A 230,686-nucleotide genomic window follows, 5' to 3' on the forward strand; every position below is an offset into this window, starting at 1 on the left:
CGTCTATAAGCCTTTTTTATTTCTTCTTCTGTGGCATTTCTATCTACTCCTAATATTTCATATAAATCTTTTTTAGCCACTTTCTCACCTGCCTTTCATTACGCAAATTAGAACCAGGTAAAACCTGGTTCTATATTATTTATTATCATCATCCTCCACTTTATAGTTGGCTTCATAAACATTGTCCTGTGTTGTACCTTGTCCAGCACTACCTGTATTTGTAGCTCCTCCCGTTTGTCCTCCCGCTTGTTGGTATATTCTTGTAGAAACTTTGTAGAAGGCTTGTGAAAGTTTCTCAGAAGCATTTTTAATCGCTTCTATATCGCTTCCTTCAAGAGCTTTTCTCACATTTTCTATTTCTCTATTTATTTCATCTTTTTCGGCTTGCGTCATCTTATCTCCAAGGTCTTTCATTGTTTTTTCAGCTTGATAAATGAGAGAATCTGCTTTATTCCTTATTTCGATTTCTTCTTTCTTCTTCCTATCTTGTTCTTCATACTGCTTAGCCTCATTAATCATTCTTTGTATCTCTTCTTCTGACAAATTAGTTGTAGAAGTAATAGTTATATCCTGAGATTTACCAGTACCTAAGTCTTTTGCAGAAACATGTACAATTCCATTGGCATCTATGTCAAAAGTAACTTCAATTTGAGGTACTCCTCTTGGAGCTGGTGGAATCCCTGACAAAATAAACCTTCCGAGAGTTTTGTTGTCTTTTGCCATAGGCCTTTCGCCTTGTAACACGTGTATTTCAACAGAAGTCTGATTATCCGCTGCAGTGGTAAATATCTGGCTCTTTCTTGTAGGTATTGTGGTGTTTCTCTCTATAATCTTAGTAAATACTCCACCTAAGGTCTCTATACCCAAAGACAAAGGTGTTACGTCCAGTAAGAGAATATCTTTCACTTCTCCGGCCAATACTGCCGCCTGTATAGCTGCACCTATAGCCACTGCCTCATCTGGGTTAATTCCTTTGTGAGGTTCTTTACCCATTATTCTCTTTACTGTCTCCTGTACCAAAGGCACTCTTGTAGAACCACCAATGAGAATGACTTTATCAATATCAGAAGGTTTTAAACCTGCGTCGCTTAATGCTTGGTTAACAGGACCTACAGTTGATTCTACAAGGTCGGAGATTAGCTCTTCAAATTTTGCCCTTGTAAGATTTACATCTATATGTTTTGGACCTGTAGCATCAGCAGTAATAAATGGCAAGTTTATATTAGTAACCGTTGCAGAAGAAAGCTCTATTTTTGCTTTTTCCGCAGCATCTTTTAGTCTCTGCAATGCCATCCTGTCATTTCTTAAGTCAATTCCATATTCTTTTTTGAAGTTGTCAGCAAGCCAATCTATTATCCTTTGGTCGAAGTCATCCCCACCCAAGTGGTTATTGCCACTTGTAGCCAAAACTTCAAATACTCCATCTCCTATTTCCAAAATAGAAACGTCAAAAGTACCGCCACCTAAGTCGTAAACCATTATCTTTTGATTTCCTTCTTTGTCAAGGCCATATGCCAAAGCAGCAGCTGTCGGCTCATTTATTATTCTCAAAACCTCAAGACCTGCAATCCTACCTGCGTCTTTTGTAGCCTGTCTTTGGCTGTCATTGAAATAAGCAGGAACAGTAATTACCGCCTGTGTAACTTTTTCACCCAAGTAAGCTTCTGCATCAGCCTTGAGCTTTTGCAAAATCATTGCAGAAATCTCTTGAGGTGTATATTCTTTATCGTCAATTTTTACTTTGTAATCAGTTCCCATGTGTCTTTTTATAGACATTATAGTCCTGTCAGGATTTACAATTGCCTGCCTTTTTGCAACTTGCCCTACTAACCTTTCTCCTTCTTTAGTAAAAGCAACGACTGAAGGCGTAGTACGAGCTCCTTCTGCGTTAGGTATTACTACAGGTTGGCCTCCTTCCATAACAGCAACACAAGAAAAAGTAGTTCCTAAGTCAATTCCTATAACTTTCCCCATATTTTTCAACCTCCTTTTTATTTTGCTACTTTAACCAAACTTGGTCTTATTACTTTATCTTTTAGATAATACCCTTTTTGGAAAACTTCAATAATTTCATTTGGTTGTTTTCCTTCTACCTCTTCCTGCATTACAGCATGGTGCTTATAGGGGTCAAAAATCTGCCCCTCTGCTTCAATTTCTTTTACACCAAATTTATCCAACATCTTTTTAAACTGCCTGTAAATTAATTCTATCCCTTCTTTTAGAGAATTATAATCTCCACTGCTCGCCAAAGCTCTTTCAAAATTATCCATAACAGGCAAAAGTTCTAAAATTACTATTTCTTTACCATATTCTACCATTTCTGATTTTTCTTTTTCTGTTCTCTTCCTGTAATTTTCAAATTCTGCTTTCAATCTTTGTGCAATATCTAAATATTCTTGAGCTTCAGCCTCTTTTTGCTGAAGTTTTTGCTTTAATTCCTCTATTTCATCAACCGTTTGTTGCTGATGCTCTTGCTGTGTTTGTTCTTCCTCTTCAGGAGGCCCTTCCATTTGTTCATTTGATTCTAAATTATTTACATCATTTTCCTCCTCTTTGTTAATTTCTTTTTCCATCTCTTCCACTTATATCACCTCGTTATATTTCATCATTGTATATACTCGACAAAAGATTTGAAAGCTCTTTTGTCATCACATTGATTTCACTAATCAACTTCCTATAATCCATTCTTGTAGGTCCTATAATTCCTATTGTACCCACCACACGGCCATTAATCTTATAAGTAGTTTTTATTACGCTTAAATCCTTCATCTCTTCAAACTTGTTTTCGCTTCCTATTCTCACATCTATAAAATCTACTTCAGGCTCTAAAACTTCGTTCAATAACGACTTGTTGTCCAAAAGATTGAAGAAATTTTTTGCTTTGCCTAAATCCTTGTATTCAGGAAAATCTAAAATATGGGAAGTTCCATCCGCATAAATGTCTGTTTCCTGTAACTGCTTCAAGCTCAAAAGTATAGTGTTTATCAATTCGTCGGCTATAAAAGCCATCTCTCCCAACATCTGCCTTAAATCCTGTTGTAAAAACTCAAAAATATCTTTTTCACTTTTTCCGGCAATTTTCTCGTTTAACAAATTATTTAAAAACTCAAAAATAGTTCTATCTACATTTTGGCATAAATTTAGCAAGTAATTTTTTACAATTCCTGTGTCCGTCACTACTAAAAAGATCATTTTATTAGAAGCAACAGGTATAAGTTGGATTTTCTTTATTCTATCAGGGTTCAACTTTGGCATTTTAGCAACTGTAGTATGGTGAGTTATGTTAGCCAAAATTCTTGCATATTTCTTTACAATTTCATCAAATTCTGCTATTATTTCCTCGCGAGTATTATAGCTAATTGGAGGGTCATTGTTTATATAATTTCGAAGAATGCTGTCTACATAAAATCTATATCCTTTATCTGAAGGTATTCTTCCTGCGGAAGTATGAGGTTGCTCCAAATATCCCATTTCTTCTAAATCCGCCATTTCGTTTCTTATAGTAGCAGAACTTAATCCTATATTGTACTTCTTAGCTATTGTTCTCGACCCTATTGGCTCTGCCGTCATAATATAATCAGTAATAACCGCATATAGTATTTTTTTCTTCCTATCATCTAACGGCATTTTCACCACCCCATGTATTATTAGCACTCTACTCGATTGAGTGCTAATTCATGTTTTTAAAATACCACTCTTATAATTTTTTGTCAATACTCATTTAGGGCAGAAATTCTTCAAAAATGACGTTAGAGACATCAATACCCCTCTCGGTAAGTTTTACACACTCATTATCAATCTCAATTAGACCTTCTTTTAAGTATTTTTGTATTACTTTTTTGTAAATTTCAAACAAACTGATACCAAATCTTTTCTTAAAATCCTTGTCACACACTCCTTTTGTCATTCTCATTCCTAAAAACATAAACTCAGCCATTCTATCTTGTTTTGTCAACTTTATCTTTTCCTTAACTGCACTTTTTCTTTCTAAAATGCTCTTAATATAGTCTTTTATATTTTCAATATTACTATATCTCACATCCGCCATATAAGAATGGGCTCCTGCACCAAATCCCAAATAATTTTTGCATTCCCAGTATAAAATATTGTGGCGACATTCAAATGTGGGCAATGCAAAATTAGATATTTCGTAATGGTGATAGCCTTTTTCTTTTAAAAACTCTATACCCCAATGATACATTTTAAGCTCTTCTTCCTCATCAACTATAGGCAACTGACCCTTTTCATAAAGTCTGTAAAAGGAGGTGTTAGGTTCTAAAATCAAGCTATAAGTAGAAACATGCGTCGGCTGTAATTTTACTACTTCTTTTAAAGTTTCTTGCCACTCTTTAAAGGTTTGAGTAGGAAGAGCGTACATCAGGTCTATATTTATATTGTCAAAGAACTTTTTCACTAACTCATAATTTCCAAAAAATTCTTCTACTGTATGAATTCTACCTATATATTTTAAAAGCCTATTTTGAAAAGCTTGAAGTCCAATACTTACTCGGTTTATCCCGTTGTCTTTATAAATTTTTAGTTTTTCTTCAGTTATAAGGCCGGGATTCATTTCAATAGTAATTTCGCAACCATCAAGTATTTTATAATTTTTAAATACAGATTTCAATATCTTCTCTATATAAGAAGGAGGCAAAAGGTTAGGGGTACCTCCTCCTATATAAACCGAAACCACATTATAATCTTTTGTAGAATTTGATTCTATTTCCATAAGTAGTGCCCGAATATAGTCGTCAAAAAGATAATCATAGCCTGCATAAGAATTAAAATCACAATAATAGCATTTTCTTTTACAAAAAGGAATGTGAATGTATAATCCTATCTCCCTCATTTTTCATCATCTAATTTCAATATTGACATAAAAGCCTCTTGAGGTATTTCAACACTTCCCACCTGTCTCATGCGCTTTTTACCTTCTTTTTGCTTCTCCAAAAGTTTTTTCTTACGAGTTACGTCTCCTCCATAGCACTTGGCAAGGACATTTTTCCTCAAAGCTTTTACAGTCTCTCTTGCAATAATCTTAGAACCTATTGCAGCCTGGATTGGGATTTCAAAGAGGTGCCTTGGAATATTTTCTTTTAACTTTTCTACAATTTTTCTCGCTTTTTCATAGGCTTTATCTTTATGAACTATCATGGATAAAGCATCTACCAATTCGCCATTTATCAAAATATCAAGCTTTACCAAATTAGATTCTTTATACCCTTTAAGCTCATAGTCGAAAGAGGCATAACCCCTTGTTCGTGATTTTAAAGCATCAAAAAAGTCGTATATTATCTCATTTAAAGGCATTTCATATTTTAAAAGTACGCGAGTTTGTTCTAAATATTCCATTCCTAAATATACTCCCCGTCTATCCTGGCAAAGCTCCATAATCGCCCCTACATATTCAGTAGGCACCATAATAGTAGCTTCCACAATTGGCTCTTCAATATGATCTATTTGCGTAGGAGGTGGCATTTTTGTAGGATTGTCCAAATCCAATACTTCTCCATTAGTCTTATATACTTTATAGATTACACTTGGAGCAGTAGTGACAAGGTTTAAATTGTACTCTCTTTCAAGTCTTTCTTGGACTATTTCCATGTGCAAAAGTCCCAAAAAGCCACACCTAAATCCAAAACCTAAGGCAGCAGAGGTGTCAGGTTCAAATACAAGTGACGCATCATTTAGCTGAAGTTTTTCTAAAGCTTCTTTTAAATTTTCATAATCTTGTCCATCCGCAGGATAAATTCCACAAAAGACCATTGGCACTACTTCTTTATAGCCAGGAAGTGGAGAATCGGCTGGATTGTCTGCGTCTGTTATTGTATCTCCTACACGAGTGTCTTTTACATTTTTTATGCTGGCAGCAATGTAGCCAACTTCACCGGATTTAAGCTCTTCTACTGGATAAAGGTTAGGTCTAAACATACCCACTTCTGTAACTTCAAAAACTTTGCCAGTAGAAAACATTTTTATTCTCATTCCTGGTTTAACAATTCCATCTACTACCCTTACAAAGCTTATTGCTCCTTTGTAATTATCATAAAAAGAGTCAAAAATTAGCGCTTTTAAAGGCTTATTTTCATCTCCTTTTGGAGGGGGAATTCTATTTACAATGGCTTCTAAAACTTCTTCTATACCTATGCCTTCTTTAGCAGAGGTAAGCAAAGCATCTTCTGCGTCAATCCCAATCACGTCTTCAATTTCTTTTTTTACATGTTCAGGATTTGCTGAAGGAAGGTCTATTTTATTTATCACAGGTACTATCTCTAAATCATGTTCTAAAGCCATATATACATTAGCAAGGGTTTGCGCCTCAATCCCTTGTGTAGCATCTACTACAAGCAGGGCTCCTTCACAAGCTGCAATACTTCGGGATACCTCGTAAGTAAAATCCACATGTCCAGGGGTATCAATGAGATTAAGCTCATATTCATTTCCATCTTTAGCTTTATAAATCATTCTTACAGGCTTTAACTTTATAGTAATTCCTCTTTCCCTTTCTAATTCTAAATTATCTAAAATTTGCTTATCTGTTTCCCTTTCAGAAAGAAAACCTGTTTTCTCAATAAGTCTATCTGCAAGAGTAGATTTACCATGGTCTATGTGAGCAATAATGCAAAAATTTCTAATATACTGCATCCTCTCTGACATTTTGTACCTCCTCAAAAATTAAAGACTTAGACCTCATTTCCAAAATCGGCCTTTAAAGTATTGGCTTAACCCTCCTATGTCAATAACTGACTCCTTACCAAAAATTTTAACGATCACCTTTTCGCTATTTGAATATACACCAAATATTTTTACTTTCCTCACTCCAGTAGTAATTTCATTAAAGGAAGAATCAGCTATTACAAGTCCTACTACCATAATAACAATGTACAATAAAAGAGCAAAGATTACAAGTCTCTTTCTTTGAATCTGTTTCTTTCTCTCTCTTGTCCTTGTAAGCCTCATCTTTTATCTTCCCTTCAAGGTATGATAAATCTGTTGTATTTCTTTAATCATTTTATCATAACTATATTTTTCTGCACTTTCTTTTCCTTTTAAGCTTATATTTTTTCTCAGTTCTGCAACTTTCAAAAAATTCTCCATAACTTTTTTCCATTTTATACCTATTTTGTCTAATAATATCACTAGTTATAGTAAATGTTTTTTTATTCCTCCTTCTGATTTTCTTACAATTTGCAATACCTTCATTTTTACCATAAAACCACCTTTTAAGAGATTTCATCAATAACAAGATGTATTAGCATAGGTCCTACAAACACCATCATTGTAGCTGCCGCTACAATTCCTGAATCATTAAAAACCAATGCAAGAATGCTTCCTATAATCGTCGCAACAAAGCATATTCGAATGTAGGAGTGTTTTTTGAAAATTTCACTCAACACTCCAACGGGTTTGAAGAAAAGAATTAGTAAAACACCTATAAGTGTCAACAATACTCTCGACCATATAGAATATTTTATGAGTTTATAATTCATTAAAAGCTTTCTTTCAAAAATTTGCAATAAAGATTCTATGCCATGGTTTTTTACTAAAGCAAAAGTTTGTCCTATGTGAGTTTGTTGAGAAACCGGCCTTAAAGAATCCAAGTAAAACAGTCCTATAAGCATTAAAACTATCCCTATCCCAATATACAATAGATTTCTTATGTTAATTTTTTTACCAGATAAAAGTAACAATGCCACAGCAAAAGCTCCAAAGGCCGTTATCGATCCTCCAACATTTGTACCTATACTTGGAGCTGCAATAAAGTAGAATACCAGTGCGTATATTATTGAAGTTATAGCTAAAAGCAGCTTTTTATTCGAAAAAATTTCAAAAGCCATTGTAGTAAAACATAAGACGGCTCCAATCAATACCCCCAGATACTCGTTTCCTATGCCATAAAAACGGGCCCCTACGATGACGTCATAGCTTAAAAAAGAATTTTTTAGCAAATATTGCCCTGTCACAAGGTCAATTAGCAAAACAAGGGAAGTAATTAAACCTATTATAGCATAGAAATAATAACCATAAGGATTAATTTCATGAATCGCTATAATTGCTACTGCTGTCAAAAATAATATTCCCACGATGCTATTTGATAGACTAGTATAATTAAACAAAGGTAATAGCAAAAAAGTCAAAGGAATAGTAGAAACAAAAAATAATAGAGGCTTTAAATAGACCGCATACTTTTTTAAAAAAAACAAAACTAATAGGGCTAAAATTAAAATTATTATCTCTAAAACCACATAAGTCCTTAAGAAAATAGGCCTATAAGTGTAATTAAAAACAAGTTTATGACTTTCAGCCAATAATTTGTCTACACTTCCTTTGTAACCAGAATTATAAAGGGGATGTCCCATCAAAAAAGTGGGTATAGGAATGTCAAAATACTGTAAAATTGTCGGCATTAAATCTGTATTTGTGACAATCCCCTCTCTTTTTGTTGTGTCTGAAGTAACATAGCCTTTAGTAAAGCCTGGTCCAAAAAGTATTATGGGGGTTAAATAACTCTTTTGCCCCATATCTTTAGATGGAGGAAGTGGAGTTAAGACAATGTATAAGGTGTTGGGACTGCCTTCTCTTATGACTTTGCCAATAAATTTATCTGCTTCGTATAAAGCCCTTTTTTTATTTCTCTCATTAATTTTATCCATCGCATATTTATGGTAATCATTCGCTCTTAACGTATCCCCTAATTGAAAAACCGTTAAGTCGGGTTTTTCCTTCATCTCAGTATATTTTTGATAAAGCAAATCATAATCTGTCATAATTCCAAAAGGGCTGAAAGGGTCTCTTTTTAAGACATTATCACTCACATCCCCAAAATCTACAATTCCTTTTTCATCCATTACTATAAGAGGTGCATATCTTCTTTGTTCTACATCAGTATCTTCATTACCAAACACAGCAACAGTTTTTCCATTTTGTTTTAAAAGAGTGCCTAATAAGCCAGGTACTACAATGTGATTTCGAGTTAGGTTATTTCTCTCTACTTGCGCAAAATCTAAATTTACTATATTAAATACTTGGGGTTTAATACCTGTATTTCTTTTGAAAATTATAGAGGCTTGTTCTCCATTTACTATTTCAGAAGCATTAAAATTAAGGGAAGCTTTTTCAGATCCTACAGCTCTTGTCCCACAACCAATTGTCATATACACGTTTTCAGGGGTCCTGCCTCCATCAGAATTTACCGTCATAAGTCCATATGTACCATTTTCCATGAGGTATTTTATATTAGGAAGGTCATTTTCAACATAGTCATTTAAATTAACCCTGTCTACAATAAAAATAACTATTTTTCTATCTTTTATACTATTTACTTGTCCATAAGAAACAGTACTAAAGAGGATTAAAAACGCCAAGACCAATCCCATTATTCTTGCTACAAATTTCATAAAGAACCTCCTAAATCTTTGATAATTACAGTAATTTATTTTAACCTTTTTTTAAATTAATATCAACATCTATCGCTATAAAATAAAAAGCAGTTTTCACTGCCCAAAATCTTGTTGCTGCTTTATCACTTCACTAATGGCTTTAGCCAGATACTTTGTAGTTGCAATTGCCTCCTCTAAAGTATTATAGTTACTTCCTAATTCTATCAGTATCGACTTTTCAAGAAGATGCTGATTATATTCACTGTAGGGCTTTACCTGTACTCCTAAAGATAGGCCGGGATAAAGCTCATTTAATTTATCACTTATTCTTTTGGCAAATTCGTAATTTTTTCTCCAATCTTGTTGCATTTCCGGTGTCCTTCTTGAGCCTATTATGAAAGAAACTCTTGCTACTTTTTCCCCGTTTATTTCCATCACATATTTTTTTCTAAAATCTTGGTTTGGCAAATTGCTCAAAACAGGAATAGTTTCTACTCCTGGTTTCATAACAGCACCATAGCCATCTCTATGCAAATCAATCGCTGCCTTAATAGAAGGATACTCCTTTAAAATTTTACTGACTGTTGCAAAAGAGTTTACATAAGATTTGTCATAGTTATAATCGTTGATAGTTTTGTCGTGCAATACAGGAATTCCTTCTTTTCTAAGATATTCCGTAAGATAATCCGCTACTTTTGCAACAGTATAATTTAAATCATCTGTCCTATCATAGCCGTACCTTGCTATGTATTTGTTCTTTTCTGTAGCAGCATAAGCTTCCATAGTATGAGTGTGATATATCAAAAGATAGGGTTTACTATTATCTATATTTTTCAAAACTGGTTTTTCTTCCTCTCCTTGTGTCTGAGATGTGTTTTTGTCACTTTGTGCATTAGTATCAAACAAATTCACATTGTTATTAGAAGGAGGATTTGTTTGTGCATCATCATTCTGTATATTATTAGTACTTACCTTTTTCAAATCTACCTGTGCTAAAATTGGAAGTTGAAATTTCAATATATTGATAGGGTCTTTAACTTTAGCATTTAACAAAGTGGAAAAGGTTAAATCCTTTCCTGTATATCCCTGAGAGGTAAAAGCTACTTCTATTATCGGCAGGGTATAATTTATTGAAGTTACAAATAAACTGTCTAATTTATCATACTCCTCTGAAAAAGAATCACCAATTATTTGTTTATATTCACCTTTATAAGGTTGTGTCATCCAATTATAAAGAAAAACATTTGTCAATAACAAAATTAAAAACATTATCCTGCTTATCTTTAAACTATAATACCTGTACAAAAGAAGCACCTCTCTTTGGTTTTTATATTTTATAAATATTCCATCAAGAGGTGCTTTAGTACTTCATGTTTAATGAAGTAATTGATTCATTTCCCTTTCTGTAAGACCAGGTTGCAGTGCAAGATTTATTCCTCTAGATATAATTGAAGCTATATTTCGTACCAATAAATCTATTTCTTTAGGAGTAACTACAAGATTATGTACATAAGGTGTTAAAACTTCTTGAATGAGACTGTATTTCTCTTGTTGACTCATGTTCTTAAGCACTTCATAAAAAGGGCTTTCTTCTTTGGTGTGTTTTAGTAACTCTTCTGTTAAATATTCGATGGTGTCGTTAGCAATTGTTACTGCATCTACTACTGTAGGAACTCCTATGGCTATTACGGGTATACCTAAGCTTTGCTCAGTAATGGAAAGCCTTCTATTACCTATTCCAGACCCTGGACTTATACCTGTATTTGAAATTTGAATAGTAGTTGACAGCCTCTCTAATCTTCTTGAAGCCAAAGCATCAATTGTAATTATTAAGTCAGGTTTTATTCTGTCAACTACTCCTTTTAAAATTTCAGCCGTTTCTATTCCGGTAATTCCCAAAACTCCGGGAGAAATTGCACTGACAGACCGAATTTCATCGCCAAACTGTTGAGGTGCGTATTCCTTTAAATGCCTTGTTACTACAATATTGGAAACTACACGAGGTCCCAACGCATCAGGAGTTACATTCCAATTACCTAACCCCACTACTAAAACTTGTGTATTTTCCGTCAAATTAGCTATTTCTTTAATTATATCTGCTAAAACTTTTGCAACTTCTTCTTCTAAATCTAAATCCCTTTCAATGAGGCCGGGGGCTTCAATAGTTATATAGTCCCCCACTGGCTTCCCCATTGCTTTTTCTCCTTCTTCATTTAAAATTTTGACCTTTGTCACCTTTATACCCTCTAAGTGTTTCTCATCCACCCTAACCCCTGGAATCTCTCTTCCTTTGTATAATTCTCTCGCTTCTACTGCAAGGTCTGTCCTTATACTGTACATTTACATCACCTCAACTCTGTGGGTACAAAGGCGTCAACTAGTCCTATCACAAAAGCAGCAATCAACGAACCAACTATTGTTGCATGAATGGTAGGAACAATAAACTGAGAAACGTATATCACTACCGCCGCAACAATAAATCCTACAAAACCACGGCTTCTTGGTGAAATATCTTTTCCTAATATTAATTCTACAATATAACCCAACAAAGCTATTACCAATGCTGAAATAAGAGCTCCCCAAAAGCCTGCAACACTAAAGCCAGGTACAAGATATCCCACCACCAATAGCACAATAGCTGACACAATAAAACGTATAATGGTTTGTAACATCAAATCACCTCCTCTAATTATGATAAACAAATTGACAAATTTTATACCTCTGTGATAAAGTAGAAAATGTATTAATCCTTGAAAAACTATTTCTTTCGTGGTAAAATTAAATTCGATTGAGGAGGTGAAACTTTTGGCAAACACAAAATCTGCAAAGAAAAGAATATCTATTATCGCAAAAAGGACTTTGCGTAATAAAATGATAAAATCAAGAGTCAAAACATTTATTTCTAACTTTAATAAAAGTTTAGCAACAGGAGATATAGAAACAATAAAAGAAAAATTAAGACTTGCCGTCAAAGAATTGGACAAAGCTGCCACAAAAGGAGTTCTTCATAAAAACACAGTGGCAAGAAAAAAATCCAGACTTTATGCAAAATTTAATGCACTTTTAAAATCAGCAGCAAGTAATGAATAAAGCGTACCTTAAAAGTACGCTTTTTATCATTTGCACAATTTTTTTACAAGCTCCTCCAATGCCAAACTGCTATCCGCCCCTGATTTCAATGCAATGTCACATTTTAAGCATTCTTTATATGCCCTTTCTAAATCCTCTTTTTTAAAAAACTTACTTTGTCTTGTTAGTTCTTCTACTACAAAATATGGCACTCCTAAAGAAGATGCTATACTCTTTTTATCTACAAATTTGCTTTCAAAAGTTTTGATTTTAGCGATCAGCCTCATCTGTCTTACTATCATGGACAATATAATAAGAGGTACTTCTCCCTTTTCTAAAAGGGCGTATAAAACTTTATAAGCCTCTTTTTCTTTTTTCATTCCTATAGCACTAACAAGATTGAAAATGTTTTGTTGCAGGTTTATAGTAAGGACTTCTTTCATTTTTTCCATTTTTATTTCTTCACTGTCAGAATAACAAACCACTTTATGTATTTCATTTACAATAGCATACAAATCAGTTCCTACACTTTTTACAAAGTATTCTGCATCAGATTTGCTTATCTTTTTCCCACTTTTTTTAAAAAAATAACCTGTGTAATTTACAGCTTCTTCAAATGAAAGCTTTTGAAAATACACTATTTTACCTGTTTTTTCTATAAATTTGTAAAACTTCTTCCTCAAGTCTACCTTTTCTCCATCTACAATAATCAAAACTGTTTTATTCTCCGCCATATTGGCTCTTTCTTCCATATAATTCACAAGCTTTTTTAAACTCTTATCACTCAATTTAGAAAGTTGGTCCTCCTCGTTTTTTACTACAACTAACTTATACTCAGAAAAAAAAGGCAAAGTCTCACAGCTTTCAATGATAGCATCTACATACTCTTCTGGATCATTCTTTTCAATAACTATGTAATTCATCTCATAGGTTTCTTCTTTTAAGATCTTTGATTTAAACCTTTTGATAGCGTCTGACAACAAAAATCTCTCTTCTCCGTAAAAAAGATATATATTATGTATTTCTCCTTTTTTTAAACTGTCTATTAATTCTTTATACTTCATTCTTTCACTCCTTAAGAACAGTCCTTATATATGCCTTTTTCCCATCTGTCTTTACAATAATGGTACCATTTTTGTCTGTTCTATACACTATAGACCTTTCTTGAAGATATTTTAGCACTCTCTCATCAGGGAGTCCATAACTGTTTTTACCTACTTGGAGAATACATACTTTCGGATTGGCTTTTTCAATGAATTCTTCTGAAGATGAAGTACTTGACCCATGGTGAGCCACCTTCAAAATATCAGTCTTTATGTCTAAATTCTTTAAAATTTCTTCGGCCGGTTTTTCTATATCACCTGTAAATAAAAACTCCATATCTTTATACTTCATTTTAAAAACAAGACCATTGTTATTTATGGGATTTTCTTCTATCAAATTTGCTGGGTCAGGGTGCAAAACATATATTTCAACACCATCTACTTTGACTTTATCACCCTTTTTTAAAAACACAACGGGAATGTTTTTTGATTTTGCAATTTCCATCAATTCTTTGAAATTATCATCAGTAACTTTTTGTATCCCTATAAAGATTTTGTCAACTTTCATTTGCTGCAAAATACTAAGTATCCCGCCTACATGGTCGATGTCAGTATGGGATATAAAAACTCCATCAAGCTTCATAACACCTTTGTAATACAAAAATGGAAGTACCACATCTTCTCCGACATCAAATGAAGAAATTGCAAATAAGGGTCTGCCTCCCCCATCTATTAAAAAAGTTTTGCCGTGGGGTGTCCTGACAAAAGTGCTGTCCCCTTGTCCTACATCCAGGAAAGTCACTTCTAAATCTTTAGGCAATAGATAATTATAAAAGAAAATTGCTATAACAAAAGTCAAGGCAATTGCAATAGAAATCTTTTTAGTTTTTTTATCAAAACTGCTAAGTAGGACTGCTAAAATCCCATAATACAAAACAATCACATACAAAGGCGGAACAATAGTATTTATACTGGCATAAGGAAAGCTATTGAATAATTTCGTTATGTACAAAATAACTTCTACAACAGGTATATTTATAAAATTTATAAAATAGGACAAGGGAGGAAAAATCAGCCCTATCATAGCCGATAAAAATCCCAAAACGACTGCTATATTCGCCAATGGCACTATTACAATGTTGGACAAAAGCGAAATTATGGATATATAATGAAAATAATACATGGTAAAGGGGATTGTGCCAATTTGAGCAGAAAGAGTTAAAGCGACTAATTCTCGTATTTTGGGATTTAGCATTGATAATTTTTCTCGTATCGGCTTATAGAAATACAAAATAGCTAAAGTAGCAACAAATGAAAGTTGAAAACCTACATCCCACAGCATTAAAGGATTAAATATTAATATCACAAAAGCAGCAAAAGACAAAGAATTTATAGAATTATGTTTTTTGCCATAAGTAGTGCCAATTAAAGCGATAGAAGCCATAAGAGCTGCCCTTATAACTGGCGGATTTGCTCCTGTTAAAATTGCATAGAAGGTCAATACAATTATAATGATAGGAACTTTGTACCTTCTAATGTTAAAAAGACTTAACATATAAAGTATAAAACCTGTTATGATTGCTACGTGCATTCCTGATACGGAAATAATATGTGAAATACCTGCTGTCCTAAATTGTACCAAAGTCTCATCGTCAACAAGTTTATCTCCTAAAAAAATCGATATAACAAACTTAGCATCTCTTTCGGGCATTGAATTTATATAATTAACTTCTGTTTTTTGCTTTGCAGCATATATAACCTTCTCAATAAAATTTAAATTGCCTTTGCCCACAATGTCAACGGCATACCCCTGCACCCTCATAACTGCATAAATTCCTTTTTTCTTTAAAAAGAGCTTGTAGTCAAAGCCTCCTGGATTTGTAGCTTTTTGGGGAATTGAAATTATCCCTCTTATACTTACAATATCTCCCTCTGAAGGATATTTGCCCCCATATTGAGTAACCAATACTTTAGGTAATTTAGGCGGTTTAACTATGTATTTAGCATATCCCTCATATTCTTTTACCTCGTACACCTTACCATTTATAGTTATAAATTTATCTTCAAACTTTAGATAAGGATTGGGAGAATTAAAAGCATTGCCACTTAAAATTGCACCTACAAAAATAAAAGAAATTAAAAGAAGTAAACTGACATTTTTATTTTTCAAATACCGCCACAAAGAAATAGCCACTGAAATTGCTAATAAAAGCAAAAAAGCAAAAGGATGAAAAACATATCTTCCAATTATTATTCCTAAAGAAAGAGCTACAGTAAGATATAAAAATGGAAATTCCATTTTATATCACATAAACTTCAAAATCTCTTGCAATTTCTGTATTTCCAAAGACTTTAATTGCTTCATCATAATAATCCTTGATAGAAATAAGCGGTGACAAATGAGTCAAAACTAGTCTTTTGCACTCGGCTTTCTTAGCAATTTCAGCAGCTTCCGCAGCAGTTAAGTGTGGTCCTTGCATTCCTGTCAAGAAATTTCCATCACATAGGAATAAATCAGCTTTATTTGCAAAAGATATTAAATCTTCATTATAGGTGGTATCACCACTATATACAAAGATTTTTTCTCCCTTTTTAATCTTCACAGCATAAGTCTCTACAGGATGCGTCATCTTTTTAAAAGAAATCTCTATTCCCTCTAAATTTAAAGTAGCCTCTTCATTTATAATGTGTAAATTAAAAACATCTTTAAACTTAAAATCTTCAAAAACATTTTCTGGTGTTTGTGGACAATATACATTCACAGGTTCAGTTATCATGCCTCTTGACTTCATAATATCAAGAGCATATCTTAAAACCATCATGTCTGCTACATGGTCAGAGTGCAAATGAGACAAAATTATGTATTTTAATTTATTTAAGTCGTAATACCTTTGGTATCTGCTTATTACTCCACTGCCACAGTCCAGTAAAATATGAGTATTTTCATCTTCTACTAAATATCCGGAAGTAGCCCCATAAGGCCCAGGGAAAGGTCCATGACACCCTAACACTGTGACTTTCATAAATTTTTGCCTCCCTCCTTAAAGCTACAGACAAATTCATATAAATCTTTGTAACTACCCTTTTGTGTCGCTACTATATCTTTTGAATTTCTATTTATCATATAGTCCTCAATCAAAAAAGTCTTCATACCCAACTTAAAAGCTATCAAGTCCTCTTCCACATCATTTCCCACCATATAACAATTTTCCGGCTTTTTATTTATAACTTTTAATATCTCTTCATAGTATTGTATATGGGGCTTACAAAAATGCATATTTTCATAAGTAGTTATAAAATCAAAATAGCTTTCATTAAGGCCTGCCCATCTAAGCCTCTCTAAAATTGCAATTCTTGGAAATACAGGATTGGTTGCTAAAACAAGTGTATAGCCTTTTTCTTTCAAAATTTCTAAGGATTTCTTGACGTATTCATTGGGCTTAATATTTTTTCCTAACTCTTTGTAATCATTTAAATAAAAGTCTTCAAAAAGTACATCCAATTCCTCTTTTGGATAGTTGACTTTTTTTAAAAAAGAATCAAAAAACACCTCTTCATTGGTTTTGTTGGGTTCCAAATTATTTATCATGTCCATACTGGCACTATAAAGACTTTTAAATAAAAAATGGGGGTCAAATAGAGGAGAAAGCTTTTTTGTAAGACTTAAAAAGTATTCATCTAACATCTTATCCGTATCGACAGGAAGCAATGTCCCGTCCAAGTCAAATAAAAATGTATCAATCATTCTCATCACCTCAATTTCTCTTTCCTATATAATGATATATTTTTACATAAAAAAAAGCAAGGTTTAAAAAACCCTGCTACACTTTGTTAAATAGTTCCAATCGAGATATCAAACGTATCAAAATATACCCTATTATTATACTTGCAAAACCTTGCACTAAATTACTTGGCACATCAACTAATGAAGTTTTAAAACCGTACATGATTCCTCCTGCTATATAGTATCCTAACACCATCCATAAAGCTCCTATTATAAGAGATACAACTTTTAAATATTCCTTAGTATATTTTTTATACATAAGTCCAACAATCAACCCTTCTATCCCTTTAATTATAAAGGTCCATGGCGACCAATATGCATAACCTGATAATAAGTCCGCAAGAGCAGAACCAATGCCTCCAGTTACAAATCCCATTGTAGGACCAAATAAAGCAGAACTTAAGAATATAAAAGAATCGCCTACGTTTATATAGCCTTTTGTAGCCGGAGTGGGTATCTGAATTACCATAGTACCAATAGTAACCAATGCCATCATAAAAGCCCCATATACTACTTTTTTAACATTGTTTTGTTCCATATTTCCACCTCCAATAAATGTATGTAGGATAGTTATATTATAACATACAATTGTAATGGTGCAATCATAGCAATATAATAACAAAAAAAGAAAAGCCCTTGTTTCTTAAAAGGCTTTAGATATAGTTTCCAACTGTGGAATACCTATCTTTTTTGTTGATTATATATGAAACAATCAAATCATCCAGTTTACGACTTATATCAAGCACTTTTTCATAGTCAATCTCTTCCTTAGTAACGAGGTTATCCAGTTCTTTCCTCAAAACACTTATCTGTCTTTCTAATGCTTCATTACTTTTCATTTTGTTTACCCCTTTTTAAAAGTTCGTATATACAATTTTACCATCATAATACAAAAATTACAATAGGCTTTATTAAGAAACAACCCTTAATTTATCTACTATATTAACCAATTTCTTATAAATTTCTACAATTTCTCGTCCACACTCTACTTTCCAATCATTTTCTCCCTCATTTACCTGTCCAGCTTCATTAGTTAGTATCCTATTCAAGATATCGTCACTTTTTATTTTTTCCTTAATACTCTCCATGCTTCGTTTTAATTCTTCATCTACTTTTTTTACTACACCCATCTCCCTACTCTCCCCATTTTAAATATTTATTATAATATATTCTATATATGTTATAAATTTCCTGCTAAAATTTTAAAAATTTTTATCTCTTATTTATTTCGTCTATAACAATACTCAACGCCTTGTCCATTGCTAATTCTAATCTGTCTGGGGAGACTCCGCCTTGACACATATAAGCGTTTCCTCCGCCTTTTCCGTCAAAAACCCTTAATACCTCTGTTTTCTTTCAAAATATTAACTTCTTTTTTAACCTCTTTATTCTCTTCAAGTAATTTTGACACATTTATCTACTACATGGTATATTACATCATTTTCCTCATATACTTTGTAAACTTTAAAGCCATCAATTATCCCTGTATCACTCGGTTGTCTACCACTTTCAGGATAGAAATAAGTTTTATCTAACACTAACTCCCATTTATCGTGGGTTTTCCTTTTATCTATGATGTTGGCATCAAACTAGGTAACATAGTTATTTTCATAAAAAAGCTTTTCAGTCATAAAAATCATCCCTTCTTTATAAGAAATTGCATGGAAGTCATCCATGCAATTCTTATTCATAAACCTTTGTTCCTAAAGCAGTAGTAAGTTTTCTAAACTCTTCTATTATCTTTTTCGTTATGGGACCAGGTTTTCCATCTCCTATTACCCTATGATCTACTTCTACCACTGGTATTGCTTCAGCAGCTGTACCTGTCAAGAAACATTCATCTGCAGTATACACGTTAAACAAGGAAAAATACCTTTCTTCAAAAGGGATTCCTAATTGCTTTGCTATATCAATTACAGTAGCCCTTGTAATTCCTCCTAATGCTCCTACTGCCGAAGGAGGAGAATACAAGGTGCCATTTGAAACTATAAAAATATTGTCACCAGTACATTCAGCCACATATCCTTCTTGGTTTAGTATAAGAGCTTCAGGATACCCAGCTTTTACTGCTTCAATTTTTGCAAGAATATTATTTAAATAATTTAATGACTTTATCTGGGGATCTAAAGCCTGAATAGAATTTCTTCTATAAGTAGAGGTAATAATTTTTAAACCGTTTTGATACATAGATTCAGGATATAAAGTAATCTTATCAGCTATTATTACGACTGTGGGTTTAGGACATTTATATGGGTCAAGGCCTAAATCACCTTTTCCTCTTGACACTACAAGCCTTATATAGGCATCCCTTAAATTATTAACTCTTACCGTTTCCACAACTTTTTCTTTCATCTCTTCCATCGTCATAGGAATGTCGAGAAGAAGGGCTTTTGCCATACTATAAAGTCTTTTTAAGTGCTCATCAAGTTTGAATATAACTCCATCATAAGCCCTTATGCCCTCAAAAATACCGTCCCCATAAAGATAGCCATGGTCAAAAACCGAGACTGAAGCTTTCTCACTGTCTACAAATTCTCCATTCACATATACTAACCCCATACTTATGACTCCTCCTTTACTTCAAATTAATTTAGCAAAATTTTATCACTTTAAAAGAGTTTAGTCAATGTAATATAAAAAACAAAAAGCCCCAAAATGAGGCTTTTTGTTTTTAAATCATTCAGCTTTTATAGCACCTGTTGGGCACACAGCTTCACAAGCACCACAGTCAATGCAAGTATCAGGGTCAATCTCGTATTTTCCATCACCTTCGTGAATAGCATCTACCGGGCATTCTGCAGTACAAGCTCCACAGCTTATACATTCATCAGTAATGTAATGTGCCATTATTTTCCCCCTCCCTGTATACAGTATGTAGTTCCTCAAAAATTATAAATCATTTACATGCAATTGTAAATAAGCAAATTTAATTTTTGGAATTTAGCAAATTTTTTAAAAACTAAAAGGGTCTTGTCAAAAGATAAAACCTATGCTATAATTACTTTCGTCGAGGCGCTGCCGAATGGTGTAATGGTAGCACAGGTGACTCTGGATCATCTAGTCTAGGTTCGAGTCCTAGTTCGGCAGCCATTTTGGCCCCATCGTCTAGCGGCCTAGGACATCGCCCTCTCACGGCGAAGACAGGGGTTCGAGTCCCCTTGGGGCTACCAATATAAAAATATCGAGTAGGAGCTGAATAATTATTTTATTCAGCGTCCTCTCACACCACCGTACGTACCGTTCGGTATACGGCGGTTCATTAGGAATTGTGTACAATTAGATATCTTTGGGATAAACTCTTATAACCTATGCTTTCAAAGTATTTATTTGTAAGAGTCTTATTTAGGATTGGGCTATTGGATATTCTCCAGTAGCCTTTCCTTGTATTGGCGTATTCCCAGGCTTTTTGTTCTTCTACTCCTAGTTTTACTAAGTTATCATGCTTCGTTTTTATCTTCTTCCATTGTTTCCATATACATGCCCTTAGTCTTCGCCTTATCCATTCGTCAAGGGTTTTCATTATGCTTTTCGCGTCTGCTAATCCAAAATAGTTGACCCATCCTGTTGTTATTTGATTTAGTCTTTTTATTCTGTTTTCCATGCTTATTCCCTTGTTCCGATTGGTTATTTCTCTTACTTTTTCCTTAAACCTTTTGATGGATTTTTCATGGATTCTTATTTGTCATTTCTCAAATTAATTTAGCCCAAAACCGATAAAATTTTTCAGATTAAATAATCTTGTGATAAAATTAATGCTAAAGGAATTTGATAAATTTTTTTCAGATTCCTTTAGCATTAATTTTAATTGGAGAGGTTACTTATGCAAATAATTTTCCATGTTGATAACATTGAAGAATATTTACATAAAGGTAAAGATTACAATTTTCCTGACCCACCAGATAGATGTCCTTATCCCGATTGCAAGTGTAGAGTAAAACTAAAAAAGCACGGGTTTTATTACCGTTACTATTTAGATGGACCTAACTGTATAAAAATAGCCATAAGAAGATATATATGTCCTGTGTGTAAAAGAACTCTTTCCTACCTTCCTGATTTCTGTCTTCCCCATTTTCAGTATTCTTTCAATATGATTGTAAAGTCTTTAAAAGAGACACTTACAAGAGAAAAAACTCTCAGTTCTTTCATAAGTGACTTAAAAAGAAACTTTCCCACCATACTATTTTCAAGACAGCATATATATTTTTACACCAAAAGGATAATGAATAATTTAAGTTTTATCATATACGGATTAAGGCAAATAGACCCTTACATAAAGTTATCTGAGACTGACTCACAAAGAGAGAGGGCCAGAGAGATTTTGGACATAATAAGCATTGTACCACTCTTCTCCCAACGGTTTTATGCTCATTGCCAAAAATCATTTCTGGCCTCTCTCACATAATTTTAGCATTAAATCCGAAAGATTTAAATAAAAATTTTGATTTTTTCTTAGCAACATAACTTTTTCCTTTAATGTCCCCCAGGTATGAGCTAAAATTACGATTAAGAAATCAAAAAAGTGAAGGGGGAACATATAAATGCTTGATGAAAAAGCGAGAGAAGCTATAGCATTAAAGAGATTTTCACTGATAAGTCCGGTGCTAAACGGACAGGTAAAAAATCAGAAAGAATATTTTGATGCTCTTTCCGATAAACCTATTGAGATACCTTATCTTGGAATGAGAAGATATACTCCCAAGACACTTAGAGGGTGGCTATATCAGTATTTAAGAGGCGGTATAGAAGCGTTAAAGCCGGGTTATCGAAGCGACAGAGGCAAATACAGAAAGATAAACTTTGAACTTTCAGAGAAAATAAAGCAAAAAAAGCTTGAACATCCTGAAATGCCAAACAAACTTCTTTATGAGACATTGATAGGAGAAGGAATAATCTCACCGGATAAAGTATCCCTTTCGACATTCTATAGGTTTTTGAAAAACATTCCTGTAAAATCTTTAGATAAAGAAAAAGAGGGTAAAACAAAGAGATTTTCCCATGAATTCATCAATGAACTGTGGCAGACTGATGTCATGTATGGGCCATATATTAAAGAAGGTAAAACAAAAAGGCAAACGTACCTTATTGCATATATAGATGATGCTTCCAGGCTGTGTACCTATGCTCGCTTTTACTATACCCAGAATTTTTTAGCTTTAAGAGACTCATTTAAAGAAGCAGTGCTAAGAAGGGGAATACCCAAAATGCTCTACACTGACAATGGAAAGATATATAGAAGCACTCAATTTGAATATATATGTGCATCATTAGGTACATCTCTTATTCATGCTGAGCCCTTTTCACCTCATTCAAAAGGGAAAATAGAAAGATTCTTTCATACGGTGAGAATGAGATTTTTAAGCACAATAGATCCTACATCCATAAAGAGTATAGATGAGCTCAATATGATGTTTTTTAAATGGCTGGAGGAGGATTACAACCGAAAAGAACATAGCAGTATTGGCATGAGTCCTTTAGATTTTTTCATGTCTCAAATATCAAGGGTAAATATGTGTGGTGACATAGATATGTTGAATGAATGTTTTCTCATAAGAGTAAATCGTAAAGTAAACAAAGATGCCACACTTAAAGTGGAAAATATACTTTACGAAACAGAAGAAAAGTTTAAAGGTATGCGCTTAGAAGTCAGATATGACCCGCAGTGGCTTAAGGATAATACACCCCTTTTACTTTTTCATGAAGGCAAAAAAGTAGGGGAAGCGTATAAGGTAAATTTTCATGATAATGCTAAAATTCCTGTAGAATATATCGAAGACAGAAAGGTTGTAAGCGAAAATGAAGATACTGTGGATTTTGCGGCAAAACCTAATTCCCCAGTAATATCCTTTAATGATATCATTGATTAAAAAAAGAGGTGTTTACAATGTTTACCCAATATTTTGGAATGAAATTTAATCCATTTTCTAAAGAGATAAGTGTAAACGACCTTTACATAAGTGAAGACATTGCTGAATTAAATGCCAGGCTAAAATATTTACAAGAAACAAGGGGTATAGGACTTGTCGTTGGGGAGGCGGGTTCAGGCAAATCTACCGCATTAAGAAAATATGCTGAAAGCCTCAATCGTTCTACATTTAAACCATGTTACTTTGCCCTTTCTACACTCACAGTGAGAGAATTCTATCAAGCATTGGCTATGATTTTAGGCGAAACCCCCTCATACAAAAAAGTAACGCTCTTTCACCAGATACAAAGAGCGATAACAGAACTTTATTACAGCCAGAAGATAACTCCTGTCATAATATTAGATGAAATACAACTGGTTTCTAATGATGTTCTTGAAGATTTGAGAATAATATTTAACTTTAATATGGATTCTCAAAACCCGTATATATTGATACTTTCAGGACAACCACACATAAGAAACAAACTAGCCTTGAATGTAAACAGTGCACTAAGGCAAAGAATTTCTATAAAGTATGTAATGCAAGGGCTAAAAAAAGAAGAAATTCAAGATTATATAAAAACAAGAATGAAAATAGCTGGAGTGATGGATGATATATTTACACCATCGGCATATGAAGCAATATATTCTCTAACAAAAGGGCTGCCAAGGATAATAAATAACCTGGTAACGGCTTCTCTTCTCTATGCGTATTCTAAAAGGCTAAGAGAAATAGATGAAGAAGTAATATACCAGGCACAAAATGAAATCAGTTTATGAGAGTAGTAGCTTTCGCTACTCTCATTTTTTATTATACTTCAATTAACCCAAATTGCCAATAACAGATATTAACATATTTTGGCGGTTATGCTCTTAAAAAGTGAAAAAAATTTTTAATCAGGCTGTGATAATTTGAGAAAAAATACTTTTATGCACTTAAAAAATGCCATTATAATTTGAAAATCTTTGGAGATTTAATTTGAGAATTGACATAATAGTATCACCCTTATAAGGGTAATACTATTGTCTATAGTAGTAAAAATTATACACTATGTCAATATTTTTGTTATTTCCTCATCTTTTGAATAAAATCTATGGCTTTTTCAATTCTCTCTATAGTTCTTTCTTTTCCCAAAAGTTCCATTATGTCAAATAGTCCTGGACCAAAAGTTCTACCTGAAATAGCTAATCTCGTGGGATGGAAAAGTTCACCACTGGATATTTGTAATTCCTCCACAAGTTTGCGATACGCTTCCTCAGTTGTAAATTTATTAAAAGGCTCGACTTCTTTTAAAGTCACTACTGCTTTTTTTAGGATATCCACAACTTTTTCTTTAGTAAAATACTTTTTAACTCCTTTTTCCTCATATTCGTAAACTTCTGTAAAATAATAGCTCATGGCATCAGCTACATCCACAAGAGTTTTTTCCCTTTCTCTTACTACACTTACTATTTTTTTGATATAATCATAATCGAAATCTTCCCCAATAAAGTTTTTAGCTTTCAAAAATGGAATGACTACTTCAGTTAATTTATCTAAATCATAATTCCTTATGTAATGGCCGTTTATCCACGTCAGCTTTTGTACATCGTAAATAGCTGGATTTTTTGATACCCTTTCTAAAGTAAATTCTTTTTTGCTTTTTGACACATCAAAAATTTCTTCCCCATCTTTTGGAATCCATCCCAGCAAGGTTATATAATTTACAATTGCTTCAGGAAGATATCCTTGGTCTCTAAACTCCTGCACAGAAGTCGCTCCATGTCTTTTACTAAGTTTACTTCTATCAGGGGCTAAAACCATAGACACATGGGCAAATTGAGGAATTTCTAAGCCTAAAGCTTCAAAAATTAGTATTTGCTTTGGGGTATTTGACAAATGTTCCTCTGCCCGTATAACATGTGTTATCCCCATTTGGTAATCATCTACCACAGTAGCAAAATTATAAGTAGGCATATTGTCTGATTTCATAATTATAAAGTCATCAAAGGTGGAATTATCAAACTCTACATCCCCTCTTATTATGTCGTGAACCACTGTCTTCCCTTGTTGAGGCACTTTTAATCTTATTACAGGTTTTTTCCCTTGCCTTAAATACTCCTCTATTTGCTCTTTGGTCAAATTTCTACATTTTCCCGTATACATTGGAGGCCTACCTTCTTTTTCTGCCTGTTTTCTCATTTCCTCTAACTCTTCTTTTGTGCAAAAACAGTAGTAAGCCTTTCCTTCCTTTAATAATTTATTTGCGAATTTTCTATATTCTTCTAACCTTTGCGATTGGTAAATAGGTCCTTCATCCCAATCAATACCTAACCACTTCAGTCCTTCAAGTATCCCTTTCATAGATTCTTCTGTCGACCTTTGTAGGTCAGTGTCATCCACCCTTAAAATAAATTTTCCTCCATTGTGCCTTGCAAAAAGCCAATTAAAAAGAGCAGTCCTGGCACCACCTATATGTAAACTCCCTGTAGGACTTGGGGCAAATCTTACTCTCACTTCACTCATCTTATCACCTCTTCATAAGTTTAAACTATTTTGATTATACTTTAATTGAAGTGTTTTTTCAACAAAGAAGTATTTCATCAAAAATTTGTGGTATAATCATACTATAAACTTAAAAAAGGAGCTGTTAAAATGAAAGATATTGTTATAAACCTTTTAAAAGAAAGAGGAGTTATTTTAGGAGATATGGCAATATTAGTATTAGACTTGCAAAAAAAGTATTATGATGATTTAACAATAGAGGAATGCATAGAAAATTTACATCATGTACTTGAGAAAAGAGAAGTTCAAAATGCAATCTTGACAGGAATCGCTTTAGACAAATTAGCAGAAAAAGACCTGCTAGAAGAACCTCTTTTGTCGATTTTAAAAAGAGATGAACCTTTATACGGCATTGACGAAATTTTGGCCCTTAGTATAACAAATGTTTATGGTTCTATAGGTCTTACTAATTTTGGATATCTTGATAAAGTAAAACCCGGCATAATAGGAAAACTTAATGAAGATAAACAAAAAAAGTGTAATACTTTTATTGATGATTTAGTAGCTGCAATAATCGCCGCGGCATGTGCTAGAATTGCTCATTCCAAAAAGAAAGATTCATGATACGTGTTTAACTGTAACATTTTTTGTTCTATGTGGAACTATTTAACAAATACTTAATCAACTGTAATTTTATCCTTTATCTGTTCAAACATCTTAGGCCCTATTCTAGAAACATTCACTATATCCTCTATTTTTTTAAAAGGTCCTTTGCTTTCTCTAAATTCTATTATTCTTTCAGCCGTTACAGGACCTATCCCTGGCAATGTCTGTAATTCCTCTCTTGTAGCTGTGTTTATATTTATTTTTTTATCTTTTGCTGTAGTATCAGAAAATGAAACCATCGCTTCCTCACCTTTTTTAGGCACTTTTATCATCTGCTCATCTTTAACTTTTTGCGCAAGATTGATATTGGTAAGGTCTGCCTCTTCCAATGGACCCCCAGCTTTATTTATAGCATCTATTACTCTTTCTCCTTCTTCCATAAGATAAACTCCTGGATTTTTAACTAGGCCCGTCACATAAACTTTTATTTCCGAAGGTTCTTTTTTATTCTCTTCAATACTATTATTTACCTCTTCTGATATATCATCAGCATTTGTACTAATAACAAAATCATTTTTTAATTTGTAATTTTTATAAATTACATACCCTGAAAACAATAAGATAAAGGATAATAAAACAACTATGGCATACTGTTGTCTCTTTGAAAAATAAGTCATGCTATCACCTCTTTTTACAAGCTCCTTTATTTATTTCTACATAAATCAAAAAATTCCTTTTTATTTTTCGCGTTTTTTTGTTATACTTTAAGTATCAGCATAAATTGGAGGCATAAAAATGAAAAAGATAATAGCTTCTTTGCTCACACTATTTATTTTGGTAGTGCAAATAACTCCTGTATACGCTAATGTGCCACCACCACCTGAAATTGTAGGCCCAACTGCAGTTTTAATGGATTTTACAACAGGTCAAGTATTGTATGACAAAAATATGCACAAAAGAATGTACCCCGCAAGCACAACTAAAATTCTTACTGCAATTATTGCTATAGAAAAGGGAAACTTAAACGATATTGTAACTGCTAGCAATAATGTTACAAAAATAGATGGAAATTCCATATTTCTTTCTCCTGGTGAGCAACTTACGTTAGAACAATTACTTTATGCGATTATGTTACAATCTGCCAATGATGCAGCAATAGCAATTGCTGAACACATTGGTGGAAGCGTAGAAAACTTTGCTAAAATGATGAATGAAAAAGCTAAAGAAATTGGAGCTTATGATAGCCATTTTGTAAATCCAAATGGTCTTCCTGATGACAATCATTATTCCACCCCTTATGATATGGCATTAATAGCAAGGTATGCAATGCAAAATCCAGAATTTAGAAAAATAGTAACTACAATACATTATCAAATTCCTCCTACTAATAAGTTTGATAAAGTAAGAGACCTATGGTTAAGCAATCGCTTAATCAAACCTTCAAGTTTTCGCTATGAAGGAGCTGATGGAGTAAAAACAGGATACACGGTTGCAGCTGGTCAAGTTTTAGCAGCTTCTGCAACAAGAGATGGTCGCAGACTTATATCCGTCATAATGGGAGACCAAGGAACAAATATCTGGACAGATACTATAAAACTTTTGGACTACGGGTTTCAAAACTTTAGTTTAGTGAAAAAAACAGAAAAGGGTGAAACAATAACATATATCGACTTAGGAAAGTCCCACTTTAAACTTCCTCTTATTGCAAAAGAAGACTTTTACTACGAAGTTCCTAAAGGTCAAGAAAATTCTATAGAGACCCAAATAATTCTAAATAAGGATATCAAAACGCCAATAAATAAAGGAGATGTGTTAGGGTACATCAAATATACTTTAGATGGCAACGAAATTGGTACAAATCCTCTCATTGCAGCCGAATCTGTTTATAAAAACTTTTGGGGAAACTATTATACGGAGGTACAATCTTCTGGTGTAAAAAATACAATGTATACTAACCCCGTAAAATTTATTGCTGGAACAACAATTTTAGGAATAGCTTTTATCCTTTGGAGAAGACGGAAAATTAGAAATAGAAAAAAATATATCTTCTCAAAATATTGATTTAAAAAGAGGGCAGAATGCCCTCTTTTTATGCATATATTTGGTTGTCATTGAGGCTTCTACTTCTTCCCATGTCCTTTATAAAAGAATCAACATTAAAAAATCTTTTTAAAATTTTAAAATAATACAACTCTTCTTTAGACTTTATTTCAAAACCGTTAGGTAGGAATCTATTTTTTATATACTCTGCATCACTAATTTCTGATTCGGCTATTTTATTTAATATTTCAGATGTACCAGTTCCTATTGCAAATTTTTCTTTTCTTCTCCATACAATTGATTCTGGTAAATAATTTTCTGCAAGCTTTCTAAGTATCCACTTTTCGGTTTTTTCTCGGCCGTTAATTTTAAATGACGGTGTTATTTTAAATGCGTACCGTAACACTTCTATATCTAAAAACGGTACACGTCCCTCAATGGAATGTGCCATTGTCATTCTGTCAACTCTTTGAAGATTTGTATTATGCAAATTTCGAGTTATATATTTTAATTCAGATTGTAATTTCCAAGGATTTGTATAATTTTTGAGGTAATGGTATCCACTAAATAACTCATCAGCACCTTCTCCCGAAAGAATAACCTTTACGTAATTGCTTGCAAGTTTTGATACAAAATATGTTGCAACAGCACTTCTGACTAAGGCTGGATCACAGGATTCAAGATGATATATAACTTTGGGTAAAACTTTTTTTATGTCCTCCTCTGTATAAATAAATTCATGGTGAATCGTACCTACATAATCAGCAACAACTCTTGCATTCTTTAAGTCATTACTTCCTTCGACACCTACTGCAAATGAGTGAAGGGGATTTTTGTATTTTGCTGCTATTGCTGCTATAAGGCTGCTATCCAATCCGCCACTTAAAAATACTCCAACAGGCACATCAGCAATCAACCTTTTTCTTACTGAATCCTCTAATCTAAGCCTTAATCCATTAATAATATTATCAACATCTGCAAAATGCATCGGATCCTGTGGAATTGAATAATATCTCTCAAATCCGTTTTCAGTTGTATAAATATATCCATTAGGAAATTCATTTATATCATCAGTTACTTCCTGAAGTGCTTTAATCTCCGAAGCAAAGGCAAAATAACCTTCTTTTGTTTTACCATAATACAATGGCTTTATTCCTAACGGATCGCGAGCAATAAATATGGTCTTTTTTTTAGAGTCATAAATAACTAAAGCAAACATTCCATCAATATAGTTAACACAATTTTTACCTAGTTCTTCATACAAATGAATTATTACTTCGCTATCAGTATCTGTGGAAAAAATATGGTTTTTTAACTCTTTACGCAATAATTGGTAATTGTAAATTTCTCCATTATAAATAAGCCAATACCTGCCATCTTCGTTTTTTATAGGTTGGCGTCCATGATAAAGGTCAATTATCGTCAACCTATTATGGCCTAATGTAATATTTTCATCTGCAAAAATACCTGACTCATCCGGGCCACGATGTCGTATTTTATCAAGCATCCTTTGTACTTTGCTCTTATCACCAGTTCCTATAATTCCTGCCAATCCGCACATTTGACTATCATTCCTCCCCTTCAGATATATTTAAAGAAATTGAATAAGGAACGTAAGAAAAGATCTTACGTTCCTAAGTTTTTATACTTCTATAGCTGATTTTTCATATTCACGTAAAATCTTTTCTACCCTTTCTTCTTCAGGTATTATTCTTTGTTTTTCATAGTCATAAGCGTAACATGCTCCATCTATCACTTTTGTTTGTAGTACTCCTTTAGCATATTTGTTACCTTTAAGATGAGGTGCATCCAATAGACCTATTTTTATTGCTAATGCCAGCACATCTGGATCTGCCAGTGGATCAGGGCTATGAGGTGCCAAGTTCTTTATCGCTTCCAATAAAATCCTTGTCTCTTTCTTTAACTGTTCTTTTCTTTGAATTACTTCTTTATCTTGAGTCAAATCAGGCATTCCAAACATAGAATTTTTTATCACGGCTTTTACTATTTTAACGCTTTCAATTATATCTTCTGGCGTTGCAGCATGATGAGCTTCACAATATCCCACTACGTGATATATATGAGGTCTTATAGCCATAGAGAGATAAGCACTGGAAGCTAACTGACCCTTGGCTTCTAAAAGGTCAGTTGGAAAACTTGCAAGTCCCGCTCTTGCTTGCCTTATAACTCTGAAATTTTCATCTTGTAATTCTTCTATCAATTCTATCTTAGCTAACATCTTTGCCAAATCCATTTTTGGTGAAATAGAAGCAGGTACATTAAACATAAACTGAGCTACATAGTCTCTTACTCCCATCTTTTTGGCATTATATGCTGCAAGATAAGCCATTGTTACTCCAATTACGTCGTGAGCATCTCTCAAGCTCCAATGATGTGCTTCGTTTACTTCTACAGGTACTCCTTTTTCAGCGTGCCATTTCATAAGCTGCTGATTTTCTCTTATGGAAGTATTTACATCCCTTGGTCCTCTGCCGTCCAATACATTATACCAGCAAAGGGGAATCGCTGCCCAAGCGTTATGGATAGTCTCTAGAAGCATCTCTGCCATCTTGAAAACATCATTTGTACCACTGTAACATCTGAGAAGAGGATAGTTACCTCTTCTTGAAGCCTCATATATTCTTATTAAGTCTTCTTCCTTTCTTATAGGAACACCGCCTGCTCCGTCCAAAGATTTGTCATATTTTTTATCAAAGAAGTGCTCTTGAGCATTTTGGTCTGGTGCTATAGAAATTACATCTAAAACTTCTGCTTCTGCTATCTTCTTAACTCCTTCTATAGTGTCCTCCAATGAAGGAAGCCCAAAGTGATGCCTTATTATAGGATAAGGATATTTATCTTCTATTCTTCCAATTAATGTATCAGCAAAAACTCTTTGTCTATGGTTTGAACTTCCTCCTCTTAAGAAATTAATTGTAGCTTCATCGCCATTTTTACCATCAAAAACTGCTGCAAATATTCCTGATTTACGAGCTACTTCTGCAGTAGGCTCTGTCCCTCCAAATACCCATTTTATATGTTGCAAATTATTTACTTCTATTTCCCTCTTGAGTTCTTCTAAAAGTTTTTCAAGAGCTGAAGGAGTCAGTCTAAAGCTTACTCCTACAATCTCCGGCTTATGTTCTTTAACAGCTTCAATCAATTTTTTAATAGGAACTGCAGGACCTAAAAATACAGTCTCATAACCTTGCTGTTCTGCAAATCTCAAAAAGTTATACACACCTGCTACATGGACGCAATTACCTATCGCTGCCGCTACAATTAACTTTTTCATGCTATCGTTACCTCCTTTCTTTTCCCTTCAACCAATTCTATAATTTCTTCAACTGTCATACCTTGTATGCCAAGCTTTTCAGCTGTTCTTCCAATTTTCCAATAATCTTTTCCGTGCATAACTGAAGCAAGATGTATAACAGCATCAATAGTGGGGGTCTTAATGCCTATCTCTTTCCCTATAGAAGACATAGGCACTAAACTCATAGGAACATCTTCAAATATATAACGGCAATCTAATGTTTGAGGAGCTAACAAACCCACATAAGCTTTTGTATTTTGAATTGCCTCATATAGATTTTCTCCTTCTGCATTATAACTTTCTTTTAGCCATCTTTTAGCGGAAATAGTATTTACACCTAGAGCTTTCGCCACCATCATTCTCTCATTATCTATTTTTTCCAGTATTTTTGCAACAGAAGGAGAAATGCCTTCCCGATAATATTCAAAATTCCCTTTAGTAGTTTCTATTCTCGCTGCATTCAAAAGAGTAGGTGTAGGATGAAAAACAGCTCCAAAATTGTTAAGACTCGTTTCAAGAACGTTTTGCGCCGGAATAAATTGAGGAAAGGCAGTATTAAGTGTTTCCACCACTATTTCTGTTTTTTCTTTAGGTATTGCAGCAACAGACACAACTTCCTTTATCTTATATATTTTCGATTTTCCCATGGAAGACCTGCAGGCATATATAAAAGTATCTGTTTCTGCAATAACTACATCTAAATCTTCTCTTTTTCTTATAACATTATGAAACTCTAAAGCACCACCAGTTCTTCCAGGATTTAATACAATTATTTGACCATCCTTAAGATATAGCAGCATGTCTTCGGCAATTTTATAATGGGCAGAAGCAGGAACTACAACTAAAATTATATCAACATCTTTAATAGCTTTCTCCATGTCATCAGTTATCACATTTAACTTGCCAAACCCTTCTACTTCTCCTTCTAATTCAATTCCACCTTTTTCTATAATAGGAAGTAATTTTTGATAGGTTCTATTGTACAAATTAACTTTATAGCCTTTTAAAGCGAGATGCCCCGCTATCGCTTGACCCCCATTCCCAGCTCCAATTACTGCAAAAGAGAGTTGTTTCATTTTTACTACCCCCTTTTAAAGAAATGAAAAAGCTATAGAGGGAAATCTATAGCTTTAGCCTTCGGTGTCTGAAAAGACATAAAAAGACACCATTGCTATCATCCTCCTCTTTCAACGCTTACGAGGTTAGCTGACGGGTTCGGGTCGAAAGATAACCCTACCATCTTATCAAAAGATGGATTCACCCCCAAAGTGGTTCCCCCGCTTCTTTACGAATTCAGCGTTTAGCATTTTATTCAATTTTCAATTTATTTTTATTATATCATAAAATCAAAAAGTTGTAAAGGAAAACATACTAATATTTCCCAAACTCCTCTCCTACCCTTATTTCATCCAAATAGTTATATATAGTATATCTGGAAACACAGAGTATTTTTGCTACGTAATCCACAGCGCCCCTTATCAAAAAAGTCCCTTTTTCATCCAACATCTTTACCACTTGTACCTTCTCTTCTTTTGACATGAAATTAACAGGTTTTCCGTAATTTTCCAATGTTGTGTTTACTATACTTTCTAGTACATCGCTAACACTACCTGTATAAGCCTCTCGAGCCTCTTCGTTGGTATCCGCCACATCGCAAAACTCTGATAAAGTATTTTTTACCATTATAAATTCTGAGATATCAATATTGATGGTAAGGCATCCAACAGGCTTACCATTTTCGTCTTTTATAAAAAGAGCAGATGACTTCAAAATTTTCCCATCTTTCCCTTTGTTTTTATAGTTTATTAAATTTTCAACGTTATCAGATTTCAATACTTTCGATATAGTTTCAGGCAAAGGGCTCCCTACATCTCTTCCTGTCACATGCCCGTTTACAATTGCGATAATCGAATTTTGTGGAGAAGAAAAGTCATGCAACGCCACTTCGCAATTTTTGCCAAATGTATTAGCTATACCTTCTAGTACTGGGATTATGCTTTTCAAGATAGGATGCGTCTTCATCGGCTTGAATCCCCCTAATCATACAATTTAAATATATGCAATGAGGTGATGAAAAATTACTGATAGGCTATAAAAATCCATCTGCACAAAGAGATAAGACGTTAATAAAAAAATTTATTAACGTTATTATACATGCCTCAAACAAGGTTGTCAAGCAGTATTTCTTTTGCATCTGCCCACAATCTTTCTAAATTATAAAAATTTCTCTCTTCTTGTTGGAAAATATGAACTATTACATCACCATAATCCATTAAAACCCATTTGCCTGCTGCATAACCCTCAATGTGATGAACAAAAATTCCTTCTTCCCAAAGTTTTTTCTCAACTTCGTCAGTCAAGGCTTTTACATGGGTATCTGAATTCCCCGTAGCTATAATAAAATAATCAGCAATAGTTGTTAAATCCCCAATATACAAAATCTTTATATCAAAGGCTTTTTTGTCTTCTAACACATTATATATCTTTGATACTTTCTCTTTTAACTCTATCACTAAATCACCCCTCTATCATAATTTTTCTTCCGCTTATATTATTCTTTAACTTACTTCAATTTACTTCAATAAAGTTTTAAGAGAATATCATTTCTCGCTCTTATTGTTTTTTCATAAAGAAGCAATTTTCTTTCTATTACATAGCAAATAGTGCTGTCAAAAGCTTTTAATACAGCCATATCCACATCCTGCTCAGCCAATTGTTTTAATTTTTCAACCCCTTCAAAATTCCTATTAGGTTCAATATAGTCAGCCAAAAATATTATCTTATCTAAAATTGTCATATTAACATCCCCAGTAGTATGAAGAGCAATTGCTCTTTTTATTTCTTCGTCTTTTATTCCAAAAATTTCTTCTACCAAATGTGCACCTACAGGACCGTGTAAAAGAAAAGGCGCATGTTTTAAAACTTCATCTACTTCAATTCCATATCTTTGAGCAAATTTTAAAAGTTCCTCATCAGAATAGCCCTTTGCACAATCGTGCAACAAACCTGCAACTTGCGCTTTTTCTACATTAGCATCGTATTTTTTAGCAAGGTATATTGCGGTTTCCATAACACCTATAGAGTGTAAATACCTTTCTTCATCTAACAAACTTCTTAATTTGCTTTTTAAAAATTCTATGTCATACCCCATTTTCCTCATCCTTTTTGTACAAGTCGTATTTTTGAATATATCTTTCTACAGACTCCGGCAACAAATACTTTATAGGTCGTCCCCCTGCTACTCTTTCCCTTATATCAGTTGAGGAGATAGCCAAAGAAGGAACAGTCACTTTGTAAATGACATTTCCATAAAGTTTTCTAATTTTATTTAATTCTTCATCTATTCTATTGCCTTCTACTCCTGGCCTAGTTGCGGCAACAAAATTACACATCTTTAAAAGCTCATCTGCACTTTTCCACGTCAAAATCTCTAAAACAGCATCCGCTCCTGTTATAAAATAAAGTTGAGTTTTCTCCCCATAAATTTTTTTAAACTCTTTGATAGTATCAATAGTATAAGTATACCCTTCCCTGTCAATTTCAATCGTCGATACCTCAAAAAAAGGATTAGTTATTGTGGCAAGTATAGTCATTAAATAACGATGTTTTTTATCTGTCACCTTTCGCTTCACTTTATGAGGCGGATTACCTGCTGGAACAAAAATCACCTTGTCCAATTTGAATTCAGACCTTACCGCTTCAGCAGTAACTAAATGACCATAATGAATAGGGTCAAAAGTGCCTCCCATTATCCCAAGTCTAAGCTCCCTTTCCAAGTTACTATCCCCCAATTTATATTTCTTTTATATTATTATTATACATTATACATTAAAAAAGGTAAATTGCACAAGCTTACCCTGAGACCTCATTAAAATCGAGTAGGAGCTGAATAATTATTTTATTCAGCGTCCTCTCACACCACCGTACGTACCGTTCGGTATACGGCGGTTCATTAGGAATTGTGTACAATTAGATATCTTTGGGATAAACTCTTATAACCTATGCTTTCAAAGTATTTATTTGTAAGAGTCTTATTTAGGATTGGGCTATTGGATATTCTCCAGTAGCCTTTCCTTGTATTGGCGTATTCCCAGGCTTTTTGTTCTTCTACTCCTAGTTTTACTAGGTTATCATGCTTCGTTTTTATCTTCTTCCATTGTTTCCATATACATGCCCTTAGTCTTCGCCTTATCCATTCGTCAAGGGTTTTCATTATGCTTTTTGCGTCTGCTAATCCAAAATAGTTGACCCATCCTGTTGTTATTTGATTTAGTCTTTTTATTCTGTTTTCCATGCTTATTCCCTTGTTCCGATTGGTTATTTCTCTTACTTTTTCCTTAAACCTTTTGATGGATTTTTCATGGATTCTTATTCTTACTTCGTTTTCTTTTGTGTAGAATGAAAATCCAAGAAATTTTCTTCTCCATGGTCTATCTACAGCACTTTTTGCTTCGTTGACTTTTAGTTTTAATTTGCTTTCTATGAATTTCTTTATGCTCTTCATTACTCTGTTTCCTGCAGACCTGCTTTTTACATATATGTTGCAGTCATCTGCATATCGGCAGAATTTATGCCCTCGTTTCTCAAGTTCTTTGTCTAGTTCGTCCAACATTATGTTTGCTAATAGGGGACTTAATGGCCCTCCTTGGGGTGTCCCTTCTTCTGTTGATACTTTGACTCCGTTTATCATTACTCCTGATTCTAAGTATCTTCTTATTAACTTTAGTACTCTTTTGTCTCCTATCCGCTTTTCTAGTTTGGACATTATTATGTCGTGGTTTACTCTGTCAAAGAACTTTTCTAAGTCCATATCTACAACCCATGTATATCCTTCATTTATATATGCTTCTGCGGCTTTTATTGCGTCTTTTGCACTGCGTCCTGGTCTAAATCCATAACTGCTATCAGAAAATGTATGGTTGTAGACTCTATTTAGTATTTGGGCTATTGCTTGTTGTATTAGCCTATCTAGTGCTGTAGGTATTCCTAGTAGTCTTACTCCTCCATCTGGTTTGGAAATTTCTACTCTTCGCACTGGTTGTGGTTTGTATTTCCCCTCCAGCAGTTGTTGTTTTATGGTTGCCCAGTTTTCTTTGAGATACGGTAGAAGTTCATCTACTTCCATCCCATCGACTCCATGGCTTCCTTTATTTGCAACAACGCGCTTGTATGCTGCTTCCATGTTCCCTCGTTCTACTATCATTTCAAGCATCTTGCTGGTATATCTTTGTACATCGTTTCTTCTATCTTTTGACGCCGATGATATACTATGCACTTCCGTTGTCTTTTGAAATTCCATTTCTCTATTCAACGGATAGCCTCTTTGTTGAGTTGTCTGCAGTCTCTGCATATCTTTCGAGTCCATAAGATTTCCAAAACCTCCTAACGTTCGGCCCTTCCTTATCTATTCATGACTAGATAAGTACTATGACCTCTGCTGACTTCTCAAGGTTCAACCATACATCACTGTATGGGTTGTCACTTCAGAGTTCACTTTAGTGACTTGTCCTTGAGACCTCCCCGGGTAAGAACGATAACTTTCATCTCATATATCTGCCAGATTTACTGTATGGGATTCGGGTAGTGTTGGACTTCGTTTTGTTACGCAAACTCATCCATCCCAATTCAGCCTCTTATCTGGTTCTTGTTCATCAGACCGAGATTTTGCCTTAAGCTTCCTTCAGATTCCACCTCACGATGGACACCCTTGCTTTTGGCTAGTGGTTCCCACTACCAAGCCCACAGCGGACTTTCACCGCCTAGCTATCGCCCATGCCGGGCGCACGTAAATAAAAAAGTGGAATCAAATTCCACTTTTATTCATAGTATTCAAATTCAAAATCTCTCACATTTATTGTATCACCACTTTTAAATCCCTTTTCCTTAAGAGCATCTATTACCCCGCTCTTTCTAAGAAGCATTTCAAAGTACCTTAAAGAATGTTCATCTTGTAAATTTACTCTTTTTAAAAGTTTGTCAATTTTTGTACCGCTAAGATAATAGGTATTATCTTTTACTTCTATATTGAGAGTTTCTTCCTCTTCAGGAGGTGTATAAACAATAACTTCTGGCACTTCCTTTATCTCCTCAACCGGAATAGAAGAAAGAATTTCTATAGTCTTGTCCAAAAGTTTGTCAATTCCCACTTTTGTCAAAGCAGATATAGGATATACCTCATAACCTCTTTTTTTGATTTCTTTTTCAAAAGCAGGAAAATTTTCTTTACCGCTTTGTATATCAATTTTATTTGCTGCAACAATTTGAGACAAAGTAAGTAATCTTTCACTGTAAAGTTTCAGCTCCTCATTTATCTTCTCAAAATCTTCTATAGGGTCTCGCCCCTCACTGGCGGAAACATCCACCACGTGTATCAACATTTTTGTCCTTTCAATGTGCCGTAAAAAATCATGTCCTAATCCTTCGCCTCTGTGGGCCCCTTCAATTAAACCTGGAATATCTGCCATTACAAAGGATTTCCCTTTATGTTCTACAACTCCCAAATTAGGTGTCAGTGTTGTAAAAGGATAATTGGCAATTTTAGGTTTTGCTCTTGTGCAACTGGCTAGAAGAGTAGATTTCCCTGCATTAGGAAATCCTATTAATCCTACATCAGCGAGAAGTTTTAGCTCTAACCGTACCCACATTTCTTTGCCTTTTTCACCGCTTTCAGCGAAACGAGGAGTCTTCAAAGTAGGAGTAGCAAATTTAGCATTTCCTCTTCCTCCCTTACCTCCCCGTAAAACAATAGCTTTTTGATTAGGTTTTACAAGGTCAGCTATAATTTCTCCTGTTTCATCGTTAATTATCAAGGTTCCTACAGGAACTTTTATGTACAAATCTTCTCCGTTTTTGCCATATTGATTTTTACCTCTACCATTTTCTCCATTTTGCGCAATGTACTTTTTCCTGTATTTAAAATCTAACAAAGTAGACAAATTAGGATCTGCTATAAATATAACATCTCCACCTTTTCCTCCGTCGCCACCGTCCGGCCCACCATAAGCAACGTATTTTTCCCTTCTAAAAGATATAATTCCATTTCCACCGTCTCCAGCTTTTATGTATATCCTTGCTGTGTCTATAAACAATTCTATCACCTGCCTTATTTTATAGTATATACTACTTCTCGTATTTTTTTACTCTTTTAATAGCTTCTTTATAATTTCCTGTGCATTTTCAGAATTAAAGATATCTCTTTCTCTATTAAGGTGGTCAATAGTAATGTGGAGAGATTCAATCACTTTCTCTAATTTCCCTAGTTGAGCATAGCCTAATACCAATTGTAAATCATTTAAAAGCTCATGTCTGCTTCTTTTGATGTAGTCTACCAATAACTCCACATCTGACACCATTTTTTCACCACTTTCTTTTTTTATTATTATTTATGAAAAAATCCTGGTATAAACCAGGATTTAATTCTGTGCAACTTTTCTTTCCGGATAAACACTTACTTGTTTTTTGTCACGTCCTTTTCTTTCAAAAGTAACATACCCATCAATTAATGCAAAAAGTGTATCATCTTTCCCTTTGCCTACATTTACACCTGGATGAATTTTAGTTCCTCTTTGCCTTACAAGGATATTACCAGCTAATACAAATTGGCCATCTGCCCTTTTTACTCCCAAACGCTTAGATTCACTATCACGGCCATTTCTGGAACTTCCCACACCTTTTTTATGAGCAAAAAGTTGGAGTTTCATTCTTCACACCTCCTATCCATAACCCTTACATATTCAGGATAATCCGCTTCAATATCTTTAAGGCCTAAAACCATAGTCTCCAGAATAGCTTTTAGTTGTATATCATCTTCTGGCAAACCTTTATCAATAATGTCAATCTGCAAATCGCCACTTTCTATTTTTTTCTTTATCTTAACAGTTTTTAACGCCTCTATTCCCAGCACCGCTGTCTGAGATATAGCAGAAACAGCTGCACATATGATGTCCTTTCCATACTCATCGAAACCTGCATGTCCTTTTATATTAAATTTATAAATATTCCCTTTTGAATCTCTCAATATTTCTACTCTAATCATGGCTTACTGAACTATTTTTTCAATCTGTACTTTTGTATAAGGTTGACGATGTCCTTGTCTTCTTCTATAATTTTTTTTGGGCTTATACTTAAAAACTCTTATTTTTGGCCCTTTGCCATGCTCTATAATCTTGGCATTCACCTTAACATTTTCTAAATATGGTTTGCCAAACTCTACATTACCATCCTCTTTTGACACAGCCAAAATTTTGTCAAAAGAAATAACTTCCCCTTCTGGATAATTTAACTTTTCTACTACAAGAACATCTCCTTCACGAACCATATACTGTTTTCCACCAGTTTCGATTATTGCGTACATTTTTGCACCTCCTCCATCCAGTCTCGCCAGGAAACAAGGTAAAAATTTAAAAACCCGTCCTGAGCGGCCACAAGTGATATTTTAACATAATAAAATATCACTTGTCAATTAAAAAAGCAAGTACCTTTTATTTCCGCCTCAAAAACGAATTGGGTAGTAAATATGTCTTCACCAAGTGCCAAATCGACTAAAGAGTTTGTGTTCCTTTTTCTTCCTCCTCTTCCTTGGCATCGCTTTGTTCTTTTGTTTTTTCTTCCGCTAATTTATAGTTTTGTAATTCTATAACCTTTTGATTCAATTCTTCCTTTTCTTTTTCCAACTCTTTTATCCTATTGTTAAGTCCTCTTATCGTTACGCTATAGCGAATTTGTCCAAACAAACCTATTGTCCCCACAATTATAGCTCCAATAGCTGCTGACAATAAAATTACTAAAGCTTGAGAAATTGAATAATGCCAATACAAAAAACTTATATCCACAGGTCCAGCATTAGAAATAGCAAAAATCGCTACTATAATTGCGAATATCAAAGCTAATATTGTATAATATTGCCCCTTCACAAAATTCACCTCCCCCATCTTCAGTAACACTCATTAACACCTTTCTACCTTTATGATAAATTATACAAATTATTATTGTCAATAAAAATTATAAATTTTTCGATAATAATAAAACATCATTCTTAACTTTTATCATTTGATTGAGAGAAAAACTGTCCGTGTAAAATTTCAGTAGGTAAGGCTAAGTAGCTGACATTTTGCCAGCTCGCTCCGGTGACATCGCAGGCTAAACTAGCGCTTAACCTCGGACTCCGGCGGGGTTCCTGGCCCATTCGGCGTCCTTGCCTCAGGGGCCAGCCTCCGGCATCCTTGCCTCCGGCCCCGCCTACGTCTTTCGGTCTCGCTGAGTTTAGCAACTGCTCTGTCAAGTCGCTTCTCTTGTGCAAAATGTCAGCTGAATGCGTCACCTACTAATTCTTGACACGAACGAGAAAAAGTTTTTATGTTGAAACTACTCCAGTAGTTGTGTTAAAATTGATTATAGTGAGCAAAATGCTCACCTGGGTCGCAGTAACCCCAGTTAACAAAACAAAGGAGGTAATTTTGTGTCCAAAAAAAGAATAAAAGATCTAGCAGAAATTGCTCTGGTCGCGGCAATTTATTTTGTACTCACAGTTATATTTTCTTCCATTTCTTTTTTACCCCTTCAGTTTCGCGTAGGGGAAATTACAAAATCCATTGTAGTATTCAACAAAAAATATGCTATTTCCATGATGATAGGAAATTTTTTTGCAAATTTGTTTAGCCCATTTGCTGGCACAATGGAGCTAATTTTTATGCCTCTCTCAAACTTAATCGGTTGTACAATTGGATACTACATTGGAAGAGTTACTCACAAATTGGTAGGGGCTGTATTTGTAGCTCTTTGGATTGCTGCATCGGTAGGAATCACCTTAAATGTCTCTGCCAATATACCATTTATTCCAACTTTCTTAAGCGTAGGATTGGCTGAGACTGTACTTCTTGTAACTGGATATTTTCTGCTTTTTATAATTGAAAAGAAAGGAGCTGTGAAATTTGACAGATAAATATAAAGAAAGAAGATTTGACACTTACGGTTATGAAAAGATCGACAAAGAAGTTTTAGAATCCATTGAATATGAATACCCTGAAAAAAATACAATTGTAGAATATATAACTAATGAGTTTTCTTCCGTCTGCCCTTGGACAGGATTACCTGACAATGCAAAACTCACAATAAGATATATACCTTCTAAAAAATTAGTAGAACTTAAATCTTTAAAGTATTATCTCACCTCCTATAGAAATGTAGGCATACTGCAAGAACATGCTATAAATAGGATTTTAGATGACTTAGTTGAACTTCTACAGCCAAAATTTATGGAAATAATAGGCGAATTTCAAGAAAGAGGTGGAATAGCCACGAGAATTGTGGCAAAATATGAAAAAGAAAAGTAGATATAAAGCTGCCCAAAAATTCCATTGGGCAGCTTTTTTAAATTTGATTCTTCATTCAAATTCTATCTCAAAATGGCCATATTTTTTATTATTGTCAACAACAAGTTCGAGATCTACATTAAATTTCTCTTTGTAAAATTTTATAATTCCTTTTTCTGACGCGATTTTAACAACTTTATCATTCCCTTTTATGTAGATTTTTCGCGCATTTACATGCCGCAACACTCTCTCTATATTATTCCTTAATCTTCTGTAGATGTACTCAGTTGAATAAACCATCCCTTCTCCTTCACATATAGGACATTTTTCTTTAAGGTATGAGCCTACTTGCGACCTCACCCTTTTCCTTGTCATCTCAACAAGTCCTAATTGAGTATACCCTAATACAGTGCATTTTGTCCTGTCTTTTTGGAGTTCTCTTTTGAAAAACTCCAGCAAATCCCTTTTAAAATTTTCATTTTTCATGTCTATAAAATCAATAATAATTATTCCACCAATATCCCTTAACTTAAGCTGCAGGGCAATTTCTTCAGCTGCTTCAAGATTGGTCTTGTATATTGTCTCCTCTAAAGAAGATTTTCCTACGTACTTTCCTGTGTTTACATCAATTACAGTAAGAGCTTCTGTTTGGTCTATTATTACAAAGCCCCCACTTTTTAGCCACACCTTTTTTTCTAACAATTTATCAACTTGAAAATCTGCTCCATAAATCCCCAGTAAGTCTCCTTCTTCATAAGTAACTGAAATATTTTCCTTTCCTACATTTTTTAAATATCTTTTTATGTTCTCATACTCTTCTTTGTCGTTTACCACAATTTCATCTACCTCATCAGAAAGCAAATCCCTCAAATACTTAATTGCAAAATCCTCTTCTTTGTATATCAAAGAAGGAAGGGGAGCATTTTGAAAATCTTTTTGTATTTTCTCATATAAGCGAATTAATTCTTCTAAATCCTCCCGTATTTGCTGTTCTGTCGCCTCCAACGCAGCTGTTCTGACAATTATCCCTATACCCTCAGGTTTTAATTTTTTTACAATTTCCTGAAGCCTCTTTCTCTCCACTTCTTCTTCAATCCTATGAGAAATTCCAATGTAGTCGACATTAGGCATTAAAACTACATATTTCCCCGGCAAAGAAATATTAGCAGTGACTCTGGGATTTTTCATGCCTACTGCCTCTTTTGATACTTGAACCATTATTGGTTGGCCTGGTTTTAAAACTTGTGTAATGCTTTTGGGTAAATTTTCTTGTTGAAAAAGCACATCGTCAAAAAATAAAAAAGCGTTCTTGCCAATTCCAATATCTACAAAGGCTGCCTGCATACCTTTTAAAACATTTTGAATCTTACCTTTATAAATATTTCCCAAAATATTTTTTCCATCTCTTTTCTCTGGATGGTACTCCTTTAGCTTCCCATTTTCTAATAAAGCAATTTGGCTCAAATTTTCATCAATATCCAATATAAGTCTTTTCAAAATTTTCACCCCGTACTTATTCTAAAATCATATTTTTTCTGTGAAGTTTATAAGAGTCTATATCAAATAAATTTCCTAAATAGTCGTTTAAAGCCTTTAATAAATGTAAAGGATTAGGAGCTCCCTCTTCTAATTTTAATTTTATATAAAATTTCAAATAATCTTCTGCCTCTTCAATTACCTTTAATTCCAAAATACAAGGTCTTATATTTACCATTTTTCTGCCACTTTTACTCTCTTTTTCTATTTCAATTATATCTTTTCTCATAAATTCTTCTATTTTATTTTGAATATATTTAATACTTTTTTTAACATTGACTTGCAAAATATACTCTGCTGCTTTTATTTTTGTAGAAAGCGCATCATTTAATTCTACCTCATAGCTTTCCACAATTTCAATACCAGGTGGTAACACTTTGTTCATCTTTTTTCTGAATTCTTCAGGAGAAATATCTTCTTCCAAATCTATATCCATATAATCCCCCTCTGTCGTCGCACCTACTATAAGAGCAGGCCCAAAAGAAATTTTAGGATGGGGATTAAATCCTTGTGAAAAAGCGACTTTTATATCGGCTCTTCTCAAAGCCCTTTGAAATACTCGCAAAAGGTCTAAATGGGAAATAAATTTGACTCTTTCATCTTTTATATACTTATTTCTGAGGCGCTTCAAAACACACTACCCCCTCATCAAAATCCTTTACTCCACAACCTGTACAATAGAGCCTGCAGTCAGGTGTAATTCTTCCTTCTTGAGATTTTTTATATTCTCTAATCAAATATCTTTTATCTACCCCAACGTCTATTACATCCCATGGAAATACTTCTTCTAAACTTCTTTCTCTGTTAGCATAAAAATGAGGATTTACACCTGCTTCCTTAAAAGCCTTTTCCCATTTGTCATAATTAAAATATTCTTCCCATCCGTCAAATTTGCATCCTTTTTCCCACGCTTTTATTATAGCTTTTCCTACTTTTCTATCTCCTCTCGAAATAACAGCTTCTAAAAAACTCATATAAGGATTGTGCCAGTTGTACTTTAACACTTTACTCTTAAGTTTCTTTTTTAGCAAATCTTGCTTTTCCATTATTTCTTTAATGCTGTTTTGAGCCGTCCACTGAAAAGGTGTAAAAGGTTTAGGTACAAAAGTAGAAGTGCTTATGGTGACTTTTAAATTCTTCACATTCCCTTTTACTTCTTTGTAATTATCTACTATTTTATAAGCCAAATCCACTATCCCCTCTACATCTTCCATCGTCTCTGTAGGAAGACCAATCATAAAATAAAGTTTGACATTTGTCCATCCTGCAGAAAAAGCCTCTTTTGTCGCCTCTAGAATATTTTCCTCTGTAATCCCTTTATTAATTACATCTCTAAGTCTTTGTGTGCCAGCTTCTGGTGCTAAAGTAAGACCTGTTTTTCTAACCTTTTGTATTTCTTTCAGCAAATTTATAGATACAGCGTCTACCCGTGTAGAGGGTATAGAAACTCCAACTCCTTTATCCTTATATTTCTCAATCAGTTTTTTGACTAAGTCTTCAATTTGAGAATAATCACAAGTACTTAAAGAAGTTAAAGATATTTCCTCATACCCTGTAGATTTTATAAGCTTGTCCGCTAAATCTAAAATTTTTTCCTTTGATTTTTCCCTCACTGGCCTATATATCATGCCAGCTTGACAAAATCTGCATCCTCGTGTACAACCTCTAAAGATTTCTAACATTATTCTATCGTGAACTATGTCCATAAAAGGAACAATTTGCTCCTCAGGATGATACACATTTTCAAAATCTTTAACTATTCTTTTCTTTACCTTTTCGGGCACTCCTTTTTTAATAGTCCTTATCTCTTTTATTGTTCCATCTTGATTGTATACTTCTATATAGTACTTAGGAACATATACTCCTTTGATTTGAGAAACAATTTGTAAAAATTCTTCTCTTTCTCCTCTTTTTTTCTTCCAATCTATATAAGCGTCAATAATTTCATTTATAACCTCTTCTCCTTCTCCCATTACAAAAAAGTCAATAACGTCAGATAAAGGAGCAGGGTTATACGCACAGGGTCCACCAGCAATGACAAAAGGTAACCCTTTCCTCTCTCTTGATAGGATAGGAATACCCGCTAAATTAAGCATATTTATTACATTTGTATAACTTAACTCATACTGAAGAGTAAAACCTATAAAGTCAAATTTATCTAATGGGGTTTTTGTCTCTAAACTAAAAAGAGGAATGTTATTTTCCCTCATGAGTTTTTCCATATCCAACCATGGCGCAAAAACCCTTTCACAATATACGTCTTCTCTTTTGTTTAAAAGATGGTATAAAATTCGTAGTCCCAAATGAGACATTCCCACTTCATATACATCCGGAAAAGCAAAGGCAAACCTTACTTTGACTTCCTCCGGATTTTTTATAGAAGAATTTAATTCTCCTCCTGTGTATCTTGTAGGTTTGCTTACTTTCATAAGCAAAGCATCTATTTTATCCTTTAAGTTATTCATTTTCCTTCCTCCATAGTCATTTTATAATCTCACCAATTGGTAAATACAATCCATGTTCTACCGCATATTCAAAAAGCTGAGTCTCGGTTATTCTATATTTTTCCCTAAATTTGTCGTCTAATATTATTATAACATGGTATTTAGCAGGTATAAAACTTTTTATAACATTTACAATTGTCTCCTTTTCTAATACTGCTATATGATGTACCCCCATCAATCCTTTTTTATAGAACTCTGCTTTTTTCCTAAAAAGATCTCTCATTTGCAAAAAAGCTGATGCCTTTTTCTCTTTATTTGCCGCGACTACTAATAGCACCGATAAAAAAGCATAAACAACATTTAGCTTCCAATTGAATATGTCTTTTAGAACGAGATATAACATAACGAGAGAAATAACATAGGAAGAAAAAACAGCAGTCGCAATAGCACTTCTTAGGCTAATAAAATACGACAAAACACTTTTTAAAATTCGTCCTCCATCCAAAGGAAGCCCTGGAAGTAGGTTAAAAAAAGCCATTACAATATTAGTTTTTATAAAATAATCCATTTCTATTTGTAAAACTTGTGAAATAAATTCTCCAAAAAAAGCAAAAAAAATATTGGACATAGGTCCTGCCAGTGCAACTAGCACTTCTAAGTCTGGCCTTATAAACACTACGCTGTCCAAAAGAGCAATTCCTCCAAAAGGATAGATATTGACTTGTAATACCTCTACTTTCAGTTTCTTGGCAATATAAATGTGTCCCCATTCGTGAACAAAAACTGTAGCAAAAATAGCAATTAATTCTTTTATAAATCCCGTCGCAATTAAAAGTAATGCAAATACAAAAGTAGAAAAATGTATTTTTACTTCGATCCGTCTAAATTTCATTTTGCGCCTTCACTGGCAACATCCCCTATAACAACCTTTGTCAAGGGGTCTACTGGCTTGCCATTTTCCCAAACTTCAAAATGCAAGTGAGGAGCAGTGGCTTTTCCAGTATCGCCTGTCTTTCCAATTATATCCCCTTGTTTTACTTGGTCTCCTTCTTTCACTAAAATTTCTGATAAATGAGCATATACGGTCCTTACATCATTAGCATGCCTTAAAACTATGACTTTTCCAAAATCCTGGTTTTGCTCATCCACTAACATTACTACCCCATCTAATGCTGCTTTCACTTCTATTCCAATAGGAGCATCTATATCAATACCAGTATGATTTGTCAATTGATTTGTAATGGGATCAATCCTCATTCCAAAGCCAGAGGTTACCTTTCCACTAATAGGTGCAATCATTTTGATAAAAGCCTGAGAAACCTCAGAAGAAGTTTTATTTTCTGAAGTTTTTTCTTCAGTAGGAGAAAAAACTTTTATCACACTCTCTTTGAGCCAAGGAATCTTACTTTGAACTAATTTTAAACCTTTCTTTGTGTTTTCGTAATTCATATCATAACTTAGCACACTTTTAGTAGCATTTATAAAAGAGTTGGCTATAGGCACGTCAACTGCTTTAAAAAGTAAAATCATTCCTAGTAAAATTAATGATATAATTAATTGATTTTCAAACAGCTCTGTATACTTTTTGTAAGTACTAAATTTTTTGGGAAAATAATAAGGAATTCGTTGGTATTTCATGATATATGCCTCCTTCTATGTTACATTTTATTTTGAAGGAGGCATTATTATGATAAATTATTTTATTTATCTTCTATTTCTCTCCACTCTAAAAGTCCTTGCTCCATCCCCTTCAATAAAACTTCTGCAGTAGCTATATTAGTTGCCAATGGAATAGAATGTACATCACAAACTCTAAGCAGAGCCAAAATATCTGGTTCATGGGGTTGAGCCGTAAGTGGGTCTCTTAAAAAAATCACCATATCAATCTTATTTTCAGCAATCATTGCACCAATCTGCTGGTCTCCACCAAGAGGGCCAGGTAAAAGGCAATTTACATTTAGGCCTGTCGCCTCCTTGATAAGTTGTCCTGTATGGCCTGTTGCGTATATATTGCATTTTTCAAAGATATGCTTGTAGGCAATTGCGAAATTCACCATAAGTTCTTTTTTTTGGTCATGGGCTATCAAAGCTATATTCATGGAAATTCCCCCTAAAAGTTTATCTTTTGCCTTCTCATGCTTATATTTTCTAAAAGTCCTATTGCCATCATATTCGCTACCATTGCACTTCCACCATAGCTCATAAAGGGAAGAGGAATACCTGTGATTGGCATTATCCCAATAGTCATCCCTATATTTTCAAAGATATGAAATGTAAACATAGCAATAATTCCTACAGCCACCAGCATACCATATTTATCCTTAGCATTATAAGCAATCTTCCAAGCTCTATACAACATAATAGCATAGAGAACTATTAGTATAGATGCCCCTATAAACCCTAATTCTTCCCCTACAACAGAAAAAATAAAGTCTGTCCATGCTTCGGGAAGATAATAGAGCTGAGTTTGGCTTCCGTCAAAAAGCCCCTTCCCCCAAAACATTCCTGAACCGATAGCAATTTTAGACTGAATCACATGGTAACCTGTTCCCATCGGGTCCAGTTCCGGATTTAAAAAGGATAAAAGTCTATTTCTCTGGTAAGGTTTTAATAGTTTGTATCCAATAGGCAGCAGGGCAATTCCTAAAGCAAAAAGCTGTGCCAATACCTTTGTCCTTATCCCCGAAATATATACTATGGCTAAAAAAATTGCGATAAATACAAGCCCTGTCCCTAAATCCGGCTGCAACATCACTGCAACAAAAGGAATCCCTAAATAAGCCATTGGCCACAAAAGCTCTTTAAAAGTCTTTATTTCTTCCATCTTACTAAACATATTCGCCAAAGTTAACACTAATGCCAACTTAGAAAATTCGGAAGGTTGAATATTCACAGGCCCTAAACTTATCCAGCTTTGTGCACCCTTACTTTCCTTTCCTATGGCTAAAACTAACACAAGACCAAAAAGGTTGAGAATATATATAAAAGTAGAAAACTTAGCAAGGGTATTATAATCAAAAAGACATATTAGAGCGATAGAAATAAGCCCTACTAAAATTGCCGCAATTTGGATAATAACTTTTCTGTAAGAGCCTGTTTGAAGTGTGTGAGAGGCACTTGTCACAACAATAACACTATATACACATATTAAAAGTACAACTATTAACAATCCCCAGTCAAAATTTTTTAAAAGTTTTTTATCAAACATTTTAATCCCCTCTTTTCAGCAATTCAACTTGTATTATACCATACAAATGAAATTTTCACTATACAAAAAAACTGGCTCAAGGCCAGTTATCTTATCACCTGTTTCATTTTCTTTATAGGAATATTCGCATGAAGAGCAGGTATATAGGTATTATCACTTCTTTTTTCTTTTGTAATTTCTACATTTAATCCTGCTTCATCAATATCCACGTAATTAGAAATGACATTTAATATGTCTTCTTTTATCATCTCCAAAAATTTAGGAGAAACATCCGCCCTATCATGCACCAATAAAAGTTGCAACCTCTCTTTTGCTATATTTTTACTGTTGTTTTTCCCTCCAAAAGATTTAAATAAATCCACAAATCACACCTCCTAAAAGCGCTAAGCCAGCTTAAAAAGCTTTTTGAGTCTATCCATAAATCCATTTCCTACATCAAGGTTAATTAAAGGCACATTATTCCCTAAAAGTCTTTCCACCAAATTTCTATAGGCTTGTCCAGCCAATGACCTTTCATCCATAACAATTGGTTCACCTTTATTGGAAGAAATAATTATATTTTCATCATCAGGAATTACACCTAAAAGGTCAATAGCTAAAATATCTATAATATCTTCAATATCCATCATATCTCCTCTTTTTACCATATCCATCTTAATCCTGTTTATAACTAACATAGGATCATGAAGTTCCGCCGCCTCCAAAAGTCCTATAATTCTATCAGCATCCCTAACCGCTGAAACTTCTGGTGTAGTTATGACAATTGCTCTATCAGCACCTGCAATTGCATTTTTAAATCCTTGTTCAATACCTGCAGGACAATCTACTAATATATAGTCAAATTCCTCTTTTAAATCTCCTATTAATTTTTGCATTTGCTCTGGAGTAACAGCAGATTTATCTCTTGTTTGGGCAGCAGGTAAAAGATATAGCCCATCAAACCTTTTATCCTTTATCAAAGCTTGCTTTAATCTGCACTGCCCCTCTACTACATCAACGATATCATACACAATTCTATTTTCTAATCCCATCACTACATCAAGATTTCTTAAACCTATATCAGTATCAACTAAAGCAACTTTATAACCTTTCATAGCAATGTATGTACCAATATTCGCAGTAGAAGTAGTTTTCCCAACTCCACCTTTTCCAGAAGTTATAACTATTGCTTCGCTCATCATACCACTCCATTCCATTAATATTATTTTTTAGAATATTTTACCACAAATCATTGAGATGGTAAAGAGGCTTTACAATAATTTTACCTTTTTTAACAACTGCAATTTCGGGATAATCACTAGCATCATCTTTATCTGGAGCCCTGGAAATAACATTAGCTATTCTAAGCTGCATTGCTCTTAGGGAAGAAGCTACGATTACAGCCTCTTTATTGCCAGTAAATCCCGCATGAGCTATTCCCCTCAACGTCCCCATAACAACTATATTACCGGCAGCTTGTACTAATCCTCCAGGATTCACATCTCCAATTATTACAAGATTACCATGGTATTTCACAACCTGTCCTGATCTGACAGTACCTTTATGAAATTTTGTTATCCCCTCTTCTAACCCATTAAATATTTCGTCATCTGTCACATTTTTTATATGCTTTTCTTGAAAATTTTTTATCCGCACCTCAATACCGTATTTTTCAAAAATAACGTCTTTTAATTCTTGTAATTTCTCTTCTTTGACGCTTAAACTTTTTACTCTCACAGTAAGAGTTGCACCCTCAAAAAATTTAAGAGATTTCTCAATTCTATTCACTATTTTCTCTTTTAGTGTTTCAATATCTACATCCTCTTCTAATACAATTACCAGCCCTTCTTTTGTCCCTTGAATTTTTATTGCTTCTTTTATCATAATCTACCTCCGTAAAACCCTCGTTATTATCTATATTCTCCATAAATCGTAATTTTCCTTCTTGTTAAAGAAAAAAAGAGGATAAAACATCCTCACCCCAAAATCATCTTATAGGCAAATTTATCACATTGAAGGTTTCACCTGTATTATTTTTACTCAGTCCAAAATAAGCATCAAAAATATCTCTCGCTACATAACCTGCGTAAGAACCATGTCCTCCTTGGTATATAACCACAACTACAACTATTTGAGGATCATCATAAGGGGCAAAACCAACAAACCAAGCATAATTAGCCCTTCTAACTGCTTCTGCAGTACCTGTCTTGCCTCCTACAGGAATAGGGAAATTGTGAAAAGCACCGCTTGCAGTACCTCCTCTTTCGGTTACTCCTTTCATACCTAACTTTATAGCATCGAGGTATTCCTTGGAAATATGAATTCTATCTAAAACTTCTGGTTTTGTTTCTTCAACAATTTTTCCTTCGGGGGATATAATTTTATCAACTAAATGAAGTCTATATCTAATCCCCCCATTTATTAATGTAGACACATAACTGGCAATTTGTAAAGGAGTAAACTGATTATCACCTTGACCTATTGCCGCACTACAAGTATTTGTCAAGCTCCAATGTTTTGCATAATACATCATTTCCCATATCTTCTTTTGAAGCTTTGTATCTTTTATACCCATCTTTTCTAATTGTAAAAAGGTATTATAGTCACTCAAATTCCCTTTATCAATGATTTCTACAATTTTTTGATACTGTTCTTCCGTTATAACTCCATCTGGATTTGTATCTGTTTTCACCATTGATTTTATCAACCCAAGATAATATTCTCTTTTATATTGTGGACTTGCAATAACACCTTTTGCTTCATACAGTTCTATTCCTGTTTTTTGGTCTAAACCAAATTTCTTGGCATATTCGACTATTTTATCTATTCCCATTCTTCTTCCCATTTCAAAAAAATAGGTATTAGTAGAATATTTAATTGCATCAGAAACATTTACCCAACCTTGTGTCCGTGGCCACGCCCAGTTACGTTGTCCTGTATAAGGATATATTCCTGGGTCTAAATATTTTTCATCAACCGTTGTGACACCCGTGTCTAAAGCTGCGAATGCAACAGCCATCTTGAAGGTAGATCCTGGAGGTACTGCTCCTTGAGTTGCATAATTGAAAATAGGACTTGGATCAACAGTAGCATCTCTTGATTTAAAAAGTTCATTTACTACATCTTTAGGAGGATTGCCAGTGGCAAAAATGTTTGGATCATAACCCGGGATATTGGCTAATGCTAAAACTTTACCTGTGTGTACATCTACAACCACTGCTGCTCCAATATTAGCAGGAAATGACTCGCCATATTTCCCCTCTCTTATATTTTGCATAGTTGTGATAAGAGATTGTTCTGCCGCCTCTTGAATATTTTTGTCAATGGTTAAAAATATAGTGTCACCTGGTACAGGAGGTTCTGTCCCTAAATTCTTTATTAATCTTCCATAATTATCTACTACTACTTGTTGTCCACCATCTTTCCCCCTTAAATACTTTTCATACAATGCTTCAAGGCCAGAACGCCCAACCAAATCTGTAAGTTTGTATTTACTCATATCCAAGTTTTTTAAATCTTCTTGAGTAATTCGACCAATATATCCTAAAGTTTGGGATAATAGTGTTTCATAAGGATAATATCTAACAGGCTTTACATTTATCATAATTCCTGGCAATTCTAAATGATTTTCCTCAATCTCAGCAATCGTTTTTTGGTCCACGTCCACAGCTATTTCTACTGGCTGATATTGATTATATCCTTGTTCTTCCATTAATTGACGTACAACCATTATTTTTCTTGCTTCTATTGGATCCATATCCTTAGGTATTTTAAATTTTTTTATTAAAATATCCCATGCCTCTTTAGCAGTAGCATTTTCATGTATGTTATTAGCTTTTTTCCAGGCTTTTTCTCGAGCTTTTAAAGTTTCTTCTTTTACTGATACTTCATCTGAATTTTTAAAATTGAAATAAGGATTTCCATTTTCATCTAAATAGATAGGCAAATCGTCTTTATATTTTACATTATTTTTCGTCAAAATATTCATTAATTTTAATATAGTCTCGTTAAGATGACTATCAACCACTTCTCCTTTTATAATATCTACAGAAAAGCTTGGTCTATTTGTGGCTAATTTTACTCCATACCTATCAACAATTTCTCCACGAGGAGCCTCAATAGGTATACGTCTAATTGCTTGGCGCATTGATATTTCTCTATAATAGTCGCCCTTTATCAGCTGTAAATAGATTAAGCGGGAAACTAAAACGACAAGAAGAACAAGGATAATGGCTCCAAAAGTATAAAACTTTTTTTTAAGGCTCTCATTCAATGATATCACCTTCAAAATTTGCTTTTTCTAAAAAGATTTACTTTATTTTCATTAACATATCTGTTAAAGGAAACTAAATATCTATAGGCAAAAGCAGTAATTACAGAATTATAAACCGCCTGTATCATCGCGATATTCATAAAATCTAATAAGAAATTAAACTCATACTTCATCAAAACCATTGAAAACATCGTTACAAGGTTATAAAGAAGGGTTCCTAAAAAGACAAACACAAAAGCCACAAAAGAACTTTCTTTAAAAACACTTTTGCTTAAAAGTCCTGTAATGTAGCTGACAATGAGCAAGGAAAAAGTAGTAACCCCTAAAGCATTATTAAAAAGAATATCTTGAATAAGCCCACCAAAAAGACTTAAATAAATTGCTTCCCAAGAACCGTTTAAAAGTGAAAAACTTAGCACTACAATAAAAACTGCATCTGGTTTGACACCGAAAATATCTATAAATCTGAATAAAGTTGCTTGTAAAACAATTAACAAAACAATCAATAAATATTTATACACTTTTCTCATAATAATCTACTTCCCTGTATTTGTTGTATTAGTAACTACAAACACATACTCCAATCTTTCAAAATCAGCAGCTGGTTCTATGACGGCTTGTTTTAGCAAAGAACCTGGATCTCGAGTAACTTTTGATACTTTTCCTATTATCAAACCTTTTGGGAATCTACTCATACCAGAAGTAGTTACTACGTCACCTTCTATCAATTCGGCATCTAAGGGAAGATATATCATGATAAGTCCACCGTTTGAATCTCCTCTTACCACACCATTATCACGAGTTCGCACAGCTACAGCACTTACAGAACTATCTCTATCTATAATGGCTAATACCTTTGCCCAATTGTCTCCTACTTCTGTAATCTGTCCTACCATATTTCCTTTTTCATCTAAAACTGCCATGCCAGGTTTTATACCCTCATTTTTGCCTTTATCAATAGTAAAAATATTAAACCAATTACCTGAATTCTTTCCTGTTATAGTAGCAAGTTTTAAATCTAGTTCAACATTTTCTGTTTTAAAATTTAAAGCCTCTTTAAGCCTTTTATTTTCGTTCATTAATTCCTGTAACTGAATATTTTCTTTTCTCAATTTTTCTACTTCTTTTTGAAGTTTTTCATTTGTTGCCCTTAAAGTACCTATCTCACTAATTGAAGAAAAGAAATTAGAAATTTCCTCTCCCATTTGATAGAAAACTTTTTGAATGGGAGTAAAAACAGTTCCAACTATAGATTCTACTTTAGTAACATACCTTTCTGTACCATAAGTATAAGCCATGGCGGCAATAAGCGCCACGGCTATCAAAAAAAACAAAATAAATTGCTTATTATTTCTAAAAAAGCGTGGCACGCCAATAACACCTCTCAAACTCTAGTTGCCGGACTTAAAACTCTCCTAAAGAGGGAACTTTCCTCTAAAATTTTCCCTGCTCCAAGTGCCACACAATCTGTTGGCTGATCAGCTATTTGTACAGGCATTCCTGTTTCCTCTCTTATGAGCTTGTCTATGCCGCTCAAAAGAGCACCACCGCCTGTTAACATAATTCCTCTGTCCATGATATCTGCTGCAAGCTCTGGTGGAGTCTTTTCAAGAGTCATCTTTATAGCTTCAATTATGCTGGATATTGGATCTTTTAAAGCTTCCAAAATTTCAGTTGAAGTAATCTTTAAAGTTTTAGGAAGACCAGACACTAAATCTCTTCCTCTTATGTCCATAGTTTCCTCTTTTGGCTTTGGAAAAGCTGAACCAATTTGTATCTTTATCTCTTCTGCAGTCCTTTCTCCTATCATGAGGTTATATTCTCTCTTTATATAATTGATTATAGCTTCATCCATTTCATCTCCGCCAACTCTCAAAGACTTGCTGGTAACAATTCCTCCAAGAGAAATTACAGCCACATCTGTGGTACCACCCCCTATGTCTACAACCATGCTTCCAGTTGGTTCTTCAACAGGAAGACCTGCACCAATTGCTGCAGCCATAGGCTCTTCTACTGTATGAGCTTCTTTCGCCCCTGCTTGTAAAGCTGCTTCAATAACTGCTCTTTTCTCTACTTCCGTAACCCCTGAAGGTATACCAACTATAACTCTAGGCCTAAATAATCCCTTTCTTGGATTAACTTTACTTATAAAGTGATCCAACATAGCCTTAGTTATATCAAAATCGGCTATTACACCATCTCTCATAGGCCTTATAGCGATTATATTTCCAGGAGTTCTACCTACCATTTTTTTTGCTTCTTCTCCAACTGCAAGAATTGCCTTGGAATCTGTCCTCATCGCCACAACGGATGGCTCTCTTAAAACAATTCCTTTACCTTGTACATATACCAAAGTTGTAGCAGTACCTAAATCAATCCCAATATCTCTGGAAAATCCTCTCATTTGCGTATACTCCTTCCTATTTTATTCAAACTCATAATACCCTTTTTCTTTAAGACTTATACCTCTCCCATCTCCAATTATAACATGATCTAAAACTTTTATACCCAGTATATTTCCTCCTTCTACCAACCTTTTTGTCACTTCTATGTCTTCTCTGCTAGGAGTAGGGTCTCCACTGGGGTGATTGTGAACCAAAATTATAGAGGAAGATGACCTTTCAATTGCAGCCTTAAATACTTCTCTTGGATGCACAATGGAAGTATTTAGACTTCCTATAGAAATAGTCTCTATCGCAATAACTTTATTCTTTACATTGAGCATTATCACTTTAAAATGCTCTTTCGTCAAATACCTCATTTCATCCATCATCAAATTTATGACATCTTCTGGCGATGTTATTGTAAAACTATCACTTCCCGTAGATAACATCATTCGACGTCCTAATTCTACTGCAGCTTTTAGCTTTACTGCCTTAGCTATACCAATTCCTTTTATGCTGGCAAGCTTTTCTACACTTGAATCTACAATGAATTTAAGCCCTCTATCTTCCATTATAAGCCTTTGTGCTAAACTAATGGCACTTTCTCTTTTACTTCCTGTCCCTATTATTATAGCTATCAACTCGACATTTGACAATACTTGAGCCCCATGTTTTATAAGTCTTTCTCTGGGTCTTTCTTCGTAAGGCAAGTCTTTTATCATGATTTTTGCATCCTTGCCCAATACTTTCACCCTTTCAAAGTAACCTCACATCAAACTCTCTTTTTAAAATATCAAAAAGCTTTGAAATCGGAAGACCTACCACATTAAAATAATCTCCTTCAATCTTTTCAACAATAAGAGCACCAACTCCTTGTATGGCATATGCTCCAGCTTTATCATAACCTTCGCCAGTATCAATATAATTAAAAATTTCCTCATCTTCTAATTTTTTAATCCAAACTTTTGTCTCTTCAAAATCGCTTACATATTTAAAATCTTTAGTCCTAACGATAGTAATTCCTGTATATACTGTATGAACTCTTCCTTGTAAGTTTTTAAGCATGATAAAGGCTTCATCTCTATCCTTTGGTTTCCCTAAAACTTTATCTTCAATTACCACAATAGTATCAGCACCTATCACTATAGCTTCTTCCTTTAATTTTTTAGCAACTGACATGGCTTTATTAAAAGATAAATCCATAACATATCTTGAAGGATGCTTTTCACTTGAAAACTCCTCCACATTACTTTCGATCACTTCAAAGTCAAGTCCTAAATTTGAAAGTAACTCTCTTCTTCTTGGCGATTTAGAAGCGAGGACAATTTTCATTTTATCACCTACATTTTGTAATAAGCGTATATTGCAAGAATTAATCCTACTACAGTCCCTATGTTTATCTTAACAGATAACAGAAAGGAAAATTTAATAAAATTCAGATCCAAAGTAAGAGGATTGTTCATACCTATTATTTGCTGATAAGCTAATTCTTTAAAAAAATGCGCCAATAGGTCCCCTAAAAAACCTCCTAAAATTAGTCCTACGACAATTAAAAATACCAATGTCCAAGGACTTTTACCTCTTCTCAATTTCTTTCACTCCTTAAGTTGTATTGTCCTCATAAACTACCATTCTTTTTTATTATATCACAAATTATATACATTTCTATAACTAACTTTAAAATAAAAAAATGGTAAAGCTCCCAATAAAGTATTGGAAGCTTTACTATTAATTAAATTTATTTTACCAAAGGATACAATTCCTTCTTGGAATAATGAGTGTGGAGCAAGTGATGAGACTTTTCGCTTAAAGGACTGCCCAAAAATTCTTCATAAAGTTTTTGTATTGCAGGATTTTTGTGAGATTTTCTGATAGGCAAATTTTTATCTGCTTCGTAAATAGCCTTCGCTCTTAATTCTTTTACTTTTTCCATTTCATTTGGATTGTGAATCGGCTGACCGCCTCCCATTATACATCCTCCTGGGCAGCCCATTACCTCTATGAAGTGATACTCTACCTCGCCAGCTTTTACTTTGTCAAGAAGTTTTTTCGCATTTCCTGTTCCATTTGCTATGGCAACTTTTATGTCCTTACCATCTATTCTTATAGTAGCCTCTCTAACACCTTCTAACCCTCTCACTTCTTCATAATCAAATTTGTCTAAATCTTTCCCTTCTACAATATCCGCAACTGTCCTTAAAGCTGCCTCCATAACTCCACCTGTAGCTCCAAATATTACTGCCGCACCCGTGGACATTCCAAGAGGTTCGTCATATTCTTCATCAGGAAGATTTACAAAGTCAATGCCCATTTCTTTTATCATTCTCGCCAATTCTCTTGTGGTAAGGACAGCATCTACATCTTTTATTCCATTATGCTGCATTTCTGGCCTTTCAATCTCTAGTTTTTTAGCAGTACATGGCATAATAGATACTATATATATATCCTCAGGATTAAGCCCTTTCTTTTCTGCATAATAACTCTTTACTAATGCCCCCATCATCATGTGAGGAGACTTACAAGTTGAAAGATTATCTATAAATTCTGGATAATATTTTTCACAGAAAGCTATCCAACCAGGGCTACAGGAAGTTATCATAGGAAGTTTTCCGCCATTTTTAAGCCTTTCAAGAAGTTCCGAACCTTCTTCCATTATAGTCAAGTCCGCCGCAAAATCCGTATCAAATACCGCGTCAAAACCCATCCTCTTCAAAGCTGCTACCATTTTTCCAGTAACGATACTTCCTATAGGCATACCAAACTCTTCACCTAATGCTACTCTTACTGCTGGAGCTGTTTGAGCTACTACATATTTTTTCTCATCAGCTAAAGCTTCATAAACTCTTTTTGTATGGTCTTTTTCATATATAGCTCCAACAGGACATACCTCAATACACTGTCCACAACTTATACAAGGGGAATCTTTTAAACTTCTCCCAAAAGAAGGTGCTACCATTGTTTTAAATCCTCTATTTACCATTCCAATGGCAAATACGTTTTGCACTTCTGAACATACTGCTACACATCTTCTACAAAGTACACACTTATTTGGATCTCGAACTATAGCAGGAGAAGCATTATCTATAGAATACTTTATATTTTCCCCTTCAAACCTTATTTCATTTACTCCTAATTTTTTAGACAATGATTGAAGCTCACAGTTAGTATTTCTAATACAAGTCAAACAACTTCTATCATGATTTGAAAGTATAAGCTCAAGATTTAATTTCCGCGCTTCTCTTATTTTAGCTGTATTTGTATACACTTTCATGCCATCAAATACCGGATAAGTGCAGGAGGTTTGTAAATTTCTAACTCCCTCTATTTCAACTACACATATACGGCAAGCGCCAATTTGGTTGATTTCCTTGAGGTAACACAGTGTGGGGATATCTATTCCTGCTTCTTTTGCTGCTTCCAATACGGTATAATGGGAGGGAACTTCCACAGTGATGCCATCTATCGTAACACGAACTTTGTCCATCTTTTACACTCCTTCCTTCAATTATTTTTTGTAGATTGCGCCAAATGGACATTTTTCAATGCATGTGCCGCACTTTATACATTTGTCTTGGTCAATCACATAAGGCTGCCTTGGTTTTCCAGAAATAGCATTGACAGGACAATTTTTAGCACAAATTCCACAGCCCTTACACTTATCGGGGTCAATATAAAATCTTAAGAGGGCTTGGCATACGCCAGCTGGGCATTTTTTCTCTTTTATATGCGCCTCATATTCATCTCTGAAATATCTAATTGTAGATAAAACCGGATTTGGGGCTGTTTGTCCAAGGCCGCACAAAGCTGTCGCTTTAATGGTTTTCGCAAGTTCCTCCAACTTTTCAATGTCTCCTTCTTCACCTTTACCAGAAGTTATCTTTTCTAAAAGCTCCAGCATTCTTTTTGTGCCAATCCTACAAGGCGCACATTTACCGCAGGACTCATCAACTGTAAACTCAAGGAAGAATTTTGCAACATTGACCATACAAGTGTCTTCATCCATTACAACAAGTCCACCTGAACCCATCATAGAACCTACATTTATTAAGGAATCGTAATCTATTGGTGTATCTAAATGCTCTGCAGGAATGCAGCCACCTGAAGGTCCTCCAGTTTGAGCAGCTTTAAATTTCTTTCCGTTAGGTATTCCTCCACCTATTTCGTAGATAATTTCTCTTAAAGTAGTTCCCATTGGAACTTCAATAAGACCTGTGTTGTTTACTTTACCAGTTAAGGCAAAAACTTTTGTCCCTTTTGATTTTTCTGTACCTATGCTTGAAAACCACTCAGCACCATTTAAAATAATTGGTGGAATATTAGCAAATGTCTCTACATTATTTATAATTGTTGGTTTATCCCATACACCTTTTACAGCAGGAAATGGAGGTCTTGGTCTTGGTTCTCCTCTTCTTCCCATTACTGAATTTAAAAGTGCAGTCTCTTCTCCACAGACAAAAGCACCTGCTCCTAATCTTATCTCAATGTCAAAATCAAAACCTGTCCCAAATATGTCTTTCCCTAAAAGACCATATTCTCTTGCCTGTTCAATAGCAATTTTAAGCCTTTTTACTGCCAAAGGATATTCTGCCCTTACATAAATATATCCATGGTTTGCTCCAATTGCGTATCCTGCTATTGCCATTGCCTCTAAAACACTGTGAGGGTCTCCTTCCAATATGCTTCTATCCATAAAAGCACCAGGGTCACCTTCATCGGCGTTGCAGACTACATATTTAGGAGTTTCTTTCTGGTTGTAAGCAAATTCCCATTTTACACCTGTTGGGAATCCTCCACCACCTCTACCCCTTAGCCCGGATTTCTTTACCTCGTCAATAACCTCTTTAGGAGTCATTTGAGTAAGAACCTTTGCTAACGCCTTATATCCGTCAAAAGCAATTGCTTCTCTTATATCTTCAGGATTGATAATACCGCAGTTTCTAAGGGCAATCCTCTTTTGTTTCCTAAAGAAAGGAGTTTCTTCCAATGGCTTTATTTCTCTTTCTGTCACGCTTTCCCCATAGAGATATTTCTTAACAGGTCTTCCTTTTAGCAAGTGCTCTTCTACAATTTCAGGAACATAGTCAGGTTTAACTCTGCTATAAAAAACTCCTTCAGGATACACTACAACAACTGGTCCTAATTCGCAAAGGCCAAAACACCCTGTCCTAACAACTAATACTTCCTTATCTAAACCAGCTTTTTTTATTTCCTCCGTAAAACGCTCTGCTACTTTATCAGAATCTGAAGATGTACATCCGGTACCACCGCATACCATTACGTGTGACCTATAAAGCATGCTATTTTCCCTCCTCTATTCGTAATTTTCAATAGTCCATTCTCTGATTGGATGGCCATTTATAACATGTTCAACAACTATTTGCCTTGCCTTTTTCTCATCAACCTTTACGTAAGTGACTTTTTCTTGTCCTGGAACATAAACATCTACAATAGGTTCTAATTTACACATACCTATACAACCAGTCTCTGTGACAATTACATCAGTCACATTCCTCTTACTGAGTTCATCTAATATCGCCATCATGACAGGCCTTGCTCCTGCTGCAATACCACAAGTAGCCATTCCAACAGCAATTCTTATACCTGACCTGTCTTTTCTTAAATTGATTTTTCCCAATGTCTCTTTCCTAATTTTTTCTAATTCCTCTATAGATTTCATTATTACACCTCCGTATCACCTTTCATATTCTCTTTTACATATTCCTTTATCCAGCTTAACACCTTGATATCATTTATATTGACTTCCTTTAGTATTTTTTTGAGTTCTTTAGTGTCAAATAAGAATTCGTAGTTATCTTTGCTGTATTTGTATACAATATCCAAGTCCGGCGCAGATAATATCAGCGACACAATTGTTGAAGCCATATCTCCTATTGGAACAAGGTCTATACTTGAAAGCTTAAAAGTACCTATTATTTTTGTTCCTTTTCCTTCTACAGAAAAAATCTCAAAGTTTCCTTCACACAGCTGGGCAAGCTCCTTAAAGAGCGGAATTCCAAGCCCTACTTTTCTCTCCTTTCTTGTGGTTATAAAAGGGTCTGTGACTTTTTTTAATAATTCCTTACTCATTCCACATCCATCATCTTCTATAGAGACTTTAAGCATATCTTTTGAAGTATCTATATTTATTTCAATATAAATATTTTTTGCTCCCGCTCTTATGCTATTTTGTGACAAATCTAATATATAAAGAGCTAATTCTTTCATAACAATCAAACTCTTACTCAAATTTACTCAATATTTCATCAACATCATCAGGAGTTAATCTTCCAAAAACTTCACCATTTATCATCATAACAGGAGCCAATCCGCAAGCTCCAAGGCATCTAGTAGGTTCTAAAGAAAATTTCCCATCTGGAGTTGTTTCACCTACTTGAATTCCCAATTTCTCTTTTATTTTTTCCAGCACCATTGCAGCTCCTCTTACATAACAAGCTGTTCCCATACACAAATTGATCTTGTATTTACCCGAAGGCTTTAAAGTAAACCTTGAATAAAAAGTAGCTATTCCAAATATTTCTGTCAAAGGCACATTCATTTCTTTTGAAATATAAAGTTGAACTTCAATAGGAAGATATCCAAAAATTTCTTGAGCCTCATTCATAATTGCAATCAAAGAGCCAGGGATATTTTTTAATTCCTCCAAAGCCTTTTTAAACCTCTCTACTTTCTCTTCACCGAATTTTCGGCATAAGGTCTCCATTTATTTCCCTCCTTATGAATTAAAAATTTCATGTTCCAAGCTCTAAGTAAACTTTGTATTCAATGTTCGTCAATATTATATCATATATTTATTAAATTTTTAACAAGCTTTTATAAAAAAATTTTTATTTTCTGATAATCCCAACTAATTTAGTAGAATTACAAAAACTCAATAACCGCAAAGCCAGTCTACAACACTTTTTAATTCTGACTTACACAGTAAGAATTCCTCTCTTTCAGAAATATCTCCTAAATAATGGGCATCTGACGACCTTATAATTTTATATTTTCTATATTCAGGATATGAGTGTAAAAAATTTTCTGTCACAATACCTTTTGATATCTCAATTGTTGTTAAATTTTTAATATTAGGGATAAATCCAAGATTTGATACAATACTATAGGCAGGCCGATCCACATGGGCTGTGACCGCTACCCCCTTGCCCTCCATGTATTCAAAAATTTCATTAATGCTCAAATTTGATGAAATTAACAATGAGTAATCTATCTCTTCTATAACATTATCTTCTTCATCCATCACAAATTGATTCCCAAAGATTGTTTTTTCATTTTTAATTTTTATCAAATTTTCGTTAATAATTTCGCTAAATTTTGCGCATTCATCTACTGAATAAAAATAACAAAGTATGTGAACCTCTTCTCTTGTCTGTACCTCTATACCAGGCACTACTATCAAGCCTTTTTTTAATCCAAGATTATACACAGCTTTCACATTTTTTGCGCTGTTGTGGTCTGTTATAGCTATTACATCAAGTCCTTTTATAGAAGCCATATTGACAATATTGTTAGGAGTCATATCATCAGAAGCGCAAGGGGATAAAGCCGTATGAATGTGCAAATCATAATAAAGCATCATTTCATCATCTCGTACAAAGTTATTGCCGCTTCATAAGAAGTCCCTGTAAAACTTAATATAGGGATGCCTTCTTCATCAGCCTTTTTCTTAGCTTCTTCATCTAATTTCGCATCTTCAGGAATTATTATACAACTTATTTCGGCCAACAAAGCTACTGCTACGATATTTACATGAGTTTGAATTGTTATCCAGGCGCTCTTTGCTTTTGCATGGGCCATAACCCAACTTAAAAGGTCGCATATATACACCCCCTCAATTTCTTTGTCAATTCCGTTGCCCCCTGCAACTAATTTAAATCCTCTATTGACAAGATCAGCTACTTTTATCCTCATAACATTTCACTCCTTTCCCTCACTTAAAACTGGAGGAATTTTACCTGCAAGTTCATTTAATTCTTGAGACAAATTTTTTATTTTGTCTTTTAATATAAAAATGCAATCATATTCCGTAGCATAACCTTTCACTATATCTTCTGCCAATGCCCTACAAGTAGGTGAACCACAAGAACCACAGTCAAGTCCTGGTAAGGCTTTGTATTGTGTGTCTATTTGTTTCATCATTTCGAGCGCCTTAGAAATGTCTTTGTCCAACTTCATAACTTCACTTTTTTCTATTTTCTTTTTCCATTTCACCTCTTCAAAATCAATATCTTTCTCATCAAACATAGGCTCTTCTCTTTTGAGAAGTTTTTCCGTCAGTTTTCTTATTCTGTTTTTGGCCACAAAATTATTTTCAACAGTCAAAGGTCCACCAATACACCCACCGATACATGCAAGCCCTTCAAAAAAGTCTAAATCGTTCAATTTTCCTAATTCAATCTCTTCTAGAACATCTACAACATTGTGTATCCCGTCTACATAAATACTATTTTCTGTAAAGGTACCAAATGCTTCTCCACCAGAGTTTGCCCATCCAACACCTATCATAGAAGCTTTGCTTAAATCTCTGACAACAGTAGTCTTAGCTTTTTCAATGATTAGGCCATATATTTCTTTCATAGAAAAAACCCCATCAATTTTGGATTTTTCTATACCAATAGGATTTTTCACACTTGTCACTTTTGCAGCACAGGGGGAAATGAAAAAAACTCCTATTTCCTCTTGCTTCAGTCCCGTCTTTTTAATTGCTTCCTTTTTTGCTAATATTGCCGCAGTATCCATAGGAGAACATATATCCAATAAATTATCAATCAAAGAGGGAAATTTGATTTGTACGAATCGCACAACAGCGGGGCAAGCAGAAGATATAACTGGCTTTTTTAAATTTCCTTTTGCCAATGCTTCCCGCGTAAATTTAGAAACAATTTCAGCAGCATATGCCACTTCAAAAACTTCATCAAAGCCTATATCCAGCAATGCACTCAATATTTGATTAATAGTTAAATCCCTAAATTGTCCATATAAAGAAGGAGCAGGAAGTGCAATCTTGTACTTAAAATTTTTCATCGTATCCAAACTATCAGTTACCGCCAATTTAGCATGATATGGGCACACACGTATACATTCACCACAATCTATGCACCTTTCATTTATAATCCTTGCTTTCCCATCTCTTACCCTTATTGCCTCCGTAGGACATCTTTTTATGCAATTAGTACACCCTCTACATCTATCCTTATCTAATGTAACAGAGTGAAAATATGACATTTTATCACCTACTTAAATAAAATTTCCATTACCACAGTTGTCCCATTTTTACTGCTTTTTATATCCATAAAATCAGAATTTTCCTTCATATTAGGAAGTCCCATGCCGGCTCCAAATCCCATTTCCCTTATCTCTTCAGGAGCAGTAGAATATCCTTCTTTCATGGCAAGTTCAATGTCTTCTATTCCAGGACCTGTGTCTTCTGCAGTTATGCGTATTTTATCGCCAAAAATTTCTATTTTCATGTGACCTCCATAAGAATGAATTATTATATTCATCTCTGCTTCATAACAAGCTATGCAACTTCTCCTTACAACATTTGGATTTAAGGAAAGCTGTTTTAACACAGCTCTTAAATTGCTGGAAACCTCTCCTGCAGAATCAAAATCTCTCGCTTTAACATCAAAATCTAAACTATAAAGTACCATTTCATTCACCACTTCTACAAGTAAGCCCATTAGAATACAAAAGGCCACAGGCAATATAAAGAGGATATTTTGTCTTCATTATCACAAGTCCTGCTTTTTTAGCAAGTTCCAATATTTCCTCTCCCGGAGTCTTACCTCTTACAAACACTATACATTTAATATCTCCCACTACTTCTGCAGTCCTTATAACTTGGACATTAGTAAGCCCTGTCAAAAGCACAGCCTTTTCGTCACGAGATGCCAAAACATCACTCATCAAGTCTGCACCACAAGCAGTAAATACTTCTTCTTCTAATTTTTCTTCTCCCACCATAACTTCTGCATTTAAAATTTCTTTTACCTCTTTTAATTTCATACCTTAACACCCCATTATTGGTTTTGCATAACAATTGTTTTTAAAAAAGTATTATATTCTTCACAAGATTGCCATAAACTTTCTTGCAATAAACTAAAGGTATTTCCATCTTCTAAAGCAGCCGATATTTCAATTTTTTTAATATCATTTGTTATTTTATCGACAATCTCTATCGTCTTTTGTATTAGTATTGTCACTTCTTTTTTTTCAAAATCCTCCTTACTATTTTTAAAACTATCCACTTTTCTCTTTAATTCTTCTAATTCTTGTTTTTCTAATTTGTCATTAGAAGCTTTATAAGAAAGAGCCGACATATAATCAAAAATTTGTTGAAAATCTTGTAATTTGCTTGTAAAAACATCCATTTCTGATGTTAATTTCTTGTCATATGCAATTTTTATAGAAGGCCCTTTTTTTACATATACTTCACTGGAAATACCTTGAGACTTTAAGGAAGAAGAAAATAAAGCAGCTTGTTCTCTATCTAAAAATATTCCACCTATTAACAAATATTTGTCAGAATCTTTACTAACAAAAGAATAAACTCCCTTCATCTTCATTAAATCATCCTGATACTTTGCAGTCTCAAAATCTGAATAGCTACCTAAAACAACTTCAAACAAGTCAATTCCTTTAACAACCATCTCTTCAAAATTATCACTGTCATTTGTTTTTGAAATGTTAGGTTCTACAATATCTTTTGAAATAAAATAACCTGCTAAAAGAGAAACTAGAGGAATTATTAATACAACAATTAAAACTTCCAGCATTCTTTCGTTTTTCATTTCTTTATCAACCCTTACCATAAATCTTTATACGATAAATCTTTACACTTATATTATACTATACTTCCTTAAAAAATCCTTTAAAAATTTTAATAGGACTTTTTTACTAATTTGCACTTTTAAAAGAGGTTTTAGAAGAATTTTGTCGAATTATATATTATAGGAGGGATTGAATTGACAAATATTGTAAATCAAATAATTGAAAATAAATTTCGCGAAATTCAAAGCAGACTCCCTGCTAATATAAAAATATTTAACACTGATAAACCTTTTGCTGAAGTTTTAAACAATGCTATAGAAAATCAACAATACAATTCAGGAAATGTGAGTAATAATGCGCCATCAAAAAATACAAATTTACAACAAATTGAAGATTTAATACAACGGGCCAGTCAAAAATATAATGTAGATGCAAATCTCATCAGAGCGGTCATCAAAGCAGAGTCTAATTTTAATCCATTCGCAGTTTCTTCTGCAGGAGCGATGGGACTTATGCAGCTTATGCCTTCAACTGCAAAGGAATTAAATGTATCCAATCCTTTTGACCCTTCTCAAAATATAGATGGAGGAGTAAGATACCTAAAAAATTTGTTAGACACTTACCATGACATAAGATTAGCATTAGCTGCATATAATGCTGGTCCTCAATCAGTAGAAAAATATCAAGGTATTCCCCCTTACCAAGAAACTATAAATTATATAAACAAAATTTTAAATGACTTATATAATAAATAATAAAGGAGCCAAAAAGGCTCCCCTATTTGTTGTATTTTGCACTTTTATATCTTTGTTGAGAATCCAAAATCTTTTTTCGTATTCTAATGCTTTGAGGAGTAACTTCCACTAATTCATCATTATCTATAAACTCTAATGCTTCTTCTAAGGACATCTTTTTTACAGGAGATAGCCTCAAAGCCTCATCCGCCGTTGCAGACCTTAAATTTGTCACATGTTTTTTCTTACATACATTGACATCAATATCTCCACTTCTTGAATTAACTCCCACAACCATCCCTTCATACACTTTTGTACCTGGCTCTATAAAAAGTGTCCCTCTCTCTTGAGCATTGTAAAGGCCATAAGTTGTCGCAACCCCCGTCTCAAAAGCTACAAGAGCGCCTCTCGTACGAGAAGGAATGTCTCCTTTGTAAGGTGCATAATCATAAAAGACAGAGGTCATTATGCCATTTCCTTTTGTATCTGTTAAAAATTCAGACCGATACCCTATTAAGCCTCGTGTAGGTATTTTAAACTTAAGCCTTATAGTTCCTGGCTTTAATGTGTGCATATCCATCAATTCAGCTTTTCTCGGTCCTAATTTTTCCATCACAACTCCCATATATTCTTCAGGAATATCTATTGTCAAAAGTTCAATAGGTTCCATTTTTACTCCATTTATTTCTTTAAAAATCACTGTAGGCTTAGAAACCTGTAATTCATACCCTTCCCGTCTCATAGTCTCAATTAAAATAGAAAGATGCAGCTCTCCTCTTCCAGACACCTTAAAAGAATCAGTAGAATCTGTTTCTTCAACTCGCAATGCGACGTTTGTCTCTAGCTCTTTAAAAAGCCTTTCTCTTAAATGTCTTGAAGTAACGTATTTACCCTCAGTTCCAGCAAAAGGACTGGTATTTACACTAAAAGTCATAGAAACTGTTGGCTCTTCTATGCGAACAAAGTCTACCGCCTCGGGGTTATCTCTATCTGCAATGGTCTCTCCAATCTCAATATCGCTTATGCCAGAAACCGCCACAATATCTCCCAAGCTTGCTTCTTCTACTTGCACTCTTTTTAGTCCTTCAAACTGATATAGATTATTTATGTGAACTTTTTGTATTGACCCATCTCTTTTACATATAGCCGCTTCTTCCCCTGAAATTATTTTTCCTCTAACTACTTTTCCAATGGCAATTCTCCCAATGTAATCATCATAATCTAAAGTAGTCACTATAAGTTGTAATGGTGCTTCAATATCTCCTATTGGTGCAGGAATATAGTCTAAAATCGTATCAAAAAGAGGTCTCAAGTCATGAGACTCTTCTTCTAAACTTAATTTTGCTATACCTTCTTTTGCAGAGGTGTAGACAACAGGGAAATCAACTTGGTCATCATTTGCTCCTAATTCAATAAATAGATCTAAGACTTCGTCAATAACCTCCTGAGGCCTTGCATCAGGCCTATCAATTTTATTTATGACAACTATAGGTTTTAGATCCAGTTCCAATGCTTTACTTAATACAAAACGGGTCTGTGGCATAGGTCCTTCAAAAGAATCTACCAACAAAAGTACCCCATCTACCATTTTTAATACTCGCTCTACTTCACCGCTAAAATCTGCATGTCCTGGGGTATCCACTATATTTATTTTCACATCTTTATATCTAACAGCAGTATTTTTGGCAAGAATTGTTATGCCTCTTTCTCTTTCTAAATCGTTAAAATCCAAAATCCTTTCCTCAACTTTTTCATTTGCCCTAAAAATACCGCTTTGTTTAAGCATAGCATCAACCAAAGTAGTTTTTCCATGATCAACATGAGCAATAATGGCTATATTTCTTACATCTTCTCTTACATATTTCATAAGGTATCTCCTTCCATAAAATAGGCTATATCGCGTATACAGTATTATATGATATATCAAGGAATAAAAATAGTCAATATAAAAAAGAGCACTCCTTGGAGTACTCTTTTTTTATGCTTATCTTATAACGCGTCGTGCTGTAGTATAATGGTCTTTATAATATCCCGAAGTTATATTACTTATTATCACTTTTCCAGCCCCTGAAGAGCTGTGTATAAACTCACCATTGCCTATATATATTCCTGAGTGATTTATCACACTACTTCCCAAAGTTTTAAAAAATACCAAATCTCCTGGTTGAAGGTTGCTATAACTTACATATTCTTCTACAGTAGATTGGTCCTTCGCCGTTCTTGGTAAATTAATATCAAAATTCTTAAAAACATATTGAACAAAACCGGAACAATCAAACCCTGCAGGAGATGAACCTCCATACACATACTTGGTTCCCAAAAGAGATTTAGCAAATTCTATAAGCTTGTTTACCACACTTCTATCTACGTCTCCTCTTGATACAATCGTTTGTGTTCCTACTGATAAATATTGGCCATATATCCAACCTTCTCTTCCATCTGAAAGCCTTATATTGTACCATCCATTTTGATTTCCTAATACATCCACTTTTGTATTTTTTGTAACTTGTGCTATCACATTGGCAGATATATTACCTGCACTTCTCACATTTACTACACTACCTGTTACTATGCCAACAGCTATTGGTGTTCTATTAACACTTCCTCTTGATACAGTAGTATCTACACTTTTTACTGCTAAATATTGACTGTAAATCCATCCTTCTTTGTTGTTAGAAAGTCTTACTTTGTACCAATCATTTTGCTTTCCTAAAACATCTACTACAGTATTTTTTGCAAGTTGTGTTATTATGCTTGCAGATAAACTGGCTGCACTTCTTACGTTCACTCTACTACCGGTCACAGTACCAACTCCTGTTACCGGTGCATTTTGGCCATTAACTAATGCTAAATACTCTCCAAAAACCCAACCTTCTTTTCCATCTGAAAGCTTAATCTTGTACCATCCATTTTGCTGATCTAACACAGTCACAGTATCATTTAAATTTAGCCGTGTAATAATGCTTCCTGATAAACTGCCCTGCGTTCGTACATTTACATAATTTCCCGTAATCTTTCCAACTCCCAATCCTTCTGCAAACGCTGGGTTCAAAAAAGAACTACCAATCAGCGTCGCGCCAAACACAGAAATTCCAAAAATCATCTTTCCTATTCGCTGATCCACTGCAAATCTCCTTCCTTTATTGCCTCCGGAGTTAGCTGTCGGGTGCGGGACAGAAGGTATCCCTACTGCAGCTTCACTGCAGATTAACCCCAAAAAGCGGTTCCTCCGTACCTTTCGGATTCGGCAAGATTGCATATTTTGTCCTTTTGTCTTATCTTATCATATCCTACAGTCAAAGTCAATGTTTACATTACATTTTCTTAAACTTTTTAATCTTTTTTTAATATATTTTATAAAAAATTAATAATTTGTGTGACAAAAAAATAAAAGGCTTAACGCCTCTTTTCTCTTTTATTTATGGTGCGGATTTATTTATGGTGCGGAGGGTGGGACTTGAACCCACACGGGAAACCCCATACGCCCCTCAAACGTACGCGTCTGCCAGTTCCGCCACCACCGCACGCTTTTTTAATTTCGTCACACTATGAATTATATAATCTTTTTAGGTCAGTGTCAATACCTATTTTTTAATACTACTTTTTTATATACCATTTTTCTATATTGTCGAAAACATTAAATCCAGTAGGGTCCACACCTTTTACATTGTCATATGCCATAACTGCTCCTTCAATATAGAAAAGGCCAATTATAGGTTGTTCCTCTAAAAAAACTTGTTCCAAAACTTGATAATCTGCTTTTAAAGAATTTTCTTCTAAATCATAAAAAATTCTACTATATATTTCATCAACTTTAGAATTACTATAACCCATAAAATTATCTTTGCCTTTTGTCATAAACATCGCAGACATATCTTGATTATAACTTAAATTCCACTCCATTAGCACCAAATCAAACTTACCCGAATACACAGAACTTAGTAAATTATCCCAATCTTTTGGTACAATTTTTATTTCAATTCCTATGCTTTTTAAATTATTCTTTATAATTTGAGCAGTCTTAATTAAATAAGGATTATTTACATTTACTATCAAATCAAATTTAAGTTGATAAGTTCCATTGTTCCTTATCCCTTTAACTAAATTCCAACCATTTTCCTCTAATATTTTATTTGCCTCTTTTATATCGTAATTATGAGCTACTATTTTACTACTATAAAGCCATGAATCAGGGCGGACTGGAATGCATGACTTTAACCCATGACCAAAATATACATCTCTCAAAATTTTGTCAGTATCTATTCCATAACACATCGCTTTCCTGACATTTGAATCTTTCAACGCTGGATTTTGATAATTAGGAGCCATAAATACATAATCTTGCATAACGTATTTATAAATATTTACATTTGAAAGCTCTTTGTATTTATCCCAGTCTATGTCACTTAAAAAAGTAAAATCTGCTTCTTTGCTTTGAAAAGATGTTATCATGGCATTTTCATTAGGCACAATTTTAAATACTATATTATCTATATAGGGTTTGTCGCCTCTATAATAAGGATTTTTTTCAAAAATAACCTCTCTGCTAACACTGTAAGAAGATATCTTATATGGTCCTGTACCAATAGGTACGATGTCTTTATTTAAAATATCTTCCTTGCTCTTGTATTGGTGCTCGGCTAAAATAGGAAAAGTAAATAAAGCTATTGGATTTGCAGCAGGTTTATTTAAAACAACTTCAAATTCATAATCACCGTTTGTCTTATAAGAGGAGAGATAGTTAATGAGAATGTCCTTATAAGGGCTTTTTACCTCCTTACTTTTAAAAGAATCAAAAGTAAATTTTACATCATTAGCTGTAAAACTTACTCCATCCTGCCATTTAACATTCTTTTTTAAATAAAATTTTATATTAAGTCCATTTATATCCCACTTTTCTGCTAATTGAGGAACAGGTTTTAAAGTTTTATCTAAAGTAACTAATCCTTCCAATGACAAATTCAACATTTGCCTTACTCGTTCATTGCTGTTTAAAAAAGGATTTAACGTATCAAAAGAAGTAATATTTACTCTTAAAGTGCCACCCTCTAGTGGCTTTTCTTCTTCAATCTTAGTTTTATCCTCAGAAGCTTGCGGCAAATTTACCATATTTTGTGGAGTGGTTTTGCATCCTGTAAAAATAAACATCAAAATGAAAGATAATATAATAAATTTTCTCATTAACTATCATCTCCGAAAACTATTTTATCTTTTTCAATTTTTTATTTTCTATAATACCAGGAATTCTCCCTCTTTTAGCAACAGGTACCCCTTCTACTTCTTTTATATCCATTGTCATGTCAATAGGTTGAGCATCAGATATGTAACTTCCAACACCAAAAGCATCTGCCCCACTTTCAGAAAGTTTTGCAACTCTTTCAGGATCTAAACCTCCAGAAACTATAATTTTTACATTTGTAAATCCTTTTTGATTAAGCCTTTGTCTTAGTTCATAAACCAAACTGGGAGTAACACCTCCTCTTTCTGATGGAGTATCAAGTCTTACTCCGTATAATCTATCCCCTAAAAATTCAGCAACCCTCAAAGCCTCTTCCACTTCGTCTTTAAAAGTATCAACTAAAATGGTTATCTTCTCATCAGGGGGAGTTATATCTCTGTAAGCTTTCACCACTTCTAATGTATCTCCTGCAATCAAAAAAGCAGCATGAGGTACTGTCCCTTTAGGGTCTTTTCCCATTAATTTTGCACCTAAAACACAGCTGGCATCATCTGCCCCTCCAACGAGTGCCGCCCTTTCCATCACAGGTGCCACAGCTGGATGTACATGTCTCGCGCCAAAACATAATATTGGTTTGTCTTTGGCAACTTCTTTAAGCTCCCTTGCTGCTGTTGCCCAACCAGAAGAACTTGCAAGAATTCCTAATATTGCCGTCTCATAAATTCCAAACTCACTATAAGGCCCTTTTATCCTCATTACTGTATCTTTAGCTTCAAAAGTATCTCCTTCTTCCAAAGACCATATTTCCACATTTTTATCTTTAAGTAAACTCATTACTTCTGGTAACCCTGCAAAAACTCCTCTTTTTCTTGGAAATATCTCCGCTGTGACTATTTTATCTTGTACACTAAGATATGACAAAATATCCTGGGTTCTTAAAAAATACACATCCGTAGTCCATGCATTTTTTATTTCTTCATGAGTAGCTGAGAAAAACTCCCTATCCTTTTCGATTTTTACCTCATTTAGGTCTTTTAAATGTTTTAATTGTTTCATTTGTGTCCTCCCTTTTTATTTTCTTTTTTAACGATACTATTATACCAATTTTTCAGCTTTTTTTGTATATACTAATTTTCATATCAATTTTTAGTTTCATATATGAACTTATACATCTGATAAACTGCTAACACCTTTTTTATATATCTATTTGTCTCAGGAAAAGGAACAGCATGTAGCTGCTTCCCATCCTTCGAAAATTTTTTGTCTTTAAGCCATGCATCTACATTTCCACTACCTCCGTTATAAGCTGCTATAGCCAACTGCATATTCCCATTGAAATTTTTAAGAAGATAACTCAAATACCATGTCCCCATTTGAATATTGTATTTAGGTTCAAAAAGCATATTATTACTGTAGTTTTTTATCCCTATTTTTTTAGCAATCCACTCTCCAGTCTCTGGTAAAATTTGCATTAATCCTATAGCATTTTTACTGGAAATTGCATTACTTTTAAAATTACTTTCTACTTTTATTACGGCAAAAACAAGATAGGGATCTACTCCATACTCTTTTGCGTAATAAACTACATAATTCTGGTATTTAAGAGGATAAATTTTTTTTAAAAAATAATAAGTATTTAACTCGTAAGTAAACAAAAGACCTAGTAGTATCAAAAATATTACCGCAACTTTTTTTCTCAAAGTAACTCCTCCGATATCATGATTTATGTTGCAAATCTTCCCCAAAATAGTGTAACTTGTTTTTCCATAGCTTTAAAATCCTTACTATTGTTTATTATAAAATCTGCGTATCTTATTTTTTCATCCAGAGGCATTTGACTTTTTATACGATTTAACGCGTCTTTGTAAGAAAGTTTATCCCTTTCCATAACCCTCTTTATTTGAGTTTTTGAATCTACTACTACTAGCCAAACTTCATCTACCATTTTATAAAGTTTCATTTCAATTAAAAGAGCTGCGTCTAATACAATAGCCTTTTGCTGATTCTTTTTTCTTTCTTCTTCTATTTTTTCTTTTATTCGTTCTATTATTATAGGATGAGTAATTTCATTTAATTTTTTAAGCTTCCTTCTGTCAGCAAACACAATATTACCTAATTTCTTTCTGTCAATTTCTCCGTCCTCCTTTAAAATTTCTCTGCCAAAATATTCTACAATTTTATTATATGCTTCTGTTCCCTTTACCATTATTTCTCTCGACACGATATCTGCATCAATAACCACAGCCCCCATCTTCTTTAAAAGCTTAGAAACAGTGCTTTTCCCAGACGCAATGCCACCAGTCAGTCCAATTACTTGCATTTTGTACACCTCACTTGGCTAAAAACCAATTGGGTCCTACTCCAATTTCCACTACAAGGGGAACTTTTAATTGTACTACATTTTCCATATTATCTTTGAGTATCTTTTTTACGATTTCTACTTCATCTTTATAAGTATCCACTACAAGTTCGTCATGAACTTGTAATATAAGCTTAGACTTAAGCTTTAATTTTTCTAAATCGTTGTACACTCTAACCATTGCCATTTTTATTATATCGGCAGCACTTCCCTGTATTGGAGCATTCATCGCTAACCTTTCAGCCTGTGACCTTTGAGTAAAATTTCTGGAGTTTATCTCAGGAATATATCTTCTCCTGTTCATTATTGTAATCACATAGCCATTTTCTTTTGCAAATCGAACTATTTTTTCAATATATTCTTTTACTCCTTTGTATCTTTCAAAATAATTATTTATATACTCTTTTGCCTCTTTTCTTGATATTTTAAGGTCTCGAGAAAGCCCGTAATCGCTGATGCCATATATTATGCCAAAGTTTACGGCTTTTGCTGCTCTTCTCATCTCTGGTGTAACTTTTTCCATTGGGACTTTAAAAACTTCCGAAGCAGTCCTTAAATGTATATCTTCATTATTCATAAAAGATTCTATTAGCTTTTCATCTCCCGAAACATGTGCTAAAACTCGTAGTTCAATCTGAGAATAATCAGCTGAGACAATATACCCATCTTTAGTCCGCGGAATAAAAGCTCTTCTAATTTGCCTTCCAAATTCTTCTCTTATAGGTATATTTTGTAGATTTGGCTCGGTACTGCTTATTCTGCCTGTAGAAGTGACCATTTGCTTAAAATTAGAATGTACTCTATTGTTTTCATCCATGAGAGGCAAAAATCCATTTATATAAGTAGATTTAAGTTTTGTAAGTTGCCTATACTCTATTATATCATTGACAATATTATTGTAAGGAACTAATTGCTCTAAAACTTCAGAATCTGTAGAATACCCTGTTTTTGTTTTCTTTATTACTGGTAAATTTAATTTTTCAAACAAAAATTCACTTAATTGCTTAGGAGAATTTACATTAAATTGATACCCTGCCTCTTTATAAATTTTATCTAGTATTTCTGCTATTCTATCATTTATTTTTTGTGAAAGCTCTTTTAGGACTTCTTTATCCAATGTAAAACCACTTACTTCCATTGATTTTAAGACTTCTACAAGAGGCATTTCTATTTCCAACAAAAGTCTTTTCATATCCATTTCTTCAATAAAATTCATCAACTTTTCTCTTAAATCAAATAGATGTACACATCTACTGCAAATGTAATCAGCAAGTATATCTTCTCCTATTTCTTCAAGTTTCTTTTTATCCCTACCTTTGCCAAATACCTCTTCATAAGATGGAACATCAACCTTTAAATATTTTTTTAGCACACGATCTAAATCATAGTTAGACTCAGAAGGATTTAAAAGATAAGCCATTATAGCAGTATCCATGTACTTGCTTTTACACTCTATTCCTTTATAAGAAAGCTTAACTAAAAAATCTTTTATTTCATGGGTTGTAAATTCAAATTTTTCTTTTTCAAAAATCTCTTTTAAATCTTTTATTTGAAAACCATCAATATAAACAGTATCGTTTCCAAAAGAAAAAGCTATTTTCTTTATTTCCCCTTCATAAATTAGTGGATAAAAAGCAATACTTTTGCTATCTTGCAATAAAGCTATTAATTTTTTTATATCTACTTTTGACCATTTTTGAACTTTATGATTATTTACAATCTCTACGTTATTTTTTTTCTTTATGCTATCAATCAAACTAAAGAATTCTAATTTATTAAAAAGCTCCAAAAGCTTCTCCTCATTAAAGTCTTTTACTCTATATTCCTCAAAATCTATCTCAATGGGAATGTCTCTTTTTATAGTAGCAAGTTTTTTACTCATTATAGCTAATTCTTTATTATTTTCTATATTTTCTTTTATCTTACCTTTGAGCTGAGAAAGATTTTGTAGTAAATTCTCAATTGTTCCAAAGTCTTTTAATAGTTTAATTGCTGTTTTTTCCCCTATATTAGGTATTCCAGGGATGTTGTCAGATTTATCCCCCATTAGTCCTTTTAAATCTATAAATTGGTGAGGAGTTATTTCATATCTTTCTAAAACAGCCTTTTCGTCAAACTCTTCCATCTGAGTTATACCCTTTTTAGAAATCTTCACTTTCACTTTATCCGAAACTAATTGAAGCGCGTCCCTATCTCCTGTAACTACAAGCACTTCCATTTCTTTTTCCTCTGCCAACTTTGAAATAGTACCTATGATGTCATCAGCTTCGTAACCTTCTAATTCTAAAATCTTTATATTAAAGCCCTCAATAATTTCTTTTAAAAGGTCTACCTGTTCAGCCAATTCTTCTGGCATTGCTTGTCTTGTAGCTTTGTAGTCTTGATACTCTTTGTGTCTAAAAGTAGGAGCTTTTTTGTCAAAAGCAATAGCTATGTAATCAGGTTTTTCCTCTTCAATAAGTTTTATAAGCATCATAGTAAAACCGTACAAAGCATTTGTATGTAATCCTTCACTTGTAGTAAGCATAGGCAATGCATAATAGGCTCTGTACATGAGGCTACTCCCGTCAATTACTAAAAATTTAGACATTAAATCACTCCCATTTTTATTTCTTTGTATTTTAATATACCGCAAAAAAAAGAAGATGTAAATTGTCATCTTCTTTTTTTGATCTGAGAAATTACACTTTCAAATTCAACCTCCTAAAATTAAATAGTAAATTAGGTCATCGCAAAACTCTAAAAACCTCACAAACACTTTTGTCAAATTCTTATATAGATTAAACTCAAAAACAAAATGTAGGAAATTGTCACAAGTTTTTTATTCACTGTCACAAAGACATAACTAAAGGAAATTAGGGAGCACATGCTCCCTATGTTTTTTTTAATAAAATCCCTAAACCAATTATAATCAGCAAAACAGGCCAAATAATTTTAAAACTCAACCAAGGTAATAATCTATCTAGCAAAAGCAATGCTCCAAAAATCACTAAAGCCCAACCTAAAACTTCGTTTACTTTGTTAGATTTATCTTCTGCTTCTACCGTACTATCTTGTTGGTGTTCTTCGGCTTTAGGCTCTTCTTCTACAATTTTTCCTTTTAATTGATAAGGATTTTCCGGTATTAATATCCAAGCAATGATATACGGAATCAGTCCAATACCACTAAATATCGCTAAAAGGCAAATAATTCTTACTAAAGTCACGTCAATGTCCAAATACTCCGCTATTCCTCCACAGACTCCTCCTACCATTTTTTCCACCCTAGACCTGTACAATTTTCCACTCATATTGTGACCTCCAATCTAATACTCTACTTATCATAAATCAATAAAATTCAAAGGAAATAAATAGAAAAACTTACTCGTAAAAATTAAGATTAAAATCGCCAATAATATAACTCCTATGTTAATATCGCTCTTTTCATTTCCATATAATTTACTGCTAAATATCAGTTCTAAGCCCAGCAAAATAAAAAATATGGGCCATATCATTTTGTAAACTAAAGAAGGTATAAATACGTTAAAATTCGGTAAAAGTAACAAAATCCCCATAAATATAAGAGAAAGTGCACTGGCTAAAATTCCTGCCCTTCTTTTCATTTTTACCATGCCTCCTTTACTTCACTCTATAAAACATTATACATATTATGAAAGTATAAAGTCAAAATAAAAAATTTTTATAAAAAATATCTTTGGAGGTGTAATAATGGATAACAAATGGTATTTTGATATAGCTCCCGGCGCTGTTGATGACTTAAAAGCCCATGCAAAAGACATAACAACTCTTATTCCTTTTTGGTATGGAGTAAAAGAAGATGGAACTTTAGCCGACATGTCTTCAAATGAAGTCAAAAAAATCGCTTCTGATAACAATTTGCCTCTTTATCCTATAATCCACAATTATTCGGACCCAAAAAAGTCACAACTAATACACGACTTATTATCCTCTACCACTTTGAGAGATACTTTAATTGCAAGTATTAGAGATATGGCAGTCGCAAACAATTACCCCGGTATAAATATAGATTTTGAGTTTGTTCCCCCTGAAGACAGGTCAAATTTAAACACTTTTTTAGAAAACCTTTATACTTCCTTAAAAGCGGTAGGAAAAATTGTTACAATATCAGTGCCAGCAGAATTAAGTGATAACCCTCAGCATCCTTTTTCAGGTGCTTTTCAATATTCCTTTATCGCTCAAAATGCAGACCAGATATACATTCTCGCATACGATGAACACTTCTCACAGCCAGGGCCTATTGCTTCTATAGGCTTTGTCACAAATGTTTTAAATTATGCCGTAACAGTTATTCCACCTGAAAAAATATGGCTGGGAATGGCAGTATATGGCTACGACTGGACAGAAGGAATAAACTATCCTCGCACCCTCACATATGAACAGGCTGTAACTTTAGCTCGAAATCTTGGAGTAACTGTAATATATGATGAAACAGCACAAGAGTCCACTTATACCTACGTTTTAGACGGAAAAACCCATACAGTTTGGTTTGAAGATTCAAGAAGTTTTTCTGCAAAATTATCTCTTGTAGATAGATACAAACTATCAGGAATAGCAATTTGGCGATTAGGTCAAGAAGACCCTGCTATATGGAATATTTTAAAAGAAAGGTAATTTTCTTTATTTTTTTCAGGAACTTTTTTGATTTATTTACGTCTAACTAGATAAAGATACTAAAAAAGGAGGTTTTTTATGAAAAAATTTACATCTCTCGTTATTGTCCTTGTTTTCCTGTTTGCACTTATGATGCCATCAAACATGGCATTGGCACAAGCTACAGAAGAACAAAAAGCAATCGAAGCCTCAGAAATATACATATCAAAGGATAAAGCTATTGAAATAGTGAAAAAAGCCTTCCTTTTTCAATAAGCGATTACAAGTTAACTAACGCAAACTTATATACTGGTTATGATTATCCTCCTGCTAAATCTAATCCTGTGTGGTCTTTTAACTGGACCTTAAACAAAGAAGACAAATACTACTATGTATATGCTACAGTTGACGCTGTCACAGGTGAACTTAAATCTTTTAACAAGGGCAGTCCTGATATAGATAATGTGCAGGGAAAACAATCTTTATACACTAAAGAGCAAATGAAAAAAATCGCCGAAGAATACCTTAAAAAAACAGTTCCTGATAAGTTCAGTAAAACAGAATATCAAGAGGCAAATCTTCCCGAAGATTCTAAAATGATTGAAATGCCGACATATCCTTTCAGATATGTAGAAGTAGCAAATGGAATTTTGTGCCCTTTTAACACAATAAATGTTAACGTAAGCCCATATACGGGTGAAATAGTTGGATACTCAATCAATTGGACTTCGGTAAAGTTACCTTCCCTAGAAAACTATCGCCCATGCCGGGCGCACATAATTTAAAGGCACGGTTTCCCGTGCCTTACTTTTTATACCTTGCCCTTTCTCCCCCTATTAACTTAGGCCTTGTCCTTGCAGCAACAATTGTAGCTTCCCCTATTTTATTTCGGCTTAATCTCACAGGAACGACTACGGGCCTTAAGTGCATTCCAATTAGTACAAGCCCTATGTCAAGCCCGGCGTGCCCCAATCCTTTTAAATTCTCCACCATCACAGGGTTTTTGTATTGTTCATAAGCGTAAGTCTGTAAAGAGCCGCCAGCATGCTCATGAGGAATGACATTTACCACTTCAAGCCCGTACTTCTCTTGTGCCTCTTCTTCCACCAAAAGTGCCCTGTTTATGTGCTCACAACCCTGTACCGCAAGGTAAAGCCCTCTTTTATATATTGCCTCCAGAATCGGGTCCATTACTGCTTTTGCCACATCAAGACTTCCTGCAGTTCCCACTTTCTTGCCCAATATTTCACTTGTACTTCCACCCAAGACAAAAAGACTCCCCGGCTTTAAATTTGCTATGTCAAGTAACTCCTCTATGACCTCCTCTGCCTGCTTTGAAATCTCTTTTAAATCCATTTCTATCCCTCCTGAACTACCCTTTACCACCATTACCATATTCAAAATGAATCCTTTCACTGTCCTTAATAAAAAACACTAAATCTTGTGTTAAAATGCCCCATTGGCATATGTTTTTTATTCACTTTCTAACTTTTCGAATCCTTTGGTAAATAAATCATTCCCGTATTTTCTTCTTCTCTTCTCTGCTACTGAGTAACAATAATCATCATCTCTTGGAGAAACCGCTACTATATTCATGAGTTTTTTATCTCTAACGAGTGTATACACTACTCTTATTCCTATATCCTTGTACTTGTCCCACATATTATTCAATCTCCACCATATCGATGTACTTTTTTAATTCTTCTTTTGTCAATCCATCTTCTTTAAGAATCTCCTCAAAAGGTATAGTTTCTCCTTCTTTTAAATTTTTTGTCCTTTCGATTGCAAGCTGTAAAAGTTCAAGGTCTTCCTGTGCTTCTATAAGTTCATCATATTCTTCGATAGGTATAATTACTGCTTGAGGTTTGTTATTTTTAACAACTATATAATGTTCCTTTTTTTTAGCAACCTTCTCTATAATTTTTGATGCTTTTCCTCTCCCTAAATCACTCACGGAAATCATATACGAAGCCAAATCTTTAAGATTTAAAAACTTTCTTTTGCTCATAACTGCATCACCCACTTTTATCAATGTACATCCCTCCTTCCTATTTTATTCTTTGCTCAATTAAATTATACCAGTAGTATAACAAATTTTCAATTAAAAATTAATGAAAATTTTAATGAATTATTAACTTCATTTATCATCTGAAAAATTATGGCCCTGTATAGGGTAATTACTCTCTACAGGACCTTTATATCAAAACTTTGTAAGACATGGGGAGGGTTTGAAAAATTTACTCATCAATCCCTTCCATGAATTCAGTTACAACTTCAATATACTCGTTAACCAGCTCTATAAGATTTTTATAATTGTCAAAAATTATTTTGTGGTTTACATCTTCATACTGGTGAACAATTCTATTTCTCATGCCTGTAAAAGAGGCAAGCTGTCTTGCAACTTTATCAGGTAAAATCTTTTTATCTCCAAGTATTATAAAAGATTCATAATAACTTTTAGGAGGTTTTAGTCCTTCGTATTCTATAATTAAAGAATTTATATCCATGCAAGTCTCTATTATAAGCTGTATTAGTCTTTCACCAGTATAGTAAATGAAGTAATTACTCACGTATTCTTCATAGGTATATTCAGTTATTGGCAGAAGTTGTTTTACATAATTAGAAAGACTTATCAATTTGCGGCGGATGACATCTTTGTAATTCATTTTTTATCCCCTTTTTTAAATAATTTTCTTCCAATTTTCTTAACTTTTTTACATCATCATAACTTTTGACAGAATACAAATAAAAATCTATATATGCTCCAGAATAAGCTTGATACAGCACTTTACAACTACTTATAATTTCAAAACGCAAAAGTGGATCTGTATAGTTTAAAACTACAACGTCAATGTCTTCCCTGTTGAAAATTTCTACAAGTTCTCTTAATATTGAGCTATACAGATTCATATCTATATTTTTATCAAATTTTATTCCAATGTCTAAATCGCTTGATTCACGGACTCTTCCCTTTGCATAGGAGCCAAATATCAATATTAGTGAAATATTATACTTATTAACAAACTCTTTTAGCTTTTTTTTATCATAGAAAATACCATCTACTTTATAAAACATTTACTTCCCCTCACATAACAAATAATACAAAATATCTAGTCGTACTATACACTCCTATAACTCACTGCAATATCTTTTTCTCTTCAGGAGTTAAATCTCTTGTGGGTGAACCTATGTCTTTATAAGGGCCACTTTTTATCGTTATTTCTTTTAAGCCCAATTTGTCATACAACCCTTCGTAGTTAGTGTATTGCATTATAACGCCAATGCTTCCAGACTATCATTTTTATGGTAGTAGTTTTTCCAGCACCGTTAGGGCCTAAAAATCCAAATATTTCACCAGCATTTACAATAAGATCAATATTGTCAACAGCTTTTACTTTGCCTTTGTTGTAAGACTTTGAAACACCATTTAATTCTATCAAGTTTTACACCTCCATTTTCTCACTCTTCTATTATAACATAAAATTGTTCAAAATTTGCCAATAAATATAGTGTTAAAAAACTTTTAGCCTTCATATTATTATTTTGAATTACATTAGCGAGGAGGAGAGCAATTGGATATCAAAAAATATCATAAACCAATTGGTCTTTTGCTGGCATTAATTTTTTTAACTTATTTTTCTATATCTTTTTTTAATAAAACCGTGCAAACAACTTCAGATAACAAAGAAGAGATAAAACCAGTGTTAGATGAATTTTTTAAAAGAAGAGGAAGTGTACTGTTAAGTGGTGACTTAACAGAAATAGAAGGCTTTTACGACAAATCATCTACATATGGCAGATGGGCATTGGACCATGAAAGGAGGCGAATTGAATACGTTAAAGGATGGTCAGAAAAGAGAAATCTTAAGTTTACAGAAGCAGAGTCCTTTTACAGGATAAAAAGCATAAAAGCTGGTGAAAACTCTATTTGGGTATATCTTGTGGAAACTATGAAAATGGGATATGCATACAATGTAAAAAGCAATATAATAAATTACATGGGGCTAGGTATAAGGCATTCTATACAACTTGTAAAAGTTGATGGAAAATGGCTTATAAGAAGAGATTGGTACTATGACCCTCTTGATGAAGATTCAGCCTATATAGACGCTGCTCCTGCCGATGGGATACTGCCTGAAATTACTTCTACTGTTTCAAAACCACAAACCGAAGAAGAAGCAAAGCCTAAAAAGAAAGGTAAATATGACAGAGAAGGAGCAGTAGCCTATGCTGATAAATACGCAGGAGCCGCTTGGGGAAGTGGTAATAACTATGAGTATAATCCCAAATACAGGGATTATAACGGGATAGGAGGAGACTGTACTAATTTCGTTTCCCAAGTATTACACGAAGGGGGAGGACTTCCTATGGATTATGTATGGTTCTTTGATGGCAAAGACTCCTCCACTGCCTGGGCGCAAGCACCCGCTCTTTTTAACTATCTCATTTATACAGGGAAGGGTAAATTAATTGCAAAAGGATATTATATAGATATGGTAAAACCTACTGAACAGCATCCAAAAGGAGCTATAGCAGAAATTGAAAAAGGAGACCTAATCTGCTATGAAGAAAAAGGAGAAATAGTTCACTTTGGAGTAGTTACAGGCTTTGATTCTATGGGAATACCTGTTGTAAACACTCACACTTCTGATAGATACCATGTTCCCTTTGACTTGGGATGGGATAAAAGGGTAATTTATAGGTTTATACATATAAACGATTAAAGATAGAGAAAAACTCTATCTTTAATTTTTTTCATCTGCTTCTTGAAGTTTTATAATGTTTTCGTCTTTAGGATTATTGTCATGGTGATGCCTTACAATGCCTACTATTCTCTCATTTAACCCAATTTCCTTACAAATTTCTGCACCATATTCTGCATGGTTATAATACACTTTTAAAAAATATACGGGCCTTTCGAGAAGATTAGCTAAAAAAGGAATTTTCTTTAAAATCACCGCTATGGCTTTTTTTGTAGGAGTAATTTTCGCTTTTATCTTTCCAATATCATGAAAAATAGCCGCCTTTAAAAGGTCATACTCCTCTACCCCATATTTATCAATGAGATAATAGCACACATCTAAAGAATGTCTCTTTTCATAAACAGGCAATTTATTGAAGTATTCCAACTCTTTTTCGTTTAAAAAATTCATTAAAAATTTATAATCTTCCTCATAAATTTTGGCCTTTTTCGCTTTAAAATATTGTTTTATCCTATTCACAAAATCACCTTTATTCTAATATTATACCTTCTTTTTCAAGGGCCTCCAATACTTTACCTGATTTTATAATATCAAAACAGGCATTTATGTCAATATAAAGTTCCCTATCTTCTTCCAACGGCTTAACGTATTTTCTTACTAAATCATATATTACTTGTGATCCTTTCCCTTTTTTTAAACCTTTCTTAAACTCCATTGCCTGCAAAGCTGCCATAAGTTCTATTGCTATAACCCTTGTAGCGTTTTCTATTATTTCCCTTGCCTTTCTCGCAGCAATAGTGCCCATACTCACATGGTCTTCTTGATTTGCAGAAGATGGTATAGAATCAACAGAAGCTGGATGCGCCAAAACCTTATTTTCTGACACTAAAGAAGCTGCTGTGTATTGAGCTATCATCATACCAGAATTTAGTCCCCCTTTTTCAGTCAAAAAAGGAGGAAGGTCGTTTAATTGATAATTTACAAGCCTTTCAATCCTTCTTTCGGAAATATTAGCAATTTCAGAAACTGCAATACCTAAAAAATCCATAGCTAATGCAATAGGTTCACCGTGAAAGTTACCCCCAGATATTACATCGCCATCGTCAGGAAAAATTAAAGGATTATCTGTTGCAGAATTTATCTCCCTTATGAGAACATCTTCTACATATTCAATGGCATCCCTTATAGCTCCATGGACTTGGGGAATACATCTTAACGTATAAGCGTCTTGAACCCGTATTTCTCCCTGTCTCGTTATGAGCGTACTTTCCTCACACATTTTCTTTATATTTTTAGCCACAACCATTTGACCCCTATGAGGCCTCACCATTTGGACTCTATCGTCAAAAGCATCAATTATTCCTCTCAAAGCTTCTAAAGTAATAGAAGATATAGCATCAGCAGATTTTATAAGTCTTTTAGAATCATATACATTTAAACACCCTATTGCCGTCATTACTTGAGTACCATTTATCAATGCTAAACCTTCTTTTGAACTCAAAACAACTGGAGCAATTCCTGCCTCTTTCATTGCTTTTTCTCCAGACATTCTTTTACCTTTGTATAAAGCTTCTCCCTTTCCTATCATCACAAGAACCATGTGAGCTAAAGGTGCAAGGTCTCCGCTTGCTCCTAAAGATCCTTTTTCAGGTATAACAGGAGTTACTCCTTTGTTTAACATTTCAATCAATGTCTTTAAAGTTTCAAGCCTTACTCCTGAAAAACCCTTTGCAAGAGCATTTGCCCTCAAAAGCATTATTGCTCTTACTACTTCTTCTGGAAGTGGCTTCCCTACCCCGCAAGAGTGACTCATAATCAAATTCTTTTGCAAAATTTCTGTATCCTCTTTAGATATTACTACATCGCTAAAATTCCCAAAACCAGTTGTAATTCCATAAACCACTTTTTCATCATTTACATATCTTTCTACTATTTTTCTAGAATGAAGTACTCTTTCTTCAGCAATGCTACTAAGCTCTACCCTATAGCCATCTCTTGCTACGTGCACTACATCCTCTATTGTAAGATTATTCCCATCTATTATGACCTTCCCCATAATCTACCTCCTTTTTACGTTAATTCTTTATCGCAATAAAACAAAAAACGCGAGAGTTTATCCTCTCGCGTTTTTTTATTAAATTGCAAAATTTTTCTATCATTTCCAGTCCCACACTCAACCATTAATATTATTATAAGTATATTATATATATTCTACAAAGTTTAAAAAAATCCTTTTAAAATTTCAAAATTCTATGTTTGATCAAGGCTTGATAAAACTTCGTCAAAAACTCCTATTCTGCAAATTTTCTTATTTCCATCCCAATGTCGGCATATTTCGCAGCTTCTTTCTTGTAAAGATACAGACATAGTCAAATTATTTCCATAGCGAGATGGATCTAACTCAAAATCCTCACAACTTCTTCCTACAGCTTTCAATTGCTCAGTACTCACTACAGAATCACCACCTATAATTTATAATCTTTTTATACTTTCTTCTACATCAAAGGGAGTCATTCCTGTCGCATCTATCACCGGAACATTTGTCAAAACATCATCTATGCCTAACATATTTCTACTTTGCCCCGTTATAACTATGGCGTCATAGGCATTTAAATCGCTTTTTTCTGAAAGAGTCTCTTTTAATTCTACAACCTCATATCCCTTTTGCTTTAAATAATCTTTAATATTGGAAAGCTGGCTTTCTACTGCTATTCTTTTTCCCATCTCAACACCTCCTGTGATTCATTCAAATAGTAGTATTCTCCACATCGATTATTTTATACCTATAACTGTTTCTCCGACTAAGACAACTAACAAAGATAAAAGCCACACTACTAACATTGCAATAATAAGATAGCTTCTCTATATTTTTATAAATTTTCTCTCTTCTCTCCTCTCTGGTAATTCTTCTTTATAATAAATTTTTTTGATAAATCTTATATCATCGATCTAATAGGAAATATACAATACATCACCTAATAATCCTACACCAGCTTCTATCAAAAAAAGATATACAAAAGCAAACTAAAAGAATTTATCATAACATTATAAAAATTTAAAATTTGATTTTTTAGCAGGATTTTGATACCTTTGTATAGAATAAATATAGTTGTCCATTTTTTAGGGTGGGGGGTACAAATGAAAAAGAGAAAAGAGAAATACCTCAATATTATGATTATTCCTGATTCAACTCAGCAAATCAAAAGCTTTAAAATCTCTATTCCCTTTATAAAAACAACGGTAACAGTAGCTTTTTTAATAATTATGGTTGCTACAGCTTTTTTAGTTTATTTTAGTAAAACAACTTTTTACTTATACAGTGTGATAGCAGAAAAAGATAAAGAAATCGAGCAATTAACTTCCCTTATAGAAGAACAAGACAAAAAAATAGCTACTTTAGACAAAAATGCTCAACTGGTCAATGAAAAAATTAAAGGCTTAAACGAATTAGAAGAAAAAGTAAGACGCATGGTTGGATTATCAACTCCTACTACAAGCCGTGGCAGTATATCAAGAAGCACTAGATCCGATGCTAACATTTCCTTTGATAATGAAGCAACAGCCGAACTTATTTCACAAATAGATCAAAAAACACAAGATTTTCAAGACCTTATTACAAAAGTGTCAACTAGACTTGATTATCTGGATTCAATACCCAGTGCTTATCCAGTATATGGTACAATAACCTCCCTTTTTGGAAGGAGAAAGTCTCCTTTTGGCTCTGGAACTGAATTTCATGCTGGAATGGACATATCTGTACCTACAGGAACTCCAGTAAAAGCCGCTGGAAAAGGTAGAGTTACATATGCAGGATGGTTATCAGGATATGGTAAGGTAGTAATTATAGACCACGGTTATGGAATTCAGTCCGTATATGGCCATAATTCTGAAATTCTTGTTAAAGTAGGCCAAAGTGTAAAAAGAGGCGATATAATAGCAAAGTCGGGGAATACTGGAAGAAGTACTGGCCCTCATGTTCACTTTGAGGTTAGAGTAAATGGCAATCCCGTAGATCCTATGAAATATCTTGCAAAGGGGAATTGATATGTTTCAAAAAAGAGAACAGATTGTAGAAGTTAATCCTGACAAAATTGACACCGTCATAGGAAAAAATTCAACTTTTGAAGGTACAATTAAATCCGAAGGCACTCTAAGGATAGACGGTAATTTTACGGGTCAAATAGAAACAAAAGGCAACATTGTAATAGGTGAGTCAGCAAAAATAGAAGCTAATATAACAACTGATAATATAATCGTTTCAGGCGAAGTGAAAGGAAATATATTTGCCAAAGGCCAGCTACAACTTACTTCTACTGGAAAACTTTATGGAGATATAGAAGTTCAAAATTTGATAATTGAAGAGGGAGCTATTTTTGAAGGAAAGTCTAAAATGACAAAGTCTTCTCCTTCAGATTTTAACAAAAAAGATGAACAAACAAAATAAAAAGGCCACCTTACGGCCTTTTCAGTTTGTTGACAAAGTTGAAAAATATCAAAGGAGATATTTTGCATCGTCACTCCGGTGTTCCAAAGCGACAAAACTAAAGCTCGACCTTCGGGCTCCGGCAGGGTACCTACGTCAGGTGGCATCCATGCCTTAAGGTGCCCGCCTCCGCCATCCATGGCTTCGGCCCTGCCTCCACCCTTGGTCTTGCTAAGTTTTGTTGCCGCTTTGTAACAAGTCGCTCCTTATGCAAAATATCTCCTTTACGAAAGTTTGTCTACAGTCTAAAAAGGCCATCTTACGGCCTTTTTTATATTATAGGAAGATATATGCCGTTTTCATTAGATTCTCCTTCTAAAACCTCTTTCAGTATATTTATCCCTTTTTCTATCTCCTCCAACTCACAAGAGGCAAAACTTAATCTTATAAAATTGGTCTCTTTTTTTATTGCAAAAAACATGTCTCCTGGGACTATAAGTAAATTTTTCTCTAAACATTTAGAATATAAATTTTTAGCAGAAATATTGTCTTTAAGTCTTAACCAGTAGTAAAAACCCCCTTTAGGATATTCAAATTCTACATAATTTTTTAACATCTGAAGTCCATTACCCATCTTTTCAAACCTTTTTTTCATTACTTGTTTTATTTCTTCAATATGATTTTTCCAAATATTTTCTCTAAGATATAAATCAAAGGCTCTTTGCATCAAACCTGAAGTAGATAAATCTGTCACATATTTGGCTTTTAGGAAACTACTTACTAGCCTTTCTGGAGCAATTATAAAACCTAACCTCAAACCCGGCATGTATATTTTTGAGAAGCTTTTTATATAAATGACTCTGTCATATTTATCATAAGCTTTAAGTGGCAATATCTTTTCTTCAGTAAAACTTAAATCACTGGCAAAATCATCTTCTAAAATATAAGTTTCATATTTTTCCGCCAACTCTATTAGTTTCTTCTTTTTTTCCTCACTGTAAACAATGCCGGTGGGATTGTGAAAATTGGGTATTGTATATATGAACTTTGGCTTAAATTTCTTTAACTTATCCTCCAATTCCTCTAAATTTATTCCATCTTTTTTTAAATCCACTTCTAAAATCTCTGCTCCTCTCGATTCAAAAGAGGCTAAAGCCCACGAATAGGTGGGTCTTTCAACAATTATGCTATCTTCAAAATTTATTAGCGCTTTCGATACTACATCTATACCTTGCTGTCCCCCAGAAATTACCTGTATATTTTCAACATAAGTAAATATTTCATCTTTCTTTACAAATTCTTTTATAGATTCTCTTAATGGTTTATATCCTCTTGTGTCTTGATACTCAAAAGCATATCCTCCATCTCTTCTCAATACTCTATTGATTAAATCTCCAAAATCCTCCACTGGAAAAAGCTCTGGATTAAGAGATGAAGAAGCAAAATTTATAATTCCTTTCTTTAAGGGAATTTCTCCTTGGTCTGTTAATTTAAAGCTTTCATCAAGGTCCTCTTCTTTTTTTATATCTTCACAAACGTAAGTACCACTTCCTACTTTAGTATATATATATCCATTTTGCTCTAAAAGCTTATAAGCATTAATCACTGTAATATTGTTTACCCCCAACTCCTTTGCAAGGCTTCTTATAGTGGGGAGTTTATATCCACCTGGCAGGCTGCCATTCTCTATAAATCTTTTTATTTGACTGTACAATTGAATATATAAAGGCACATTTTTATTTTTATCAATTGTTATTTTATTCATATCCATCCCTCGCAAAATTGTATCGCTACAATTATTATACCATTATCATGACAAAAATTCTTTTTAATTTTAAAATATATTATAATGGATATGGAAGAAAAAATATTATAAAGAAACCAAATGAGGTGAGATCATGTTTTTACTTTTAAAAGGGGGAGAAGTTTACTCTCCTCAGCCTTTAGGTAGAAAAGATATTTTAATCTGCAATGGAAAAATAATAAGAATTGCTGATGAAATAAAACCTATGAAGGAATTTGGAAATGTAGAAATTGTAGATTTACAAGGTTTTATCATAGTTCCAGGTTTCATTGACCAACACGTCCACATCGCAGGAGGCGGTGGAGAAGGAGGACCAGCCACAAGGACACCTGAAATAACTCTATCTGATATCACAAAAGGCGGAATAACTACAGTTGTAGGCCTCTTGGGAGCAGATGGAATAACGAGAGGCATGGCTTCTCTTCTTGCAAAAGCAAGAGCTTTAGAGCAAGAAGGCATAACTACCTACATTTATACAGGAGCTTATGAACTTCCTACACGCACTTTAACAGGAAGTGTAAGATCAGACTTAGTTTTAATCGACAAAGTAATAGGTACTGGAGAAATCGCCATTTCAGATCACAGGTCTGCACAACCAACTATTGAAGACTTGACAAAACTTGCTGCAGAAGCAAGAGTTGGAGGTCTTTTAGGGGGTAAACCCGGAATAGTTCACCTTCATGTTGGAGATGGAATAAGAGGATTGTCCCCGTTATTTGAAATAGTGGAAAACACTGAAATACCTATTACACAATTTGTTCCTACTCATATAAACAGAATAGGACATTTATTTGAACAAGGATTAAAATTTATAGAAATGGGTGGCGTAATTGACCTTACTTCTGATATAAAGCCGGACGCCCACACAAAAACTGCTTTAACACCAAAAGAAGCAATTAAAAAAATCGTAGAAAACAAATTACCTATAGAAAAAGTCACTATGAGCTCTGATAGCAATGGTAGCATTCCTGTATTTGATGAAAATAAGCGATTGGTAAAGGTTATGGTGGGAAGTGCACAAACTCTATACCGCGATTTAAGAGAAGTTATAGTGGAAGGGATACTGCCAATAGAACAAGCAATTAAAATAATAACAGAAAATGTAGCAAAAGTGTTGAATTTATATCCAAACAAGGGGTGTATCAAGGAAAAATCAGACGGGGATATAGTAGTATTAGATAGCAATTTAAATATTCATTCTGTTATTGCAAAAGGAGTATTCATGATAAAAGATAAAAAAATAGTAAAAAAAAGCATGTTTGAAGAATAAAAGAGGCGGTCTCACGCCTCTTATTCTTTATATTCTTGTAATATCATTTCAGCTATTATTTCCATTGGAATTGACAAATCCATGCTCATCTTTCTCATAATTTTATAAGCTTCCTCTTCACTCAATCCTTTAGTTTTCATAATATACCCTTTTGCCTTTTCAATCTTTTTCCTCGCTTCAAGTTCATGCTTTAATTTTTGAATTTCCTCTTTCATGCTCCTAAACTTTTTGTAATTTTCTATGACAAATTCAACTGTCGACAAAAGTACCCCTCTGTCTACTGGCTTTAATAAATAAGAAAATACAGAATATTTTCTTATTTCCTCAAGAAAATCTCTTTGAAGAGTAGAAGTCATCAAAATTACAGGTGCTATATCATCTTCATTTATAATGCGTCCAACTTCATAACCATTTATATTGGCAAGATTCAAATCCGCTATAACTAAATCAGGAGCGAGAGCGCGACAAAGCCTTATAGCACTTCCGCCATCTCTCGCTTCATAAACCAAGTGTCCATTCGCTAATAACACATTCTTTATGAACTGCCGAGACAAATCACTGCTGTCTGCCAAAACAATTCGCCATTGGCTCATCGAGACACCTCTAATTAACTTAGAATTTAGAAAGATATTGATCTAATTCCCACTGAGTAACGTATATTTTGTACTCATCCCATTCTGCTCTTTTAGCCTCCAAAAATTTTGTATACACATGATCGCCTAATGCTTCTTTTATAACTTCATCCTTTTCTAACTCGTTTAAAGCTTCTTCTAAAGAGCCTGGCAGTCTTTCAATTCCTAAGTTTTCTAATTCTTCTTTATTCATATGGTATATATTTGCATTTACAGGTGGTGGCGGTGTTATATTATTCTTTATGCCATCTAATCCTGCTGCCAATGCAACAGCCAAAGCAAGATAAGGATTGCTACTTGGATCAGGACTTCTAAGCTCTATCCTTGTAGATTCCCCTCTTTTGGCAGGAATTCGTATTAAAGGACTTCTGTTCCGTAAAGACCAAGCAATATTTACAGGAGCTTCATAGCCTGAAACTAGCCGTTTATAAGAATTAACAATAGGGTTAGTAATAGCTGTCATAGCTTTTGCATGTTTTATAATTCCTCCTATATAGTTATAACATACATTACTTAACCCTAGAGGGTCAGAAGGGTCATAAAAAGCATTTTTACCATCTTTTGTAAGTGACATGTTCATATGCATTCCAGACCCCGCAATTCCAAAAACTGGTTTCGGCATAAAGGTAGCATGCAATCCATGTTTTTGAGCAATTATCCTTACCACCATTTTAAAAGTCATCACATTGTCAGCAGTAGTTAATGCATCGTCATATTTGAAATCTATCTCATGTTGTCCTGGTCCCACTTCGTGATGAGATGCTTCAATTTGAAACCCTAGTTGCTTAAGAGTCGACACCATTTCTTTTCTTGCACTTTCCCCTAAGTCCACAGGTGCCATGTCAAAATAACTTGCATCGTCTTGAGTTATTGTCGTAAGATTACCTTTTTCATCCGTCAAAAAGAGATAAAACTCGCATTCAGGCCCTACATTAAATTGATAACCTAATTTCTTTGCCTCTTCTAAATTTCTTTTTAAAACATAGCGAGGGTCTCCTTCAAAGGGAGTTCCATCGTAATTGTAAATATCACATATGAGTCTTGCCTCTACCCCAGAGTTTGTCCTCCACGGGAAGATCACAAACGTATCAGGGTCCGGCCTTAAATACATGTCTGATTCTTCAATTCTCACAAATCCGTCAATTGAAGATCCGTCAAACATGATTTCATTGTTAAGAGCCTTACTTAATTCTTCCACAGGAATAGAGACATTTTTCATAACCCCAAAGATGTCGCTAAATTGAAGATGTACATATTCTACCCCATTCTCTTTTGCCAGTCTTAAAACATCTTCTTTGCTATATTTTTTACCCATAATATTCCTCCTTTAATAAATTAAGGGCGCACTCAAATAGGATACCACCACCCCATTTGAAGACGCCCTTGCCTTCCCTATAAATTATTATTAAATTTTAATCAACAACTATTATATCACATTTTTTTCACAGTGCAATATAGTTTTAATAATTTTTTTTGCTATTTTTTCTCTACTAGTATGTCAATGCCATCAATCCAGCCAGAAACTACGTTGAAAAGCCATGCTCCAAAAGCACTAACTATAGAAAAAATTATGCCATAAACTATTCCGCCAATGAGGCCGCCAATTATTCCTGCACCAAAAGCTCCAAAACTGTTTGCAAAAAGTCCACCAAATAAACCACCAATAAGTCCCAGAATTAGGCCTATCACAATCCCGTAAATCAAAGTAAATTTAAAAACTGACAAAACAGATATTTTTTTGAGTTTATAATTCCACATCTTAACACCTCCTTCCTTTTTTGAAATTCTAAAGATTTACGTTATAATTATATTACACCTAAAAATAATTATGCCTGTCTGTAGTTTCAGGGGGGATTTTATGAAAAGTTTTGCAACAGTTATTCCATTTATAAAAAAGCACAAGTGGGATTACATAATAGGTATAATTTTTTTATTAGCAGTAGACTTGCTTCAAATGATAGTTCCCCATTTATTAGGTTCAGTAACTGATTTATTTAAAAGTAAAGACTTAACTCCAAAGGTATTGTTAACGTATTCCTTTTGGATAATAGGTATAGCTATTTTGGTATTTGCTTTTAGATTCATTTGGCGTATGAAAATAATGGGGATGTCAAGGCTTTTGGAAAAAGAACTAAGGGAACAACTTTTTGCTAAGTTTCTTGAACTTTCACCACAATATTACAATGAACACAAAACAGGTGATTTAATGGCTCATGCCACAAATGACATAAATGCCGTCAGAATGGCAGTAGGACCTGGAATTATATTGTCTGTAGATGCATCATTTTTAGGTATTTCTATAATACTTATAATGGTATTTACAATTGATCCGAAACTTACTATTTTAGCTTTACTTCCTTTGCCCGTTATTGCACTGGTAGTCAGCCGCTTTGGCAAAGTCATTCACTCAAGATTTTTAAAAGTTCAAGAAGCTTTTGCCTCTTTAACAGATAAAGTTCAAGAAAGCATATCTGGCATAAGAGTGATTAAAGCCTTTGTTCAAGAAAAAGAGGAAATAGAAAACTTTAGAGGAGAAAATCTAAGAAATTTTAAAGCAAATATGGATATGATTAAAATCTGGGGATTATTTGACCCTACTGTTCAATTTTTAGCAGCATTAAGTTTTACAATAGCCTTACTTTACGGCGGAATACAAGTTATAAAAGGAATAATCACTTTAGGAGATTTTGTAGCATTCACCAGCTACTTGGGAATGCTTATCTGGCCTATGATGGCATTTGGCTGGGTGATAAATATTTTTCAGAGAGGTTCTGCCTCTATGGAAAGACTTAATATAATTTTCAGTGAAGTACCCGAAATAACAGATAACTATGCCGATCCAAATATTACAGTAATTGACGGAAATATAAAAATAAAAAATCTCACATTTTCTTATAAAAAAGGCCTACCTCCTGTTTTAAAAAATATAAACATAAGTCTTCCAAAGGGAAAAACTCTGGCTATAATAGGTAAAACTGGTAGTGGCAAAAGCACTCTTGTAAATTTACTTGCAAGACTTTACAAAGTACCGCAAGATACCATATTTATTGATGGGCATGACATCAACGAAATACCTTTAAAAGTTTTAAGAGAAAACATTGGTTTTGTACCTCAGGACAACTTTATATTTTCAGATACTATAGCCAATAATATAGCCTTTGTCAATGAAGAACCCCTAGAAAAAATACAACAATTTGCCACAATAGCAGATGTCCACAAAGATATAATGGACTTTCCACAGCAATATCAAACAATTGTAGGCGAAAGAGGAGTAACTCTCTCAGGCGGTCAAAAGCAAAGGATAGCTATCGCAAGAGCTTTAATAAAAGAACCAAAAATCCTTATTTTAGACGATAGTCTCTCTGCTGTAGATACAAACACAGAAGAAACCATATTAAGCAATTTACGTAAATATATGAAAAATAGAACAACTATAATCGTCTCTCATAGAATCTCTACTATAAAAAACGCTGATGAAATCATAGTATTAGATAATGGGGAAATAGTTGAAAGGGGAACCCATGAGGAACTTATTAAGCTAAAAGGTCTTTATAACAGTATTTATGAAAAACAACAATTGGAAGATGCAATATTAAAAGAAGTTTAAGGCGGTGATAAAATGGAATACCAACAAGAAGAAGTAATGGCAAAACCTTTTGACATTAAAATAATGAAAAGACTTTTGACATATGCTAAACCTTACTGGTTGTACATTTTTATAGCAGCTGTAAGTATACTTTTAGTAACAGCATCAAACCTTCTACGACCATACCTCGTCCAAAAAGCTATTGATAACTATATAAATAACCCTAACATTCCTAAAGCAGAAGCAATAAATGGCGTTACCCATATAGGAATTTTGTATCTAATAATCATAACTGTAGCCTTTATCATAAATTATGGACAGATTTATTTGATTCAGTACACAGGACAAAAAATAATCTTTAACTTAAGGCAACAAATATTTGAACATCTACAGAGTTTATCATTATCATTTTTTGATAAAAACCCTGTAGGAAGATTGGTGACCCGTGTTACAAACGACACCGACACTTTAAATGAAATGTACACAAGTGTCATAGCAAATCTTTTTAATGACATTTTTATAATATTTGGAATAATCATTGCTATGGTAAGTTATAATGTAAAACTTGCATTAATCAGCCTCTCAACTACTCCGTTAATTATTGTAGGAATGTACATATACAGAAAACTGGCTTCACAAGCCTATAGACTTGTAAGAGTTCGCCTTGCCAGAATAAATGCTTTTCTTTCAGAACACATAAGTGGAATGAAAATTGTACAACTTTTTGTAACAGAGCATAAAAAAAGCAAAGAATTTGAAAAAATAAATAAAGATTATTATGACGCTAACATGAGGCAGCTTACAATTTTTGCAATATTCCGTCCTTCTATGGATGTAATATATTCTTTAACTTTGGCTCTTTTAATCTGGTATGGTGGGAAAGACATAATATCTCACAAAATTGAATTTGGCGTACTTTACGCTTTTGTAAATTATCTGCAACAACTGTTTCAGCCAATTTTTGACATATCAGAAAAATATGACATACTTCAATCGGCAATGGCTTCAGCAGAAAGAATTTTTATACTTTTAGATACAAAAGAACAAATAAAGGACCCTAAAGAACCTATTCCTTTAGAAGACATCCAAGGAAAAATAGAATTTAAAAATGTTTGGTTTTCTTACAACGGAAAAGACTGGGTATTAAAAGATGTAAGTTTTGTGGTCAATCCTGGCGAGACAGTAGCTTTTGTAGGGGCAACTGGCGCAGGAAAAAGCTCTATAATAAGCCTTTTAAGTCGATTTTATGACATACAAAAAGGAGAAATTTTAATTGACGGAATTGACATAAGAAAAGTAAGGCAACAAGATTTGAGAAAACATATAGGTGTTGTATTACAAGATGTCTTTCTTTTTACGGGAGATATTAAATCAAACATAAGACTAAACAACAAAAACATAACAGACAACGACATTTACATGGTAGCAAAATATGTAAATGCTCATCACTTTATAAAAAAACTTCCAGAAAGCTATGAGTCAAAAGTAACCGAAAGAGGCTCTACTTTGTCAGCCGGTCAGAGACAGCTTTTAGCCTTTGCAAGAGCTTTGGCCTTTAACCCAAAAATATTGGTATTAGATGAGGCAACGGCAAATATCGACACAGAGACAGAAATGCTTATACAGGACGCTTTAAAAAAGCTTACAAAAGGTCGTACTACCATTGCAATAGCCCATAGATTATCAACGATACAGCACGCAGATAAAATAATTGTACTTCACAAAGGACGTATCAGAGAAATGGGCACTCACAACGAACTTTTGCAGAAAAAAGGCTTATACTACAATTTATATATGCTGCAGTACAAAGACCAATTAATAGAAGGAAAAGCTAACTAGCATACTAAAATTTAAGATGGACATACTATTTTTGAGGTGATAGTATGAGAAAATACTCTAAAATAGTATGTGCCATCTTTATTTTCTTGCTTTTATTCAACTTGTCAGGTTGTAAAAACAAACAACAAAATAGACCTCAAAAAAAGCCCCAAACAAGTCAAAAAACAGAAGTACCAAAAGAACTATCTAAAATAGAAAAAGATATAGAAAAAATAATAAAAGAAGCACAGAAAATAAAGGAAAAACCGCAAAGTGATCAGGAAAAACAAAGTGATAAAGAAGAAAAAGACAAAAAAGATAAAAAGGAGGAGGATAAAAAAACACCAAAGAAAACTCCTGAAGATAAATCTTGGGAAGAAATTAACAAAGCAATAAAAGATATTCATACAGATTGGAACTCATTAGCTCCTTTAGTTACTAAAGAAGGAGCAAAATTAAATCTAATAAACAGTATGAGTGCCGCTATAAATGACCTTACTATTATGGCAAATAAAAAATCAAAAATTGATGTTTTAATATATGCAAATAATGTGTATAAATATATTCCTGATCTAGAAGACCTTTTTCAAACAGAGGCGCCTACTGACATAAAAAGATTAAAATTTTACGCTCAAGATATCGCTTTTAAAAGTGAAGTGCAAAAATGGGAAGAAATTTCAAAAGATTTGATAGATATAAATTCTGTGTGGCAAACTTTAAAGCCAAAACTTCCTAAAGAAGCAAAAAATTCAGCTGACAAATTTGAGGCAGGAGTTACTGAGTTACAAAAAGCGATAAAATCTCAAAATAAAGTTTTAACTAAAATAAAGGCAGAAGTACTTCTACAAGATATAAAATCTCTTGAAAAAACTGCAAAGCCTAAAAAGTAAAAAATTACTTTTTAGGCTTTTTGTTCATCTGTAATCCTTATTTTATTGACTTCATATAATAATAATGATATATTTTAAATTAAATAAACCTGCTTTAATGCAATGTATAATTGAAATATTGTCATAATTTTAGAACTTTAGAGGAGGATAATAATGGGAGTTAATGTGGCAATTGTAGGAGCTACCGGAATGGTAGGTAGGACTTTTCTTAAAGTAATGGAAGATAGAAATTTCCCAGTTGACAAACTTTATTTATTTGCTTCTTCAAAATCTGCGGGTCAAAAAATCACATTTAGAGGTAATGAATACATTGTAGAAGAACTTACTGAAGAAAGTTTTAAAAGAGACATTCAAATCGCTCTTTTTTCCGCTGGTGCAACTATAAGCAAACAATTCGCTCCAATAGCTGCTTCTCATGGCGTAGTCGTAATTGACAATTCCAGCGCTTGGAGAATGGATGAAAATGTACCTTTGGTTGTCCCTGAAGTAAATCCTCAAGACATTTCATGGCATAAAGGAATAATAGCAAATCCCAATTGCTCTACCATTCAAATGGTAGTTCCTTTAAAGCCTCTTCACGACAAATATAAAATAAAAAGAATAGTGGTATCCACCTATCAAGCAGTGTCTGGAGCAGGTAAAAAAGGTGTAGATGACCTTGAAAGAAGTTTAAGAGGAGAACCATGCCAAGTATTCCCTCATCCTATTGCAAACAACTGTATTCCTCACATTGATTCTTTCGCACCAAATGGATATACAAAGGAAGAATTAAAAATGATAAACGAAACCAAGAAAATCATGGGAGATAGTTCAATAAAGGTATCTCCTACAACAGTAAGAGTACCTGTTGCAAACTCTCACAGTGAATCTGTCAATGTAGAATTTGCAAGGCCTTATGAAATGGAAGAATTAATAGAGGTCTTAAAACATGCTCCAGGAGTTGTTGTACAAGACGATCCTCAAAATAATATTTATCCTCTTGCAACTTATGCCACAGGAAAAGATGAAGTTTTTGTAGGCAGAATAAGAAGAGATGAAACAGTCTACAGCGGTGTGAACATGTGGATTGTAGCTGACAACATAAGAAAAGGGGCAGCTACGAACGCCGTTCAAATAGCGGAACTTTTAATTAAAAATATGTGAAAGGAGAATAATTATGCCTGTTTTTAAAGGATCGGGTGTTGCTATTGTTACCCCATTTAATGAAGAGGGCGTAAATTTTGAAAAACTTGGCGAGCTTATTGAATGGCATATCAAAGAAGGAACTGATGCTATCATCATATGTGGTACCACTGGTGAAGCCTCTACAATGACACAAGAAGAACAACAGCAAGCAATTAAATTTACAGTCGAAAAAGTGGCTGGAAGAATACCAGTAATTGCAGGAACCGGTTCTAACAACACAGCCCATGCTGTTGAAATGAGTGAATATGCTCAATCTGCAGGTGCTGATGCTCTTTTAGTTATAACACCCTATTACAACAAAACAACACAAAAGGGATTAGTGGCTCATTTTACTGAAATAGCAAGACACGTAGACATACCTATTATTATTTATAATGTCCCCAGCAGGACATCTCTCAATATGTTGCCAGAAACTTATCTCGAATTGAGCAAACACGTAGATAATGTAGTAGGTGTAAAAGAAGCCAGTGGTGACATCGTACAGGTAGCCGAAATTGCCCGCATCATGGGTAAATCCTTTGAAATATACTCAGGAAATGACGACCAAGTAATACCAATAATGTCTTTAGGTGGCCTTGGGGTAATATCCGTCACGGCAAATATAATCCCGGCAAAAATACATGAAATGACAACCGCTTATTTAAATGGAGATATTGAAAAGGCAAGAGACATGCAGTTAGAACTTAATCCTCTAAATAAAGCCCTCTTTATAGAAACAAACCCTATTCCTGTAAAAACTGCTATGAACTTAATGGGATTCAACGTAGGACCCCTACGCCTCCCACTTGTTGAAATGAGCGATAAAAACTTAGAATATCTGAAATCTGTTCTTTCAAAATACGGTTTATTGAAGGAGGCAAATTAATGATTAGAATAATAATTCACGGCTGTAACGGAAAAATGGGAAAAGTCGTAGCAAAGTTAGCAGCAGAAAGTCCCGATTTTAAAATAGTGGCAGGAGTAGATAAAAACATCTCTCCTCTTGACTTTCCTGTTTACAGCGATTTAAAAGATGTAAAAGAAGAAGCGGATGTAGTAATTGACTTTTCATACCATGAAGCTGTACCTGATATGGTTAAAGCCGCCTTACAAAAGAAACTTCCTGTAGTCATTGCCACAACAGGACTCAGTGAAGAAGAATTAAATGTCATAAAAGATGCATCAAAAGAAATACCAATTTTCAAATCTGCAAATATGTCCCTTGGAGTAAATATACTTATAAACCTTGTAAAAGAAGCTGCAAAAATATTGCAACAAGATTTTGATATTGAAATAATAGAAAAACATCATAACATGAAAAAAGACGCTCCAAGTGGTACTGCGTTAATGATTGCAGATAGCATAAACCAAGTACTAAATGACAAAAAGGAATACGTGTATGGACGCCATACTAAAACTGAACAGAGAAAACCGAATGAATTAGGGATACATGCAGTAAGGGGCGGCACAATTGTGGGTGAACACCAAGTAATTTTTGCTGGTCACGATGAAGTAATCACCATAAGTCACTCTGCCCAATCCCGTGAAATTTTTGGCTATGGCGCCCTACAAGCTGCAAAATTCATAATAAATCAAAAACCTGGCTTATATACAATGGAAGACCTTGTGAAGAAAGGATGATAATTTTGAGCACAAATGATAACTTGACAAACCCTTATGAAATTGCAAGATACATTAAAGAGGCAAAAAAGTCAACGCCCGTTAGAGCTTACATACAAGGGAATATAGAGATTGAAGAAACCGAAGAATTAGAAGTATATGGCTGTGACAACTTTAAAATCGTCTTTGGGGAATTGGAAGTCGTTGAAAAATTGCTTGAAATAAACAAAGATAAAATAAAACATTATCGCTTAGAGTATGATCGCAGAAACTCTGCAATTCCTTTACTGGATATTAAGCATCTTGACGCGAGAATAGAACCCGGTGCAATAATTAGAGATAAAGTCAAAATAGGCAAAAACGCTGTGATAATGATGGGGGCAGTGATAAATATAGGTGCAGAAATTGGTGAAAATTCTATGATAGACATGAACGCAGTAATAGGCGCCAGAGGAATTATAGGCAAAAACGTCCATGTAGGAGCTGGAGCTGTTATAGCCGGGGTATTAGAACCCCCCAGCAGTGTACCAGTTGTGCTTGAAGATAACGTACTTGTCGGGGCAAACGCAGTTATATTAGAAGGAGTAAGAGTAGGTCATGGAGCTGTTGTAGCAGCAGGATCAGTTGTGACAGAAGATGTACCACCTAACACAGTAGTTGCAGGAGTTCCAGCAAAGATTGTAAAAATAGTAGATGACAAAACCCGTGAAAAAACAAAACTCATGGAAGACTTAAGAGGTTAAATAAAACACCCGATTTTTCGGGTGTTTTAGTATTCTATTCCGTATCTCGCTGGTATTCCTTTTTCAAAAGGATGCTTAATCGCTTTCATCTCTGTAACCAAATCCGCTTTTTCAATTATCTCCTGAGGAGCACTCCTTCCTGTCAAAACCAATTCCATCTCCGTCGGTTTCATATCTATTAACTTTAACACATCTTCCACTGTGTACATTTTACTATGTATTGCCGCCATTATCTCATCTAAAATTAAAATATCGCACTTTTTGTTTTGAAGGACATCTACAACAAATTCATAGGCTTTTTTCATATCCTCAGCAAGAATCTTCTTTTCCTCTTCATTTAAACTCCAAAAAAACTTTTCTGTTGATTGAAACCTAAAAACCTTGAAATTTTCAATATTCTTAAGTGTATGCAACTCCCCTGTATCCGTGCCTTTCAGAAATTGTACCATATAAACTTTAAAGCCTCTTCCCACCGCTCTTATGCCAAGTCCAATAGAAGCCGTCGTCTTTCCTTTGCCATCTCCAGTATAAACTTGTATAAGTCCTCTCTCCAAAACTCATTCCCCCTTGTGTCCTCTGTTATTTCCATTCTAACTCTTTTGTAATTCTTTTTCAACCACTTCCATCCTCGTAATAGAAACCTCATAAGCGACCTTTGTAACCACTTCATCGCCCAGTTTTTTTTGGTATTCCCTACTCTGCACTCTTCCCCATAAACGTATACGATCTCCTATTTCTAACTTTTCAGAAAACCTTGCATTTCTTCCCCACGCTATGACAGGTATGTAATCAGATTTGTTATAAGGCCTATTTACCGCAATTAATAAATCAGTTATCTCTCTCCCAAAGGGAGTAGTTCTATAAACTGGTTTTTTACAAATAAAGCCATCCAAAAAAATTTCATTCGGATTTTTTACTACTTCATCTTCCGACAATACCCTTATGTCTCGAGTAAATATGGTCAAAATCAACTTATTTTTCCCTTCTTCTGGAGATTTTCTATTGTATGACCTCAATTGCCCTTCAATCTTTACCCTGGTACCTACCTGTAAATTCATACCTTCAAATAAACGGTTAGAAATAGTAACAGGAAGATAATCTTTCGTTTCACTCAATCTTGGAACTTCCAAAATAAAATTAAAAAATTCTTCTCCATATAGTTCATGACTGTACTCTAAATCAGTAAAAATTTTCCCTACCACTACAACTACATTGTTCTCCAAAAAGTTGCCTGCCATGTGTTCACTCTCCCCTTCCCCTTATGTGTCCTTCTAAAAATATATATTAAAATTAGAAAGCATTTATGACAGGTGGCAAAAGTAATCGTTAAAATTATCTTTAAAAAATTTATCACCGCCCACTATTCTCAAAGGTTTTAACCACATTTTGTATATCTTTAATTTCATACCCTAAAATTAATAATACAGTTATTACAAATAATGAGTTATATATATTATACTGTCCAGGAACTTTTATTTCAACAGGTATTTCCAATGGCTCTATCAATCTGCCTTTTAAATTAAAAAAAGACCTTTGTACGCAATAATTGAATCCATAGCCTCCATCTTCGTATAATATAGAAGAAGCAGTTATAGAAGATTTAGGATTCAACCCGCAAGTTATAAGAGTAGAATTTATTCCCCGTGCAAAAAGTTTATTTGATTTTTCATCATCAGCGTTTATTATTATTACACTACTGGGGAAAGTATAGATATAATTTTTTAATTTTTGAAAATATTCATCGTTGGAAATGTTAGAAACAATTAATATGTCCACTCTTTTATTTTGGTCTTCCAATTCTTCTACTACCACTTCATTTGTATTTACACAATGAGAAATGAATTTTAAAATCGCAGTTTTCCCTGTGCTCCCGCCAATTAATATATGTATCATATAACCAGCTCCCATTTTTGAGTACTATTTTTATTCTTTTCCTAAACTTAAATTTTATAATGCCAATTATATGAAATATAGGAAGGCATGATGCCTTCCTATATTCCGAACCAGTGGTGTCCTATCACATTTGTAATTGTCCTTGTCCATATCCACCAAGAAGTTGAAGTAGCTGGATTGAAAAAGTATAGTGCTCCTCCTGTTGGGTCCCATCCAGCTAAAGCTGCATCTGCTGCTTTAAAAGCTGTAAGGTCAGGTTCATGATTGAAAAATTCACCATTCGTTACAGGTTCAAAAGCATCTGGCTGATATATAACTCCTGCTACAGTATTTGGGAAAATACCGCTTTTTACTCTATTCAAAATTACCGCCCCTACAGCGACCTGACCCTCAAAGCTTTCTCCACGAGCTTCAGCATAAATCATTTTTGCGATTAAATATCTGTCAACAAGATAATTGTAATAATCACTATTTTCATTTACTGGCACAACCAATTTTTCACCAGGATATATCAAATCGCTCCATTTCCCATTTGCCTGTTTTATGCTATTTACATCACTACCATACCATTTCGCTATTAAATACAAAGATTCACCTTTAGAAACAACGTGGATTTTGTCGTAAGCGTATGCCGAAGTAATTCCTCCAAATATCATTATAAAAATTATTAAATATACTACAGCAATTTTCAAAATTTTATTCTTCATCATAAGTTTCCTCCTTTCTATTCCGTTAACCGCAATAGCAGGAGTTAATTCGATTACAATTATAAACTCTTCTATCAATATTGTCATCCTTCGTATTTCCTGATAATCCTCCATTTATTAAAAATATCTCTAGAATGATATATTATAGTGATATATTCTTAGATATACTAATCTATGGAAGATTCCCATTTTTTCTAAAATTATCCTCCAAAATGCTTTCTAAAAAGTTATTAATACAATCGATTATTCCCTTTTCAAATAATATTCCCTCAATTCCCTTTTCTTTTAATTCATGATATTTCATAGCGATAAATTCATAAAAATCATATCTATCTATTTTCTTTTCTTTTTCAGGAGAAATGATTAAAAATTTATCAAAAGTTGCTCTATCATTCCGCCCTACTTTCAAATAAGCCTGGGGTAACAAAGTAAGATCAACTTTTAAAAAATTCCTCTTTGTTCCGTAATTAATTAAAAAAGCTTTAGAGCAAATTAATTGAAGGAGGGATTTCAATTCCCCAATATTTCCTTCATATTGCAAAGACAAAAGCAAAGAAATTACTTCTGGATGTACAACAATATTTAAGTTGAGCCGTTTGGCTTCTTCTCTAAAAAGGTAAACAATTATCTCAATTTTCTCGTTTAGAGGCCTTTCCTCAAAAGATGGCAATTGAATGATAACTGGTATTCGTCTCATAAAAGTCTTTAAAAGAAATGAATCAGGTCTCTCTGTAGTAGCTGCTACAATCATTAAGTTAGCATTTCTTTCCACAGTATCCCCCAATTTTCGATATACTCCCTTGTCCATAAGGTAAAATAACATCTCTTGACCTTCAGGAGGTAATCTGTGAACCTCGTCAAGGAATAATATCCCTTTATCAGCTTTCTCTACTAAACCTATCTTATCTACATCAGCTCCAGTATAGGCTCCTTTAACATGTCCAAACAAATAAGACATAAGAAGTTGAGGATTGTTATAGTAATCCGCACAGTTTAACACTTCAAGAGGTCCTACCCTACCATTTTGAAGACTAAATTTGTGCATCATCTCTGCGAAAAAAGATTTACCAGAGCCCGGCGGTCCTATGATAAGAGTATGAAGTCCATAAGTATTTCGGTAATATGTCAAGAGGGTGATAAAAAAATTCAAAAAAAAATTTAATAAAATAACCTAAAAAAGGGCATAGCAAAGCTAACCATCACGCAATAAGCTAATGGAAAATAATGTAAAATATGGTTATGGGGTAATATGTTAACTTATACAATCATCTCCTTTCATTATTGGGGATTTATAAAGTTTTTCTTCGCGCAGCAGAGCGAAGACTAACCTTACAGTTTTACGTGCAGTCAATACAAGAGCACGTTTATGCTTGTGAGTTTTGCTTTCTTTAAATTTGCGGGCATAGTATTGTGAGAACTCAGGTAAATACTTCCTGAGCTGGTCAGCTGCTTGAATAAAATAATATCTGAGATACTCATTACCAGTACGCTTGAGATATGTGTCCTCCGCTTTAAAATCAGCAGACTGGTACTCTGACCAATAAAGGCCGGAAAACTTTGCAAGGGCATTATCATTATCAAACCTTGAAATTCCGCCTATCTCAGATATTAAGCCGGCTGCGATGGTTGGGCCAATACCTTTTACTGATGTAAGACAAAGGAATTCATTGTTAAATCCTTTGACCTCATTAATAATGGCTTTTTCTACAGCTTTCTTCTGCTTTTCAAGGGACTGTAGATTATCAAAGCAAGACTTGATAACAAAGTTTAAAGAATCATCTACAGTAGCATTAATTCTATAAGACTTGCGAACAGCCTCTTGAAGCAATTTAGCTGTAGCTTCTGGATCATCAAAGCGATCTTTACTCTTATCAACCAAAAAGCCGGCAAGTTCATCAAGCGGTCGAGCCGCAATATCATCAAGGGTGAAAAACTCATTAAATATTTCAGTAGCAGTTGCTCCAAAATTATTACTAAAGACTTTATTTTGGCACAAACCGCTAAACTTAAGGAACAAATTGCTGAGTAAATAATTTTTTTCTCTAACAATACTATTAACAATGTGAAAGCGATGACGAGTAAGCCTCTGGAGAGCAAGATATCTAAAATCTACAGAACAAGATTTAGGGAGTCTACCGAATCTCAGTTTTTCAGCAATAGCAAAGGCATCAATCCAGTCATTTTTAGGCAAATTACCGAGAGACTTTTTAAAAGCATTAATAATATTAGCATTAAAAGTAGTAATAGAAGGTTGATAAGGCTTAAGAGCAGAATGATCAGCCAAATAATACTGGAGGTGCCAGCCATAGACTGAGGTAGATTCCAAACCAATAAAGACCTTTTGAATATTGTATTTATTACAACACTCCAAGATACGTGATACTATAACATCACAACCATGAGGGTTATTTTCTACAGAAAAACGGGAGGAAGCATCATTACCCTCCTGGTCGAGAATATGAACCTTGACATCATTCAGGCTTACATCCATACCAACAAAAAGCTTATTCAAGATTGTTACACCTCCTTTCAAAAGTGATAAAGTAAGTAAAAGTTAATTTGAGATAACCCTAGCAACCAGATTATGTAGCAACCTCGCAATTAGCTCTTAATATATAAGCCTGAATCCTCTGCTGCCAGGGGCTTATATATGACAAAGCAGATTTCGCGTAAGAAAAGGCAAATCTGGTGTAGGGACCACACTTAAAAGAGCGGTCAAGCCGCATGGAGGACGAAAGCCTGTCCCACATTAACTTTACAGTATAATAATGCTACAAGTTATCTCAAAAGTAAATAATAAGGCCGAAAAAAGATGAGACGGCCGCGCCATGAATCCTGCATATTGCGCAATATTACGGATTCATGGCAATAGATAAGATTTTAGACAAGATGAGAATATTAAAGATTTCCAGTTATAAATGCACTTTATTAAATTTTTAAGAAGTGAGACAAATTTATTGTCTTTAAAATTAATTATACGAGGAGGATACAATACAGCCGCTTTGGCCTGTTCTATTTGCCCTTTGAGGCTGCCATCATGTCCTATTATATTTTCAAAAGCACATTCTTTTTCTTTTCCCAAATCTAAAAAATCAATTAAATCTTTTAGAAGTATCTCTTCCTTAACCTTATTCCCTAAAAAATGAGCTAATCTATTTTTTTCAATATAATACACAGGTTTTGAAATAATTTTAACTATTTTCCCTTCTCTTACAAGATGATTTAAAATAAAAGACACATTGGGTCGAGCTATTTTTAGCAATTGCGCTATTTCTTCTGTAGTGACCCCACCTTTTCTATTTATCAAAAAATCCTGAAGATTAAATTCCTTACTCTTTTCTATAATGAAATTGTAAATTTTTTCTTTATTAGTCATATAAAACATCACTTCCTCAATTAATAAACCTCCTGTCAAAAGGCAGGAGATTATATATAAATGTTGGCAGCCCGGCTATCATAGCAAAACTATCGCTTTAGACCCGTGGCTTTGCGTCCCCGCCTTTCGACGAGTTTGCCTTTTTCAACAAAAATTTATTTAATTTTCCTATATTACTATTTCGACATAAATATGAATTTTCCTTCTATTTTTAAAAAAGATTTTTTCTACATAATTCGTTAAATTTATACTAATTTCTAAATGTATGTGTTTTATGCATTATTTTGTGTATCAAAAATGTGTATAAAAAATTATACACATTAAAAACTTTTATTAATTTTGTCTATATACAGTAAATTGGCATAAAAATTGCTTGAGTTTTATTATAGAAAATAAATCTTACAGAAAGGAGATGATGAATAGAAGAAAGAAACAGTTTCACTTAGCGACTAGAAGGGCTGACTTAAATTTTAAAAAATATTAAATTTTTAAGGAGGTAAGAAAAAATGAAGAGCCGACAAACATTAAAAGCTTTACTGGCCTTTGTGTTAATTGTAGCTTTAATGTCGCTAAGTGGAGTATTAGTCCAAGCCCAGCCCAACCTAACAAACTTTCCTATTAACTCATCAACAAAAAATTACTTGCCTCAAATTCAAAAAGTTTTGATGCAAGACTCTAATAAAAATAAACTTTTTGACAACTTAGAAGCAAAAATTGCTGGTAAGCCAGACAGTGAAAAATTTCCAGTTATAATAATTTTCAACAAAAACATAGCTGATAACGAACTATTAAATATTTCTAAATCCATTGGAAAGTTTAATATAAAGCATAAATACAAAATTATTCCAGGAATTGCTGCTACCTTAACTAAAGGACAAATAAACGCTTTGTCAAAATTGGATATAGTAAAGCAAATTGAGTATGACGAGCCTGTATATGCCACATTAGACACTGCAACAAAATGGTTTGGGGTTACAAAAGCGAGAAGTGTTTTGGTGTAACTGGTGATAGAGACGGTAATGCTTCTTCTTATTCCAAGAATGATATAGTAATAGCAGTTATTGATACCGGTATTGATGGCTCCCATGTTGACCTCGCTGGTGGCAAAGTAATAGGATGGCAAGATTTTGTAAACGGCAAATCTACCCCCTACGATGATAATGGACACGGAACTCATGTAGCAAGTATTGCGGCAGGTACTGGGACAGGGAACAACCTTTATAAAGGTGTTGCTCCTGGTGCTGCTTTAGTAGGGATAAAAGTATTAGATTCAAACGGAAGCGGAACTATGAGCACTGTAACCGCAGGAATTGACTGGGCTGTTCAAAACAAAGACATATACGGAATCAAAGTTATAAATTTAAGCCTCGGAACTTCCACAAGTTCTGATGGAACTGACTCTACCTCACTGGCAGTAAACGGAGCCGTAGATAGCGGAATTGTAGTAGTAGTTGCAGCTGGAAATTCAGGTCCTGCGAGATACACCATAGGATCACCTGGTGCAGCAGAAAAAGCCATAACCGTTGCAGCAATGGCGGATGTAGGGGAACTTGGCTTTAACCTTGCAAGCTTCTCCAGCCGTGGTCCCACAGCTGACGGAAGGATAAAACCTGACATTGCAGCACCCGGATATAATATAACTGCCGCAAAAGCAAATTCTATAAATGGTTATGTGACATACAGTGGTACAAGCATGGCTACACCTTTTGTAGCAGGTACAGTAGCCCTTATGCTCAGTGCAAATATAAACCTTGCACCACTTGATGCAAAAAATATAATAATGACTACTGCAAAAAGTTGGGGTCCTCCAAGCAAAAACATTGACTATGGTGTAGGAAGATTGGATGCATATGAAGCAATTAAAACAGCTGGAAATTTCACAGGAACTAATATATCTGTGCCAAACCACTATTATGCTAAAGAGTCACTTCCTGGGTCTCGTTACAGTGACATTTGGACATTTAATGTGACAGACACATCATATCCTATTGCAATAACTTTCATAATACCTGATTGGGCAAACTATAACCCTGATTTCGATATATACCTCTATGACCCAACTGGTACTCTTGTCAAAAGTTCAACTGGAACACAAAGGCAGGAGACAATAACATACATTCCAACACAAACGGGAACCTATTATATCAAAGTATATTCCTTCCGAGGCAGTGGAAATTATTACTTTGATTTAAGTGTAGGAGGCGGGTCACTCACCCTTTCAAGTAACGACATATAAAAAAATTAAAGAAGTATGGTGCCAATGGCTCCATACTTCTTTAATTTTTGAGACTTTCTACTTTATTTTCTCCTTTTTTAAGTAAAATTTTTTTGTCAAAGTAGTAGATTTCTATAGGCTCTCCTTCTAATAATGCAAACACAACATTTTCTTTGGTTAATTTGACATTTATTTTTCTCCCTTTGTATCTCACATTAAAAGAGAGCAAATTCCATTCTTTTGGCAATCTCGGCTCAAAATGCAGTTCATTTGTATAAACCCTCATTCCACCAAAACCATTCACAACTGCGCTCCATGTCCCTGCCATAGAAGCAGCGTGAATTCCGTCCTTAACATTGTCATTGTAGTCATCCAAATCCATTCTTGCAGTCATCATAAAGTATTTATAAGCCTTGTCAGTATATCCTATTTCATTGGCTAGTATGCTAAATATAGCTGGCGACAAGGAGGAGTCGTGAGTGGTAATAGGTTCATAATAATCGTAATTCTTTTTAAGTTCATCTTTAGTAAATTTTTCTCTCTGTAAAAACATCAAAAGCAACACATCAGGCTGTTTGCATATTTGATATCTGTAAATATTTAGGTAATGCCAGTGCAATAAAAGTGGAAATTGGTCCTCAGGTATTTCATCCACTGTTATCCTTTCTTTATACAAAAAACTGTCATCCTGTGGTATAATATCAAGTTCTTTTGAATAAGGAAGGTACATATTGTCAGCAGCTTTTTTCCACGCAACAATTTCTTCATCCTTTAGATTTAGTTTAGAAGCGACTTTTTGATATTTTTGAGGCACTTCTTTTTTCATTTTGTTTGCAATGTCATAGGCATATTCCAAATTCATTTTCGCCATATAATTGGTATAAGCGTTATTGTCAACTAATGCCGTATACTCATCCGGACCAGTGACACAGTTTATGCAGAATTTATTGCCCTTAAGAGGAATATACGCTCCTAAATCTTCCCAAAATCTTGCAGTTTCAAATAATATTTCACAACCGTAGTCATAAAGAAAATCCACGTCATTCGTCGCTTCTACATATCTTTTCAAAGCATAAACTATATCAGCATTTATGTGATACTGTGCCGTACCAGCTGGAAAGTAAGCAGAACATTCAGGACCATCTATCGTTCTCCAAGGATACAAAGCTCCTTTGTGACCTAATTCCTTTGCCCTGGATCTTGCTGCATCCAAAAGATTATACCTGTACATTACCAAAGCTTTTGCAATTTCAGGCTTTGTATAAAGAAAGAAAGGCATTATATAGATATCAGAATCCCAAAAATAATGGCCTTCATAACCTTCTCCAGTCAGCCCTTTTGCTGCAATATTTGTCTTTCCATCTCTTCCGACAGATTGAAGTAGATGAAATTCATTAAAGCGTATGCCTTGCTGCAGAGCTTTATCTCCTTCTATGATTACATCAGCATCTTTCCAAAAAGAATTCAAAAATTCTTCCTGCTCTTTTTCTATCGTTTCAAAGCCGTCATTTTTGGCTTTTTCTATTTCTTCTAAAGCAAGAGCAACCAATTTATTTTCATCAAAATCCTTTGAAGTGTAATAGGAAATAAATTTATTCAAAGTGTATGAGGTGCCTTTTTCAGCCTCTAGATCTACAATTACTTTTACTCCATCTTCTTCTAAACTATTTGAGACTTCATATTTGCTATCTGCCACTAATACATTGTCTATCGCGCAAGCATAGGAGAAATTGCTCTTTTGTGTCTTTTGAACAATCCACCCTTTTAAACCCTCTACACTTTTATCTATAGTCTTTAAAACCTTTCCTTTTAAATTTGACCCTACTCTTACATCTTCACTATCATTTATATTTGAAACATTTCCGTCAATAGCGGAAACAAATCTAATTTTTCCGGTAAAATTTACAGGTTGCATAGTAAAAGAAATCGCCGCTAAATGTTGTCTATTTAATGATACAATTCTCTTTATTTTTACCTCTAAAATTTTTCCTGTAGGGGATTCCCATTTTACTTTTCTTTCTACAAAACCTTTCTTCATGTCAAGTACTCTCTCATAAAAGAGGATTTTCCCTTGTAACAAATCAAACTCTTCCCCATCTACATATAATTTTATTATTTTGCTATCAGCAACATTTAGCATCGTCTGCCCTATTTTTGCAAAACCATATCCCCCTTCAGGGTAAACTATATCGTGTATTTCATAAAACCCATTGATATACGTCCCATTAAAAGAAGTATTTTTAGGCCCTGAATATCTTTCCTCAAAAGTTCCTCTCATTCCAATATATCCATTTGCTAAAGTAAAAATAGTTTCATTTCTATAGTTAGTATCTATACTAAACTGCGTCTCTCTTATAACCCAATCTTCAAAAGGGTAAATTGGTTTCTTCGTTTTGTTGGCCATATCCATCCTCCACTCTTACTTTATTCAAAATTTTAGTCGGAAACAAAGTCGTTTCCGACTAAAACAATTTAAAACATTTACTTGCTTTCTGCAGCTTTCTTAGCTTCTTCTATCATGTTGTGATATTTGTCAAGAGTTGTCTTGATATCTTTGCCTTCAAATATTATTTCTCTCAATGCTCCATTTATAGCTTTGTCCACATCAGCCCAGTATACAAGGTTTGGCCTTGGTTCTGCATGTTTTAACGCTTCATTTATAGCTTCAAAATATGGTTTTTGCCACTCTGCAACCTTCCCATAAGCGTCACTTCTCATGGATGGCCATCCTAATTTAGTGACAAGTTTCTCTTGAACTTCTTTACTCATAAGGTATTCCATAAACTTTATAGCCATCTCTTTATTAGGTGCACCAGTTGGTATTCCTATAACTTCTCCTCCCAAAACGTGGGACTCTTTAACCGGACCTGTCCATCCGTGATATGCCAAAATGTTCTTTTTTCCATACTGCTCTACAAGAACGTTTGCAGTGTACGGCCAATTTTGAACCAAATATACGCTCTCTTTTGCAAGATATTCTACAGGTGTATTCCAGTCAGCTTTCTTTGAGTCAGGAGAGAGATATGGCTGTATTTCTTTCAAGAAAGTAAATGCTTTTATTGAACCCTCATCATTCAATACTGTTGGGTCACCACCAGCAGACCTTATAAGGTCAAACATGTGGACTGTGCTGTCAGGCCCTAAATTTTCTTTAATTATGACTCTACCTATGCCCTCTTTTTCTTTAAAAGTCTTTGCAACCTGTAAAAGCTCATCCCAATTTGTAGGTAGTTTTAAACCGTATTCGTTGAATTTATCTTCGTTGTAGAAAGCTATTTCTACATTTGGTCTATACGGCATAAAGTACAACTTTCCATCAAACTCTCCTACTGGCACAAGACTTGGTATTACTTCCTTTGGTATCATGTCTCTATACTGAGACAAATCTTCCACAAGCCCTTTTGCAACAAGTGGAGCAAGTTGCATGTTATCTTGTGTGATAATGTCTATATCCATCGCATTTGCTTTGTGCATAGCATCTAATTTTTTAATAAGGTCTCCTGCTTCGATTTGAAGAGGTTCAATTTTTACACCATACTTTTGCTCAAATGGTGGGAAAATATCTTCTTTCATCACTTTCCATTCTGCTTCTCCAAGTCCCATTGAAACTTTCAAAACTTTTTTCCTCGCTTCTGATTGGGTCTTGCTGCCACAGCCTGCAATAACAGTACCTAGAAGCGAGATAATGATTAAAACTGCTATTAACTTAGTGTAAAACTTCTTCATAGCTTAATAAAACCTCCTTAAAATTTAATTTTTATATATACAGTATCCGAAAAACTCGGATACGTATATACTAACCTTTTACAGCCCCTGCAAGATATCCACTTTTCATGTATTTTTGCAAGAAGAATGTCACAAGCATTACTGGAATAGTGAGTACTGCCGCATATGTGGCAGAATCAAAAATTCCTCCTCTTTGGACGTAATAGTAGGTTTGAAGAGGTAAAGTCCTATCTGAAATAGTCAAGTAAAGAGCATAAGTAAATTCATTCCATGAATTTAGCCACACAAATATAGCAGTAACAGCTATACCAGGAAGTGCAATCGGCATTATAATCCTCATCAATGCCGTCAATTTACTTGTTCCATCTACCAGTGCAGCTTCCTCTAAGTCCTTTGGTATTGTCTCAAAAGTTCCAACCAATATCCATGCTGCAAAAGGTAAATTTACAATGAGGTGTGCCATAACTAATCCTAAATAAGTATCCATCAAATTTAATTTTATGAATTGTACCGCTATCGGAAGAGCAATACCTACATCAGGAAACATTCTTGTAAAAAACAGTGATAATACTACTGCATATTTTATTTTCGATGGCATCCTCGCTATAACATAAGCCGCTGGAGCAGCTATTATAATTGCAATGATAGTAGTCATTGTTGCCACTACAAAACTCTTTTTAAAAGGAGGCCATATATTCCCTGAAGTAAATACGTTTTTCCAATGGTCCAAAGTAAAACGAGTGATGAAAAAATCTGGATGAGGCTTCAATATATCACTTGGCACTGCAAAGGAAGTCATAAAAAGTATATATACTGGTATAACCATCAATATTGCCGCTATTATAGCTATTGGAATATAAGCTGTATTTGAAATCTTTTCGCTAATATCTATTTTTCTCATCATCTTTCCTCCTTAGTACCAGCTATTTTTAAGTAGCTCACTATAAATACTGCTATTATTAGGAGCAATATTGTAGATGCTGCCGCAGATGTATAGGCATTTGCATAATTATTATACTCATCATACGCAAAGGTAGAAATAACAGGAGTAGCACGGCCTGCAAGAACAAGTACAAGTTCAAATATTCTAAAAGCGTCTATCGCCCTTAAAATCAAGGCCATCGTTATAGAGGGCTTTAGAAGTGGCAATGTCACATACCTAAAAGTCTGCCATGTAGTTGCCCCATCAATGTTAGAAGCTTCATAAACTTCATCTGGTATACTTTCAAGACCAGCCAAAAGCAAAAGTATGACCATCGGAGTAACTTTCCACATATCCGCTACAGAAACCATAAGTAATGTCTTAAAACCACCACTTGCCCAATCTATAGGCATTTCAATAATGTGTAGTTTTTGCAAAAGCGCATTAAAATAACCATACAACCCAAAAATATAGGTCATCGCAACACCTGACACAAGAGTAGGTACTCCCATTGGCACCAACATCAAAGACCTCAAAAGGCCTTTTCCTCTAAAATTCCTTTTTAAAATAAGCGCAATGACGAGGCCTGCAGTCATTTCCAAAGTGAGGCTTATAAATGTAAGAGCTATGGTATTGAAAAAAGCATTTTTAAATTCTGTTTTTCCTATAATCTCTTTATAATTTGCCAATGTAAATGCTTTAGTATACTGGTCTTGAAAACTTAAAGTAATAGTTTGAATGATAGGGTATACAGTAAAACCCAAAATATATAATAGTAATGGTAAAACCATGGCAATTTCAAGTTTGTATTTCTTTACGAAGTTTACATAAGACATGCCATATTCTCCTTTCGTAAGCTTAAAATCTTCACTGCGCTTTTCATGCTTTAAAACTGTAAGCGCTTACAATTTAAAAAATAAAACAAAATTTAATCTTTTCGAGATATACAAGAATTTCTTACCACAATTTTGTGCTCTAAAATTGTCTGATACTCATCAATATTTTCCCCATTTAACATTTTTATAAGCATTCTAGCTGCAACAGCCCCTATTTCATACATAGGCTGTGATACAGTAGTGAGAGAAGGTCTTGTTGCTTCTGACAAGTCAATATTATCAAAGCCCATCACAGAAATATCTTCAGGACATGAAAGTCCACTATCAAACACTGCATTTATTACCCCCATTGCCATAATATCGCTTATTGCAAATATAGCAGTAGGCTTTATTTTTTCTTTTAACATCTCTTTTGCAGCATTATAAGCACTTTTATATTTAAAGTTTGCCTCCTTTATAAAACCCTCATAAATTGGCAAGCCATTATCAATAAGAGCTTGCTTATATCCCCTTAACCTATCCACACTATCTATGGTTTCCTTCATATCGCCTAAAGGACCATGAATAATTCCAATCCTCTTGTGGCCTAATGATATCAAATAATTCACTGCATCATAAGCCGCTTTAAAATTATCAATTCCTACATAAGGCACATCAAGCTTTGTTGTTCTTCCTGCAAGTACCACCTTTATATTGTCATTTTTAAAGACTTTATAATGCTCTTCAGAAAAATAGTCACAGTGAAATATTATTCCATCAACCCACCGATTTTTTAGCATTTCTATATATTGAAATTCTTTTTCTCTTTTATTGTCTGCATTGCACAAAGTAATATTGTATTTATAAATATTGCAGACATCTTCAATACCTCTTACTACTTCTGCATAGTAAGGGTTTGATATATCAGGCACAATTAGCCCTATAGTGTTTGTCTTCTTCATCGCCAGGCTTCTGGCTGGCATACTGGGTTTGTATCCCAGCTCTTCTGCCGCTTTTAAAACTTTTTGTCTGGCTTTTTCACTTACTAAAGGACTATTATTAAAAACTCTCGAAACAGTTGCAATAGAAACTCCTGCTAATTTTGCTACATCGTCTATTGTCGCCATTTTGACACCCTTTTCTCAATTTACTGTAACCGCTTACAGTTATATTATATTATGATTCTTTCAAAAATGCAAGAGTTTTTTATAAAAAATATTCCCCAAAACACAGGGGAATATTTCCACACTACAGCAATTCTAATATTTTATCCGCTTCACTTAAATCCTTTAAAATTAAGTCTGCTTCTTTCACCGTTTCAGGATTGCCCACTCCTACTGCAAACATTCCTGCTCTTTTTATTGCAGTGATGCCCGCAGCAGAATCTTCTATTCCAATACACTTTTCAGGAGAAATGCCAAGATGCTTCGCTGCGTTTAAAAATATCTCAGGGTCAGGTTTTCCATGCTTAATTTCATTTGCATCCACTATATAGTCAAATTTATCTTTTATTTTTAAATTTTCAACAACAGTAAAAGCATTTTTGCTAACAGAAGCAATTGCTGTTTTAATGCCTCTTTTTTTAAGCTCTTCAATGAATCTCTCCACTCCAGGCAATAAATCTTGAGGCGTAATTCTCTTTATCATCTCTTTATAATACTCATTCTTCTTATTTGCATAATATTCTTTTTCTTCTTGAGAATATTTTTTATCGCTTTTCTCTAAAATTATTTCTAAAGATTCTAAACGACTTACACCTTTTAGCCTCTCATTGATAACTTCATCAAAATATATTCCCAACTCATCAGCAAGCTTTTTCCATGCTAAATAGTGGTATCTTGCAGTATCTGTAATAACACCATCCAAATCAAAAATTACTCCACGATATCTTGCCATTTTATTCCTCCTCCGTTACGCTTATTTTAATCCCGTTGTAGATATTCCTTTTACAAAATATCTCTGGAATATTAAGAATATCAATATAGTAGGTAACGTCAAAAGTATAGCTCCTGCCATTACCTGGTTCCAAAATTGATAGTATTGGCCGTAAAAGGAATTAAGTCCTACCGGCAGTGTATACATATCATCACTAGACGTCAAGAGACTAGGCCACAAGAAACTATTCCAATTGCCAGTAAACATAAAAATGAATTGAGTTGCAAGAGCAGGTTTAGACAAAGGCAAAACTATTTTAAAGAAAATCCCAAATCGTGACAAGCCGTCAATTGTAGCTGCTTCTTCTAACTCTTTGGGAAGAGATAAGAAAAATTGCCTCATTAAAAATATTCCAAAATTGCTGGTCAAAAATGGAATTGTAAGACCCATGTAAGTGTTTACCCAGCCCAATTTGCTGAGGAGGATATAAGTTGGTACCATCACTACCTGTCCTGGTACCATCATGAGAGCAAGCACAACCATAAACAATAAATTTCTTCCAGGAAAATTTATTCTTGCAAGTGCATACCCTGCCATAGAATTAAACAGTATATTGCCAAGCGTTACTATAACTGCAACTATAGCACTATTTATAAACCATCTCAAAAAGGGAAATTTTGTGATTATCATTTTATAGTTATCTAAAGTCAAATGTTTTATATTTACAGCAAAAGTATTTAATTCACTTGTGGGTTTTAGAGATGTTATTATAGACCATATAAAAGGGCCAAGTGTAATTACTGCATATCCTACTACAACGGTATAAAATAAAAACCGCAACACCTTTTTCATCTATTGCCACCTCCTAATAGGTTTCTTCTTTGAAAAGCTTTCGCTGTATAAGAGTCAATATCAAGATTATTACAAATAATACAAAAGCCATAGCTGAAGCGTAACCCATGTTAAAATCTCTAAATCCTGTCCTATATATATCCAGCACGACTGTCATTGTAGCATCAAGAGGCCCACCAGTCCCTTGGGATACTACATAGGCTTGGTCAAAAACCTGAAAAGTACCAATTAATGACATTACTAGATTAAAAAACACTATTGGCCTCAACATTGGAAGGGTAATTTTGAAAAATCTTTGAAATTTATTAGCTCCATCTACTTCCGCAGCTTCGTACAATTCTGATGGTATATCCTGTAGCCCGGCAAGAAAAATTACCATGTAATTACCTACAGAAGACCATATCGCCATCATCATAATAGAAGGAAGTGCAAACCTTACATCATTAAACCAAGTAGGACCTTGTATGCCAAATTTAGCCAACAAAGCATTAACTAAACCATCTGCTTTAAATAGATACAAAAATATTACAGAAACTGCAACTGTGGAGGTAACAGTTGGTATATAATAGGCTACTCTAAAAAATGTTTTACCTTTAATATCCGAATTTACAATTAATGCCAGTATTAAAGCAATAACAAGCTGTGTTGGTACTACTCCTAAAGAGTAAAGTGTTGTATTTAAAAGAGCTCTTTTAAACGTTGGGTCACTGAATAATTTTATATAATTTGCAAATCCAATCCATCGGCTTGCTTCAGGATTTAAAAAAGAAAATTCTTTAAAACTTATAATAAAAGCATAAATTAATGGTCCTATCAAAAAAATAGATATTGAAGCAATAAAAGGTAACACAAAAGCATACCCTGACAAAGCTTCGTATAAATACCTCTTTTTCATAGTCATTTTAGCTTCCATAAGTACATCCTTCCCTTCAACCTTAAAAAATCATAATTGCAGCACCTTATTTTAGTAAGGTGCTGCTTGTTTAAATTATTGTCCAACTTCCTTTTGTGCATTGTCAAGAGCTTGTTGAGCACTACTAATTTGCTTCATTATTAATGCTTCACAAGCTTTATTAGCCGCATCTACTACCTTTGTGCCATACAAACCGAATTGCCATGGTACCGCATAAGAAGCACCATCTACAAAGGCAGCTCTTTCAGGATATTTCTCCTTAAATCCTTCTTGCATAGACTTTCTCGATGGAAGTGCAAGGCCTGAATCTACTACAAATTGCTGTCCTTCTTTACCGGTTAAAAATTCAATAAGTTTAAAGGCTTCATCTTTATGTTTGCTGTTTTTATTCATCACATATGCAACAGTGAAAGCCATTGTAGATTTTTGCTTTCCTGCTGGAAGCTCTGCTATACCATAGTTTAAATCAGGAGCTTTTTCTTTGAGGAATGGTATCATCCAGCCACCTTCTATTGCCATTGCAGCTTTTTTAGCAGCAAAAGCATCTCCATTCCAGCCTTCTCCCATGTTTTGTGGTGTGTCAGCAACTTTGTCTTTTGTGATGAGGCTCACATAAAAATCAAGAGCTTGTGCATTCTCTGGCAGATTTAAAGTAACTTTTCCATCTTGATATACTGAACCACCATTTTGATTTATAAAAGCATCAAATCTTGCAAGGTCTGCTGATAAAACCAAACCTTTGACACCGTCTTTTGTCAATTTTTTAGCTACATCTCTTAATTCCTCCCATGTTTTTGGAGGCTCATTTATTCCAGCCGCTTTAAACATGTCTTTGTTGTAAAACAAAGCTAGAGTATTGAAATCCTTTGGTAAACCATAAGTTTTTCCATCCCACTGAAAAGCGGAAAGCAATGCTGGCTCGAAATCATTTACATCCACATTGTATTTCTTAATATAATCATCTAATGGCTCTAAAACTCCTGAAGACATAAGCTGTGGTGCCGGCATGCTGTCAAGATAGAATATGTCTGGTGCTGTATTTGACGCCAGTTCTGTTTGTAATTTTTGCATGTAATCTCCCACAATTGTCTCAATTTGCACATCTATATTTGGATATTTTTCTTTAAACTTAGCTATTTGGTCATCCACTATCTTCTTTTCTGCTGGAGATGAAGACCACATGCCTAATTTTATAGTAACTGGTTTTGCTGTCTCTTGTTTTTGTGTATTTGTCTCATTGGCACTGGAAGTATTATTTTTACTGGATGAACAACCAGCTAAAACAGTAGCTAATACAAAGATCGTCAATACAAAGATGCTTATAAGTTTTTTACTCATTACCACTTTCCCCTTTCATAATTTTATAGTAAAATATCTGATTGAGAACTTAAAATTTTACTCTAACTCCACTTATCCCCCCTTAAAACATAATCAATTTATTTTAAGGTATAGCAGGTTATCAACCTGCCTATACCTTTTTGACTATTCTATTGTCAGCTCTTTCCCTTTTACCTTTACTTTTATATTTCCTTTTCCTTTTAATTTTTTTACTGTCACTTCCTGTTTTGTAACAATCACCTCTATTAAATTGCCTTTCCAAAATACTTTATAGGAAAGTTTATCCCATTTTTCTGGCAGCCACGAATTTATATTTAATGCCCCTTCTTTGTCAATTTCCATTCCGCCAAATCCAAAAACAGCTACTTGCCATGTACCACCAGCAGATGCAGCATGCAAACCTTCTTTAGTGTTCCCCTGATTGTCCACAAGGTCCACGTTGGCACTTCTCATAAAAGACTGGTATGCGTTTTTGTGGTCCCCTACTTTTAACCCCATAATGGCATACATGCTGGGACCTAATGAAGATTTGTGCATAGTTCGCTTTTCATAATATTCGTAATTGATTCTTTTCGTTTCTTCGTCAAATTCCTCACCTAACAAAAGCATTAACATAACAACATCAGCCTGTTTAATAAGCTGGGTATCACCCAATTTTGTTATATCAACACCTTCAGGCCATATAGGCATATTGTTTTCATCAAATTTATCAATAACATAATCTTTTTTATCAAAATAGCCTTCAAATTGTTCTATCAGCTTTTTGTCTTTGTCATAAGGTATATATATTTTTTCTTCAACTTCTTTCCACTTTTCCATTTCCTCATTTGTCAAACATATCTTGTTTGATATAGCATGATAATGTTCAGGGTATTTTTCTTTTAACATATTGATTAGTTCAAGTCCCTTTTTAATATTCCATTTTGCAAGGTAATTAGTATAAGCATTATTATCAACATGTTCATGAAATTCATCAGGACCTATGACATTGTTTATTTCATACCTGTCTAATTCTTTTACATATTCACATCTAGATACCCAAAATCTTGCAGTCTCAAAAATGATTTCTGCACCGTAATTCAACATAAACTCAATATCCTCTGTCGCTCTAAAATACTCCCACACTGCAAAAGCTATATCAGCAGTTATATGATGCTCTAAATCACCCGTCCATATCCTTACAGGGTTTCCTTTGTAATCAAATCCCCATTTAGGTGTCTCTTCCTCTCCTGTATCTGCAGATTCCCAAGGGTATTGTGCTCCCTTATACCCGTTTAAAGCCGCATTTTTTCTCGCTGCATCAAGCATATTGTACCTGTACATCAAAAGTGTTCTAGCTGCCTGCGGATACACATATATGAAAAAGGGAAGCATAAATATTTCTGTATCCCAAAATACATGGCCTTTGTATCCCTCACCATGAAGAGCTTTCGCAGCAATACTTACCAGGGGGTCATTTTCATTGACAGAACTCATGAGATGAAAAATATTAAAACGCAAAGCTTTATCTGCTTCTTCATCCCCTTCAATATTTATATCTGCAACAGACCATAGTTCTTCATATACCTCAATATGTCTCTGCAACTCTTTGTCAATACCTTCTCCAGCAAAAGCAAAGAGTTCTTTTTCCACCGTACTCTTTAACAGGTCTTTTCTTACGTCTCTGGAGGTATAAGTTATTACAAATTTGTCAATTACTACTGTTTTGTTCTCTGTGCTATCAAACTCAAAGTATTCAATACTCATTTCACCTAAAGGCAAAAATCTCTTAAATTTAGCTATGTTATTTTTCTCTTTATCCTCATAATGATATAACCTCACTGCACTACCTGTTGCAATGCGAATATCATCGTCAATAGTTGCTGTTTCAAGATAAACTCCGCTTTTATTTAAACTGCTATTGTCAGCCACTTTCAAATGCTTTACCCTATGCTTTGGGCTATCTGCTGAATTTAAAACAGTCCCATCAATAATGCTCTCTATACCTACAACACCACTGTAATTTACAGGTGTTACAAATAGCTTAATTGCAGAACGATGAAGGTCGCTACGGCTTATAAACCTGTATCCCTCAATTCGAGTAATTCTATCTTTGCTGTCTTTTATCAACATACTCCTAAATAGAATACCTTTTTTCATATCAAGAATTCTTTTAAATTCTATCAACTGGCATTTATCCAAACTTAATTCTTCACCTTCAACATACAACTTTATTCTCAACCAATTTTGAGCATTTACTATTTCTCTAACCTGCGCATCTGACTTGTCAAAAATTCCTGCAATAAAATTTCCCGACCTTTCTCCCTCGCTTCCTTCCTCAAAAGTACCTCTTACGCCCATGTAACCATTTGTAAGTGTAAAAAGGGTCTCATATCGAGGATTTACCTCTGTATTATACTCATTTTGGAAAATAAGCCATTTGTCATCACTTATTAAATTGTTTACATCCTCTAAAAACATGTGCTTTACCACTTATATACCTCCTGATTCCTGCTAAAAATTTTATCCGAAACGTTTTGGGTACTTTTTAAAAAAAATTATATCTTTCTAGCTGAATCTCTAATTACAAGCTTATGAGGTATTAATATATGCTGAGGCTTTTCCCCTTTTATAATAGATAAAAGATGTTTTGCTGCATTATATCCCATCTTAAAAGTATCTTGTCTTATAGTAGTAAGTCCAGGAGTAATAAGGGATGCAAGTTCAATATCGTCAAAACCTACAATAGAGATGTCATCAGGCACTTTCATTCCTAAGTCTTTTGCTGCTTTGAAAGACCCTATTGCCATCAAATCAGAAGCATGAAATACAGCAGTTATTTCCGGATGTTCAAAAACCAACGTCTTAAAAGAATTATATCCACCTTCTTGAGTAAAATCATCAAAAACTACATATTCCTCTTTGTAAGGTATATTATTTTTTTCAAGAGCTTTTTTATAACCTTCTAACCTTTCAAAACTTACAGCCGCATCACCATGCCCATTTATAAATCCAATATTTCTATGTCCTAACTTTATAAGATAGCTTGTAGCTTCAAAAGCTGCCTGAACGTTATCCGAACTTACATATCCCACTTTATCAGTCAGTATCGGTATATCAATCAGAACAGTGGGAATTTGTGTTCTCTTTATTTCTTCAATATAAGGATCACTCAATCTTAAACCTTCTACAATAGCCCCTTCCACTTTTCTGTCATTGCAAAGCTTCTCATAGGAAGTGGCATCTTGGCTTTCCGGGTCTACAGTAAAAAGTATAAGGTCATATTTATCTTTTTTTAATCCTGCTTTTATACCTGCAAGCACTTCGAGGAAGAAAGGATGATACGCCCCAGGTTTTATTAATTCAGAAACAATCAAGCCAACTGTGTGGGTCTTATTTGTGACAAGTCCTCTTGCAATGGAGTTTGGAGTATAATTAAGTTGTTCCGCTATTTTTTTAATTCTTTCACGTGTTTCCTCGCTTACATCCGGATATCCGTTTAAAGCTCTCGAAACCGTTGTAACAGATACACCCGCATATTTCGCTATATCCTTTATTGTAACAGCCATTTAATATCCACCTTTTCCAAAACGTTTTGGTTGTTTGATTTCATTTTATCAAAAACCTTTTAACCTGTCAACAGATTTTTTCCTTCCGTAAGGACACACTTCCATACAAATACCGCAGACATAGCCTCTTCCAATGTGTTTAAATTTTTTATTCATGTATTCACTGCAAGCTCTTGCGTCAACTATTTCTTCTCTCGGCATTCCCTCTTTCCATAGAGTACCATAAAGTGCCATAGCAGGACAGGCATCTACACATAATTTACAGCTGCCACATTTACTTTCAGTAATGGGGGTTCCGGTTTCAAAAGGCATATTTGTTAGAACTGTTCCTAATCTCACTCTTGGTCCATATTTTTCAGTCACAAGAAGCCCATTTTTCCCTATCCAACCAAGCCCTGCTCTTGTAGCAGCAGTTTTATGTGGAAAAAGTCCTCTATATTCTCCCAAATCAGCAATCGATTGAGACGCAGGAACAGCTAATGCTTTATAGCCCCATTCTTCAAGAAGAAGACCCGTCCTTAAGGTTATCTGGTCAATTAGCGTATTTACAGAACGGTAATGGTGATAATAAGTGTGAGTAGGCTTATTCTCAATTTCATCCACTATTCTATCCGCTAATTTTATTACAACTGTAATGGCATACGGAATATCTGAAAGAGTATCGGGAAGGATACCTGTAAGATTTGAAAAACCTACTAAAGACGCTCCCCATTCCCTTATTTTTTGCTCTAAAATTTTTTGTTTCTCCATCTCTATCAACCCTTTTAGTAAAATTTATGCATATAAATATTTTAGCACAACAAAATATATTTTTTTAAAATTTTTCAAAGTATATTTTTTATCCACCTACACAAATTAAGTATGAGAAAGAATAAGGAGGGATTTAAATGGCAAGAGGTAGTTGGAACGATCGTCCAAAAATGGTACCAGAGGCTCACAAAGCCCTTGATAATATGAAATACGAAATCGCATCAGAACTTGGCCTTCCAGTTAAGCAAGGTTCTGAAGATTATTGGGGATATATAAGTAGTAGAGATTGCGGCAAAGTAGGAGGACAAATGTTAAGACGAATGGTTCATTTTGCTGAATCTGCCATGGCAAGAGGCATTAGTATATATGGTTCTACTCCTGCACAAGGCGGCCCACAAGGTGCTGCAGGGAGCGAATCAGAATATATGCAAAGATAGAAAGAGAAAAAGAGAGTATTTCGTATACTCTCTCAGACTGTAGACAAACTTTCGTAAAGGAGATATTTTGCATAAGGAGCGACTTGTTACAAAGCGGTAACAAAACTTAGCAAGACCGAGGGTGGAGGCAGGGCCGAAGCCATGGATGGCGAAGGCGGGCACCTGAGGCAAGGAGGCCGATTGTGCCCGGTACCCTGCCGGAGCCCGAAGGTCGAGCTTTAGTTTTGTCGCTTTGGAACATCGGAGCGACGATGCAAAATATCTCCTTTGAATATTTTTTAACTTTGTCAACAAACTGAGAGAGTATTTCGTATACTCTCTTTTATTATTGTATATTTTGTGATAGAATTAACTTAAACATACCACATATAGTAATAATGCGAGGTGGTAACTTGGCTTACGAAATACAAGAATTAGCAGAAAACAAGTTAATTATACTATACATCTTAAACAGAATAAATATGCCTATTACAGACGAGCAAATAAGCAAAATTATCTTAGATAACAAACTTATGAACTATTTCTATTTAAGACAATACCTTGACGAGTTAATAGAAACTGGCTTTATAAAATTAGAAGAAGAAAAATATTTTATTACGGAAGAAGGTATAAACATTTTAAAACTATTTTTCACAAGAATCCCCTTTGAAACACGGCAAAAAATAGACGAATACATCCTTTTAAACAAAGAAAAAATAAAACAGGAATCTCAATATATAGCCACTTATTACAAAAAAGACGAAAATCAATATATAGCTAATTGTAAAGTCGTAGAAAATGATATAGTTTTGATTGAGCTAAATATAAATGTAGTAAACAGCGAGCAGGCAAAACTTATCTGCGATAATTGGAAACAAAAATCTCAAGACGTATATGCATACATAATAAAAGTCCTCACGGGTCAATAACAAGGCCTTGGGGCTCTTTTCTTGTTTCAATAAACTTTACTACCCTCATTTCATCAATGTCAATTATATTCACTTTGTTTTCTTCTGCAGAAGAAACATAAGCATATTTATCTAAAATACATAAATACCCAGGTGCATATCCGCAATAAACTTCTTTTTTCTGTTTTGTAAATAAATCTATTTTGCTCAACGTATTAGAGCAAGAATTAAGCACATACAAAAAGTTTTCCTTTTTCCGTACCATTGTAGGAACTTTTCCCACTTCTATCTCACCAGTTACTTTAAAACTTTGCAGGTTTATCACAGAAATTTTCCCATTTACCCCTGTTTCAAAATAACTGTTTACCACATACAAATAGTCCCAATCTTCAGAGAAAGTCATTCCTATAGGTCTTGCCCCTGTTCCAATAAAATCTACAATCCTATAACTAAAAGGGTCGATTAATAAAATTTCATCGGAGTTCATATTGCTCACAAAAATCAAATCATACTTTTCATTGTAAATTATGCCCTGGGGGAAACTTCCTACTTTAACTTGCCCTATCACTTTTTTCTCTTCAATATCAAAAATACTTATAGAGTCTGAGTCTCCATTAACCACTAATATATAATCTCCATGCATAATGCCATTATTAGGATAATTACCTACATACAGAGAAATTTCTGAAGTAAAATCTTCTAGGTTTATTATACTAATTGAATTATCATAAGCATTTAAAGAATACAGTTTCTGTCTTTGTTTATCTAAAATTAATCGATGAGGACCACATAAATATTTAGAATAGACATTTAAGGGCAGATGTTTATTGTTATATGATTTAATCTTTGCAAAATTTCTGTGATTTGTCTTCAAATTAACTCGCTCAATAATATCTTCTCCCATATTGGCAATGTAAATGTACAAAACACATCCCCCCACATATTAGCATAATTCCATAATATGCAGGAGGATATATTTGAGAAACCAATAACTCCATAAAAAATCGCTCACTTAAATTGTGAGCGTCTTTCAATATTTTTACAAATTTACCACCGAGGTGGCCCTATATCATACCTGCAACCACTTGTTCTTTTAGCCTGTTGATAAGTCTTAAAACCCGCATGGCTGTAAGAATGGTCGGGGCAACAGGATTTGAACCTGCGACCTCACGGTCCCGAACCGCGCGCGCTACCGCTGCGCCATGCCCCGACACATTATTCATTTTATCATACTCCTTTCCTTTTTTCAATAAACAAAATAAAGTTATAGCCCTACCCAAACTCAAAACTATTTAATTATTTTTTTCAAAAAACCCTTATTAGTAGCAAGCTTTCTGAGAAATTTGGCTCTAAAATGAATTTCTAAATTTTATAATTGCAATTGACAGATAAATGAATTAAGTGTATAATAAAACTATCAAATTGGAAAGGGCGATTGATATGACTTATTTGGAGTTAGAATTTATGCGCTCTTCAAAACCAGTAAATGCACCGATTAGAACGATGAAGAAATGTAATGCAATTACATGTATCCATAATTGCAACGGTTTTTGTGTGACCTATAAAGATTTTAAGTGCGATTTTCAAGAAGAAATTAAAATACCTGAACAATAAATCAGGCGGTCGAAAGACCGCTTTTATCATACGTCTATTATTTTTTCCATCAATTCATTCATGTTATATTTGATTTTTTGTTCTTTAGCAATCCTTAAGAGTCTCAAATATTCTTGTCTTGCAAAATCGTACTTTAGCCTTGCTAACTTTATCTTGAGGTAGTTGTCATTTTCCAGCATTTCTAAATTTCTTTCTGCTTCTTTCATCGCCTTTAGTGCTTTATCTATCTCCCGTAACAACGCAGTACCTGTTATTTCCATAACAACCACCTTCTCATTACGGCCTTTACACCTTACATTATATTAAAACTATGTCTTAATTATTACCTTTTTAAGCATAGACCTCACATAACCAATCATGTACAATGAACCACAAAAAAGCACCATATCCTCTTCCTTAGCTATATCCAAGGCGTATTTTACTGCCTTTTCAATATTTTCAATTGGAATTACGTTTTCTTTATCTATCTTTTGTGCAAGTTCACTTGCCTTATAAGCTCTTTCACTTATTGGGGTGGTTGTTATTATCATATCTGCCTCTGGCACAATTATATCCAACATCTTCTGTGTATCTTTGTCTTTAAGCATTCCAATTACTAAAATCAATTTATCGTATTTAAATAATTTTAGAGACTCTTTCAAAACAGTCATTCCTTGAGGATTGTGAGCACCGTCTATCACTACGTAGGGTTTTTTTCTCATTACTTCCAATCTTCCAGGCCATTTTGCCCTGTAAAGCCCTTCCTTTATATCTTTTTCTGTGACTTCATACCCATACATTCTTAATTTTTCTACACTCTCTACTGCCAAAGCAGCATTGTAAATCTGATGTTCTCCCAATAAAGTAATTTTTAAGTCCTTGTATTTTTTGTAGTCAAAAATCTGAAAATCAGGGTTTTGTTCTTTTATAATTACGTTACTTTTTTCAAGTACAGTCAAATAAGCATTTCTTACCTCACAGGCTTCTATGATGACCTTCATCGCTTCTGGTTGCTGATAAAAACTCACTACAACTCCCTTTTGCTTGATGATTCCGGCTTTTTCATATGCAATCTCTCCTAAAGTATGTCCCAATCTGTCTGTATGGTCATAATCAATAGTCGTTATGACAGAAACCAAAGAAGAATCTATGGCATTTGTCGCGTCAAATCTGCCTCCAAGCCCCACTTCCAATACTACAAAATCCACCTTTTCATCGTAAAAATATTTAAAAGCAATTGCAGTTATCACTTCAAATTCTGTCGGATGATTGTAGCCTTCTTTTACCATTTTAGATATTATAGGTTTTATATACTCAACATAGTAAATCAACTTTTCCTTGGAAATATTTTCTCCGTTTATTCTCATTCTTTCTTCAAATTCTTCGAGGTAGGGAGAAGTATATAAAGCTACTTTGTATCCAGCCTGCTGCAAAATGTTGCTTATAAAAGCTGATGTAGAGCCTTTTCCATTTGTACCAGCAACGTGGATAATTTTAAGGTTTTTTTGAGGATTCCCCATATAACTTAATAATCTTCTTATATTTTCTAATCCCAACTTTATGCCAAATTTGTATGTACCATGTATGTAGCTAATCGCTTCTTCATAATTCATTTAAGCCCATCTCCCATATAAACGGATTTTACAAAAACAATCCCATCAAAACCTCATCTACGTATTCATCACCAATTTTAAACTGTTTTTTTCTTCTACCCTCTTCTTCAAAACCAAATTTCTTATAAAGGTGTATTGCTACTTCATTGGTACTAAAAACACTGAGGCAAAGTTTTTCATAACCTTTGCTTTTTGCCCAATTAATAGCTTCTGTAAACAATTTTGTTCCGATTCCTATATTCCTAAATCGAGCGTCTATACTTATACCTATTTCTCCTACATGTTGTACTTTAGGAGACCTTCCTCCATAATAACGAAAGAGAGTAAGGCAGCCTACGATTTCTCCACCGTAGTCTGCCACTAGGATCAAATCTTTGTTGCGGTCTAAATTTTTTATAAGCTGTTTTTCTTCCTCTTCAGACCAGTTAAATGTCTCTGACACCATATACAATTTTTCTCTTCCAACACTGCTTAAAAGCTTTATTATCCCCCTCGCATCTTTTATCTTAGCCTCTCTTATCACCAGTTGAGGCTCTTTTTTTGGCCTTTTAAACAAAGATAACATACAAATCCCCCTAGAGGTTAACTCTTTAATAACTTAAGTCTTTCCTCTATGTTTTTAAGCATTGTAGTATATTTTTCCAATTTTTCTCTTTCTGCATTAACTACTTTTTCTGGCGCTTTTTTGACGAAATTTTCATTATTTAAAAGCCCTTGTGCTCTTTCAATTTCGCTTATCACTTTTTGTCTTTCTTCATTAAGCCTCTTTATCTCTTCTTCTAAGTCAATTAAATCTTCAAGTGGAAGTACCACCAATCCTCCTTCTATTGCTCCACTCAAAGCTTTATGAGGAATTTTACTCTTATCTGTTTCAATTACAACTTCGCTAGCACCTGCAAGTTTCATTATATAATTTGTGCCCACTTCAAACACCTTTACATAATTTTCATTTTCAACAGCCACAATAACTTTTGCTTTTTTAGAAGGGGAAACATTTGCTTCTGCTCTTAAATTTCTAATGGTCCTAATAGCTTCCATTATAATCTCAGCATTTTTCGCTTCTTCAGTGAAATCCAGTTCTTCTTTGTATTTCGGCCATTCAGCAATCATTATGCTCTCGCCTTCATGAGGTAAATTCTGCCATATTTCTTCAGTTATAAAAGGCATAAAAGGATGCAAAAGCCTCAAAGTATTATCAAGCACATATCTTAGAACAGACTTTGTAACCTTTTTAGCTTCAAGGTTGTCACTGTATAACACAGGTTTACTAAGTTCTATATACCAATCGCAAAATTCACTCCACACAAAGTCATAAAGTTTTGTCGCAGCTATTCCTAACTCAAATTTTTCTAAATTCTCTGTCACTTCTTTTACTATGTTGTTATACCTTGTCAAAATCCACTTATCAGCAATAGTCAACCCATCTGTATAAAGGTTAGTATCATTATCAGTTAAATTCAGCAACACATACCTTGAAGCGTTCCACAATTTATTTGCAAAGTTTCTGCTGAGTTCAACTTTATCTTGACTAAACCTCATATCGTTTCCTGGGGCATTTCCTATGACTAATGTAAACCTTAAAGTGTCTGCCCCATATTCTTCAATAACCTCTAATGGGTCTATCCCATTGCCAAGAGATTTGCTCATTTTTCTACCTTGAGCATCTCTGACTAAACCATGTATCAAAACATGCTTAAATGGCACTTCTTTCATGAATTCCAAACTCATAAAAATCATTCTTGCAACCCAGAAGAAAATTATGTCATATCCTGTAACAAGAACATCAGTAGGATAGAAGTATTGGAGGTCTTCTGTTCCTTCCGGCCAACCCATAGTAGAGAAAGGCCAAAGTGCAGAACTAAACCAAGTGTCTAATACATCTTCGTCTTGATGTATGTGGGGGCTTCCACAAGCTTCACATTTTTGCGGGTCTTTACGCGATACAGTTATATGACCACAGTCATCGCAGTACCAGGCAGGAATTCTGTGTCCCCACCATAATTGCCTGGAAATACACCAATCCTTTATGTTTTCTAACCAATTAGTGTATATTTTCTCAAACCGTTCTGGCACAAATTTTATTTTTCCTTCTTTTACAACCTCTAAAGCAGGTTTAGCTAAAGGTTCCATCTTTACAAACCACTGTTTGGAAAGTAGAGGCTCAACTACTGTATCGCATCTGTAACAATGCCCCACATTGTGAACGTGGTCTTCAACTTTTAGAAGTAGTCCGAGATTTTTGAGGTCTTCGACTATTCTTTCTCTCGCCTCATATCTATCAAGACCTTTATATTTTCCTCCATTTTCATTGATTATCGCATTCTCATTCATTATATTGATAAATGGAAGATTATGTCTTAATCCCATCTCAAAATCATTTGGGTCATGGGCAGGTGTAACTTTTACAGCACCTGTTCCAAATGAAGGGTCAACGTAACTGTCAGCAATTACAGGTATCTCTCTTCCTACAAGTGGCAGTATCAAAGTCTTACCTACCACATCCTTATACCTTTCATCATCAGGATTTACAGCAACTGCTACATCCCCCAGCATCGTCTCAGGCCTCGTCGTAGCTATAACTACATATCCATCTTCACCTTTTATGGGGTATTTGATGTACCACAAATGCCCTTTTTGCTCTTTATGTTCCACTTCCGCATCAGATAAAGCAGTGTTGCAGTCTGGACACCAATTTATTATCCTGTCTCCTCTATATATGAGCCCTTTTTCATAGAGGGAGACAAAAACTTCTCTTACCGCCCTTGAACATACTTCATCCATAGTAAAGCGTGTCCTTGTCCAATCACAAGAAGAACCCAACTTTTTTAATTGGCTTAAAATACGGTTTTCGTATTTGTCCTTCCATGCCCATGCCCTTTTCAAAAACTCTTCTCTTCCTATTTCTTTCTTTGTGAGCCCCGTTTCTTCTCTTATCGTGTCTAAAACTTTTATCTCCGTCGCAATGCTGGCATGGTCTGAGCCAGGTATCCACAAAGCTGCATAACCCTGCATTCTTTTCCATCTTATCAATATGTCCTGCAAAGTATTGTCAAGTGCATGTCCCATATGTAATTGCCCTGTTATGTTTGGAGGCGGTATAACAATGGTAAATGGCTGTTTTTCAGGGTCTATTTTAGGAGTAAAATATCCTTTTTCCATCCAAAAAGCATAAATTCTATCTTCAAATTCCTTTGGATTGTACGTCTTAGCTATCTCTTTCATGCCTTACACTCCCTCCGTAAAATTTTAAAACCCTTTCACCCACAAAGGGCGAAAGGGCATTTCGCGGTACCACCTTTATTTATCACTCAAGCTATAACGGGCAGACCCGTTTAAACCTACTGAACTTCGGTTTACAGGCTCCAGAGCTACCTTCAGTGTACCTTTGGCGGGAATCCTTTCAGCCCATGGGATATCCCTCTCTTTAGCCAGTATACACTTACTCCTCTCTTTCATAGCCTTATATTCCATTTGATATATAATATATATAAAATCTCACCAATTGTCAACAGTTAAGTTGTTTTAAAACAAACAATCAGATTAAATTTGCATAAGTATGATATAATGATAATAAGAAGATGTTTTAAATCGAGGTGTAAAAAATGTTAAAATTTCATGTTAAGGCAATTACAATGGACGTAGAAGGAAATTTCTCCGTCCTATTGACAGATGAAGAGGAAAAGAAAGTTTTGCCCATCGTCATAGGTCCATTGGAAGCCCAAAACATAGCTATCCCTCTTCAAGGAATTACACCGCCTCGCCCTTTAACCCCCGACCTTTTAAAATCTGTTATTGAACAACTTGGAGGAAAACCTGAAAAAGTTGTAATTACTGATTTAAAAGATGACACTTATTATGCAGAGCTTTATATAAAACAAGGGGATAGAGTTATAAAATTAGACTCAAGGCCCAGTGATGCTATAGCTTTAGCAATACGAACTGATATACCAATTTTCTTAAATGTTCGTTTAGCGGAATTCACTTATGATATGGCAGATTTAAAATTTGAAGATGGAGATAATTAAAATTCTACTGGCCCTCTTAAAAATTTAAGAGGGCTACTTTTTTAAAGAATTGTTAACCATTATGTAAAAATAGTTGACAATTCTTTTTAAAAAAAATATAATAATTGTTGTAATAATACAATGAGGAGGAAAAATATGATAAAAACTAAAGACATGATTTTAGCTTCTCTTTTTGCTGCTATTACTTTTATAATGGGTTTTGTAAAAATACCTTTGCCTTTTTCTCCAGTACCTATCACAGGGCAGACTTTTGCAGTTATGTTAGCCGGAGGACTTTTAAATCCTACATCAGCATTTTTGAGCCTTTTTATTTTTGACCTTTTAGGTGCAATTGGAATACCTGTGTTTGCAGGACTTACCGGAGGACTAAATATTTTAATAGGTCCTACAGGAGGATATATTTTAAGTTGGCCCTTTGCAGCCTTTTTAATCTCTTTGACTTTAAAAAATAAAAAAGCAAATTTTATTAATATTTTTATAAGCTATCTCTTATTTGCAATAATTTTTGTTTATATTTTAGGAGTAACTCAGCTCTCTTTTGTTACAGGAATACCATTTAAAAAAGCCATTTTAGCCGGGGCACTTCCTTTTATACCTGGCGACTTAATCAAAGCATTTATCGCTTCCTATCTCACTTTAAAATTAAAACCTGTTATAAAATCTAATGAAAAAAGGCAAGGTTGAACCCTTGCCTTTTTTCATTACTGCTGAACAGTTGGTCCAAAGTTTCCTCTATAGCCTGCTCCTTTATGCGCTCCTTTAGCACCAAAACCTGCTCCCAAGCCTACACCTGTATTGCCATTGCTATTTTTTCCAAGTCCAAGACCTAAACCTACACCTGAACCTTTACCATATTGACATGTTCCATCCCATGAATTTATCTTGTCTTCAATGGTTTTTTTGATTGTGTCAGCCCTATCCTGAGTTATTTTACCATCTTTAACTAATTGGTCTATAAACCCTTCTTTTTGCTCAATTAAAGCTTTTTTCAGATTGTCAAGTGTTATGCCATTTTCTTCTGCAATCTGAACTATTGTTTTCCCTGATTGAAGTTCACTTAAAATTTCATCTGCTGTCTTACCTGTCAGTTTTGCAAGAAAATCTGCATTTCTACTCATTCCGTATCTTGGTGCTGTCGTAGAATATTGAGGTGGAGTTGAAGAACTAGCTGTATTGCCAGTTGTGGCTGCATAAGCAGCTATTCCACTTAAAAGCATACCTCCTGTAAGTACTACTGCTACTACCTTTTTGAAATTCATTTAAAACCACACTCCTTTTTTGATTTTTGTTTTTTATTTGTTACACTTATATAATAACCCTTTAGTTTGAGATAACTATATTGGATTTGTGAAGGATGTGTGAACATTTTTTTAGAGTAATATGAGGGTTCCTACTATGCAAAGTTTTGAAAATAGAAAAGAGATGGCATTTAACCATCTCTTTTTATTCAAAAAATTCAATTAGAGAGAGTTACTATACCCTTGAGGAGCAGTATTGGTTTGTCCATTTCCATTTTGCCATTTACCTTTAAAATTTCCTCTTTTTCCTTCAAAATGTTTGAAAAATCCTTGAGGCAATCCGTTTTGTTGCATATTTTTTACCATTGTATCAATTCTATTTTTAATCGTATTTCCTTGGTCCTGAGTAATAACTCCAAAGCTTACAAATTTATCAACTAATTGTTTTTGCAATTGTGCCATTTGTTTGTAATAATTGATTAACTCATTCTTTTGCTGGTCTGTCAATTTAGATGGATCAACACCTCTCAAAATAAACCCCAATCCATCGTTGCCACCGAACATAGCATAGCCTTTTTTATCAGCATTAGCTATTGTATTATCTATCGCACTTGTGATTTTGTTTGCTTGGTCTTGAGTCAATAATCCTTCAGAAACCAATTTGTTTACTATATCCTTCTGAAGTGACGCCATTTGTTTGTATATTTCTGTCAAAGCTGCTTTTTGTTGTTCTGTAAGCTTTGAAGTATCAATTGGGCCTATTCCAAAATATCCTTTGTCAAATCCTCTTCCGCCACCAATGAAGAAGGGAACATTGTCTTGATTTGCTTTAGAAACTTTGCTATCAATGTTTTTAATTATATTATCTGCTTGTTGTTGAGTTATAAGCCCTTCTGATAAGAGTTTGTTTATAAACTCTTTTTCAAGGTCGGCTATTCTTTTGTTGTAATCTGTAATTATTTGCTCTTGCTCTGGTGTAAGCTTTGATGTGTCAATTCCAAAAAAGCCTTTTATGCTGTTTGTCAGTGGTGAATCAGTATTTGCTGCAAAAACTGTCAAAGGAATTGCTAAAGCCAATACAACTGCTAAAACTATTAACCATTTGTTTCTCTTCATATATGGATACCTCCTTTTAAATTTTTCCTTTTTCATTCTTTATGATACCCAAATAGTTTGAAGTAATTTTATATAATTTGTGAGGAAAGTGTGAAGTTTAATTTTAAATATTGTAAACTGATTAAAAAATAATTAAACTAAAGATGGGAGGTGTTTTTTATGCAAAAAGTTTTAGTAATTGAAGACGAAGAAGGAATGAGAGATATTTTAAAAACTTATTTAGAAAATAATGGATATGAAGTATTGGTAGCTGAAAATGGCAAAATAGGGCTTGAATATTTTAATAATAATAAAGATATAAGCATAATCCTTTTAGATATAATGCTTCCAGATATAAGTGGTTGGAGCCTTTTAAAAACAATTAGAGAAAAGTCAAAAGTGCCTGTAATGATGATAACAGCAAGAGGAGAAGAGTATGATAAACTTTTAGGGTTTGAATTAGGAGCAGATGATTACGTTGTAAAACCTTTTAGCCCTAAAGAAGTAATCGCTCGCGTTAAAGCAATTTTGTCAAGAACTTATGGAGCTTCAGAAGAAGAGGGGAAAACAGAATATGAAGGAATTTCTATAAATGTAAGTTTTAGGGAAGTTACGGTTGATGGAGAAAAAATTGACCTTACGCCAAAAGAATTTGACCTTTTAAAACTCTTAATAGATAATAAAGGAAAAGTTGTATCCCGCGAAAAGTGCCTTAATGAAGTATGGGGATATGATTTTTATGGAGATTTAAGAACAGTTGATACCCATATAAAACAGTTAAGAGAAAAATTAGGAGAAAAGCGCAAACTCATAAAAACAGTGTGGGGAATAGGTTACAAATTGGATGGTGAATAAATTTGAAAGGAATAAGAAAAAAGCTTTTTATCTCTTACCTTATCATAGGCCTTATAATTTTATCTATGTTTTGGCTTACTCAAGTAGTTTTTATTAATAAGATATACTCTTATTACAAAATAAATCAACTTAAAAATTACAGTGAAAAAATTGTAGAAGCAATAAATAACAACGATGAAATGCTTATAAGTGAACTTATTGACAAATCTAATGCCCAAGTCGTCGCAATGACACAAAACAACATAATAATTGCAGGAAATAACAGAGGATACGGTCGAGGTTTGGGAATCCCTGAAGTACTTCTTCACCCTATAAACACTGTAAAAGTTGTAAAATATGAGCATCCTTTTTTGCATATAGAATATCTTTCTATTGTAAGGCCTTTTTTATATAACGGAAAACCCGCTACTTTAATAATGAGCATCCCTATCGCCGCTATAAACGACTCTGTCAATCTTTTTAAACAAGTTTTTTGGCGGATTTTTGTCGTCACAATAGCAGCAATTTTATTTGTGTCAATTTACATGTCAAAAAAGTTTACTCGACCTATACAAATTTTGAAAAATGCTGCTCACCAAATCGCTTCTGGAAATTTAGATGTCAAAATAAATTACAAAGAAGACGATGAATTAGGAGACCTTGCAAAATCTATGAACACAATGGTAAAACAGTTATCTATCACAGACAAGTTCAGAAAAGATTTGATTGCAAATATAAGCCATGATTTAAAAACACCTCTTGGCCTTATACGTGGATATTCTGAAATGCTTTTAGACTACTATGGAGACGATAAAGAAAAAAGAGAAAAATATTTAAATACAGTGATTAAAGAAACAGAGAGAATGTCTAAATTAGTAGACGACGTGTTACAGCTTTCTAAGCTCCAATCAGGAATGGTAGAAATAAAAGAGGAACCTATAGATTTAGAAAAACTTATATTTGAAACTTTAGACATATTTGAAATTCAAATTTTAGAAAAAAATATAGAAGTAAAGCTTAATAATCTTAAACTTAAGGTAATAGCGGATAGGGAAATGATAAAACGGGCAATTATAAATATAATAAGCAATGCTATAGCGAGTATGGAAAATGGCGGAATTCTTACTATAACTGCAGAGCCTCAAGATAAAGAAATTTTAATTAAAGTATCAGATACGGGATGCGGCATACCTCAAAAAGATTTAGAGCACATCTTTGACAGGTATTACAAAGGAAACAAATCAGGCACAGGGCTTGGACTTGCAATAGTAAAAGAAATATTGACATTACACGGCAGTAAATATGGTATAGAAAGTCAAGAAGGAGTAGGAACCACTTTTTATTTCACATTAAAAGCGGGTTAACCCCGCTTTCAATCTTTAAAAAAATAGCAAATCAATGTGTCTCATCACATTCCTGTAAATATCGCTAATTGAATTCCCAGTCTTTTCAGCAATGGCTTTAACATCTTCATACTCAGGATACGCTTTAATAAGTTTTCCATTTAAATAGCCCTTTTTTACTCTTATTCTTCCGTAAGGAGTATCCACAACTAAAAAATCTCTATCAAGTTTGTACCTTAACGCTTCGTAATACCTTATGCCAAAAGTAGAAGTCTCTCTAAATATTATCTCCTTTAATTTATCAGCATTTTCTTTTTCACAAATTACCGTAAGAAGCGTTCCCGGCCTTTGCTTTTTCATAATAATAGGAATCAAAAACACATCCAATGCCCCGTTTTCAAAAAGTTTTTCAAATAGATACTGATAAAACTCTGGATTCATATCATCTATATTAGTCTCTAAAATCATCAATGACTCAGGTTTTTTTTTACCTCTTCCTCTCCCACATATGTCCTCAAAACATTTGGTATCTCTAAATCCTTAGTACCAGCACCATATCCAACAGAATTTATCGTCATGTCAGGTATACCACCAAACTCATTCGCTAAAGTTTTTACAATAGCGGCACCGGTAGGTGTCACAATTTCACCTTTTACATCGCTTTGGTACACAGGTATTCCTTTTAAAAGTTCTGCTGTTGCTGGTGCAGGCACAGGTATAAGACCGTGTTGAGTATCTACAAAGCCTGAACTTACTGGCAAAGGAGAAGAAACAATCTTATCTGGCTTTATCATGTCTATAAGTATCGCCGTACCTATTATATCTACTATAGAATCTACTGCCCCCACTTCATGAAAATGCACTTCTTCGGGAGATTTTCCATGCACTTTTGCCTCTGCTTCTGCTAATTTCTCAAACATCTCAACACTCATTTTCCTGACTTCTTCCTCTAAATCACTCTTATCGATGATTTCTCTCACATCTTTCATATGCCTATGATGGTGATGATGCTCTTCCTCATACAATACCTTAAAAGTCTTAGCACTTATACTATTCTTTTGTGTTTTCCCTATCTCTATATCAAAATTGTCCAAAGCTATTTTCTTTACCTTCTTTTTAAACTCTTCCACATCTACATGAGATAATAATGAAGCAATAGTCATATCTCCAGAAATTCCAGCAAAACAGTCAAAATATAAGACTTTCATTTTGATTCCTCCCCTATCCTATTTATTAAACTTGCAGAATAAGCCGCACCAAAACCGTTATCAATATTTACAACACTTACGCCACTGGCACAGGAATTAAGCATAGTCAAAAGAGCGGACAAACCGTGAAAGTTAGCACCATATCCTACGCTTGTAGGCACTGCAATTATAGGAGAGCTAACCAATCCTCCTAACACAGTAGGAAGTGCTCCTTCCATACCAGCAACTGCAATCAATACACGGCATTGTCTGATTTCATCTAATTTATCTAAAAGCCTGTGTAGTCCTGCAACTCCAACATCATAAAATCTTTTTACAGTGTTTCCCATAAGTTCTGCAGTAATAGCCGCTTCTTCAGCAACAGGCAAATCAGAAGTTCCAGCAGCCACTACTCCAATTATGCCTTTTGTCTTTTTTATTGGCGTATTTCTTATGGAAATTATACGAGCTTCCTCATAATAGACAGCTTTTTCCACTACTTCTTTTACCGCTTCAAAATGTTCTCGCGACGCTCTTGTCCCTAAAACATCACTTCCATTTTTGAACATATTAAAAGCAATTTCTTTAACCTGCTCGGGAGTCTTTCCTTGACAAAAAATTACTTCAGGAAATCCCTTTCTTATCTCTCTGTGATAATCAATTTTAGCAAATCCTAAATCTTCATAAGGAAGTTTCTTTAAAGCTTCTAATGCTTCATCTGTTGATATCTTGCCTTGTTTAAACTCCATTAAAATCTGCAATATTTTCTCATTGTACATTTTTTACCACCTTCACATGAGGCTCATTTAAGCTACCAGTTCTGTATCCTTCTAAATCCATCGTTACATACTTAAAGCCAGCATTTTTAATTCTTTTTACAACTTCTTCCCTTATACCTTCTTCAAAAATTGTCTCCATCTGCTCCTTTGGAAGTTCAATCCTTGCAACATCTCCATGGTATCTCACTCTAAATCCTGAAAAGCCTAAGTCTCTCAAATCCTCTTCTGCCTTTTCTACCATAGAAAGCTTATCATAAGTTATCTCTTCTCCGTAAGGGATCCTTGAAGCAAGACATGCATAAGAAGGCTTACCCCATGTAGGAAGCCCCATCTCTTTGGATAAAATCCTTATCTCTTCTTTTTTTATACCACATTCTAGCAAAGGGCTTAAAATTCCTAATTCTTTTAACGCCCTTCTTCCTGGCCTGAAATCAGACACATCATCTGCATTTGTGCCTTCTAGAATATATTTGAAGCCCTTTTCTTCTGCAATAGCTTTAAACCTTGAAAATAAATTGGATTTACATATATAGCATCTATTTAAAGGATTTTTTCTAAATTCTTCTATTTCAAGAATATCATTAAATTCCACAACCAAGTGGGGAATTCCTATTTTTTTAGCAAGCTCTACAGCTTCTTTTAATTCACTTTTAGGATGCATTGGAGAAGTAGCAGTCACAGCTAATACTCTATTCCCTAAAACGTCGTAACTTACTTTTGCCAAAAAAGTGCTATCTACACCTCCAGAAAAAGCAATTAATGCGTTATCTAATTTTAACAAATATTCTTGCAATTTCCTTAGCTTCTCTTTAATAATTTCTATATTAACACCCCCTATGGTATACCTCATCAATTTTACGTATAACTATTTTATCACAGATAGTAAAATAAACAAAATGTTTGTGTTTTCCCACATCTGAAAGCTGCTCTTCTGTAGAAGCACTTACTTCCTCTTAATTATCTGTGCTCCTTTTATAAAACTCCAACGTATAGATAACAAAGGCTAAAATAGCCAATAACAGTGCTATAATCATCAAAGTAAATCCATAAGGCCACTTAAAAATTGAAAAAATTATCGCAATATAAAAGAAAAGTGTCGCAGCTTTGCCATAGTTATTAGCGGGTATAGCAATTTCTTGCTTTTTATAAAGTATCGCAGCACCTATTATCATTGATAGTTCTTTTACCATTAAAATAGCAATAACAAAAAAATGAATTAAATCTTTTATCCATAAACTGGTCAAAACAGTAAGTATCATCAACTTGTCCGCAAGAGGGTCAAGCAAAGTACCTATTTTTGTCACTTGGTTATAGTGCCTCGCTATATAACCATCCAAAATATCCGTAATACCTGATAATATAAAAATCACTGCAGCATAAGTATTTCCCTCGGGAACATAAAAAAAAGTGTATACAAAAAGAGGTATAAGTAAAAATCTAACAAGTGTAAGAAAATTTGGTATATTCATCTAAACACCTCTACTTGTCAAGTTTGATAAAATTATAATACAAAAAAATCAAAAGTAAAAGGCCCTTATCGGGCCACATTTACAGGAACTTCTATCTCATCTAAAGCTATGCGGAAACTATATCCTTCTTCTTCTTTTTTAAAGTCTTCTATATTGGTAAAACATTTGGCAAAAACATCATTTTTTGTGTGAACTTCAATATCTTTTAAATTGTACTTTAAAGCTGTCCTCCTCACTAAAGAATTAATTATTTCTTGTGCAGTTTCTATTCCTACATTTTCCTTCTTCTCAATATAAATATACATACTGCTCTTTTTTTGTTGCCAATCAATATCGTATAGTACACAGAATCCCAACTTTACGCCATCTTTCGTTTCCAACACAAACATTTTACGGTTTTTGCCAAAAGGTATATTTAAAACATTGTCTTTCCCTCTTGATATTTTAAACAAATCAATTAAAAATTTGACCACATTAATGTCTTGCAACCATAAGGAAAATATTTTTTTATCTTTTTTCTCTAAATCTTTAATTAAAATCTTCCCATTTTCTCCCATCATCAACACCACCTATCTATAAATATATATTCTTTACAAATTTCAAAAATCCTGCTTAAAAACAGAAAATAATTTTCGACAAATAAAAAATACAGTATAAATAAAAAAGAGCAGAAAACCCACTTTTTATTTTTTTCTTTAAATTTGTGTTAAATTTTTTCACTATGAAGGAAAATAAATTTTTTTGGTGAATTATATATAGTGAGGTGATAAAATGCAAGCAGAAATATTAAAAGCTATTCAAACAATTTCAAACCCTTTTTTAGACTATTTTTTTATAGCTGTAACTATGTTGGGAAGTTCAGGATTTTATTTTATTTTTATCCCCCTTTTTTACTGGTGTGTAGATAAAAGATTTGGTCTAAAATTGGGACTCATATTGATAAGCTCTATCTATGTAAACACTGTTTTAAAAGAGATAACAAAAATAGCAAGACCTATAGGATATCCAGGAATAAGGTCTATTTTTACACAATCGGCAGGAGGATATTCTTTCCCAAGTGGCCATGCACAAGGTTCTACAACTGTTTGGGGAACTTTAATGGTACACTATCAAAAAAAATGGCTGTGGTATGTAGGAATCGCCATCGTATTACTCGTATCATTTTCGCGAATGTATTTAGGTGTCCACTGGCCGATAGATATTATTGGCGGAATATTGATAGCTGTTTTAATAATAATTTTAAGTGAACTTATTGATAGCATCGTGAAAGAAAGCAATTTTAACATAAGTTTATCTTTTAAAGTTATTTTGTCAATTTTAATCCCTGCGCTTTTTATATTAATTTTCCCTCACAAGGATATTTATGAATACATGGGTTTAATTTCTGGTACTTTAATAGGTTATTTTATGGACAAAGAAAAATTTGATTTTACTGTCCATGCTCCTCTTCAAAAGCAAATTTTGAAGTTACTAATTGGAATAATTGTATTTTTTGTACTTAAAGAGGGATTAAAATTTGTGTTGCCTTCTGGCAATATTTTTAACGCTATAAGGTATGCAATTTGCGGACTGTGGCTTTCTCTTGGTGCACCTTATGTATTCAATCTTTTTAAATTAAACGATAAAACAATAAAGACATAAAAATAAGACCTCCTTCGGGAGGTCTTATCCAATATTAGCCATACTTTTAGTGTGCTTATCAGCTACTTTGCTAGCCCCATAAGATGCAGGCTTAACTTGTGCTTCAAATCCACATCCTAACACCATGTTAACTACTTCTTTTATAATATCTCTTGTTTTACCATTTTCCCCTACGTCTAAATGAATCTGTATATTTATATCCTTTTTATCAGTCTGATTGATCTTTTCAAAAAGCTGATTCGCTATTTCAATGCTATAAGTAGCCTCCATAAAAATCCTTTGTTTTAAAGACAACACCTTTTTATTACAAAATTTCCTATAATAATACCTGGCACCTTTCCCTTCTCGGTATATGATTACAGCAGTGACAAAGCATACGGATTTACCTGGTTGAGAGTCTGTACCCACCATCAACTTGTAATTAGATTGCCGGTCTCCCTCAACAAATTCCATAATGTCTTGGAACATTTTATCAATATCCATTTTTCCCTTGGTTGGGCTAATGAAATACAATGACCCCATCTCCTTTAACTGCAAATTGCTTAGCGCAATTAAATCTTATTTTAATTTTTATTATACACCATTTTCTTAAAAAGTGTATTAAAATTTTTTTATTTTTTTGTTAAACTATCAATTTTGTAACAAACAGTATCAACTCTGCAGCTGGTATAAATATAAGCTGAGCCAGCAAAGTACCCAAAATTTTCCCCAACACAAGAAGCACTACCATACTGTCCACATCATGTTGGGTCCTTTTACCGCTTAAGGCCTGGTCAGTTATAAGAGCCGCCACAGGGTCCACTACAACGGTAAACAATACAGTCGCAAACCCGTTTACAATACCCGAAAGCTGACTGGCTGTAATTCTATACTCAGGAAGAATGGCTCCAGCGTAAAGTGAAGAGATAATACCTGTGGTGTAAATAGAAGTAATAATAACGTTATATATCAAAAAAGTTTTTGGTACGTTAGCCTTCCACACACCTTTTAGCATAGACAGCCTTGGCAAAACAATTTTTTTCTTTATCTTTTTTAAATTACTCCATCTAAATCCTTTAAGAATAAGCTTAGGGACTGTTCCAGCCCCTTCCATTCCATTTATGGCAACAGTAAAAATCGATACAAAAGTGGGCATCAGGGGTGCTCCTATCAATGCCCCTAATGTAGCTGAAAAAAGTACAATTCTCATATCATTTTGAAGGAGATAGACCTTGTCCATTTTTATCGCCATATCTACAATACTGCCAAGAAAAGGTGCTTGAATCATATTTGATAATCTTGATATCACAGCCATAATATTAAAAAGCGAAAGAGCAACAGCAAGCTTTCGAGTTCTTACACCCGAAGGTCTTATTGAATAAGAAAGTGTGTCAATCAGATTTATGACCATTGTGAAAAAAGCTACTATCATCAGTCTTTTTGCATCTATCATTTGTCCCATCCATTCTTTTCTTTATTTAAAATTCCTCTATAATTATATTGTACAATGCCTTTTTTTTCAACATTTATCTTTTGCCAAGTGCGTGTAAAGAATTAGTAGATAACTTATTTAGCTGACATTTTGCACAGACTTTTGCCAAAGATTGTGGTATAATTTATAGTATCGGAGGGAAAATAAATGTCACAAAAACAGTACAACAAATGGTTAATTCTTTCTGCAGTTGTCATTGGTAGCATAATGGGGCCAATTGACGGAAGTATAGTCAACATAGCAATGCCAGAATTTACAAAGATTTTCCACACAAATATAACAACAGTAAGCTGGGTCTCCATGACATATTTATTAGTTTTAAGTAGTCTAATGATGACTTTTGGAAGACTTGGCGATATGTTGGGTTATAAAAAACTGTATCAATACGGCCTTTTGACTTTTTCAATATCTTCTGCGATCTTGAGTCTTTCTGTAAATATATATATGTTAATAATTATGCGAGCTTTCCAAGCAATAGGAGCTGGCATGCTAATGTCAATGACATCAGCTATTATAACATCCGTGTTTCCTCCAAACGAAAGAGGTAAAGCTCTCGGCATTAACGCTATGTCTATATCTATCGGGCTTGCAATAGGTCCTACATTAGGGGGTTTTCTTTTATCAAATTTGGGTTGGCAGTCTATATTTTATATAAACGTTCCTATCGGTATAATAGGTTACATATGGGCTCATATCGTGGTACCTGACAACAAAGGAGTTCCTGAAAAATTTGATATTTACGGATCTATTTCTTTCTTTGGCTTTCTTGCAAGCCTCTTGCTCTTTATATCAGAAGGTGGAACATGGGGTTGGACATCACTTCCAAGTATAATTTCATTATTGACATCAGTAACATTTTTAACAATCTTTGTAATTATAGAAAATAAAGTAGACTTTCCTATGTTTGACTTCTCTCTTTTAAAAATAAGGTCTTTTACCTTTGGAAACATAAGCACCCTGCTAAACTTTATGTCTCAAAACACAATGACTTTTTTAACTCCTTTCCTCCTTCAGCATCTAGGATTTACTACTGAAAAAGCAGGTATAGTAATGACTTCTTTCCCTCTCGTCATGTTCGTCGTGGCACCCTTAAGCGGTATTTTAGCTGATAGATACGGAGCCCAAATCCTCTCAACTATTGGTGCACTCATTTCTGCAACAGCCCTTTTTCTTATGGTAACTTTAACAGAAAAATCTACTATGTTTTCCATTATGACCCATCTTGCCCTTTTTGGCGTAGGAAATGCCATTTTTCAGACACCAAACAACAGTGCAGTAATGGGAAGTGCGCCAAAAAACAGATTAGGGGTAGCCTCTGCCTTTCTCGCAACAATGAGAAATGTAGGAATGGTAATGGGCATTGCAGTAGGAAGCGCTATATTTACAAACAGGTTAAAAGTCTATCAAGCTCTAAAATTTTCTTCCAACACTACCTTTATGATGGCTATTAAAGAAGCTTATATAGCCGCCGGAATCTTTTCATTAATATGCGCCTTTACTTCTCTTGTGAGAAATGATGTTAAATTAATAAAAGGAAAGGATTGATTTAAATGGAGACCACCCTTGCTATAGTAAAACCCGACGGTGTCAAGAGAGGGCTTATAGGAGAAATATTAAAAAGATATGAAAACAAAGGTTTAAGGCTTAAAGCGGCAAAAGTAATAACTCCAACAATTGAGCTTTTAGAAAAGCACTACGAGGAACACAAAGGCAAGCCTTACTACAAACCTTTAATACAGTACATGTCCTCAGGTCCTGTCTTTGCAATGGTACTAGAAGGAGAAAACGCCGTAAAAATAGTAAGACTTTTAAATGGTGCCACAAAAGTAGAAGAAGCACTTCCTGGGACGATAAGAGGTGATTTTGCCATAAGCACCACTTTTAACATCATACACGGCTCAGATAGTATTGAATCTGCAAAGAGAGAAATAGCACTGTGGTTTCCTGAATTAGCATGAATATTTTTGTGGACAGGGCATAAACTCTAATAGAGAAAACTATTGGAGGTATACCTTATGCCCAAAATAACAGTAGAAAGTAAAAATAACCAGTATGGAATCATCTACGGAAGAATTGATGACTATAACTGGTACGCATTGGTACAAAAAGAAAAAGTAAGTTACGGAATAAATCCTGTTACTTTAGAAAAAGGAGATGGGAAAGTTTCAAGATTGTTTGTTTACAAAAAATTTTCTTCCAAGATTCCCAATGACTTTATAAAATCAGTAGTGGCTGATTACAGACATAAATGGAATTGGTTAGAAAAAGACAAAAAAGAGCTAATAACAAGATTAGTAAATTATTTAGAACTTCGATATTCTCTAAAAGTATTAAAGTCTAAGGCGAAGTGACTTCACTTCGCCTTAGTTAATGGTACTATATAAGCAGTATAAAGATTGTTAAATACAAATTCTATTGAAGAGAAAAATACCACCACCAGCCAATCATAGCCAGTAAGCACTGTTGTCCTAAACACAACACTTAAAGGTGGAACATATATTGTAGCTAAGAAAAGCAAAAATGATGTTAAAACTGCTAACACCAAGTAAGGATTAGTAAAAATCCCTATCTCAAAAATTAAATTTCTTTCTGACCTGCACTCAAAGGCGTGTATCAGCTCTACCATCACTAATGTAGCAAAAGCTACAGTCCTAGCTTTTTCCAATGTCCCATAACTTAATGCAAATACATATGCTCCAAGAGTACTTACTGCCATTAAAAATCCCACTATAATGATTCTTATACCCAACCCTCTTGAAAACACACTTTCTTTAGCGTTTCTTGGTTTCATCATCATTATATCTTTTTCAGGAGGATCCATCCCCAGAGCTAAAGCTGGTAACCCATCAGTAACAAGATTGACCATTAATATTTGAATTGGAGCAAGAGGCAATTTTAAGGCCATTAAAGCTGCAAAAAACATAGTCAAAACTTCTCCAAGATTACAAGAAAGCAAAAATCGTATAAACTTTCGTATATTGTCATAAATTATTCTTCCCTCTTCAACAGCTGCCACAATAGTAGCAAAATTATCATCTAATAAAATCATAGAGGAAGCCTCTTTTGCAACTTCTGTTCCTCCTTTTCCCATAGCAATACCTATATCTGCCTCTTTCAAAGCTGGAGCATCATTTACACCATCCCCTGTCATAGCTACTGTAAAACCTTTGTTTCTAAGGGCTCTGACAATTCTGAGCTTATGTCTTGGGGTTACTCTTGCATAAACACTAATATTTGTACAAGCTTTCTCAAGGTCCTTATCGCCCATGTTATCTAAATCCTGCCCTGTGATTACTTTATCATTTTCCCCTAATATTTTTAATTCTTTTGCTATAGCAGTTGCAGTAATCTTGTGGTCACCTGTTATCATAACCGGCTTTATTCCTGCCATCTTGCATTTTAAAATCGCCTCATATACTTCCCTTCGAGGAGGGTCTATCATCCCTTCCAATCCTACAAAAACCAAATCTTTTTCTATAAACTCCGCAACCATTGGAAATTTAGGAGGAAGCTTTTTATAAGCAAAGGCCAATACTCTTAAAGCTTCCCTGCCAAAACTTTCATTGATATCTAATATTCTTTTTTTATCAAAAACAGTAAGTGGCACTTCTTTTCCTTCTGTATATTTATATGTACAAAGGTCCAACATTACATCTGGTGCACCTTTTACATAGACATATTTTTCACCGCTTATCTCCACAATAACGGACATCCTTTTTCTATCTGAATCGAAAGGAATTTCCTCCATTCTTTTAATATTTTCTACCAATTCAAGAGAAAGTCCTGATTTCATTGAAAAAGAAAGTATAGCAGCTTCGGTAGGGTCTCCTAAGTATTTTTCTTCTTCTAAAGTTTCTTTGCCAATTTTTATCTTTTCCCTCTTAATCTTTGCATTATTGCACAATGCTCCTATCTCCAACATCTTTCTAAAAGCGCTTCTCTCTTTATTTCTCATTGTAGTAAATTCTTTACTTTTATCACCTTTTACTTCAAAAACTTCTTCATCGCAAAACACTTTTGTCACAGTCATTTTGTTCTCTGTCAAAGTACCTGTCTTATCCGTACATATTACATTAGTGCATCCCAAAGTTTCAACAGCAGGTAATTTTCTTATTAACGCATTTCTTTTAAGCATCCTTTGTACCCCAATAGCCAAAGAAACTGTAACAACAGCAGGAAGTCCCTCAGGAATAGCAGCAACTGCAAGACTTACACCTGATAAAAACATATAATATAAAGACTCTCCTCTTATTATTCCTAATACTATTACAATACCGCATATAGCAAGAGCTCCAGCTACTAACACTTTTCCAAGTTTATTAAGTCTTTTTTGTAATGGCGTTTCATCTCCTTCAATATCTTTAATCATCCCTGCAATTTTCCCCATTTCTGTTTGCATACCTGTAGCAGTTACAATAGCTTTCCCTCTTCCTTTCGTAACAATCGTACCCATATAAACTACATTACTATTAGTTACTGCCGCTCTTTTTACATTGTTTACAGCTTCCTTGTGGACAGGGACTGACTCACCAGTCAAAATCGATTCATCCACTTCTAAATTATGACTTTCTATCAAAACAGCATCTGCTGGAACTTTATCTCCCGCCTCCAATATAATAATATCATCTATTACAATCTGAGAAGCCTCTATCTCTTTTTGTTCTCCATCCCTCAAAACTTTTGCAATAGGCGCTGCAAGTTTTTTTAAAGCTTCCAAAGACTGCTCTGTTCTATATTCTTGGATAAATCCTAATACAGCATTTAAAATGACGATTATCGTTATTGTCAAAGCATCCGCTAATTCTCCCATCAAAGCAGAAATTAAAGTTGCTGCCAATAAAACCATCACCATAAAATCTTGAAACTGGTTTAAAAATATTTGCAAAGGACTAACTTTGTGCCCTTCCTCCAATATATTCGGCCCATATTTCAATAACCTTTTTTGCGCTTCTTGACTATTTAAGCCGGTAAAGTCAGTTTTATCAAAGTAGTAAATTGTTTGTTGCATTTGCTTCTTACCGTAAGACATCCCAATCCCCTTTCTTAAACTTTTTGCTCTCTAAATAAAATATGAGGGCATTCTAAAAAACATGCCCTCATTCTTTTAAACTTTGCCATCCATCTCTTGCAAGATTGACTATTAAATTATGTCGAGACTTGTCAGGATGATTTATAACTTTATTATACCATTTTAATGCCTCTTCTTTATTGCCTAACATTCTATTAAGTTCTGCTATCATGTATATAAGAAGTATTTCTTCCTCATATATATCCGAACCACTATAGGCTTTTATATAAGAATCCAATGCATATTTCAAATATTTTTCTTCATTTACCTTATCATTTAAAATCCTATATATCCAAGCAATTCTAAGACAAGTCTTCGCAAAAACTATGGGTTTATCTTCTTTTATCTGGGAACAATATAAAGCCAATAAATAGGTTTCTAACGCTTTTTGAGGTGTTCTTTCACCAGAAAATTCTCTTTTAACCCACTTAGCCGTTACCAGTGACAGGATTTTTTCCTTTTTGTCATTAGTTATTCTGTCAAATTCAGATTCCAAAGCAGCATATCCACAATTTGGGCACACAATAACCTCATAAAAGAAAGGATTAATGCCATCTTTATATTTAGTATAAAAATCTCTTTCTCTTTCTTCCACCTTCAATTGTGAAGTCCTTACTTTAGTATATGTAAATTCTCTCTTACACACTGGACATACGGCTTTTTTCTCGTACAAATATTTGTTCTCCAATATTACACCTCCGTCCAACATTAGTCCTATTAAATATTTTAACATACTCATCAACATTTTTCGACATTCTCTAGATAAAAAATTAGCTATCTGCAAAAGTTGAAATTATTTGTGATTTATTATTCCATATGTAAGGCCAATAAGCATAATAATGCCTCCATAACCAGCAATAGGATATAAATAATGAACAAGTTTTGCAAAACCAAACCTACTAGCTATAAGGGCTATTCCTCCCGAGGCAACAGTAAAAATCTTATATTTCACTGACCCAACTTCTGTAAACCTTGCCGCAAACCCATATAGATTTCCAACAGCCGTAGTATATATTTCTGCAATCAAAATAAAACTGTATACAAATTTCAAAACCGGTGAAATATTACCAGCAACATAAAGCATGGGTATCTCATATAAAGAAGCAGTAGGCATATTTATAAGAATTGTAAAAAATATCAAAAACGCACCTAATCCTAATCCCATTCCTCCTAATATAGCTCCCCATCTTAGTTTTGACCTGTCGTTGGTTTTCTGTCCAAGAGGAGCAAGAATGGCAACTGCCATCAAAAGATTATAGGAAGCATAAAGTACTCCCGACAATGCAAAATTTTTTACTGCAGCTTTAAAAGGAAAGTCAGCAATTGTTATAACCGTAATGTCTGGTCCATAAAAAAGGGAAAAAGTACCCACAATGATTATGGCAAGCAAGAGCAAAGGCACTACAAAAGAAATGGCAGAAATAACTCCTCCAATTCCTGTTAATACTGTTACAACCGATAATACTGCCATTACTACACCCCCAAAAGTAGAAGGAAGCCCAAATTGCTCTTCAAAAATTGCACCACAACCTGCTATCATTGCAGATAGTGCTCCAAACAAAAAAAATGTAACTACTAAATCTATCACTCTTCCAAATAAAGGTCCCCCAGCCTTCATGATGACCTTTTTATAGGAAGAGGCATTAAGCCTGTTACCTAATCGTAAAATTATATACCCATAAAACACAAACATAAAAACAGCAATTACAAGCCCTATAGTTCCTTTTACTCCGTGATATGCAAAAAACTGCAATATTTCTTGTCCCGAAGCAAATCCCGCCCCTACTACTGTTCCTATATAGCTTGCAGCAACTTTAAAAGCCGAAATCTCTTTTCTACTCAAAAAAATCCCGCCTTTCTTTCTATTTTAAATATATTTTTGGCGGGATAAAAAATATTATTCTTTTTAAAAAACTATTTACTTTTTATTAGAAAATGAGTTAAAATAATAGTTGTGCCATAACAAAATATTCTAGTACGTTTTATGAGGTGAAACAAATGAAAAGAAAGAAATGGTTTATTTTCTTTTTAATATTATCTATTGTAGCTTCAGGAGCCTTTTTTGTATATTATAAATACATACGTATAACAAAACATCCAGAGAGTGTATTTAACAATGATAATAAAAATAATATTTCCAATTCTGAACAAGCATTACCTAAAGACAAAGTATATATTGCCTTTTTAGGCTTAGATAAAAATGATGAAAGAGTACACACTCTAGGAAGTTTTAGGACTGACACTATAATGATATTTTCAATTGATTTAAATGATAAAGTCGTAAAAGTTCTTTCCATTCCGCGAGATACATACGTAGATATTCCCGGATTTCATAAAGACAAAATAAATGCTGCATATGTATATGGCGGTATGGGAGAAAAAGGTTATGCTCTTAGCTTAAAAACCATAAGTGATTTTTTAGGTATCGATGTGCCTTATTACATTTCAATAGACATGCAGACAATACCAGATATTGTAGACGCAATCGGTGGAGTACCCCTCGATGTAGAAGTAAATATGCATAGCCATGGAGCCAACTTAGATAAAGGATACCAAATTTTAGATGGGCAAAAGGCTTATCAGTATCTAAGATGGAGATATGACCCCATGGGAGATATAAACAGAATTAAAAGGCAACAAAAGTTTATAATTGCCTTTGCCAACCAGCTTAAAAGTAAAGCAAAAGATGTTTCTACTTATATAAATTTATACAATACTTTTAAAGGAAAGTTGTACACTAATCTCAATTATGAGCAAATACTTGCCTTAATATACGCTGTTAAAGACATATCACCAGATTCGATAGAAAAATTCACAGTGCCAGGAGACTTTTATGATTTAAATGGAATAAGTTACTGGAAGCCAGATATGGAAAAATTAAACGAGGTGCTTCAAGAATTCACAAAATAAAGAGACGCAGCTAGAAGCGTCTCTTTATTTTGTGAAACCAACTTAGTTTCTTTTTTATTGGTTCTATCACTTCAATATCTTCACCATTAATCACTTTTTGACTATTACTAATCAAATAGTCTATGTAGGCATCTTCAATTCCTTCTTTTTTTAAAGTCTCTAAAGCTTTTGATATCTTAGGCGCTCTTCCCCTTGTTGTATGAGCATCAGAAGCTATAAAATGCACCATATTGTGTTTTATAAGCTCTAACGACTTATACCTTATCTCATCTCCAAACAAGCCTGTAATGCTTGTAGAATTAATTTGCATAAGCGCTCCTTCGTTAATTAACCTATATATTATATCAAAATCTCCTTTAACATATGAATATCTTTCTATGTGAGCTATAATAGGAGTAACTCCTATCACCTTAAAGTCAAATATTACATCCTCTATGTATTCCGGATAACTAGCTACCGGTAATTCTATCAAAATATATTTACCCATATCGTTTATTGACATAACTTCTCCTTTTTTATAACTTTCCACTAATGTAGGAGAAATAAAAGCTTCACACCCTGGAATTATCTTTAAATCTATGTGATTTTGAATTAAAAACTCATTTAACTGCTGACAAGCATTTAAAATACTCTCTTTTGATATTTCATGCTCATATTCTATATAATGAGGTGTCGCTACAATTGACTCTATACCATCTTGTACTGCAATAAGTGCCATTTCCTTGGAAATGTCCAAGGACTCAGCACCATCATCAAGATTAGGTAATATATGACAATGTATGTCCACCATTATCTTTTCCTTCTTTTCCTATGTTGTGGTTTATTATCATCATAATAATAGTAATAGTAGTATCCTCCATGACTTTCTTTTACTCTGTTGAGTACAACCCCAAGGATATTAGCTTTTACACTTTCTAAAATCTCTTTTGCTCGGCTAACTGCTCCAATCTCTGTCTTCCCAGCTTGTATAACAAGTATTACCCCATCAACAACAGGTGCTAATACTACTGCATCAGTTACAGTAACAACAGGAGGACTATCTATAAATACATAGTCGTAATTTTCTTGAATACTACTTAATAATTTTTTCATTCTATTAGAACCCAACAGCTCAGCTGGATTAGGTGGAATTGGCCCAGAAGTTAATATATGTAAATTACTGTAACTGGTATCTACATTTAAATAAGCCTCATAGTCCCCTTCATCTATCAGTAAATTTGTTAAACCTCTACTATTAGACAAATTAAAAGTTTTATGAACTGTGGGATTTCTTAAATCTGCATCTATTACAATAACTTTACTTCCTGTCAAAGCTACAGAATAGGATAAGTTTTTGACAATAGTACTTTTCCCTTCATTTGGAAGCGAGCTGGTAATCAATATACTTTTAACTTTTCTATCTACACTGGTAAATTGCAAATTAGTTCTTAAAGCACGAAAAGCCTCAGCAAAAGGCGATTTTGGATCTGCTACAATTGGATTTCTTGCTACTACCATTCATTTTCACATCCTTACCTAAATTTAATTTTTTATTTCGGGAATGACACCTAATACAGGTAAGTCCAAGTATTTCTTTATATCTTCTGGGCTTTTTATAGTTCTATCCATATATTCCAATAAAAATACAATAAAGACGCTTATCATAAAGCCTAAAATAGCAGCTACCGCAATATTCAAACTTGTTTTAGGACTAATTTTAGAGGTTGGTGGAATAGCTTTATCAATTACTTGCACATTATCAATGTTCATTATTTTTACAATGTTTTCCACAAATGAATCCGCAATCGCATTTGCTATTTCTGCTGCTTTACGAGGGTCACTATTTTTTACGCTTATCTCAATAATCTCTGTGTTACCTTTAGCTGCTACATCTACACTATTTTTTAATTGGTCAACAGTTAGAGGTAGTCTCAGTCTCTCAATTACTGGCTGCAAAACCCTCCTGCTTTTAACAAATTCACTATAAGTGGCAGCTAGCATCCTACTAGTTTGTATATCTTGAACTTGTATCTGACTATTGTTAAGCGCGGAACTTTGTGTTCTGCTGACTATCAAAGAAGTACTCGCTTTATACACAGGAGTAGCAATGAAATATGAAAATATCCCACTAATTATCGTAGCTAAAAGGGTAATAATTACTATCATTTTTGTCCTTTTTCTTATAATCAGGAAAATTTCTCGCAAATCAATTTCCTCTTCTGCTATTTTTAAACCCCCTTTTATCCTTTCCTTTGTATACAATTTGCTATAAAAGCAAAATTCAGTTCTTTTTAAATTTTTTTGCTATTTTACTTTTGTAACCGCAGCCTCCTTTTCGATAGCTGTTAAATTGTCAACAAGTTCTAATAAATACCTCTTAAAAGGTTCACTTAAGTCCTCTCTTTTTAGAGCATACTCAACAGTTGCCATAAGGTAACCTAATTTATCTCCCACATCATATCTCTTGCCAATAAAATTATAGGCGTAAATTGCTTCATAATTTAAGAGAGTTTTTAAAGCATCTGTAAGCTGTATTTCACCTCCTGCTCCTGGTGGCGTGTTTTCCAATATTTCAAATATTCTTGGTGTAATTATATATCTTCCCAAAATAGCGATGTTAGAAGGCGCCTTTTCTTTTTTAGGCTTTTCCACAAGGTCTTTGACTTTGTATAATCTATCCTCAATAATAGCAGCGTCAACTATTCCATATTTATCTACATCCTCATACGGCACCTCTTGTACCCCAATAATAGAACAGTTGTACCTTTCGTATTGGTCAATCATCTGCTTTAAAACCGGCACTTCTGAATCTACTATGTCATCTCCTAAAAGTACTGCAAAAGGCTCATTTCCTACAAAAGATTTAGCACAGTAAATAGCATGTCCCAACCCTTTAGGTTCCTTTTGCCTTATATAGTGAATGTTCACCATATTGCTAATATCCTCTACAAGGTTAAGTAAACTTTCCTTGTTTTTCTTTTTTAACTCCAGCTCCAACTCCACAGATTTATCAAAATGGTCTTCTATTGCTCTTTTATTTCTGCCAGTTATTATAAGGATATCCTCAATTCCCGATTGAATCGCCTCTTCGACTATATATTGAATAGTGGGTTTGTCCACAATTGGAAGCATTTCTTTAGGCTGAGCCTTGGTAGCAGGCAAAAACCTCGTACCAAGGCCTGCAGCCGGAATTATCGCCTTTCTTATTTTCACTGTTTTTTCCTCCCATGCAAGTTTTACAGCTTATTTAAACTCTACGCTAAATTTAGCTAAAGCTTCTGAAAGCTCTTTTTTAATCGCTTCAAGTTTTTCTTCTGTCTTTGCCTCACATCTCACAATAAGCTCTGGTCCTGTGTTAGAAGCTCTAACCAGTCCCCATCCTCCATCAAACAACACTCTTGCACCATCAACATCTATAATGTTGTATCCTTTTTCTTTAAAGTATTCAGTTACACCTTTTACCACATCAAATTTTTTCTCATCGTCACATTCTAACCTTATTTCAGGTGTTGCAGGATATTTAGGAACATCAGCTAAAAGCTCAGACAAAGATTTATCTGTATTAGAAAGTATTCGTAAAAGCCTTGCAGCAGCGTATGCCGCATCATCAAACCCATAGTACTCATCTGCAAAAAACATATGACCAGACATTTCTCCTGTAAACACAGCACCTAATTCTTTCATTTTTGCTTTTATGAGGGAATGCCCTGTTTTGAAGAAGATAGGTTTGCCTCCCAATCTCTCAATTTCTTCTACTAATGCCTGAGAACATTTCACTTCTACAATGGCATCAGCGCCGGGATGTTTTTTCATTATTTCTCTCCAATAAAGAATCATCAACATATCTCCCCAAATTACATTGCCTTTATCATCTACGACGCCGATTCTATCACCGTCACCGTCAAAAGCTATACCCAAATCTGCGTTTACCCTCTTTACTTCTTCAATTAAATCTTTTAAATTTTCTTCTTTTACTGGATCTGGAAAATGGTTTGGAAATGTAGGATCAGATTCACAATAGAGAGGATATACTTCACAACCTAAATTGTATATCACATCAGGATAAAAATATGAACCTGTGCCATTCCCACAATCGACAACAACTTTAAGCTTTCTGTCGCCTAATTTAACCTTTTCTTTTATCATATTAATATACGAATTAATTGGATAAGCATACTTCACATTTCCTGTACCTTCTTCAAATTCGCCTTTTTCTGCTATATAGTAAAGTTTTTTAAGTTCATCGCCATAAATTGTAGAAGGTCCTACCATAACTTTGAAACCATTAAATTGTGGCGGATTGTGGCTTGCAGTAATCATCATCCCTGCTTGATAATTGTACAGGACATTAGAATAGTAAAAAGCTGGAGTCGTCAAAACCCCTACATCTAATACATCACAGCCTGTAGAAGTAAGTCCTTTAATCAAAGCATCTCGTATAGGTCTTGATGATAATCTATTATCTCTGCCTACCAGCACATCCTTAATTCCTTTTTGTCTCACATATGTACCAAAGGCCTTCCCTATAAGCTCAGCACTTTCAACAGTCAAATCATCTTCCCATACGCCTCTAATATCATACATCCTAAACATATTTTCATTCAACTTCATTTGTCTCAACCTCCTTTTTTATGCCATACAATTTAATTATATAGATAATACTGAAAATCCTCAATACACAATCTTCACAAAATTGTTTCTTGACTTTATGCAAATATGTCAACAAGCATAAACCAGACTCCTTTGCTGCTCAGATACATTTTCCATCACTTCAATAGCTAAATCTACACTTTTTAGCTCACCTGCTATACTAAATATAACTTTTGCCCTCTTTTTTCTTTTGTCTATTTTCTTAATAAGCCCTTCATACCCTTTTAATGGTCCTTCAATTATCTTTACTCTTTCTCCTTCCATTATACCTTTCGACAAATCTATTAAATCAGAATTTTTAGTAAGAGATAAAATTATTTTCATCTCCTCTTCTTTTACAAAAGCAGGCCTTTTTCCTTCTTTCAGAAAAATACCTCTTTTTAAAACTTCAGATATTTTATAATATAAATCATCACTCATCTCGGCATTTACAAAAACATATCCAGGAAATAAAAGTTTAATTTTTTCCACTGGTTGTCCTTTTACTCTCTCTATAATTTTTCTTTTCGGAATAAGCAATTTCACTTCCTCTTTAAAGCAATTCTCAATAATATCTCTAACTTTGTTCTCATAACCACTTCGAGTAAAAATAACATACCATTTTTTCATTTTTCTACACCCCATTTTATAATTTTATCTCTTATTCTTACAAAATTCAACATATAATTCCTAATTATGATATAAATAAGTATGCAAATGGAAACTTGAAAAACTCGACCATTGTGCTATATTATAATTATTCGAAACAAATTAACGTTTAAAGGGGGACTTTTTATGCAAATAGAACACAAAAGATAAAAGACATAAAACTAAAGGGCGGGCATTCAGAAAAATACCCACCCCAACTCTTGACAAAGAGCCTTTAAAAAATTTTTTATAAAATAAAAAGGCTTAAGAGTTAAGCCTCAAGAAATATTTATAAAAACTCAAATCATCAGTAAGTTCGGGATGAAAAGAGGTAGCAAGCAAATTATCTTGCTGTGCTGCCACAATTTTACCTTGGTGCTTCGCAAGTATCCTGACACCATTCCCTACATTTTCTATATACGGAGCCCTTATAAAAACCGCCTCTATCTCATTATTGGAAACTGCTGGTATTATAAGCTTTGTTTTAAAGCTGTCAAGTTGACTGCCATATGCATTTCTTTTAACTGAAATATCCATTATTCCAAGGTGCACTTTGTCATCATTAACTATATATTTTGCCATAAGTATCATGCCAGCACAAGTGCCCCATATGGGAATTTTCCTCTCATTCAGCTTTAAAATAGCATCTTTGAGTCCAAAATCTACAATCATTTTCCCTATTGCAGTGCTTTCGCCACCCGGTATAATCAATGCATCTAAGCTTAGCAGAGTATTTTTGTCTTTTGCCAAAACAGCTTCTACACCATCTATAAGCTTTAATTTTTCAATATGTTCTCTAACAGAGCCCTGAATTGCCAATACTCCAACGCGCAAACTACCATCCCCTTGAAGCATATAGATCTTTTTCATCAAGTTTTCTTATATCAATACTCTGCATGGCTTCTCCCAATCCTTCTGAAACTTCTGCCAATATTTCTGGTTTGTCGTAATAGGTTACAGCTTTTACTATAGCCTCTGCCATTTTTTCAGGATTTTGTGACTTAAATATTCCAGAACCAACAAAAACACCATCTGCACCAAGCTGCATCATTAAAGCCGCATCCGCTGGTGTCGCAATCCCTCCTGCCGCAAAATTTACAACCGGAAGTCTCCCATGTTGTGCAACATATTTTACAAGTTCATATGGCGCTTGAAGTTCTTTAGCAGCAGCCATAAGTTCGTCTTCTCTTAAAGTAGTAAGCCTTTTTATTTCGGCATTTATTATCCTCATATGCCTTACTGCTTCTACTACATTTCCTGTACCTGCTTCTCCTTTTGTCCTTATCATAGAAGCACCTTCCCCTATACGCCTTAGTGCTTCTCCAAGGTTTCGTGCCCCGCACACAAAAGGTATCTTAAATGCCCACTTATCTATATGGTACATCTCGTCTGCAGGGGTTAAAACTTCGCTCTCATCAATAAAATCTATCCCAAGTGCCTCTAAAATCTGTGCTTCCACAAAATGCCCAATTCTAACTTTTGCCATAACAGGGATTGATACTGCTGCCTTTATCTCCTTTATTATTTTAGGATCTGACATTCTTGCGACTCCGCCTCTTGCCCTAATATCAGCTGGAACTCTCTCTAAAGCCATAACTGCAACAGCCCCTGCCTTTTCAGCAATAACCGCCTGTTCTGGTGTTGTCACATCCATTATGACTCCACCCTTTAGCATTTGCGCAAGGTTTTTATTAAGCTCATATCTTTCATTCATTGTTCTATTCCTCCTTACAATTGTATTGTCATTTTATATATCTTAATATCAATTGTACCTATTAAATCGAAACAAATCAATCAGAACATTATAGATACAAAAAAAGAATGCATAACGCATTCTAATCCAAAAGTTCTCTATACAATTTCATTAAACTTTCATTTATATTGTTTATCTCACTTACATCAAAAATAAATTCTTGATAGTTTAACTCGTCTTCAACTTCTCCCCCCTGAAACATACGCAATCTACAAGAAATTTAGTTTTTTCCGTCTCAACTAAATAGCATGAGCCTGTAACTTCTTTAGTAGCTCCCAAAAAACTTATTTTCACAATAACGTCTCCTTTCATATTAGGAATAATAATTTTCTTCGATCCATTTATTTATATAATGTATATATCTAACAAAATCATCCAAATGGTTCTTTAATATGTCAACAATTACCTTCTCGTCAATTTTCATATAATCATGTACAAGTATATTTCTAAAAGAAACCATGTTAGAAATATTTTTGGCAAAATTTTCTGGCAAAATGTTTGCTTTACCTAATAATAAAACCGTTTCTCTATAGGTATCGGGTTTTTCTAAACCAAGAGAAGAAATAATTATATTGGCTATATCAATAACACATTCTATAGATATTTGAATTCCTCTTTCTATTCCCCAATATTTGAGCATATCCTCTTTTATATTTTCTTTATTTACTTCTTGCGATACTTTTTTTAACAATATTAAATTTTTTTGTAACTCTTTTATTTTAGAATTTATTGTTTCTATTATACTTTTAGTCACTATTATCACCTACAACACTTTTTACCCATTCTTTAATAACATCCATCTGCACTTTTCTAAAATATTCCATGTCCATATATTCTCTTAGAGTTTTAACCTCAAATTCCACCTTTACATCTTCATTTTCTTCAAAAATAAGTTTGCCGTGCTTTATTACTTGATGCTTAAGCACTGGATTTGCAGAATTTAATATTACCAAATCTATATCATCTCGTTTAAATATTGAAACCAAATCGCCAATTAAAGCAAGTTTGTCCATAGGATCATATCCATTCCCTAAAAGTACCGCAATATCAAGATCACTATTTTTTGTATTAGTGCCTTTACTATATGAGCCAAAAACATATATCAACTTTATGTCATATTTACCCTTTAAATATTGCAAATTTCTCTTAAATATTTCTTCCACTTCTTTTAAATCTCTCTGAACCACTACAGACACCTCTTTAAGAAGGCATTATTACCTTAATTTTACCACTCCCCCTTACCTTCTTCAATCAATTTTATATCATTTATAATATCATCTATTATAAGCTCCTGATACCCTGCTTTTTTTATTATTTTCATCTCTTTTGCCACATCAAAAAGTAAAGGTGATTCAATCTTATTTAGCTTACTAAGCCTTACATCATTTATGACTTCATTTGAAAGAGATTTTAAATAATCTTCTACACCGTACCTTAAAAAGTGAAACTTGTCTTTATACCTTTTGTACAATCTATCTGCTATCATAAGCCCCTCTGGGTCAAAATCTCCTGAGTAATATATCTCTGTCCCTTCTTTATAAAGCATGTCCAAGAGCAGGAGAGAAGAAAGTTTTGGCTGGCCATATGTGCATACAAGAGGAAATACTTTGCTTGTGGCATCTATTAAAGATGTAAAAACTGAAGGATTCTCTACAACATACACTTTCTTAGAAGGGCTTATGACCCTCTCAATTTTACTCAAATTTAAAAGAGGAACTTGCAAGACTTGATTGCTTTCATAAGCAGCCTTAAATACTTGATTTTCCGTATCGCCCTCATATGCCAAAAGTCCTGAGAGTGTGACATAATTGGATATTTCATCTATCAAAATGCCAACGTTGTAATAAAGTTCTGATATTTCTTCACTTCCTTTTACTTCATTCAGCCCCATTAAAGTGCATAAAGCGTTTATAAACATACTTCCAGCTTCTGTATTTGAATCAAAATAGTGAGGATTACGTGCAATCTGGGAAGAAAACACCGGCAGTCTTTTCTTTTCCCCTTTATAAACAGGCAAATTATTTATAGCATCACATACATACATTATATCTTTTTTTAGCCCATTTCTATCATTTAAATACCTCTGATTTACTGTCCTTACCCCTACAGCGGTTCCCTCATACAAACTTTTTAGCCAATCAATGCACTTACATTCCTGGTATTTAGAGAAGAGCTCTTTAAAGAACTCTTCTCTTTCTTTTGCCAATATTTCCATATCCTCTTTTTTGCTGGTGAGTTTTTCGCCAAAATAGTATTCCAGTATGTCTTTTAGCGTATACTCCTCAAATCGCGTATTTTTTAGCGACTCTTCAAACTTTGCCACATCAATGGATGCAGATTTTTTTGTCCTATAGTCTTTTTTAAAATGGTTTGTAAGTACTTCTTTTTCATCTTCCGTAAGATTATCAAGCTTTACAACGCCTCCAAGACGTCCTAAACTTCTGTACTTTTCCCTTATACCTTTAAAAATCCTCTTGTATCCCTTTTTTTCTTTAAAATATTTAAGTTCTTCTTTATTCATTTACAGCACCCACCTCAAGAGCGGCAACCTCCTCTTTTTCAGGAAGTATAAGATGCTTTACCTTTCCATCCCACAAATACTTCATGACCAATACAGCCTTTGCATTTTTTGGCCTTATAAGTTCATAAATTGAAAGCTTGGGGACAGTGTCATAATCTCCCCACAAAACCTGCGAATTCATTATATAATTAAATCTTAGATCTTCAATCAGTTTAAACATATCCCTTATGTTTGTGTCATCAACCCCTGCAAATGCTTCATCTAGAGATATTATGCGAGGTGCAGTCGGGGGTGCTCCCTCATACCTTGAGTAAACCGCGGAAAACAAAGGTATATACATGGCCATCGCCTTTTCTCCACCGCTCAACTTATTAAAGGCATTATCAGTAAGCTCCTTGCGACTTTCCCCTTCTTTTCTGTAGTAAAGCTTAAACTCAAACCAATCTCTGTAATCTAATATTTCTTTCATAATCTTGTGAAAAGTTTCTGTATTGTTTTTTTCCTCCATTGCCCTCCTGGCTCTTTCTACTTTTGACCTAAAATGATTTACAACTTTATCGAAGACTTCCTTTTTCAGCATATCAGCATCAGATTTTAAAATATCCACAAGTTCCTTTGTATCAAGTTCTTCTTCATTGGAAGCAGGAATGCTTCTCCACTCAATAGAGAACATAAGTCCGCTGGAAGTATCCCTTTCAGACATGAGTTTGTTCATTTTCTTTACCCATTCTTCTGCTTTAAAAATCTTTGCCCTTATCTTAATTCCCACATTGTGCATTATAATCTCTTCAAAAAGAATCTTATCCGTCTCTCTTAAAAGGCTTTCATTCGCCATTATATCCTCTTCAATATTAGAATAAAGCGTATATAATGAAACAACTTTACCATTTATATTTGCCGTAATATTAAGTCTTCTCTGCTTACTCTTTGCTTCTTTTATTCTTTCATTGTCTCCCTCACAAGCTTCGTCAAAGATATTGCCAATTGAAAGTCCATATTCTAAAAGTTCGTTGCGAGTTTCAAAATACACATTTTGAAGTCTCTCTGTAAACTTTTCTCTGTCAAAGCCCGCTTTGTCAAAAAAGCCTTTGTATTCAGAAAGAATGCTTTTACTTAATTTTAACATATCCTCCATTTCAACGTCTTGCTTGACAAAGCCAAGTGCTAATTCCTTTTTTAAACCCTCTTCAACAATATTGTAAATTTCCTCTTTAAGATGAATCTCTTCTTCAATGTTTAAAAGGTCTTTTAAGCTTCTCTGTAGCCGCTCCTCAAGTTTTGCTTTTTCGGCTGATTTATTTGTAATCTCTTTAGGTATTTCCTCCAGCCTTTTTAGGCAAAACTCTAGTTCTTTCTCAATTTCTTCAAGTCCAAGTTCTTTTAATGTCTCTTTTAGCATCTCAATTTTCTTAACAGAACTCTGTATTTTGTTTTCCAGTACGTCTATTTCGTACTTTAAGTTATCAATATCGTATTCTAAATCTTGTTTTTGCTGCAATAACATTTCTTCGTTTGAAATGTGCAAAACATATTTGTTGTATAGTATTTCTACTTCATTAAGCCCTGAAGCGTATTCTTCCGCATATTCATACGCAGAAGAATAGGTATCAATATCTGGATGTATGTTTATGCCAGATGTCAATTCTCTTACAACAGCTTTCTTTTTCTGAAGGTCCTCAAAACAGTTTTTAACTGTAAAAAGCTGTTCATCCAGTTTATGAGAGGTGTATTCGTAATCAGCCTTTGCCGTTTTTAAATATCTATATGCTTCTTCAATATCTTCTTTCCCGGGAAATGCCGAATATTCGTAATCCAGCCTCTGTATCCTTGATTTTTTTGCATTTATTTCCTCATCGATTGCAGATATTTCAGCTTTTATAGCCTGTATTTCTTCTTGTATAGATTTAATAAGCTCTTCTCTGTAGCGCTTTCTAGACTCACTCCCGATGTACTTTGATTTAACTTTATCCCGCGCTTTCCCTTTTATTACTCCTATTCCATATGTGCCATTTGAATCAATATAGGTTGTCCCGCTTTCTTCGGATACAAATATATTGCTTAAAGCATCCGAAATATCTTCTGGTGAAACTCCTTCTTCATTGTCAACTACTTTAAAATATTGAGATACATTTAACATCATATTAAAGCTTCCAGGCATAACATATTTATCCGCCATATTGCTGTCCATTTGAAGAGCTTTTTCAAAATATTCTTTGGGAACGATAAGAGCATCCAAAAGCCCCATGTCTTCTATCGCAGCTTCTATATTGCCTCTTGTCTCTTCATCCACATCCTCTTTAAAATCAATCGCCATGTAAAGAGGAATGTAAGGAATTCCAGCTTCTTTAAGCCTTTTTCTGTTGTTTATGACTTGTTCATCTCTTTCAGGCTCAGGGTCTTTTTTGTTTTTCCATTCCTCCAATAACTTTTCTTTCTCATGAAGCTGATTTTCTTTTACCTCTCTTTGATTTTGTAATCTTAAAATTTCTTGCTGAATTCCATTTAGTATTTCCTCATAGGGTTTTCTCACAAAAGCCAAAATATCGTCAAATCCTTTATCCTCTCCATACGCCAGTATGACACGGCTTAAGCCTTCCAGTTGGCTACTTAAAAGCTTAAGTTCTGCATTGCCCTGCGACCAACTATAAACTCTTTCAACGTATTCTCTTTTTTGTTCGTCAAAAAGCCTTTCTGCCTCATTAAGCTTTTTAGCCCTGTCTTCTCTTTCTTTTTTAAGCCTTTCCTGCTCTTTAAGTGCGGCATCATACCTTTTATTTGCTTCTATTTCTTCTCTCAATGCACTCATTGCACGCTTTATTTTATCTTTATGCTTTTTTAATTCATTTTTCCAATAAGTAAAATCAAATTCTTTTCCATACACTTTTTTAAGTTCACTTACAGAAAACTCATGTTCCATGAAATCTATATCCTGTGCAATTGAAGATATATTCTCTAATTTATCCTGTAGTTCTTTATCCAGTTTGTATTTTTGTTCCTCAGTGTTTTTTATCTTTCTTTCTAAACCATAATATTTATCTTGTTTATTCCGGAGTTCTTCTTCTTTTTTAGACTTATCCTCCAAATACTGCTTATATCGATCCTCTTCTTCTAATAACTCCTTTTGGGTTCTTTTAGCATCACCACTTGAAAGCTGTTCTTCCTTTTTCTTTAAGGCTTCTCTTTCACTTTCAAGAGAAATGATGTCATTTCCTAAGTTTGCTATTGTACTTCTGTAATTTTCAATATCTTTAGTTAAATTATCGTATTCTTTTTTTGATGCGTATAAATCGCTGTATGCCTTTACTAAATCCCCAGCCTTTTCATAAAGAATGTATCTGTTATAGTTGTCGTACTCATTTTTAAGCTTTTTTACTGCAGCCATATTCCTGTAAAGAACATCAAGGTGCATCTTAATCTGGTCCATATTTTCTATGGTTTCTGAAAGAGGCCTCAAATCATCATCTGTGAGTGAAGGCAGTGAAGCCTTCATAATTTCATATATCACAGTAGGCCTGAAGTCTTTGGAAAGCTTTGGACTTCTAAGCTGTATCAGCAGTTTTATGAGCTCGTCGTATTCCTCGATAGAACTAAAGCCAAAAATGTATTTATTGACCATTTCCATGTACTCTTTTTGGCTTTCAACTACTTCTCCGCCTTCACCTATTCTATTCTTAAGTTCTTTTTTGGTAAGTGGGACTTTTGCTCTTTTGCCGTCATCGCCTATTTCCATTTTGTATAAAAAGAAGTCGATACCTATACGCCTGCCGTCAAGTATTACAAAGCCCCAAAAGTCCATATTTTGATGCCTTTTCGCCTTTAGTCCAATGCCTATTGTAATGTAGCTGTCTTTTTTCTCTTTTTTAAATTCCATGAAAAGATAGCCAGTTCTTTCATCAAGCCCACTTACCTCTTCTTCCCCAAGAAGATAGTCCTCAAGCTTTCTCGCCTTTGAGCCAAAGGGATCAAGTCTTTCAGGACTTTTGTTGCCATCTAATACTAAAGGTATGAAACTCTGCATTGTCACTGACTTTCCAGAACCATTAGCACCTCTTAAAAGAAGCCTTCCATCTGCAAACTCAAATATTTCATCATCATAATACCAAAAATTAAGAAGCCCAATCCTGTTAATCATCCATCTTTCGGCTAATTTTTCACTCATCTGCACCTTCTCCTTTTTCAAAATCTGGAGGATATTCCCCAATTAACTTTGCCGCCATAGGCAATATTTTAATAGAATGCAATTCCTCAACTCTTTTTATCATCTTAAAGCTTTCCATGTTTTCAATGACCTCTTCTATAAGCTGCTTTTCACTCATTTCCCTGTAAGACTTATACCAACCATCACTAAATCTTTCCTTTACTTTCAAAATAATATTTATAAATTCTGCTTCAGTTATATCTATAGTATCATCAGGATTATAGGCGAGTTTTCCATCTTCAATCATTTGTCTTATAATTTTACTTACCTGCAGCATTATATCAGATATGTTTTTGTTTTTGTCGGGAAAATAGGACTTTAAATATTTGTTGTCATTAAAGAGAACAAAAGCAGAAGTTTTGTGAAGGTGAAGTTTTGCATCAAGATACTCCTCTAAATCTTTCGCTATGGTATTTCTGTAATTTTTTATATACATGAAGTCTTGGTCATCAGGTCCTTCACTATACACAGCGGGTGAAAGAATAAGTTTTCGGTACGCCCTGTGCCTTCTCTGTATAACCGCATCTTTGGGGTTTGAAAGATTTAAATCCTCCTGCAAAAAATCCTCAATCTTCATGTCTTCTGTAATTTCTCTGTTAAAAGACCTCAAAAAATACCTTGAAATGCCTGTGTTTTCGTAAAGAACTTCAGTATCTTCACTTTCTGAAAACCTCTCGTGGTCACCATCATCTATTTTAATTATGCCAATATCTACAGCAAAATTGAGCACCCGCACAAGTGACTTTCTGTGCTGAAAAAGCGTCCAATCTACTTTATCAGGTCCATCATACTGCGCCTCTATATATTCCGTTATATTAGACAGTACAAACTGGTCTTCTGGTCCTTTATCCTCCAAAAAAGCTAAGAGCAAACACAAAAATGCATAATCCATAGGCATTTGAAATGCAGCTATCCCCATCCACTCTTCAACATCTGACGGCACTTTTTCTAACTTAATAATATATGGGTTTATAATCAATCTATATCCTAACTTCTCTTCAGCAAAAGGTTTTATTTTATTCTCCGCATCTCTTATTTTGTTGAAATTTTCTCTATCCTCTCTCAGTATCCAAAAATTTTCAAGAAGCATCTGAAGTTCTTCCATATTTTCACCTTCAATCAACAAACTCAATTACAATATCAGGCATATCAAGATTACCATCTGTGCATTTTAGTATTGCCCTCTCACCATTCTTTGGCATATGAAGCTTGTATGTTCTTCCATCTTCTGTCTTACCTATAAAGCCATTTCTTGCCATCGCTTTTCCTATCCATTTAAGTATCGTTGCCCTCACAAAAGGTTTTACAACAGGTAAATCCTTTATCCTTATTCTATTGCCAACAATGCAACTTGCTATTATTTCATCTTCTATATTTTTCTGATTGAGATAGTCCATCAGCATCTCCGTCTTGTCAGCACTTCTATCAATAATCGCATTTGTCTTAACAGAATTACTGTAGCTCCTTGTTTTTGGCTTTATAATCACTTTAAAGGGCGGTTCTTCCCATACGCTCTGGTTTACACTTTCTGTCTTTCTTTCAAAATCACCTTTTATGTGCCTTGTGTAAAAGCAACCGAAAACCGCCGCAGACAAAAGGTGTGCTTCTTTTATATTGCTTGCTTTTGCAAACATTTTAGAAAGAGCAATATATTCATTCTTTCTGCTGGCAGCTTTCATCCTGTTTTCTGCTATTCTCGCCGCATACATTGTTATTTTTCTGATTATTTCGTTTGATATATTAAGAAGCCTTACTGCCTCGCTGTCTTCAAAATTATGACCTGTAAACCAAAAAGATATGTTATTCCACTTATCCATCAAATCTTCTTTTACTTCCTCTTCATTTAAAACCCTGTCAATTCTTGGGATACTCATTTCATATTGGCATAACTTATCTACAACGGAATTGACAATCTCCGGACTCACCTTTTTCAAAAAACTCTCTATGGCAACAGAAAATCTCTGAAGGTCTTTTATAAAATCTCTTAAATATTCTATAAGTTTGTCTTTGTAAATGATAAACTGCTCTGACTTCATAAGTTCATCAGCGTTAGAGCTTTGAAGACTTGCAATGTAATCTGTCGCATTGTGATATATATTTTCAAAGTCGGTATTGAGGTCTTCCCACCATCTGTTTATTTCCTGTAAATCCTCTTTTTTCGCCATTTCATTTATCTTTATTAAATTGCGGTAAATCCTTTCAAATAAAGACGGCTGTAGTGACCCACCATAACCGACGATGCTTTCCAGCCTTATGGTCATTCTCTCTATCTCAATAGAATATGGACTCAGCTGATACCTGAATTTTTTGTTTTTAAATTCGTCAATCGTAGAAGCTTTACTGGTATCTTGTGTCGCAATAAGGTTTTTCCATTCAGTAAGTGCTTTTAAGTCCTGCTCACATTTTTCCATTGTATAGTCGGAAAACACATCAAATTGACTTACATATTCATATACATCCTCTTTGTACAGCCAATATTTAAATTTCTGGTACTGTTCATAAAAATACCTCATGATGAGGCGATATCGCGAAGCATTTTCCGCAGACAAATACTTTACCTCTTCAATCGGTTTTATCACATTCAAATCAAGTTTATCTTCCATAACACTTCACCTTGCATTTATATTTCATATATATTGTAAACTTAATACTCCATCATTTCAATTTATTTTTTGACCTTTTGAAACAAAAATCCTTATCACTTCCCAAATTTATGGAAATAATAAGGGTCGCGTGCTATTTTGGAGACTTCTATCTTATCATTCTGAATCGAAGCGAAGCGGAGCCTTACTCCTCTTTTATAATAGATTCCATCTCTGCAATAAATTTTTCTACATCTTTTTTTAATTCATCTACCGTTTCAGGGAAAATTTCTAATAATCTTTCTATCCTTTCAGGCATAAGATTAAATCCGTAAATGTTTCTAAATATATGCCTAAATCCTCTAAATTCATTAAGCAATAATTTAGTATTTACACTTATAAAAGCTGGTCTTTCTCCCTGTATAGCAACAGACATCTGTTCAAGTAATTCTAAATGCCACTCAGAACCAGACGGAACTGAACCATCTATATTTTTAGCGACAATCTTAAACATATTCTCAACCGCAGTATAAAAATCGTGAAAAATAGATCCAATTGCTCTTAATGTAAAATCATCAGCTAATTTTTCCTTTCTATGCTTATCACTTTTTAGCATGCCTTTATCCTTTAAAGTATCATAAAGTTTTTGTATATTTTCAAGCTCTAATTGCAATCTCGCTAAAGCAACTTTTATTTTACCAGCATCTGTCAAACTATTTCCCTCCCCTCTTTTGCTATTTCCTTTAGCAAAGCCTGCCCAACATCTTTTTGTGTAACTACACTCACTTTATAAGGTCTTGCAATATCTTCTACCTCAATAAACATTGACCAATAATTAAATTTACTGTCATCCCATCCATCTACAAAAATATCAATATCGGACAAATCATCAAAAGGCCCTTCTCTTGCCAATGAACCATACAAAATAACTCTCTTTACTGAATATTTTTCTTTTAAAAATTTAGCAATTTTATAGACTCTATCCATCGCTTCTTTTCTTCTTATCTTTTCTTTTTCTCTTTCTTTTTCACTTCTTATGCGCCAGTTTTCTCTTATTTTCCTTTTTTCTTCATCTGAAATAGTCATCTTTATCACCACACAAAAATTCTTTACATATATTCTACCATTTTATAGCATTCATATCAATCACACCACAAAACTTATAAGAAGCATAACATTTAAAATTGTCACTATAATTCCTGTAGTCCACAACAATATCTTATAAAGCAATGTATTTGCAAACTTTCCCATTATCTTCTTTGAAGAAGTCAAATAAATGAGCAAAAAAATTGTAATGGGAAGCTGTACACTTAAAAACATCTGCGAATAAACTAATCCTTGAAAGGGGCTTTTTACAAAGAATATTAGGAGTACTGCAAAAATATATGTAATTCCCACTCCAACTCTTGTGTGAATATCATTTATATCATAAGGCTCTTTATATATCCCTGCAAAAATACTTCCACCTGCCATTCCTGCTGTTATAGATGAAGAAATTCCTGCAAAAAGAAGAGCTAAAGCAAAAACAACTGCTGACGCATTTCCCAAAAGAGGTTTTAACATCTGCTGTGCCTGGTCTAATTCTGTAACACTTATGTGATTAGCAAAAAAGGCTGATGCAGCAACAATAATCATCGCACTGTTTATCGCCCAACCTATTACCATGGAAAAAATAGTATCAAAATACTCATAATTAAGCTGCTTTACAATTATTTCTTCATCTTCTAAATTCCACTGCCTGCTCTGGATTATCTCTGAATGTAAAAACAAATTGTGGGGCATAACAACAGCACCAAGCACACTCATGATTATAGGCATTGAACCAGGCGGAAATTCTGGTTTCACCCAGCTTACAACTGCTTCTGTCCACTTTACATCAACTAATGAAAGCTCAAATATAAAAGAAATGCCGATAAGTGATACAAAACCTATAATCCATTTTTCCAACTTTTTGTAGGAATTTGTATAAAGCATCCATGACACAAAAACAACAGTAATCAAACTTCCTATCTTTATAGGAATTTTAAAAAGCATTTGAAGAGCTATTGCAGCTCCTAAAATTTCCGCCATCGCCGTAAGTATAGAAGCTAAAACTGCTGAAATAAGCACAAATTTGGACACAGAAGGTTGCAAAAATTTACTTGCAGCTTCAGACATGCAATAACCTGTAACTATGCCGAGATGTGCAGCATTGTGTTGGAGTATAATAAGCATAACAGTAGATAAAGTTACCATCCATAAAAGCTTGTAACCATATGATGACCCTGCAGCAACATTAGAAGCCCAATTCCCCGGGTCAATAAAACCAACAGTAACTAGTAACCCTGGTCCTATGTATTTAATAAAGTCTAAAGCCATAAACTTCGGACGATGTCTGCCTTTAAACAAATTCTTTATGCCTTTAAACAAATTCTTTATGCCTTTAAACATATGTTCACCTCTTTTTAAAATTTTAATCTTCACCTTTTAAACTGCAAGAGGTGTCAGGCGTACAATAAGTATTGTAATCCCTCTTTAGTAATTTTTTAGCTTTGTTGCGAGAAAGTCTTCGTCCTGCAATAAAAAACATATCACCAATGTTGCAATTTTTCTCAATTATCCATTCTTTCACCATTTCCTTTTTAATTTTATTATATCACACTTTTAAATATTCCCCTCCTGTATGGTATTCTTCGTCATGCTTCGCACTCAGCCCCCAAAAGCAAAAAAACATTGACAATGAATTATATCATTGTCAATGTTTTTTAGGCTGGTTGTCCAAAATATTCACTATTTTCGCAGTGAACATGCGGCTCTTTTCAAAAAAACCGTTGTTAGCGTATATACCTGCGAAAGCCAGTGCAATAAAAAGAAGTCCCATTATGAACGAAAAAAGCTCCCTCCATATGATATTCAGGATATCTGCCAGCTTCAACCCCAGGACCACTCCCAAAAGAAAACCTGCCAGCGGAATCACGTAAAGTATAAAAGTAGCGGAAAGCAGCGCCCTAGACTCCATCTCGATTTCCACTATCTGGCCTACTTCAGCATTCGTTTCATTTTCAGCCCAAACTTTTAAGGTCTGTTTATTCGAGCCGCTACTGCAAGCCCTACACTTTGAACAGGCAGACGTCCGTATCACTTCAACTTCGGCTTGGTTGCCCCTCTTTGAAACAACAATAGCTCTTTCTTTCACTAAGAATCCCTCCGATAGTTTTTATGATATCACACAAATAGTTTTAAATCAATGGGTGTTTAAAATAAGTTCCTCTGTTATTAGAAGTGCTAAAATAAAAAAGACTCCTTTGAGGAAAAACCCCACAGGAGTCTTTTTCAAGATTACTTCATGAACAGCGGTGCGAAAACCAGAGCCACGATAGTCATCAGTTTTATCAGTATGTTCAAAGAAGGGCCCGAAGTGTCTTTGAAGGGGTCGCCCACGGTATCTCCCACAACGGCCGCCGCGTGGGTGGGCGTACCCTTGCCGCCATAATTTCCTTCCTCAATATACTTTTTGGCATTATCCCAAGCTCCGCCTGAGTTAGCCATCTGGATTGCTAACATAACACCGGTCACCAGGGCACCAGCTAAAAGCCCTCCCAGAGCTTCTCTGCCAAATATAAACCCAATGGCTAGTGGTGCAATAACAGCAATAAGACCAGGAATTATCATTTCCCTAAGAGCCGCTCTAGTGCTTATATCAACGCACCTTGCATAATCAGGCTTGGCCCTTCCTTCCATTATGCCCGGTATTTCCCTGAACTGCCTGCGAACCTCTTCGATCATCTGGTATGCCGCTTTACCCACCGCTTCCATGGTCATCGCGGAGAACAGGTAGGGCAGCATTGCCCCTATGAAGAGACCGACTATAACATCGGCCCGCAGAAGGTTAATACCCTCTTTCAAACCGGCGGCTGTAGTGTATGCCGAGAACAGCGCCAGAGCCGTCAGCGCTGCGGAACCAATGGCAAACCCTTTGCCCATGGCTGCCGTAGTATTTCCGACCGCATCCAACTTATCGGTGATTTTTCTGACAGATGGGTCAAGTTCGGCCATTTCCGCAATACCACCGGCGTTGTCGGCTATGGGCCCGTAGGCATCTACCGCAACGGTCATGCCCGTAGTAGACAGCATACCGATTGCCGCGAGAGCTATGCCGTAGAGGCCGGCAAATTTATAGGATATAATTACCGCCAGGGCTATAAACAGCACCGGCAGAGCTGTACTTTTCATTCCGACCGCCAGGCCTGTTATAATGTTAGTGGCTGGGCCGGTCTGGGATGATTTTGCGATTTCTTTCACTGGGTTGTAGTTGGAAGAAGTATAATATTCGGTAAGCATTCCTATAATAATACCCACCACGATACCGGAAGCAGTCGCATAAAAAGCGTTTATTTCCCGCAGGAAGTACCTGCTGAGGAAGAAAGTGGCCAGTATCACAAAGATGCCGCTGGCAAAGCTCCCTTTGCTGAGAGCCTTCTGGGGATCGGCTCCCTCTCCGGTCCTCACGAACAGAGTACCAATGATGGAGCTTATTATTCCCGCCGCCGCCACAAGCATTGGGAAGATGATGCCCTTGATACCATATGGTTGTCCCGTCATAGGACTGATGGCAACGGCGCCAATGGCTATACCGGACACTATTGAACCCACGTAGGATTCGAAAAGGTCGGCCCCCATACCAGCCACATCACCTACGTTATCCCCTACATTGTCAGCTATTACCGCCGGATTCCTGGGATCATCTTCAGGTATGCCGACTTCCACCTTACCGACCAGGTCTGCTCCGACGTCGGCAGCTTTAGTATATATTCCCCCGCCCACCCGGGCAAACAGAGCTATGGAACTGGCTCCGAGGGCAAAACCATTGATGACGTCAAAGCTTTTTACATCCGACGGGTTCCCGAACAGGAAGTATAGTATCCCAAGGCCCAGAAGACCCAGGCCAACCACCGACATCCCCATAACGGTGCCGCCGGAAAAAGCTATAGAAAGGGCCTTATTCATTCCTTCCCGTGCCGCATTGGCGGTTCTTACATTGGCTCTGGTAGCGACGCTCATGCCGATAAATCCCGCTAGAACAGAAGCTATAGACCCGGTTATGTAACTTATGGCCGTCTGCCAGTTTATAAATGTGCCTATAACTAGGAACATTATAATAACGAATATCGCCAAGGTTTTATATTCCCTGAAGAGAAAAGCCATGGCACCTTCGTGTATGGCGTCGGATATTTCGCGCATACGCTCGTTCCCTGCAGGGCTCTTGACAACCCTCATGACGTTAATGAAGGCAAACAAAAGTGCAAGTAAGCCCGAGACGGGCGCTATCCACATTAATCCTTCCATCATTCCCCCTCATTCTCCCTCCAAAAAGTAAATTGTTTTAGGCCATTGCAGAAACCAAAAACCTCACAAACTGCCATTAGCTATTATTGTTTGTAAATATTATTTTACCACTATTTTTTGTTAATTTGAATATATATTGTTTAATTTGTTCTTCTATATTTTCGCTTATTGTTGTATAACACAAGCATTTACGAGTAAGTTACCCCTTTATTTAATTAAGGTTAGAAAAACAAACTTCCTACGCCATAACTCAATATCATAATTAAAATGGCTGCTATAATATTTCCCATAAATATGGCCAAAAGTGCCTGCTTGAATTTCATGTTTAAAAGAGCTGCAGCCAAACTTCCACTCCATACTCCCGTTCCAGGCAAAGGAATAGCTACTACCAGTACAAGCCCCCATACGCCATATTTCTGTATTTTTTCCCCATTATATTTTAAAGATCTATCTGTAAGCTTATCTACTAACTTTTTAAATAATCTCGTTTTTTTAAGACGATTAAATATAGGTTTAATGGTAAATAATATAAAGGGTGCCGGTATCATACTACCTATCAAGCTTATAATCGTAGCATAAAAAGGAGATAACCCTAAAGATATGCCTATTGGAATTGCTCCTCTAAGCTCTATTACTGGCAATGCTGCTATAAATAGAACTGCTAATTCTCTGGGTAGAAAATTGAGTATTTCTTTTACAAATAATTCCATTATCATACCCCTTTACATCCTACTATTATGAAATCCTACAAAGTTTTCTCCAAAGGTTTCGTGAAAGTTAGAATTTCTTTGTAATTTACATACTCCGCTAATAAATTTATACACTTTGTTATACTAAATAGCTTGCTCTACATTTTTATCATTATCCTTATTCTAGTCTTTTTAATATTATTATATATCATAAATGATAAATTTTGAACAATATTTCTTTGTAATCTATACTATCTAATAATTTTTCTTCCCCATTATACAACACTATCGGAATTATATCTGGCAATTTGATATCCTTTTTCCTCGCCCTTTTTCTAATATCTGTCCATATTTCTAACATGTAATTCCTGTTTTACAAAACTTCTTAATAACTCTATGAATACCCGTTATTGCAGACATAGCTTTAGTGCCACCTGTAAAATCAATGGCAGTTTTATCTGGTTTACCCCATTTATCTACATAAACTCCCTTTAAAATCTTATAAATTTCAATAGGACTATCTTTTACAATTTCTTCTGCTATGTACTGAGAAGGTAATAAACCAGTTAACTCTATTACTTTGTCTAAATTTTCTATGGTACATCACATTAGCAAATTCTTTCTTTAAAACTTCCTTCTTTTCTGGTGCAATCTTTTCTTTTGTAATTAAATTTACAATTGGCATAATTCTCACATATTGCCATAACTCCTCCTATAGTAAGCCCAAACCCCTCGTGAATATCCGGCAAAAAATAATACTCGCCTTTATGGTAATTTATTTCCTGCAGCTCTATATAACTCATACCATTCCTCTCTTGTAAGTTCAATCTCTGATGCTTTGCATATATCTTTCAATCGAGAAGGATTTGTCGTACCAACAATAGGTTGTATCTTTGCTGGATGTCTTAAAATCCATGCAATAGGTATAGCAATATTTGGCACACCCTTTTTAGCAGCAATTTCGTCAATTTTGTCATTAAGTTCTTTAAATTTTTCGTTACCTAAAAAAGTGCCTTCAAAAAATCCATATTGGAACGGTGACCATGCCTGTATCGTAATATTCTTTAACCTGCAATACTCCAAAACACTGCCATCTCTATCTATAGACTGATCTACTTTCATATTCACATTAAAACCAGAATCTATCATACCTGTATGCATAATACTAAACTGCAATTGGTTTATGATAAGCTTTTGGTTTAAATACTTACTAAGCAGTTCTATCTGCATCGGATTAAAATTACTTACACCGAAATTTCTAACCTTGCCACTGCTGTGAAGTATTGAAAAAGCCTCTGCAACCTCTTCTGGTTCCATCAAAGTATCAGGACGGTGTAATAACAGAACATCTATGTAGTCAGTTTTGAGTCTTTTTAAGCTTCCATCGACAGATTTTAAAATATGTTCTTTTGAAAAGTCATAATACCCTTTTCTAATACCACACTTAGTCTGAATAATGATTTTTTCTCTAATACTAGGCTTCATATCTATAGCTTCAGCAAAAACTTCTTCAGATTTGCCACCGCCATATATATCAGCATGGTCAAAAAAATTTATACCTTCTTCTAAAGCCGTATTTATAAGTTCCGCCACTTCTTTTACAGACTTATCAGCAATCCTCATACAACCCAATGCAATTGCCGATGCCTTTATCTCCCCATTACCAATATTGATATACTTCATTTAAAACACCTCTTAATTTTTTGTTTTTATTATAACATACAGCGAAAATTTTTCTAACCGTTTTTCACTAAATCCTATCTTATCTCTGGTTACAATATAATCAACTTTTTTCGTCTTACGTCATTCCCAAACTTCGATTAATTATAAGGTAATAAAGGTGACTATATTAAAATCATTATAGTACTTACATATCATTCCAAAGACAAAATATCTTTTCCGCTTTCCAAATCAATTATATGAACACTTCCACTTTCAACTTCAATAAACCCTACTGAATTAATCTTATCTTCCCGTTTGCTAAGGGATGTAGAACCCGGATTAATCACCACACAATTTTCAATCTTTTTTATTAAAGGAATATGCGTATGTCCCGTTATAAAATAATCCAATTTATACTTCTTAATCAACTTATGTATATCTTCGTCAGAAATACTGTGACCATGATTAATCATAAATCTCTTCCCTTCAATGAAAGCAAAAACATACGGCGTTTGTATAGGCACCTCAAGCATCATTTGGTCAACATAAGCATCACAATTCCCTTCCGCAATCAAAAGCGGAACAGGACAAGCATTTATTGCATCAGCAAGTTTTTTAGGGTCATATCCTTCAGGAATTGGATTACGGGGTCCATGATATAAAACATCCCCTGCATGTAAAATAATATCCGAATCCTTTAAAAAATCCCACGCCTTTTCCCATGATTTATAATCTCCATGAGTGTCACTTATAACACCAATTTTCATAAAATATCACCCTACCTTTCTACACCTTAATTTTAATTTTATCATTTTATAAAGCAAAATCCAACACAAATATTAAGAAAATTCCGACATACCATGACAAAAATAATCTAAACTTATTTTGGAACACCTGATACCAAAAGTTATATTCTGTTGCATGTATAATAGATATATAATATAATGAAACTAAGAAAGATTTAAGAAAACAAGAATATAAAAGCTATTAAAATGTCAAACTTAGTGTAAGAAAATTAAAGGAGCAAATATGGTAGGTCAGAAATTTATAATGAATATGAAGGAGGAAATCAAATGATATGGATAATTTTAGGTATCGTAGCAGTTATAGTTTTGTGGTTTATTGTGACTTACAATGGTTTTATTAATTTGAAAAACAGAGTAGAAAATGCTTGGGCGCAAATAGATGTACAGTTAAAGAGAAGATATGACCTTATACCTAACCTTGTGAATACAGTAAAAGGATATGCTGCTCATGAAAAAGAGATTTTTGAAAATTTAGGAGAATTAAGGGCTAAGGCAATGGGAGCTCAATCAGTAAAAGAAGTAGGAGATACTAATAATCAGATTACACAAGCTCTTAAGACAATTTTTGCTGTTGCAGAAAATTATCCGGAATTAAAGGCAAATGAAAATTTTTTAAAACTCCAAGAAGAATTAACTAATACAGAAAATAAAATTGCTTTTGCAAGACAGTTTTATAATGATATAGTCATGCAGTACAATGCAGCACAACAGAGAATCCCTGCTTCTATTGTTGCAAATATGATGAGATTAACACCCAAGGAATATTATCCTGTTGATGAAGGTGAAAGAGGACCTATTAATGTTCAATTTTGATTAACGAGGGTGTGAGTGTAATGTCTAGAAAAACTCTATATGAACTTCAAGCAGAAAATGTAAGGAAAACTTATCTATTTATAGTTACATTTTCTCTTATACTTTTTGCTATAGGTTATTTTTTTGTATGGTATTTCAACTGGGGACTTACAGGAATAGTTCTTTTAGCAATTTTCATTGTGCTGTATAATTGGATAGCGTATGAACAGTCAGATAAAATAGCTCTCGCGTCGGTGGGAGCCATTCCGGCAAATCCAGAGGAGTATTATGTTCTTCATAATATTGTGGAAGAAGTCGCTCTCGCAGCAGGTATACCAAAGCCCAATGTTTATATAATGGAAGAATCCCAACCTAATGCTTTTGCTACGGGCAAAGACCCAAAGCATGCTTCTGTTTGTGTCACAACCGGTCTACTTCAAATGATGAATAGAGAAGAGCTCCAAGGAGTAATAGCTCATGAAATATCTCACATCAGAAATAGAGATATACTTTTAATGACGGTTGTTGCAGTTGTTGCAGGACTTATAATTTTACTCAGGGATGTAATGCTAAGAAGTATGTGGTGGGGAATGGGAGAAAGCAGAAGAAGAGATAAAAATGACAATGGAGCTATAATTCTCCTCATTATTGGGCTTATTTTTTCTATTATTGCTCCTCTTATTGTATTAATTATAAGGTCTGCAATTTCAAGACAAAGAGAATATTTGGCAGATGCAACTGGTGCCTTTATTGTAAGAGATCCCTATGGTCTTGCATCAGCTCTTGAAAAAATAGGTAGTTATACTAGACCCATGAGAGTTACCTCTGACGCAACAGCTCATTTGTTTATATCAAATCCTTTTGGAAGAGCGGAAAAGTTATTTGCAACTCATCCACCGATTGAAGAGAGAATTAAGAGGTTGAAGAGCCTTACAATGTAAAAGACATAAGAAAATTTTATAAGGAAGGTGTAAATAGTAATGAAAGAAAAAGCGACATTAGAAGAGTGGAAAGAATTGTATGAGGTAACTGTTAAAATAAAGGAATTAAATCCTTGGAAATATTTTTGGGATGTAGATATAATAACATTAATTTTGCCAGAAAATGAAGAACCAGTATATTGTAGTGTAATGGGAAGAGGAGGAGAATTTTACGGTATAGGTTTTTATTTTGGGTTTGATGCTTTGGACAATTTTTACAAAATTATTGAGACTACTGATATGCCACCAGAGCAAATTCAGCGATTTCAAGAAGATAATGTAATTATATGCTATTTTGGGGATAGAGAAGAGTTGTTTAAAGAAGAATTGCAAATTGTAAAAGACCTGGGATTGAAGTTTAGAGGTAGGAATAACTGGATCTATTTTAGGTCTTTCAAGAAAGGATATGCTCCTTATATTTTGAATAAAGAAGAAGTATTAAAACAGACAGCAATAATGAGACATTTATTACAAGCACTAAAAAATTACATTGAAGAAGATATTGTAGTTAACTTCGAAGAGGGAGAAACTTTAGTTCATAAATACGATGAGCAAAAAAATCAATGGGTTACTTTAGCAGCTCCCCTTTTGTTACCCCAAAGAAAATATTTAATCCCTATATTAAAAGATGAGCTTCTTTTATCAAGAATGGCAAAGCAAACAACTACTTCTGCCGAAATAGAAGTTGATATAGCGTACTTGAATACCATAATTAGAGATAAAGAATATGATAGACCAATTGCAGGGAGAATTTGTATTCTTGCTGATTCTAAATCAGGGATGATAATAGATCAACATATTCTTTCTCCAGAAGACGATGAAGTGCAATATATTTTTGATATGGTAATTCCATATATTTTAAATATGGGTAAACCAAAGAAAATATTTGTAAGAGATGAATATTTATTTCATTTATTGGTTGATTTGTGTGAAAGGACTAAAATTGGTTTGCATATAAAGAGCCGATTAAATGCGATTGATTATTTCATAGAAGAATTTGTAAACTTTAGATAGGGAGCAGGATTTTATCTGCTCTTACTTATTTTCAAGGTAATATATAATATCGCTGATGTAAATATTAAGAAAATTTCAACAAGTTCTGACTTATTTTAACGCACTGGATACCAAAGTTATATTCTGTTGCATGTACCGCTTTTTCTTGAGCTCTGCCGCAAAAGTTGACTTGCCTGCACCTGGAAGCCCTACAAGAAGGACAAGAGCCCCCATTTTCTCTCCCCTCATTCTCTTTTATTTAACTCTATTTTAACAAGTTTGAGCCGTAAAACAAAATTTTTAAAAAACTTTTACTATTCTTCCTGTGTTTTTATCAATAATTTCTATTATTATATCCAGCCTGCCGTAGAAATTATCTAAATTCTCTATTTTATAGCATTATTCATTTCTTACCAATTCCTCAGCATTCATTCCTATTCGTAATGTGTCCACATCCTATACATCTTTATAATGTGTTCATCCTCTAAAATTTCATAAATTATTCTGTGCTGAATATTTATTCTTCTTGAAAGTTTCCCTTGGAGATCACCTTTTAATTTTTCGTATGGAGGAGGATTTTGATGCGGATTTTCTTTTAATATTTTTAAAATTTCTTTTGCTTTTTTGTCAAGTCCACACGCTTCTAATTTTTTTGCATCTTTTAGAGCGTATTTAGAAAATTTTAATTTATATCCCATCCTAAGTCCTTTTCATCCTTCCACTCTTCCAAGGGAATTTTATCTGACTCTATGATGCTTTCTCTTAAATTTGGTACTGACAACAAATATAGCGTTTCTTGAATAGCATTCCAATCTTCTTCGGAAATTAAGACTGCATTTCCTTTTTTAGAAGTTATCTGTATAGGTTCATTACTTACCATTATTTGTTCTAAAATTTTGTATATATTTTGTCTTACCGTTGTTACCGGTATTGTTTTCATAAAAATCACTCCTTTTAAATTAATTATAACGTACGTTTTTATGTATGTCAGTAAAAAATTAGATGACTTGTTATTGAAAATCCTTTATGTAAATTACTTTTCTCTTGTTCTTTAACATAACGCTGAATTGCGTTGTTAAATACTTCTTTTTCAAGCTTATTTTTATAACGAAGAACATCACACATGCTTTGCAAATCGGGTAATTTACTGTAATTTTATCGTATTTTTTGGAAACTTGCAAAATTAAGATTAATAAAAACTGTTGCAAAGCCTACCACCATTAACTCTTCCTTCAAGCTCTAATATAAATCTGTTACCAAAAAAGGTACCATATGGATAAAACCTTTTCGTTTTAATTGTTTCAATCCCTTATAGGTAGGCTAAAAACTGTATATAGTATGTATAGTTAATACGAGAGGTTCAAAAGAAAAACCTAATGACAAAATCAGGTTTTCATATCTTCCATGAAAATTAGTATTATTATCTAACTGAAACTTTTCTATTACCAATGGGAATATCACTTTGTAATAATAATCTTCAGCTTCTCTGGCTGGTATTGTCTCCCAAATTTCTACTTTTTCTCTTATTTCCTCTTCAATTTTATCACTTGGCAATATCGTTTTCTTTTCCATTTTTCCCTCCTCTTTTCTAAAAAATAAAACAATTTTACTATTATATTTATAATTTTACCATTTTATTCTCCAAAAAACAACATAAATATAAATAAAATTCCAATATATTTCGATAAATTTGTCTCTTTTTTCTCTATTAAACATGACATGACTGTTTGGGGAGTTATCGTTCTAATTCTTGCTGTAATAGAATTCTTTGCAGGACGCAAACCGCAAAAAGCAAATAAACAAGCTTAATCACCACGGCCCTTTTTTTGGGCATCTTCTTTTGCACCGACAATTCTAACATACATTTTACCATTTGAAGTTTTACCTGTTGTAACTTAATAGCCTACAAATCTTACTGATAAGTTATAGCAAAATCTCTTTAGTATCCGTCCCATACACCTTTACAATCTCATTGTGCAACGGCTTAAAATCAATATTATCTACAAACAAAATACCCTCCACTTCTATGCCACTTTGTGGATTGTCAAAAACGTACATGCCTTTTATTGACTTTTCCTTTATATAATAAACATACTCCAAAAGCTCCTTTAAACCCTGTATCATATATTCTCTATCTGTTGTATACTTTACTTCTCCTAAAATAACTTTTACTATTCTTCCTGTGTTTTTATCAATAATTTCTATTATTATATCCGGCCTGCCGCTCCAAAAGATATTGCCCAAAGTACCTTTATCTTCAAAAAGTTTATCTGCTATCTCGTGAGTCTTTTTAACTACTGCCATCATCCTTCTAAAATATTCATTTTCAATATTTTCTACTTCCTCAAATCCTATCTTAAATATTAGATTATCAGAACCAGTACTGTTGTGATAAATATTGTATAGTAAATTTCCGTCTTCCCAACTCGCTATTTTATTATTCGTGCCATCAACGATATACATTTTTTCATTACAAGCGTTATCTCTTAAAATTCTTACAACCCAATATAATTCAAACAAAGTATTTTCATCAGCAATTTCTATAAAAGTTTTCTCAAAAAGTTTTTTAATCTCTTCATAATCAATAAAATTTATAATTTGTCTGTACTTTCTTAAAAGCTTAGCTGCATCACTATAGAGTTTACTCCTGTTTTTTGCAACATCTTCAATCATCCTATCCGTGACATTTATACCTTCAATATTTATCCTGCTCATATAAACATTTTTTTCATATATCTCTTTTACAATTTTATTTATTTTTTCTCCCTCTACGTACCAATCATAACCTGTAAATCTATCCATATTAAGGCCTATAACGATGTCATACAAAACTTCTATAAACTTTTTTAAGACTACATTTTCTTTGGTATTATAAAGCTTATTCCTTTCATTATAAGAAAAAAGAGTTTTATCTTTATAATTTGTATTCAATCTCTGTCTTATAGTCTCTTTCCAATCTATGCTGCCTCTAATTTTATTATAACTTATCTCCTTTGTAAGATTAGTTGAAACCTTCAATTCCCTAATCATCATTGGAAGATTTAATATATAATCCTTAACCTCATCCATTAATAAAAAATGTATTTTCAACAAATCTTCCACCTTATTTATGTTTAAATTTAACTCATTCAAAAAAGGTAGCGGAGATAATTTGCCAGACTTTAAATATACCAATAAATCCTCTTTGATAGATTCTAAAAGCACTTCTTTACTTGTCTTCATAGTCAAATCCCCTAAAAATCACATTTTTATTCCAAAAAAGTCTTTTATGAATCCATCCAATCTATCCTTTTGTCTAGAAAAATCTCCTATACTGCTTTTATACAATTCCTCTGCAAATTTTTTAATATCATTTTCCATAACGCCTTCGAACTGCGGCAGGACATAAAGTATAACAGCAGAAGTGTAATCCCCTTCAACGCTAACATATCTGGCAATGTCTTCAATAATAGCAGGTCCAACTCTTCTGTATTTGTTAATAATATTCCAAACCTCCGCCAGTCCCTCTTTTAAATCCACATTATTGATGCTTTTATCCTCTATCCCCCATATATTAAGATATTTCGCAACAAGGTCCTTATCAATGTTTTTTGGCACACCAACAGGAATAAAAGCAAATCGCCTCATAAAGGCATAGCTCATTTCATATAAAGAAGTTTTGTCGTAAGTGTTCATAGTCCCAATAATGCGAAAATCTTTAGGAATTACATACCCATGTTCTTGTATCTCTACCTCTTCTTCATCATCTTCCTCCGGACGTATGACTATATTCTCTCCAGATTTTGACTTAAAACTCAGTGTCACCCTGTCCCCTGTTAAGGCAGAAAATAATACACCAAAAGCTTTGTCAATATCAGCTCTGTTTATTTCATCTATAATTAGCCACTTGATATTGGAATTGTTATTTTTCTTATTTTTAAAAAGCCGTAAAAATACGCCTTCATCAAAATACAAAGTTCCATCCCTATCAGGTTTATAACCACCAATAGTATCATAAGTAGACCAATCGGACATGGCAGTCACCATTTCGTATTCTACTCCGTAACTTTTACATATTTCTTTAGCTAGTTTGGACTTGCCTGTTCCAGGAGGACCTACCAATATTATGTGTTTACCTGATTTTAAAGCAGTAGATATTTGCTTTGATAAAACCTCTGCATCCTCAAAAAATAAATTATTTATTTTAATTTCTCTTTCAAAATCAATTTCATGAAGAAAGCCATCTTTCTCCTCCTCGCCGCTTTTATCCTTTTCCCCATGAGACACCTTAATAATGTCCTCTCTATTTATACCATTTATCTTTTTAAACCTATCAAAAACTTCAATAAACTTCTTCACCATTTTCTTATATGTAAAATCATTAGGGTTATCAATGGTTTCTATATCATCGTGTTCTTTGGTGCCTTTCTCTTCAAGAATTTTATTAATATCATCACCTATATATAAACCATACGAAATATTAGAATACTTTTCCGTTTCATCTCCCCCAATTGTAAAAAATAACTGAGCAGCTTCTTTATGTGTTTTTTTCTTTTCGGGATATATTGCAAACCAACATCTACTCCCTCCAAAATTCTGTGGTCCATAAAAATCACTAATATATTTATTTTCTTTAAATTTAAAATTAGGAAATATCGATTTAATACTATTGTAAATTTTTCTAATTTCTATATTCACTTTTTCCTTATACTTTTCATAATATAATGGAAACAAAATCTTAAAATCATTCCATGATTTTAAAATATCTTTTTCATGTTTATTTGCAACTTCATTCTTTATGCTCTCCAAATTTTTCTCATCCACATAATCACCATTTAAAATCATCTCACACACTCTAAATCTAATTTCATTGACTTTTTCATCACCTTTGTATCTTTCATATAAAACTTGTAAATATTCTCTATCTAATTCCTTTAAATATTCCAAAAAAGCATTTATATCCTTACTAAAAGAATACAATACCTTTGCATGTTCATAGAGATACTTTACACTTACTTTTACATACAGTTCCTTGTAGTTGGTAAGACAATAAATGAAATCCTGTGCATCCAACATATCTGGATTTTTTATATAATTTTTCTCTTTAAAATAATCGAGCAAAATATTACAAACTTCATAATAGGTAGAATACTTATCTGCTACATCTTCAGTTAAAGACTCATTAATTCCAAAAGAATTTAAAAACTCTCTAAATGCCTGATCCCTATACAAGGGATACTTCTCTAAACTAAAACCTGCTAATAAATATCCAAAAAGAGAAGTATCAAATTTAATAGTAGTATTATATCTTTCCCCAGTATTCACAAATCTTCGTATTCTATCTTCTAAATCTGCCGAATCATCATATAGATAGTTAAACAATTCAGCTACTTCTGAAGGTTTTTCTTCTGCATATTTATATAAATCATCTAAATTCGACCAATGAACAAAACCACCCTTTTGTGGATTTTTACTTTGAAAATACTTAATTATTTCTATAACATTCTCCCCAGCAATACGCTTGTCTTTTAAATAATCATTTATTTCGCTTAAAACTTCTCTTTTATACTTTTCATCGTAATCCACAGTTTCTTTGAACTTTAAATATTCCTCAATAGCAATGTCCATATAATTGTCCATAAAAAATTTTCCTTTTAAATCTTCAATCTTCATCCTAAGATCCCCCTAAAACTACATTAATGTATGTTATATTATCTATTCTATAAATTTATTGAAAATCCTTTATATTTCCATAAAAAATAAAGACACTACCTTTCATAGTGCCCTTATTTCAAAAACTTATCTAAATCCTCTATCTTATCTATATCAAATATATTGTCAACAATATCCATCAACGTTTCCCTGTTTGCACCATCTATTTTCTTTACATATTCTTCAGGAACATTCCCAAATTTCTTCTCTAATAACTTAATAACAGTTACTCCTATTCCCTTCTCCATGCCTTTTTCTATTCCTTTTTCTATTCCTTTTTCTATTCCTTTTTTTATCCCTTTTTTTATCCCTTTTTTAATACCCCTTTTCTCACGCTCTTTCATCTCTTGCAATATGGTCTTTTCAAGATTTGATATCATCTCTTCCACCTCCTTGTTTTCATCTATTATCCTCTCTATATTTTCTCGCTCTTCTTCCGGCAATCTAGCTAGTAATATCTTTTTAAACCATGCTTTAAATAATAATATTTCATCTTTATCCAAGTTATTTAATATCTCTGATAATTCCTTAAGCCTTTTCATTATTTCTTCAAATTCTACTTTTTGTTCTAATAAAAATACAGAAGCTATTAAGTTTTCTAACTTTAATAATTCTTCTTTTGTATACCTATTTACATCTATTAGTATATATTTGAAATCTACTGCATATTCTCCAAAGGTTTCATAGGAATTTAGTGTTTCTTTGTAGCTTGTTTTTGCTGTCCACTTACGGACTCCGTTGTACAATACTATCGGTACTATAACTGGTAATTTAAAATCTTTCCTTCTTGATTCTTTTTTTGGTATGTCTTTTAATATGCTTCTCCATATCTCTACCATATATAAAAGTAATCTGTAAGGCATTTGATAGTCAACTGTAGATTGTAATTCCATCAATATATAAAATATAACTTCTTTTTCCTTTAATTTTACTCTGTAGACTAAGTCTGCTTCTTTATCTGCAAAGTCTTGTAATACAAATGACTTATCTACTTTAACTACATTTGCCTCGTCTATATCATTTACCCATTCCTGCTTTACAAAACTTCTTAATAACTCTATAAACACTCGCTTACTGGATAACAAAAATTTATACCCTTTGTCATGCTGATTGTGAATAGCTTCCTTTACATTTTTATCATCCATGACATTTTGCTCCTTCTTAATATCATTATATCTCATAAATCATAAGTTTTGAATAATAATTTTTCACTCTACCCTCATTTTACCATTTTATTTCTCAAAAAACTAGCAATGGGTATTAAAAAATTTTCACTGCATTAACGAGAGTGAAGAGAGAAAACCTAAAGCCTTTGCCTGCGTTGGATAAGTATCAAAAATTTCTGATAGAAAGATGAGGAAGTACATAAGGCTAAGGCTTCTTGTCGTAGATGAAGTAGGGTATTTGCCTTTAGACAACCTTGGAGTAAATCTTTTTTTAGCTGATAAACGCACAGTATGAGAGAAGAAGCATAATACTTACAAGCAATAGAGTATTTGGGGAATATGGTAAATTAAGGTGGAAAGTCAATTCTTGCAACTGCGTTTTTGGATAGATTGCCGTACCATGCCTATATAATTAACATAAGAAGTAACAATTACCGTTTAAAGGATAGGTTAAAGACTAGTCTTTATTATGTTAAAACGGTAAGCCTAAATTAAAAAAACACAGGGTGGGTCAATTTAAAACCACTGAAAATGGGGCAACTTTAATCCGCTATTGACACTATCTAATTCTCAAGACCTTTTCACATATTTTATTCTCATCTTTCACGTTATAACTCTCTTACATCAAGTCTTCCAAAAGTTTAGAAACAAACTCCATTACATATCTTCTCTTTAATATATCATGACAGTATTGATTAGTATAATTTCTTAAACAACCATAGCAGCTTGCATCTCCTTCTTTACCTCCGCATTCACAACTTGAAACTACTTCTAGCGTTTTTTTAAGGACTTTTATGAAATTTTCTTCTTCCGCAATTCTTTTAACCTGTCCTGCTCCACCGGGTACGTCATCAAACAATACTATAGCAGGTCTTCTTGGATCCCCCGCATAAGAATATAACGTACTATCAACATCCTGCCTATCAATCTCCAGAGCTTTGCATGCTCCCTCTATCAATCCATAAAGCAATGATTCCCAGAATCCTTCTCTCTCATCACTATACCCTATAAATTTTAGGGAAAGTATATCCGTTGAAAATTCATATCCCAAAGAATAACGTGAAAAAGTTCCTTTACATACTTTACCCATTCTTGTCTTATGCTCGCCTATAGGCTTTCCATCATAAACTTTTGCGTATCCACAACTTTCACAAACAGCAAACCCAGCTCCTTTCCCATTATTTACAACAGCCAATTTACAATTCCCAGCTTCCATTTCTACAGTTATCCCAATTAATAATTTTATCTCTTATTCTTACAAAGTTCAACATAATATTTCCCAATTCTTGCATAAATGAGTATCCCAATGAAAAATAAAAAATTGGCACTCAATCTTTCTTATTTTCATTGCCACCACATTTCTCAACAAAACTTATAAACTATCCCAATCGGACGATGTTTGTCCTTAAATAAATTTTCATACCTTTAACCATATATTCACCTCATCTTAAAATTTTAATCTGCACCTTTTACAACCGCAAGAGGTACAAGGCGTGCAACAGGTGTTGTAATTCCTCTTTCTGAAAGGACAGAAATAACTTCTTCCACATCTTTATAGGCCAGTGGCGACTCATCAACTATATCCTTAAAAGACCTGACATTGTATATAACATCTCCCATAGCCTTTTCAAATTCCTCTTTAGTGATTTTTTTCGCTTTGTTGCGAGAAAGCCTTCGTCCTGCCCCGTGATTTACCGAATAAAAAGTTTCTGCCGCTTTCTCTGTGCCAACCACAACGTAAGAACCCGTACCCATACTGCCGGGAATAAGAGCAGGATGTCCTGATTCTTTGTAAAAAGAAGGATTTTGCGGATGCCCTGCTGGTAAAGCTCTCGTCGCTCCCTTTCTGTGAACAAGAAGCTTTTTTCCTCCATGTTCTTCCCATTTAGCAATATTATGAGCAACATCATATACCAGTCGAAAGCCCATAGATTCTGAAGATTTTTTTAATACATCTTCAAATGCTTTTATAACATCAAACATAATTATTTGTCTGTTTGAAAAAGCAAAATTCACTGCTGCTGCCATGGCTTTATAATACGCCTTACCTTCCTTTGAATCAATAGGAGCTGCCGCAAGTCCTTTTTCAGGAACATCAACACCGTATTTCTTTGCTGCCTCCCATAGAATCTTAGTATAATCTGTCGCAATCTGATGTCCAAACCCGCGGCTTCCTGTGTGAATCATTGCAGCAATTTGCCCTTTGAAAAGTCCAAAACGCTCTGCCAATTTCTCATCAAAAATAGAGTCAACCTGTTGAATCTCTATAAAATGATTGCCACCACCCAAAGTGCCAAGCTGCTCTTCTCCTCTTTCTTGCGCTTCTTTTGACACAGCAGAAATGTCTGCCCCTGAAAGCTTTCCACCCTCTTCAATAAAGTTTAAATCCGATTTTTTCCCAAAACCTGCTTTAATGACAGCCTCTACCCCATTATGAACTACATCATCAAAAATTAACCTCGTAATACCTTTATGCCGTCCCTTTTTCCCTATGCCTGTGGGAACATAATACTCAATCCGTTCTATAAGCTTATACAAAAGCTCTTTATTAAAATGCGCTGCTTCAAGATTAGTTCTCAAGAGCCTTACACCACAATTAATATCATATCCTACGGCTCCCGCTGAAATAACCCCTTTCTCCTCTATCGCCATAACTCCTCCTATAGGAAGACCAAATCCTTCGTGAATATCCGGCATCCCTATAACTGGTTTCACCACTCCAGGAAGGGTAGCAGCGTTGGTAATCTGTCTTAAAGACTGGTCTTCATGCAAAAGCTCTTTTAAGGTATCATTCACATAAATTACTGCATCAACACGCATTTTGCCAAACTTGGGAATGCACCATTTATTAATCCCGTCTTTTACTACCGTATAACCCTGTATAACCTCTACCCCATAGAAGTTTACCCCTTCCTATCTCTTATTTTCCTAAAATTCACGAATAAAAACCTATCATCTATACATCAATTTCTGTTGATCGTTCCTTATCTTGTCATTCTTTTTTAATTTTTTAACTTCATTATATCATACTTTACTTTTAAGTATTCTAATAAAAGTCAAGACAGTTAGCAATATAAAAAACCCCCACCTTTTATACATGTTAAAAGTGGGGTCTTGTCAATATTTTTGATACTGGTCGTCCAAAACATTTACTATTCTTGCAGTAAACATACGACTCTTTTCAAAAAACCTGTTATTCGCGTATATACCAGCGAAAACAAGTATGATAAAAAGAAGTCCTATTAGGAATGAAAAAAGTTCTTTCCACATGATATTTAAAATATCTGCAAGTTTCAGCCCTAAGATCACTCCCAAAATAAAACCTGCCAGTGGAATTACGTATAGTATAAAAGTAGCAGAAAGAAGCGCCCTAGACTCCATCTCAATTTCCACTATCTGGCCTACTTCAGCATTCGTTTCATTTTCAGCCCAAACTTTTAAGGTCTGTTTATTCGAGCCGCTACTGCAAGCCCTACACTTTGAACAGGCAGACGTCCGTATCACTTCAACTTCGGCTTGGTTGCCCCTCTTTGAAACAACAATAGCTCTTTCTTTCACTAAGAATCCCTCCGATAGTTTTTATGATATCACACAAATAGTTTTAAATCAATGGGTGTTTAAAATAAGTTCCTCTGTTATTAGAAGCGCTAAAATAAAAAAGACTCCTCTGAGGAAAAACCCCACAGGAGTCTTTTCCAAGATTACTTCATGAACAGCGGTGCAAAAACCAGGGCCACGATAGTCATGAGTTTTATCAGGATGTTCAGGGACGGGCCAGAAGTGTCTTTGAAGGGGTCCCCCACAGTATCTCCTACAACAGCCGCTGCATGGGTGGGTGTACCCTTGCCTCCATAATTTCCTTCCTCAATATACTTTTTGGCATTATCCCAAGCTCCGCCTGAGTTAGCCATCTGAATTGCTAACATGACGCCAGTCACCAATGCACCAGCTAAAAGCCCTCCCAGAGCTTCTCTGCCAAATATAAACCCAATGGCTAGTGGTGCAATAACAGCAATAAGGCCCGGAATTATCATTTCCCTAAGAGCCGCTCTAGTGCTTATATCAACGCACCTTGCATAATCAGGCTTGGCCTTTCCTTCCATTATGCCCGGAATTTCCCTGAACTGCCTGCGAACCTCTTCGATCATCTGGGATGCCGCTTTCCCCACTGCTTCCATAGTCATCGCAGAAAACAAGAAAGGCAGCATTGCTCCTATTAAAAGACCAACTATAACATCAGCCCGCAGTAGGTCGATACCCTCTTTTAAACCTGCAGCGGTAGTATACGCTGAAAACAGTGCTAGAGCCGTCAGTGCTGCAGAACCAATGGCAAATCCTTTGCCCATGGCTGCCGTGGTATTTCCGACCGCATCCAGCTTGTCGGTGATTTTTCTGACAGATGGGTCAAGTTCGGCCATTTCCGCAATACCACCAGCATTGTCGGCTATAGGCCCATAGGCATCTACTGCAACAGTCATGCCCGTAGTTGACAACATACCAATTGCCGCGAGAGCTATACCGTAGAGGCCAGCGAATTTATAGGATATAATTATTGCTAACGCTATAAATAACACCGGCAAAGCTGTACTTTTCATTCCAACAGCCAGGCCTGTTATAATGTTTGTAGCTGGTCCAGTCTGAGACGCTTTTGCAATTTCTCTTACAGGATTGTAGTTAGAAGAAGTATAATATTCAGTAAGTATTCCTATCAAAACCCCCACTACGATACCAGAAACAGCCGCATAAAAAGCGTTAATTTCTTGTAAAAAATACCTGCTGAAAAAGAAAGTGATCAATATTACAAAAATAGCACTGGCAAAGCTGCCCTTGCTGAGAGCTTTCTGTGGATTGGCTCCCTCTCCTGTCCTTACAAACAAAGTCCCAACTATGGAACTGATAATTCCCGCCGCTGCCACAAGCATTGGAAAGATGACGCCCTTGATACCATATGGTTGATTTGTTACAGGACTGATAGCAACAGCGCCAATGGCTATACCGGATATTATTGAACCCACGAAAGATTCAAAAAGGTCAGCCCCCATACCGGCCACATCACCTACGTTATCCCCTACATTATCAGCTATTACCGCCGGATTCCTGGGATCATCCTCAGGTATACCCGCTTCCACCTTGCCGACAAGGTCAGCTCCAACATCGGCTGCTTTAGTATATATTCCTCCGCCAGCTCTAGCAAATAAGGCTATTGAACTGGCTCCAAGGGCAAAACCATTGATGACGTCAAAACTTTTTACATCCGAAGGGTCCCCGAACAAGAAATATAGTATCCCGAGGCCTAAAAGGCCCAGGCCAACCACTGACATTCCCATCACAGTACCGCCAGAAAATGCTATGGAAAGGGCCTTATTCATTCCTTCCCGTGCCGCATTAGCGGTTCTTACATTGGCTCTGGTAGCAACGCTCATCCCAATAAATCCCGCTAGAACCGAAGCTATAGACCCTGTTATGTAACTTACAGCCGTTTGCCAATTTATGAACGTACCTATAACGAAGAACATTACGGCAACGAATATCGCCAGAGTTTTATATTCCCTCAACAGGAAAGCCATGGCACCTTCGTGTATGGCATCGGATATTTCGCGCATTTTCTCGTTCCCTACAGGACTCTTGATAATCATCATGGTGCGCATGAAAGCGAACAAAAGTGCAACCACGCCTGAGATAGGTGCTAGCCATATTAATTTTTCCATTATAAACTTCCCTCCAATACACAAATTATTTTAGATTACCGCAGTACCCAAAAACCTCATAAACTAAAGGGTTCTGCTATATATTTCCAAGGAATTCCTCACTTTTGTTTATTCGGCAAAAATGAGAGAATTCCTCTAAAAAACAAAGCTAAACGAAGAGCATAAGCGCAATGTTTTTTCCGATTTTTGGATTGTTCTAATTACTATTTTATTGTAATAACTTTATTATTTATGTTTTATAATTTCGCTTATTGTTGTTACAAATTAAGTATAGTTCCAAAGATATCTCCCTTGCCATTTTTCTATGATAAATATTAGCCATCTATTTTTCATAATTGTTATAACATATTTTACAATATAAGACAAGGTATTTAAGAGCTAAACCTTCGAATTTTATAAGTTATTCTTTTACTTAATGCTTAGAAAAACAAACTTCCTACACCATAACTTAATATCATAACTAAAATAGCTGCTATAATATTTCCTATAAATATGGCTGAAAGCGCCTGCTTGAATTGCATGTTTAAAAGAGCTGCAGCTAAACTTCCACTCCATACTCCCGTTCCAGGCAAAGGAATAGCTACTACCAGTACAAGCCCCCATACGCCATATTTCTGTATTTTTTCCCCATTATACTTTAAAGATCTATCTGTAAGCTTATCTACTAACTTTTTAAATAATCTCGTTTTTTTAAGACGAACAAATATAGGTTTAATGGTAAATAATATAAAGGGTGCTGGTATCATACTACCTATCAAGCTTATAATCGTAGTATAAAAAGGAGATAACCCTAAAGATATGCCTATTGGAATTGCTCCTCTAAGCTCTATTACTGGCAATGCTGCTATAAATAGAACTGCTAATTCTCTAGGTAGAAAGTTGAGTATTTCTTTTACAAATGATTCCATTATTATACCCCTTTACATCCTACTTAGAATTTCTTTGTAATTTACATTACTCACTAATATTTATATTATATTGTTTACTAAATAGCTTGCTCTGCATTTTTATCATTATCTTTATCTAGTCTTTTTTAATATTATTATATCTCATAAATGATAAATTTTGAACAATAATAATTTAAATTCTCTATACTATCTTAGAAACTTTAGACCACAGTTAATTAGGAAGCCCCCAAACATTGCAAAAGTCTTATTTATATATTCACCACAAAAGTTCCACGTGCCCATCGTGTAAAAAAAACGGAACAAAATAGCCTATTTGTGCGTCTATATTTTTTGAAGAAAAATTTTAGGTGAGAGTTTACCAGTGAAGGAAAGGCTTAAATGGAGTGTATTATTCTTTTTTGCTACCGTCATACTTCCATAACTTTACTCGGATGTAGTCAAGAGCCATTCAATAAAAAAGCCGAGACAAACGAAGCTGAACAGCAGCCAACATCAAAGTCGCGTAAGCCCCAAACCCAAGTGGAATAGGCACAAAGGAGGCCCAAAGTATATATACCTTTGGGCCTCCTTGGACTCATCACACAACAGCCCATCTTTTCGTAGATTAGCTGTTGTGTGCCAGTCTTTTTAAGTTGTTTTCTGCCGGAATAAGCTTAGTCTCATATTCTTCAATTTTAAAATTTAACCTTTCCAGCGCTCTCTCCATTTCTTCAATGCGTGAAAGAAGTTTCTCCCGTTGCTCGATAAGGATTTGTTTTCTGGCCTCTATAGTTTTGTCGCCTTGCTGGAGCAGCGTAACATATTCGACCAGCGTTTCAACTTGAACACCTGCGCTGCGCATACATTTAATGAATTCAATCCACTTACAGTCTTCCTCCGTATAATCCCGGATACCGCTTTCGTTGCGATTTACCCTGGGAATCAGGCCAATACGCTCATAGTAGCGGAGTGTATCCGGTGAAAGGCCAAATTTTTTGCTTACTTCTGCAATCGTCATGTAGCTTCACCTCCAATGTTCAATATTATTTAATACTCGGAGTTAACTCCAAATCAAGGGTTTTAATATAGTAGCACTACCCGTGCTACTATATTAAAGAAACAGCGTATAATTTGTGATTATTTTTAAATCCTGTCTTACTCCAACCATTTTCTCAGCAGGTCAATTGTATTAACTCTAGGCCGTATAAGCGAAACTTCCACCGATTTACTGATTTATCTTCGATAGAAGTTTCTAACCCAAGTTTGTTTTATACACGTGCTTTGGCTATGCATCTTTTTCCTCTATTTTAAGCTGCAAATAATATTCATCAGAAACAGGTTCCATCCATTCAACTTCACCCTTTTGAGGATTGGCTGTAATCGCGATATGAGAAAGCCAACTATCCTGAGCCGCTCCATGCCAATGTTTAACACCCGGTTGGATTTTTACAACGTCGCCTTCTTTGATTATCTTTACAGGCCGACCTTCTTCCTGATAATAGCCTCTTCCTCCGGTAACAAGCAAAATCTGTCCGCCGGGATGTTTATGCCAATTATTCCTTGCACCTGGCTCAAAAGTAACATTATAGATTGGGCAATTAAAAATGCCGTCGTTAGAAACCAGCGTTTCAACCCAGACTGTTCCTGTAAAATATTCATTTTCAACTTTTTGACCAAGCGGGAAAATTGTTCTGTCGCTTAAGTTTCTTGGTTCGGTTTTATCCATTCTTTTTTCCCCCTTTCATTTACGGTATACTATGATATAAAGCCAAATCTCTTAAGCCAGTCTGCAATATCTTTGTCTGCTCTGTTAACATTGCTTCCTCGAATGGCTAAACCGGGCAGTACCTTTGCAGTCGGGCAAAGTTTCTTGATGTCGCGCTCACTGCTTCCCATTCCGCTGCATTCATGTGTGCAAAATGGAACAATGGTCTTTCCCGCGAAATCATAAGACTCTAAAAATGTAAACACAGCCATCGGCATCGTTCCCCACCAATTGGGATAGCCGAGGAAAATCACATCATGAGAATCTATATCATCTAGTTTATCTGCAAGCTCAGGTCTGGCATTCAGCCGTTTTTCTTCCTGCGCTACTTTTGTTGTTTCTGTATAATCTTCCGGATATGGCTTTATCGTTTTAATTGGGTAATGCCTATTTTGAGCAGCCATTGGGACACGTTGGCTTGTGCATCTCCTGCACCACTCCCATATATTACAAATTCCTCCAGGATGGTTGATTTAGGGCATAGCTTCACAATATCTCTAATCATTCGCCCCTTACCCCCTCCGCCGTGAGTACAAAAAGGCACGATGGTTTTTCCTGACAAATCATATTCAGATAAAAATGTTGCAACTGGCGGGGCTATCGTACTCCACCAATTTGGTGAACCAACAAAAATTATGTCATAAGATTCGATGTGATCGATTTTTGTTTTTAAGGGAGGCTTATATCCTGCTTGTATTTCTTTTTTTGCTTGCTCTACAGTCGCATTATATGAATTGGGATACGGCACTTCGGGCTGTATCTCAAAAATGGTTCCACCAATCTCCTTGTGAATTAGATTTGCAATTTTACATGTGTTTCCGGACCAGGTAAAATACACAATAAGGATTTGTTTAGCCATATTCACACCCTCCTTTAAACCACATCCCGGCACCCGCTTCTTTATCAGTACCAGTCATAGTTGTGTTTGCCACAAAGTGAAGGAGATTTTGCGTTACCTTTCCTTTGCCGCTTCCGCTGTGGATGTAGTCCCAAACAGTCCCCTTCATTGGTCGCCATTGCAGCGACAGCCTTGGCAGCATCCAGGCTGCTACCGCCGCCAAGGCTGATAATAAAATCACGCCCATTTTCTCTCGTTGTTGACTACGCTGTCCATGATATTTATCCTTTGAGGGGTCTGGATGAGTCTCTAATCCATAAGCTCAATAGTAACTGTAAAATCATCATTCATCCTTGCAAGCTTTTCTATTCCAGATTCAATTTTACCTAAGATAATAAGTCCGCTTGCATAACCAAAGTCTCTATAAAATATAGCCAAATTTCCCCAAGGAGAATAATAGGTGAAATCTCCAACTGAAGGATCGCTGCCTGATGGTGCATCTTCTGTAGATAATCTTTTTGGTAGATCGCTAACCTTTTCTGTCCCTGCATAATCTCTAAATGTTAATGTTAATGGAAGTAATGTTAAAAAATCCCTGCTTGTCGGATTATCGTGCATTTTCACAATTACTTCCTCGTTGTTGTTAAAAGTTAATTTTATCCTCACATCTTCCATAGCATCTGCCCCTTCCTTTCTATCAACAGTCGCACTGCTGCTTTCTGTACCTGCCGAAGTGCTTTCGTCATTCGATTCATTCGGTGAGACTCTACTATGAACTGTTTCAGTTGGTGAACCTGCAGCCTCAGCTTCTATTGTAAGGTTTTCGTTCTCAATATCAGCCTGGCCCTCTGACGTAGTAGGCTGCTGTCCCTGTTGGGGATTGATGCTTTGGCTACCGTTATTACCGCCACAAGAGCTAAGAATGAGGACCATCACCGAAACCGGCACCAGAACCCAAAATAGCCTTCTTTTCCTCACTACCTTTTGCATGTTATTCTCTCCTTAATTAATCACATTGCCATGCGTAGTATTTCTACAATATCTTCCTTTCGCAGAGAGGGACGACCTGGAAGCCTTCCTTCTTCATCCTGAAGCACTTTCAGCGTCTCTTCCGCATAACGGAAAAGCATTTCCTCGGTAATTTCTCCAATGCCCAATTCCGACAAGCGTGTAGGACAACCTATTGAACGCAAGAACTCTTCAAACTTATCAATACCTTCCATGGCAAGGCTCAAGGTGTCTTTGCCTGTTGCTGTCAAACCAAAGATACGTTGAGCAAATTGGGCAAAACGTTCGGGGCGGAATCTTGCAGCAAAGCGCATCCAAGCGGGGTTCACGACTGCTAACCCTGCTCCATGGGGGATATCGTAGAGTGCGGAAAGTGTGTGCTCGATCATATGAACAGGGTACGCTCCGTTTGTTCCTACTTGTACCCACCCATTAAGAGCAACTATCGACGCCCACTGCACCTGAGTGCGCGCTTCCAGGTCACTTCCATCACTAACCGCCTTTGGTCCCCACTCCAAGACAGTAAGGATCACTCCCTCGGCAAATCTGTCCTGAAGAGGAGTCCCGTCTATACCGTTAAAATAACCCTCGGTCACATGGGTTATTATATCGCAAACCCCAAAAGCTGTGTGATTCTTGGGCACTGTCATCGTAAGTTCAGGATCCACCACTGCCACTCGAGGATAGAGAACCTCGGCCTGAACGAATGTTTTTAGCTTTTCTCCTTCATCGTCAATCGTGATCACCGCACCGTTGTTCATTTCCGAGCCAGTTGCCGCCAGGGTAGGAACAGTGATAATAGGAAGAGCTCGCTCCGGCAGCCTGGGCGCTTTTCCTGCCCGTACAAGCATATCCTTAGGATCGCCTTCATAAAGGACTGAGGCTGCAATTACTTTTGAGGCGTCCATGACGCTACCGCCACCCATACCTATAACCACATCACATGCTTCTTTTTTTGCCAGTTCTGAAGCACGCACTACAGTTGACAGGCGGGGGTTTGGCTCAACACCTGAGAATTCTACCACTAAAACACCCGCTGCTTTGAGACTTGCTACTGCTCGATCAAACGCTCCACTTTTCTTTACACTTCCACCACCAATGACAAGCAATGCTTTTTTACCATATTGATTAACTACTTTACCTAACTGTCCTAATGAACCTGCACCAAAAATTAGTCGGGTCGGGTTATAAAATTCAAATTTCATCATATGTAACACCTCCAAACAAACGTTTTTTGTGGCATTTAAATTTCAATGCTTATTCTGAAAAAGCTTATCAATATGTGTCATTTTTATAATTCTTCAGGATACTGTCCTCCTTTGATAGAAAATAGAAGTTTTCATACCCGTTTTTCCAAAATCTCTGTAATGCATCATCCTACCTCTATTATCAATCTTAGCATTAAAATAACTACTGCTCTTCAATTTCATTTAAAGGATTTATCGATACGTCATTTTTTCTACCTCTTCCGGATATCGCCCACCCTGGATAGGAATTTTTGAAAGTGCTTCATTTATCTCTCTTAATTCTTCTTCAGTAAATGTTATAGATACAGCACCTATATTTTCTTTGAGTCGTTCAAGTTTTGTTGTACCAGGAATTGGAACAATCCAAGGTTTTTGAGCTAAAAGCCAAGCTAAAGCTACTTGTGCAGGAGTTGCTTGCTTTCTGCGGGCAATTTCCTTTATGAAGTCAACAAGTGCAAGGTTTGCCCGTATTGCTTCAGGTTGAAAACGAGGAATACTGCTACGTATATCTGTTGAATCAAATTGAGTTTTCTCATCTATAGTTCCTGTAAGAAATCCCTTCCCAAGCGGACTGTAAGGAACAAAACCAATACCCAATTCCTCACATGTTGGTAGTACTTCTTCCTCAGGCTTCCTCCACCATAGAGAATACTCACTTTGAACAGCGGCAACTGGACAAACTGCATGAACTCGGCGAATAGTTTCTGCACTTGCCTCCGACAATCCAAAGTATCTTACTTTTCCTTCCTCGATGAGATCCTTTACCGCTCCAGCCACGTCTTCAATGGGTACATTTGGATCCACACGGTGCTGGTAGTAAAGATCAATCGCGTCTACCCTGAGCCGCCTGAGAGAACCTTCTACAGCTTTTTTGATGTGCTCTGGTCGGCTGTTAAGTCCCCTCCAACCCGGCCTTCCGTCAGGATATAAATCAAATCCAAACTTGGTGGCAATCACCACTTCGCCCTTGAACGGCTCCAAAGCCTCTCCCACAAGTTCCTCATTAGTGTACGGTCCATAAACCTCAGCGGTATCAAAAAAGGTAACACCCAGTTCTACTGCCTTGCGAATGAGCGCAATCATCTCTTCCCTATCGGGAAGAGGATTCTGACCAAAACTCATCCGCATACATCCCAGTCCAATTCCGGAAACCTCAAGACCAGATTTTCCTAGTTTTCGCTTTACCATAGATAACCCCCCTACGTTTTTATCTACAATTTAAAGTATACTTGCTGGAGTTAACTCCAAGTCAATACCTTTTGGAGGATAAATCTTAGCAACTATCCTGGGGCCTACTTCTAGCTTGCTTTTTTCTACCGCCAACCGCGAAAATCCCCCAAAACTAGACCCTCACCTGCCCAAACCGTTGGGCCTACTTGTTCCTGCTCGCCTGGTACCATTGGAATTAGGGATGTGCAAAATTAATAAAAATAATCATGGCAAAAAACCATAATATGTATGGCATACAATATATAGTAATCAAGACTTGCAATAAAACATAAAGTAAGGGATAAGGGAAAAGAAAAGACAAAAAGAGGAGCTAAAAAAGGGCATAAATATCCTGTAGAAGTCAAATGTTAAAAAATGGGATGAACTAGATTCAGTAAAAATTAAGCCGATTGCATCAGACCAACAAGGGACTTAAACTCATCAAATTTACCCAGTTTAATAGCTACAATAGCGACAGTAAGCAAAGTAATATGAAAGCGCAGCATAGTGAACACGGTGCTAGAAAAACCATGAAAATCATTAAAGTCCTTGTCCGATAAAATTCCAAAACCATGTGCAAATATAGATTTATTTCTCAGCTGGACTTTACTATATATAAGCCCAAGGTTTATATTTTTCATTAACTCATCTTCAATAGATTTCATTAAAACATAGGCATCAAATAAGGTTATATTATTACGAGGCAGTTCCATATATTCTCTAAAATTTTTAAAAGGTTTAATATTTTCATTCATTTTTTCTAATAATTCATTTCCACCAACGGGCAATTTTGAATAATCAGGAAGAGAAACAGAAAAACCATAACTTGCAAGTCTGACCTGTGCGATTAGCTCTAAAATGCGATACAATAATAGAATTGCCACATCATATTTTCCTTCATAACTTCGCCTTAAAGCATTAGTATAAATTGAAAAAAGAAGAGGTATATATACATGCTTATTTGTAACGTATTCCCATTCCTTATTTTTATCTTTCAAGTCAATCTCCTTCAGTGGTTTAATGAGCTCATGCTGCTTGTACAATATTTCTTCATATTTATAGCCAATTATATCTTTATCAATTGGTTTCCAACTTTTCAAAATTTTAAAGAGTTTTTCAAATCCCTCAATGGCTTCATTAAAAGAAAGGTTATCCCAACAAGAATAGATCTGTGATAACATTTTGTAGAAAGTATAATCTTACTTTGTCAAGATTCTCTCTTGAGTCTTTTGTGTATAAAAACAAGACTTGCTTGGGCTTAATAAAAGAAATTGTAAGCACGAGAGGTTCAAAAGAAAATCCTAATGACAAAATCAAATTTTCATATTTTTCTTTGAAGGAAACATCAGTTTCTAAATGAAACTTTTTTACTACCAAAGGAAATATTTCCTGGTAATAATAATCTTCTGCTTCTTTTGCCGGTTTCGTTTCCCAAATTTCTACTTTTTCTTTTATTTTCTTTTCGATTTCACTACTTGACAATATCCCTTCGCTTTCCATCTCCCTCTCACCTTTTGCAAGAACAAAACAATTTTGCTATTATATTCATAATTATACTATTTTATTCTACAAAAATCACCTTTAGAATTCGTCATTTTCAATTTTTTGTTGTATCGATTTGTAAAATTCACCCAATTCACCAACGTGTTCATCTTTTATTCGATGAAAAATATCCCTTGACTGCTCATGAGTATAAGTGTGAACAAGTAAATTTCTATCCTCAATCATTTTTAGCCAAACTTCCTCATTTTCAATAAGATCGTTAATAAAAGCCTGTTTAAAGGCCTCACGAGGGCTTTTTACGATTATTCCTAAATCTGCAAGATACTCTTTCATCAACTTCCAAGCCAACTCATAGCAAAGCTCAAATCTTTTAATAGTTCCATCTATATCCAAGTCATCCTTTGCTACTTCCGTCGCTTTTTTAAGATTTTCAAAAGCTTTTGCAAAATCGTTAAAAAATTTCTCAACCCTTTCTCTCATAAAGTAAAACTCCCTCTCTATATATCTTTTCTCTAAATTCTTTATTGACTTTTTTTAGATTGACAATGTCAAAAGGTCCAATCATATCCATGGCCTCCACACTTTTGTCTGACTCAACTGCTATATCAATGTCAGACTTCTTATTAAAATCTCCTCTTGCTCTTGATCCATACAAATATATCTTTTCGGGATCAATGTTTTCCTTTATCTTGTCTACTATCTCTTTCATAGAATCGGGAATAGATAATATTTTTTCTTCCCCTCTCTCCTTCAATTGAGCCCAAAACTCCTCAATAAGAGCATACTCTGGTTTTTGAGTTTTATCATTAAATTTTAACACAGCCCCCTCTGGTAAAAACTGACCAGCAAGCCTTATTACACTCCAATAATACTTTCCTTCCACCTTAATAAGCTTTATTATAATGGGAGAAGTTCTTCTTTGGAATTTTTCTTTTGACTTCTTCTCAATTTTTACACCAATAACTGTTCCACCACTGCGATGCCTTACAGGAAGACCAAAAACAGCGCTTTCAAATACTTGTCCCTCAGTCCTTACCCTGAAATTTTTAAATATAGTCCCAATATCATTAACTGCATCTTTCCATGAAGTAAAGCCAATGTTACTTATTATAAGCCGCGAGATACTTAGATTGCTATACTCTGAAGCAAAATAGGTCTTGTCTGAACCATTGATAATCTTTTTCGCTATCTCAAAATTTTTTACCAACCATTCTGCCACTTCATCAGAATCTTTCCCTTTAGGAATAAAATCAATAGAAACGTGCTCGTCCACCTCTGTTACTATGATATTGCCTCCTCCTCTTCTATTTCGTGTTCCAAAACCTCCGAAATATATGGCAAACCATAGTGAAGCCAAAGCATAATTTAAATACTTTTCCTCAAAGGTACTAATCTCAATATAAAAAGTAGAGCCTTCTTTTATGTATCCTCTCTCCTTATTTGGCAATATAGTAGAATATAAAAGATATTTTATACCTGCTTCTTTCACTCGTAAAGCCTTTTCCCAAAAAAATTTGTCACAGAAAACTTTTACTGTTGCCTTGCTCTTTCCCTCTCCTTCTCCTGTCCCACCAAAAATTCCATTTTCTTCTTTTTTAAGTTTAGCAATATCATCCTCTGCCTTTACTGCTCTCCACCAAAAGCGCATCATCCCTTTAAACTCAGAAGGCCTTAATTCCGGTGTCCTTCCATCTGCTCCCGCCATAAACAAAGGCGTTATTACTTCACATTTTAATCTTGCCTTATACACCTCTATCCCCTTCTTTCTTACTACTAATATTTTATACTATTTTGTCAAAAAAGGAAAGATTTTATATAACTACTTAAGTTTCCAAATCAATTACATGAACACTTCCACTTTCAACTTCAATAAACCCTACTGAATTAATCTTATCTTCCCTTTTGCTAAGAGATGTAGAACCCGGATTAATCACCACACAATTTTCAATCTTCTTTATTAAAGGAATATGCGTATGTCCCGTTATAAAATAGTCCAATTTATACCTCTTAATTAACCTATGTATATCTTCATCAGAAATATTATGGCCATGTTGAATCATAAATCTCTTCCCCTCCATGAAAGCAAAGACATAGGGTGTTTGTATAGGTACATCAAGCATCATTTTGTCAACATAAGCCTTCTTTTTCTGTTTTTCCATTCACTTTCCATCTCTTGTATATGCCCACTATCTGGAAGCATATACCTGCATAAATCCACGGTAGCTTTTGTAGCATAAATCAACCAGAAACTTAGTCTTTTCCGTTTCAACTAAATAGCATAAGCCTGTAACCTCTTTAGCAGCTCCCAAAAAACTTATTTTCACAATAACGTCTCCTTTCATATTAGGAATAATAATTTTCTTCGATCCATTTATTTATATAATGTATATATTTAACAAAATCATCCAAATGGTTCTTTAATATGTCAACAATCACCTTCTCATCAATTTTCATATAATCATGTACAAGTATATTTCTAAAAGAAACTATGTTAGAAATATTTTTGGCAAAATCTTCCGGCAAAATGTTTGATTTACCGAATAATAAAACCGTTTCTCTATAGGTATCGGGTTTTTCTAAACCAAGAGAAGAAATAATTATATTTGCTATATCAATAACACATTCTAGAGATATTTGAATTCCTTAATTTTACCACTCCCCCTTACCTTCTTCAATCAATTTTATATCATTTATAATATCATCTATTATAAGCTCCTGATACCCTGCTTTTTTTATTATTTTCATCTCTTTTGCCACATCAAAAAGTAAAGGTGATTCAATCTTATTTAGCTTACTAAGCCTTACATCATTTATGACTTCATTTGAAAGAGATTTTAAATAATCTTCTACACCGTACCTTAAAAAGTGAAACTTGTCTTTATACCTTTTGTACAATCTATCTGCTATCATAAGCCCCTCTGGGTCAAAATCTCCTGAGTAATATATCTCTGTCCCTTCTTTATAAAGCATGTCCAAGAGCAGGAGAGAAGAAAGTTTTGGCTGGCCATATGTGCATACAAGAGGAAATACTTTGCTTGTGGCATCTATTAAAGATGTAAAAACTGAAGGATTCTCTACAACATACACTTTCTTAGAAGGGCTTATGACCCTCTCAATTTTACTCAAATTTAAAAGAGGAACTTGCAAGACTTGATTGCTTTCATAAGCAGCCTTAAATACTTGATTTTCCGTATCGCCCTCATATGCCAAAAGTCCTGAGAGTGTGACATAATTGGATATTTCATCTATCAAAATGCCAACGTTGTAATAAAGTTCTGATATTTCTTCACTTCCTTTTACTTCATTCAGCCCCATTAAAGTGCATAAAGCGTTTATAAACATACTTCCAGCTTCTGTATTTGAATCAAAATAGTGAGGATTACGTGCAATCTGGGAAGAAAACACCGGCAGTCTTTTCTTTTCCCCTTTATAAACAGGCAAATTATTTATAGCATCACATACATACATTATATCTTTTTTTAGCCCATTTCTATCATTTAAATACCTCTGATTTACTGTCCTTACCCCTACAGCGGTTCCCTCATACAAACTTTTTAGCCAATCAATGCACTTACATTCCTGGTATTTAGAGAAGAGCTCTTTAAAGAACTCTTCTCTTTCTTTTGCCAATATTTCCATATCCTCTTTTTTGCTGGTGAGTTTTTCGCCAAAATAGTATTCCAGTATGTCTTTTAGCGTATACTCCTCAAATCGCGTATTTTTTAGCGACTCTTCAAACTTTGCCACATCAATGGATGCAGATTTTTTTGTCCTATAGTCTTTTTTAAAATGGTTTGTAAGTACTTCTTTTTCATCTTCCGTAAGATTATCAAGCTTTACAACGCCTCCAAGACGTCCTAAACTTCTGTACTTTTCCCTTATACCTTTAAAAATCCTCTTGTATCCCTTTTTTTCTTTAAAATATTTAAGTTCTTCTTTATTCATTTACAGCACCCACCTCAAGAGCGGCAACCTCCTCTTTTTCAGGAAGTATAAGATGCTTTACCTTTCCATCCCACAAATACTTCATGACCAATACAGCCTTTGCATTTTTTGGCCTTATAAGTTCATAAATTGAAAGCTTGGGGACAGTGTCATAATCTCCCCACAAAACCTGCGAATTCATTATATAATTAAATCTTAGATCTTCAATCAGTTTAAACATATCCCTTATGTTTGTGTCATCAACCCCTGCAAATGCTTCATCTAGAGATATTATGCGAGGTGCAGTCGGGGGTGCTCCCTCATACCTTGAGTAAACCGCGGAAAACAAAGGTATATACATGGCCATCGCCTTTTCTCCACCGCTCAACTTATTAAAGGCATTATCAGTAAGCTCCTTGCGACTTTCCCCTTCTTTTCTGTAGTAAAGCTTAAACTCAAACCAATCTCTGTAATCTAATATTTCTTTCATAATCTTGTGAAAAGTTTCTGTATTGTTTTTTTCCTCCATTGCCCTCCTGGCTCTTTCTACTTTTGACCTAAAATGATTTACAACTTTATCGAAGACTTCCTTTTTCAGCATATCAGCATCAGATTTTAAAATATCTACAAGTTCCTTTGTATCAAGTTCTTCTTCATTGGAAGCAGGAATGCTTCTCCACTCAATAGAGAACTTAAGTCCGCTGGAAGTATCCCTTTCAGACATGAGTTTGTTCATTTTCTTTACCCATTCTTCTGCTTTAAAAATCTTTGCCCTTATCTTAATTCCCACATTGTGCATTATAATCTCTTCAAAAAGAATCTTATCCGTCTCTCTTAAAAGGCTTTCATTCGCCATTATATCCTCTTCAATATTAGAATAAAGCGTATATAATGAAACAACTTTACCATTTATATTTGCCGTAATATTAAGTCTTCTCTGCTTACTCTTTGCTTCTTTTATTCTTTCATTGTCTCCCTCACAAGCTTCGTCAAAGATATTGCCAATTGAAAGTCCATATTCTAAAAGTTCGTTGCGAGTTTCAAAATACACATTTTGAAGTCTCTCTGTAAACTTTTCTCTGTCAAAGCCCGCTTTGTCAAAAAAGCCTTTGTATTCAGAAAGAATGCTTTTACTTAATTTTAACATATCCTCCATTTCAACGTCTTGCTTGACAAAGCCAAGTGCTAATTCCTTTTTTAAACCCTCTTCAACAATATTGTAAATTTCCTCTTTAAGATGAATCTCTTCTTCAATGTTTAAAAGGTCTTTTAAGCTTCTCTGTAGCCGCTCCTCAAGTTTTGCTTTTTCGGCTGATTTATTTGTAATCTCTTTAGGTATTTCCTCCAGCCTTTTTAGGCAAAACTCTAGTTCTTTCTCAATTTCTTCAAGTCCAAGTTCTTTTAATGTCTCTTTTAGCATCTCAATTTTCTTAACAGAACTCTGTATTTTGTTTTCCAGTACGTCTATTTCGTACTTTAAGTTATCAATATCGTATTCTAAATCTTGTTTTTGCTGCAATAACATTTCTTCGTTTGAAATGTGCAAAACATATTTGTTGTATAGTATTTCTACTTCATTAAGCCCTGAAGCGTATTCTTCCGCATATTCATACGCAGAAGAATAGGTATCAATATCTGGATGTATGTTTATGCCAGATGTCAATTCTCTTACAACAGCTTTCTTTTTCTGAAGGTCCTCAAAACAGTTTTTAACTGTAAAAAGCTGTTCATCCAGTTTATGAGAGGTGTATTCGTAATCAGCCTTTGCCGTTTTTAAATATCTATATGCTTCTTCAATATCTTCTTTCCCGGGAAATGCCGAATATTCGTAATCCAGCCTCTGTATCCTTGATTTTTTTGCATTTATTTCCTCATCGATTGCAGATATTTCAGCTTTTATAGCCTGTATTTCTTCTTGTATAGATTTAATAAGCTCTTCTCTGTAGCGCTTTCTAGACTCACTCCCGATGTACTTTGATTTAACTTTATCCCGCGCTTTCCCTTTTATTACTCCTATTCCATATGTGCCATTTGAATCAATATAGGTTGTCCCGCTTTCTTCGGATACAAATATATTGCTTAAAGCATCCGAAATATCTTCTGGTGAAACTCCTTCTTCATTGTCAACTACTTTAAAATATTGAGATACATTTAACATCATATTAAAGCTTCCAGGCATAACATATTTATCCGCCATATTGCTGTCCATTTGAAGAGCTTTTTCAAAATATTCTTTGGGAACGATAAGAGCATCCAAAAGCCCCATGTCTTCTATCGCAGCTTCTATATTGCCTCTTGTCTCTTCATCCACATCCTCTTTAAAATCAATCGCCATGTAAAGAGGAATGTAAGGAATTCCAGCTTCTTTAAGCCTTTTTCTGTTGTTTATGACTTGTTCATCTCTTTCAGGCTCAGGGTCTTTTTTGTTTTTCCATTCCTCCAATAACTTTTCTTTCTCATGAAGCTGATTTTCTTTTACCTCTCTTTGATTTTGTAATCTTAAAATTTCTTGCTGAATTCCATTTAGTATTTCCTCATAGGGTTTTCTCACAAAAGCCAAAATATCGTCAAATCCTTTATCCTCTCCATACGCCAGTATGACACGGCTTAAGCCTTCCAGTTGGCTACTTAAAAGCTTAAGTTCTGCATTGCCCTGCGACCAACTATAAACTCTTTCAACGTATTCTCTTTTTTGTTCGTCAAAAAGCCTTTCTGCCTCATTAAGCTTTTTAGCCCTGTCTTCTCTTTCTTTTTTAAGCCTTTCCTGCTCTTTAAGTGCGGCATCATACCTCTTATTTGCTTCTATTTCTTCTCTCAATGCACTCATTGCACGCTTTATTTTATCTTTATGCTTTTTTAATTCATTTTTCCAATAAGTAAAATCAAATTCTTTTCCATACACTTTTTTAAGTTCACTCACAGAAAACTCATGTTCCATGAAATCTATATCCTGTGCAATTGAAGATATATTCTCTAATTTATCCTGTAGTTCTTTATCCAGTTTGTATTTTTGTTCCTCAGTGTTTTTTATCTTTCTTTCTAAACCATAATATTTATCTTGTTTATTCCGGAGTTCTCCTTCTTTTTTAGACTTATCCTCCAAATACTGCTTATATCGATCCTCTTCTTCTAATAACTCCTTTTGGGTTCTTTTAGCATCACCACTTGAAAGCTGTTCTTCCTTTTTCTTTAAGGCTTCTCTTTCACTTTCAAGAGAAATGATGTCATTTCCTAAGTTTGCTATTGTACTTCTGTAATTTTCAATATCTTTAGTTAAATTATCGTATTCTTTTTTTGATGCGTATAAATCGCTGTATGCCTTTACTAAATCCCCAGCCTTTTCATAAAGAATGTATCTGTTATAGTTGTCGTACTCATTTTTAAGCTTTTTTACTGCAGCCATATTCCTGTAAAGAACATCAAGGTGCATCTTAATCTGGTCCATATTTTCTATGGTTTCTGAAAGAGGCCTCAAATCATCATCTGTGAGTGAAGGCAGTGAAGCCTTCATAATTTCATATATCACAGTAGGCCTGAAGTCTTTGGAAAGCTTTGGACTTCTAAGCTGTATCAGCAGTTTTATGAGCTCGTCGTATTCCTCGATAGAACTAAAGCCAAAAATGTATTTATTGACCATTTCCATGTACTCTTTTTGGCTTTCAACTACTTCTCCGCCTTCACCTATTCTATTCTTAAGTTCTTTTTTGGTAAGTGGGACTTTTGCTCTTTTGCCGTCATCGCCTATTTCCATTTTGTATAAAAAGAAGTCGATACCTATACGCCTGCCGTCAAGTATTACAAAGCCCCAAAAGTCCATATTTTGATGCCTTTTCGCCTTTAGTCCAATGCCTATTGTAATGTAGCTGTCTTTTTTCTCTTTTTTAAATTCCATGAAAAGATAGCCAGTTCTTTCATCAAGCCCACTTACCTCTTCTTCCCCAAGAAGATAGTCCTCAAGCTTTCTCGCCTTTGAGCCAAAGGGATCAAGTCTTTCAGGACTTTTGTTGCCATCTAATACTAAAGGTATGAAACTCTGCATTGTCACTGACTTTCCAGAACCATTAGCACCTCTTAAAAGAAGCCTTCCATCTGCAAACTCAAATATTTCATCATCATAATACCAAAAATTAAGAAGCCCAATCCTGTTAATCATCCATCTTTCGGCTAATTTTTCACTCATCTGCACCTTCTCCTTTTTCAAAATCTGGAGGATATTCCCCAATTAACTTTGCCGCCATAGGCAATATTTTAATAGAATGCAATTCCTCAACTCTTTTTATCATCTTAAAGCTTTCCATGTTTTCAATGACCTCTTCTATAAGCTGCTTTTCACTCATTTCCCTGTAAGACTTATACCAACCATCACTAAATCTTTCCTTTACTTTCAAAATAATATTTATAAATTCTGCTTCAGTTATATCTATAGTATCATCAGGATTATAGGCGAGTTTTCCATCTTCAATCATTTGTCTTATAATTTTACTTACCTGCAGCATTATATCAGATATGTTTTTGTTTTTGTCGGGAAAATAGGACTTTAAATATTTGTTGTCATTAAAGAGAACAAAAGCAGAAGTTTTGTGAAGGTGAAGTTTTGCATCAAGATACTCCTCTAAATCTTTCGCTATGGTATTTCTGTAATTTTTTATATACATGAAGTCTTGGTCATCAGGTCCTTCACTATACACAGCGGGTGAAAGAATAAGTTTTCGGTACGCCCTGTGCCTTCTCTGTATAACCGCATCTTTGGGGTTTGAAAGATTTAAATCCTCCTGCAAAAAATCCTCAATCTTCATGTCTTCTGTAATTTCTCTGTTAAAAGACCTCAAAAAATACCTTGAAATGCCTGTGTTTTCGTAAAGAACTTCAGTATCTTCACTTTCTGAAAACCTCTCGTGGTCACCATCATCTATTTTAATTATGCCAATATCTACAGCAAAATTGAGCACCCGCACAAGTGACTTTCTGTGCTGAAAAAGCGTCCAATCTACTTTATCAGGTCCATCATACTGCGCCTCTATATATTCCGTTATATTAGACAGTACAAACTGGTCTTCTGGTCCTTTATCCTCCAAAAAAGCTAAGAGCAAACACAAAAATGCATAATCCATAGGCATTTGAAATGCATCTATCCCCATCCACTCTTCAACATCTGACGGCACTTTTTCTAACTTAATAATATATGGGTTTATAATCAATCTATATCCTAACTTCTCTTCAGCAAAAGGTTTTATTTTATTCTCCGCATCTCTTATTTTGTTGAAATTTTCTCTATCCTCTCTCAGTATCCAAAAATTTTCAAGAAGCATCTGAAGTTCTTCCATATTTTCACCTTCAATCAACAAACTCAATTACAATATCAGGCATATCAAGATTACCATCTGTGCATTTTAGTATTGCCCTCTCACCATTCTTTGGCATATGAAGCTTGTATGTTCTTCCATCTTCTGTCTTACCTATAAAGCCATTTCTTGCCATCGCTTTTCCTATCCATTTAAGTATCGTTGCCCTCACAAAAGGTTTTACAACAGGTAAATCCTTTATCCTTATTCTATTGCCAACAATGCAACTTGCTATTATTTCATCTTCTATATTTTTCTGATTGAGATAGTCCATCAGCATCTCCGTCTTGTCAGCACTTCTATCAATAATCGCATTTGTCTTAACAGAATTACTGTAGCTCCTTGTTTTTGGCTTTATAATCACTTTAAAGGGCGGTTCTTCCCATACGCTCTGGTTTACACTTTCTGTCTTTCTTTCAAAATCACCTTTTATGTGCCTTGTGTAAAAGCAACCGAAAACCGCCGCAGACAAAAGGTGTGCTTCTTTTATATTGCTTGCTTTTGCAAACATTTTAGAAAGAGCAATATATTCATTCTTTCTGCTGGCAGCTTTCATCCTGTTTTCTGCTATTCTCGCCGCATACATTGTTATTTTTCTGATTATTTCGTTTGATATATTAAGAAGCCTTACTGCCTCGCTGTCTTCAAAATTATGACCTGTAAACCAAAAAGATATGTTATTCCACTTATCCATCAAATCTTCTTTTACTTCCTCTTCATTTAAAACCCTGTCAATTCTTGGGATACTCATTTCATATTGGCATAACTTATCTACAACGGAATTGACAATCTCCGGACTCACCTTTTTCAAAAAACTCTCTATGGCAACAGAAAATCTCTGAAGGTCTTTTATAAAATCTCTTAAATATTCTATAAGTTTGTCTTTGTAAATGATAAACTGCTCTGACTTCATAAGTTCATCAGCGTTAGAGCTTTGAAGACTTGCAATGTAATCTGTCGCATTGTGATATATATTTTCAAAGTCGGTATTGAGGTCTTCCCACCATCTGTTTATTTCCTGTAAATCCTCTTTTTTCGCCATTTCATTTATCTTTATTAAATTGCGGTAAATCCTTTCAAATAAAGACGGCTGTAGTGACCCACCATAACCGACGATGCTTTCCAGCCTTATGGTCATTCTCTCTATCTCAATAGAATATGGACTCAGCTGATACCTGAATTTTTTGTTTTTAAATTCGTCAATCGTAGAAGCTTTACTGGTATCTTGTGTCGCAATAAGGTTTTTCCATTCAGTAAGTGCTTTTAAGTCCTGCTCACATTTTTCCATTGTATAGTCGGAAAACACATCAAATTGACTTACATATTCATATACATCCTCTTTGTACAGCCAATATTTAAATTTCTGGTACTGTTCATAAAAATACCTCATGATGAGGCGATATCGCGAAGCATTTTCCGCAGACAAATACTTTACCTCTTCAATCGGTTTTATCACATTCAAATCAAGTTTATCTTCCATAACACTTCACCTTGCATTTATATTTCATATATATTGTAAACTTAATACTCCATCATTTCAATTTATTTTTTGACCTTTTGAAACAAAAATCCTTATCACTTCCCAAATTTATGGAAATAATAAGGATTTAAAAAATCTTCGCATCATTTTCACCTTTAAGCATTCCATTTTTAAAAAGTGCTTCCATTATAACCCCAATTCTGTCCCTCTATTTCTTGGATAACTATATAAATACTGTCTTTTCCATAGCCCAAAACCTTATTTAAAACATCACAAATCCTTTTTGATATTTCTTCCTTTTGTCCCCTTTGAAGTTTGCCAACAAGCTTTATCTCTACAATGCCACCCTCTTCAAGAGGTTGTCCATGGAAAAATATATCCTCTTCTTCAGTAAATCTTACCATAAGCCAATTTTCACTTTTTCCTGCAACTTCATACATCACATCGGCAAATTCTTTCTTTAAAACTTCCTTATTTTCTGGTGCAATCTTTTCTTTTGTAATTAAATTTACAATTGGCATAAATCTCACTCCTCTTTTATAATAGATTCCATATCATTGATAAATTTCCCAACATCTTTTTTTAGATTATCCACAGCTTCTGGAAAAATATCTAACAATCTTGCTATTCGTTCGGGCATAAGATTAAATCCATAAATATTTCTAAAAATATGTCTAAATCCCCTAAATTCATTAAGCAATAATTTAGTATCTGTATTTATAAAAGCTGGTCTTTCCCCTTCTATCGGCATAGACATTTGCTCAAGTAATTCTAAATGCCATTCAGCTCCAGATGGCATAAAACCATCTATATTTTTTGCAACAATTTTAAACATATTTTCAACAGCAGTATAAAAATCATGGAAAATAGAGCCAATAGCTCTTAACACAAAATCATCAGTCAGTTTTTGTTTCAAAGTTTTTTTGTCAAACATATCTTTCGTCTTTAAAGTATCATACAATTTTTGTATATTCTCAAGTTCCATTTTGAGTCTTGCTGAAATAACTTTTACCTTACCCACATCCACTACCCTATTTCCCTCCCCTCTTTCTCTATTTCCTTTAACAAAGCCTCCGTAGCATCTCGTTGTGTAACTATACTCACTTTATAAGGCCTTGCAATATTCTCTATCTCAACAAACATTGTCCAGTAGTTAAACTTATCATCATCCCAATCATCTACAAAAATATCAATATCCGAAAATTCCCAAAAATCAAATCCCCTTGCCAGTGATCCATACAAGACAACTTTACTCACATTATATTTTTCTTTCAAAAATTTAGCAATCTTATACGCTTTATCTAATGCATCCTTTTTTCGTATTTCTAGCATTTCTTTCTCTTTTTCACTCTTTAACCGCCAATTTTCACGTATTTTCTTTTTTTCTTCATCAGTGATACTCATCTTCCTCACCACACAAAATTCTTTACATATATTCTACCATTTTATAGCATTTATATCAATCACCCAACAATGCTTTGCAAAACACTAGTATACCTCAATTTTTTAATAAAAAAATCAAGGGTATCTCACCGGTCCCCTCTCATAATTTATCATCAATTTCTTATTTTCTTAAATAAATATCTCTACTTTACAAATCATACATTTCTTTTAAGAAACTTCTTAGCTCAACAATCTTTATCCATCTATAAGGATTTAATACAAGCAAATCATCATCACCAGTTATTATATAGTCCGCATTTCCATATACAGCTTCTTCAAGAATCATATTGTCTTTTTCATCTCTACAATCTGTGATTTTTTGATATATAACAGGCTCAACTATTTTCAAAGAAAGCAATTCAATAAGTGCATCAATTTCTGACTTGGAAACATACTTTTTAAACTTAGGTCGATTCAATACTTCTTTTATTTCTAGCAATTGTTCAGCTGACATTATGAGTATATATTCATCGTTAAAAATTTCTTTCATTAAAAATTTTGCATTTTTACTTCCTAGAAAAGCACTAATAAAAATATTTGTATCAATAACTACTTTAATTTTTTTCATATCTTTTCCCTCTAATATACTCTACTTCTTCAGTTATTTCTTCTAATGATATGGGGTATTTTTCGGCTCTTTCATTAGTTTTTTCTAATATATCAAGCAATTTGCTGTTTATCTCGTTTTGCATTTTTTTATAAATGATTTTTTTCTCTGCAAATGATAAATTATCTATCAGATTGAGTATTTCATTCAAATTTGATTTCATTATCACTCACCTCAGCTTTCACTTCAATTAAACTTTCTTAAACAAAATATTTATATCTTTACATTTTAATTTTAACATTTAATTAAAAAAGTATCAATCACCCAACAAAACTCATAAGAAGCATCACATTTAAAACCGTCACTATTATTCCTATAGTCCACAACAATACCTTATAAAGCAATGTATTTGCAAACTTTCCCATTATCTTCTTTGAAGAAGTCAAATAAATGAGCAAAAAGATTGTAATTGGAAGCTGTACACTCAAAAACATCTGCAAATAAACCAGTCCTTGAAAGGGGCTTTTTACAAAGAATATTATTAGCACTGCAAAAATATATGTAATTCCTACGCCAACTTTTGTGTGTGCATCGTGTATATCATATGGTTCTTCATATATCCCCGCAAAAATACTTCCACCTGCCATACCTGCTGTTATAGATGAAGAAATCCCTGCAAAAAGAAGAGCCAAAGCAAAAACCACTGCTGATGCATTTCCCAAAAGTGGTTTTAGCATCTGCTGTGCCTGATTAAGCTCCGTTACAGTTACATTATTGGTAAAAAAAGCCGATGCTGCAACAATAATCATAGCACTATTTATTCCCCAACCTATTATCATAGAAAAGATAGTATCAAAATACTCATAATTAAGCTGTTTCACTATGACTTTCTCATCTTCTAAATTCCACTGCCTACTTTGTATTATCTCTGAGTGCAAAAACAAATTGTGGGGCATAACAACAGCACCAAGTACACTCATAATTATAGGCATAGAACCTGCTGGGAATTCTGGCTTCACCCAGCTTGAAGCTGCCTCTGCCCATTTCACATCAACTAGCAAAAGCTCAAATATAAAAGAAATGCCAATAAGAGATACAAAACCTATAATCCACTTTTCCAACTTTTTATAGGAATTTGTATAAAGCATCCATGAAACAAAAACAAGAGTAATCAAACTTCCTATCTTTATAGGTATCTTAAAAAGCATTTGAAGAGCTATCGCGGCACCTAAAATTTCTGCCATCGCCGTCAAAATCGCCGCAAAGACAGCTGAAATAAGAAGTAACCTCGAAGTAAAAGGCTTTAAAAACTTAGTTGCAGCTTCAGACATACAATAACCTGTAACTATACCTAGATGTGCAGCATTATGTTGAAGTATAATGAGCATGATAGTAGATAAAGTCACCATCCATAAAAGCTTATAACCGTAAGACGACCCTGCAGCAACATTAGAAGCCCAATTTCCCGGATCAATAAAGCCAACAGTAACCAGTAGCCCAGGACCTATGTATTTGATAAAATCTAAAGCCATAAGTTTAGGACGATGTTTATCTTTAAATAAATTTTTGACTTTTGTAATCATTTGTTCACCTCATCTTAAAATTTTAATCTGCGCCTTTTACAACTGCAAGGGGCACAAATCGAGCAACAGGTATAGTAATTTCTCTCAAGTTCTTCTACGCCTGCTGGAAGAGAAAAAAGACAAACTTCCAGGACTATATTCGCCTTTTACTAAGCCCTCTTCCCAGTCTTCGCGTTTTGCAATATGCAAAATTATCATGATACTTCATCCCCCATTCTTAATATTATTATCTAAAAAAAAGGAAAAATTTTATATAACTACTCCAGTTTCCAAATCAATTATATGAGCACTTCCACTTTCAACTTCAATAAACCCTACTGAATTAATCTTATCTTCCCTTTTGCTAAGAGATGTAGAACCCGGATTAATCACCACACAATTTTCAATCTTCTTTATTAAAGGAATATGCGTATGTCCCGTTATAAAATAATCCAATTTATACTTCATAATCAACTTATGTATATCTTCCTCAGAAATACTGTGACCATGATTAATCATAAATCTCTTCCCTTCAATGAAAGCAAAAACATACGGCGTTTGTATAGGCACCTCAAGCATCATTTGGTCAACATAAGCATCACAATTCCCTTCCGCAATCAAAAGAGGAACAGGACAAGCATTTATTGCCACAGCAAGTTTTTTAGGGTCATATCCCTCGGGAATTGGATTACGTGGTCCATGATATAATACATCTCCTGCATGTAAAATAATGTCCGAATCTTTTAAAAAATTCCATGCTTTTATCCATGACTTATAATCTCCATGAGTATCACTTATAACACCAATTTTCATAAAATATCACCTCCAATGCTTTTAATATCTTACCCAAAATTTGTCTCCTCTAAAGCCATAGCATTTTTAATTCTCTATTTATCATCTCAATATCAAAATTCCTATATCCCCCTATTGTTACCCATACTATAAAGTCTCCATATTTAGGATGGCTTTTACTCTCCCCCATGTTTTCAGATTAATTCCACTTTTTTCTCTTTTTAATTTTACCATTCTGTTACCTAAAATCCAATAGAAAAATTAAAAATATTCCGATATATTTAGGCAAAACTAAAAAAAGAATAAATTATATAAAAGTTCCCTGGCAAAAGAGCCAGGGTTATACATATCCCGACAAAAATAAAAATTGAGGCATTTTATATTTTAAAAATTTTCGTAAAAGATTCTTAAAATATAAAAAATAGCTGCCACCTATCTTACAAGCACTATAAAACATTAAAAATTCATATATGCCTTTGCAACATCTTTAAATCCATTTTTTTCAAGCGCATCTATAACAATTGTCCTAATCTCATCAAAAGAAATTTGTTCTTTTCCAAGTTTTTTAATGCTTTTTTCTATATCCCTTGCTATATTATGTAAATCTGATGTATTTAAAGGTTTTCCAGCATCATCTGATGCAGCCCCAATACTTCTTATAATTTTGTCCAAATCAAACTCCTGTAATCTACCATCCCTTTTTATAACCTTCATAGTTCCCTCTCCTTTTTGTTCGTTATATAAATATAAGCTCATATAAAGGTTTATATCAAAATAATCTTAGACATAACAATATTTTCTATAGCAGAGGTCAGTAAAAGTCCTCAAGTGCCTTTACCTACCGTCGAAAAATTCTCCTCCTTATGCAGAACTGTTACAATTCTTCTTTAAAATCAAAAATACGTTTTTATCCATTTCTATTTTACCATTTCATCCCTCAAAAAGCAACATAAACATTAAAAATATTTCGACATTACTCGGCAAAAATAAAAACAGGAACGTTTTGTAAACTTAAATGAAAGTTGAGAACTTCAATCCTTTCTGGTACAATGTATATCAAAGCTATATTCTATTATTCTATTGCATGTACAAAGAATAAAATAAAATCAACAAAGGTTCATGAGAGTATAGGAATTTAACAAGTCACAACTCATATTAACTCTTCCTTCAAATTCTAATATATGTTATCAAAAAAAATAAAGACACTACTTTTCATAGTGCCCTTATTTCAAAAACTTATCTAAATCCTCTATCTTATCTATATCAAATATATTGTCAACAATATCCATCAACGTTTCCCTGTTTGCACCATCTATTTTCTTTACATATTCTTCAGGAACATTCCCAAATTTCTTCTCTAATAACTTAATAACAGTTACTCCTATTCCCTTCTCCATGCCTTTTTCTATCCCTTTTTCTATTCCTTTTTTTATCCCTTTTTCAATCCCCCTTTTCTCACGCTCTTTCATCTCTTGCAATATGGTTTTTTCAAGATTTGATATCATTATATTCACCTCCTTGTTTTCATCTATTATCCTCTCTATATTTTCTCGCTCTTCTTCCGGCAATCTAGCTAGTAATATCTTTTTAAACCATGCTTTAAATAATAATATTTCATCTTTATCCAAGTTATTTAATATCTCTGATAATTCCTTAAGCCTTTTCATTATTTCTTCAAATTCTACTTTTTGTTCTAATAAAAATACAGAAGCTATTAAGTTTTCTAACTTTAATAATTCTTCTTTTGTATACCTATTTACATCTATTAGTATATATTTGAAATCTACTGCATATTTTCCAAAGGTTTCATAGGAATTTAGTGTTTCTTTGTAGCTTGTTTTTGCTGTCCATTTATGGTCTCCGTTGTATAATACTATCGGCACTATAACTGGTAATTTAAAATCTTTCCTTCTTGATTCTTTTCTTGGTGTATCTTTTAGTATGCTTCTCCATTACAAAACTTCTTAATAACTCTATAAACACTCGCTTACTGGATAACAAAAATTTATACCCTTTGTCATGCTGATTGTGAATAGCTTCCTTTACATTTTTATCATCCATGACATTTTGCTCCTTCTTAATATCATTATATCTCATAAATGATAAGTTTTGAATAACAATTTATAATTGCTGTTACTAAGTCTCTAAATAATTTTCATTCTGTCTTCATTTTACCATTTTATTTCTCAAAAACCAACATAAATATTAAAAATATTTCGCCATATATCGACAAAAATGAAAATGTGTAACACAGCAAAGCCCTGCGGATAATATTAATAGCTTAGCTCCACTTAACATTTTTATTATTTTTCAAGCTTTAAGAATAATAAAAAAACCATACATTTTTGTCTTTTTTATCCTTCCTTATTTCGCTTATTGTATAATTTTGGTTTTTATACTCCTCTGCAACTTTTTGGGCATCTTCCTTTGTTCCCAAAATCCTTACATACATTTTACCACTTGAAGTTTTCCCTGTTGTAACTTGGTATCCTTTTTCATCCTCTTCTTTCCTTTTACTATGCTTTCTTTTCCATTCTTCATGATCTAACGGTTTAGCATTTTTTACAGCTTCAATAATCAAATTAATATCCTCTTCAGATATATTTTCTCCTTTTACTTTTCTAATTTCTCCAACAGCCTCCATTCCTCCAATAACAACAGGCATGCTGCAATCTTTAGCTTTTACCCATTTAGCCCTTTTAAATATTACAATTGGATGTATATGATCTTTAATTCTTTCATGTAAATCAGGCAAATTTTCTCCTAACTATTTTTTAAACAATTTAACATGCCTTTCATTTTGTTTGGTAGGACTTTGAACTTCAACCCATTTATTTCCTTGTTTCATGCGCCATTTATCTTTTGTTCCTAAAAAAGCACCATCCCATGATTTTGTCTCTAACACAAAAATTCCGTTTGTATTTAATACAAAGTGATCAATTTGTATAAACTTGTCAGGCTCTACTTCTAAAACAAGGTCATTTATAACAATTACCTGGAAGCCATAAATGCAATGCCCATCCTGCTGAATCTTCACCACTACTTCCCTGTTCTTTTTCAGAAATACGCCTCCATGTATAAGCAACATCCGCAATAGGTTCTAAAAGCCATCCAAGAAAGCCCTCACTAATTTTGTCTAGATGTTTTTGCTTTTCTCTTTCTTCTTTTTCTTTGATTTTTTGATAAAAAAGCTTTTTTATCTCTCTATCCTGCTCTATAAAACGCGCAAACATTTTGCTCCTCTCTCCTTTTTAATAAAAGGTTTACCCCACATATTCAACTGCATCATTGTCTCTCCTTCTATGAAATTTCTACAATCTTGTTTTGAATTAATTTCCAAATATACTCTCACGCAAAATTGAAGAAATCACTTATGAGCTTTGCAGTACAGAGTTTTCAAAATTTGCAATTTCCGAGTTCTGTAAAAACCTTAACTCTATTGTTACAGCGTAGCATTCAAGGTCTGTTGAAGAAAAAAGCTTTCTTTTCGTAGTGAACACTATAGTCATAATGGCTAAAGAAGAAGTCCGGGCTTGTCAGCGTAGTGCATTTGCCTACTTTTATCCAGAGAAATTTTTACAAAAATTTAGATTTGACCCCTATGTAAAGCACACATATATATTGATGCATAATATGTATATAGGGGATATTTATAATGTGTTTTGGTAAATTAGCAAACATCATAAAAGGTATTTGGAAAAATAAAAATGAGGGCATTGATAAAATAACACTGAGCCTTTATGGTCTTAATATAAGTGTAGAGAGAAAGACAAATATCAATATTCCACATGAAGTAACAGTAGTAGTCCCAAGAGTTGAACTTAGAAAAAAGATAAAAGATAATGAGAAAGAGATAGAGATAATAATGAATAGTATAACTGTTGTACACTCTCCACATCATGAATTAGCAGGTTCCCCTTCTTCCCCGGTAATTCCTAAACAGTATTCCCCTAAATACAACAAAAATTAATTAAAAATAATTGTTATAATATATTGGCTATTAAAAAATGCTACAGCCCCTTATAAAAAAGAATCGTATACCGGATATAAGCTATTTGGGTGCATAAATTTTTAACAGTCTTTTTGCATTGACCTCTTTTTATAATTTATTTACCAAAGTGGCAAAGCTCTTACATCCAAAAAATACCTAAGGTAAATTCTACTGTGTCCCCTTACCCTTATAACCATATCATAAAAAACTTTACTGTTAATCTCATCCATCCTCTACTCTCCTTTGTTTTTAAAAATTATATAAGAATACACAACCGGTACCATAACAGCAGTAATTAGCAGCACAAACATAAAAACAGTCACCCATGTACCTTTGAAAAAGGAAGCAAATAATCCAATAATACCTGCAATGAGCCATATTTTACTAGCTACCTGATGTGTGACATTCCATACCTCTTCATCTGCCAGCGTCCAAGGAGTCCTTATACCCACAAAATAATTATGGCGTAGTTTACCCATAACGCTTCCAAACCCAATCAACATAAAAGGAATAATAAAATTGCCTATTCTATTCATATCAATTCTATAACCTAATGCAGAATACGTAGAAGCAAAATATACTGCCATGAAAATAATTACCACAACCGCTCTTACTATCCTATAAGCTTCAGCAAATTTGCCATAATTAGCTCTTTTAGGGTCAATAAGCGGTATAAATAGCATCACAAAATATATTATTGTAATAGTAGAAGGCAAAATAAATATCTCATTTTTTGAACCAAACCTATCTACTTGACCAGAAATGTTCCAATGCATTGGAATTTTATCCGGTAAACGTCCAAAAATGGCAAATGTAAAAATCCATATCAATATGATAATGCCAATTAACCACCAATCCTTTTTTATCTCGTATTTGACATTGTAGTTTTCATCCATACTACATTAAACACTCCCCTCATGTTGTATATATTGAATCAAGTATTTTTTCTACGAGTATTCTAAATACCTTTAGTTTTTTCTTCAAAGGTACTCCTCGTTATCTTACGTTCTCTACTTAAAGAATTATAATTTTCAAAAACATTATCTATGCCCTTTTTATGTCATTCATTAGATATATATCTCTATTCTTTAATATCTTAAAATCAAAACCTTTTAAAAGTGAAAATATATTTTTATCCATCTATATTTTACCATTTTATTTCTCAAGAACCAACACAAACATTAAAAATGTTTCGATATATTTTGACAAAAATAAAAGAGGGATGGCCCTCTTCACTTAAACTATAATTTTTTATTATTATTTACTCTCTACAGCTCTTTTTGGCTCTGTATTTTTCCAATATTCCATAAAAAACACTATAAAAATACTGACCATAAGACCTAATATAAATGCTATAATTATATTCAATGATTTTTTAGGTGCTACTGGTTTATCAGGTATTAAAGCTTTGCTAGTTATAAGAATGCTTTGATTGCCAAGTTCCGATTCTTTAACCAGTTCCAGCATATTATATTTTTCTAACATTATATCTCTTGTAGTTTTCAGTAAATCCAACTGTTTTTGTTTCTGCTCAATTAAAAGCTTGTCTTGAGAATTTGTTTGAATTTTATTAAGTTCCGCTGTTACCTCTTTTATTTTATCATTTTGGAGAGTTATAAGTTTATTCAAAGTTTCGATTAATTTATCTGTCTGCCTGTTATTTCTCTCAATTATATAAGTCCGAAAATTTTGCGCTATTGTATCTGCAATTTTTGCCGCAAGCTTTGGATCATTTTCCTTTACAGTAACTGTTATAAGATTTGTATTGTTAATCACAGAAACCGAAATTTGCTTTTTTAAATTTTCTATTGTGTACTTTTGAGGATCTAATCCTAATTGTTTTACAGTATTCATAAGAACAATAGGATTAGTAACCTCTTCTTTAAATGCTTCTACTGACATATTAGGATATTTCAAAAGAGAAGACAACAGCAAAGATAAGTCTTTTTCTATACTGTCACTTTGTACTGTCGGAAGATTTGAATCTTTTCCCGGAAGAATAACCGTAGTATTTGAACCAAAAAAGCCTGTTGCAGGTGTTACATCTGTAACTGATAAAGTTGTAGTTGCTTCATAGGTGGGTTTTATTACAAAAAAACTAAGCACTGCTGCTACTAAAGTTGCAGTAAGAGTTACAATAATGATTGTTTTTTTATATTTTAAAATTACCTCAATAAGCTCTCTCAATGAAATTTCTTCTTCCATTTTTATCCTCCCTATTATATAAGTCTTTCATATCCGTTTAGAAAATTGTTTTTAAAATATTTTCGATAATTTCCTGAGATTTCTAATTTTTTAAATCTCTTAATTCTATTTTCTCACTTATTATTTCATTACTTAAACAAATTCACCTCCACAGCCATAGAAAGGTTAAAAATAGATAAAAACTCCATTTTATCAGTGTACAATTTTAACTCCTTATAAATACTCACTTTTTTTCTCTTTCAACTCCTTCAATACCTCTTTCACATTCTGTGCCTTATCTTTTGAACAAATTAAAAGAGCATCCTCTGTATCTACAATTATTACATCTTCTATACCCAATGTCGCAATAAGCCTTTCGTTACCAGTTATTATGCATTTCTTTGTATCTACACTTACTACATTGCCTTTTATGACATTGCCATTATCATCTTTTTCATAAAGCCTTTCAATAGAAGTCCAGCTTCCTACATCATCCCAGCCAAAATCTCCTGGCACGACATATACATTTTTGGCTTTTTCCATTATGCCGTAATCTATTGATATGCTTTCAAGTTTTGAGTATTCATCGTATAATACTTTTTCTATATCATCTGCATCAAAGTTTTTCCTTATATTTTCCAATGCTTTGTGTAAATCAGGCATGTATTCGCATATAGCGCTTAATATTGATGATGTCTTCCATATAAACATACCGCTATTCCAAAGATAATCTCCGCTTTCTACATATTTTACTGCTGTATCATAATCAGGTTTTTCTACAAATCTTTCTACTTTATGTACAGGATTTTTATTTATTATTTCTCTCGTTACCTTCTTGAATTTTATGTAACCATATCCTGTCTCAGGACGTGTAGGTTTTATACCTATTGTGACAAGATTGTCCCCTGCTTTTGCTTTTTCTATTGCTGTTTTTAATATTTCAATATATGCTTCTTCGTCTTTTATGACATGGTCAGAAGGAACAACAACCATTATAGACTCTTTATCAAGCCTTTCTGTGTGAAGTGCTGCAAGGCCAATGCATGCCGCAGTATTTTTAGCCATAGGCTCTATTAAAATATTTTCTGTTGGCAAATCAGGAATTTGGTCACTAATTATTCCCGCATAATCCATATTAGTAACAACAAAAATATTCTCTACAGGCATGATTCTCTTCAGTCTATCCACTGTTTGTTGAATCATTGTTTTATCTCCATAAAGATTCAAAAACTGCTTTGGCATCTTTATCCTACTTTTAGGCCAAAACCTTTCGCCTTTGCCACCCGCCATAATAACACCTGTTATCATTTGCATCATCCTTTTTAGTTAATTTGTTCAACTCAACTTACTCAATATCCAAGCAAAAGTTTTTAATTAATACTTTCCATCAACCACGAATAAAATTTAATGAAAAAGCAAAATATAAATAAAAAATAAGGAATGTGAGTATATGTTTAACGAAAAATTTTATAAAGGTCTTTTAAATGGTCTATTATACAGTACCATATTGTGGATTCTTATTTTTATTCTCATTAAATTTGTTAATACGCACCATCTCTTTTAAGTACCGCGGGAATAGTCTTAAAGAGAATATTTATATCAAGCCATAAGTTCCAATTGGATATATACTGCATGTCCATTTCTAATCTGCCTTCAAAATCTACCTCATTCCGCCCACTTATTTGCCATAAGCCTGTAATTCCTGGTGGGACTCTCCATAAGAACCTTGCATAATGCTTGGTATCATTCAATTCTCTTACAAGATAAGGTCTGGGACCTACCAAGCTCATATCACCTTTTAGCACATTAAATAATTGCGGCAACTCGTCTAGACTTGTTTTTCTTAAAAATTTACCTATTTTTGTTACTCTTGGATCGTTTTTAAGTTTATGATGTACCAAATATTCCTCTCTAATTTCAGGATTCTCATCTAACCACTTTAATAAAATCTCTTCGGCATTTATGACCATTGTCCTAAACTTGTACGCTTTAAACAACTTTCCATTTAATCCTATTCTATCTTGAACAAAAAATACCGGCCCAGGAGAAGTTAGTTTTATTAAAAGCGATATTATAACAAACAATGGTGATAGTATAATCAGTGCAATAAGTGACAAAGTGAAATCCAAAAGCCTTTTCATATGCCCTTCAAATCCACTTATAAATACATCTTTCAACTTCAAAATTGGCATATCATTAATAATCTCTATTTCCATAGGATAATTTGGAAGATTTATACTGTTATTTATAGAATATATACTTATGTACTTATCCAGACCAATATTTATAACTTCTTCTACATTTTCCATCTTAGAAACTATAAATATCATCTCCACATTGTATTTATCAACAACTTCACTAAAATCTTTTATACTCCCTAATCTATTCAAACCGTTACCATTTATATCATTAGACAAATACCCCACTATATTTATTCCATATTCACGTGTTTTAAGTTTATCCATTAACTCTTTTGGTATCTTTGTATAATCGCCTATTACTAATGCGTTGCTCAAATCCAAACCTTTTTTGTATCTTCTTTTTTGCAAATACGATAAGATTGTCTTAAATGTAATCTGAAAAGTTAATCCTATAATAAATATGTATATAAGCGTTAATCTTGAAAAATAAGTCATCTTTGTAAAATAAGAGATAAGTAAATATATAAATACAGAATAAACAAGACCATCTATCACTATTCCTATTTGATTAAATAAAGGCTTGTGTTTTTTATCATATAATCCCTTAAAATATAAAATCAAAAAATCAAGTGTAAGCACAATTATAAAAGTTATAACATACCAAGACCTTGACAACATGCTCAAATTATTAAACCTAATATATAAAGCAAGTGCAAATGCTAAAATGAGTGCACTAATGTCAAGTACAATACTCCATCTTCTATACCACATCATCTCACCCCCCCGATAATATTAAAACGTTAAATCCTTTAGCCTTGGCCATTTTTTATCCTTTTCAGATAAAATTATTTCTTCAATGCCATCTAAAGGCCACTGTATATTTATATCAGGGTCATTCCATATTATCCCACCTTCATCATCAGGATAATAGAAGTTTGTACATTTGTAGAAAAACTCTGCTTCCTCTGACAAAACTAAAAAGCCATGAGCGAATCCTTCAGGGATATAAAATTGTTTTTTATTTTCCTCGGATAAAATAACACCAACCCATTTGCCATAAGTTTTGGAGTTTTTTCTCAAATCAACTGCTACATCAAAAACTTCTCCTTTTAAAACTCTTACCAGTTTGCCTTGTGGATGTTTTTTTTGAAAGTGTAATCCTCTTAATACTCCTCTTTTCGATTTTGATTGATTATCCTGAACAAACACCATATCAAGACCTGCAACTTTAAAGTCATTGTAATTATACGACTCCATAAAATATCCTCTGTTATCTTCAAAAATCCCTGTCTCTATTATGTATAATCCTTCTATTTCTGTTTCTATAAACTTAAATTTACCCATAACATCACTCCTGTTTTTCACTTTTTACATCATCAATAAACACTTTTAATGCGTCTTCCCAATTCCTCATTCTATCGCCAATAGTACATCTTAACATCATATTATCCAGAGAGGAATAAAAAGGTCTTTTGGCAGCCCTGTTTATTTTGTCAGATGTGATAGGTACTACAGTGCAGTTTATACCTGCATATTCTACAATCTTACAAGCAAAATCATACCAACTGCACTCGCCTTTTCCAGTACAATGGTATATACCATATTCATCGGTTAGTACAAGCTTTAAAATATGATAAGCCAAATCTTCAGCATTTGTAGGATTACCTCTTTGGTCATTGACAACTTCTAAATAACCTTTTTCTTTTGCAGTATTTAAGATAGTGTATACAAAGTTTTTACCATATTTCCCATAAAGCCATGCTGTTCTCACTATAAAATATTTATCACAAAATTCTCTTACGTACTGTTCTCCAAGAAGTTTTGTCTTTCCATAGACACTTATCGGTTGGGGAATATCATACTCCCTGAAAGGTACACTGCCAGTACCACTAAATACATAATCTGTTGATACGTGAAGTAACTTAGCACCTACTTTCTGTGCTGCGATAGCAAGATTTCTTGGTCCAATGGCATTTACTTTAAATGCAGTATCTATATCACTTTCGCATCTATCTACATTAGTGTAGGCTGCACAGTTTATGATAATATCAGGTCTGTATTTCTCTATGTATTCCAAGACATCCTTCAATACTGTAATATCAAGTTTATCATGAGAAACATATATAATTTCCGCATTTTTATATATTTCGTCTATTTCGCCAATTTCACTTTTTCCTCTTTCTATAATAGAACGTATTTGTAAACCCAGCTGCCCTTTAGCTCCAGTGATAAGTAGCTTCATAATACTTACCAGCTCCTCTTAAAACATTTCATTTGTCGCTGCTACTTCTTTCATTGCATCATTTTCTTCCTCATTTATTAGCTTTAAAAGATATTTCCCATATTCAACTTTTTTTAATGGCTCGGCAAGTTTTATTAATTGTTCCTTATCTATGAAACCTTTTCTATAGGCAATTTCCTCAATACAAGCAACATACAAGCCCTGTCTTGTCTGAATTGCTTCAACAAAATTAGCAGCATTCAAAAGTCCACTTGGTGTACCAGTATCAAGCCACGCCATTCCTCTACCAAGTAATTCAACTTTAAGTTTTCCTCTTTTCAAATATTCATTATTAACGGATGTGATTTCAAGTTCTCCTCGTGCCGATGGTTTGATATTTTTAGCTATCTCAATTACGTTATTATCGTAAAAATAAAGTCCTGGTACAGCATAATTAGATTTTGGATTTTTAGGTTTTTCTTCAATTGATATAACATTGAAATTTTCATCAAATTCTACTACACCAAAATCACTTGGATTACTTACATGATAGCCAAATATAGTAGCCCCTTCTTTTCTGCTTGCCGCTCTCTCAAGCCTTTCAGTAAAACCATAACCATAAAAAATATTGTCACCAAGTATAAGAGCAACATTATCTTTACCAACAAAATCTTCTCCAATAATAAAAGCCTCTGCAATTCCTCGAGGAACTTTTTGTACAGCGTATTCAAAATGCAATCCTAATTGACCTCCATCGCCCAAAAGCTCTTTAAACGTATTTATATCTCTGGGAGTAGATATAATCAAGATTTCCCTAATTCCTGCAAGCATAAGTACAGATAAAGGATAATATATCATTGGCTTATCATATACAGGTAAAATTTGTTTTGATATCGCTTTTGTAATAGGATAAAGCCTCGTACCTGACCCACCTGCTAGAATTATACCTTTCATTTGCATTTCCCCCTATCTATTGGAATACATTTTTTCGTAATATTTTTGATACTCTCCGGATGTAACATTTTTAAGCCATTCTCTGTTTTGAAGATACCATTCTATTGTTTTTTTGATGCCATCTTCAAATTTAGTTTCAGGATACCATCCCAACTCTTCCTTAATTTTTGTCGCATCAATAGCATACCTTCTATCATGTCCTTTTCTATCTGCCACATATGTAATCAAGCTTTCATCTACAGTAGGATCTACATTATCATGGATATATGACACAATTAACTTCACTATCTCTATATTTGTCTTTTCATTATTGCCGCCAATATTGTACACTGCCCCTATTCTTCCTTTATGAAGAACCAAATCTATTGCTTTACAATGATCTTCCACATAAAGCCAGTCTCTCACATTGAGCCCATCTCCATAAACAGGAAGAGGTTTCTTATTTAAACAATTATTTACCATTAATGGTATCAATTTTTCAGGAAATTGATATGGTCCATAGTTGTTTGAACATCTGGTTATATTTACAGGCATTTTATATGTATCATAGTAGGCTTTGACTATTAAATCAGCCGCTGCTTTACTTGATGAATACGGACTATGAGGGTCAAGAGGTGTAGTTTCTGTAAAATAGCCTGTCTCACCTAAAGAGCCATAAACTTCATCTGTTGATACTTGAAGAAATTTTTTACCCTCTTTAAAACTATCTCCTTCGTCCCATGCTTTTTTTGCTGCATTAAGTAAAGTTACTGTCCCAAGAACATTAGTTTTTACAAATATTTCAGGATCTATAATACTTCTGTCTACATGAGATTCTGCCGCAAAATTAACTACATAATCAATATCTTGCGAAAATATTTCTTCTACGAGTTCTTTGTCACATATATCTCCCTTGATAAAAGTGTAATTTGGGTTATCTTCTACATCTTTCAAATTCTCAAGATTACCTGCGTATGTAAGTTTATCAAGGTTTATAATTTTGTAACCTTTATACTTTGAAAGCATATACTTGATAAAATTACTTCCTATGAAACCTGCTCCTCCTGTTACTAAAATTTTCATAAATATCCCTCCAATTGTTATATAAATTATGATTTTATCGCATAAATAAAATCATGATAAGTTTTATCAACCAATTTTTTAATTATCTCAATATTTGTGCTTTGGTTTGAATAACCATATTTTAGAATTTGTTCGGCTGCTCTTATAATATCATAATCCGTAAATTCATCTATTCTATAGGTAAAATTCAAATTATTAATTGACTTCATAAAATCATCCATTTTATACCAATATGATATACCTATAACTGGCACAAAGGCCTGAGAAGAAATTATCAATGGATGCATATTTGTACTGATGCATAACAAAGAATTTTGTAATATGTAAATAAATTCATCCAACTCAGTATTATAAATATCCAAAAATTTACATCTATCATCATTTATTTCTTTAAATATATGATAATTAAATTCATAATCAAAACTTGTGCTGGGAACAATTTTGATTTCCAAACTTTTATCTAATAACAATAGCTCTTTAACTATATTTTTAATTTTTTCTTCATACATATCTCTGCTAGATTTTTCCTCATAATTACTTTCACTTGCATATCCTCTAAAATTTTGTAATGTGATTGCAATATATTTTTGCTCAGATAATAGTTTGTGTTTATTGTATTTTCCAACTAGTAATGCTGTATCACCACTTAAGCGTACATCTTTCGCCCCTAAGCTTTTTGCTATATTTACAGATGTTTCATCCCTAAGCATTATTAAATCTAAATGTTTTAAAATCCTTTTTACAAATACACGTGATATACTATATCTAAAAGGTCCTATAGTTTGTCCTATTATTTTGACTTTTAGATTACTATTCATTTTTTTACAAGCTATCGCAATAAAAAACTCTAAAGTCCTTATAGGAAAAGCACCCTTCCATAGATCATTATAATAACCTCCTCCTGCAAAAATTATTTGGTCTGCTTTAATATACTTTAACAAATATTCATCTCTAATAAGTTTACCAAAACCAATTTTTATTAAAAACAAAAAAAATAAATATTTTATAAAATTTAAAATTCCGTTAAATGACTTGAGATAACATTTTTTATGTAGTGATTCTATTACTTCACATTCGTCTATATAATCTTTATGAATTTTTTTAGTATTATCTGGATCATACGTAGAAATTATTATGTTTTCATTAGAATAAATACTTTTTATAGTCATCAGAGTAGATTTTAATATCGCTTCGTCACCTAAATTACCATAACCCCATCCACCTGTTATCAAAATTGTCATATTTAACCTCCTGCCCTCTTATCCTTCATTATCCAATTTCCCATTTAAAACATAAAAAATTAAGATCTGTTTAGAGATTATCTGCTTCCGTTATTTATAATTATTTTTGAATTTTTATACTTGCTTTGATAAATATTCCTTAATTTCAAACATTACAGATCATCATTACACAAACAAATTCATAAATTTGCTTTCATAATATCTCCCTTTACCTCTTATTTAGTACAAGTCCCGTCAATTACATAACATAAAGTAGATTCAATGTCTTTTAAAGTATGTTCTTTCATTATATTTCATTTTTTAATAACTTATCGACACTTTTATATGATGGATGCTACTATAAATAGCATTCTTTCATTTCAAAATATTTTCTTATACATTTTACTTTTGTTATAATCTTTCTTTGCCTCAAGTACAATTTTTATTTTCTCTCTCTGTCCTTTTATATTCCACACAATAAACTTAATTATTCTGGTTATATAAAAGTATGTAAGCCAGTATATTTTATTTTTTTTATTAAATTTATCATTAAAATAAAGCCTATTTCTATTACCATAGTATAATGTTATTAATGATTCCTCACCACCAGTAGTGCTACTAACCTTATGCCAAAGTTT

General features: G+C 34.1%; 233 protein-coding genes, 4 tRNA genes, 14 pseudogenes, 3 riboswitches and 1 other annotated feature (2 of these 255 running past the window's edge). Of the genes and pseudogenes, 43 read left to right on the plus strand and 208 right to left on the minus strand.

Going from position 1 to position 230,686, the window contains the following annotated elements:
* The 12 genes from dnaJ to THEBR_RS07125 form a co-directional block, all read right to left on the minus strand.
* Nucleotides 1-80, minus strand: the start of a protein-coding gene (gene dnaJ / locus THEBR_RS07075) for a molecular chaperone DnaJ (protein ID WP_003868076.1). It extends 1,081 nt beyond the left edge of the window; only the first 80 of its 1,161 coding nucleotides appear in the window; its start codon is at nt 78-80; its stop codon lies beyond the left edge, outside the window.
* Nucleotides 81-135: 55 nt separating this feature from the next.
* A complete protein-coding gene (gene dnaK, locus THEBR_RS07080; RefSeq protein ID WP_003868077.1) occupies nt 136-1,974 on the minus strand; it encodes a molecular chaperone DnaK in 1,839 nt (612 codons plus the stop codon).
* A 17-nt stretch (nt 1,975-1,991) separates the two neighbouring features.
* The gene (gene grpE / locus THEBR_RS07085; protein ID WP_218623599.1) at nt 1,992-2,573 is read right to left on the minus strand and encodes a nucleotide exchange factor GrpE; all 582 of its coding nucleotides are present in this window, start codon (nt 2,571-2,573) and stop codon (nt 1,992-1,994) included.
* A 22-nt stretch (nt 2,574-2,595) separates the two neighbouring features.
* Nucleotides 2,596-3,627: a heat-inducible transcriptional repressor HrcA gene (gene hrcA, locus THEBR_RS07090; RefSeq protein ID WP_003868079.1), complete on the minus strand. Its 1,032-nt coding sequence runs from the start codon at nt 3,625-3,627 to the stop codon at nt 2,596-2,598.
* A gap of 94 nt (nt 3,628-3,721) precedes the next feature.
* Nucleotides 3,722-4,849, minus strand: a complete 1,128-nt coding sequence (hemW, locus tag THEBR_RS07095) for a radical SAM family heme chaperone HemW (RefSeq protein ID WP_009052599.1) — start codon at nt 4,847-4,849, stop codon at nt 3,722-3,724.
* Nucleotides 4,846-6,657, minus strand: coding sequence for a translation elongation factor 4 (lepA, locus tag THEBR_RS07100; RefSeq protein WP_012269424.1), 1,812 nt, complete (start codon nt 6,655-6,657; stop codon nt 4,846-4,848). Before lepA ends, hemW begins: the two co-directional genes overlap by 4 nt.
* A 33-nt stretch (nt 6,658-6,690) precedes the next feature.
* On the minus strand, nt 6,691-6,960 hold the full coding sequence (locus THEBR_RS07105) for a hypothetical protein (RefSeq protein ID WP_009052601.1): 270 nt from the start codon (nt 6,958-6,960) through the stop codon (nt 6,691-6,693).
* A 3-nt stretch (nt 6,961-6,963) separates the two neighbouring features.
* Nucleotides 6,964-7,086: a hypothetical protein gene (locus THEBR_RS12635; protein ID WP_255345457.1), complete on the minus strand. Its 123-nt coding sequence runs from the start codon at nt 7,084-7,086 to the stop codon at nt 6,964-6,966.
* 137 nt (nt 7,087-7,223) lie between these two features.
* A complete protein-coding gene (locus THEBR_RS07110; protein WP_003868083.1) occupies nt 7,224-9,398 on the minus strand; it encodes an alkaline phosphatase family protein in 2,175 nt (724 codons plus the stop codon).
* A gap of 96 nt (nt 9,399-9,494) precedes the next feature.
* On the minus strand, nt 9,495-10,685 hold the full coding sequence (gene spoIIP / locus THEBR_RS07115; RefSeq protein WP_009052603.1) for a stage II sporulation protein P: 1,191 nt from the start codon (nt 10,683-10,685) through the stop codon (nt 9,495-9,497).
* Between the two features lie 69 nt (nt 10,686-10,754).
* Nucleotides 10,755-11,720: a GPR endopeptidase gene (gene gpr / locus THEBR_RS07120; RefSeq protein ID WP_009052604.1), complete on the minus strand. Its 966-nt coding sequence runs from the start codon at nt 11,718-11,720 to the stop codon at nt 10,755-10,757.
* Nucleotides 11,721-11,725: 5 nt separating this feature from the next.
* Complete coding sequence (locus THEBR_RS07125; RefSeq protein WP_003868086.1) at nt 11,726-12,052, minus strand: phage holin family protein; 327 nt, start codon at nt 12,050-12,052, stop codon at nt 11,726-11,728.
* 133 nt (nt 12,053-12,185) lie between these two features.
* Between THEBR_RS07125 and rpsT the strand changes: the two genes are divergently transcribed.
* Nucleotides 12,186-12,470 carry a 30S ribosomal protein S20 gene (rpsT, locus tag THEBR_RS07130; protein ID WP_003868087.1) on the plus strand — a complete coding sequence of 95 codons (285 nt, stop codon included), beginning with the start codon at nt 12,186-12,188 and terminating at the stop codon, nt 12,468-12,470.
* 26 nt (nt 12,471-12,496) lie between these two features.
* Here the strand turns inward: rpsT and holA are convergent, their stop codons facing one another.
* From holA to THEBR_RS07175, 10 genes are all read right to left on the minus strand, one after another.
* On the minus strand, nt 12,497-13,513 hold the full coding sequence (gene holA / locus THEBR_RS07135) for a DNA polymerase III subunit delta (protein ID WP_012269425.1): 1,017 nt from the start codon (nt 13,511-13,513) through the stop codon (nt 12,497-12,499).
* Nucleotides 13,514-13,517: 4 nt separating this feature from the next.
* On the minus strand, nt 13,518-15,791 hold the full coding sequence (locus THEBR_RS07140; RefSeq protein WP_012269426.1) for a DNA internalization-related competence protein ComEC/Rec2: 2,274 nt from the start codon (nt 15,789-15,791) through the stop codon (nt 13,518-13,520).
* A 1-nt stretch (nt 15,792) separates the two neighbouring features.
* Nucleotides 15,793-16,515, minus strand: coding sequence for an MBL fold metallo-hydrolase (locus THEBR_RS07145; protein ID WP_012269427.1), 723 nt, complete (start codon nt 16,513-16,515; stop codon nt 15,793-15,795).
* The gene (locus THEBR_RS07150) at nt 16,512-17,237 is read right to left on the minus strand and encodes an HAD family hydrolase (protein ID WP_004405177.1); all 726 of its coding nucleotides are present in this window, start codon (nt 17,235-17,237) and stop codon (nt 16,512-16,514) included. The genes THEBR_RS07145 and THEBR_RS07150 overlap by 4 nt, the downstream gene beginning before the upstream one ends.
* Nucleotides 17,238-17,313: 76 nt before the next feature.
* The gene (locus THEBR_RS07155) at nt 17,314-17,814 is read right to left on the minus strand and encodes an ECF transporter S component (protein WP_012269428.1); all 501 of its coding nucleotides are present in this window, start codon (nt 17,812-17,814) and stop codon (nt 17,314-17,316) included.
* Nucleotides 17,815-17,929: 115 nt separating this feature from the next.
* Nucleotides 17,930-18,115, minus strand: a complete 186-nt coding sequence (locus THEBR_RS07160; protein ID WP_003868094.1) for an aspartyl-phosphate phosphatase Spo0E family protein — start codon at nt 18,113-18,115, stop codon at nt 17,930-17,932.
* Nucleotides 18,116-18,187: 72 nt separating this feature from the next.
* On the minus strand, nt 18,188-18,406 hold the full coding sequence (locus THEBR_RS07165) for a hypothetical protein (protein ID WP_004405182.1): 219 nt from the start codon (nt 18,404-18,406) through the stop codon (nt 18,188-18,190).
* A gap of 264 nt (nt 18,407-18,670) precedes the next feature.
* Nucleotides 18,671-18,853, minus strand: a complete 183-nt coding sequence (locus tag THEBR_RS12400; protein ID WP_369791827.1) for an alanine--tRNA ligase-related protein — start codon at nt 18,851-18,853, stop codon at nt 18,671-18,673.
* 106 nt (nt 18,854-18,959) lie between these two features.
* Nucleotides 18,960-19,835, minus strand: coding sequence for a branched-chain-amino-acid transaminase (gene ilvE, locus THEBR_RS07170; protein ID WP_012269429.1), 876 nt, complete (start codon nt 19,833-19,835; stop codon nt 18,960-18,962).
* Between the two features lie 117 nt (nt 19,836-19,952).
* Nucleotides 19,953-20,123, minus strand: coding sequence for a DUF362 domain-containing protein (locus tag THEBR_RS07175; RefSeq protein ID WP_003868098.1), 171 nt, complete (start codon nt 20,121-20,123; stop codon nt 19,953-19,955).
* Nucleotides 20,124-20,292: 169 nt separating this feature from the next.
* Between THEBR_RS07175 and THEBR_RS07180 the strand changes: the two genes are divergently transcribed.
* Nucleotides 20,293-20,366 (plus strand) — tRNA-Gln (locus tag THEBR_RS07180).
* 4 nt (nt 20,367-20,370) lie between these two features.
* A tRNA-Glu gene (locus THEBR_RS07185) sits at nt 20,371-20,446 on the plus strand.
* Between the two features lie 89 nt (nt 20,447-20,535).
* Here the strand turns inward: THEBR_RS07185 and THEBR_RS07190 are convergent.
* A pseudogene (locus THEBR_RS07190) lies at nt 20,536-20,958 on the minus strand (group II intron maturase-specific domain-containing protein); the annotation flags it as partial.
* 138 nt (nt 20,959-21,096) lie between these two features.
* Between THEBR_RS07190 and THEBR_RS07195 the strand changes: the two are divergent.
* The 3 genes from THEBR_RS07195 to THEBR_RS07205 all read left to right on the plus strand — a co-directional run bounded on the left by THEBR_RS07195 (nt 21,097) and on the right by THEBR_RS07205 (nt 23,958).
* The gene (locus tag THEBR_RS07195; protein WP_003870792.1) at nt 21,097-21,678 is read left to right on the plus strand and encodes a DUF6431 domain-containing protein; all 582 of its coding nucleotides are present in this window, start codon (nt 21,097-21,099) and stop codon (nt 21,676-21,678) included.
* A 136-nt stretch (nt 21,679-21,814) separates the two neighbouring features.
* Nucleotides 21,815-23,140, plus strand: a complete 1,326-nt coding sequence (locus THEBR_RS07200) for an IS481 family transposase (RefSeq protein ID WP_012269105.1) — start codon at nt 21,815-21,817, stop codon at nt 23,138-23,140.
* Between the two features lie 17 nt (nt 23,141-23,157).
* Complete coding sequence (locus tag THEBR_RS07205; protein ID WP_009051793.1) at nt 23,158-23,958, plus strand: ExeA family protein; 801 nt, start codon at nt 23,158-23,160, stop codon at nt 23,956-23,958.
* Nucleotides 23,959-24,244: 286 nt separating this feature from the next.
* On the opposite strand, the gene gltX is transcribed toward THEBR_RS07205, so the two are convergent.
* Nucleotides 24,245-25,684, minus strand: coding sequence for a glutamate--tRNA ligase (gltX, locus tag THEBR_RS07210; protein WP_012269430.1), 1,440 nt, complete (start codon nt 25,682-25,684; stop codon nt 24,245-24,247).
* A gap of 129 nt (nt 25,685-25,813) precedes the next feature.
* Here gltX and THEBR_RS07215 point away from each other — a divergent pair, with 129 nt between their 5' ends.
* On the plus strand, nt 25,814-26,287 hold the full coding sequence (locus tag THEBR_RS07215; RefSeq protein ID WP_012269431.1) for a phosphatidylglycerophosphatase A family protein: 474 nt from the start codon (nt 25,814-25,816) through the stop codon (nt 26,285-26,287).
* Nucleotides 26,288-26,340: 53 nt separating this feature from the next.
* Here the strand turns inward: THEBR_RS07215 and THEBR_RS07220 are convergent, their stop codons facing one another.
* Nucleotides 26,341-26,946 carry a helix-hairpin-helix domain-containing protein gene (locus tag THEBR_RS07220; RefSeq protein ID WP_012268770.1) on the minus strand — a complete coding sequence of 202 codons (606 nt, stop codon included), beginning with the start codon at nt 26,944-26,946 and terminating at the stop codon, nt 26,341-26,343.
* 118 nt (nt 26,947-27,064) lie between these two features.
* Here THEBR_RS07220 and THEBR_RS07225 point away from each other — a divergent pair, with 118 nt between their 5' ends.
* The gene (locus tag THEBR_RS07225; RefSeq protein ID WP_009052611.1) at nt 27,065-28,330 is read left to right on the plus strand and encodes a D-alanyl-D-alanine carboxypeptidase family protein; all 1,266 of its coding nucleotides are present in this window, start codon (nt 27,065-27,067) and stop codon (nt 28,328-28,330) included.
* Between the two features lie 28 nt (nt 28,331-28,358).
* On the opposite strand, the gene asnB is transcribed toward THEBR_RS07225, so the two are convergent.
* From asnB to THEBR_RS07295, 14 genes are all read right to left on the minus strand, one after another.
* Nucleotides 28,359-29,870 (minus strand): asparagine synthase B, encoded by a 1,512-nt coding sequence (asnB, locus tag THEBR_RS07230; RefSeq protein WP_012269432.1) that lies wholly within the window; start codon nt 29,868-29,870, stop codon nt 28,359-28,361.
* Between the two features lie 81 nt (nt 29,871-29,951).
* Complete coding sequence (locus THEBR_RS07235) at nt 29,952-31,604, minus strand: cobalamin-dependent protein (RefSeq protein ID WP_012269433.1); 1,653 nt, start codon at nt 31,602-31,604, stop codon at nt 29,952-29,954.
* The gene (locus THEBR_RS07240) at nt 31,601-32,701 is read right to left on the minus strand and encodes an NAD/NADP-dependent octopine/nopaline dehydrogenase family protein (RefSeq protein ID WP_012269434.1); all 1,101 of its coding nucleotides are present in this window, start codon (nt 32,699-32,701) and stop codon (nt 31,601-31,603) included. The genes THEBR_RS07235 and THEBR_RS07240 overlap by 4 nt, the downstream gene beginning before the upstream one ends.
* 101 nt (nt 32,702-32,802) lie before the next feature.
* Nucleotides 32,803-32,934, minus strand: a riboswitch (cyclic di-AMP (ydaO/yuaA leader).
* A gap of 62 nt (nt 32,935-32,996) precedes the next feature.
* Nucleotides 32,997-33,647 (minus strand): helix-turn-helix transcriptional regulator, encoded by a 651-nt coding sequence (locus tag THEBR_RS07245; RefSeq protein WP_003868110.1) that lies wholly within the window; start codon nt 33,645-33,647, stop codon nt 32,997-32,999.
* Between the two features lie 137 nt (nt 33,648-33,784).
* Nucleotides 33,785-34,138 (minus strand): ribosome silencing factor, encoded by a 354-nt coding sequence (gene rsfS, locus THEBR_RS07250; protein WP_003868111.1) that lies wholly within the window; start codon nt 34,136-34,138, stop codon nt 33,785-33,787.
* A 65-nt stretch (nt 34,139-34,203) separates the two neighbouring features.
* Nucleotides 34,204-34,776, minus strand: a complete 573-nt coding sequence (yqeK, locus tag THEBR_RS07255) for a bis(5'-nucleosyl)-tetraphosphatase (symmetrical) YqeK (RefSeq protein WP_003868112.1) — start codon at nt 34,774-34,776, stop codon at nt 34,204-34,206.
* Nucleotides 34,766-35,401, minus strand: a complete 636-nt coding sequence (nadD, locus tag THEBR_RS07260; protein ID WP_003868113.1) for a nicotinate-nucleotide adenylyltransferase — start codon at nt 35,399-35,401, stop codon at nt 34,766-34,768. The genes yqeK and nadD overlap by 11 nt, the downstream gene beginning before the upstream one ends.
* 176 nt (nt 35,402-35,577) lie before the next feature.
* A complete protein-coding gene (ltrA, locus tag THEBR_RS07265; protein ID WP_012269435.1) occupies nt 35,578-36,990 on the minus strand; it encodes a group II intron reverse transcriptase/maturase in 1,413 nt (470 codons plus the stop codon).
* Between the two features lie 451 nt (nt 36,991-37,441).
* Nucleotides 37,442-38,713 (minus strand): GTPase ObgE, encoded by a 1,272-nt coding sequence (gene obgE / locus THEBR_RS07270; protein WP_009052615.1) that lies wholly within the window; start codon nt 38,711-38,713, stop codon nt 37,442-37,444.
* A 48-nt stretch (nt 38,714-38,761) separates the two neighbouring features.
* Entirely contained in the window at nt 38,762-38,977 is a 216-nt protein-coding gene (locus THEBR_RS07275; RefSeq protein ID WP_003868115.1) for a Spo0B domain-containing protein, read from the minus strand.
* A 60-nt stretch (nt 38,978-39,037) separates the two neighbouring features.
* Entirely contained in the window at nt 39,038-39,325 is a 288-nt protein-coding gene (rpmA, locus tag THEBR_RS07280) for a 50S ribosomal protein L27 (RefSeq protein ID WP_003868116.1), read from the minus strand.
* Nucleotides 39,322-39,660, minus strand: coding sequence for a ribosomal-processing cysteine protease Prp (locus THEBR_RS07285; RefSeq protein ID WP_009052616.1), 339 nt, complete (start codon nt 39,658-39,660; stop codon nt 39,322-39,324). Before THEBR_RS07285 ends, rpmA begins: the two co-directional genes overlap by 4 nt.
* A gap of 3 nt (nt 39,661-39,663) precedes the next feature.
* The gene (gene rplU, locus THEBR_RS07290; protein ID WP_003866909.1) at nt 39,664-39,978 is read right to left on the minus strand and encodes a 50S ribosomal protein L21; all 315 of its coding nucleotides are present in this window, start codon (nt 39,976-39,978) and stop codon (nt 39,664-39,666) included.
* Nucleotides 39,979-40,165: 187 nt separating this feature from the next.
* Nucleotides 40,166-40,537, minus strand: coding sequence for a LapA family protein (locus THEBR_RS07295; protein ID WP_003866910.1), 372 nt, complete (start codon nt 40,535-40,537; stop codon nt 40,166-40,168).
* Between the two features lie 545 nt (nt 40,538-41,082).
* Between THEBR_RS07295 and THEBR_RS07305 the strand changes: the two genes are divergently transcribed.
* Both THEBR_RS07305 and queF read left to right on the plus strand, forming a co-directional pair.
* Nucleotides 41,083-41,565, plus strand: coding sequence for a QueT transporter family protein (locus THEBR_RS07305; protein ID WP_003866911.1), 483 nt, complete (start codon nt 41,083-41,085; stop codon nt 41,563-41,565).
* Nucleotides 41,555-41,956, plus strand: coding sequence for a preQ(1) synthase (gene queF / locus THEBR_RS07310; protein WP_003866912.1), 402 nt, complete (start codon nt 41,555-41,557; stop codon nt 41,954-41,956). The genes THEBR_RS07305 and queF overlap by 11 nt, the downstream gene beginning before the upstream one ends.
* A gap of 51 nt (nt 41,957-42,007) precedes the next feature.
* Here the strand turns inward: queF and THEBR_RS07315 are convergent, their stop codons facing one another.
* From THEBR_RS07315 to THEBR_RS07450, 28 genes are all read right to left on the minus strand, one after another.
* Nucleotides 42,008-43,441: an Rne/Rng family ribonuclease gene (locus THEBR_RS07315; protein WP_009052617.1), complete on the minus strand. Its 1,434-nt coding sequence runs from the start codon at nt 43,439-43,441 to the stop codon at nt 42,008-42,010.
* Between the two features lie 7 nt (nt 43,442-43,448).
* Nucleotides 43,449-44,102 (minus strand): TIGR03936 family radical SAM-associated protein, encoded by a 654-nt coding sequence (locus tag THEBR_RS07320; RefSeq protein ID WP_012269437.1) that lies wholly within the window; start codon nt 44,100-44,102, stop codon nt 43,449-43,451.
* The gene (locus THEBR_RS07325) at nt 44,083-45,936 is read right to left on the minus strand and encodes a TIGR03960 family B12-binding radical SAM protein (RefSeq protein ID WP_009052618.1); all 1,854 of its coding nucleotides are present in this window, start codon (nt 45,934-45,936) and stop codon (nt 44,083-44,085) included. The genes THEBR_RS07320 and THEBR_RS07325 overlap by 20 nt, the downstream gene beginning before the upstream one ends.
* Nucleotides 45,937-45,952: 16 nt before the next feature.
* Nucleotides 45,953-46,807 carry a M50 family metallopeptidase gene (locus tag THEBR_RS07330; protein ID WP_009052619.1) on the minus strand — a complete coding sequence of 285 codons (855 nt, stop codon included), beginning with the start codon at nt 46,805-46,807 and terminating at the stop codon, nt 45,953-45,955.
* The gene (locus THEBR_RS07335) at nt 46,804-47,553 is read right to left on the minus strand and encodes a M23 family metallopeptidase (protein ID WP_009052620.1); all 750 of its coding nucleotides are present in this window, start codon (nt 47,551-47,553) and stop codon (nt 46,804-46,806) included. The genes THEBR_RS07330 and THEBR_RS07335 overlap by 4 nt, the downstream gene beginning before the upstream one ends.
* Before the next feature lie 62 nt (nt 47,554-47,615).
* On the minus strand, nt 47,616-48,014 hold the full coding sequence (gene mgsA / locus THEBR_RS07340; RefSeq protein WP_009052621.1) for a methylglyoxal synthase: 399 nt from the start codon (nt 48,012-48,014) through the stop codon (nt 47,616-47,618).
* 11 nt (nt 48,015-48,025) lie between these two features.
* Nucleotides 48,026-49,123, minus strand: a complete 1,098-nt coding sequence (rodA, locus tag THEBR_RS07345) for a rod shape-determining protein RodA (RefSeq protein WP_003866920.1) — start codon at nt 49,121-49,123, stop codon at nt 48,026-48,028.
* Nucleotides 49,124-49,209: 86 nt separating this feature from the next.
* The gene (minE, locus tag THEBR_RS07350; protein ID WP_003866921.1) at nt 49,210-49,485 is read right to left on the minus strand and encodes a cell division topological specificity factor MinE; all 276 of its coding nucleotides are present in this window, start codon (nt 49,483-49,485) and stop codon (nt 49,210-49,212) included.
* A gap of 21 nt (nt 49,486-49,506) precedes the next feature.
* Nucleotides 49,507-50,301, minus strand: coding sequence for a septum site-determining protein MinD (gene minD / locus THEBR_RS07355; protein ID WP_003866922.1), 795 nt, complete (start codon nt 50,299-50,301; stop codon nt 49,507-49,509).
* Nucleotides 50,302-50,341: 40 nt separating this feature from the next.
* Nucleotides 50,342-50,986: a septum site-determining protein MinC gene (gene minC, locus THEBR_RS07360; RefSeq protein ID WP_003866923.1), complete on the minus strand. Its 645-nt coding sequence runs from the start codon at nt 50,984-50,986 to the stop codon at nt 50,342-50,344.
* 103 nt (nt 50,987-51,089) lie between these two features.
* Nucleotides 51,090-53,390 (minus strand): penicillin-binding protein 2, encoded by a 2,301-nt coding sequence (locus tag THEBR_RS07365; RefSeq protein ID WP_003866924.1) that lies wholly within the window; start codon nt 53,388-53,390, stop codon nt 51,090-51,092.
* On the minus strand, nt 53,387-53,905 hold the full coding sequence (gene mreD / locus THEBR_RS07370; RefSeq protein ID WP_003866925.1) for a rod shape-determining protein MreD: 519 nt from the start codon (nt 53,903-53,905) through the stop codon (nt 53,387-53,389). The genes THEBR_RS07365 and mreD overlap by 4 nt, the downstream gene beginning before the upstream one ends.
* A 6-nt stretch (nt 53,906-53,911) precedes the next feature.
* Entirely contained in the window at nt 53,912-54,745 is an 834-nt protein-coding gene (gene mreC / locus THEBR_RS07375; protein ID WP_003866926.1) for a rod shape-determining protein MreC, read from the minus strand.
* A gap of 14 nt (nt 54,746-54,759) precedes the next feature.
* Complete coding sequence (locus THEBR_RS07380) at nt 54,760-55,779, minus strand: rod shape-determining protein (protein ID WP_009052624.1); 1,020 nt, start codon at nt 55,777-55,779, stop codon at nt 54,760-54,762.
* 21 nt (nt 55,780-55,800) lie between these two features.
* Nucleotides 55,801-56,481: a RadC family protein gene (radC, locus tag THEBR_RS07385; protein ID WP_003866928.1), complete on the minus strand. Its 681-nt coding sequence runs from the start codon at nt 56,479-56,481 to the stop codon at nt 55,801-55,803.
* Nucleotides 56,482-56,515: 34 nt separating this feature from the next.
* Nucleotides 56,516-57,091, minus strand: a complete 576-nt coding sequence (locus tag THEBR_RS07390; RefSeq protein WP_003866929.1) for a Maf family protein — start codon at nt 57,089-57,091, stop codon at nt 56,516-56,518.
* 8 nt (nt 57,092-57,099) lie between these two features.
* Nucleotides 57,100-57,348, minus strand: a complete 249-nt coding sequence (locus THEBR_RS07395; RefSeq protein WP_004401665.1) for a DUF4321 domain-containing protein — start codon at nt 57,346-57,348, stop codon at nt 57,100-57,102.
* A gap of 149 nt (nt 57,349-57,497) precedes the next feature.
* Nucleotides 57,498-59,243 (minus strand): NADH-dependent [FeFe] hydrogenase, group A6, encoded by a 1,746-nt coding sequence (locus THEBR_RS07400; protein ID WP_012269438.1) that lies wholly within the window; start codon nt 59,241-59,243, stop codon nt 57,498-57,500.
* Nucleotides 59,244-59,264: 21 nt separating this feature from the next.
* On the minus strand, nt 59,265-61,055 hold the full coding sequence (gene nuoF, locus THEBR_RS07405) for an NADH-quinone oxidoreductase subunit NuoF (RefSeq protein ID WP_012269439.1): 1,791 nt from the start codon (nt 61,053-61,055) through the stop codon (nt 59,265-59,267).
* A gap of 15 nt (nt 61,056-61,070) precedes the next feature.
* A complete protein-coding gene (locus tag THEBR_RS07410; RefSeq protein WP_012269440.1) occupies nt 61,071-61,436 on the minus strand; it encodes a (2Fe-2S) ferredoxin domain-containing protein in 366 nt (121 codons plus the stop codon).
* 2 nt (nt 61,437-61,438) lie between these two features.
* On the minus strand, nt 61,439-61,984 hold the full coding sequence (locus THEBR_RS07415; RefSeq protein ID WP_012269441.1) for an ATP-binding protein: 546 nt from the start codon (nt 61,982-61,984) through the stop codon (nt 61,439-61,441).
* Between the two features lie 13 nt (nt 61,985-61,997).
* Complete coding sequence (locus THEBR_RS07420) at nt 61,998-62,480, minus strand: NADH-quinone oxidoreductase subunit NuoE family protein (RefSeq protein ID WP_003866934.1); 483 nt, start codon at nt 62,478-62,480, stop codon at nt 61,998-62,000.
* A 168-nt stretch (nt 62,481-62,648) separates the two neighbouring features.
* Nucleotides 62,649-63,356 carry a PHP domain-containing protein gene (locus THEBR_RS07425; protein WP_012269442.1) on the minus strand — a complete coding sequence of 236 codons (708 nt, stop codon included), beginning with the start codon at nt 63,354-63,356 and terminating at the stop codon, nt 62,649-62,651.
* Nucleotides 63,353-63,688: a DRTGG domain-containing protein gene (locus tag THEBR_RS07430; protein WP_003870985.1), complete on the minus strand. Its 336-nt coding sequence runs from the start codon at nt 63,686-63,688 to the stop codon at nt 63,353-63,355. The genes THEBR_RS07425 and THEBR_RS07430 overlap by 4 nt, the downstream gene beginning before the upstream one ends.
* A 6-nt stretch (nt 63,689-63,694) precedes the next feature.
* Nucleotides 63,695-65,002: a [Fe-Fe] hydrogenase large subunit C-terminal domain-containing protein gene (locus tag THEBR_RS07435; RefSeq protein WP_012269443.1), complete on the minus strand. Its 1,308-nt coding sequence runs from the start codon at nt 65,000-65,002 to the stop codon at nt 63,695-63,697.
* 8 nt (nt 65,003-65,010) lie between these two features.
* Nucleotides 65,011-65,460, minus strand: coding sequence for an ATP-binding protein (locus THEBR_RS07440; protein ID WP_013570823.1), 450 nt, complete (start codon nt 65,458-65,460; stop codon nt 65,011-65,013).
* Entirely contained in the window at nt 65,432-65,785 is a 354-nt protein-coding gene (locus THEBR_RS07445) for a DRTGG domain-containing protein (protein ID WP_012269445.1), read from the minus strand. The genes THEBR_RS07440 and THEBR_RS07445 overlap by 29 nt, the downstream gene beginning before the upstream one ends.
* A 14-nt stretch (nt 65,786-65,799) precedes the next feature.
* Nucleotides 65,800-66,591, minus strand: coding sequence for an SPOR domain-containing protein (locus tag THEBR_RS07450; RefSeq protein WP_012269446.1), 792 nt, complete (start codon nt 66,589-66,591; stop codon nt 65,800-65,802).
* Between the two features lie 153 nt (nt 66,592-66,744).
* Here THEBR_RS07450 and THEBR_RS07455 point away from each other — a divergent pair, with 153 nt between their 5' ends.
* Nucleotides 66,745-67,305, plus strand: coding sequence for a lytic transglycosylase domain-containing protein (locus THEBR_RS07455; RefSeq protein ID WP_004401676.1), 561 nt, complete (start codon nt 66,745-66,747; stop codon nt 67,303-67,305).
* A 22-nt stretch (nt 67,306-67,327) separates the two neighbouring features.
* Here THEBR_RS07455 and typA read toward each other — a convergent pair whose 3' ends face one another.
* The 10 genes from typA to THEBR_RS07505 all read right to left on the minus strand — a co-directional run bounded on the left by typA (nt 67,328) and on the right by THEBR_RS07505 (nt 78,424).
* Nucleotides 67,328-69,151, minus strand: a complete 1,824-nt coding sequence (gene typA / locus THEBR_RS07460; protein ID WP_012269447.1) for a translational GTPase TypA — start codon at nt 69,149-69,151, stop codon at nt 67,328-67,330.
* A 117-nt stretch (nt 69,152-69,268) separates the two neighbouring features.
* Nucleotides 69,269-70,408 carry a C40 family peptidase gene (locus tag THEBR_RS07465; protein WP_013570824.1) on the minus strand — a complete coding sequence of 380 codons (1,140 nt, stop codon included), beginning with the start codon at nt 70,406-70,408 and terminating at the stop codon, nt 69,269-69,271.
* Between the two features lie 5 nt (nt 70,409-70,413).
* A riboswitch (cyclic di-AMP (ydaO/yuaA leader) is annotated at nt 70,414-70,544 on the minus strand.
* A gap of 179 nt (nt 70,545-70,723) precedes the next feature.
* A tRNA-Leu gene (locus THEBR_RS07470) sits at nt 70,724-70,808 on the minus strand.
* A gap of 73 nt (nt 70,809-70,881) precedes the next feature.
* Complete coding sequence (locus THEBR_RS07475) at nt 70,882-72,465, minus strand: peptide ABC transporter substrate-binding protein (RefSeq protein WP_012269449.1); 1,584 nt, start codon at nt 72,463-72,465, stop codon at nt 70,882-70,884.
* Between the two features lie 19 nt (nt 72,466-72,484).
* Nucleotides 72,485-73,519, minus strand: coding sequence for a nicotinate phosphoribosyltransferase (locus tag THEBR_RS07480; protein WP_012269450.1), 1,035 nt, complete (start codon nt 73,517-73,519; stop codon nt 72,485-72,487).
* 83 nt (nt 73,520-73,602) lie between these two features.
* Nucleotides 73,603-74,163: a lytic transglycosylase domain-containing protein gene (locus THEBR_RS07485; protein ID WP_003866947.1), complete on the minus strand. Its 561-nt coding sequence runs from the start codon at nt 74,161-74,163 to the stop codon at nt 73,603-73,605.
* Nucleotides 74,164-74,186: 23 nt separating this feature from the next.
* Nucleotides 74,187-74,783, minus strand: coding sequence for a dephospho-CoA kinase (gene coaE, locus THEBR_RS07490; RefSeq protein ID WP_012269451.1), 597 nt, complete (start codon nt 74,781-74,783; stop codon nt 74,187-74,189).
* Between the two features lie 10 nt (nt 74,784-74,793).
* Nucleotides 74,794-77,412, minus strand: coding sequence for a DNA polymerase I (gene polA, locus THEBR_RS07495; protein WP_012269452.1), 2,619 nt, complete (start codon nt 77,410-77,412; stop codon nt 74,794-74,796).
* Nucleotides 77,413-77,695: 283 nt separating this feature from the next.
* The gene (locus THEBR_RS07500; RefSeq protein WP_003866950.1) at nt 77,696-78,112 is read right to left on the minus strand and encodes a PspC domain-containing protein; all 417 of its coding nucleotides are present in this window, start codon (nt 78,110-78,112) and stop codon (nt 77,696-77,698) included.
* Nucleotides 78,113-78,142: 30 nt separating this feature from the next.
* Complete coding sequence (locus THEBR_RS07505) at nt 78,143-78,424, minus strand: LiaI-LiaF-like domain-containing protein (RefSeq protein ID WP_003866951.1); 282 nt, start codon at nt 78,422-78,424, stop codon at nt 78,143-78,145.
* Nucleotides 78,425-78,530: 106 nt separating this feature from the next.
* On the opposite strand from THEBR_RS07505, the gene THEBR_RS07510 reads away from it, so the two are divergent.
* The 3 genes from THEBR_RS07510 (at nt 78,531) to THEBR_RS07515 (ending at nt 80,218) form a co-directional block, all read left to right on the plus strand.
* The gene (locus tag THEBR_RS07510; RefSeq protein ID WP_003866952.1) at nt 78,531-79,454 is read left to right on the plus strand and encodes a glycosyl hydrolase family 18 protein; all 924 of its coding nucleotides are present in this window, start codon (nt 78,531-78,533) and stop codon (nt 79,452-79,454) included.
* Between the two features lie 78 nt (nt 79,455-79,532).
* On the plus strand, nt 79,533-79,709 hold the full coding sequence (locus THEBR_RS12405; protein WP_003866953.1) for a hypothetical protein: 177 nt from the start codon (nt 79,533-79,535) through the stop codon (nt 79,707-79,709).
* A gap of 68 nt (nt 79,710-79,777) precedes the next feature.
* Nucleotides 79,778-80,218, plus strand: coding sequence for a YcdB/YcdC domain-containing protein (locus THEBR_RS07515; protein ID WP_003866954.1), 441 nt, complete (start codon nt 79,778-79,780; stop codon nt 80,216-80,218).
* Between the two features lie 19 nt (nt 80,219-80,237).
* On the opposite strand, the gene THEBR_RS07520 is transcribed toward THEBR_RS07515, so the two are convergent.
* The 7 genes and pseudogenes from THEBR_RS07520 to THEBR_RS07545 form a co-directional block, all read right to left on the minus strand.
* Nucleotides 80,238-80,789 carry a TIGR01440 family protein gene (locus tag THEBR_RS07520; RefSeq protein ID WP_013337639.1) on the minus strand — a complete coding sequence of 184 codons (552 nt, stop codon included), beginning with the start codon at nt 80,787-80,789 and terminating at the stop codon, nt 80,238-80,240.
* 117 nt (nt 80,790-80,906) lie between these two features.
* Nucleotides 80,907-81,095 (minus strand): hypothetical protein, encoded by a 189-nt coding sequence (locus THEBR_RS07525; protein ID WP_013337638.1) that lies wholly within the window; start codon nt 81,093-81,095, stop codon nt 80,907-80,909.
* A gap of 1 nt (nt 81,096) precedes the next feature.
* Nucleotides 81,097-81,465: a type II toxin-antitoxin system Phd/YefM family antitoxin gene (locus THEBR_RS07530; RefSeq protein WP_003866956.1), complete on the minus strand. Its 369-nt coding sequence runs from the start codon at nt 81,463-81,465 to the stop codon at nt 81,097-81,099.
* A gap of 205 nt (nt 81,466-81,670) precedes the next feature.
* Nucleotides 81,671-82,099 (minus strand): type VII toxin-antitoxin system HepT family RNase toxin, encoded by a 429-nt coding sequence (gene hepT / locus THEBR_RS07535; protein WP_009052635.1) that lies wholly within the window; start codon nt 82,097-82,099, stop codon nt 81,671-81,673.
* Nucleotides 82,053-82,508, minus strand: coding sequence for a type VII toxin-antitoxin system MntA family adenylyltransferase antitoxin (mntA, locus tag THEBR_RS07540; RefSeq protein ID WP_009052636.1), 456 nt, complete (start codon nt 82,506-82,508; stop codon nt 82,053-82,055). The genes hepT (THEBR_RS07535) and mntA (THEBR_RS07540) overlap by 47 nt, the downstream gene beginning before the upstream one ends.
* 64 nt (nt 82,509-82,572) lie before the next feature.
* Nucleotides 82,573-82,725: pseudogene (locus THEBR_RS11810) on the minus strand (S49 family peptidase); the annotation flags it as partial.
* 1 nt (nt 82,726) lies between these two features.
* Nucleotides 82,727-82,873 (minus strand): annotated as a pseudogene (locus THEBR_RS07545) (ATP-binding cassette domain-containing protein); the annotation flags it as partial.
* Nucleotides 82,874-83,005: 132 nt separating this feature from the next.
* On the opposite strand from THEBR_RS07545, the gene THEBR_RS07550 reads away from it, so the two are divergent.
* The gene (locus THEBR_RS07550) at nt 83,006-84,157 is read left to right on the plus strand and encodes an amidase domain-containing protein (RefSeq protein ID WP_012269453.1); all 1,152 of its coding nucleotides are present in this window, start codon (nt 83,006-83,008) and stop codon (nt 84,155-84,157) included.
* Nucleotides 84,158-84,178: 21 nt separating this feature from the next.
* On the opposite strand, the gene THEBR_RS07555 is transcribed toward THEBR_RS07550, so the two are convergent.
* From THEBR_RS07555 to THEBR_RS07570, 4 genes are all read right to left on the minus strand, one after another.
* On the minus strand, nt 84,179-84,655 hold the full coding sequence (locus THEBR_RS07555) for an HDIG domain-containing metalloprotein (RefSeq protein ID WP_012269454.1): 477 nt from the start codon (nt 84,653-84,655) through the stop codon (nt 84,179-84,181).
* A gap of 10 nt (nt 84,656-84,665) precedes the next feature.
* The gene (gene hutH, locus THEBR_RS07560; protein ID WP_012269455.1) at nt 84,666-86,192 is read right to left on the minus strand and encodes a histidine ammonia-lyase; all 1,527 of its coding nucleotides are present in this window, start codon (nt 86,190-86,192) and stop codon (nt 84,666-84,668) included.
* 194 nt (nt 86,193-86,386) lie between these two features.
* The gene (locus THEBR_RS07565; protein WP_003866964.1) at nt 86,387-86,587 is read right to left on the minus strand and encodes a hypothetical protein; all 201 of its coding nucleotides are present in this window, start codon (nt 86,585-86,587) and stop codon (nt 86,387-86,389) included.
* Between the two features lie 21 nt (nt 86,588-86,608).
* Nucleotides 86,609-86,860 carry a YkuS family protein gene (locus THEBR_RS07570; RefSeq protein WP_003866965.1) on the minus strand — a complete coding sequence of 84 codons (252 nt, stop codon included), beginning with the start codon at nt 86,858-86,860 and terminating at the stop codon, nt 86,609-86,611.
* Between the two features lie 414 nt (nt 86,861-87,274).
* On the opposite strand from THEBR_RS07570, the gene THEBR_RS07575 reads away from it, so the two are divergent.
* Both THEBR_RS07575 and THEBR_RS07580 read left to right on the plus strand, forming a co-directional pair.
* Nucleotides 87,275-88,180 carry a M23 family metallopeptidase gene (locus tag THEBR_RS07575; protein ID WP_012269456.1) on the plus strand — a complete coding sequence of 302 codons (906 nt, stop codon included), beginning with the start codon at nt 87,275-87,277 and terminating at the stop codon, nt 88,178-88,180.
* Between the two features lies 1 nt (nt 88,181).
* Nucleotides 88,182-88,580: a bactofilin family protein gene (locus THEBR_RS07580; protein WP_003866967.1), complete on the plus strand. Its 399-nt coding sequence runs from the start codon at nt 88,182-88,184 to the stop codon at nt 88,578-88,580.
* 310 nt (nt 88,581-88,890) lie between these two features.
* Here the strand turns inward: THEBR_RS07580 and pdxR are convergent, their stop codons facing one another.
* Complete coding sequence (pdxR, locus tag THEBR_RS07590) at nt 88,891-90,324, minus strand: MocR-like pyridoxine biosynthesis transcription factor PdxR (protein WP_012269457.1); 1,434 nt, start codon at nt 90,322-90,324, stop codon at nt 88,891-88,893.
* A 133-nt stretch (nt 90,325-90,457) separates the two neighbouring features.
* Between pdxR and iadA the strand changes: the two genes are divergently transcribed.
* On the plus strand, nt 90,458-91,633 hold the full coding sequence (iadA, locus tag THEBR_RS07595) for a beta-aspartyl-peptidase (RefSeq protein WP_009052641.1): 1,176 nt from the start codon (nt 90,458-90,460) through the stop codon (nt 91,631-91,633).
* Between the two features lie 20 nt (nt 91,634-91,653).
* On the opposite strand, the gene THEBR_RS07600 is transcribed toward iadA, so the two are convergent.
* The 3 genes from THEBR_RS07600 to THEBR_RS07610 all read right to left on the minus strand — a co-directional run bounded on the left by THEBR_RS07600 (nt 91,654) and on the right by THEBR_RS07610 (nt 94,023).
* Nucleotides 91,654-92,226 carry an ANTAR domain-containing response regulator gene (locus tag THEBR_RS07600; protein ID WP_009052642.1) on the minus strand — a complete coding sequence of 191 codons (573 nt, stop codon included), beginning with the start codon at nt 92,224-92,226 and terminating at the stop codon, nt 91,654-91,656.
* A gap of 19 nt (nt 92,227-92,245) precedes the next feature.
* Entirely contained in the window at nt 92,246-93,580 is a 1,335-nt protein-coding gene (gene glnA, locus THEBR_RS07605) for a type I glutamate--ammonia ligase (protein ID WP_003866972.1), read from the minus strand.
* 161 nt (nt 93,581-93,741) lie between these two features.
* Nucleotides 93,742-94,023 (minus strand): hypothetical protein, encoded by a 282-nt coding sequence (locus THEBR_RS07610; RefSeq protein ID WP_003870304.1) that lies wholly within the window; start codon nt 94,021-94,023, stop codon nt 93,742-93,744.
* A 100-nt stretch (nt 94,024-94,123) separates the two neighbouring features.
* Here THEBR_RS07610 and THEBR_RS07615 point away from each other — a divergent pair, with 100 nt between their 5' ends.
* The 7 genes from THEBR_RS07615 to dapD all read left to right on the plus strand — a co-directional run bounded on the left by THEBR_RS07615 (nt 94,124) and on the right by dapD (nt 102,086).
* On the plus strand, nt 94,124-95,872 hold the full coding sequence (locus THEBR_RS07615; RefSeq protein ID WP_012269458.1) for an ABC transporter ATP-binding protein: 1,749 nt from the start codon (nt 94,124-94,126) through the stop codon (nt 95,870-95,872).
* A gap of 12 nt (nt 95,873-95,884) precedes the next feature.
* Nucleotides 95,885-97,690 (plus strand): ABC transporter ATP-binding protein, encoded by a 1,806-nt coding sequence (locus THEBR_RS07620; protein ID WP_012269459.1) that lies wholly within the window; start codon nt 95,885-95,887, stop codon nt 97,688-97,690.
* A 44-nt stretch (nt 97,691-97,734) separates the two neighbouring features.
* Nucleotides 97,735-98,559, plus strand: a complete 825-nt coding sequence (locus THEBR_RS07625; RefSeq protein ID WP_012269460.1) for a hypothetical protein — start codon at nt 97,735-97,737, stop codon at nt 98,557-98,559.
* 153 nt (nt 98,560-98,712) lie between these two features.
* Nucleotides 98,713-99,702, plus strand: coding sequence for an aspartate-semialdehyde dehydrogenase (locus tag THEBR_RS07630; protein WP_012269461.1), 990 nt, complete (start codon nt 98,713-98,715; stop codon nt 99,700-99,702).
* A gap of 13 nt (nt 99,703-99,715) precedes the next feature.
* On the plus strand, nt 99,716-100,609 hold the full coding sequence (gene dapA / locus THEBR_RS07635; protein WP_003866978.1) for a 4-hydroxy-tetrahydrodipicolinate synthase: 894 nt from the start codon (nt 99,716-99,718) through the stop codon (nt 100,607-100,609).
* Nucleotides 100,609-101,364, plus strand: coding sequence for a 4-hydroxy-tetrahydrodipicolinate reductase (gene dapB, locus THEBR_RS07640; RefSeq protein ID WP_012269462.1), 756 nt, complete (start codon nt 100,609-100,611; stop codon nt 101,362-101,364). The genes dapA and dapB overlap by 1 nt, the downstream gene beginning before the upstream one ends.
* Nucleotides 101,361-102,086: a 2,3,4,5-tetrahydropyridine-2,6-dicarboxylate N-acetyltransferase gene (gene dapD, locus THEBR_RS07645; protein ID WP_012269463.1), complete on the plus strand. Its 726-nt coding sequence runs from the start codon at nt 101,361-101,363 to the stop codon at nt 102,084-102,086. The genes dapB and dapD overlap by 4 nt, the downstream gene beginning before the upstream one ends.
* Nucleotides 102,087-102,112: 26 nt before the next feature.
* Here dapD and THEBR_RS07650 read toward each other — a convergent pair whose 3' ends face one another.
* The 7 genes and pseudogenes from THEBR_RS07650 to THEBR_RS12085 all read right to left on the minus strand — a co-directional run.
* Nucleotides 102,113-102,640, minus strand: coding sequence for a cob(I)yrinic acid a,c-diamide adenosyltransferase (locus THEBR_RS07650; RefSeq protein ID WP_003870312.1), 528 nt, complete (start codon nt 102,638-102,640; stop codon nt 102,113-102,115).
* A 36-nt stretch (nt 102,641-102,676) separates the two neighbouring features.
* Nucleotides 102,677-103,324: a single-stranded DNA-binding protein gene (locus tag THEBR_RS07655; protein WP_012269464.1), complete on the minus strand. Its 648-nt coding sequence runs from the start codon at nt 103,322-103,324 to the stop codon at nt 102,677-102,679.
* Nucleotides 103,325-103,436: 112 nt separating this feature from the next.
* A complete protein-coding gene (locus THEBR_RS07660; RefSeq protein ID WP_003866983.1) occupies nt 103,437-103,979 on the minus strand; it encodes a Mur ligase family protein in 543 nt (180 codons plus the stop codon).
* Nucleotides 103,980-104,077: 98 nt separating this feature from the next.
* Nucleotides 104,078-104,686: a cell wall hydrolase gene (locus THEBR_RS07665; protein WP_038016663.1), complete on the minus strand. Its 609-nt coding sequence runs from the start codon at nt 104,684-104,686 to the stop codon at nt 104,078-104,080.
* A gap of 172 nt (nt 104,687-104,858) precedes the next feature.
* Nucleotides 104,859-105,794: pseudogene (locus tag THEBR_RS07670) on the minus strand (sigma 54-interacting transcriptional regulator); the annotation flags it as partial.
* A 144-nt stretch (nt 105,795-105,938) separates the two neighbouring features.
* On the minus strand, nt 105,939-107,177 hold the full coding sequence (locus THEBR_RS07675; RefSeq protein WP_172632708.1) for an IS110 family RNA-guided transposase: 1,239 nt from the start codon (nt 107,175-107,177) through the stop codon (nt 105,939-105,941).
* A 489-nt stretch (nt 107,178-107,666) separates the two neighbouring features.
* Nucleotides 107,667-108,071, minus strand: a pseudogene (locus tag THEBR_RS12085) (transcriptional regulator); the annotation flags it as partial.
* Nucleotides 108,072-108,124: 53 nt separating this feature from the next.
* Nucleotides 108,125-108,212: riboswitch (cyclic di-GMP riboswitch) on the minus strand.
* A gap of 356 nt (nt 108,213-108,568) precedes the next feature.
* Between THEBR_RS12085 and THEBR_RS07685 the strand changes: the two are divergent.
* Nucleotides 108,569-110,298, plus strand: a pseudogene (locus THEBR_RS07685) (S8 family serine peptidase).
* Between the two features lie 40 nt (nt 110,299-110,338).
* Here THEBR_RS07685 and THEBR_RS07690 read toward each other — a convergent pair.
* The 12 genes from THEBR_RS07690 to THEBR_RS07745 form a co-directional block, all read right to left on the minus strand.
* Nucleotides 110,339-112,681, minus strand: coding sequence for a glycoside hydrolase family 65 protein (locus tag THEBR_RS07690; RefSeq protein WP_012269465.1), 2,343 nt, complete (start codon nt 112,679-112,681; stop codon nt 110,339-110,341).
* A gap of 77 nt (nt 112,682-112,758) precedes the next feature.
* The gene (locus THEBR_RS07695; protein WP_003866988.1) at nt 112,759-114,003 is read right to left on the minus strand and encodes a sugar ABC transporter substrate-binding protein; all 1,245 of its coding nucleotides are present in this window, start codon (nt 114,001-114,003) and stop codon (nt 112,759-112,761) included.
* A gap of 70 nt (nt 114,004-114,073) precedes the next feature.
* Nucleotides 114,074-114,904, minus strand: a complete 831-nt coding sequence (locus THEBR_RS07700) for a carbohydrate ABC transporter permease (RefSeq protein ID WP_003866989.1) — start codon at nt 114,902-114,904, stop codon at nt 114,074-114,076.
* Nucleotides 114,904-115,761, minus strand: a complete 858-nt coding sequence (locus THEBR_RS07705; protein WP_003866990.1) for a carbohydrate ABC transporter permease — start codon at nt 115,759-115,761, stop codon at nt 114,904-114,906. The genes THEBR_RS07700 and THEBR_RS07705 overlap by 1 nt, the downstream gene beginning before the upstream one ends.
* Nucleotides 115,762-115,853: 92 nt before the next feature.
* Nucleotides 115,854-116,867, minus strand: a complete 1,014-nt coding sequence (locus tag THEBR_RS07710) for a LacI family DNA-binding transcriptional regulator (RefSeq protein WP_012269467.1) — start codon at nt 116,865-116,867, stop codon at nt 115,854-115,856.
* A 121-nt stretch (nt 116,868-116,988) separates the two neighbouring features.
* Nucleotides 116,989-117,636, minus strand: a complete 648-nt coding sequence (pgmB, locus tag THEBR_RS07715; protein WP_012269468.1) for a beta-phosphoglucomutase — start codon at nt 117,634-117,636, stop codon at nt 116,989-116,991.
* 21 nt (nt 117,637-117,657) lie between these two features.
* Nucleotides 117,658-118,467: a carbohydrate ABC transporter permease gene (locus THEBR_RS07720; protein WP_012269469.1), complete on the minus strand. Its 810-nt coding sequence runs from the start codon at nt 118,465-118,467 to the stop codon at nt 117,658-117,660.
* Nucleotides 118,468-118,480: 13 nt separating this feature from the next.
* A complete protein-coding gene (locus tag THEBR_RS07725) occupies nt 118,481-119,380 on the minus strand; it encodes a carbohydrate ABC transporter permease (protein WP_012269470.1) in 900 nt (299 codons plus the stop codon).
* Nucleotides 119,381-119,455: 75 nt separating this feature from the next.
* On the minus strand, nt 119,456-120,718 hold the full coding sequence (locus THEBR_RS07730) for an ABC transporter substrate-binding protein (protein ID WP_003866995.1): 1,263 nt from the start codon (nt 120,716-120,718) through the stop codon (nt 119,456-119,458).
* 144 nt (nt 120,719-120,862) lie between these two features.
* Nucleotides 120,863-123,190, minus strand: a complete 2,328-nt coding sequence (locus THEBR_RS07735; RefSeq protein WP_012269471.1) for a kojibiose phosphorylase — start codon at nt 123,188-123,190, stop codon at nt 120,863-120,865.
* A gap of 65 nt (nt 123,191-123,255) precedes the next feature.
* Nucleotides 123,256-124,266 (minus strand): LacI family DNA-binding transcriptional regulator, encoded by a 1,011-nt coding sequence (locus THEBR_RS07740; protein ID WP_012269472.1) that lies wholly within the window; start codon nt 124,264-124,266, stop codon nt 123,256-123,258.
* Between the two features lie 48 nt (nt 124,267-124,314).
* Entirely contained in the window at nt 124,315-125,016 is a 702-nt protein-coding gene (locus THEBR_RS07745) for a 4Fe-4S double cluster binding domain-containing protein (RefSeq protein WP_009052650.1), read from the minus strand.
* Between the two features lie 137 nt (nt 125,017-125,153).
* Between THEBR_RS07745 and THEBR_RS07750 the strand changes: the two genes are divergently transcribed.
* Nucleotides 125,154-125,453: an alpha/beta-type small acid-soluble spore protein gene (locus THEBR_RS07750; protein WP_003866999.1), complete on the plus strand. Its 300-nt coding sequence runs from the start codon at nt 125,154-125,156 to the stop codon at nt 125,451-125,453.
* A gap of 392 nt (nt 125,454-125,845) precedes the next feature.
* Entirely contained in the window at nt 125,846-126,361 is a 516-nt protein-coding gene (locus tag THEBR_RS07755) for a DUF4364 family protein (protein WP_003867000.1), read from the plus strand.
* On the opposite strand, the gene THEBR_RS07760 is transcribed toward THEBR_RS07755, so the two are convergent.
* The 6 genes from THEBR_RS07760 to THEBR_RS07785 all read right to left on the minus strand — a co-directional run bounded on the left by THEBR_RS07760 (nt 126,348) and on the right by THEBR_RS07785 (nt 132,768).
* Nucleotides 126,348-127,265, minus strand: coding sequence for a YncE family protein (locus tag THEBR_RS07760; RefSeq protein WP_012269473.1), 918 nt, complete (start codon nt 127,263-127,265; stop codon nt 126,348-126,350). The two genes, THEBR_RS07755 and THEBR_RS07760, sit on opposite strands and share 14 nt — an antisense overlap.
* Nucleotides 127,266-127,475: 210 nt before the next feature.
* Nucleotides 127,476-127,550 (minus strand) — tRNA-Pro (locus THEBR_RS07765).
* Nucleotides 127,551-127,980: 430 nt separating this feature from the next.
* Nucleotides 127,981-128,214, minus strand: a complete 234-nt coding sequence (locus tag THEBR_RS07770) for a hypothetical protein (RefSeq protein WP_003867714.1) — start codon at nt 128,212-128,214, stop codon at nt 127,981-127,983.
* Nucleotides 128,215-128,262: 48 nt separating this feature from the next.
* Nucleotides 128,263-129,546 (minus strand): bifunctional folylpolyglutamate synthase/dihydrofolate synthase, encoded by a 1,284-nt coding sequence (locus tag THEBR_RS07775; RefSeq protein WP_012269474.1) that lies wholly within the window; start codon nt 129,544-129,546, stop codon nt 128,263-128,265.
* A gap of 28 nt (nt 129,547-129,574) precedes the next feature.
* Nucleotides 129,575-130,111 carry a GNAT family N-acetyltransferase gene (locus THEBR_RS07780; RefSeq protein ID WP_012269475.1) on the minus strand — a complete coding sequence of 179 codons (537 nt, stop codon included), beginning with the start codon at nt 130,109-130,111 and terminating at the stop codon, nt 129,575-129,577.
* Nucleotides 130,112-130,128: 17 nt separating this feature from the next.
* On the minus strand, nt 130,129-132,768 hold the full coding sequence (locus tag THEBR_RS07785) for a valine--tRNA ligase (protein WP_009052654.1): 2,640 nt from the start codon (nt 132,766-132,768) through the stop codon (nt 130,129-130,131).
* 41 nt (nt 132,769-132,809) lie between these two features.
* Nucleotides 132,810-133,011: a binding site (T-box leader), on the minus strand.
* A 137-nt stretch (nt 133,012-133,148) separates the two neighbouring features.
* Between THEBR_RS07785 and THEBR_RS07790 the strand changes: the two genes are divergently transcribed.
* Nucleotides 133,149-133,571, plus strand: a complete 423-nt coding sequence (locus THEBR_RS07790) for a bifunctional nuclease family protein (RefSeq protein ID WP_012269476.1) — start codon at nt 133,149-133,151, stop codon at nt 133,569-133,571.
* A gap of 135 nt (nt 133,572-133,706) precedes the next feature.
* Nucleotides 133,707-134,255, plus strand: a complete 549-nt coding sequence (locus THEBR_RS07795) for a biotin transporter BioY (protein ID WP_003867719.1) — start codon at nt 133,707-133,709, stop codon at nt 134,253-134,255.
* Between the two features lie 17 nt (nt 134,256-134,272).
* Here THEBR_RS07795 and THEBR_RS07800 read toward each other — a convergent pair whose 3' ends face one another.
* On the minus strand, nt 134,273-134,830 hold the full coding sequence (locus THEBR_RS07800; RefSeq protein WP_003870890.1) for a DUF2680 domain-containing protein: 558 nt from the start codon (nt 134,828-134,830) through the stop codon (nt 134,273-134,275).
* A 201-nt stretch (nt 134,831-135,031) separates the two neighbouring features.
* Nucleotides 135,032-135,925 (minus strand): YckD family protein, encoded by an 894-nt coding sequence (locus THEBR_RS07805; protein ID WP_013570825.1) that lies wholly within the window; start codon nt 135,923-135,925, stop codon nt 135,032-135,034.
* 159 nt (nt 135,926-136,084) lie between these two features.
* Between THEBR_RS07805 and THEBR_RS07810 the strand changes: the two genes are divergently transcribed.
* On the plus strand, nt 136,085-136,759 hold the full coding sequence (locus tag THEBR_RS07810; RefSeq protein WP_012269478.1) for a response regulator transcription factor: 675 nt from the start codon (nt 136,085-136,087) through the stop codon (nt 136,757-136,759).
* Nucleotides 136,760-136,761: 2 nt separating this feature from the next.
* Nucleotides 136,762-138,102, plus strand: coding sequence for a sensor histidine kinase (locus tag THEBR_RS07815; protein WP_012269479.1), 1,341 nt, complete (start codon nt 136,762-136,764; stop codon nt 138,100-138,102).
* A 15-nt stretch (nt 138,103-138,117) separates the two neighbouring features.
* Here the strand turns inward: THEBR_RS07815 and larC2 are convergent, their stop codons facing one another.
* The 6 genes from larC2 to THEBR_RS07845 form a co-directional block, all read right to left on the minus strand.
* A complete protein-coding gene (gene larC2 / locus THEBR_RS07820; RefSeq protein ID WP_013570826.1) occupies nt 138,118-138,549 on the minus strand; it encodes a nickel pincer cofactor biosynthesis protein LarC2 in 432 nt (143 codons plus the stop codon).
* Nucleotides 138,549-139,289 (minus strand): nickel pincer cofactor biosynthesis protein LarC, encoded by a 741-nt coding sequence (larC, locus tag THEBR_RS07825; RefSeq protein WP_013570827.1) that lies wholly within the window; start codon nt 139,287-139,289, stop codon nt 138,549-138,551. Before larC ends, larC2 begins: the two co-directional genes overlap by 1 nt.
* Complete coding sequence (gene larB, locus THEBR_RS07830) at nt 139,286-140,047, minus strand: nickel pincer cofactor biosynthesis protein LarB (RefSeq protein WP_012269480.1); 762 nt, start codon at nt 140,045-140,047, stop codon at nt 139,286-139,288. Before larB ends, larC begins: the two co-directional genes overlap by 4 nt.
* Nucleotides 140,037-140,897, minus strand: coding sequence for an ATP-dependent sacrificial sulfur transferase LarE (gene larE, locus THEBR_RS07835; protein WP_003867728.1), 861 nt, complete (start codon nt 140,895-140,897; stop codon nt 140,037-140,039). Before larE ends, larB begins: the two co-directional genes overlap by 11 nt.
* A gap of 103 nt (nt 140,898-141,000) precedes the next feature.
* Complete coding sequence (pgsA, locus tag THEBR_RS07840) at nt 141,001-141,516, minus strand: CDP-diacylglycerol--glycerol-3-phosphate 3-phosphatidyltransferase (RefSeq protein ID WP_003867729.1); 516 nt, start codon at nt 141,514-141,516, stop codon at nt 141,001-141,003.
* A 65-nt stretch (nt 141,517-141,581) separates the two neighbouring features.
* Complete coding sequence (locus THEBR_RS07845; RefSeq protein WP_003867730.1) at nt 141,582-142,076, minus strand: hypothetical protein; 495 nt, start codon at nt 142,074-142,076, stop codon at nt 141,582-141,584.
* Between the two features lie 211 nt (nt 142,077-142,287).
* On the opposite strand from THEBR_RS07845, the gene THEBR_RS07850 reads away from it, so the two are divergent.
* Nucleotides 142,288-143,157 (plus strand): phosphatase PAP2 family protein, encoded by an 870-nt coding sequence (locus THEBR_RS07850; protein ID WP_012269481.1) that lies wholly within the window; start codon nt 142,288-142,290, stop codon nt 143,155-143,157.
* Nucleotides 143,158-143,181: 24 nt separating this feature from the next.
* Here the strand turns inward: THEBR_RS07850 and THEBR_RS07855 are convergent, their stop codons facing one another.
* Nucleotides 143,182-143,670: a ribonuclease H-like YkuK family protein gene (locus THEBR_RS07855; RefSeq protein WP_009052668.1), complete on the minus strand. Its 489-nt coding sequence runs from the start codon at nt 143,668-143,670 to the stop codon at nt 143,182-143,184.
* Between the two features lie 109 nt (nt 143,671-143,779).
* Nucleotides 143,780-144,589, minus strand: a complete 810-nt coding sequence (locus tag THEBR_RS07860) for a lipid II flippase Amj family protein (protein WP_003867733.1) — start codon at nt 144,587-144,589, stop codon at nt 143,780-143,782.
* A 186-nt stretch (nt 144,590-144,775) separates the two neighbouring features.
* Between THEBR_RS07860 and THEBR_RS07865 the strand changes: the two genes are divergently transcribed.
* From THEBR_RS07865 to THEBR_RS07875, 3 genes are read left to right on the plus strand one after another with little or no spacing between them, the layout of a single operon-like run.
* Nucleotides 144,776-146,173: an MFS transporter gene (locus tag THEBR_RS07865; RefSeq protein ID WP_009052669.1), complete on the plus strand. Its 1,398-nt coding sequence runs from the start codon at nt 144,776-144,778 to the stop codon at nt 146,171-146,173.
* A 5-nt stretch (nt 146,174-146,178) separates the two neighbouring features.
* Complete coding sequence (gene ndk / locus THEBR_RS07870; RefSeq protein WP_003867735.1) at nt 146,179-146,586, plus strand: nucleoside-diphosphate kinase; 408 nt, start codon at nt 146,179-146,181, stop codon at nt 146,584-146,586.
* Nucleotides 146,587-146,643: 57 nt separating this feature from the next.
* Complete coding sequence (locus tag THEBR_RS07875) at nt 146,644-146,979, plus strand: hypothetical protein (RefSeq protein ID WP_003867736.1); 336 nt, start codon at nt 146,644-146,646, stop codon at nt 146,977-146,979.
* A 2-nt stretch (nt 146,980-146,981) separates the two neighbouring features.
* Here THEBR_RS07875 and THEBR_RS07880 read toward each other — a convergent pair whose 3' ends face one another.
* The 3 genes from THEBR_RS07880 to THEBR_RS07890 form a co-directional block, all read right to left on the minus strand.
* Nucleotides 146,982-149,657 (minus strand): calcium-translocating P-type ATPase, SERCA-type, encoded by a 2,676-nt coding sequence (locus THEBR_RS07880; RefSeq protein ID WP_009052670.1) that lies wholly within the window; start codon nt 149,655-149,657, stop codon nt 146,982-146,984.
* Between the two features lie 67 nt (nt 149,658-149,724).
* Nucleotides 149,725-150,441, minus strand: a complete 717-nt coding sequence (locus tag THEBR_RS07885) for a DUF2225 domain-containing protein (protein WP_003867739.1) — start codon at nt 150,439-150,441, stop codon at nt 149,725-149,727.
* A gap of 48 nt (nt 150,442-150,489) precedes the next feature.
* Nucleotides 150,490-151,539: a YkvI family membrane protein gene (locus THEBR_RS07890; RefSeq protein WP_012269483.1), complete on the minus strand. Its 1,050-nt coding sequence runs from the start codon at nt 151,537-151,539 to the stop codon at nt 150,490-150,492.
* 155 nt (nt 151,540-151,694) lie between these two features.
* Here THEBR_RS07890 and THEBR_RS07895 point away from each other — a divergent pair, with 155 nt between their 5' ends.
* Nucleotides 151,695-152,606, plus strand: a complete 912-nt coding sequence (locus THEBR_RS07895; RefSeq protein WP_009052672.1) for an LCP family protein — start codon at nt 151,695-151,697, stop codon at nt 152,604-152,606.
* A 10-nt stretch (nt 152,607-152,616) separates the two neighbouring features.
* Here THEBR_RS07895 and THEBR_RS07900 read toward each other — a convergent pair whose 3' ends face one another.
* The 26 genes and pseudogenes from THEBR_RS07900 to yfcE (THEBR_RS08010) form a co-directional block, all read right to left on the minus strand.
* Nucleotides 152,617-153,396 carry a tyrosine-protein phosphatase gene (locus tag THEBR_RS07900; RefSeq protein ID WP_003867743.1) on the minus strand — a complete coding sequence of 260 codons (780 nt, stop codon included), beginning with the start codon at nt 153,394-153,396 and terminating at the stop codon, nt 152,617-152,619.
* The gene (locus THEBR_RS07905; RefSeq protein ID WP_009052673.1) at nt 153,396-154,103 is read right to left on the minus strand and encodes a CpsD/CapB family tyrosine-protein kinase; all 708 of its coding nucleotides are present in this window, start codon (nt 154,101-154,103) and stop codon (nt 153,396-153,398) included. Before THEBR_RS07905 ends, THEBR_RS07900 begins: the two co-directional genes overlap by 1 nt.
* A 24-nt stretch (nt 154,104-154,127) precedes the next feature.
* The gene (locus THEBR_RS07910; protein ID WP_003867745.1) at nt 154,128-154,811 is read right to left on the minus strand and encodes a YveK family protein; all 684 of its coding nucleotides are present in this window, start codon (nt 154,809-154,811) and stop codon (nt 154,128-154,130) included.
* Between the two features lie 78 nt (nt 154,812-154,889).
* Entirely contained in the window at nt 154,890-155,798 is a 909-nt protein-coding gene (gene galU / locus THEBR_RS07915; protein ID WP_009052674.1) for a UTP--glucose-1-phosphate uridylyltransferase GalU, read from the minus strand.
* Between the two features lie 30 nt (nt 155,799-155,828).
* A complete protein-coding gene (gene glmM / locus THEBR_RS07920; protein ID WP_003867748.1) occupies nt 155,829-157,196 on the minus strand; it encodes a phosphoglucosamine mutase in 1,368 nt (455 codons plus the stop codon).
* A gap of 108 nt (nt 157,197-157,304) precedes the next feature.
* The gene (loaP, locus tag THEBR_RS07925) at nt 157,305-157,844 is read right to left on the minus strand and encodes an antiterminator LoaP (RefSeq protein ID WP_012268781.1); all 540 of its coding nucleotides are present in this window, start codon (nt 157,842-157,844) and stop codon (nt 157,305-157,307) included.
* Nucleotides 157,845-158,126: 282 nt separating this feature from the next.
* Complete coding sequence (gene pdxT, locus THEBR_RS07930) at nt 158,127-158,696, minus strand: pyridoxal 5'-phosphate synthase glutaminase subunit PdxT (RefSeq protein ID WP_012268782.1); 570 nt, start codon at nt 158,694-158,696, stop codon at nt 158,127-158,129.
* Nucleotide 158,697: 1 nt separating this feature from the next.
* On the minus strand, nt 158,698-159,576 hold the full coding sequence (pdxS, locus tag THEBR_RS07935) for a pyridoxal 5'-phosphate synthase lyase subunit PdxS (protein ID WP_003867751.1): 879 nt from the start codon (nt 159,574-159,576) through the stop codon (nt 158,698-158,700).
* Between the two features lie 169 nt (nt 159,577-159,745).
* A pseudogene (locus tag THEBR_RS12690) lies at nt 159,746-159,909 on the minus strand (MBL fold metallo-hydrolase); the annotation flags it as partial.
* Nucleotides 159,910-159,928: 19 nt separating this feature from the next.
* Complete coding sequence (gene hepT / locus THEBR_RS07940) at nt 159,929-160,369, minus strand: type VII toxin-antitoxin system HepT family RNase toxin (RefSeq protein WP_003867752.1); 441 nt, start codon at nt 160,367-160,369, stop codon at nt 159,929-159,931.
* Entirely contained in the window at nt 160,362-160,802 is a 441-nt protein-coding gene (gene mntA, locus THEBR_RS07945) for a type VII toxin-antitoxin system MntA family adenylyltransferase antitoxin (protein ID WP_009052678.1), read from the minus strand. The genes hepT (THEBR_RS07940) and mntA (THEBR_RS07945) overlap by 8 nt, the downstream gene beginning before the upstream one ends.
* 38 nt (nt 160,803-160,840) lie before the next feature.
* Nucleotides 160,841-162,136, minus strand: coding sequence for a TIGR02679 family protein (locus tag THEBR_RS07950; protein WP_009052679.1), 1,296 nt, complete (start codon nt 162,134-162,136; stop codon nt 160,841-160,843).
* On the minus strand, nt 162,129-166,295 hold the full coding sequence (locus tag THEBR_RS07955) for a TIGR02680 family protein (protein WP_012269486.1): 4,167 nt from the start codon (nt 166,293-166,295) through the stop codon (nt 162,129-162,131). The genes THEBR_RS07950 and THEBR_RS07955 overlap by 8 nt, the downstream gene beginning before the upstream one ends.
* A complete protein-coding gene (locus tag THEBR_RS07960; protein ID WP_012269487.1) occupies nt 166,288-167,439 on the minus strand; it encodes a TIGR02678 family protein in 1,152 nt (383 codons plus the stop codon). The genes THEBR_RS07955 and THEBR_RS07960 overlap by 8 nt, the downstream gene beginning before the upstream one ends.
* 10 nt (nt 167,440-167,449) lie before the next feature.
* The gene (locus THEBR_RS07965; protein ID WP_012269488.1) at nt 167,450-168,937 is read right to left on the minus strand and encodes a TIGR02677 family protein; all 1,488 of its coding nucleotides are present in this window, start codon (nt 168,935-168,937) and stop codon (nt 167,450-167,452) included.
* Nucleotides 168,938-169,121: 184 nt separating this feature from the next.
* A complete protein-coding gene (locus THEBR_RS07970) occupies nt 169,122-169,628 on the minus strand; it encodes a ribonuclease toxin HepT-like protein (protein WP_009052682.1) in 507 nt (168 codons plus the stop codon).
* Nucleotides 169,625-170,002, minus strand: a complete 378-nt coding sequence (locus THEBR_RS07975) for a nucleotidyltransferase family protein (protein ID WP_003867759.1) — start codon at nt 170,000-170,002, stop codon at nt 169,625-169,627. The genes THEBR_RS07970 and THEBR_RS07975 overlap by 4 nt, the downstream gene beginning before the upstream one ends.
* A gap of 60 nt (nt 170,003-170,062) precedes the next feature.
* A complete protein-coding gene (locus THEBR_RS07980) occupies nt 170,063-171,346 on the minus strand; it encodes an Nramp family divalent metal transporter (RefSeq protein WP_009052683.1) in 1,284 nt (427 codons plus the stop codon).
* A 22-nt stretch (nt 171,347-171,368) separates the two neighbouring features.
* A complete protein-coding gene (locus THEBR_RS12095) occupies nt 171,369-171,527 on the minus strand; it encodes a hypothetical protein (RefSeq protein ID WP_156770527.1) in 159 nt (52 codons plus the stop codon).
* 123 nt (nt 171,528-171,650) lie between these two features.
* Complete coding sequence (locus THEBR_RS07985; RefSeq protein WP_003867761.1) at nt 171,651-172,091, minus strand: SoxR reducing system RseC family protein; 441 nt, start codon at nt 172,089-172,091, stop codon at nt 171,651-171,653.
* Nucleotides 172,092-172,234: 143 nt separating this feature from the next.
* Complete coding sequence (locus tag THEBR_RS07990) at nt 172,235-174,241, minus strand: sodium-translocating pyrophosphatase (RefSeq protein WP_003867762.1); 2,007 nt, start codon at nt 174,239-174,241, stop codon at nt 172,235-172,237.
* A 221-nt stretch (nt 174,242-174,462) separates the two neighbouring features.
* On the minus strand, nt 174,463-174,951 hold the full coding sequence (locus THEBR_RS07995) for a COG2426 family protein (RefSeq protein ID WP_012268784.1): 489 nt from the start codon (nt 174,949-174,951) through the stop codon (nt 174,463-174,465).
* Between the two features lie 187 nt (nt 174,952-175,138).
* Nucleotides 175,139-175,291 (minus strand): hypothetical protein, encoded by a 153-nt coding sequence (locus THEBR_RS12100; RefSeq protein WP_003867764.1) that lies wholly within the window; start codon nt 175,289-175,291, stop codon nt 175,139-175,141.
* A 156-nt stretch (nt 175,292-175,447) separates the two neighbouring features.
* Nucleotides 175,448-175,624, minus strand: a complete 177-nt coding sequence (locus tag THEBR_RS12415; protein WP_232195842.1) for a hypothetical protein — start codon at nt 175,622-175,624, stop codon at nt 175,448-175,450.
* 71 nt (nt 175,625-175,695) lie between these two features.
* Entirely contained in the window at nt 175,696-176,613 is a 918-nt protein-coding gene (locus tag THEBR_RS08005; RefSeq protein WP_003867766.1) for an aldo/keto reductase, read from the minus strand.
* Between the two features lie 191 nt (nt 176,614-176,804).
* Nucleotides 176,805-177,359 carry a phosphodiesterase gene (yfcE, locus tag THEBR_RS08010; protein WP_003867767.1) on the minus strand — a complete coding sequence of 185 codons (555 nt, stop codon included), beginning with the start codon at nt 177,357-177,359 and terminating at the stop codon, nt 176,805-176,807.
* 306 nt (nt 177,360-177,665) lie between these two features.
* On the opposite strand from yfcE (THEBR_RS08010), the gene THEBR_RS08015 reads away from it, so the two are divergent.
* Genes THEBR_RS08015 through THEBR_RS08025 form a run of 3 tightly spaced genes read left to right on the plus strand, consistent with a single transcriptional unit; the run spans nt 177,666 to nt 180,184 of the window.
* On the plus strand, nt 177,666-178,211 hold the full coding sequence (locus tag THEBR_RS08015; protein ID WP_003867768.1) for a LemA family protein: 546 nt from the start codon (nt 177,666-177,668) through the stop codon (nt 178,209-178,211).
* A gap of 20 nt (nt 178,212-178,231) precedes the next feature.
* Complete coding sequence (gene htpX, locus THEBR_RS08020) at nt 178,232-179,131, plus strand: zinc metalloprotease HtpX (protein ID WP_012269489.1); 900 nt, start codon at nt 178,232-178,234, stop codon at nt 179,129-179,131.
* A gap of 39 nt (nt 179,132-179,170) precedes the next feature.
* Nucleotides 179,171-180,184, plus strand: a complete 1,014-nt coding sequence (locus tag THEBR_RS08025) for a DUF7309 domain-containing protein (protein ID WP_012269490.1) — start codon at nt 179,171-179,173, stop codon at nt 180,182-180,184.
* Nucleotides 180,185-180,274: 90 nt separating this feature from the next.
* Here the strand turns inward: THEBR_RS08025 and THEBR_RS12110 are convergent, their stop codons facing one another.
* The 7 genes from THEBR_RS12110 to THEBR_RS08055 all read right to left on the minus strand — a co-directional run bounded on the left by THEBR_RS12110 (nt 180,275) and on the right by THEBR_RS08055 (nt 186,999).
* On the minus strand, nt 180,275-180,397 hold the full coding sequence (locus THEBR_RS12110; RefSeq protein WP_003867771.1) for a hypothetical protein: 123 nt from the start codon (nt 180,395-180,397) through the stop codon (nt 180,275-180,277).
* Nucleotides 180,398-180,597: 200 nt separating this feature from the next.
* A complete protein-coding gene (locus tag THEBR_RS08030) occupies nt 180,598-180,861 on the minus strand; it encodes a Txe/YoeB family addiction module toxin (RefSeq protein ID WP_003867772.1) in 264 nt (87 codons plus the stop codon).
* Nucleotides 180,846-181,103, minus strand: a complete 258-nt coding sequence (locus THEBR_RS08035; RefSeq protein ID WP_003867773.1) for a type II toxin-antitoxin system Phd/YefM family antitoxin — start codon at nt 181,101-181,103, stop codon at nt 180,846-180,848. The genes THEBR_RS08030 and THEBR_RS08035 overlap by 16 nt, the downstream gene beginning before the upstream one ends.
* Before the next feature lie 380 nt (nt 181,104-181,483).
* A complete protein-coding gene (locus tag THEBR_RS08040) occupies nt 181,484-181,735 on the minus strand; it encodes a hypothetical protein (RefSeq protein WP_012269491.1) in 252 nt (83 codons plus the stop codon).
* Between the two features lie 351 nt (nt 181,736-182,086).
* Nucleotides 182,087-183,385 carry a hypothetical protein gene (locus THEBR_RS08045; protein WP_003867775.1) on the minus strand — a complete coding sequence of 433 codons (1,299 nt, stop codon included), beginning with the start codon at nt 183,383-183,385 and terminating at the stop codon, nt 182,087-182,089.
* Between the two features lie 18 nt (nt 183,386-183,403).
* Nucleotides 183,404-185,815, minus strand: coding sequence for an AAA family ATPase (locus tag THEBR_RS08050; RefSeq protein WP_012269492.1), 2,412 nt, complete (start codon nt 185,813-185,815; stop codon nt 183,404-183,406).
* A 113-nt stretch (nt 185,816-185,928) separates the two neighbouring features.
* A complete protein-coding gene (locus tag THEBR_RS08055; protein ID WP_012269493.1) occupies nt 185,929-186,999 on the minus strand; it encodes an Rpn family recombination-promoting nuclease/putative transposase in 1,071 nt (356 codons plus the stop codon).
* A 208-nt stretch (nt 187,000-187,207) separates the two neighbouring features.
* Here THEBR_RS08055 and THEBR_RS12640 point away from each other — a divergent pair, with 208 nt between their 5' ends.
* Both THEBR_RS12640 and THEBR_RS12645 read left to right on the plus strand, forming a co-directional pair.
* Nucleotides 187,208-187,315, plus strand: coding sequence for a hypothetical protein (locus THEBR_RS12640; protein WP_269207971.1), 108 nt, complete (start codon nt 187,208-187,210; stop codon nt 187,313-187,315).
* Nucleotides 187,316-187,410: 95 nt separating this feature from the next.
* Nucleotides 187,411-187,515, plus strand: a complete 105-nt coding sequence (locus tag THEBR_RS12645; protein WP_275452384.1) for a hypothetical protein — start codon at nt 187,411-187,413, stop codon at nt 187,513-187,515.
* Nucleotides 187,516-187,639: 124 nt separating this feature from the next.
* On the opposite strand, the gene THEBR_RS08060 is transcribed toward THEBR_RS12645, so the two are convergent.
* The 35 genes and pseudogenes from THEBR_RS08060 to THEBR_RS12695 all read right to left on the minus strand — a co-directional run bounded on the left by THEBR_RS08060 (nt 187,640) and on the right by THEBR_RS12695 (nt 219,508).
* Nucleotides 187,640-188,236, minus strand: coding sequence for a DUF1998 domain-containing protein (locus tag THEBR_RS08060; RefSeq protein WP_012269494.1), 597 nt, complete (start codon nt 188,234-188,236; stop codon nt 187,640-187,642).
* Nucleotides 188,237-188,475: 239 nt separating this feature from the next.
* Nucleotides 188,476-189,840 carry an RtcB family protein gene (locus tag THEBR_RS08065; protein WP_012269495.1) on the minus strand — a complete coding sequence of 455 codons (1,365 nt, stop codon included), beginning with the start codon at nt 189,838-189,840 and terminating at the stop codon, nt 188,476-188,478.
* Nucleotides 189,841-190,137: 297 nt separating this feature from the next.
* A complete protein-coding gene (locus THEBR_RS08070) occupies nt 190,138-190,578 on the minus strand; it encodes a SoxR reducing system RseC family protein (protein ID WP_012269496.1) in 441 nt (146 codons plus the stop codon).
* 143 nt (nt 190,579-190,721) lie between these two features.
* Entirely contained in the window at nt 190,722-192,728 is a 2,007-nt protein-coding gene (locus THEBR_RS08075; RefSeq protein WP_012269497.1) for a sodium-translocating pyrophosphatase, read from the minus strand.
* Between the two features lie 419 nt (nt 192,729-193,147).
* Entirely contained in the window at nt 193,148-193,636 is a 489-nt protein-coding gene (locus THEBR_RS08080; protein WP_012269498.1) for a COG2426 family protein, read from the minus strand.
* Between the two features lie 604 nt (nt 193,637-194,240).
* Nucleotides 194,241-194,633, minus strand: a complete 393-nt coding sequence (locus THEBR_RS08085; protein ID WP_012269499.1) for a MerR family transcriptional regulator — start codon at nt 194,631-194,633, stop codon at nt 194,241-194,243.
* Nucleotides 194,634-194,900: 267 nt separating this feature from the next.
* Nucleotides 194,901-195,341 carry a (R)-mandelonitrile lyase gene (locus tag THEBR_RS08090; protein WP_012269500.1) on the minus strand — a complete coding sequence of 147 codons (441 nt, stop codon included), beginning with the start codon at nt 195,339-195,341 and terminating at the stop codon, nt 194,901-194,903.
* Between the two features lie 29 nt (nt 195,342-195,370).
* On the minus strand, nt 195,371-195,784 hold the full coding sequence (locus THEBR_RS08095; RefSeq protein WP_012269501.1) for a flavodoxin: 414 nt from the start codon (nt 195,782-195,784) through the stop codon (nt 195,371-195,373).
* The gene (locus THEBR_RS08100; protein ID WP_012269502.1) at nt 195,745-196,239 is read right to left on the minus strand and encodes a flavodoxin; all 495 of its coding nucleotides are present in this window, start codon (nt 196,237-196,239) and stop codon (nt 195,745-195,747) included. The genes THEBR_RS08095 and THEBR_RS08100 overlap by 40 nt, the downstream gene beginning before the upstream one ends.
* Nucleotides 196,240-196,283: 44 nt before the next feature.
* Nucleotides 196,284-196,463, minus strand: a pseudogene (locus THEBR_RS12425) (iron-containing alcohol dehydrogenase); the annotation flags it as partial.
* A 64-nt stretch (nt 196,464-196,527) separates the two neighbouring features.
* Nucleotides 196,528-197,208: a cyclophilin-like fold protein gene (locus THEBR_RS08110; protein WP_012269503.1), complete on the minus strand. Its 681-nt coding sequence runs from the start codon at nt 197,206-197,208 to the stop codon at nt 196,528-196,530.
* Nucleotides 197,209-197,228: 20 nt separating this feature from the next.
* Entirely contained in the window at nt 197,229-198,434 is a 1,206-nt protein-coding gene (locus tag THEBR_RS08115; RefSeq protein WP_012269504.1) for an iron-containing alcohol dehydrogenase, read from the minus strand.
* A gap of 231 nt (nt 198,435-198,665) precedes the next feature.
* Nucleotides 198,666-199,661 carry an aldo/keto reductase gene (locus tag THEBR_RS08120; RefSeq protein ID WP_012269505.1) on the minus strand — a complete coding sequence of 332 codons (996 nt, stop codon included), beginning with the start codon at nt 199,659-199,661 and terminating at the stop codon, nt 198,666-198,668.
* Nucleotides 199,662-200,083: 422 nt separating this feature from the next.
* A pseudogene (locus THEBR_RS12795) lies at nt 200,084-200,176 on the minus strand (transposase); the annotation flags it as partial.
* 90 nt (nt 200,177-200,266) lie between these two features.
* Nucleotides 200,267-200,863, minus strand: a pseudogene (locus tag THEBR_RS12430) (TIGR02710 family CRISPR-associated CARF protein); the annotation flags it as partial.
* Complete coding sequence (locus tag THEBR_RS12435; RefSeq protein WP_012269507.1) at nt 200,832-201,182, minus strand: hypothetical protein; 351 nt, start codon at nt 201,180-201,182, stop codon at nt 200,832-200,834. The pseudogene THEBR_RS12430 and the gene THEBR_RS12435, both read right to left, overlap by 32 nt.
* 81 nt (nt 201,183-201,263) lie before the next feature.
* Nucleotides 201,264-201,665 carry an HI0074 family nucleotidyltransferase substrate-binding subunit gene (locus tag THEBR_RS08135; RefSeq protein WP_012269508.1) on the minus strand — a complete coding sequence of 134 codons (402 nt, stop codon included), beginning with the start codon at nt 201,663-201,665 and terminating at the stop codon, nt 201,264-201,266.
* Nucleotides 201,649-202,935, minus strand: a complete 1,287-nt coding sequence (gene cmr1 / locus THEBR_RS08140; RefSeq protein ID WP_012269509.1) for a type III-B CRISPR module RAMP protein Cmr1 — start codon at nt 202,933-202,935, stop codon at nt 201,649-201,651. Before cmr1 ends, THEBR_RS08135 begins: the two co-directional genes overlap by 17 nt.
* A 73-nt stretch (nt 202,936-203,008) precedes the next feature.
* A pseudogene (locus tag THEBR_RS08145) lies at nt 203,009-203,323 on the minus strand (metallophosphoesterase family protein); the annotation flags it as partial.
* Nucleotides 203,323-203,509: pseudogene (locus THEBR_RS11845) on the minus strand (MBL fold metallo-hydrolase); the annotation flags it as partial. The pseudogenes THEBR_RS08145 and THEBR_RS11845, both read right to left, overlap by 1 nt.
* A 19-nt stretch (nt 203,510-203,528) precedes the next feature.
* A complete protein-coding gene (hepT, locus tag THEBR_RS08150) occupies nt 203,529-203,825 on the minus strand; it encodes a type VII toxin-antitoxin system HepT family RNase toxin (RefSeq protein ID WP_083758525.1) in 297 nt (98 codons plus the stop codon).
* A gap of 9 nt (nt 203,826-203,834) precedes the next feature.
* Nucleotides 203,835-205,130 carry a TIGR02679 family protein gene (locus THEBR_RS08155; protein ID WP_009052679.1) on the minus strand — a complete coding sequence of 432 codons (1,296 nt, stop codon included), beginning with the start codon at nt 205,128-205,130 and terminating at the stop codon, nt 203,835-203,837.
* A complete protein-coding gene (locus tag THEBR_RS08160) occupies nt 205,123-209,289 on the minus strand; it encodes a TIGR02680 family protein (protein WP_013570830.1) in 4,167 nt (1,388 codons plus the stop codon). Before THEBR_RS08160 ends, THEBR_RS08155 begins: the two co-directional genes overlap by 8 nt.
* Complete coding sequence (locus THEBR_RS08165; RefSeq protein WP_012269514.1) at nt 209,282-210,433, minus strand: TIGR02678 family protein; 1,152 nt, start codon at nt 210,431-210,433, stop codon at nt 209,282-209,284. The genes THEBR_RS08160 and THEBR_RS08165 overlap by 8 nt, the downstream gene beginning before the upstream one ends.
* Nucleotides 210,434-210,443: 10 nt before the next feature.
* Nucleotides 210,444-211,931: a TIGR02677 family protein gene (locus THEBR_RS08170; RefSeq protein ID WP_012269488.1), complete on the minus strand. Its 1,488-nt coding sequence runs from the start codon at nt 211,929-211,931 to the stop codon at nt 210,444-210,446.
* 170 nt (nt 211,932-212,101) lie between these two features.
* Nucleotides 212,102-212,452 carry a phenylpyruvate tautomerase MIF-related protein gene (locus THEBR_RS08175; RefSeq protein ID WP_012269515.1) on the minus strand — a complete coding sequence of 117 codons (351 nt, stop codon included), beginning with the start codon at nt 212,450-212,452 and terminating at the stop codon, nt 212,102-212,104.
* Nucleotides 212,453-212,457: 5 nt separating this feature from the next.
* Complete coding sequence (locus THEBR_RS08180; RefSeq protein ID WP_012269516.1) at nt 212,458-212,958, minus strand: ribonuclease toxin HepT-like protein; 501 nt, start codon at nt 212,956-212,958, stop codon at nt 212,458-212,460.
* Complete coding sequence (locus THEBR_RS08185) at nt 212,958-213,335, minus strand: nucleotidyltransferase family protein (RefSeq protein ID WP_004397258.1); 378 nt, start codon at nt 213,333-213,335, stop codon at nt 212,958-212,960. The genes THEBR_RS08180 and THEBR_RS08185 overlap by 1 nt, the downstream gene beginning before the upstream one ends.
* A 187-nt stretch (nt 213,336-213,522) precedes the next feature.
* Nucleotides 213,523-213,942, minus strand: coding sequence for a putative toxin-antitoxin system toxin component, PIN family (locus THEBR_RS08190; protein WP_003871020.1), 420 nt, complete (start codon nt 213,940-213,942; stop codon nt 213,523-213,525).
* A complete protein-coding gene (locus THEBR_RS08195; RefSeq protein WP_003871019.1) occupies nt 213,929-214,144 on the minus strand; it encodes a hypothetical protein in 216 nt (71 codons plus the stop codon). The genes THEBR_RS08190 and THEBR_RS08195 overlap by 14 nt, the downstream gene beginning before the upstream one ends.
* 97 nt (nt 214,145-214,241) lie before the next feature.
* Nucleotides 214,242-215,504, minus strand: coding sequence for an Nramp family divalent metal transporter (locus THEBR_RS08200; RefSeq protein ID WP_012269517.1), 1,263 nt, complete (start codon nt 215,502-215,504; stop codon nt 214,242-214,244).
* Between the two features lie 249 nt (nt 215,505-215,753).
* On the minus strand, nt 215,754-216,296 hold the full coding sequence (gene yfcE / locus THEBR_RS08205) for a phosphodiesterase (RefSeq protein WP_012269518.1): 543 nt from the start codon (nt 216,294-216,296) through the stop codon (nt 215,754-215,756).
* Between the two features lie 435 nt (nt 216,297-216,731).
* Entirely contained in the window at nt 216,732-216,989 is a 258-nt protein-coding gene (locus tag THEBR_RS08210) for an ATP cone domain-containing protein (RefSeq protein ID WP_012269519.1), read from the minus strand.
* A gap of 509 nt (nt 216,990-217,498) precedes the next feature.
* Nucleotides 217,499-218,336, minus strand: a pseudogene (locus tag THEBR_RS08215) (Rpn family recombination-promoting nuclease/putative transposase).
* A gap of 256 nt (nt 218,337-218,592) precedes the next feature.
* A pseudogene (locus THEBR_RS12695) lies at nt 218,593-219,508 on the minus strand (nuclease-related domain-containing protein).
* A gap of 422 nt (nt 219,509-219,930) precedes the next feature.
* Here THEBR_RS12695 and THEBR_RS08225 point away from each other — a divergent pair.
* Nucleotides 219,931-220,245, plus strand: coding sequence for a hypothetical protein (locus THEBR_RS08225; RefSeq protein WP_012269520.1), 315 nt, complete (start codon nt 219,931-219,933; stop codon nt 220,243-220,245).
* A gap of 254 nt (nt 220,246-220,499) precedes the next feature.
* Here the strand turns inward: THEBR_RS08225 and THEBR_RS08230 are convergent, their stop codons facing one another.
* The 10 genes from THEBR_RS08230 to THEBR_RS08275 all read right to left on the minus strand — a co-directional run.
* A complete protein-coding gene (locus THEBR_RS08230; protein WP_012269521.1) occupies nt 220,500-221,162 on the minus strand; it encodes an SdpI family protein in 663 nt (220 codons plus the stop codon).
* Nucleotides 221,163-221,523: 361 nt separating this feature from the next.
* Nucleotides 221,524-222,471 (minus strand): YveK family protein, encoded by a 948-nt coding sequence (locus THEBR_RS08235; RefSeq protein ID WP_009052689.1) that lies wholly within the window; start codon nt 222,469-222,471, stop codon nt 221,524-221,526.
* A gap of 213 nt (nt 222,472-222,684) precedes the next feature.
* Nucleotides 222,685-223,758: a mannose-1-phosphate guanylyltransferase gene (locus THEBR_RS08240; RefSeq protein ID WP_009052690.1), complete on the minus strand. Its 1,074-nt coding sequence runs from the start codon at nt 223,756-223,758 to the stop codon at nt 222,685-222,687.
* A 233-nt stretch (nt 223,759-223,991) separates the two neighbouring features.
* The gene (locus THEBR_RS08245; RefSeq protein WP_013570832.1) at nt 223,992-225,365 is read right to left on the minus strand and encodes a sugar transferase; all 1,374 of its coding nucleotides are present in this window, start codon (nt 225,363-225,365) and stop codon (nt 223,992-223,994) included.
* Between the two features lie 18 nt (nt 225,366-225,383).
* Nucleotides 225,384-225,935: a dTDP-4-dehydrorhamnose 3,5-epimerase gene (gene rfbC, locus THEBR_RS08250; protein ID WP_012269523.1), complete on the minus strand. Its 552-nt coding sequence runs from the start codon at nt 225,933-225,935 to the stop codon at nt 225,384-225,386.
* Between the two features lie 4 nt (nt 225,936-225,939).
* A complete protein-coding gene (gene rfbD / locus THEBR_RS08255; RefSeq protein WP_012269524.1) occupies nt 225,940-226,833 on the minus strand; it encodes a dTDP-4-dehydrorhamnose reductase in 894 nt (297 codons plus the stop codon).
* 18 nt (nt 226,834-226,851) lie between these two features.
* Nucleotides 226,852-227,766 (minus strand): glucose-1-phosphate thymidylyltransferase RfbA, encoded by a 915-nt coding sequence (rfbA, locus tag THEBR_RS08260; protein ID WP_012269525.1) that lies wholly within the window; start codon nt 227,764-227,766, stop codon nt 226,852-226,854.
* Between the two features lie 12 nt (nt 227,767-227,778).
* A complete protein-coding gene (gene rfbB, locus THEBR_RS08265; protein WP_012269526.1) occupies nt 227,779-228,828 on the minus strand; it encodes a dTDP-glucose 4,6-dehydratase in 1,050 nt (349 codons plus the stop codon).
* Between the two features lie 26 nt (nt 228,829-228,854).
* On the minus strand, nt 228,855-230,069 hold the full coding sequence (locus tag THEBR_RS08270; protein WP_012269527.1) for a polysaccharide pyruvyl transferase family protein: 1,215 nt from the start codon (nt 230,067-230,069) through the stop codon (nt 228,855-228,857).
* A 359-nt stretch (nt 230,070-230,428) separates the two neighbouring features.
* Nucleotides 230,429-230,686 carry the 3' portion of a glycosyltransferase family 2 protein gene (locus tag THEBR_RS08275; protein ID WP_012269528.1) on the minus strand. It continues 654 nt past the right edge of the window, so 258 of the gene's 912 nt are visible here — the last part of the coding sequence; the start codon falls outside the window, past its right edge — the gene reads right to left on this strand; its stop codon occupies nt 230,429-230,431.

Source organism: Thermoanaerobacter brockii subsp. finnii Ako-1, assembly GCF_000175295.2.
In the GTDB taxonomy this organism is placed as follows: Bacteria; Bacillota; Thermoanaerobacteria; order Thermoanaerobacterales; family Thermoanaerobacteraceae; genus Thermoanaerobacter; species Thermoanaerobacter pseudethanolicus.

Coding starts and splice junctions, on each gene's coding strand:
- dnaK (WP_003868077.1), bottom strand. CDS start 1,974: ATGGGGAAAGTTATAGGAATTGACTTAGGAACTACTTTTTCTTGTGTT.
- grpE (WP_218623599.1), bottom strand. CDS start 2,573: ATGGAAAAAGAAATTAACAAAGAGGAGGAAAATGATGTAAATAATTTA.
- hrcA (WP_003868079.1), bottom strand. CDS start 3,627: ATGCCGTTAGATGATAGGAAGAAAAAAATACTATATGCGGTTATTACT.
- hemW (WP_009052599.1), bottom strand. CDS start 4,849: ATGAGGGAGATAGGATTATACATTCACATTCCTTTTTGTAAAAGAAAA.
- lepA (WP_012269424.1), bottom strand. CDS start 6,657: ATGTCAGAGAGGATGCAGTATATTAGAAATTTTTGCATTATTGCTCAC.
- THEBR_RS07105 (WP_009052601.1), bottom strand. CDS start 6,960: ATGAGGCTTACAAGGACAAGAGAGAGAAAGAAACAGATTCAAAGAAAG.
- THEBR_RS07110 (WP_003868083.1), bottom strand. CDS start 9,398: ATGAAATTTGTAGCAAGAATAATGGGATTGGTCTTGGCGTTTTTAATC.
- gpr (WP_009052604.1), bottom strand. CDS start 11,720: ATGTACAGTATAAGGACAGACCTTGCAGTAGAAGCGAGAGAATTATAC.
- THEBR_RS07125 (WP_003868086.1), bottom strand. CDS start 12,052: ATGTTACAAACCATTATACGTTTTATTGTGTCAGCTATTGTGCTATTG.
- holA (WP_012269425.1), bottom strand. CDS start 13,513: ATGAAGTATAAAGAATTAATAGACAGTTTAAAAAAAGGAGAAATACAT.
- THEBR_RS07140 (WP_012269426.1), bottom strand. CDS start 15,791: ATGGAATTTCCATTTTTATATCTTACTGTAGCTCTTTCTTTAGGAATA.
- THEBR_RS07145 (WP_012269427.1), bottom strand. CDS start 16,515: ATGAAAGTCACAGTGTTAGGGTGTCATGGACCTTTCCCTGGGCCTTAT.
- THEBR_RS07150 (WP_004405177.1), bottom strand. CDS start 17,237: ATGATTGATACATTTTTATTTGACTTGGACGGGACATTGCTTCCTGTC.
- THEBR_RS07155 (WP_012269428.1), bottom strand. CDS start 17,814: ATGGAACAAAACAATGTTAAAAAAGTAGTATATGGGGCTTTTATGATG.
- THEBR_RS07160 (WP_003868094.1), bottom strand. CDS start 18,115: ATGAAAAGTAATGAAGCATTAGAAAGACAGATAAGTGTTTTGAGGAAA.
- THEBR_RS07165 (WP_004405182.1), bottom strand. CDS start 18,406: ATGGGTGTAGTAAAAAAAGTAGATGAAGAATTAAAACGAAGCATGGAG.
- ilvE (WP_012269429.1), bottom strand. CDS start 19,835: ATGGGGTTAGTATATGTGAATGGAGAATTTGTAGACAGTGAGAAAGCT.
- THEBR_RS07175 (WP_003868098.1), bottom strand. CDS start 20,123: ATGGCACATTACATTACTGATGAATGTATAAGCTGTGGAGCTTGTACT.
- THEBR_RS07195 (WP_003870792.1), top strand. CDS start 21,097: ATGCAAATAATTTTCCATGTTGATAACATTGAAGAATATTTACATAAA.
- THEBR_RS07200 (WP_012269105.1), top strand. CDS start 21,815: ATGCTTGATGAAAAAGCGAGAGAAGCTATAGCATTAAAGAGATTTTCA.
- THEBR_RS07205 (WP_009051793.1), top strand. CDS start 23,158: ATGTTTACCCAATATTTTGGAATGAAATTTAATCCATTTTCTAAAGAG.
- gltX (WP_012269430.1), bottom strand. CDS start 25,684: ATGAGTGAAGTGAGAGTAAGATTTGCCCCAAGTCCTACAGGGAGTTTA.
- THEBR_RS07215 (WP_012269431.1), top strand. CDS start 25,814: ATGAAAGATATTGTTATAAACCTTTTAAAAGAAAGAGGAGTTATTTTA.
- THEBR_RS07220 (WP_012268770.1), bottom strand. CDS start 26,946: ATGACTTATTTTTCAAAGAGACAACAGTATGCCATAGTTGTTTTATTA.
- THEBR_RS07225 (WP_009052611.1), top strand. CDS start 27,065: ATGAAAAAGATAATAGCTTCTTTGCTCACACTATTTATTTTGGTAGTG.
- asnB (WP_012269432.1), bottom strand. CDS start 29,870: ATGTGCGGATTGGCAGGAATTATAGGAACTGGTGATAAGAGCAAAGTA.
- THEBR_RS07235 (WP_012269433.1), bottom strand. CDS start 31,604: ATGAAAAAGTTAATTGTAGCGGCAGCGATAGGTAATTGCGTCCATGTA.
- THEBR_RS07240 (WP_012269434.1), bottom strand. CDS start 32,701: ATGAAACAACTCTCTTTTGCAGTAATTGGAGCTGGGAATGGGGGTCAA.
- THEBR_RS07245 (WP_003868110.1), bottom strand. CDS start 33,647: ATGAAGACGCATCCTATCTTGAAAAGCATAATCCCAGTACTAGAAGGT.
- yqeK (WP_003868112.1), bottom strand. CDS start 34,776: ATGGGGTATGACATAGAATTTTTAAAAAGCAAATTAAGAAGTTTGTTA.
- ltrA (WP_012269435.1), bottom strand. CDS start 36,990: ATGGACTCGAAAGATATGCAGAGACTGCAGACAACTCAACAAAGAGGC.
- THEBR_RS07275 (WP_003868115.1), bottom strand. CDS start 38,977: ATGGTGTCAGATGTGGAGTTATTGGTAGACTACATCAAAAGAAGCAGA.
- rpmA (WP_003868116.1), bottom strand. CDS start 39,325: ATGAAACTCCAACTTTTTGCTCATAAAAAAGGTGTGGGAAGTTCCAGA.
- THEBR_RS07285 (WP_009052616.1), bottom strand. CDS start 39,660: ATGATTAGAGTAGAAATATTGAGAGATTCAAAAGGGAATATTTATAAA.
- rplU (WP_003866909.1), bottom strand. CDS start 39,978: ATGTACGCAATAATCGAAACTGGTGGAAAACAGTATATGGTTCGTGAA.
- THEBR_RS07325 (WP_009052618.1), bottom strand. CDS start 45,936: ATGAATAACTTAAAGGATAAAATAGATGCTTTGCTTATGAAAGTAAGC.
- THEBR_RS07330 (WP_009052619.1), bottom strand. CDS start 46,807: ATGAAATTTAGACGGATCGAAGTAAAAATACATTTTTCTACTTTTGTA.
- THEBR_RS07335 (WP_009052620.1), bottom strand. CDS start 47,553: ATGAAATACCAACGAATTCCTTATTATTTTCCCAAAAAATTTAGTACT.
- mgsA (WP_009052621.1), bottom strand. CDS start 48,014: ATGAATATAGCTTTGATAGCCCATGACCAAAAAAAAGAACTTATGGTG.
- rodA (WP_003866920.1), bottom strand. CDS start 49,123: ATGTTTGATAAAAAACTTTTAAAAAATTTTGACTGGGGATTGTTAATA.
- minD (WP_003866922.1), bottom strand. CDS start 50,301: ATGAGCGAAGCAATAGTTATAACTTCTGGAAAAGGTGGAGTTGGGAAA.
- minC (WP_003866923.1), bottom strand. CDS start 50,986: ATGATAAAAGAAGCAATAAAAATTCAAGGGACAAAAGAAGGGCTGGTA.
- mreD (WP_003866925.1), bottom strand. CDS start 53,905: ATGAGAAAAGTGTATAAATATTTATTGATTGTTTTGTTAATTGTTTTA.
- THEBR_RS07380 (WP_009052624.1), bottom strand. CDS start 55,779: ATGAGAGGATTTTCCAGAGATATTGGGATTGATTTAGGTACTGCTACA.
- radC (WP_003866928.1), bottom strand. CDS start 56,481: ATGATAAAAGACTTGCCTTACGAAGAAAGACCCAGAGAAAGACTTATA.
- THEBR_RS07390 (WP_003866929.1), bottom strand. CDS start 57,091: ATGAAAATTGTCCTCGCTTCTAAATCGCCAAGAAGAAGAGAGTTACTT.
- THEBR_RS07400 (WP_012269438.1), bottom strand. CDS start 59,243: ATGGACAAAGTTCGTGTTACGATAGATGGCATCACTGTGGAAGTTCCC.
- nuoF (WP_012269439.1), bottom strand. CDS start 61,055: ATGCTTTATAGGTCACACGTAATGGTATGCGGTGGTACCGGATGTACA.
- THEBR_RS07410 (WP_012269440.1), bottom strand. CDS start 61,436: ATGAAATCTATAGAGGAATTAGAAAAAATTAGGAAAGAGACATTGGGA.
- THEBR_RS07415 (WP_012269441.1), bottom strand. CDS start 61,984: ATGAAAGAATTAGCTCTTTATATATTAGATTTGTCACAAAATAGCATA.
- THEBR_RS07420 (WP_003866934.1), bottom strand. CDS start 62,480: ATGGAGACCTTATGCCGAAAATTCGGTGAAGAGAAAGTAGAGAGGTTT.
- THEBR_RS07425 (WP_012269442.1), bottom strand. CDS start 63,356: ATGATGCTTTATTATGATTTGCACATTCATACGGCTTTATCCCCTTGC.
- THEBR_RS07430 (WP_003870985.1), bottom strand. CDS start 63,688: ATGAGGATAAAAGTAGCTGATCTTGTCAATAGAGGATTTAAATTAGTT.
- THEBR_RS07435 (WP_012269443.1), bottom strand. CDS start 65,002: ATGTCATATTTTCACTCTGTTACATTAGATAAGGATAGATGTAGAGGG.
- THEBR_RS07440 (WP_013570823.1), bottom strand. CDS start 65,460: ATGGGCTTACTTGTAGAAGTGGTGAATGAAATGGTACTTTATAGTTTA.
- THEBR_RS07445 (WP_012269445.1), bottom strand. CDS start 65,785: ATGAAATTAAAAGAGGTAAAAGAAATTTTAAATGCAGAAGTTATGGTG.
- THEBR_RS07450 (WP_012269446.1), bottom strand. CDS start 66,591: ATGGTAAGGGTTGATAAAGAAATGAAAAACGAAAGAATGCTGGAAGTT.
- typA (WP_012269447.1), bottom strand. CDS start 69,151: ATGAAATATGTAAGAGAAGATGTAAGAAATATAGCCATTATTGCTCAT.
- THEBR_RS07475 (WP_012269449.1), bottom strand. CDS start 72,465: ATGAGAAAATTTATTATATTATCTTTCATTTTGATGTTTATTTTTACA.
- THEBR_RS07480 (WP_012269450.1), bottom strand. CDS start 73,519: ATGAAACAATTAAAACATTTAAAAGACCTAAATGAGGTAAAAATCGAA.
- coaE (WP_012269451.1), bottom strand. CDS start 74,783: ATGCAAGTAATTGGACTGACTGGTGGCATTGCGTCTGGGAAAAGCACT.
- polA (WP_012269452.1), bottom strand. CDS start 77,412: ATGTCTAAATTTTTAGTAATTGACGGGAGTAGCCTCATGTACAGAGCC.
- THEBR_RS07500 (WP_003866950.1), bottom strand. CDS start 78,112: ATGAGTGGAAAATTGTACAGGTCTAGGGTGGAAAAAATGGTAGGAGGA.
- THEBR_RS07505 (WP_003866951.1), bottom strand. CDS start 78,424: ATGAAAAGAAGGGCAGGAATTTTAGCCAGTGCACTTTCTCTTATATTT.
- THEBR_RS07510 (WP_003866952.1), top strand. CDS start 78,531: ATGGATAACAAATGGTATTTTGATATAGCTCCCGGCGCTGTTGATGAC.
- THEBR_RS12405 (WP_003866953.1), top strand. CDS start 79,533: ATGAAAAAATTTACATCTCTCGTTATTGTCCTTGTTTTCCTGTTTGCA.
- THEBR_RS07520 (WP_013337639.1), bottom strand. CDS start 80,789: ATGGATTTAAAAGAGATTTCAAAGCAGGCAGAGGAGGTCATAGAGGAG.
- THEBR_RS07525 (WP_013337638.1), bottom strand. CDS start 81,095: ATGTGGGACAAGTACAAGGATATAGGAATAAGAGTAGTGTATACACTC.
- hepT (WP_009052635.1), bottom strand. CDS start 82,099: ATGAATTACAAAGATGTCATCCGCCGCAAATTGATAAGTCTTTCTAAT.
- mntA (WP_009052636.1), bottom strand. CDS start 82,508: ATGTTTTATAAAGTAGATGGTATTTTCTATGATAAAAAAAAGCTAAAA.
- hutH (WP_012269455.1), bottom strand. CDS start 86,192: ATGGGGAAGGTCATAATAGATGGGAATAATCTTACAATAGAGGATGTA.
- THEBR_RS07570 (WP_003866965.1), bottom strand. CDS start 86,860: ATGGGAAAAAGAATAGCAGTAGAAAGCCAGCTTTCCAATATTAAAGAT.
- THEBR_RS07575 (WP_012269456.1), top strand. CDS start 87,275: ATGAAAAAGAGAAAAGAGAAATACCTCAATATTATGATTATTCCTGAT.
- THEBR_RS07580 (WP_003866967.1), top strand. CDS start 88,182: ATGTTTCAAAAAAGAGAACAGATTGTAGAAGTTAATCCTGACAAAATT.
- pdxR (WP_012269457.1), bottom strand. CDS start 90,324: ATGAATAAAATAACAATTGATAAAAATAAAAATGTGCCTTTATATATT.
- iadA (WP_009052641.1), top strand. CDS start 90,458: ATGTTTTTACTTTTAAAAGGGGGAGAAGTTTACTCTCCTCAGCCTTTA.
- THEBR_RS07600 (WP_009052642.1), bottom strand. CDS start 92,226: ATGAGCCAATGGCGAATTGTTTTGGCAGACAGCAGTGATTTGTCTCGG.
- glnA (WP_003866972.1), bottom strand. CDS start 93,580: ATGGGTAAAAAATATAGCAAAGAAGATGTTTTAAGACTGGCAAAAGAG.
- THEBR_RS07610 (WP_003870304.1), bottom strand. CDS start 94,023: ATGTGGAATTATAAACTCAAAAAAATATCTGTTTTGTCAGTTTTTAAA.
- THEBR_RS07615 (WP_012269458.1), top strand. CDS start 94,124: ATGAAAAGTTTTGCAACAGTTATTCCATTTATAAAAAAGCACAAGTGG.
- THEBR_RS07620 (WP_012269459.1), top strand. CDS start 95,885: ATGGAATACCAACAAGAAGAAGTAATGGCAAAACCTTTTGACATTAAA.
- THEBR_RS07625 (WP_012269460.1), top strand. CDS start 97,735: ATGAGAAAATACTCTAAAATAGTATGTGCCATCTTTATTTTCTTGCTT.
- THEBR_RS07630 (WP_012269461.1), top strand. CDS start 98,713: ATGGGAGTTAATGTGGCAATTGTAGGAGCTACCGGAATGGTAGGTAGG.
- dapA (WP_003866978.1), top strand. CDS start 99,716: ATGCCTGTTTTTAAAGGATCGGGTGTTGCTATTGTTACCCCATTTAAT.
- dapB (WP_012269462.1), top strand. CDS start 100,609: ATGATTAGAATAATAATTCACGGCTGTAACGGAAAAATGGGAAAAGTC.
- dapD (WP_012269463.1), top strand. CDS start 101,361: ATGATAATTTTGAGCACAAATGATAACTTGACAAACCCTTATGAAATT.
- THEBR_RS07655 (WP_012269464.1), bottom strand. CDS start 103,324: ATGGCAGGCAACTTTTTGGAGAACAATGTAGTTGTAGTGGTAGGGAAA.
- THEBR_RS07660 (WP_003866983.1), bottom strand. CDS start 103,979: ATGATACATATATTAATTGGCGGGAGCACAGGGAAAACTGCGATTTTA.
- THEBR_RS07665 (WP_038016663.1), bottom strand. CDS start 104,686: ATGAAGAATAAAATTTTGAAAATTGCTGTAGTATATTTAATAATTTTT.
- THEBR_RS07675 (WP_172632708.1), bottom strand. CDS start 107,177: ATGGATGTAAGCCTGAATGATGTCAAGGTTCATATTCTCGACCAGGAG.
- THEBR_RS07690 (WP_012269465.1), bottom strand. CDS start 112,681: ATGGCCAACAAAACGAAGAAACCAATTTACCCTTTTGAAGATTGGGTT.
- THEBR_RS07695 (WP_003866988.1), bottom strand. CDS start 114,003: ATGAAGAAGTTTTACACTAAGTTAATAGCAGTTTTAATCATTATCTCG.
- THEBR_RS07700 (WP_003866989.1), bottom strand. CDS start 114,904: ATGAGAAAAATAGATATTAGCGAAAAGATTTCAAATACAGCTTATATT.
- THEBR_RS07705 (WP_003866990.1), bottom strand. CDS start 115,761: ATGTCTTATGTAAACTTCGTAAAGAAATACAAACTTGAAATTGCCATG.
- THEBR_RS07710 (WP_012269467.1), bottom strand. CDS start 116,867: ATGGCGACAATAGACGATGTAGCAAAATTAGCAGGAGTTTCTATTGCA.
- pgmB (WP_012269468.1), bottom strand. CDS start 117,636: ATGGCAAGATATCGTGGAGTAATTTTTGATTTGGATGGTGTTATTACA.
- THEBR_RS07720 (WP_012269469.1), bottom strand. CDS start 118,467: ATGAAAAAGGTGTTGCGGTTTTTATTTTATACCGTTGTAGTAGGATAT.
- THEBR_RS07725 (WP_012269470.1), bottom strand. CDS start 119,380: ATGGAAGCTAAAATGACTATGAAAAAGAGGTATTTATACGAAGCTTTG.
- THEBR_RS07730 (WP_003866995.1), bottom strand. CDS start 120,718: ATGAGTAAAAAACTTATAAGCATCTTTGTATTGACGATCTTTGTATTA.
- THEBR_RS07740 (WP_012269472.1), bottom strand. CDS start 124,266: ATGGCTGTTACAATAAAGGATATAGCGAAATATGCGGGTGTATCTGTT.
- THEBR_RS07745 (WP_009052650.1), bottom strand. CDS start 125,016: ATGGAGAAACAAAAAATTTTAGAGCAAAAAATAAGGGAATGGGGAGCG.
- THEBR_RS07750 (WP_003866999.1), top strand. CDS start 125,154: ATGGCAAGAGGTAGTTGGAACGATCGTCCAAAAATGGTACCAGAGGCT.
- THEBR_RS07770 (WP_003867714.1), bottom strand. CDS start 128,214: ATGGAAATAACAGGTACTGCGTTGTTACGGGAGATAGATAAAGCACTA.
- THEBR_RS07775 (WP_012269474.1), bottom strand. CDS start 129,546: ATGAATTATGAAGAAGCGATTAGCTACATACATGGTACATACAAATTT.
- THEBR_RS07780 (WP_012269475.1), bottom strand. CDS start 130,111: ATGTTATCTTTGTTTAAAAGGCCAAAAAAAGAGCCTCAACTGGTGATA.
- THEBR_RS07785 (WP_009052654.1), bottom strand. CDS start 132,768: ATGAAAGAGATAGCTAAGACGTACAATCCAAAGGAATTTGAAGATAGA.
- THEBR_RS07790 (WP_012269476.1), top strand. CDS start 133,149: ATGTTAAAATTTCATGTTAAGGCAATTACAATGGACGTAGAAGGAAAT.
- THEBR_RS07795 (WP_003867719.1), top strand. CDS start 133,707: ATGATAAAAACTAAAGACATGATTTTAGCTTCTCTTTTTGCTGCTATT.
- THEBR_RS07800 (WP_003870890.1), bottom strand. CDS start 134,830: ATGAATTTCAAAAAGGTAGTAGCAGTAGTACTTACAGGAGGTATGCTT.
- THEBR_RS07805 (WP_013570825.1), bottom strand. CDS start 135,925: ATGAAGAGAAACAAATGGTTAATAGTTTTAGCAGTTGTATTGGCTTTA.
- THEBR_RS07810 (WP_012269478.1), top strand. CDS start 136,085: ATGCAAAAAGTTTTAGTAATTGAAGACGAAGAAGGAATGAGAGATATT.
- larC2 (WP_013570826.1), bottom strand. CDS start 138,549: ATGATTTTAGAGACTAATATAGATGATATGAATCCAGAGTTTTATCAG.
- larC (WP_013570827.1), bottom strand. CDS start 139,289: ATGAAAGTCTTATATTTTGACTGTTTTGCTGGAATTTCTGGAGATATG.
- larB (WP_012269480.1), bottom strand. CDS start 140,047: ATGTACAATGAGAAAATATTGCAGATTTTAATGGAGTTTAAACAAGGC.
- larE (WP_003867728.1), bottom strand. CDS start 140,897: ATGAGGTATACCATAGGGGGTGTTAATATAGAAATTATTAAAGAGAAG.
- pgsA (WP_003867729.1), bottom strand. CDS start 141,516: ATGAATATACCAAATTTTCTTACACTTGTTAGATTTTTACTTATACCT.
- THEBR_RS07845 (WP_003867730.1), bottom strand. CDS start 142,076: ATGATGGGAGAAAATGGGAAGATTTTAATTAAAGATTTAGAGAAAAAA.
- THEBR_RS07850 (WP_012269481.1), top strand. CDS start 142,288: ATGCAAGCAGAAATATTAAAAGCTATTCAAACAATTTCAAACCCTTTT.
- THEBR_RS07860 (WP_003867733.1), bottom strand. CDS start 144,589: ATGATAGATGCAAAAAGACTGATGATAGTAGCTTTTTTCACAATGGTC.
- THEBR_RS07865 (WP_009052669.1), top strand. CDS start 144,776: ATGTCACAAAAACAGTACAACAAATGGTTAATTCTTTCTGCAGTTGTC.
- ndk (WP_003867735.1), top strand. CDS start 146,179: ATGGAGACCACCCTTGCTATAGTAAAACCCGACGGTGTCAAGAGAGGG.
- THEBR_RS07875 (WP_003867736.1), top strand. CDS start 146,644: ATGCCCAAAATAACAGTAGAAAGTAAAAATAACCAGTATGGAATCATC.
- THEBR_RS07880 (WP_009052670.1), bottom strand. CDS start 149,657: ATGTCTTACGGTAAGAAGCAAATGCAACAAACAATTTACTACTTTGAT.
- THEBR_RS07885 (WP_003867739.1), bottom strand. CDS start 150,441: ATGTTGATGAGTATGTTAAAATATTTAATAGGACTAATGTTGGACGGA.
- THEBR_RS07895 (WP_009052672.1), top strand. CDS start 151,695: ATGAAAAGAAAGAAATGGTTTATTTTCTTTTTAATATTATCTATTGTA.
- THEBR_RS07900 (WP_003867743.1), bottom strand. CDS start 153,396: ATGGTGGACATACATTGTCATATATTACCTAATCTTGATGATGGTGCT.
- THEBR_RS07905 (WP_009052673.1), bottom strand. CDS start 154,103: ATGGTAGTAGCAAGAAATCCAATTGTAGCAGATCCAAAATCGCCTTTT.
- glmM (WP_003867748.1), bottom strand. CDS start 157,196: ATGAAGTTGAATGAAAATATGTTTAGGATGTATGATATTAGAGGCGTA.
- loaP (WP_012268781.1), bottom strand. CDS start 157,844: ATGAAAAAATGGTATGTTATTTTTACTCGAAGTGGTTATGAGAACAAA.
- pdxS (WP_003867751.1), bottom strand. CDS start 159,576: ATGAATGAAAGATATGAGCTTAATAAAAACCTTGCGCAAATGCTAAAG.
- THEBR_RS07950 (WP_009052679.1), bottom strand. CDS start 162,136: ATGAATAAAGAAGAACTTAAATATTTTAAAGAAAAAAAGGGATACAAG.
- THEBR_RS07955 (WP_012269486.1), bottom strand. CDS start 166,295: ATGAGTGAAAAATTAGCCGAAAGATGGATGATTAACAGGATTGGGCTT.
- THEBR_RS07960 (WP_012269487.1), bottom strand. CDS start 167,439: ATGGAAGAACTTCAGATGCTTCTTGAAAATTTTTGGATACTGAGAGAG.
- THEBR_RS07965 (WP_012269488.1), bottom strand. CDS start 168,937: ATGGAAGATAAACTTGATTTGAATGTGATAAAACCGATTGAAGAGGTA.
- THEBR_RS07975 (WP_003867759.1), bottom strand. CDS start 170,002: ATGACTATTTCAGATGAAGAAAAAAGGAAAATAAGAGAAAACTGGCGC.
- THEBR_RS07980 (WP_009052683.1), bottom strand. CDS start 171,346: ATGTTTAAAGGCATAAAGAATTTGTTTAAAGGCATAAAGAATTTGTTT.
- THEBR_RS07990 (WP_003867762.1), bottom strand. CDS start 174,241: ATGGAAGGATTAATGTGGATAGCGCCCGTCTCGGGCTTACTTGCACTT.
- THEBR_RS07995 (WP_012268784.1), bottom strand. CDS start 174,951: ATGGAATTATTTGTAAAAGAAATACTCAATTTTCTACCCAGAGAATTA.
- THEBR_RS12100 (WP_003867764.1), bottom strand. CDS start 175,291: ATGTTAGAAATATGGACAGATATTAGAAAAAGGGCGAGGAAAAAGGAT.
- THEBR_RS08005 (WP_003867766.1), bottom strand. CDS start 176,613: ATGAAGTATATCAATATTGGTAATGGGGAGATAAAGGCATCGGCAATT.
- yfcE (WP_003867767.1), bottom strand. CDS start 177,359: ATGAAAATTGGTGTTATAAGTGACACTCATGGAGATTATAAATCATGG.
- THEBR_RS08015 (WP_003867768.1), top strand. CDS start 177,666: ATGATATGGATAATTTTAGGTATCGTAGCAGTTATAGTTTTGTGGTTT.
- htpX (WP_012269489.1), top strand. CDS start 178,232: ATGTCTAGAAAAACTCTATATGAACTTCAAGCAGAAAATGTAAGGAAA.
- THEBR_RS08025 (WP_012269490.1), top strand. CDS start 179,171: ATGAAAGAAAAAGCGACATTAGAAGAGTGGAAAGAATTGTATGAGGTA.
- THEBR_RS12110 (WP_003867771.1), bottom strand. CDS start 180,397: ATGGGGGCTCTTGTCCTTCTTGTAGGGCTTCCAGGTGCAGGCAAGTCA.
- THEBR_RS08030 (WP_003867772.1), bottom strand. CDS start 180,861: ATGGGATATAAATTAAAATTTTCTAAATACGCTCTAAAAGATGCAAAA.
- THEBR_RS08035 (WP_003867773.1), bottom strand. CDS start 181,103: ATGAAAACAATACCGGTAACAACGGTAAGACAAAATATATACAAAATT.
- THEBR_RS08040 (WP_012269491.1), bottom strand. CDS start 181,735: ATGGAAAAGAAAACGATATTGCCAAGTGATAAAATTGAAGAGGAAATA.
- THEBR_RS08045 (WP_003867775.1), bottom strand. CDS start 183,385: ATGAAGACAAGTAAAGAAGTGCTTTTAGAATCTATCAAAGAGGATTTA.
- THEBR_RS08050 (WP_012269492.1), bottom strand. CDS start 185,815: ATGAAGATTGAAGATTTAAAAGGAAAATTTTTTATGGACAATTATATG.
- THEBR_RS08055 (WP_012269493.1), bottom strand. CDS start 186,999: ATGGATGATAAAAATGTAAAGGAAGCTATTCACAATCAGCATGACAAA.
- THEBR_RS12640 (WP_269207971.1), top strand. CDS start 187,208: ATGAGGAAGTACATAAGGCTAAGGCTTCTTGTCGTAGATGAAGTAGGG.
- THEBR_RS08060 (WP_012269494.1), bottom strand. CDS start 188,236: ATGGAAGCTGGGAATTGTAAATTGGCTGTTGTAAATAATGGGAAAGGA.
- THEBR_RS08065 (WP_012269495.1), bottom strand. CDS start 189,840: ATGCGTGTTGATGCAGTAATTTATGTGAATGATACCTTAAAAGAGCTT.
- THEBR_RS08075 (WP_012269497.1), bottom strand. CDS start 192,728: ATGGAAAAATTAATATGGCTAGCACCTATCTCAGGCGTGGTTGCACTT.
- THEBR_RS08080 (WP_012269498.1), bottom strand. CDS start 193,636: ATGGAATCATTTGTAAAAGAAATACTCAACTTTCTACCTAGAGAATTA.
- THEBR_RS08085 (WP_012269499.1), bottom strand. CDS start 194,633: ATGACGATTGCAGAAGTAAGCAAAAAATTTGGCCTTTCACCGGATACA.
- THEBR_RS08090 (WP_012269500.1), bottom strand. CDS start 195,341: ATGGATAAAACCGAACCAAGAAACTTAAGCGACAGAACAATTTTCCCG.
- THEBR_RS08095 (WP_012269501.1), bottom strand. CDS start 195,784: ATGGCTGCTCAAAATAGGCATTACCCAATTAAAACGATAAAGCCATAT.
- THEBR_RS08100 (WP_012269502.1), bottom strand. CDS start 196,239: ATGGCTAAACAAATCCTTATTGTGTATTTTACCTGGTCCGGAAACACA.
- THEBR_RS08110 (WP_012269503.1), bottom strand. CDS start 197,208: ATGCAAAAGGTAGTGAGGAAAAGAAGGCTATTTTGGGTTCTGGTGCCG.
- THEBR_RS08115 (WP_012269504.1), bottom strand. CDS start 198,434: ATGATGAAATTTGAATTTTATAACCCGACCCGACTAATTTTTGGTGCA.
- THEBR_RS08120 (WP_012269505.1), bottom strand. CDS start 199,661: ATGGTAAAGCGAAAACTAGGAAAATCTGGTCTTGAGGTTTCCGGAATT.
- THEBR_RS12435 (WP_012269507.1), bottom strand. CDS start 201,182: ATGGAAAGCGAAGGGATATTGTCAAGTAGTGAAATCGAAAAGAAAATA.
- THEBR_RS08135 (WP_012269508.1), bottom strand. CDS start 201,665: ATGAGAGAAAGGGTTGAGAAATTTTTTAACGATTTTGCAAAAGCTTTT.
- THEBR_RS08155 (WP_009052679.1), bottom strand. CDS start 205,130: ATGAATAAAGAAGAACTTAAATATTTTAAAGAAAAAAAGGGATACAAG.
- THEBR_RS08160 (WP_013570830.1), bottom strand. CDS start 209,289: ATGAGTGAAAAATTAGCCGAAAGATGGATGATTAACAGGATTGGGCTT.
- THEBR_RS08165 (WP_012269514.1), bottom strand. CDS start 210,433: ATGGAAGAACTTCAGATGCTTCTTGAAAATTTTTGGATACTGAGAGAG.
- THEBR_RS08170 (WP_012269488.1), bottom strand. CDS start 211,931: ATGGAAGATAAACTTGATTTGAATGTGATAAAACCGATTGAAGAGGTA.
- THEBR_RS08175 (WP_012269515.1), bottom strand. CDS start 212,452: ATGCCAATTGTAAATTTAATTACAAAAGAAAAGATTGCACCAGAAAAT.
- THEBR_RS08185 (WP_004397258.1), bottom strand. CDS start 213,335: ATGAGTATCACTGATGAAGAAAAAAAGAAAATACGTGAAAATTGGCGG.
- THEBR_RS08190 (WP_003871020.1), bottom strand. CDS start 213,942: ATGAAAAAAATTAAAGTAGTTATTGATACAAATATTTTTATTAGTGCT.
- THEBR_RS08195 (WP_003871019.1), bottom strand. CDS start 214,144: ATGAAATCAAATTTGAATGAAATACTCAATCTGATAGATAATTTATCA.
- THEBR_RS08200 (WP_012269517.1), bottom strand. CDS start 215,504: ATGATTACAAAAGTCAAAAATTTATTTAAAGATAAACATCGTCCTAAA.
- yfcE (WP_012269518.1), bottom strand. CDS start 216,296: ATGAAAATTGGTGTTATAAGTGATACTCATGGAGATTATAAGTCATGG.
- THEBR_RS08210 (WP_012269519.1), bottom strand. CDS start 216,989: ATGAAGGTTATAAAAAGGGATGGTAGATTACAGGAGTTTGATTTGGAC.
- THEBR_RS08225 (WP_012269520.1), top strand. CDS start 219,931: ATGTGTTTTGGTAAATTAGCAAACATCATAAAAGGTATTTGGAAAAAT.
- THEBR_RS08230 (WP_012269521.1), bottom strand. CDS start 221,162: ATGGATGAAAACTACAATGTCAAATACGAGATAAAAAAGGATTGGTGG.
- THEBR_RS08235 (WP_009052689.1), bottom strand. CDS start 222,471: ATGGAAGAAGAAATTTCATTGAGAGAGCTTATTGAGGTAATTTTAAAA.
- THEBR_RS08240 (WP_009052690.1), bottom strand. CDS start 223,758: ATGATAACAGGTGTTATTATGGCGGGTGGCAAAGGCGAAAGGTTTTGG.
- THEBR_RS08245 (WP_013570832.1), bottom strand. CDS start 225,365: ATGATGTGGTATAGAAGATGGAGTATTGTACTTGACATTAGTGCACTC.
- rfbC (WP_012269523.1), bottom strand. CDS start 225,935: ATGGGTAAATTTAAGTTTATAGAAACAGAAATAGAAGGATTATACATA.
- rfbD (WP_012269524.1), bottom strand. CDS start 226,833: ATGAAGCTACTTATCACTGGAGCTAAAGGGCAGCTGGGTTTACAAATA.
- rfbA (WP_012269525.1), bottom strand. CDS start 227,766: ATGAAAGGTATAATTCTAGCAGGTGGGTCAGGTACGAGGCTTTATCCT.
- rfbB (WP_012269526.1), bottom strand. CDS start 228,828: ATGAAAATTTTAGTAACAGGAGGAGCAGGTTTCATAGGAAGTAATTTT.
- THEBR_RS08270 (WP_012269527.1), bottom strand. CDS start 230,069: ATGACAATTTTGATAACAGGTGGATGGGGTTATGGTAATTTAGGTGAC.